172 protein-coding genes, 1 tRNA gene and 1 pseudogene (1 of these 174 cut by a window edge) are annotated in these 230,686 nt (G+C 43.3%); 110 read left to right on the top strand and 64 right to left on the bottom strand.

Translation table 11 applies throughout. From position 1 onward, the window contains the following. Window positions 1-383: the final stretch of an ACP S-malonyltransferase gene (gene fabD, locus MR764_RS02440; protein ID WP_247977799.1), read on the top strand. 505 nt of this gene lie to the left of the window's left edge; 383 of the gene's 888 nt are visible here — the last part of the coding sequence; the start codon falls outside the window, past its left edge; it ends in the stop codon at window positions 381-383. A gap of 76 nt (window positions 384-459) precedes the next feature. Here fabD and MR764_RS02435 read toward each other — a convergent pair whose 3' ends face one another. Together MR764_RS02435 and MR764_RS02430 are read right to left on the bottom strand one after the other, a co-directional pair. Then, window positions 460-1,818 carry a sigma-54 dependent transcriptional regulator gene (locus MR764_RS02435; RefSeq protein WP_247977798.1) on the bottom strand — a complete coding sequence of 453 codons (1,359 nt, stop codon included), beginning with the start codon at window positions 1,816-1,818 and terminating at the stop codon, window positions 460-462. 130 nt (window positions 1,819-1,948) lie between these two features. After that, entirely contained in the window at window positions 1,949-3,025 is a 1,077-nt protein-coding gene (locus tag MR764_RS02430) for a prolyl oligopeptidase family serine peptidase (protein WP_247977797.1), read from the bottom strand. 116 nt (window positions 3,026-3,141) lie between these two features. On the opposite strand from MR764_RS02430, the gene MR764_RS20345 reads away from it, so the two are divergent. Next, window positions 3,142-3,885, top strand: coding sequence for a flavin reductase (locus tag MR764_RS20345; RefSeq protein WP_247977796.1), 744 nt, complete (start codon window positions 3,142-3,144; stop codon window positions 3,883-3,885). An 18-nt stretch (window positions 3,886-3,903) separates the two neighbouring features. On the opposite strand, the gene MR764_RS02420 is transcribed toward MR764_RS20345, so the two are convergent. After that, the gene (locus MR764_RS02420; protein WP_247977795.1) at window positions 3,904-4,140 is read right to left on the bottom strand and encodes a CDGSH iron-sulfur domain-containing protein; all 237 of its coding nucleotides are present in this window, start codon (window positions 4,138-4,140) and stop codon (window positions 3,904-3,906) included. Window positions 4,141-4,188: 48 nt separating this feature from the next. Between MR764_RS02420 and MR764_RS02415 the strand changes: the two genes are divergently transcribed. Next, window positions 4,189-5,307 (top strand): lactonase family protein, encoded by a 1,119-nt coding sequence (locus tag MR764_RS02415; RefSeq protein ID WP_247977794.1) that lies wholly within the window; start codon window positions 4,189-4,191, stop codon window positions 5,305-5,307. On the opposite strand, the gene folE is transcribed toward MR764_RS02415, so the two are convergent. After that, on the bottom strand, window positions 5,304-5,879 hold the full coding sequence (gene folE, locus MR764_RS02410; protein WP_247977875.1) for a GTP cyclohydrolase I FolE: 576 nt from the start codon (window positions 5,877-5,879) through the stop codon (window positions 5,304-5,306). The genes MR764_RS02415 and folE overlap by 4 nt on opposite strands. Window positions 5,880-6,032: 153 nt before the next feature. Here folE and mqnB point away from each other — a divergent pair, with 153 nt between their 5' ends. The 3 genes from mqnB (at window position 6,033) to MR764_RS02395 (ending at window position 8,702) form a co-directional block, all read left to right on the top strand. Further along, the gene (gene mqnB / locus MR764_RS02405; RefSeq protein ID WP_247977793.1) at window positions 6,033-6,719 is read left to right on the top strand and encodes a futalosine hydrolase; all 687 of its coding nucleotides are present in this window, start codon (window positions 6,033-6,035) and stop codon (window positions 6,717-6,719) included. A gap of 254 nt (window positions 6,720-6,973) precedes the next feature. Continuing rightward, a complete protein-coding gene (gene rfaD, locus MR764_RS02400) occupies window positions 6,974-7,939 on the top strand; it encodes an ADP-glyceromanno-heptose 6-epimerase (protein ID WP_247977792.1) in 966 nt (321 codons plus the stop codon). 82 nt (window positions 7,940-8,021) lie between these two features. Further along, complete coding sequence (locus tag MR764_RS02395) at window positions 8,022-8,702, top strand: lysoplasmalogenase (protein WP_247977791.1); 681 nt, start codon at window positions 8,022-8,024, stop codon at window positions 8,700-8,702. A 46-nt stretch (window positions 8,703-8,748) separates the two neighbouring features. On the opposite strand, the gene MR764_RS02390 is transcribed toward MR764_RS02395, so the two are convergent. Together MR764_RS02390 and MR764_RS02385 are read right to left on the bottom strand one after the other, a co-directional pair. Then, window positions 8,749-9,147: a hypothetical protein gene (locus tag MR764_RS02390; protein WP_247977790.1), complete on the bottom strand. Its 399-nt coding sequence runs from the start codon at window positions 9,145-9,147 to the stop codon at window positions 8,749-8,751. Continuing rightward, the gene (locus MR764_RS02385; protein WP_247977789.1) at window positions 9,144-9,710 is read right to left on the bottom strand and encodes an RNA polymerase sigma factor; all 567 of its coding nucleotides are present in this window, start codon (window positions 9,708-9,710) and stop codon (window positions 9,144-9,146) included. Before MR764_RS02385 ends, MR764_RS02390 begins: the two co-directional genes overlap by 4 nt. 202 nt (window positions 9,711-9,912) lie before the next feature. Between MR764_RS02385 and MR764_RS02380 the strand changes: the two genes are divergently transcribed. Then, complete coding sequence (locus MR764_RS02380; protein ID WP_247977788.1) at window positions 9,913-10,242, top strand: DUF6249 domain-containing protein; 330 nt, start codon at window positions 9,913-9,915, stop codon at window positions 10,240-10,242. 77 nt (window positions 10,243-10,319) lie between these two features. Here the strand turns inward: MR764_RS02380 and MR764_RS02375 are convergent, their stop codons facing one another. Next, entirely contained in the window at window positions 10,320-11,594 is a 1,275-nt protein-coding gene (locus MR764_RS02375; RefSeq protein ID WP_247977787.1) for a M64 family metallopeptidase, read from the bottom strand. A 54-nt stretch (window positions 11,595-11,648) separates the two neighbouring features. Between MR764_RS02375 and MR764_RS02370 the strand changes: the two genes are divergently transcribed. Both MR764_RS02370 and MR764_RS02365 read left to right on the top strand, forming a co-directional pair. Continuing rightward, complete coding sequence (locus tag MR764_RS02370; protein WP_247977786.1) at window positions 11,649-12,977, top strand: mechanosensitive ion channel domain-containing protein; 1,329 nt, start codon at window positions 11,649-11,651, stop codon at window positions 12,975-12,977. Between the two features lie 140 nt (window positions 12,978-13,117). Then, on the top strand, window positions 13,118-13,603 hold the full coding sequence (locus tag MR764_RS02365; protein ID WP_247977785.1) for an Lrp/AsnC ligand binding domain-containing protein: 486 nt from the start codon (window positions 13,118-13,120) through the stop codon (window positions 13,601-13,603). Between the two features lie 34 nt (window positions 13,604-13,637). Here MR764_RS02365 and MR764_RS02360 read toward each other — a convergent pair whose 3' ends face one another. Then, window positions 13,638-14,972, bottom strand: a complete 1,335-nt coding sequence (locus MR764_RS02360; RefSeq protein ID WP_247977784.1) for an ammonium transporter — start codon at window positions 14,970-14,972, stop codon at window positions 13,638-13,640. A gap of 334 nt (window positions 14,973-15,306) precedes the next feature. On the opposite strand from MR764_RS02360, the gene MR764_RS02355 reads away from it, so the two are divergent. After that, window positions 15,307-15,774, top strand: coding sequence for an Lrp/AsnC ligand binding domain-containing protein (locus MR764_RS02355; RefSeq protein WP_247977783.1), 468 nt, complete (start codon window positions 15,307-15,309; stop codon window positions 15,772-15,774). Here MR764_RS02355 and rlmB read toward each other — a convergent pair. Next, the gene (gene rlmB / locus MR764_RS02350) at window positions 15,771-16,505 is read right to left on the bottom strand and encodes a 23S rRNA (guanosine(2251)-2'-O)-methyltransferase RlmB (protein ID WP_247977782.1); all 735 of its coding nucleotides are present in this window, start codon (window positions 16,503-16,505) and stop codon (window positions 15,771-15,773) included. The genes MR764_RS02355 and rlmB overlap by 4 nt on opposite strands. Before the next feature lie 44 nt (window positions 16,506-16,549). Beyond that, window positions 16,550-18,496 (bottom strand): ABC-F family ATP-binding cassette domain-containing protein, encoded by a 1,947-nt coding sequence (locus MR764_RS02345; RefSeq protein ID WP_247977781.1) that lies wholly within the window; start codon window positions 18,494-18,496, stop codon window positions 16,550-16,552. A gap of 414 nt (window positions 18,497-18,910) precedes the next feature. On the opposite strand from MR764_RS02345, the gene rlmD reads away from it, so the two are divergent. The 4 genes from rlmD to MR764_RS02325 all read left to right on the top strand — a co-directional run bounded on the left by rlmD (window position 18,911) and on the right by MR764_RS02325 (window position 24,791). Continuing rightward, window positions 18,911-20,320 (top strand): 23S rRNA (uracil(1939)-C(5))-methyltransferase RlmD, encoded by a 1,410-nt coding sequence (gene rlmD / locus MR764_RS02340; RefSeq protein ID WP_247977780.1) that lies wholly within the window; start codon window positions 18,911-18,913, stop codon window positions 20,318-20,320. A 150-nt stretch (window positions 20,321-20,470) separates the two neighbouring features. Continuing rightward, window positions 20,471-22,009 (top strand): OmpA family protein, encoded by a 1,539-nt coding sequence (locus MR764_RS02335; protein WP_247977779.1) that lies wholly within the window; start codon window positions 20,471-20,473, stop codon window positions 22,007-22,009. A 73-nt stretch (window positions 22,010-22,082) separates the two neighbouring features. Next, window positions 22,083-23,168, top strand: coding sequence for a DNA polymerase IV (gene dinB / locus MR764_RS02330; RefSeq protein ID WP_247977778.1), 1,086 nt, complete (start codon window positions 22,083-22,085; stop codon window positions 23,166-23,168). Between the two features lie 615 nt (window positions 23,169-23,783). Further along, complete coding sequence (locus MR764_RS02325; RefSeq protein ID WP_247977777.1) at window positions 23,784-24,791, top strand: alpha/beta fold hydrolase; 1,008 nt, start codon at window positions 23,784-23,786, stop codon at window positions 24,789-24,791. On the opposite strand, the gene pgl is transcribed toward MR764_RS02325, so the two are convergent. Genes pgl through mutY form a run of 7 tightly spaced genes read right to left on the bottom strand, consistent with a single transcriptional unit; the run spans window position 24,788 to window position 31,214 of the window. Continuing rightward, window positions 24,788-25,519 (bottom strand): 6-phosphogluconolactonase, encoded by a 732-nt coding sequence (gene pgl / locus MR764_RS02320; protein WP_247977776.1) that lies wholly within the window; start codon window positions 25,517-25,519, stop codon window positions 24,788-24,790. The genes MR764_RS02325 and pgl overlap by 4 nt on opposite strands. Window positions 25,520-25,555: 36 nt before the next feature. Beyond that, window positions 25,556-27,052 carry a glucose-6-phosphate dehydrogenase gene (gene zwf / locus MR764_RS02315; RefSeq protein WP_247977775.1) on the bottom strand — a complete coding sequence of 499 codons (1,497 nt, stop codon included), beginning with the start codon at window positions 27,050-27,052 and terminating at the stop codon, window positions 25,556-25,558. A gap of 5 nt (window positions 27,053-27,057) precedes the next feature. Further along, entirely contained in the window at window positions 27,058-27,696 is a 639-nt protein-coding gene (locus MR764_RS02310) for a 4'-phosphopantetheinyl transferase superfamily protein (protein ID WP_247977774.1), read from the bottom strand. Further along, entirely contained in the window at window positions 27,696-28,280 is a 585-nt protein-coding gene (gene gldD, locus MR764_RS02305; protein ID WP_247977773.1) for a gliding motility lipoprotein GldD, read from the bottom strand. Before gldD ends, MR764_RS02310 begins: the two co-directional genes overlap by 1 nt. Before the next feature lie 39 nt (window positions 28,281-28,319). Continuing rightward, window positions 28,320-29,639 carry a gliding motility-associated protein GldE gene (gene gldE, locus MR764_RS02300; protein WP_247977772.1) on the bottom strand — a complete coding sequence of 440 codons (1,320 nt, stop codon included), beginning with the start codon at window positions 29,637-29,639 and terminating at the stop codon, window positions 28,320-28,322. A gap of 15 nt (window positions 29,640-29,654) precedes the next feature. Then, on the bottom strand, window positions 29,655-30,104 hold the full coding sequence (locus tag MR764_RS02295; protein ID WP_247977771.1) for a single-stranded DNA-binding protein: 450 nt from the start codon (window positions 30,102-30,104) through the stop codon (window positions 29,655-29,657). A gap of 57 nt (window positions 30,105-30,161) precedes the next feature. After that, window positions 30,162-31,214 (bottom strand): A/G-specific adenine glycosylase, encoded by a 1,053-nt coding sequence (gene mutY / locus MR764_RS02290; RefSeq protein ID WP_247977770.1) that lies wholly within the window; start codon window positions 31,212-31,214, stop codon window positions 30,162-30,164. A 137-nt stretch (window positions 31,215-31,351) separates the two neighbouring features. On the opposite strand from mutY, the gene MR764_RS02285 reads away from it, so the two are divergent. The 5 genes from MR764_RS02285 to MR764_RS02265 all read left to right on the top strand — a co-directional run bounded on the left by MR764_RS02285 (window position 31,352) and on the right by MR764_RS02265 (window position 36,287). Further along, entirely contained in the window at window positions 31,352-31,639 is a 288-nt protein-coding gene (locus tag MR764_RS02285; RefSeq protein WP_167605575.1) for an HU family DNA-binding protein, read from the top strand. A gap of 4 nt (window positions 31,640-31,643) precedes the next feature. Beyond that, a complete protein-coding gene (locus MR764_RS20340; RefSeq protein WP_202914927.1) occupies window positions 31,644-31,736 on the top strand; it encodes an AURKAIP1/COX24 domain-containing protein in 93 nt (30 codons plus the stop codon). Between the two features lie 120 nt (window positions 31,737-31,856). After that, a complete protein-coding gene (locus MR764_RS02275; protein ID WP_247977769.1) occupies window positions 31,857-33,407 on the top strand; it encodes an Rne/Rng family ribonuclease in 1,551 nt (516 codons plus the stop codon). 198 nt (window positions 33,408-33,605) lie between these two features. After that, window positions 33,606-35,546 carry a cytochrome c biogenesis protein CcdA gene (locus tag MR764_RS02270; RefSeq protein WP_247977768.1) on the top strand — a complete coding sequence of 647 codons (1,941 nt, stop codon included), beginning with the start codon at window positions 33,606-33,608 and terminating at the stop codon, window positions 35,544-35,546. A 105-nt stretch (window positions 35,547-35,651) separates the two neighbouring features. Continuing rightward, complete coding sequence (locus tag MR764_RS02265; protein ID WP_247977767.1) at window positions 35,652-36,287, top strand: isochorismatase family protein; 636 nt, start codon at window positions 35,652-35,654, stop codon at window positions 36,285-36,287. Window positions 36,288-36,361: 74 nt separating this feature from the next. Here the strand turns inward: MR764_RS02265 and MR764_RS02260 are convergent, their stop codons facing one another. From MR764_RS02260 to dcp, 4 genes are all read right to left on the bottom strand, one after another. Next, window positions 36,362-37,654: an aminotransferase class I/II-fold pyridoxal phosphate-dependent enzyme gene (locus tag MR764_RS02260; RefSeq protein ID WP_247977766.1), complete on the bottom strand. Its 1,293-nt coding sequence runs from the start codon at window positions 37,652-37,654 to the stop codon at window positions 36,362-36,364. A 201-nt stretch (window positions 37,655-37,855) separates the two neighbouring features. Then, entirely contained in the window at window positions 37,856-39,196 is a 1,341-nt protein-coding gene (locus tag MR764_RS02255) for an ATP-binding protein (protein ID WP_247977765.1), read from the bottom strand. Between the two features lie 3 nt (window positions 39,197-39,199). After that, complete coding sequence (locus tag MR764_RS02250) at window positions 39,200-40,564, bottom strand: sigma-54 dependent transcriptional regulator (RefSeq protein ID WP_247977764.1); 1,365 nt, start codon at window positions 40,562-40,564, stop codon at window positions 39,200-39,202. A gap of 281 nt (window positions 40,565-40,845) precedes the next feature. Then, window positions 40,846-42,972, bottom strand: coding sequence for a peptidyl-dipeptidase Dcp (gene dcp / locus MR764_RS02245; RefSeq protein ID WP_247977763.1), 2,127 nt, complete (start codon window positions 42,970-42,972; stop codon window positions 40,846-40,848). Between the two features lie 356 nt (window positions 42,973-43,328). On the opposite strand from dcp, the gene MR764_RS02240 reads away from it, so the two are divergent. The 6 genes from MR764_RS02240 (at window position 43,329) to MR764_RS02215 (ending at window position 54,201) form a co-directional block, all read left to right on the top strand. Beyond that, window positions 43,329-44,669, top strand: a complete 1,341-nt coding sequence (locus tag MR764_RS02240; protein ID WP_247977762.1) for a TolC family protein — start codon at window positions 43,329-43,331, stop codon at window positions 44,667-44,669. A 40-nt stretch (window positions 44,670-44,709) separates the two neighbouring features. Next, window positions 44,710-45,966, top strand: a complete 1,257-nt coding sequence (locus tag MR764_RS02235) for an HlyD family efflux transporter periplasmic adaptor subunit (RefSeq protein ID WP_247977761.1) — start codon at window positions 44,710-44,712, stop codon at window positions 45,964-45,966. Window positions 45,967-45,989: 23 nt separating this feature from the next. After that, window positions 45,990-46,685, top strand: coding sequence for an ABC transporter ATP-binding protein (locus MR764_RS02230; RefSeq protein WP_247977760.1), 696 nt, complete (start codon window positions 45,990-45,992; stop codon window positions 46,683-46,685). A 162-nt stretch (window positions 46,686-46,847) separates the two neighbouring features. After that, window positions 46,848-49,247, top strand: coding sequence for an ABC transporter permease (locus MR764_RS02225; RefSeq protein ID WP_247977759.1), 2,400 nt, complete (start codon window positions 46,848-46,850; stop codon window positions 49,245-49,247). 94 nt (window positions 49,248-49,341) lie between these two features. Beyond that, a complete protein-coding gene (locus MR764_RS02220; protein WP_247977758.1) occupies window positions 49,342-51,675 on the top strand; it encodes an ABC transporter permease in 2,334 nt (777 codons plus the stop codon). Window positions 51,676-51,771: 96 nt separating this feature from the next. Continuing rightward, window positions 51,772-54,201: an ABC transporter permease gene (locus MR764_RS02215; protein WP_247977757.1), complete on the top strand. Its 2,430-nt coding sequence runs from the start codon at window positions 51,772-51,774 to the stop codon at window positions 54,199-54,201. Window positions 54,202-54,429: 228 nt separating this feature from the next. Here MR764_RS02215 and MR764_RS02210 read toward each other — a convergent pair whose 3' ends face one another. Then, the gene (locus tag MR764_RS02210; protein ID WP_247977756.1) at window positions 54,430-55,623 is read right to left on the bottom strand and encodes a Xaa-Pro peptidase family protein; all 1,194 of its coding nucleotides are present in this window, start codon (window positions 55,621-55,623) and stop codon (window positions 54,430-54,432) included. Between the two features lie 666 nt (window positions 55,624-56,289). Between MR764_RS02210 and MR764_RS02205 the strand changes: the two genes are divergently transcribed. Together MR764_RS02205 and MR764_RS02200 are read left to right on the top strand one after the other, a co-directional pair. Further along, a complete protein-coding gene (locus MR764_RS02205; protein ID WP_247977755.1) occupies window positions 56,290-58,680 on the top strand; it encodes an ABC transporter permease in 2,391 nt (796 codons plus the stop codon). Window positions 58,681-58,893: 213 nt separating this feature from the next. After that, window positions 58,894-59,580: an ABC transporter ATP-binding protein gene (locus MR764_RS02200; protein WP_247977754.1), complete on the top strand. Its 687-nt coding sequence runs from the start codon at window positions 58,894-58,896 to the stop codon at window positions 59,578-59,580. Between the two features lie 5 nt (window positions 59,581-59,585). Here MR764_RS02200 and MR764_RS02195 read toward each other — a convergent pair whose 3' ends face one another. Further along, complete coding sequence (locus tag MR764_RS02195; protein WP_247977753.1) at window positions 59,586-60,041, bottom strand: nuclear transport factor 2 family protein; 456 nt, start codon at window positions 60,039-60,041, stop codon at window positions 59,586-59,588. A 25-nt stretch (window positions 60,042-60,066) separates the two neighbouring features. Then, window positions 60,067-60,486, bottom strand: a complete 420-nt coding sequence (locus MR764_RS02190; protein WP_247977752.1) for a hypothetical protein — start codon at window positions 60,484-60,486, stop codon at window positions 60,067-60,069. A 107-nt stretch (window positions 60,487-60,593) separates the two neighbouring features. Here MR764_RS02190 and MR764_RS02185 point away from each other — a divergent pair, with 107 nt between their 5' ends. The 5 genes from MR764_RS02185 (at window position 60,594) to MR764_RS02165 (ending at window position 66,010) form a co-directional block, all read left to right on the top strand. Then, window positions 60,594-61,202, top strand: coding sequence for a beta-phosphoglucomutase family hydrolase (locus tag MR764_RS02185; protein ID WP_247977751.1), 609 nt, complete (start codon window positions 60,594-60,596; stop codon window positions 61,200-61,202). A gap of 281 nt (window positions 61,203-61,483) precedes the next feature. After that, the gene (gene uvrB, locus MR764_RS02180; RefSeq protein ID WP_247977750.1) at window positions 61,484-63,517 is read left to right on the top strand and encodes an excinuclease ABC subunit UvrB; all 2,034 of its coding nucleotides are present in this window, start codon (window positions 61,484-61,486) and stop codon (window positions 63,515-63,517) included. 155 nt (window positions 63,518-63,672) lie between these two features. Then, entirely contained in the window at window positions 63,673-64,242 is a 570-nt protein-coding gene (locus MR764_RS02175; protein WP_247977749.1) for a Yip1 family protein, read from the top strand. Window positions 64,243-64,255: 13 nt separating this feature from the next. Further along, window positions 64,256-64,717, top strand: coding sequence for an SsrA-binding protein SmpB (smpB, locus tag MR764_RS02170; RefSeq protein ID WP_247977748.1), 462 nt, complete (start codon window positions 64,256-64,258; stop codon window positions 64,715-64,717). Window positions 64,718-65,212: 495 nt separating this feature from the next. Next, the gene (locus tag MR764_RS02165; RefSeq protein ID WP_247977747.1) at window positions 65,213-66,010 is read left to right on the top strand and encodes a S1/P1 nuclease; all 798 of its coding nucleotides are present in this window, start codon (window positions 65,213-65,215) and stop codon (window positions 66,008-66,010) included. Here MR764_RS02165 and MR764_RS02160 read toward each other — a convergent pair. Then, entirely contained in the window at window positions 66,007-66,729 is a 723-nt protein-coding gene (locus tag MR764_RS02160; protein WP_247977746.1) for a ribonuclease H-like domain-containing protein, read from the bottom strand. The genes MR764_RS02165 and MR764_RS02160 overlap by 4 nt on opposite strands. After that, window positions 66,729-67,343, bottom strand: coding sequence for a uridine kinase (gene udk, locus MR764_RS02155; RefSeq protein WP_247977745.1), 615 nt, complete (start codon window positions 67,341-67,343; stop codon window positions 66,729-66,731). Before udk ends, MR764_RS02160 begins: the two co-directional genes overlap by 1 nt. A 114-nt stretch (window positions 67,344-67,457) precedes the next feature. Here udk and MR764_RS02150 point away from each other — a divergent pair, with 114 nt between their 5' ends. The 8 genes from MR764_RS02150 to MR764_RS02115 all read left to right on the top strand — a co-directional run bounded on the left by MR764_RS02150 (window position 67,458) and on the right by MR764_RS02115 (window position 72,956). After that, the gene (locus tag MR764_RS02150; RefSeq protein ID WP_247977744.1) at window positions 67,458-67,757 is read left to right on the top strand and encodes a Dabb family protein; all 300 of its coding nucleotides are present in this window, start codon (window positions 67,458-67,460) and stop codon (window positions 67,755-67,757) included. A gap of 59 nt (window positions 67,758-67,816) precedes the next feature. After that, complete coding sequence (locus tag MR764_RS02145; protein WP_247977743.1) at window positions 67,817-68,800, top strand: type I phosphomannose isomerase catalytic subunit; 984 nt, start codon at window positions 67,817-67,819, stop codon at window positions 68,798-68,800. A gap of 41 nt (window positions 68,801-68,841) precedes the next feature. Then, the gene (gene yihA, locus MR764_RS02140) at window positions 68,842-69,438 is read left to right on the top strand and encodes a ribosome biogenesis GTP-binding protein YihA/YsxC (RefSeq protein WP_247977742.1); all 597 of its coding nucleotides are present in this window, start codon (window positions 68,842-68,844) and stop codon (window positions 69,436-69,438) included. A 111-nt stretch (window positions 69,439-69,549) separates the two neighbouring features. Then, window positions 69,550-70,485, top strand: coding sequence for a ribose-phosphate pyrophosphokinase (locus MR764_RS02135; protein WP_247977741.1), 936 nt, complete (start codon window positions 69,550-69,552; stop codon window positions 70,483-70,485). A 114-nt stretch (window positions 70,486-70,599) separates the two neighbouring features. Next, complete coding sequence (locus MR764_RS02130) at window positions 70,600-71,235, top strand: 50S ribosomal protein L25/general stress protein Ctc (protein WP_247977740.1); 636 nt, start codon at window positions 70,600-70,602, stop codon at window positions 71,233-71,235. An 18-nt stretch (window positions 71,236-71,253) separates the two neighbouring features. Beyond that, window positions 71,254-71,817, top strand: a complete 564-nt coding sequence (pth, locus tag MR764_RS02125) for an aminoacyl-tRNA hydrolase (RefSeq protein ID WP_247977739.1) — start codon at window positions 71,254-71,256, stop codon at window positions 71,815-71,817. Window positions 71,818-71,822: 5 nt separating this feature from the next. Beyond that, complete coding sequence (locus MR764_RS02120; protein ID WP_247977738.1) at window positions 71,823-72,215, top strand: S4 domain-containing protein; 393 nt, start codon at window positions 71,823-71,825, stop codon at window positions 72,213-72,215. Between the two features lie 198 nt (window positions 72,216-72,413). Beyond that, the gene (locus tag MR764_RS02115; protein ID WP_247977737.1) at window positions 72,414-72,956 is read left to right on the top strand and encodes a DUF4924 family protein; all 543 of its coding nucleotides are present in this window, start codon (window positions 72,414-72,416) and stop codon (window positions 72,954-72,956) included. On the opposite strand, the gene MR764_RS02110 is transcribed toward MR764_RS02115, so the two are convergent. The 3 genes from MR764_RS02110 to MR764_RS02100 form a co-directional block, all read right to left on the bottom strand. Beyond that, window positions 72,943-73,320, bottom strand: coding sequence for a DCC1-like thiol-disulfide oxidoreductase family protein (locus MR764_RS02110; protein ID WP_247977736.1), 378 nt, complete (start codon window positions 73,318-73,320; stop codon window positions 72,943-72,945). The two genes, MR764_RS02115 and MR764_RS02110, sit on opposite strands and share 14 nt — an antisense overlap. A 45-nt stretch (window positions 73,321-73,365) precedes the next feature. After that, window positions 73,366-74,796 (bottom strand): sulfatase-like hydrolase/transferase, encoded by a 1,431-nt coding sequence (locus tag MR764_RS02105; protein ID WP_247977735.1) that lies wholly within the window; start codon window positions 74,794-74,796, stop codon window positions 73,366-73,368. A 97-nt stretch (window positions 74,797-74,893) separates the two neighbouring features. Further along, window positions 74,894-75,889, bottom strand: coding sequence for an N-acetylmuramoyl-L-alanine amidase (locus MR764_RS02100; protein ID WP_247977734.1), 996 nt, complete (start codon window positions 75,887-75,889; stop codon window positions 74,894-74,896). A 132-nt stretch (window positions 75,890-76,021) separates the two neighbouring features. Here MR764_RS02100 and MR764_RS02095 point away from each other — a divergent pair, with 132 nt between their 5' ends. The 6 genes from MR764_RS02095 (at window position 76,022) to MR764_RS02070 (ending at window position 84,052) form a co-directional block, all read left to right on the top strand. Then, window positions 76,022-76,786, top strand: coding sequence for a 5'-nucleotidase C-terminal domain-containing protein (locus MR764_RS02095; protein ID WP_247977733.1), 765 nt, complete (start codon window positions 76,022-76,024; stop codon window positions 76,784-76,786). Between the two features lie 10 nt (window positions 76,787-76,796). Further along, a complete protein-coding gene (locus MR764_RS02090) occupies window positions 76,797-77,693 on the top strand; it encodes a metallophosphoesterase (RefSeq protein ID WP_247977732.1) in 897 nt (298 codons plus the stop codon). A gap of 8 nt (window positions 77,694-77,701) precedes the next feature. Beyond that, the gene (lnt, locus tag MR764_RS02085; protein WP_247977731.1) at window positions 77,702-79,294 is read left to right on the top strand and encodes an apolipoprotein N-acyltransferase; all 1,593 of its coding nucleotides are present in this window, start codon (window positions 77,702-77,704) and stop codon (window positions 79,292-79,294) included. A 587-nt stretch (window positions 79,295-79,881) separates the two neighbouring features. After that, window positions 79,882-81,177 (top strand): class II aldolase/adducin family protein, encoded by a 1,296-nt coding sequence (locus MR764_RS02080; protein ID WP_247977730.1) that lies wholly within the window; start codon window positions 79,882-79,884, stop codon window positions 81,175-81,177. Between the two features lie 353 nt (window positions 81,178-81,530). Beyond that, window positions 81,531-82,880 (top strand): FAD-dependent oxidoreductase, encoded by a 1,350-nt coding sequence (locus tag MR764_RS02075; RefSeq protein WP_247977729.1) that lies wholly within the window; start codon window positions 81,531-81,533, stop codon window positions 82,878-82,880. Continuing rightward, the gene (locus MR764_RS02070; protein WP_247977728.1) at window positions 82,868-84,052 is read left to right on the top strand and encodes a 4Fe-4S binding protein; all 1,185 of its coding nucleotides are present in this window, start codon (window positions 82,868-82,870) and stop codon (window positions 84,050-84,052) included. The genes MR764_RS02075 and MR764_RS02070 overlap by 13 nt, the downstream gene beginning before the upstream one ends. 106 nt (window positions 84,053-84,158) lie before the next feature. Here MR764_RS02070 and MR764_RS02065 read toward each other — a convergent pair whose 3' ends face one another. Then, window positions 84,159-86,603: a hypothetical protein gene (locus MR764_RS02065; protein ID WP_247977727.1), complete on the bottom strand. Its 2,445-nt coding sequence runs from the start codon at window positions 86,601-86,603 to the stop codon at window positions 84,159-84,161. A gap of 422 nt (window positions 86,604-87,025) precedes the next feature. Here MR764_RS02065 and MR764_RS02060 point away from each other — a divergent pair, with 422 nt between their 5' ends. From MR764_RS02060 to MR764_RS01980, 17 genes are all read left to right on the top strand, one after another. Continuing rightward, window positions 87,026-88,858 (top strand): carboxypeptidase-like regulatory domain-containing protein, encoded by a 1,833-nt coding sequence (locus tag MR764_RS02060; protein WP_247977726.1) that lies wholly within the window; start codon window positions 87,026-87,028, stop codon window positions 88,856-88,858. 11 nt (window positions 88,859-88,869) lie between these two features. Beyond that, window positions 88,870-90,318, top strand: a complete 1,449-nt coding sequence (locus MR764_RS02055; RefSeq protein WP_247977725.1) for a glycoside hydrolase family 76 protein — start codon at window positions 88,870-88,872, stop codon at window positions 90,316-90,318. A 21-nt stretch (window positions 90,319-90,339) separates the two neighbouring features. Beyond that, window positions 90,340-93,510 (top strand): TonB-dependent receptor, encoded by a 3,171-nt coding sequence (locus tag MR764_RS02050; RefSeq protein ID WP_247977724.1) that lies wholly within the window; start codon window positions 90,340-90,342, stop codon window positions 93,508-93,510. A 109-nt stretch (window positions 93,511-93,619) separates the two neighbouring features. After that, on the top strand, window positions 93,620-95,677 hold the full coding sequence (locus MR764_RS02045) for a RagB/SusD family nutrient uptake outer membrane protein (RefSeq protein WP_247977723.1): 2,058 nt from the start codon (window positions 93,620-93,622) through the stop codon (window positions 95,675-95,677). 35 nt (window positions 95,678-95,712) lie between these two features. After that, on the top strand, window positions 95,713-96,528 hold the full coding sequence (locus MR764_RS02040; RefSeq protein ID WP_247977722.1) for a DUF3823 domain-containing protein: 816 nt from the start codon (window positions 95,713-95,715) through the stop codon (window positions 96,526-96,528). A gap of 214 nt (window positions 96,529-96,742) precedes the next feature. Next, window positions 96,743-98,944, top strand: coding sequence for a hypothetical protein (locus tag MR764_RS02035; RefSeq protein ID WP_247977721.1), 2,202 nt, complete (start codon window positions 96,743-96,745; stop codon window positions 98,942-98,944). Between the two features lie 67 nt (window positions 98,945-99,011). Then, window positions 99,012-101,294: a GH92 family glycosyl hydrolase gene (locus MR764_RS02030; protein ID WP_247977720.1), complete on the top strand. Its 2,283-nt coding sequence runs from the start codon at window positions 99,012-99,014 to the stop codon at window positions 101,292-101,294. 53 nt (window positions 101,295-101,347) lie between these two features. Beyond that, a complete protein-coding gene (locus tag MR764_RS02025) occupies window positions 101,348-102,268 on the top strand; it encodes an endonuclease/exonuclease/phosphatase family protein (RefSeq protein WP_247977719.1) in 921 nt (306 codons plus the stop codon). Window positions 102,269-102,712: 444 nt separating this feature from the next. Beyond that, window positions 102,713-105,217, top strand: a complete 2,505-nt coding sequence (locus MR764_RS02020; protein ID WP_247977718.1) for a DUF4965 domain-containing protein — start codon at window positions 102,713-102,715, stop codon at window positions 105,215-105,217. 40 nt (window positions 105,218-105,257) lie between these two features. Then, window positions 105,258-107,198, top strand: a complete 1,941-nt coding sequence (locus tag MR764_RS02015) for a family 43 glycosylhydrolase (protein ID WP_247977717.1) — start codon at window positions 105,258-105,260, stop codon at window positions 107,196-107,198. Beyond that, window positions 107,191-108,801 carry an arylsulfatase gene (locus MR764_RS02010; RefSeq protein WP_247977716.1) on the top strand — a complete coding sequence of 537 codons (1,611 nt, stop codon included), beginning with the start codon at window positions 107,191-107,193 and terminating at the stop codon, window positions 108,799-108,801. The genes MR764_RS02015 and MR764_RS02010 overlap by 8 nt, the downstream gene beginning before the upstream one ends. 37 nt (window positions 108,802-108,838) lie before the next feature. After that, a complete protein-coding gene (locus MR764_RS02005; RefSeq protein WP_247977715.1) occupies window positions 108,839-109,945 on the top strand; it encodes a glycoside hydrolase family 43 protein in 1,107 nt (368 codons plus the stop codon). A 59-nt stretch (window positions 109,946-110,004) separates the two neighbouring features. Beyond that, a complete protein-coding gene (locus tag MR764_RS02000) occupies window positions 110,005-111,867 on the top strand; it encodes a beta-L-arabinofuranosidase domain-containing protein (protein WP_247977714.1) in 1,863 nt (620 codons plus the stop codon). Window positions 111,868-112,008: 141 nt separating this feature from the next. Then, window positions 112,009-112,989 (top strand): glycoside hydrolase family 43 protein, encoded by a 981-nt coding sequence (locus tag MR764_RS01995; protein WP_247977713.1) that lies wholly within the window; start codon window positions 112,009-112,011, stop codon window positions 112,987-112,989. 26 nt (window positions 112,990-113,015) lie between these two features. Continuing rightward, window positions 113,016-115,022, top strand: coding sequence for a beta-L-arabinofuranosidase domain-containing protein (locus tag MR764_RS01990; protein ID WP_247977712.1), 2,007 nt, complete (start codon window positions 113,016-113,018; stop codon window positions 115,020-115,022). Between the two features lie 155 nt (window positions 115,023-115,177). Further along, the gene (locus MR764_RS01985; RefSeq protein ID WP_247977711.1) at window positions 115,178-116,353 is read left to right on the top strand and encodes a glycoside hydrolase family 76 protein; all 1,176 of its coding nucleotides are present in this window, start codon (window positions 115,178-115,180) and stop codon (window positions 116,351-116,353) included. A gap of 13 nt (window positions 116,354-116,366) precedes the next feature. Continuing rightward, window positions 116,367-117,806, top strand: a complete 1,440-nt coding sequence (locus MR764_RS01980; protein ID WP_247977710.1) for a glycoside hydrolase family 125 protein — start codon at window positions 116,367-116,369, stop codon at window positions 117,804-117,806. Between the two features lie 84 nt (window positions 117,807-117,890). Here MR764_RS01980 and MR764_RS01975 read toward each other — a convergent pair whose 3' ends face one another. The 6 genes from MR764_RS01975 to MR764_RS01950 all read right to left on the bottom strand — a co-directional run bounded on the left by MR764_RS01975 (window position 117,891) and on the right by MR764_RS01950 (window position 127,916). After that, the gene (locus MR764_RS01975; protein WP_247977709.1) at window positions 117,891-120,728 is read right to left on the bottom strand and encodes a TIM-barrel domain-containing protein; all 2,838 of its coding nucleotides are present in this window, start codon (window positions 120,726-120,728) and stop codon (window positions 117,891-117,893) included. 502 nt (window positions 120,729-121,230) lie between these two features. Then, entirely contained in the window at window positions 121,231-121,563 is a 333-nt protein-coding gene (locus MR764_RS01970) for a DUF6616 family protein (RefSeq protein ID WP_247977708.1), read from the bottom strand. A 198-nt stretch (window positions 121,564-121,761) separates the two neighbouring features. Beyond that, window positions 121,762-122,481 carry a hypothetical protein gene (locus MR764_RS01965; protein ID WP_247977707.1) on the bottom strand — a complete coding sequence of 240 codons (720 nt, stop codon included), beginning with the start codon at window positions 122,479-122,481 and terminating at the stop codon, window positions 121,762-121,764. Window positions 122,482-122,486: 5 nt separating this feature from the next. Next, entirely contained in the window at window positions 122,487-124,130 is a 1,644-nt protein-coding gene (locus MR764_RS01960; protein WP_247977706.1) for a hypothetical protein, read from the bottom strand. Then, entirely contained in the window at window positions 124,127-125,203 is a 1,077-nt protein-coding gene (locus MR764_RS01955) for a DUF4249 domain-containing protein (RefSeq protein WP_247977705.1), read from the bottom strand. The genes MR764_RS01960 and MR764_RS01955 overlap by 4 nt, the downstream gene beginning before the upstream one ends. A 1-nt stretch (window position 125,204) precedes the next feature. Further along, entirely contained in the window at window positions 125,205-127,916 is a 2,712-nt protein-coding gene (locus MR764_RS01950; protein ID WP_247977704.1) for a carboxypeptidase-like regulatory domain-containing protein, read from the bottom strand. A 380-nt stretch (window positions 127,917-128,296) separates the two neighbouring features. Between MR764_RS01950 and MR764_RS01945 the strand changes: the two genes are divergently transcribed. After that, the gene (locus MR764_RS01945) at window positions 128,297-131,551 is read left to right on the top strand and encodes a S41 family peptidase (protein WP_247977703.1); all 3,255 of its coding nucleotides are present in this window, start codon (window positions 128,297-128,299) and stop codon (window positions 131,549-131,551) included. A gap of 296 nt (window positions 131,552-131,847) precedes the next feature. Here MR764_RS01945 and MR764_RS01940 read toward each other — a convergent pair whose 3' ends face one another. From MR764_RS01940 to MR764_RS01895, 10 genes are all read right to left on the bottom strand, one after another. After that, on the bottom strand, window positions 131,848-132,945 hold the full coding sequence (locus MR764_RS01940) for a serine hydrolase domain-containing protein (RefSeq protein ID WP_247977702.1): 1,098 nt from the start codon (window positions 132,943-132,945) through the stop codon (window positions 131,848-131,850). A gap of 152 nt (window positions 132,946-133,097) precedes the next feature. Beyond that, the gene (locus MR764_RS01935) at window positions 133,098-133,979 is read right to left on the bottom strand and encodes a type II CAAX endopeptidase family protein (RefSeq protein ID WP_247977701.1); all 882 of its coding nucleotides are present in this window, start codon (window positions 133,977-133,979) and stop codon (window positions 133,098-133,100) included. A gap of 76 nt (window positions 133,980-134,055) precedes the next feature. Next, entirely contained in the window at window positions 134,056-134,475 is a 420-nt protein-coding gene (locus tag MR764_RS01930) for a hypothetical protein (RefSeq protein WP_247977700.1), read from the bottom strand. 67 nt (window positions 134,476-134,542) lie between these two features. Continuing rightward, the gene (locus tag MR764_RS01925; RefSeq protein ID WP_247977699.1) at window positions 134,543-134,887 is read right to left on the bottom strand and encodes a DUF6054 family protein; all 345 of its coding nucleotides are present in this window, start codon (window positions 134,885-134,887) and stop codon (window positions 134,543-134,545) included. 174 nt (window positions 134,888-135,061) lie between these two features. Further along, window positions 135,062-135,583, bottom strand: a complete 522-nt coding sequence (locus MR764_RS01920; protein WP_247977698.1) for a hypothetical protein — start codon at window positions 135,581-135,583, stop codon at window positions 135,062-135,064. Window positions 135,584-135,759: 176 nt separating this feature from the next. Then, window positions 135,760-136,452, bottom strand: a complete 693-nt coding sequence (locus MR764_RS01915) for a hypothetical protein (protein WP_247977697.1) — start codon at window positions 136,450-136,452, stop codon at window positions 135,760-135,762. 668 nt (window positions 136,453-137,120) lie between these two features. Then, complete coding sequence (locus tag MR764_RS01910; RefSeq protein WP_247977696.1) at window positions 137,121-138,521, bottom strand: DUF1566 domain-containing protein; 1,401 nt, start codon at window positions 138,519-138,521, stop codon at window positions 137,121-137,123. A gap of 12 nt (window positions 138,522-138,533) precedes the next feature. Further along, on the bottom strand, window positions 138,534-139,001 hold the full coding sequence (locus MR764_RS01905) for a T9SS type A sorting domain-containing protein (protein ID WP_247977695.1): 468 nt from the start codon (window positions 138,999-139,001) through the stop codon (window positions 138,534-138,536). A gap of 831 nt (window positions 139,002-139,832) precedes the next feature. Further along, window positions 139,833-140,738: a TIM barrel protein gene (locus MR764_RS01900; RefSeq protein WP_247977694.1), complete on the bottom strand. Its 906-nt coding sequence runs from the start codon at window positions 140,736-140,738 to the stop codon at window positions 139,833-139,835. 42 nt (window positions 140,739-140,780) lie between these two features. Continuing rightward, window positions 140,781-143,183 carry a GH92 family glycosyl hydrolase gene (locus tag MR764_RS01895; protein ID WP_247977693.1) on the bottom strand — a complete coding sequence of 801 codons (2,403 nt, stop codon included), beginning with the start codon at window positions 143,181-143,183 and terminating at the stop codon, window positions 140,781-140,783. Window positions 143,184-143,445: 262 nt separating this feature from the next. Here MR764_RS01895 and MR764_RS01890 point away from each other — a divergent pair, with 262 nt between their 5' ends. The 7 genes and pseudogenes from MR764_RS01890 (at window position 143,446) to MR764_RS01860 (ending at window position 154,089) form a co-directional block, all read left to right on the top strand. Beyond that, the gene (locus tag MR764_RS01890; protein ID WP_247977692.1) at window positions 143,446-146,145 is read left to right on the top strand and encodes a sugar-binding domain-containing protein; all 2,700 of its coding nucleotides are present in this window, start codon (window positions 143,446-143,448) and stop codon (window positions 146,143-146,145) included. Window positions 146,146-146,148: 3 nt separating this feature from the next. Beyond that, window positions 146,149-147,081 carry an ROK family protein gene (locus MR764_RS01885; protein ID WP_247977691.1) on the top strand — a complete coding sequence of 311 codons (933 nt, stop codon included), beginning with the start codon at window positions 146,149-146,151 and terminating at the stop codon, window positions 147,079-147,081. A 5-nt stretch (window positions 147,082-147,086) separates the two neighbouring features. Next, window positions 147,087-148,337 (top strand): MFS transporter, encoded by a 1,251-nt coding sequence (locus MR764_RS01880; RefSeq protein ID WP_247977690.1) that lies wholly within the window; start codon window positions 147,087-147,089, stop codon window positions 148,335-148,337. A gap of 78 nt (window positions 148,338-148,415) precedes the next feature. Beyond that, window positions 148,416-149,816: a hypothetical protein gene (locus MR764_RS01875; RefSeq protein ID WP_247977689.1), complete on the top strand. Its 1,401-nt coding sequence runs from the start codon at window positions 148,416-148,418 to the stop codon at window positions 149,814-149,816. A gap of 117 nt (window positions 149,817-149,933) precedes the next feature. Next, entirely contained in the window at window positions 149,934-151,481 is a 1,548-nt protein-coding gene (locus MR764_RS01870; RefSeq protein WP_247977688.1) for an arylsulfatase, read from the top strand. Window positions 151,482-151,537: 56 nt separating this feature from the next. After that, window positions 151,538-153,097, top strand: a complete 1,560-nt coding sequence (locus MR764_RS01865; protein ID WP_247977687.1) for a hypothetical protein — start codon at window positions 151,538-151,540, stop codon at window positions 153,095-153,097. A 29-nt stretch (window positions 153,098-153,126) separates the two neighbouring features. Next, window positions 153,127-154,089 (top strand): annotated as a pseudogene (locus tag MR764_RS01860) (alpha/beta hydrolase). 24 nt (window positions 154,090-154,113) lie between these two features. Here MR764_RS01860 and MR764_RS01850 read toward each other — a convergent pair. From MR764_RS01850 to MR764_RS01820, 7 genes are all read right to left on the bottom strand, one after another. Then, entirely contained in the window at window positions 154,114-154,962 is an 849-nt protein-coding gene (locus MR764_RS01850) for a glycerophosphodiester phosphodiesterase family protein (protein WP_247977684.1), read from the bottom strand. 127 nt (window positions 154,963-155,089) lie between these two features. Next, window positions 155,090-156,334, bottom strand: coding sequence for a hypothetical protein (locus tag MR764_RS01845; protein ID WP_247977683.1), 1,245 nt, complete (start codon window positions 156,332-156,334; stop codon window positions 155,090-155,092). Window positions 156,335-156,403: 69 nt separating this feature from the next. After that, window positions 156,404-157,681 carry a hypothetical protein gene (locus MR764_RS01840; protein WP_247977682.1) on the bottom strand — a complete coding sequence of 426 codons (1,278 nt, stop codon included), beginning with the start codon at window positions 157,679-157,681 and terminating at the stop codon, window positions 156,404-156,406. Window positions 157,682-157,694: 13 nt separating this feature from the next. Beyond that, window positions 157,695-159,059, bottom strand: a complete 1,365-nt coding sequence (locus tag MR764_RS01835; protein ID WP_247977681.1) for a PhoPQ-activated protein PqaA family protein — start codon at window positions 159,057-159,059, stop codon at window positions 157,695-157,697. Between the two features lie 197 nt (window positions 159,060-159,256). Continuing rightward, window positions 159,257-160,924, bottom strand: a complete 1,668-nt coding sequence (locus tag MR764_RS01830) for a SusD/RagB family nutrient-binding outer membrane lipoprotein (protein WP_247977680.1) — start codon at window positions 160,922-160,924, stop codon at window positions 159,257-159,259. A 40-nt stretch (window positions 160,925-160,964) separates the two neighbouring features. Further along, window positions 160,965-164,426 (bottom strand): SusC/RagA family TonB-linked outer membrane protein, encoded by a 3,462-nt coding sequence (locus MR764_RS01825; protein ID WP_247977679.1) that lies wholly within the window; start codon window positions 164,424-164,426, stop codon window positions 160,965-160,967. A gap of 15 nt (window positions 164,427-164,441) precedes the next feature. Continuing rightward, window positions 164,442-165,392 (bottom strand): PKD domain-containing protein, encoded by a 951-nt coding sequence (locus MR764_RS01820; protein WP_247977678.1) that lies wholly within the window; start codon window positions 165,390-165,392, stop codon window positions 164,442-164,444. A gap of 834 nt (window positions 165,393-166,226) precedes the next feature. Between MR764_RS01820 and MR764_RS01815 the strand changes: the two genes are divergently transcribed. The 12 genes from MR764_RS01815 (at window position 166,227) to MR764_RS01760 (ending at window position 185,725) form a co-directional block, all read left to right on the top strand. After that, on the top strand, window positions 166,227-167,564 hold the full coding sequence (locus MR764_RS01815; RefSeq protein WP_247977677.1) for a Gfo/Idh/MocA family oxidoreductase: 1,338 nt from the start codon (window positions 166,227-166,229) through the stop codon (window positions 167,562-167,564). Between the two features lie 40 nt (window positions 167,565-167,604). After that, the gene (locus MR764_RS01810) at window positions 167,605-168,654 is read left to right on the top strand and encodes a PmoA family protein (protein ID WP_247977676.1); all 1,050 of its coding nucleotides are present in this window, start codon (window positions 167,605-167,607) and stop codon (window positions 168,652-168,654) included. A 332-nt stretch (window positions 168,655-168,986) separates the two neighbouring features. Continuing rightward, a complete protein-coding gene (locus MR764_RS01805) occupies window positions 168,987-172,409 on the top strand; it encodes a SusC/RagA family TonB-linked outer membrane protein (protein ID WP_247977675.1) in 3,423 nt (1,140 codons plus the stop codon). Window positions 172,410-172,544: 135 nt separating this feature from the next. After that, entirely contained in the window at window positions 172,545-174,245 is a 1,701-nt protein-coding gene (locus MR764_RS01800; protein WP_247977674.1) for a SusD/RagB family nutrient-binding outer membrane lipoprotein, read from the top strand. A gap of 101 nt (window positions 174,246-174,346) precedes the next feature. Then, complete coding sequence (locus MR764_RS01795) at window positions 174,347-175,639, top strand: metallophosphoesterase family protein (protein ID WP_247977673.1); 1,293 nt, start codon at window positions 174,347-174,349, stop codon at window positions 175,637-175,639. 51 nt (window positions 175,640-175,690) lie between these two features. Next, window positions 175,691-177,226, top strand: a complete 1,536-nt coding sequence (locus MR764_RS01790) for a calcineurin-like phosphoesterase C-terminal domain-containing protein (RefSeq protein ID WP_247977672.1) — start codon at window positions 175,691-175,693, stop codon at window positions 177,224-177,226. 16 nt (window positions 177,227-177,242) lie between these two features. Next, window positions 177,243-178,646, top strand: coding sequence for a DUF3748 domain-containing protein (locus MR764_RS01785; RefSeq protein ID WP_247977671.1), 1,404 nt, complete (start codon window positions 177,243-177,245; stop codon window positions 178,644-178,646). 43 nt (window positions 178,647-178,689) lie between these two features. Then, window positions 178,690-180,909 carry a hypothetical protein gene (locus tag MR764_RS01780; RefSeq protein ID WP_247977670.1) on the top strand — a complete coding sequence of 740 codons (2,220 nt, stop codon included), beginning with the start codon at window positions 178,690-178,692 and terminating at the stop codon, window positions 180,907-180,909. Window positions 180,910-181,142: 233 nt separating this feature from the next. Beyond that, window positions 181,143-182,960 (top strand): metallophosphoesterase family protein, encoded by a 1,818-nt coding sequence (locus MR764_RS01775; RefSeq protein WP_247977669.1) that lies wholly within the window; start codon window positions 181,143-181,145, stop codon window positions 182,958-182,960. A 6-nt stretch (window positions 182,961-182,966) separates the two neighbouring features. Beyond that, window positions 182,967-183,959: a metallophosphoesterase family protein gene (locus MR764_RS01770; protein WP_247977668.1), complete on the top strand. Its 993-nt coding sequence runs from the start codon at window positions 182,967-182,969 to the stop codon at window positions 183,957-183,959. A gap of 3 nt (window positions 183,960-183,962) precedes the next feature. Continuing rightward, window positions 183,963-185,153 (top strand): sialidase family protein, encoded by a 1,191-nt coding sequence (locus MR764_RS01765; RefSeq protein ID WP_247977667.1) that lies wholly within the window; start codon window positions 183,963-183,965, stop codon window positions 185,151-185,153. A gap of 218 nt (window positions 185,154-185,371) precedes the next feature. Then, entirely contained in the window at window positions 185,372-185,725 is a 354-nt protein-coding gene (locus MR764_RS01760) for a DUF3088 family protein (protein WP_247977666.1), read from the top strand. A gap of 67 nt (window positions 185,726-185,792) precedes the next feature. On the opposite strand, the gene MR764_RS01755 is transcribed toward MR764_RS01760, so the two are convergent. From MR764_RS01755 to MR764_RS01730, 6 genes are all read right to left on the bottom strand, one after another. Next, the gene (locus MR764_RS01755) at window positions 185,793-186,656 is read right to left on the bottom strand and encodes a glycerophosphodiester phosphodiesterase family protein (RefSeq protein WP_247977665.1); all 864 of its coding nucleotides are present in this window, start codon (window positions 186,654-186,656) and stop codon (window positions 185,793-185,795) included. A 13-nt stretch (window positions 186,657-186,669) separates the two neighbouring features. Then, on the bottom strand, window positions 186,670-187,665 hold the full coding sequence (locus MR764_RS01750; protein WP_247977664.1) for a polysaccharide deacetylase family protein: 996 nt from the start codon (window positions 187,663-187,665) through the stop codon (window positions 186,670-186,672). Window positions 187,666-187,685: 20 nt separating this feature from the next. After that, window positions 187,686-189,644 (bottom strand): VCBS repeat-containing protein, encoded by a 1,959-nt coding sequence (locus tag MR764_RS01745; protein ID WP_247977663.1) that lies wholly within the window; start codon window positions 189,642-189,644, stop codon window positions 187,686-187,688. 181 nt (window positions 189,645-189,825) lie between these two features. Continuing rightward, window positions 189,826-190,911: a sialidase family protein gene (locus MR764_RS01740; protein WP_247977662.1), complete on the bottom strand. Its 1,086-nt coding sequence runs from the start codon at window positions 190,909-190,911 to the stop codon at window positions 189,826-189,828. An 18-nt stretch (window positions 190,912-190,929) separates the two neighbouring features. Then, entirely contained in the window at window positions 190,930-192,405 is a 1,476-nt protein-coding gene (locus MR764_RS01735) for a sodium:solute symporter (RefSeq protein WP_247977661.1), read from the bottom strand. A 75-nt stretch (window positions 192,406-192,480) separates the two neighbouring features. Further along, the gene (locus MR764_RS01730; RefSeq protein ID WP_247977660.1) at window positions 192,481-193,428 is read right to left on the bottom strand and encodes a dihydrodipicolinate synthase family protein; all 948 of its coding nucleotides are present in this window, start codon (window positions 193,426-193,428) and stop codon (window positions 192,481-192,483) included. A gap of 179 nt (window positions 193,429-193,607) precedes the next feature. Between MR764_RS01730 and MR764_RS20335 the strand changes: the two genes are divergently transcribed. From MR764_RS20335 to MR764_RS01705, 5 genes are all read left to right on the top strand, one after another. Further along, window positions 193,608-194,459, top strand: a complete 852-nt coding sequence (locus MR764_RS20335; RefSeq protein ID WP_247977659.1) for an AraC family transcriptional regulator — start codon at window positions 193,608-193,610, stop codon at window positions 194,457-194,459. A 234-nt stretch (window positions 194,460-194,693) separates the two neighbouring features. Next, window positions 194,694-195,374: an HAD family phosphatase gene (locus tag MR764_RS01720; RefSeq protein ID WP_247977658.1), complete on the top strand. Its 681-nt coding sequence runs from the start codon at window positions 194,694-194,696 to the stop codon at window positions 195,372-195,374. A gap of 24 nt (window positions 195,375-195,398) precedes the next feature. Then, window positions 195,399-196,208: an aldolase/citrate lyase family protein gene (locus MR764_RS01715; RefSeq protein WP_247977657.1), complete on the top strand. Its 810-nt coding sequence runs from the start codon at window positions 195,399-195,401 to the stop codon at window positions 196,206-196,208. Window positions 196,209-196,321: 113 nt separating this feature from the next. Then, on the top strand, window positions 196,322-196,915 hold the full coding sequence (locus MR764_RS01710) for a DUF1349 domain-containing protein (RefSeq protein WP_247977656.1): 594 nt from the start codon (window positions 196,322-196,324) through the stop codon (window positions 196,913-196,915). A gap of 116 nt (window positions 196,916-197,031) precedes the next feature. After that, complete coding sequence (locus tag MR764_RS01705) at window positions 197,032-198,207, top strand: CocE/NonD family hydrolase (protein ID WP_247977655.1); 1,176 nt, start codon at window positions 197,032-197,034, stop codon at window positions 198,205-198,207. A gap of 40 nt (window positions 198,208-198,247) precedes the next feature. Here MR764_RS01705 and MR764_RS01700 read toward each other — a convergent pair whose 3' ends face one another. Both MR764_RS01700 and MR764_RS01695 read right to left on the bottom strand, forming a co-directional pair. Beyond that, a complete protein-coding gene (locus MR764_RS01700) occupies window positions 198,248-199,636 on the bottom strand; it encodes a putative collagen-binding domain-containing protein (protein ID WP_247977654.1) in 1,389 nt (462 codons plus the stop codon). 358 nt (window positions 199,637-199,994) lie between these two features. Further along, window positions 199,995-200,267 carry a DUF493 family protein gene (locus tag MR764_RS01695; protein WP_247977653.1) on the bottom strand — a complete coding sequence of 91 codons (273 nt, stop codon included), beginning with the start codon at window positions 200,265-200,267 and terminating at the stop codon, window positions 199,995-199,997. Between the two features lie 371 nt (window positions 200,268-200,638). On the opposite strand from MR764_RS01695, the gene MR764_RS01690 reads away from it, so the two are divergent. The 8 genes from MR764_RS01690 to MR764_RS01655 all read left to right on the top strand — a co-directional run bounded on the left by MR764_RS01690 (window position 200,639) and on the right by MR764_RS01655 (window position 205,643). After that, window positions 200,639-201,880, top strand: coding sequence for a site-specific integrase (locus MR764_RS01690; RefSeq protein WP_247977652.1), 1,242 nt, complete (start codon window positions 200,639-200,641; stop codon window positions 201,878-201,880). Further along, window positions 201,864-202,598 (top strand): hypothetical protein, encoded by a 735-nt coding sequence (locus MR764_RS01685; protein ID WP_247977651.1) that lies wholly within the window; start codon window positions 201,864-201,866, stop codon window positions 202,596-202,598. Before MR764_RS01690 ends, MR764_RS01685 begins: the two co-directional genes overlap by 17 nt. A gap of 99 nt (window positions 202,599-202,697) precedes the next feature. Further along, the gene (locus tag MR764_RS01680) at window positions 202,698-203,045 is read left to right on the top strand and encodes a helix-turn-helix domain-containing protein (RefSeq protein WP_247977650.1); all 348 of its coding nucleotides are present in this window, start codon (window positions 202,698-202,700) and stop codon (window positions 203,043-203,045) included. Window positions 203,046-203,047: 2 nt separating this feature from the next. Further along, window positions 203,048-203,617, top strand: coding sequence for a hypothetical protein (locus MR764_RS01675; protein WP_247977649.1), 570 nt, complete (start codon window positions 203,048-203,050; stop codon window positions 203,615-203,617). Further along, a complete protein-coding gene (locus tag MR764_RS01670; protein ID WP_247977648.1) occupies window positions 203,592-204,344 on the top strand; it encodes a DUF6291 domain-containing protein in 753 nt (250 codons plus the stop codon). The genes MR764_RS01675 and MR764_RS01670 overlap by 26 nt, the downstream gene beginning before the upstream one ends. Then, window positions 204,322-204,753, top strand: a complete 432-nt coding sequence (locus tag MR764_RS01665) for a hypothetical protein (RefSeq protein WP_247977647.1) — start codon at window positions 204,322-204,324, stop codon at window positions 204,751-204,753. The genes MR764_RS01670 and MR764_RS01665 overlap by 23 nt, the downstream gene beginning before the upstream one ends. Window positions 204,754-204,874: 121 nt before the next feature. Continuing rightward, complete coding sequence (locus tag MR764_RS01660; RefSeq protein ID WP_247977646.1) at window positions 204,875-205,051, top strand: hypothetical protein; 177 nt, start codon at window positions 204,875-204,877, stop codon at window positions 205,049-205,051. Window position 205,052: 1 nt separating this feature from the next. Continuing rightward, a complete protein-coding gene (locus MR764_RS01655; RefSeq protein ID WP_247977645.1) occupies window positions 205,053-205,643 on the top strand; it encodes a hypothetical protein in 591 nt (196 codons plus the stop codon). Window positions 205,644-206,811: 1,168 nt separating this feature from the next. Here the strand turns inward: MR764_RS01655 and MR764_RS01650 are convergent. Further along, window positions 206,812-207,852 (bottom strand): hypothetical protein, encoded by a 1,041-nt coding sequence (locus MR764_RS01650; RefSeq protein WP_247977644.1) that lies wholly within the window; start codon window positions 207,850-207,852, stop codon window positions 206,812-206,814. 301 nt (window positions 207,853-208,153) lie between these two features. On the opposite strand from MR764_RS01650, the gene MR764_RS01645 reads away from it, so the two are divergent. From MR764_RS01645 to MR764_RS01620, 6 genes are all read left to right on the top strand, one after another. Beyond that, the gene (locus tag MR764_RS01645) at window positions 208,154-209,716 is read left to right on the top strand and encodes a type I restriction-modification system subunit M (protein WP_247977643.1); all 1,563 of its coding nucleotides are present in this window, start codon (window positions 208,154-208,156) and stop codon (window positions 209,714-209,716) included. Further along, window positions 209,713-210,942: a restriction endonuclease subunit S gene (locus MR764_RS20330; protein ID WP_247977642.1), complete on the top strand. Its 1,230-nt coding sequence runs from the start codon at window positions 209,713-209,715 to the stop codon at window positions 210,940-210,942. The genes MR764_RS01645 and MR764_RS20330 overlap by 4 nt, the downstream gene beginning before the upstream one ends. A gap of 136 nt (window positions 210,943-211,078) precedes the next feature. Continuing rightward, window positions 211,079-211,444 (top strand): four helix bundle protein, encoded by a 366-nt coding sequence (locus MR764_RS01635; RefSeq protein WP_247977641.1) that lies wholly within the window; start codon window positions 211,079-211,081, stop codon window positions 211,442-211,444. A 14-nt stretch (window positions 211,445-211,458) separates the two neighbouring features. Continuing rightward, window positions 211,459-212,478 (top strand): hypothetical protein, encoded by a 1,020-nt coding sequence (locus MR764_RS01630; protein WP_247977640.1) that lies wholly within the window; start codon window positions 211,459-211,461, stop codon window positions 212,476-212,478. A 1-nt stretch (window position 212,479) separates the two neighbouring features. After that, window positions 212,480-212,941, top strand: a complete 462-nt coding sequence (locus MR764_RS01625; protein WP_247977639.1) for a type II toxin-antitoxin system death-on-curing family toxin — start codon at window positions 212,480-212,482, stop codon at window positions 212,939-212,941. Between the two features lie 5 nt (window positions 212,942-212,946). After that, on the top strand, window positions 212,947-216,075 hold the full coding sequence (locus tag MR764_RS01620; RefSeq protein WP_247977638.1) for a type I restriction endonuclease subunit R: 3,129 nt from the start codon (window positions 212,947-212,949) through the stop codon (window positions 216,073-216,075). Window positions 216,076-216,158: 83 nt separating this feature from the next. Here the strand turns inward: MR764_RS01620 and MR764_RS01615 are convergent. Beyond that, window positions 216,159-216,232: transfer RNA gene (locus tag MR764_RS01615), tRNA-Met, on the bottom strand. Between the two features lie 193 nt (window positions 216,233-216,425). On the opposite strand from MR764_RS01615, the gene MR764_RS01610 reads away from it, so the two are divergent. The 4 genes from MR764_RS01610 to MR764_RS01595 all read left to right on the top strand — a co-directional run bounded on the left by MR764_RS01610 (window position 216,426) and on the right by MR764_RS01595 (window position 220,811). Beyond that, on the top strand, window positions 216,426-216,806 hold the full coding sequence (locus MR764_RS01610) for an START-like domain-containing protein (RefSeq protein ID WP_247977637.1): 381 nt from the start codon (window positions 216,426-216,428) through the stop codon (window positions 216,804-216,806). A 132-nt stretch (window positions 216,807-216,938) separates the two neighbouring features. Beyond that, entirely contained in the window at window positions 216,939-218,420 is a 1,482-nt protein-coding gene (locus MR764_RS01605; protein ID WP_247977636.1) for an LptF/LptG family permease, read from the top strand. Between the two features lie 4 nt (window positions 218,421-218,424). Continuing rightward, window positions 218,425-219,627: a glycosyltransferase family 4 protein gene (locus MR764_RS01600; RefSeq protein ID WP_247977635.1), complete on the top strand. Its 1,203-nt coding sequence runs from the start codon at window positions 218,425-218,427 to the stop codon at window positions 219,625-219,627. Then, the gene (locus tag MR764_RS01595; RefSeq protein ID WP_247977634.1) at window positions 219,624-220,811 is read left to right on the top strand and encodes a glycosyltransferase family 2 protein; all 1,188 of its coding nucleotides are present in this window, start codon (window positions 219,624-219,626) and stop codon (window positions 220,809-220,811) included. The genes MR764_RS01600 and MR764_RS01595 overlap by 4 nt, the downstream gene beginning before the upstream one ends. Window position 220,812: 1 nt before the next feature. Here the strand turns inward: MR764_RS01595 and MR764_RS01590 are convergent, their stop codons facing one another. Then, a complete protein-coding gene (locus MR764_RS01590) occupies window positions 220,813-221,490 on the bottom strand; it encodes an RNA methyltransferase (protein ID WP_247977633.1) in 678 nt (225 codons plus the stop codon). Between the two features lie 313 nt (window positions 221,491-221,803). Between MR764_RS01590 and MR764_RS01585 the strand changes: the two genes are divergently transcribed. The 4 genes from MR764_RS01585 to MR764_RS01570 all read left to right on the top strand — a co-directional run bounded on the left by MR764_RS01585 (window position 221,804) and on the right by MR764_RS01570 (window position 230,224). Further along, window positions 221,804-223,699 carry a sulfatase gene (locus tag MR764_RS01585; RefSeq protein WP_247977632.1) on the top strand — a complete coding sequence of 632 codons (1,896 nt, stop codon included), beginning with the start codon at window positions 221,804-221,806 and terminating at the stop codon, window positions 223,697-223,699. A 190-nt stretch (window positions 223,700-223,889) separates the two neighbouring features. Beyond that, window positions 223,890-225,452, top strand: a complete 1,563-nt coding sequence (locus MR764_RS01580) for an arylsulfatase (RefSeq protein WP_247977631.1) — start codon at window positions 223,890-223,892, stop codon at window positions 225,450-225,452. Between the two features lie 474 nt (window positions 225,453-225,926). Continuing rightward, window positions 225,927-227,147, top strand: coding sequence for an exonuclease subunit SbcD (gene sbcD / locus MR764_RS01575; protein WP_247977630.1), 1,221 nt, complete (start codon window positions 225,927-225,929; stop codon window positions 227,145-227,147). Next, on the top strand, window positions 227,147-230,224 hold the full coding sequence (locus MR764_RS01570; RefSeq protein WP_247977629.1) for an SMC family ATPase: 3,078 nt from the start codon (window positions 227,147-227,149) through the stop codon (window positions 230,222-230,224). Before sbcD ends, MR764_RS01570 begins: the two co-directional genes overlap by 1 nt. The last annotated feature ends 462 nt before the right edge of the window (window positions 230,225-230,686 follow it).

The following is a 230,686-nucleotide window of genomic DNA, read 5'->3' as shown; positions in this document are numbered from 1 at the left end:
TTGATAAAGCTTGTGCTTTATTGACCGATAAAGGAGCAAAACGTGCATTGAAACTTGTGGTTGGTGGCGCTTTTCACTCACCACTAATGGAGCCTGCCCGCGAAGAACTGGCGGCTGCCATTGAAGCTACCTCTTTTAGCGCACCTGTTTGTCCGGTTTACCAGAACGTAAATGCACAGCCGGTGTCTGATCCTGCAGTGATCAAGGAAAACCTGATCGCGCAGTTGACCGCACCGGTAAAATGGACTCAGATTGTTCAGAACATGATTGCCGACGGCGCTACTTCATTTACTGAAATCGGTCCGGGTAAAGTGCTTCAGGGCCTGGTGAAAAAAGTGGATCGTAACATGGAAACCATTGGAGTTAACGCTTTCGAAGCTTAAGATCTTAAGTCGATACATAAAAAATCCCGATCTGTCAACTGGCGGATCGGGATTTCTTTTTATCTCAATTTTCAGCTTAATTCATGTCTTTTTGGAGCATGCGGTAAATGGTTGATTTCCCGATGCCCAGCTTGTTGGCCACCAGGCGAACGTTTTGGTTGTATTTGTTCAGGAAATACTTCACAATATCGTTGTTGTATTCTTCCAGAGTTTTTTCGGCGGCCAGCAGGTTTTGTACATTTTCGTCCACATTCATATTTAAATGATTGGGTTTAATAACGTCGCGGCTGCACATTACACAGGCTAGTTCCATAATCGCCTTTAATTCCCTGATGTTTCCCGGGTAATGATAGGTAAGAAGCATTTGTTTGGCTTCGTCCGATATGGTTTTGGGCTCCAGCTCGTTTTCGCGGCAAAACTCATCTACAAAAAATTTCGCCAGAAGTATTTTATCGTTACCCCGTTGCCGTAGTGGTGGAATTTCAATCGGTAGCCCGAGCAAACGGTAGTAAAGGTCTTGTCTGAATCGATCTTCGGCTGCAAGCGCTGCGAGGTTTTTATGGGTTGCCGTAATAATGCGCACGTCGAGTGGAATGGTTTCATTCCCCCCCAAACGGACCAATTCCCGTTCCTGGAGCACACGTAACAGCTTTGCCTGCAGGTTCAGGTTTAGGTCGGCAATTTCATCGAGGAAAAGCGTACCGCCGTTGGCCAATTCAAATTTTCCTATTTTCCGGAAGTCAGCACCTGTAAAAGCACCCTTCTCATGTCCGAAAAGTTCACTCTCTATCAATCCGTCGGGAATGGCTGAAACGTTTACGGCAACAAACGGTTTGGCATTTCTTCTCGAATTAAAGTGAATGCCTTTGGCCACCAGTTCTTTACCTGTTCCGGTTTCACCCGAAATGGAAACAGAAATGTTGGTTTGAGTCGCTTTGTTCATCAATTCAAAAACATGATCGATCTCGCGGCTGTTTCCTTTGATCAGGCTTCTGAAATTGTATTTTTCTTTTACAGCGTCTTTCAGAATTTCGTTTTCACTTTTTAGCTGATCAGTTTTATAGATATTGTTGATAACATTACTCAGGCGTTCCCGGGTGTCGGGCGCTTTCATTATATAATCGTAGGCGCCCATTTTCATCATCTCAATGGCGGTGGCGATACTTTCCTGGGCAGAGATGACAATCACGTTGGCGCTGGGGAGTTCTTTTTGGATTTTCTCCAACACTTCCTTCCCGGTCATGTCGGGCAGCGTATAATCGAGGGTTACAACATCAGGGGCTTCCTGAAGTGCATTGATAAAGTCAGTGCCGTTGTGAAACACTTTAACTTTTAGGTTGTCGTCGGTTAATTGCTTTTTAAGAACCCGTGCATAGAGTTCGTTGTCTTCTACAATAAAAACCTTGTATTGGCTTTTTAATTTCTGGTTGGTCATTTAGTCGTATTTAGAGCAGAATAAAGGTATGTAAAAATTATGTTTACGCAAGCATTTTGTCCGATATTTGGAAAATATCACGGCATGATTCCCATATTAAAATTAAATTTCCGGACATTGGAGCGCTTTTCTAAAATCTGTATCCCGCTTTTTGAAGCTCGTTTACGTTTTTTATCGGTTTCTCAGGTTTTAATTGTTTGGCCAAATGGGCGTAAATTTTTAAGCGGATTTCTTTGGCGGTTTTGGTATCCATTCTGTCAAAAGAATGTCCTCCCGGAATGTTTTCAAATATCTCGTATTCAAATGGTCGGCCTTCTGCTTTCAGCGACTTGATCAAATGCTCCACTTCCAGCACATTCACATCTTCGTCGTTGGTATTGGTGTGAATCAGCAGGGGTGTTCCTTTAAATTTATGCGTATTCCACACGGGCGACCGGCGGCGGTATTCGGCAACATTATCGTTGGCGCTTTTCCCAATATGGTATTCAGCCTCATAAAGGTCCCGGTAACTTTGGTCGTGGTAACCCATTCTCGCAATGAGATCGCTTACCGGAACACCGGCAAAAGCCACCTGGTAATCATCGGGATGATCAAAAATGTTCATCAGGGTAATTAATCCTCCATGACTCCATCCAATTATTCCAACACGTTTTTCATCCACGAAACCGTAATTCTCGATCATGTAATTTCTGCTGTAGTAAACATCCTCAACTTCCAGCCCTCCGTAATCTATTTTTTCGTAATGGGCTTTCCCGTAACCGGTACTTCCCCTGTATTCGGGCGCTACAATAACATATCCCTGGCTAATAAGTTCACGAACAATATGGCTGTAGTAGGTGGTAAAGTCGCCGTGAACTCCTCCGTGAGGCAGCACAATGAGCGGATACTTTTTGTTCGGATCGATGTTTTTGGGAAAGAAAACGTAGGTCCAGAATTTCACGGGGTTGCCCGCACCTTTGGCTGTGGGATTTTCCTCTTTCCATTTGGGCGGCCCGTAAATGTACAGTTTGTCCACCACTGCAATGTCGCCCACACGGTTATACCAAAGCACATCGTCGATTTGTTTGGCTAGCTGCGAGAACGAGTGTGTGATGTTTTGCTGACTTTTGAGAAGCGATTGGATGTCGTTTTGTACCTCCTCCGACTGAGAATAGCCACTGACGGTAATTGTCAGGAATAGAGACAGGAAGCAAAGGAATCTGCTCATGGTTTGTTACGTTAGGTTTCTGAATAAAAAGGATATAAATGAATTGTTCTGTTAAAAGTACAAAATCAATTCTTATTTTTATTGACTATAAATTGAATTTTGAAAATCAGAAATAAATGAATTACAGAGCGTTTCATAAATTATCGTACGGGCTTTACATTATTGCAACCGAGCATGATGGCGAGAAGGCCGGGTATGTTGGAAATACTGCCTTTCAAATTACCTCCAATCCTTCTAAAATAGCCATCAGCAGCCACAAGAATAATTATTCAACTCAGAAAATACTGGACAGTAAACGATTTTCGCTTTCGGTGTTGAGAAAGGAAGTGGAAACTTCTCTGATCGGAAAATTTGGATTTATGTCGGGATCGGAAATTGATAAGTTTCAGGGCGTGGAGACGATTACCGCCAAAACCGGTGCTCCGATTGTGCTGGATTCGTCGGTGGCCTGGTTCGACTGCAAAGTGCTGGAAAGTGTGGATGTTGGAAGTCATATGCTGATTATTGCCGAGGTAGTTGATGGTGAACTTATTTCGAATGAAGAGCCTCTTACGTACGATTACTATCATAAGAAATACAAGATGCTGGCTCCGCAAAATGCGCCAACCTATATTGAGCGGGAAAAGCTGGGTGACGAGCCCGAGCCTGAACCCGTTGAGGAAAAAACGGAAGAAGCGCAAGGCGAATCAGGCGATAGCGACAGTATATTTACCTGTACCATTTGTGGATATCAGTACGATCCTGAACAAGGAGATCCTACTGTGGGTATACCTCCGGGAACGCCCTGGGAAGATGTTCCCGAAGAATATAAATGTCCGATTTGCAACGCAAGCAAAGACTATTTTAAGAAAACTTACTGATGGTTTGCTATTGCTGTGTTAAAGCGTTCTGTGGGTGCCGTCGCAATAGGGCTTGTTCGACGAATGTTTACACTGGCAAAGCCAAACATCTTTTTTCACATCGATAGTGAAGGCAAGTGGAGTAAATTCGGTTACCCGGTGAGATCCGTCGCAGAAGGGTTGATTTTGACTTCTTCCGCAAGCGCACCAGTAGTAAGTTCCGGGTTCGAGTGTTAGCATTTTGGGAGCTTTTTGAGCAATAACCGGTTTTTGCATGGTGTTTCGTTTTATATTAGTGGGTTCAATTTAGTTAATTAAAGAAAGATGTCAAAAATAATTTTAATGGTACTGAGCATGTTGATTCCGACCTTCATGTATAGTAAAGATAATAAACTGCAAAAGTTTTATGTAGGCACTTATACCCGTGAAGGAGGAGAGGGAATTTACCTGTGCAGCCTTGATACCCAAACCGGGGAAATCAGTTTGGAACGTACCTTTAAAGCCCTGGATAATCCTTCGTTTGTGGTGCTGTCGCCCGATAAAAAATATTTGTATTCGGTGGCCGAAATAACCACCATGCAGGGAGGAAAAGCAGGCGGAGTTTCGGCATTTCATGTCGATGAAAAAGGCGACCTTCATTTTCTGAACAAACAGTCTTCGCATGGAACGAATCCCTGTCACGTTGGAATATCGAAGGATGGTAAATACATTATTGTGTCAAATTATTCGAGTGGTTCGGTTGCGCTTTTCCCGGTTAAACAGGATGGTAGTCTGGGAGAGAGCAGCACTGTCATTCAAAACGAAGGCTCGGGGGCAGATAAAAGTAGGCAGGGAGAGTCGCACGCACATTCTTCGAAATTTTCACCTTTTACCGATGAGGTGTTTAATGCAGATCTTGGTACTGATCAACTCAATATTTTTCATTTGAAAGACGGGCAACTTAAGCAATCGGGGCAAAAGTTTGTTAAAATGACACCCGGAGCGGGCCCGCGTCATTTTGAGTTTCATCCCAATGGAGAAGTGATTTATGTAATCAGTGAATTGAATTCGACGGTTTCGGTGTTGCGGAAGAAAAACAATGAATGGAAAGTGGTGCAGGAAATTTCAACGCTTCCTGCCGGGTTTAAAGGCGAAAGCTATTGTGCCGACATTCATATTTCAAACGACGGAAAATACTTGTACGGTTCCAATCGTGGCGACAATTCGGTGGCTGTTTTCGAGGTAAATGAAAAGGACCAGTCGCTGAAAATGCTGGAAACGGTTTCGGTGGAAGGGAACTGGCCGCGGAATTTTGGAATTACTCCCGATGGCAACTGGTTACTGGTAGCGAATCAGCGCAGCGGAAACATCACGGTATTCAACGTAAATCAACAAGACGGGAGCATAAAATACTCCGGCAAGGAGATTCAATTGCCATCGCCTGTTTGTGTCGAATTCTATTAACTAAGCTTGGAGCTGATCAGCTTAATAAATTCTTCGCGGGTAGCAACTTTTTCAAAAGCCCCTGTAAAATCAGAAGTGGTGGTAATCGAATGTTGTTTTTGAATTCCGCGCATTTGCATACACAGGTGCTGGGCTTCAATAACAACGGCGACCCCGAGCGGGTTTAGCGTTTTCTGAATACATTCCTTGATCTGCAAGGTCAGTCGTTCCTGCACTTGCAGCCGGCGTGCAAAAACATCTACTACACGTGCTATTTTACTCAGTCCGGTGATGGTTCCGTTAGGAATATAGGCCACATGTGCTTTCCCGAAAAACGGGAGCAGGTGGTGTTCGCACATCGAATAAATTTCAATGTCTTTAACAATAACCATCTGCCGGTAGTCCTCCTTGAACATGGCCGATTGCAAGATTTCGACCGGATCTGTTTTGTAACCCTGTAGAAGAAACTGCATGGCTTTGGCCACTCGCTCGGGCGTTTTGTTCAGGCCTTCGCGGGTTGGATCTTCGCCAATTAGCTGAAGTATTTTTTCGTAATGACCGGAAAGCTGCTCGATACTTTCTTCGTTGTACATGTCAATTCTTTCGTATCCGTTTGAGCTGTCAGATTTCGGTGAACACATGATTTTTCCTGTTAAAGTTGCTACAAAGATTAACTTTTTTTCATAAAAACAGTATGAATGCATAAACGCTTTTCCTTTTAGATGAAAACTGATAACAGAGAAATTATGAAGATTTTACTGGTGGCAAGCGGCTGGATGGAAGTGAAACTCCTGGTTGACGAGCTTGAAAAAATGGACGAACAGAGCCATCTGTTTAAGCAATACAGATGGCACGATGTGGCAGTTGATATTCTGATAACAGGTATAGGAACTACTTTCACGACATTTCACTTAACCAATGTTCTCAAAGACAATCATTACGACAAAGTGATTAATATTGGCCTGGCCCGCAGTTTAACCCGCGAATTAAAAATCGGAGAAACCGTGAATGTGGTTTCTGATGAGTTTGCAGATTTGGGGATTGAAAAACAGTCGGAGTTCCTGACACTGTTTGAATCGGGATTTATTGACATCAATGAATTTCCGTTTGAAAACGGATTTTTAAAAACCAGTGATTCGGAGTGTTGTAGTAAATTTCCGAAAGTGCGCGGAATCACCTCCAATAAAAGCGTCGGAAGGGAAACTACCATTGCCGAGATTAAGTCAAAATTCTCGGCACATATCGAGACTGCGGAAGGCGCTGCGGTTTTTTATGTTTGCCGCTGGATGGGTGTCGATTGTTTTCAGATTCGGAGCATCTCGAACTATGTGGAACCCCGGGATTCCTCAAAATGGAATATCCCACTGGCACTCGAAAATTTGAAAAACTCGGTCATATCAGTTCTGCAGAAGATTTCGGTTCCTGTAAATTAACTAAAAGGAAAGTTGGTGCCAAATGAGCTTTGTTGCTCTTGTTCGACTCAAAATTTATTGCTCTTTGCCGGCAATATCAAGCAGCTTTTAAATATCCGTAATTTCGACAGATTCCTGAGATAATTATTGTGGAATAGAAAAAGTTGAATTTATTTTACCCGACGTACAATAAAAAGGACATGCAGAAGTTCTATGATTGAGCCAAATTTTCAGCGCATAGCGTTTTTGCTGTACAAACAAAACCTCGAAAATAAATGATAGTTGTTACAGGCGCAGCCGGATTTATAGGCAGTTATTTGGTCGGAAAATTAAATAAGGCCGGATACACAGATCTGATTCTTGTTGACAAGTTTGATGACCCCCTGAAAGACCTCAATTTACTTCAAAAGAAATACAGGAAATTTGTCGATCGCGACGACTTTTTTCAATGGTTGATCAAGCACGCTAAAGACGTCGATTTTATTTTTCATATGGGAGGCCGTACCGACACGGTTGGGCAGGAGCCCGAATTGTACCAGCAATTAAACCTCATTTATTCTCAACGCCTCTGGAATATTTGTTCCGAAATTCAGGTGCCACTGCTGTATGCTTCGTCGGCAGCCACTTATGGAAACGGCGAGGAGGGATTTTCGGATTCGCATTTGAAGATAAGGGATTTACGCCCGTTGAATTTGTACGGCTGGTCGAAGCACGATTTTGACGTTTGGGCGCTCAAACAGTTTCGTACACCACCTTTCTGGGCAGGCATGAAATTTTTTAATGTGTATGGCCCGAATGAGTACCATAAGGGCAGAATGGCCTCGGTGGTATTGCATGCCTTTAAAACCATACAGGAAACCGGGAAGATGCAACTTTTTCGTTCGCATCATAAAGCCTACAAAGATGGCGAACAAAGCCGCGATTTTGTTTATGTGGAAGACATTGCTGATGTGATGATGTTCTTTATGGAAAATCAGGACAATTCAGGAATATACAATGTGGGAACCGGTAAGGCGCGTTCGTTTTACGATCTTACCACATCGGTTTTCTCGAGCATGAAAATGTATCCGGTGATTTCGTTTGTTGATACCCCGGTTGATTTGCGTGGCCGGTATCAGTATTATACCGAAGCCGAAATCCAAAAGCTGCGTGATGTTGGCTACAACAAGCCTTTTATGGAACTGGAAGACGGTGTGGCCTGCTATGTGAAAGACTACCTGATGGAAGAGGCAGTTTATTAGCGCAGCCTTATCCAGTCAAAAATTCGCTTTTATTTTCTTTTTAAGCTGAAAACTTTAAATTTAGCATCGAATAAACACTTCGATGAAAAAGTTTCTGCTTCACTTTTTGTTTGCGGTTATCGTTGCCGGCGATCTTTTGGGTCACTTTATTTCGTTAAACAACAGTCAGTTAATTTTTAAACCGCTGATCATGATCTGGATCGCGGGGTATTTCTTTTTGCATGCAAAGGGAATGGACAAAACGGTTGTGAAATTGGCGGGATTAGCTTTCCTGGCTTCCTGGATCGGAGATGTTCTGCTGATGTTTTCGGCCAAAAGCGAAATGTTCTTTATTCTTGGAATTGCCGGTTTTCTGGCGGCACAGGTATTTTACGCCTTCCTGTTTCTCCGTACCATCGAAATTTCGGGTAAAAAATCGTTTCTGAAGAAAAAGCCGGCATGGATGATTCCTTACATTGCTTTTGGTTTGATCGTGTATATTATTTTGTTTCCGGAGCTTGATCCCGTTTTGAAAGTGGCGGTTTTGTTCTATTTGGCAGCCATTTTAATTATGGCATCTACTGCATTAAATCGTTATGGAAACGGTCATCCGATAAGCTTTACGCTGGTTTTTACCGGATCGCTTTTGTTTATTACATCCGATACACTAATAGCGGTTAATCGTTTTTTAGTTGAAATTCCTTTCGACGGTTTGCTGGTTATGTCAACCTATATTGCAGCGCAGTATTTGATTATGACCGGAATTCTAAAGCAATACGAATAAAAAATCCCGGCTGCACACCGGGATCTATCAGTATTCAGTTTAATTTTTATCGGGTAAATAATTTCGTGTTGGCGCTGATAACACGGTCGATGAACAGCAGTACGGACGAAGCGATAAGTATACCTGCCACACTAAGCGGGACAGTGCCCATACTGTTAATAAACGACTGAATTCCATTTTCCATTCCCGGCACCAGTTGTTCCAGTTTTCCATCGGTTTGTACCCCAGCATTGCTCATGGCATAAACCACGAGCGTCAATAATACAAACAGCATCAGAATAATCCAGAAACCTTTGCCCAGAATCCTTTGCGCCTTGATCTGTTCCAGTGCATTGCTTTCCTCGAAAATACTGTTCATGACCATTGCCGAAAAATTCGGACCTGGTTTTTCCAATTTCATTTGCTGAAGCAGTGCTTTTAATTTTATGTCTTCCAGTTCGCTCATAATATTGTATATAATTCGTCCTTCATCATTTCATTTAAAATCGTGTACAGCTTCTTTCTGGCTCTGAAAAGTTTCACTTTTGTATTGCTTTCAGAAAGTTGTGCCACTTTGCTTATTTCTTCAACCGACTGATCCTCGAAATAGTACAGGAGTATTAAAGTGTACTCGTCTTCCGGCAGGCGATCCATCGCATCTTTAATCACCCTGGCCCGGTTTTCCTCCGGAATGCCATCCAGATTGAGCTCTTCCGCTTCGTCTTTTATTTCAATATCATCGGTAGAAGCAAAATGTACTTTTCGTTTTCGCAGTTCCGAAATACAGTTGTTGTAAGTAATCCGGTAAAGCCATGTCGAAAATTTTGCCGACCCTTTGAATGAACTCAGCGACTTGTAAGCCTTAATAAAAGTTTCCTGCGCCATTTCCTGGGCATCTTCACGATTTCTAAGAACTTTTAACGCAATGGAGAAGACAACATCCTGGTATCTTTCAACAATGTATGAATAGTAGTTGGTTTGACCCGCCAACACTTTTTCAATGTAATAGATATCGTCTTTTTGCTCCATCTGTGGCTTTGACGTAATTCTTTAAGGCTGGTTACAATTTACGGAGAAAATTTTTTGTGTAGTTACTTTTTGCTATGCTGTATAATAATACTGTTGGCAATTTCAGGAATCTTCAATATTTTTTTGCTGAATGTGTAACCGATCAAAAAAGGCTGCGTCATAATGGCGAAAACGAAATAAAAACAATTTAAAAACAAATACCATGGAAGGAATTTTAGTACCAATCGGATTTTTTCTGGCAATCTTCGCTATTCTTTATGTATACTGGACAACACGGACAAAAGAACGTTTGGCTTTAGTGGAAAAAGGAATGGATGCCGGAATTTTCAAAGGAGAATGTTCACAGTATGCACTTGTAAAATGGGGGATTTTCCTCATTGCGTTAGGTCTTGGAGTAGTAGCAGGATCTCTGCTGGCGGGTGTTATTGAGGACGTGGTTGCTTACTTTACGGCGATCCTGGTTTGTGGTGGTGTAGGTTTGATTGTAGCTTACCTCGTTACCAACAAGCTAATGGAGAAGAAAAGAGTATAAGTGGGATGTAAAAGAAACAGAAAACAAAAGCGGCCGGATTTTCCGGCCGCTTTTGTTTTCTATGCGATGTGTTTCAATTATTCAACATGAGACCGAATCACTTTCCGGATGGCTTCCTGGCAAACCGGGCAAAAACCTTTGGCTTCGTTGCTTTTCATGCGGCAATCGATATACGGACTGTAGATGCCTTTATCCAGATACCCTCCGCCTTCGTAAACTCCAACGGTTTTGAAGTATTTTGCCTCTCTGGGTGTCGGAACCGGTGTTGATTTTTCCAGCATGGATTTCCATTTCTTGTCGAAATCCACCAGGGTGGTCAGGTTGGGTTCCCAGGGTTCGATTTTCAGATTGTAAAAATCTTCGTAGGCAACACTGGAGGTGTAGTATTCGTCTCCCAATCCTGCAAATCCGTGTCCAAATTCATGAATAAAAACCTCTTGGGTGAGTTCGTTGTCGGAAGTGCATACACTCAGGAAATTGTAAAAGCCTCCACCACCGTAACGCTCTGTATTAACCAGTGCATAAACATGGTCGTATGGAACTGCTGATGCGGCATCGTAAATCGATTTCATGTCGGTAGTTGTCAGGTAGCGGGGAACATCGAATGTATAGAAACTGGAATTAAAGGCTGTTTTGCGGTAAATCTTTTCGCCCGGCACATCGGTACCCGATTCCTGCGATGGTGTAAACACCGCATTGACATTGAAATTTTTTTGCTCCGAATGGAATGGTTCCGCTTCAAACAGCATATCGGTAACACGTTGTGCATCGTCAAGGAATTTTTGCTTTTCTTTTTGGGTATAGCCCTCAGCCAGGATTACCAGATCAACTTTTTTGTCGGGATCGCCATTTTGTAAGATCGCTTTAACTTCAAATTCTGCGGTATTTTCGTTTAAAATAAAATAGTCTTTTGGATCGATCTCTTCAGCGAACAGATTCTGAAAGCTGCCGTCCCATTGCCGGGCATCGATTTCGAGCCGTACTTTATTTTTCGGGAAAGGGAAGATGGCGGCCTGGTAAAAAGTCTTATTGTTTTGTTTGGCTTCGGCTGTGGTTTGCCACTCCTGAAACAGGGTGCTAAATCCTTTGGAAAAGATGAGTTGGTTGCTGGCTGCATCAAAAACCCGGTAACGATAGGTTCCGTAATTAAATTCATCAACCAGGTGGTTTTTATTCCCAGCCCAGAAGGGCTCCTGTTTCATCGCTTCGGGATAAATGGTTGCTGTTTTTGAATTGCCCCCTAAAAGAAAATCAAAACGAAGCGAATGATCTGTGAAATAGTTTTTGAATTCGATTTGTGCATTCAGGAAAATAGGAATTATCATAAAAAGCCACAGGATTAACCGTTTCATAATACAGCATTTTTTAATTTTGTGAGCTAAAGTATTAATTGTAATCCAAACGTCATGCAATATTTCTACCGATTTTTACTCGATGAATTCCGTTTGATCAACGGTATGGAGAGCTTTGCCAAGCCTTTGGCTGCGCTGGCTACTTTTCTTTTTATTTCGCTGATAGCATTTATTGCTTATTTTATTTCCCGGAAATTTATGGTTTATGTGATGCACCGGGTTGCCGAAAAAACAGAGACCACCTGGGATGATATTCTGGTAGAAAATAAAGTATTTAAGGCAGTTGCCAATTTGGTTCCGGCTTTAATCTTTTTTTATTCCGCCAATTTTGCCGGACCGGAGACAGCTATACAGCTAAATCCATCGTTGGCGTTAAATACGGAACTTATAGCAAAAGATTTCTATCCTTTTTTGGATGAGGTGTTGATCACGCTGTCGAAGTTGTACCTGATTGGTATCGGGGTGTATTTGATCAATGCGTTGCTGAATTCCATTCTTGGTATCTATAATACTACTCAATACGCAGCAACACGGCCGATAAAAGGCTACATTCAGCTGATTAAGATTTTTATATACGGAATGGCCGGAATTCTGATGATCGCTTATCTTTTCAAAAAAGATCCGTGGGATTTGGTGATCGGACTGGGAACCATGGCTGCGGTGCTGTTATTGATTTTTAAAGACACCATACTCGGATTTGTGGCATCCATTCAGTTGTCGGCCAATAATATGGTAAAGCTTGGCGACTGGGTTACGGTTCCGAAACATAATGCCGACGGAACGGTAATCGACATTACGCTCAATACGGTTAAGGTTCAGAATTGGGATAAAACCATTGCAACCATTCCTACTTATAGTTTGGTTTCAGAGTCGTTTAGTAACTGGAAAGGAATGGAAGAATCGGGAGGGAGACGAATAAAGCGATCGGTACTTATCGACGTAAATTCAATCAGGTTTTGTGATGAGGAGATGCTAAGCAGGTTTGAGAAATTTGACCTGATTCGGGGGTATGTGCTCGAAAAAGAGAAAGAACTACGTGAATATAATAAGCAAAAGAATTTAAAAGACGAAGACTATATTAGTGGTCGTCACCAGACCAATGTCGGGATTTTCAGAAAATACCTCGAAGTATATCTTCGCCAGCATCCGAGCGTGCATCAGGAGATGACATTTCTGGTGCGTCAACTTCAGCCTACCGAAAAAGGATTACCGATCGAAATTTATGTTTTTTCGAAAGAACAGGAATGGGCCAAATACGAGGCAATTCAGGCTGATATATTTGATCATGTATTTGCCGTTGTTCCGGAATTTGAATTGCGGATTTTTCAGGAGTTGTCTGGTGCCGATATATCAAAAATAGCAAACAAATATTCCCCGGCATAAAAGGACGGGGTTACTTATCTTTTGTTCAGTAACTTACGAACTGTCGTAGAATTGTATGTTTAATAGCAGTGTTACTTATTAATTGTAATAATTACGTACATTTGCGCAATAATTTATAACCTAATCTGATTTTTTAGGAAATGAAGTCGAACGATTATTTAGAAGAAAAGCCAGCTGATATTGATGAGTTGGATGAGAAGATACTAAAGCTCATTACAAAAAATGCCCGAATTCCCTTTCTTGAAGTTGCCCGTGAATGCGGCGTGTCAGGAGCAGCCATTCATCAACGCGTTCAGCGCTTATTGAACATAGGCGTGGTGCATGGTAGTGAATTTATTGTTAGCCCACAGAAACTTGGATACAATACTTGTGCTTATATGGGAATTTACCTGGACAAGGCCAGATTTCATACTCAGGTTGTACAGGCGCTCAGGGAGATTCCTGAAGTAGTTGAATGTCATTATACTACTGGAGCGTATGCTATTTTCATCAAAATTCAAACAAAAACCAACAAGCATTTGAAACGTCTGATTGATGATGATCTTCAGAACATTGAGGGGATTGCTCGAACCGAGACCTTTATATCGCTCGAGATGGATTTTAAACGACAAGTTCCGATAAAATAATAAAAAAGGCCGTTATTAACGGCCTTTTTTATTGTCAATGTTGTTCTTCTGCGTATACAAAGTTGTACGACTCTTCGTGTTGACTTAAATCGAGTCCGATTTTCTCTCCGTGCGGAGAAATGCGCATGGGCACGATGAGATCGGTTACTTTATATAAAAGTAACGAGCCTCCAAACGTAAACACTCCCACTATGACCAATGCAAGCAAATGATAGAGGAAAGTGGTTATTTCGCCGTGAATCAATCCGACTTCGTTGGCAAAAACTGCGGTCAATATCATACCGGTAATACCTCCCATTCCGTGTGCCGGGAAAACATCCAGTGTATCGTCGAGTTTTGATTTTGTTCGAAGGGTAATCGCGTAGTTACTGATCATTGCTGCGACAACCCCGATAAAAATACTGGCGCCGACGCTCACAAATCCTGCAGCCGGAGTAATGGCTACCAGTCCTACAACCAAGCCGATGGCTGCACCCACTGCCGATGGTTTTTTCCCTTGGGCAGCATCGTAAAAAATCCAGGTTAACATAGCAGCAGCCGAAGCTGTATTTGTGTTTACCAGCGCTGAAGCAGCCACTGAATTAGCTGCCAGTGCCGATCCCGCGTTAAAGCCAAACCATCCGAACCAAAGCATTCCGGCGCCCAGCAAAATATAAGGAATGTTGGCCGGTTTGAATTCTTTGTTGGCATCTTTTCTGCGGCCCAGGAAGATGGCTCCGGCAAGTGCTGCAAATCCGGCAGACATATGCACTACGGTTCCTCCGGCAAAGTCAAGTACACCCCAGTTACGCAGGAATCCGTTGGGATGCCAGGTCCAGTGGGCGAGCGGAGCATATACGAATATGATAAACAGGCACATAAACAACATGTAGGCCCTAAAGCGGACACGGCCTGCAAAAGATCCCGTAATCAGCGCCGGTGTGATGATCGCAAATTTCAACTGAAACATAGCAAAAACGGCAAACGGGAAAGTGGGGGCCAGGTCGGGATTGGTTCCGCCTCCAACGCCCCGAAACATAAAGTAGGTTATGGGATTTCCGAATAACCCAAAACCTTCGGGGCCAACACTGTCGCCAAATGCAATACTAAATCCAACGACTACCCAAAGCACACTCACAATGCCCATTGCAATATAACTCTGAAGCATCGTTGAAATAATATTCCGCGACTGAATCATACCTCCGTAAAAGAAGGCAAGCCCGGGAGTCATTAAAAGGACCAAGCCTGTTGCGGTGAGCATCCATGCGGTGTCGCCGGCGTTTAAGTTCGTGTAGTCTTGTTCTGCTAATCCTGTGGGAATGAATACACCAACGAGGGCTGTGACGATCAATAATCCAAGGATGAGCCACCAATTTGCTTTGTTTTTCATCGTGAAAAAATTTTAACAGTCACCATCCAGTCGTGCGAATTTTACATATTTCTGACGAACTGAATATTTGTGACTGACTTGTTCGTAATTAAGTTTAGAATATCTGCCTGTTTGATATAAAATCGATATAAATATATTTAAATGGTTTAAAATGTGAATAATAAGGTAGAAAAAAGAAAGAAATACCGGGTGTTTTTTAATAAATTGATAATATAATGTGTGTTTTCTCCGAATTGATTTAATTATTTTCATTTTGTTACTTTAGTGGTAAATAGGAGGAATGACTTTGAAATAATGTTATTTTTTTGATATTTTTGATGGAAAATTGTAAGATATGACTTTGCGGAATAATTTGGATGATTGGGATCTTAAGATTCTTGATATTATAACGAAAAATGCGAGGATCCCTTTCAAGGATGTTGCAAAAGAGGTAGGTATTTCAAGGGCCGCTGTTCACCAGCGGGTAAACCGGATGGTCGATTTAGGCGTAATTGTGGGGTCGGGCTATCATATTGATCCCAAGAAAGTGGATTTTAAAACCTGTACTTATATCGGGATTTTCCTGGAAAAAGGCGGATTGTTCACCGAAGTGGTAAAGGAGCTCGAGCAGATTTCAGAGATTACGGAATGCCACTACACCACAGGCGCTTATGCAATATTTATCAAAGTTTATGCAAAAGACAATGAGCACCTGAAATCAATCCTCAGTGGACAGATTCAGAAAATTCAGGGAGTTGCCAGCACCGAAACCTTTATTTCGCTCGAAGAATCCTTTAAACGTACCATTCCGGTAAATATTTAGTTTCGTTGTCTTACCGCCTCGTAAATCATTAATGCCGCTGAAACAGAGACATTCAATGATTCAATTTTACCAAGAATCGGAATTTTTAATTGTTCGTCGGTTAACTTCAAAATATTCGGAGAGATTCCCGTGTCTTCAGATCCCATAACGATTGCAAGCGGCCCGGTGAAATCTCCCGAAGTATAGTTTTTGTCGCCTTTTTCGGTGGCTGCAACAATGCGTATTCCTGAGTCTTTTAAAAACCGTACCGCTTTTTCAAGGTGAGGCACTTTGCAGATGGGCAGGTGGTGGATAGCTCCGGCTGAGGTTTTTACGGCATCGGCGCCAATGCGGGCCATTCCTTTTTCCGGTATAATGATGGTGTGCACTCCCGCACATTCGGCAGAACGGGCGATGGCTCCAAAATTTCTCACATCGGTAATTTGGTCGAGTACCAGGATCAGCGGCGTTTCTCCGGTGTCAAAAATGCCGGGAAGCACATAATCTAGGTTGTCGAATTCGATGGGAGAGAGCAATGCAATTACGCCCTGATGGTTTTTTCGGGTATAGCGGTTGATCTTCTCAATCGGAACGAATTGGGAAGCGATATTGTTTTCTTTAAGCAGTTGCATCAATTCTGAAAAGAGTTCGTTTTTCAGCCCTTTTTTGATCAAAACCTTATCGATGGTTTTACCGGTTTTTATCGCTTCAATTACTGCGCGTGTTCCAAATAGAAAGTCTTCGTTATTCATTTTTACCGTTTAATTTGAATTGTTACCAGAAACGTTTTTGAAAGTTACCAGGTTTTTTTGATTTTCCAGGCTTCCAGTTCTTCGTTTGTATTCTCCCATTCGTGCATCATTTCTTCTAGCTTCTTTTTTAAATCTTCGTATTTGTCAAAAAGGCTGTGGTCGTTGATTTGTGCCGAAGAGGATAGGACTTTGTCCATTTCTTCAATCTCTCCTTCCAGGTCCGAAATACGTTGTTCGGCATCCTGCACCTGTTTTTCGAACCGGGAAATGTTTCGGCTTATTTCTTTTTGTTCTTCAAAGCTGAGTTCGTTTTTCCCTTTTTCTTTTTGAATGGAATTATTGGTTTTGGAAGCATTACTTTTTGCTTCCAGTTCTCTCATCGATTCCATCTTTTTTCGGTACAGGAAATCAAAGATACCGCCCAGGTGTTGTTTGGCTTTTTTATTTCTGAATTCATAGATGCAGTTTACCAGGCCATCCAGGAAATCGCGGTCGTGCGAAACAACCAATACCGTTCCGGTAAAGTTGGCAAGTGCATTTTTTAGAATCTCTTTCGATCGGATGTCGAGGTGGTTGGTCGGCTCATCGAGTATCAGGAAGTTGACCGGTTCCAACATTAGACGAATCATCGCCAGTCGTGATTTTTCACCACCGCTCAACACTTTTACTTTCTTGTCGATGTCTTCTCCCTTAAATAAAAATGCAGCCAGTATGTCCCGGATCTTTGTCCGAATATCTCCCACTGCTATTTCGTCGATCGTTTCAAAAATGGTGAGTTCCTCGTTGAGTAATTGTGCCTGGTTTTGTGCAAAATACCCTATTTTAACATTGTGTCCGAGTTGCATGTGTCCCTGATGGTCCAGTTCATTCATGATGATCCGGGCCAATGTGGTTTTTCCTTCACCGTTCCGGCCAACAAACGCGACTTTCTCGCCCAGCTCGATGTTTAAGTCAATATCGTCAAGAACCAGATGCGATCCGTATGCTTTTGTAATATGTTTAGCCGAAACCACCACTTTCCCGGAACGCGGTGCCGGTGGAAAGTTTAGTTTTAATGCTGAATTATCTTCTTCTTCAATTTCAAGCCGGTCGATTTTATCCAGTTGTTTGATACGCGATTGTACTTGTACTGCTTTCGATGCTTTGTAGCGAAACCTTTCGATAAATTTTTCGGTGTCCTCAATCAATTTTTGCTGGTTCTGGTAGGCCGCAAGATTGATTTTCTTTTGTTCTTCCTTCCAGGTTAAAAAGGATGAGTAATTCATCTTTTGGTCCAGAATTTTGCCGAGCGATATCTCGATGGTCCTGTTACAAACCGCGTTCAGAAAGGTTTTGTCGTGCGATACCAGAACAACTGCTCCTTTGTAGTCTTTCAGAAAATCTTCGAGCCATTGAATCGATTCAATATCGAGGTGGTTGGTGGGCTCGTCGAGCAAAAATACATCCGGTTTCTGAAGCAGAAGTTTGGCTAGTTCAACACGCATTCTCCATCCTCCGCTAAATTCAGATGTCGAACGTCCAAAATCAGAACGTTCAAAACCCAATCCCAGCAAGGTACGTTCGAGTTCTGCTTCGTAGTTATCGCCTCCCAGAAGCTGAAAACGCTCGTGCAACTCGGTTACTTTATCGAGTTTGCTAAGGTATTCGCTTGAATGATAATCGGAGCTTTCGGCTATTTCGTTGTTGAGCTGAGCAATTTGCTTTTCCAGTTGAAGGATCTCTTTAAAAGCCTGCGTCGCTTCGTCTTTTAATGTGCGGGTATCCGAAACCTTCATTTGCTGTGGCAGATAGCCAATGGTAACATCCTTCGAAATGCCAACGCTGCCTGAAGTCGGAGAGTTTATTCCGCTAATAATCTTGAGTAAAGTAGTTTTTCCTGCTCCGTTCTTTCCGATCAACCCGATACGGTCTTTGGGATTAATCAAAAAACTAATCTCTTTGAAAAGTTCAAAACCACCAAAACTTAAATTTATTTTATCTAAAGAAATCATAATCGTAACTGAATCGCGCAAATATAATCAATCGTGTCAGAAATGAAGGAGTAGATTAAGGGCAAAAAAAATACCCTCTCGGGTAAAAAAAGGAAGGGGAAAGCACTATGGACGCTTTTTGAAGATGATTGATAATTTACAAACCCCTAAACACAAAACCAATCATAAATACAGAAGTCGCTTTCCCCTATTCAGTTTTACTTATTGAAAATAAAACCAACCATTAAATCAATAGCAAATATAATTAAATGATTGTTACGCGAAATATAAATGAAACATAAAAATGCTTTTACAGGCATTAATAAGGTCTGTTTTTTCATTTTGGGAATCCTAAAGTTTATTTGGGAATCATAACTTGCGGCAATCATAATGCTATGTGTAAGATTGAATTATATTTGCACAAAATTTATAGAGGTGGGAAGAAACAAGAAAAAGCCCTTTTACGAGAACGTTCGGATAGAGGACATAGGTGCAGAAGGTAAGGCATTGGCGCGGGTAGGTGAGATGGTGGTTTTTACATCGATGGCAATTCCCGGAGACGTAGTTGATTTGCAGGTTACAAAAAAAAGGAAACGATATTCGGAAGCTTTTATCAGAGAATATAAAGCCTATTCAGAAGATCGGATCGATGCTTTTTGTGAGCACTTTGGTGTTTGTGGCGGATGCAAATGGCAAATGCTGCCCTATGATAAACAGCTTTTTTACAAGCAAAAGCAGGTAAGCGATCAGTTAACTCGTATTGGGCGGTTGAAAATCCCCGAAGTAACTCCAATTTTAGGATCTGAGAAAAACCGGTTTTACCGGAATAAAATGGAATTTACGTTCTCCAATAAACGTTGGCTTACCTACGATGAGGTCGAAAATGGTCATGAAATTCAAAACTCAAATGCACTCGGTTTTCATGTGCCCGGATTGTATGATAAAGTAATCAAGATCGATAAATGCTGGCTGCAGCCTGATCCATCCAATAAGATTCGCAACTTTGTGTACGACTATGCGATTGAAAATAACCTGAGCTTTTTTGATATTAAAGAGCAGAAAGGCTTTTTACGCACCATGATCGTCCGTACTGCCTCAACGGGTGAACTGATGATCATCTTAACGTTTTATTTCGAAGATCGGGAAAAGAGGGAAAAGCTGTTAAATACATTAAGCGAAAAATTCCCTGAAATAACCTCTTTACTTTACGTGATCAATCCCAAGGGGAACGATACCATTACCGACCAGGAAATAGAGGTGTTTGCGGGTAGGGAATATATTTTGGAAGAAATGGAAGGCCTTCAGTTTAAAATCGGGGCTAAAAGTTTCTATCAAACCAATTCGGAACAAGCCTATAACCTATATAAAGTAACCCGCGATTTTGCTGGTTTAACCGGGGAAGAAACGGTTTATGATTTATATACCGGAACAGGAACAATTGCAAACTTTGTTGCCCGAAATGCACGAAAAGTAGTGGGAATTGAGTATGTTCCGGAGGCGATTGAGGACGCAAAGGTTAATGCATCTTTTAATAACATAAATAATACATCGTTTTATGCCGGTGATATGAAAGATGTGTTAAACGATGATTTTGTTAAAGAAAATGGCAAGCCCGAAGTGGTTATAACCGATCCTCCCCGCGCAGGTATGCATGCCGACGTTGTTTTGACCATACTCAGGATGGCGCCCGAACGAATTGTTTATGTTAGTTGCAACCCTGCAACGCAGGCAAGAGATATCGCAATTTTGGACGAATTTTACCAAATTGAGAAAATCCAACCTGTAGACATGTTTCCACACACTCATCACGTCGAAAATGTAGTATTGCTGAGGAAAAAGCCTTGATTAATTAAGTAAAATCCCCTAACTTGCTTCCACTAAATGCAATCATTTTCTTTGCAGATAGATAAATAAGGGTCGTATTAAGAAGCCATATAGGTATTCTTAATATTATTATGTTAGTATGATTTCATTAAATCCTAAATTCAATCGATCATGAAAAAATTACTACTTTTTTTAGTGGGGATTGCCCCGCTTATGTTAACCGCTCAGAATAAATGCATGTATTTTGAGAAAATGGTTGAGCTAAAAAGTGAAAAGACAAATTTAAACACCTCCCAAAGCGATTTTGGTCCGGCTTTCGTTCAAAATGAATTGTGGTACTCTGCTTATACCGCTGAAGAAATTGAAATGCTGAACAGTGGAACCAAGAAAAAGATTTACTACAATCTATATTCTTCCGCTACCGATGCGAAGGGAAATGTTATTGGAGACAAAAAAGTGGAAATGGCCGACATTAGCGAGGGCTATCATGCCGGGCCTGTTTCGTATTGTGCAGCCACCGGTGAGTTGTTTGTAACCTTAAGCAATTTTGAAAACCCGGAAGTTCGCAACAAGGTTTATCAAAAAGCGGACATTCGCCTGAAAGTAATTATTGCCAAAAATCAAGGCGGCGTATGGACGAAAGTAGGGGAATTGCCTTTTAATGATCCTACCTATTCCGTTGGACATCCTTCGGTAACATCAACCGGAGATACACTTTACTTTGCTTCCGATATTCCGGACAAAGGACTTGGAGGAACAGATATTTACATGGCTGTTCGTCAGAATGGTACTTGGGGCGAAATGATTAACCTGGGAGATAAAATCAACACTTCGGGCGACGATATGTTCCCCTTTATCTACAAGGATAAACTACTTATTTTTGCTTCGAACGGAAGAGGAAGTGGCGACGACCTTGATTTGTATGCTGCCGGTTTAATGGGCGATAAGATTATGGAACCCAATGCCATAAGTGAATTGAATTCAGATGGCGATGATTTCGCTTTTGTTATTCACCCAACAGAAGAGGTTGGATATTATACTTCGGATAAATCGGGTGGAGAAGGTAGCGACGACATTTATAAAGTGTTGATCACCAAACTGGGCAAATACGAACTTGAACTGGTTGTAAAAGATCGGAAAACAAATGAAATTGTTCCGGATGCTAAAGTTCAACTCGATAATAACTGGCTAACAGCTTCAGCAGGTGTATTTAAGACAGAGCTGGCAAAAGAAACTACATACACTGCAAAAACCGATATGGACGGGTATGTGAACGATTCCAAATCGCTTACAACTGTTGGGAAACCTTTTGGGGTAATCAAAGAAACTCTATGGGTTGAAAAAGTGAGAGAAAAAATTGTATTGGAGAATATCTATTACGACTTTGATAAATGGAATATTTTGCCGGAATCGGAAGTGGAACTCGATAAACTGGTGAAAATAATGAAAGACAATCCGGGATGGAAAGCTGAATTAGGCTCACATACCGACTGTCGTGGTAGCGATGCATACAACGAGATTTTGAGCCAGAAACGTTCTGATTCGGCAGTGGCTTACATCGTAAGTAAGGGAATTTCTGCCGACCGTATCATTGCCAAAGGTTATGGCGAAACTCAGTTGGTTAACAAATGCGACGATGGTGTACCTTGCTCAGCAGCAGAACACCGCAAAAACCGTCGTACCGAATTTATAATACTGGAAAAGAATTAGGATAAATTATACTGATCTTTCTTGGAGCTGTTCATGCGTGGACAGCTCTTTTTTTGTGCTATTTTTGACAAGAATGGAGCAGACCGGCAACATAAAAAAGATTATACACATCGATATGGATGCGTTTTATGCATCTGTGGAACAGCATGATCAGCCCGATTTAAAAGGGAAACCAGTAGTGGTAGGCGGAAAAGGCGACCGGGGAGTGATTGCTGCAGCCAGCTACGAGGCCCGGAAATATGGTGTTCGCTCGGCCATGTCGTCAAAAGTTGCGCTACGGAAGTGCCCAACTCTTATTTTTGTTCCCCCCCGCTTTGAACGCTATAAAGAAATATCGCATCAAATCAGGAATATTTTTTATGAATATACCGACCTGGTTGAACCGCTTTCGCTGGACGAAGCCTACCTCGATGTTACTTATGCAAAAAAAGGAAAGCCATCAGCCACATTAATTGCCCGACAAATCAAAAAGCAGATTTTTGAGGAAACCGGATTGACGGCTTCAGCCGGTGTGTCGTACAATAAGTTTCTGGCCAAAGTAGCCTCCGATGTCAATAAACCCAACGGTATTTTTGTGGTCACACCCGAGCAGGCTATGGATTTTATTGATAACCTGGAGGTAAAGAAATTTTACGGAATTGGAAAAGTTACGGCAGAAAAACTCAATAAACTCGGAATTTGGTTTGGACGCGATTTAAAAAAGATCGATCGGCTGGAGCTTGTGCGGATGTTTGGAAAAGCCGGGAATTACTATTACGAGATCTGCCGGGGAGAAGATCACCGGGAGGTGGAACCCTCACGCGAAAGAAAATCAGTTGGAGCCGAAGATACATTTTCAACCGACCTTTACCGCGAAGAAGAACTGGAGGCCGAGCTTTTAAAAATAGCGGACAAAGTTTGGGAAAGAGCCAGCCGGTCGCAGGTGAAAGCCAAAACCCTCACGCTTAAATTTAAATATGCCGATTTTGAACAACACACCCGTAGTAAAACGTTGGAGCCCTGCTATCATTCGAAAAGTGTTTTTATCGACGAAAGCAAAAAACTACTCCGCGTTGAAGGTGGTTTTACAAAAGGCATTCGCTTATTGGGACTTACTTTGTCGAACTTTATAACCGACGACATTACTCCCAAAGCTGTTCAGCTGGTGATTGAGTTTTAATCAAATAACTCCATACTGGTTGTCACCGGGCTTTTGTTATATCCTCCCCTGAAAAAGAGGTAAAATATTTATGAAATTGCCCCGCAACAATTTTACCGACCGGGAGCCATAAATTTTATTCCGCTGCCGCAGTTGTGCTGCACCGGGTTGAGAAAAATTGGACCCATGTTGCAGTTGTGCGAAGGGGGTGCAACAAAAATTTTTTGCCATTTACAGAACCCCGGGGAGCCAACCAGCACTATTATTCATACTTACACAGCTGCGCGAAGGCTTTCACAACATATTTTTGCACCTTGCAAGACTGCGGGAGGCAATCAATAGAATTTTTTGCCCTTTACAGGTTTGCGACAGGCCTCCGGGAAAGTTTTCAGGGCAATTGCAAAACTGTGGGAGGATTTAGAGACAGTAAGCCAGAGTGTTTGGGCAAAAACGGGGTGATAGTCAGGCCCGCTATTGGAAGACACTGACACTATTCGGCCTAATCAAATATTTTCTCGTGCTTTTCAAGGGGCTACTGCCTTTTCTTATCGTGACAGTTTTAATTCTTTTTCTGCTTTTTGCAAAAGATATATGAAGGAACTCTTGTATCTTTCATCAAATTTAGGATTCATAGTTATGAGACGCATCAAACGCATTGTCGGAATACTTATCGTTTTTTTAGTGGTTGTTTATTTTCTGGGCCCAAAACCTTCCAGGCCTGAATTGAAAAAAGATCTCCCATCCATATCTGCCAGTCTTTCAACGATGGAAGATTATATTCAGAAAAAGGAAGCTGCTTTCACGATTAAACCGGACAACGAATCCCGGATTATTTGGGCGAATGATTCGGTGAAGGAACGCACCGATTACTGTTTATTGTATCTGCATGGATTTTCCGCGTCGTGGTACGAAGGGTACCCGTCAAATGTGGAATTTGCCCGCAGGTTTGGATGTAATTTGTATGCGCCCCGTTTATACGATCATGGTTTGGAAACCGAAGATGCTTTACTAAATATGACGCCTGATCATTTATGGGAATCGGCAAAAGAAGCGTTGATGATTGCACGCAGCTTAGGGAAAAAGGTGATCATTATGAGCACATCAACCGGTGGAACCTTAGGATTGAAACTGGCTGCCGACTTTCCGGAATATGTGGATGGACTCATTCTGTATTCTCCGAATATCCGGATTAACGATAACACTGTTTGGATTCTGCCCAAACACTGGGGCCTGCAAATCGGGCGAAAAGTTACCGGAAGCAAATACCGGATTACCAGCGAAGATTTTAATTCGAAAGATTGTCAGTACTGGAATTGTAAATACCGGCTGGAGGCCGTGATGTATCTTGAGCAGCTGGTGAAGGCAACCATGAACAATGAAACGTATAAAAACGTAACAGCGCCGGTTTTTCTCGGATACTACTATAAAGATGAAGAGCATCAGGATCAAACGGTAAGGGTAGATGCCATGCTTACCATGTTTGATCAGCTGGGCACCCTTTCATCGGATAAGGTAAAAAGAGCTTTTCCTGAAGCCGGAGGTCATGTTATTGGATGCGAACTAACCTCGGGCTGCGTGGATGAAGTAATTGCCGAAACCATCAAATTTGGAGAAGATGTGCTGGGTATGGTTTCGGTAAACTAGGAAATCAGCGAAGCCGCTGCTTCATCCAGAAACCAAGTCAAATCTCCGTTAACGGGAGAGATGTAATACGCCGGAAGCAATTTGGCGGCCTCATTGTCGTTCATGATTTCCGAAACCCGCATGGCTTTATTTTCTCCGGTAACCAAAAAGTAAATCCGGTTTGCATTGTTCAGCACATGCCCGGTTAAGGTAATCCGCTTTTGGCCCGTGAGCGGATGCTCGGCTACGGCACAATTTTCAGGGTGATCAAATAATTCAAGCTGATCGGGAAATATCGATGCGGTATGTCCGTCGTCACCCAATCCGAGAATGATCAAATCAAAAACAGGTTCTTTTCCTCTTGAGTTTAGTGTGTCGTCAATCTCGTTGGAATAACGGAGAGCTTCCAGTTCGGGATCTTCCTCTCCGTGAATCCGGTGAATGTTTTTCTCCGGAATATCAATGTGCGAGATCAGGTAATCCAACGTCATTTTGTAGTTACTTTGTTCCGAAGTTGGAGGTACGCAACGTTCATCTCCCCACCACAAATGAATACGGTCCCACGGAATTTCGTCTTTGTATTTTTCACTGATCTTTTCAAACAAACCCTTTGGCGAGTTCCCGCCTGAAAGTGCGATATCGAAGTTTTTCTGAGTTGAATCAGAAGTAAGCTGGATGATACTTTTGGCAATGGCATTGTACACCTTCTTCGGATTCTTGAAGATTTTTACTTCCGTTTCTTTTGTCATGTCCGTTAAATATCTGTTGATGTTGAAAGATAAAAATTAAAGTTCACAATACAATCCGTCGTTGGTCAGATTTTTACAGGGATATCTCCACGATCCGTTGATTATCAGGTGCTCTGCTTCCTCTGGTCCCCATGTTCCGGCCGGATATCCGTAAATCGGAATTTCGGGATTTGTTTTCCAGGCGTTGATTATCGGCTGCACAAATTTCCATGCTTGTTCAACTGCATCGCCCCGGGCATAAAGCGTTGCATCTCCTGTCATGCAGTCGAGCAAAAGGCGTTCGTAGGCAGCCGGAACGGTGGTATTGGCCAAATCGGAATAATGAAAATCCATGTTTACGGTTTGAACATTGAAGCCTGCACCCGGTGTTTTCATTCCGAATTTCAGCAAAATTCCCTCGTCGGGTTGAATCCTTATGATCAATTGGTTATGGTTGTGCTGATCGGTGTTGTTGCCAAACAAATGATGCGGAACCTTCCGGAAGGTGATTACAATTTCGGTAACACGTGTGGGAAGTTTTTTCCCTGTTCTGATCAGGAACGGAACGCCGGCCCAACGCCAGTTATCGATAAAAAACTTCAGCGCCACAAATGTTTCTGTTCTCGAAAGCCGGTCAACTCCCTCTTCGTCGCGGTAAGCTGCAGCCGCTTCCCCTTTGATGGTGGAAGCAGTATACTGTCCGCGAATCACATATTTTGACACTTCGTTTTCGCGGATGGGGCGTATCGACTGAAATACTTTCAGAATTTCGTTACGAATCGCATCGGCTTCCACCACTACGGGTGGTTCCATGGCCACAAATCCGGCAACCTGCAATAAATGATTCTGAACCATGTCGCGCAAAGCCCCGGAATGATCGTAGTAACCGCCACGGCTTTCCACACCCAGACTCTCGGCCGAAGTAATTTCCACCCGCTCAATGTAGCGGCGGTTCCACAACGGTTCAAAAATTCCGTTCGAAAACCGAGTCACCAACATATTTTGTACGGTCTCTTTTCCCAGGTAATGATCGATTCGGTAAATCTGTTCTTCTGCAAAATAATTCAGCAGCTGAACATTTAATTCTTTTGCCGAGTCGAGGTCAGTACCAAATGGTTTTTCAACAATCAGGCGGCGAAAATGCTGGTCCGATTTTGAAAGCCCGTTTTTACAAAGAAACTTTGGAATGACCGAATACAGCGACGGAGGCGTGGAAAGATAAAAGACATAGTTTTTATCAATGCCATTGGTGTCGGCAATCTCATCCAGGCGGTTTTTTAGCGGAATAAAATCATCGGGCGTATTGTTTTGAACCGATTGGTAATAGAGCATCTTTTTGAAATCATCGATTGAATCATGGTTTTCCAGAAATTCATCGGCACGATCCCTGAATTCGTCATCGCTTAACTTCGAACGCGATGCTCCCAGTACTGCGAATTTTTCAGGCAATAATTTGCGTTTGTACAATTCGTAAAGAGCGGGGATTAGTTTGCGTTTGGTGAGGTCGCCCGAAGCGCCAAATATGATCAGGATTTGATTCTCTACTTGTTTCATGTCACTTAAATTTCTTGTTCAACACAATATACCAGTACATTGTTTTCGAGGGGAAAATAGTACAGAAGGTATTTGTAGTTTCTTTCGGTGAGTTGCAGTGTGGCCGTAAAACTGCCTTCGCGGCCCGGAACAAAAGTATCGATAAGAATTTGTTCCCTGAAATTGATGCCGTGTGCATCGGTGCATTTAAAAATGGCTTCCTTGGCAGCCCAGAAAAGTACTCGGGCAAATTGTGGATTGTCGAGTTTTTCAATCAGCGCTTTTTCCTTTTGGCTAAGAAACCGGTCAGCCACACGATTCATGTTTCTGTCGCATTGCTCAATATCAATTCCTATTTTTTTATCCGAAAGGAAAACAACGGCATAATTGGCCGAGTGTGAGATGCTGATGTTGGTTATTTCCTCCGGTAAATAAGGTTTTCCTAATGACGTATAGCAGATTTCCTGTTTGCCGTTTTTCAACGCGGATAATAAAATGCGCGTAGTAAGGAATTCCTTCTGGCGTTTTTCTGCTTTTAACTGACTGTATTGAGTGGTTTCATCCTCAGAAAGCGCCAGTCGTGACAGCAAAATCTCGGGTGTTTCGGCGAGCTGCCAAATCCCGATTTTCCCATCCTTGTTTTCAATGGTTCTGATAAAGGGCATTACTTCCAGCTTGTGGTTTCAATCAAACGAATAACATCGGGTTCCAGGAAATCGATAACCGGGCGAAGCGAATCGATGTCAGGTACCTCGCGAATATAGAATGCGCCACGCAAAAAATGTTGCGTGCTGTCGGTCAGAAAAAATTGCATCGGCGAAGCGGCATTGCCCCGAATCTGGTAAATGGTGCCATAAACATTTTCGGCGTTATTAATAAATATCCGCTCATCGATAGCGCTTGCCTTAATCGAGTGTTCGTAGGCGAGTCGCCGGGTTTCTTCCATTAACTCGATCAAAAATTCACGGTTGGTTTTACCGTTTTTTTTCAGATCGTAATAAGAAATATGAAACTCTGCTTTGTTTTCCGGTATTTCTACATTTATCCAATACGGTTGATCCGGATTTCTGGAATCGTGTTGAATGGAGGAGTAATCCGGAATATCAAACGAATACGGATAATTTCCGAGTATTTGGGAATAGCTTTTTTGCGGGAAATCGATGCGGAAAAATCCTCTTGGTTTTGGCGTATATGTTTCCCTGCATCCTGCAAATATCATTACGAGTAATAGAATCCTCCAAATCCTCATGCTGATTGATTTTGGTGTAAAACGTAGTAAAGACAAGGTTTATTTAATCGCAACCTTGATTTGTTTGATCCGGCGGTTGTCCACTTCTTTAATGGTGAACGTAAATTGTTTGCATTTGATTTCTTCGTTCACTTTCGGAATTTCGCCCCTTAATTCGAGTATCAGGCCCGCCAGCGTATCTGCATCTCCTTTTACTTCGTCAAACAAGGTATCGTCGGTTTCGGTGATCCGGTAAAAATCGCCGAGTAAAACCTTGGCATCAAAAACATAGGTTTTATCGTTGATTTGAGTGAAGAACTTTTCCTCTTCGTCAAATTCGTCGGTAATGTCGCCCACAATTTCTTCCAGAATATCTTCGAGGGTGACGATTCCTGAAGTTCCACCGTATTCATCCACTACTACAGCGAGGTGAACTTTTGTTTTCTGGAACTCTTCCAGCAGCGAACTGATTTTTTTGGTGTCAGGTACATAAAACGGCGGACGGATAAGCGTTTGCCACTTAAACACGTTTGTTTTATGACTGTGAGGTAAAATGTCTTTGATGTACAGAATTCCGCTGACATTATCAAAACTGTCGATGTACACCGGAATTCGCGAATAGCCCGATTCGATGATGATCCGGATCACTTCATCAAATTCTGTTTTGATGTCGATGGCCACCACGTCAACCCGAGGTTTCATGATTTCGCTAACATCCTTGTTCCCAAACTTTACGATTCCCTCCAGGATGTCTTTTTCTTCGGAGAGCTCGTGTTCTGAAGTCAGTTCCAGCGCCTGCGAAATATCGTCCATCGACAAATTTTTGTGGTGCTTTTGTAATCTGCGGTTCACAAAACCAGTCGAATAAATAAGCAAGGCGTTTAAGGGCCGGAACAATTTTGCTAATGTTTGCAAAGGCAGGGCCATTGTTTTGGCAAAGCGCAAGGCAAAATGTGTGGCGTAAACTTTTGGGAAAATTTCGCCAAAAAGTAAAAGAAAGAAAGTGATCAGAACCACCTGGAAAACAAATTCCAGCATCGGAGCTTTAACAAACGTAACCAGGTTGTTGGAGATGTATGCGGTTAAAATGATAATTCCAACATTTACAAAATTATTGGTTACCAATATGGTGGCCAGCAGACGTTCCGGGTTTGCGAGATTATCCAAAACGCGTTGATTGGTCTTGCTTTTCTTTTTTAGCTTCTCTTTTTCGGTAGCGCTTAGCGAAAAGTAAGCCACTTCCGATCCGCTGATCATTGCCGAGCTCAACAATAACAACAACACGATAATCAGTGCAACAAAAATTCCCGGAGTCAGAGGGTGAAATTCAACGTTCCAGCCTTCAAAAAGGGTGGAAGCAAGCGGCGGTTCTGTTTCCAAAATCAGTTAATTTAATTAAAACGGTAAATCCTCGTCTCCTTCGGGTTCTTCAATATCGGGCTGACTAACCTGTGGAGAATTGGATGGGGACTGAGATACATTTGAGTTGTTATCGGCACCCGCCTGTTGATTGCCGGAAGCTGAGCCAAGCATCTGCATAACATCACCGTAGATTTCGGTTGTGTAACGCTTGTTGCCGTCTTTGTCGTCGTACGAACGGGTTCTGATTCTCCCTTCAATATACAACTGGCGACCTTTGGTTACATATTTTTCTGCAACATCGGCCAGTCCTCTCCACAAAACAATATTGTGCCATTCGGTGGTGGTTACTTTTTCTCCGTTTTTGGCGGTATAAGTTTCCGAAGTTGCCAATGGAAAATTGGCCACTGCAACACCATTGTCTAAGTGTCTGACTTCCGGGTCTTTGCCCACGTTTCCAACAAGAATAACTTTGTTTACTGACATGATTTTAATTTTTAATGGTTAACATTATTGTACGGATGAATTTTTCATCTCCAATATTTATTCTCCTAATTTATAATCTTTTAAAAAGAGTTCCACTAACCGAGGTACAGCAAATTTAGAAATATCTTTTTTATTTACCCGTAAGAGGGCTTTGCTAATCACTGATTCTTCTGAAATTTCTGCGCGAATTGTCCGTGCCATTATAATACGGTGACTCAAAATATGTTTTCTGGTTTCCGAAACCGCAGTTATATTATACTTTCCTCGACTAAGAAAAGGGATCTCGCAGTTGAGTATTTCCTGATCACTTAACTCCCGATCGGATTCCAGCAGCGGCAGCTGGTAAAGGTTTTTCCAGATATCATTTTGGGTTCGTTTCTCCATTAATATAGTGCTCCCGCTTTCAAGGAGGTAATAATAAAAATAGCGCAACGACTGCCTGGTCTTTTTCTCTTTTACCGGAAGGTTGGAAACAAGGTCGTTGGCAAATGCATGACAAGAGGAATGCAAAGGACATTCAAAACATTTGGGTGATTTCGGAACGCATTGCAGGGCTCCGAATTCCATGAGCGCCTGGTTGTGTAATCCCGGAGCGTTTTTGTCGAGCACTTCGTTTGCAAGCAGGGTAAACTCCTTTTTGCCTTGTGTTGAATCGATAGGAGTTGCAATTCCAAAATAACGCGAAAGTACACGGTACACATTCCCGTCGATGGTGGCGAAGGGAAGGGAAAAGGCTATGGAAGCGATGGCTGCGGCGGTATACGGCCCAATGCCTTTAAGTTTTATGATGGTTTCATACTTGTTGGGGAAAATTCCCGAATAATTGTTCGCAATGGTTTTTGCCGCGGCATGCAGGTTTCTGGCCCGCGAATAATAGCCCAGTCCCTGCCATAATTTTAGTACCTCGTCTTCATGTGCAGAAGCCAGGTCGGTCACCGTTGGAAACCGCTCAATGAAACGGTGGTAGTAGTCGGTTCCCTGTGCTACCCGCGTTTGTTGAAGTATAATTTCGGAGATCCATATTTTATAGGCATCGTTGGTTTGACGCCAGGGCAAATACCGTTGGTATAAATGATACCATTTATATAGAGCTGTTTTGAATTCTTGCATTTTATCGCTAACCCACTTAAAATCTTGATTAAAACAAAAATAATTTAAATAAAAAGCTTTACTGTGTTTAAAATATTTTTATTTTTGCAGACTCTAATAAAAACGATTAATATATTGAAAATTAAATATTTTAAGAGATGACTAAGGCAGATATTGTAAATGAGATTTCAAAAGAAACTGGAATTGAAAAAGTAACTGTTCAGAAAACAGTGGAAGCTTTTATGGAGACGGTAAAAGATTCACTGGTGGATGGGAAAAATGTTTACCTGAGAGGGTTTGGTAGTTTTGTGGTCAAGAAAAGAGCAGAAAAAACTGCCAGAAATATCTCTAAGAACACTACTATTATTATTCCAGCTCACAATATTCCTTCGTTCAAACCAGCGAAAACATTTGTATCAGAAGTTAAAAACCAAGTAAAAAAATAGAGTTATGCCAAGCGGAAAGAAAAGAAAAAGACACAAGATGGCCACTCATAAGCGCAAAAAAAGATTGCGTAAAAACAGGCACAAAAAGAAAAAATAGAGTTTTAGTTTGTTAAAACTCTGTGAGATATGGTTAAACCTAAGGCATCTGGTGTCTTAGGTTTAATCTGTTATAAACATTAGTATTAATAAATAAAAATTACGTTCTAAAATTTAGGTTGTGAGTAGCGATTTAATAATTGATGTAACTCCTTCCGAAATTGTTATTGCTTTACAGGAAAATAAAAAGCTTGTAGAACTAAGTCGAGAAAGAAGCGGGGCAAAATTTGCTGTCGGGGATATTTATCTCGGGAAAGTAAAAAAAATTATGCCCAGTTTAAACGCAGCGTTCATTGATGTAGGTTACAGTAAGGATGCTTTTTTACATTACCTTGACCTGGGGCCGCAATTCGCCACTTTAAATAAGTTTTTACGAATTGCTTCGTCCCGAAAAAATAAAATTTCTTCCATCTCACGGATACAATCCGAACCCGATATTAACAAGGAAGGTAAGATAAATGAGCTTTTAAAGGTGGGTCAGAAAATTCTGGTACAGGTTGCAAAAGAACCTATTTCGACAAAAGGTCCCAGACTGACTTCCGAAATTTCGATAGCAGGCCGAAACCTGGTTTTGATGCCGTTTAGTGACAAGATTTCAGTGTCGCAGAAAATCAAAACCAACGAAGAAAAAAGCCGGTTGAAAAAACTGGTTCAAAGTATTAAGCCCCGGAAATACGGGGTGATTATCCGTACTGTAGCTGAAGGTAAAAAAGTTGCCGAACTCGATCAGGAACTCCGTCGCTTAGTCGATAAATGGGAAACAACATTTAACAAGCTGCACAAAGTCCAGGCTCCTTCACTTATTATTGGTGAGATTGACCGAACTACAGCTTTGCTGCGCGACATTTATCATCCTGACTTTAACAGTATTATTGTGAACGATCAGTCGGCTTTCGACGAAGTTGCCGATTACATAGGTAGCATTCAACCTGACAAACGTAAAATTGTCAAGTACTACAAGGGACGACAACCTGTTTTCGAACATTATGGAGTAGAAAAACAGATTAAAGCGTCCTTCGGGAAAACAGTTTCCTTTAAAGATGGTGCCTATTTAATTGTAGAACATACTGAAGCGTTTCATGTAATAGACGTTAACAGCGGAAACCGGGCAAGGGCCGGAAACGACCAGGAGTCGAATGCCCTTGAAGTGAACCTGGCCGCCTGTGACGAAATAGCACGACAATTACGGTTGAGGGACATGGGTGGAATCATCGTTATTGATTTCATCGACATGCACGTTGCTGTCAATCGCCAAAAAGTGAATGATCACATGCGCGAAGTGATGGCCAACGACCGGACTAAGCACAACATTTTGCCATTAAGTAAGTTCTGCCTGATGCAGATTACGCGACAACGAGTAAGACCGGAAGAAAAAGTAGAAACGGCTGAAGTTTGTCCAACTTGCAACGGAACCGGTAAAATTGTGCCCTCTGTTTTATTTGCCGACGAAATCGACGGCAAAGTACGATACGCTCTTAAAGAGCTGAATAAAAAGAAATTGCAAATCAAAGTTCATCCATATGTTGCGGCTTTCCTTACCAAAGGTTTTAAAAGCAGACGCAATCAATGGTTTTTTGAATACTTTCGGTGGGTGAACATAGAGAGTAACAGTGCCTATTCTTTTTTGGAATACCACTTTTACGACGAGAATCAGGAAGAAATTATTTTATAGAAGGAAGCCGTTCGTTTGAACGGCTTTTTTTATTTCATGGAAATTATTGCATTTTTACAACTTAAGATGCCTTTTTGACTCTAGCCCGAAAAAGCTGGATCAAAAATTGGCTCAAAAACCTATTGGAATATAAATTGTTTATCGAAGTATTTATATTATTGCATGTATTTTTGTGATTCATTTTAGAAAAAACATAGTATGAAGAAAATAGCTTTTGTACTCGCACTTTTTGTTACCACTTTAGTAGCTCAGGCCCAAATCGTAAATCCCACCAAATGGAGTTTTGATTCAAAGCAAAACGGGAATGAGGTTGATTTAATTTTTGAGGCAACCATTGATGCCGGCTGGCATTTGTACGATACCGATCTTCCGGAAGGTGGTCCCATTGCTACCACTTTCGTTTTTGAAGATTCTACTTTGTTTGATTTTGTTGGGAAAATTCAAAAAGTGCCCGAACCCGAGATTCATTTCGACGAAACTTTTCAACTAAATGTCGGATACTTTGGTGGAAAGGCTGTACTTACCCAGAAAATTAAACTGAAGTCGTCTGATCCGGTGGAGATAAAAGGGTATGTATTGTTTATGAGTTGTAACGATGAAACATGCACGCCGCCCGAAGAAAGTGAGTTTTCGTTTAAATTCAATCAGGATACAAAACCAGCAGTTCCGGCTGAAGGTAAAAATGCAGGTGCCGTTGCAAATGGCGTTGATTCAACCGGTGGACAATCACTGTGGCTTTTTATTTTGATTTCTGCCCTGGCAGGTTTTGCGGCTATTCTAACTCCTTGCGTATTTCCAATGATTCCGATGACGGTTTCGTTTTTTATGCGAGGTAGCGAAAATAGGGGGAAAGCCGTTAAAACCGGTGTGTTTTTCGGACTTTCTATTGTGGCGATTTTTACTTTACTCGGCGCGCTTTTTTCAATCGGAATTTTCGGACCCAATGTGGGAAGTATCTTGAGTACGCACTGGATTCCAAACCTGCTTTTCTTTACGCTATTTCTGGTTTTTGCCATTTCATTTTTTGGAGCATTCGAGATGGTATTACCAAACAGCCTGGTTAACAAAACCGATTCTCAAGCTGATAAGGGGGGACTTATCGGGGCTTTTTTTATGGCGCTTACCACGGTAATTGTATCGTTTTCGTGTACCGGGCCGTTTATTGGAGCCTTGATCATCGAAGCGGTACAACACGGAGGATTACGTCCGTTAATCGGGATGTTTTTCTTTGGACTGGCCTTTGGAACTCCGTTTGCCCTGTTGGCGATTTTCCCGTCAGCACTGAGCAAACTGCCAAAATCAGGTGGATGGCTTAATTCCATCAAAGTTGTTTTCGCTTTCATCTTGCTGGCTTTCGGTTTAAAGTTCCTGAGTAATATTGATCAGGTTTATGGCTTTGAGATTTTAAGCCGTGAGATTTACCTGTCAATCTGGATTGTTGTTTTCTTTCTGTTGGGCATGTATTTCATTGGTAAAATTAAATTCTCTCACGATAGTGATTTACCTTATGTTGGAGTAGGTCGCTTGTTTTTGTCGATCGTAACGTTTACGTTCGTTTTGTACCTGTTTACCGGACTATTCGGAGCGCCTCTGCGTACTATTTCTGCTTTAATTCCACCAGCAAGTACACAAAGTTTTATGGTGGGGAGCAGTACTTCTGCAGCTCATACTCGGGTGCAACAAGCGGAGTGCGGACCGGCTAAATATGCCGATAAACTTCATTTACCTAACGGACTGAGTGGGTATTTTGATTATGAACAAGGACTGGCTTGTGCAAAAGAACAGGGCAAACCGGCCTTGGTTGTGTTTAAAGGACACGCCTGTTCAAACTGCAAAAAGATGGAAAATTCAGTTTGGCTGAATCCTGATGTTATGAAGATGATGTCAGAAAAATATGTAGTGATTGGATTATATACCGACGATCGCACCAAACTAGACGAAAGTGATTGGGTGACTTCGGCCGACGGTAAAGAGTTAAAGACCCTGGGGAAGAAAAATCTCGATATTCAGATTTCAAAATATGGAACCAACAGTATACCTTACCATGTGATCGTAGAGCCCGACGGGACAGAGTATCAAATGGGAGTTACTTTTGAGGATGACGAATTCAAAAGTTTTCTTGAAAAAGGATTGGAATAAGGAAAAGAAAATAAGTAAGAAGCCCGGGTCTGTGATCCGGGTTTTCTTTTTTGGTCAGATTTGAATTTCGGCATAACTTTAGGAAGTATTTAAAACAGTATTGAAATGAGAACAGATGTACTTTTCTGGAACGTAGATACGCAGGTCGATTTTATGGAGCCCGACGGAAAATTGTATGCTCCGGGCGCAGAAACAATAAAGCCGGTATTGAAAAAGCTTACCGATTTTGCTGCCAGTCATAATATTCGGGTGGTTAATACTGCCGACTTTCATTACAAAGGATCAGCCGAACTTTCTGCAAATCCCGATTTTATCCATACTTTCCCGGAACACTGCATGGCTAATACCGCTGGAGCGGAATACGTTGCTGAAACGATCCCTCAAAATCCGTTGACCTTCGATTGGGAGAAAGAATATTCGTCGCTCGAAGGCGTTAAAACAGCCCGTGAAATTGTCATCCGTAAAGATGCTTTTGATGTATTCAAAGGAAATCCATACACCGACGAGATTGTCAGATTGCTTTCGCCCCAAACGGTGATGGTGTATGGCGTTACCACCAATGTTTGTGTTAACGATGCTGTTTTAGGATTGGTAAAAAGGGTGAAAAGGGTTTATGTGGTGGAGGATGCCATAAAAGAACTACCCAATATTCCGCTTCCGTTTGAAAACTGGAAAAAACTGGGGGTGCAAATGATCAGGTTTGAGCAGCTAAAAGAACTAATTGAAAAAGAACGCAGATGACGCTGATTTAACTGATCGTCACCAATATTGCTAATGATGATCTGAAGGATCTGCGTCATCTGCGTGCCAATATTTTATTTTTTACAATCTTTACATGCGTTGTAGATTCCTTCAAACATTTCTTTAACATCTGAAGCAGCAACTGCTGAGAAAGCTACCCGTAAAATGTTTCCAAGGCTGATTACACCAATGCTGTATTTCTGGATCAGCACCTGGCGAACTTCTTCGCCAACCAAACCTTCTGCCAGCTGCACACACATGAAATAGCCCGAGTTATAAGGAATCGCTTCGAAATACTCTATGTATTTTTCTTCTTTCAACGCTTCTTTAACGGCATCGTATCTGCGTTTCATAATCACATACTTCGCTTCTTTTTGTGCCGCATATTCTTCGCTTTCAAATGCAGCAATTAACAGCGACTGCGAAATATTGGCGGCATTCGAGATATTTCCACGGATAGCACCTGCCGTTTTGGACTCAAGAGCGCCGTACAGCGCAGCGTCGCCTCCTTTTATTCCGTAGGTCATAAATCCAACGCGGAAGCCCCAAACATAGTCTTCTTTGGTGGCGCCATCTATTTTTACTGCCAGTACATTTTCGTGTAACTGCGAAAGCGGAGCAAAAATACTTTCCTGTGCAATTCCTTCTTCGAAAACCAGTCCGAAATAAGCATCGTCGGTAATGGCTACAATTTTATTGCCTTTGTCAGCCGCTTCTTTTATAATTGCAACAATGGCATCCTGTTCTTCAACAGTAGGGGTATACCCCGATGGGTTGTTCGGGAAATTCAGAATTACCACTTTTTTCCCGATACCACCTTCATTCAACTTGGCTTCAAACGCTTCCAGGTCAAATCCGCCGTTTTTGAACAGGTTGAATTTAGTGATCGCGCAACCGTACATGTTGGTAAGAGTCAGGTTGTAATTTCCCCAGAAAAGATCGGGTACAATTACTTCGTCCTGCTGATCGCAAAACATATATCCGGCCATGCTGATACCATGTGTCAATGCATTGGTAACCACCGGCAAGCTGATTTCAACATCCTTTAACGAAGGATTCTTTTCATAAATCATGCTTTTCCACTTGGCACGAATGTCCGGGCGTCCAAAACTCGGGGCATACGGAAATACCAGTCCCGGGTCCATGTTGATCTTTGAGGCAATCGATTCCAAACGCATCGGTGTACCATCGTCTTCAACGGCAGCACCAATCGTTGCATTTATTTTTGTGCCTTTTGCTTCGGCTGTTTGTCCCAGAATTCCTTTCTTCGGGAAAAAAATACTTTTTCCTCTTTCGGAAAGCATTTCAAAAACAGTCGCGCTTTTTTCCTGGATAATGTTGTTAAGCTCAGCAGCTTGTGGATTCATAATTGCAAATCTTATTAAGTCTATTTGTACCTCTGTTATTTTTGTGCAAGATAGAAAAATGAGATTTAAGTTTTAATGAAGTGTCAGCAAGTTGGGTGTATTTTTGATAAAATGCTAACATTTTCCAAGTTGAGCTTGAAAAAAGTTGCCTGCCGAGGGGGAAAATTGGTTTCGGCTTGTATCTTGTTTCCTTTGTAAATGTCAGAATTCCAATATAAACTTGGTTTGGACTCCCGGCAGAGAAGTCGCTTTTAGCCTTCCTCCGTGTAGAAGCATTATTTGTCGCGAAAGACTTAACCCAATTCCGGAACCCGATTCTTTGGTTGTAAAGAACGGAACAAAAATCTTATCCATTATATCTTCCGGAATACCGGGCCCGTTATCGGTGACTGAGATTTGTGCCCGTCCGTTCTCATGGTATTCTCCTTTTATTTTAATGAGGCCTTCTTCGTTGTTTTTCAAGGCTTCCATCGAATTTTTGATCAGGTTGATCATCACCTGCGAAATCTGTTTTTTATCAACTGAAATTTCCAGGTCGGCAGGAAGTAACTCCCAGTCGATTTTTACTTTCTCACTGAGCGGTTCGTATTTGATCAGCGTGATGATACTTTCGATAAGTTGCCCCACTTTAACCGTTTTCTTTTCCGGCGGAGGAATGCGTGTCAGTTTTCGGTAAGTATCCACAAAACCGATCAACCCGGTTCCGCGTTCATTGATAACTTCCAGACCTTTTATCGAATTCGCGATTATCTTTTCGGAGGGCACATTATCTTCCAGGTTTTTAAAATAACCCAATATTGTTTGAGACAGCGAAGTGATTGGGGCTACCGTATTCATAATTTCGTGGGTGAGAACGCGAATCAGTTTAATCCAGCTTTCCAACTCTTTGGTGTCCATTTCATTTTTAATATCATGAAAAGTCACCAGTTGAAGATTGTCGGTGGCGGTTTTAAACCGTGTCGATCTGAGCGAAAGTTGTACAACCCCGGTTTTGTTGTTAAAAGTCACCAGTCGGTTGTCGCCGGGTTGGAGTTCTTTTAAGGTATTAAAAAGCTTTTTATCGATTCTTACGATCTGGTTGATGTGGGTCATATGCTCGTGCCCAAGCAGGTTTTTGGCCGCCGAGTTGGCCAGAAAAATAGTGCCTTTTTCGTTGTAGGTGATAATTCCGGTTGAGACATGTTCCAAAATGGTCTGGAAATAATGCTCTTGCTCGCGCAATTCAAACTTGATTTGTTTTATCAGTTCGTTTACTTTGTTAAGACTTGAATTGAGCTCATTCAATGATTTATTCCCGTTATGTTCCGGAAAATTTAGCGTGGAATCTTCGTTCCGGATGGCATCAAAAAAGTAAGCTATTTTTCGGTTGGTACGGTTGAGAAAGTTGATCAGCTCAATTACCTGGAAAACCAGCACCAAAAACAAAAATCCAACCAGCACATATACCGCAGCGCCCAAAAGTACCCAGCTTAAAAGCAATGCGTTTCCTGTCAGTAAAATAACCCTGGTAATAATTTGTCGGTTGATGTGCCTGCTGACCATGTTTTAAAGCTTGTATTTTTTCATTTTGTTGTAAAGTGTTTGGCGGGTTATTCCTAATTGTTCGGCTGTTGATGAGAGGTTCGATCCCGTTCTTTGCAGCATTTTCACAATCATTTTTTGCTCCATTTCTTCAATGGTTCCGTCAAAAATATCGCCTGCACCGGCCATCACCGGTTTAAAGAAAAAATCATCAGGAGTAAGTTCTTTTTTATCCGAAAGAATCACTGTTTTTTCGATGGTGTGCTGTAGTTCCCGCACATTTCCAGGCCATTGGTAGTTAGATAGTTTTCGAAGTCCTGCATCTGTAATACGCATTTCGGGTTTTCGGTATTTGGCGCAGTATTTTTTGAGGAAATAATTGGCAATAGCAATTACATCATCTTTTCGTTCGCGCAGTGGCGGAATTTCAATATGAATGGTATTGATGCGGTACAGCAAGTCTTCACGAAAAGTACCATCGGCTACCATCGCATTGAGGTTTTGATTGGTGGCACAAATAAGCCGGATATCCACCGGCACCGGTTTGTTGCTGCCAATGGGTGTAACCTCGCGGTTTTGCAAAGCAGCCAGTAATTTGGGTTGAAGGTGAACGGGCAGGTTTCCGATCTCATCCAGAAAAAGTGTTCCGCTGCTGGCATTCTCGATTTTTCCGGTCCGGTCTTCGCGGGCGTCGGTAAACGATCCTTTTTTATGCCCAAACAACTCGCTTTCGAAAAGCGTTTCGGTAATCGCACCCATATCAACATTCACCATAATTTCGCCGGCACGTTTCGAGTGCCGGTGCAGTTCGCGGGCAATCAGCTCTTTGCCGGTTCCATTGTCGCCGGTAATCAGCACGTTGGCATCGGTTTGGGCTACTTTCCGAACCAGGGCCAGCAGCTCTTTCATTTGGGGCGATTCTGCGATAATAAAATAGCGGTCGTTGTTGATCTCGCTTTTTAATGCACTTTCTTTTCGCTTGAGCTGTTTGATCTCTTTTTTCGATTGCTGAAGTTTATAAACATTCAACAAAGTGGTGCGAAGTTTTTCGTTGTCCCAGGGTTTCAGAATAAAATCGGACGCTCCTTTCTTTAGCGCTTTAACTGCCAGTTCCACATCGCCGTAAGCAGTAAACAATACCACTTCCATATCGGGGCGCAGTTCCTGGATGCGAGATAGCCAGTACAAACCTTCATTTCCGGTATTTACGCCCGCCGAAAAATTCATGTCAAGCAGAACCAGGTCGTATTGGCCATTTTCGATCAGCGAAGGCAATTGGTTGGGATTCGCGATGGTTTTTATTTCTTCAAAATCGTCCTGCAGCAGAATCTCAAGTGCGCTTAAAATGCTTTTGTTGTCGTCTACTACCAGTAATTTTCCTTTGGGCATGGTCTTCCGGTGTTTTTTTGAATCTGAATGTTTAACAGGCAGCTAAACTCAAAATTTATGCAAAATATACACAAAAATTTCGGAAGCGTTATAAGCGATTGTAGGTCATTTGATTAGGATTTTTAATGAGGTTTTGTATCGGTTTGAGTTTCAGTTGAGTGTCAAAATATTTTACACCTGAAGTTAATTTCTTTGACAGGTTTGAAATATGCCATAAATGAAAAAAATCCGGTTCAGAACGATGCTGAACCGGATTTTATATGTTTTCGAAATTGAAGTGATTAAATCAAACCTCGTTTTTTCAATAGTGGTTTAATATCGGCTTCTTTTCCACGGAAATCCTGATAAGCTTTTGCGAGGTCTTTTGTATTTCCAATCGACAGGATCATGTCGCGGAAACGTTGACCATTTTCAGGAGTCAGGCCACCGTTTTCCCGGAACCACTCGAAGGCATCGTTATCCAGAACTTCGGCCCAGCAGTAGGCATAATAACCAGCTGCGTAACCATGTCCCCAAATGTGCAGGAAGTACGACGAGCGATAACGCGGAGGTACTTCTTTCAGGTACATTCCGGTTTTTTTCAGCGCTTCCAGTTCAAAGGCATCCGCATCCTCAATTTTTTGACCTTCGGTAATGGTGTGCCATTGCATATCAAGTACAGCAGCTGCCAAAAATTCGGTAAATGCATACCCCTGGTTGAATGTGGCTGATTTTTTAATCTTTTCCACCAATTCCTGTGGCATCGGTTCACCTGTTTTATAATGTTTGGCGAAATTCGCAAACACGCTAGGGTAGAGCACCCAGTGTTCGTTAAACTGAGAGGGAAGTTCTACAAAGTCGCGGGAAACGTTCGTTCCCGAAAGGCTTGGGTACTGCTGGTTGGCAAACAAACCGTGCAGGGCGTGGCCAAATTCGTGGAACATGGTGGTTACATCGTCGAAACTGAGCAGAGCAGGTTCTCCGGCCGCCGGTTTCGAGTAATTACATACGTTGTAAATCACGGGTTTGTTGCCCAGTAATTTCGATTGTTCGGTGATGTTGCCCATCCAGGCACCGCCTGCTTTGTTGTCGCGTTTGTAATAATCGGTATAGAACAAGGCCATTGATGAGCCATCTTTGTCGAAGATTTCCCAAACGCGCACATCGTCCTGGTATACCGGAATGTCTTTTCTTTCCTTGAAAGTAATACCGTATAGTTGAGTGGCGGCGTAGAAAACACCGTTCTCCATTACATTATTCAGTTCGAAATACGGTTTGATCTGGCTCTCGTCCAGGTCGTATTTTTCTTTCCTTACTTTTTCTGCGTACAAATTCCAATCCCACGCTTCGAGTTCGAATCCACCGTTTTGGCTATCAATGAGTTTTTGGATATCTGCAGCTTCTTCTTTGGCTTTTGCTGTGGCAGCCGGAGTTAATTTTCCGAGTAATGCTTCTACTGCCTCAGGTGTTTTTGCCATCTGGTCCTGTAACTGCCATTCTGCAAAATTTTTGAAACCCATAATTTTGGCCTGCTCTGCCCTTATTTCAGCAATGCGGGTAATGATGCTTCGTGTATCGTTTTCGTCACCCTGTTCGGCGCGGTTCCACGAGTTGTCGAAAAGCTGACGACGTGTTTCGCGGTTGGTCAGCGATTGCAGATCCGGTTGCTGAGTGGTGTTCTGCAGCGTGATCATGTATTGTCCGCTCATGCCAGCATCTTCAGCCTGCTGGGCTGCCGCGCTGATTTCTCCTTCCGAAAGCCCGTCGAGGCGTTCTTTGCTGTCTACTACCAAGGCTCCTTTTTTAGCCGCAGCTATCAGCAGGTTCCCAAATTTGGTACTCAATGAAGCTTCTTCCTCGTTTAGCTTCTTCATTTTCTCCTTGTCTTCGGCTGATAAATTAGCCCCGGCAAGTTCAAATTTCTGATAATAGTATTCCACCAGTTTAAGCGATTCAGCATCGAGATTGAGGCTTTCCCGTTCGTTGTAAATGCTTTTTACCCGCTGGAATAAATTATCGTTCAAAAATATTGCGTCGCTATGCGCAGCAAGCTTTGGCGCCAGTTCTTCTTCGGTTTGCTGGATGTCGGGATTGGTGTTAGCGCCCGAAAGCAAGCCGAAAACACCATAGGCACGGCTTAAGGTTTGCCCGCTTTTTTCGAGGGCAACCAATGTATTTTCGAAAGTTGCCGGCTCAGCGTTGTTGGCAATGGCTTCAATTTCGGCCATTTGTTCTTTCATCCCCTGTTCAATGGCCGGCTTGAAATCTTCATTTTTCAGCTGAGTAAAATCAGGAGCGCCAAAGGGCAAACTGCTTTCACGTAATAATGGATTACTTTGCATGGAATCATTGTTTTTTTCCTGCTGATTCGGGCCGCATGCGGTCATCAAGGTCAGCAGCATAACTGGTAAATAAAAAATCTTTTTCATCTGCATAAATTCGTTTTGATGTCTTTAAAGTGTGACAACTGTTGATCAGATTAAATCGGTCAAAGATAACGAATCATCAGAATTGATGGTTTAAACCAGACTTAAGTTTTCTGAAGTTGAAACAATTATATCGGTCAGTAACTGAGGAGGCAAAGGTCAATTGGTTTCAATCGGATCGTTCCGGCACAATTGAAGTACAATGTTTTGTAAAAATATTTTACACCTTCTTGTCCATTAATTATACATTTTTTGAAGGTTGGTCGTATTTCGTTTTTTGTTATGTGCTGTTTTATAGTGTTTTATGTTTGGTGGCATTCTTTTTGGCATACAATCGGCCGATGAAACGATTTTTCAGCATGAAGATTATTCTATACATACTTATTGTACTTATTTTATTGTCAAGTCAAAGTGTTTTTTCTCAGAAAGAATGGACACTCGGGGAATGTATTCAATATGCGGTTTCCAACAATCTGGATGTCAAAAAAAGTGACATTCAAAATGAAATAAACAGGGAAAGCCTGAACCAGTCGAAACGTAACCTTTTACCTTATGTTTCCATTGGTATGAGCGGTTCCAATTATTTTGGGAAGTCGCTCGATTACGATACCTACGAATACATTAATACCAGCCAGGTATATAGCAATGTGGGTTTTTACAGCGGGATTGATATCTTCAGAGGATTTACCCGTCAGAATACCATTTCGTTCCGCAAAATGAATTATCTCGCCGGAATGGAAGATGAAAAAATGCAAAAGTATGATCTCGCATTTTCGGTGATGGAGGCCTATTACAACGCCGTCTATTACAATGGACTGATGGAAATTGTAAAGGAGCAAAAAGAGTTGTCGGAAATGAATCTCAGACAAACACAAAAGCAGGTCGATTTGGGATTAAAGGCAAAGTCTGACCTGCTGGAGATGGAATCGCGCCTGGCAAAAGAAGAACTGACACTGATTCAAACGCAGAATTTCTACAAAACAGCAGTGCTTAATCTGAAACAGGCGATGAACCTTAATCCGGAGGGCGATTTTAAGATTGATTTACTTTCTCCCGATATGATTCCGGCGAGTACCGAATCAAGGCCAGCTTCGGATATTTATTCCGGTGCTTTGGATTTTTATCCTACAATTAGAGCCGGAGAATTGCGCAAACAGGCCGCACAAAAAAATCTTTCGATTGCCAAAGGAGGCTTGTGGCCCAGTTTGACCATGTCGGGCAGTTATTCGTCGTATTATGCGAAACTGAAAGGCAAGGATAATACGGAATCGTTGCGCAATCAATTGGATAATAATGCCAGTCAGTCGGTGGGACTTTCGTTGAATATTCCCGTTTTTCAGCGCTTTGGATTGCGGTCGGATGTGAAGCAGGCCCGACTAAACTATTTGCGGGCGCAAACCGAACTGGTAAAGACTTCGCAGCAACTTTTAAACGAGATCACACAAAATGCTCAGGAGTTGGAATCTTTTTGGGCCGAATACAATCAACTGGTAAAACAGGTAGATTTTGCACAGGTTGCGTACGATGCGGCAGAAAAAAAACTGGCGCAGGGACTGATCAGTGTCATCGAACTGTACGATTCGAAAAACATTATGGCCCAGGCAAAAAGCGACTTGCTGAGAACAAAACTACAATACACGATAAAGCAAAAAACAATGGATGTTTACCTCGGAAAACCGGTATTTGGCTTTCTTCCGTAAACGATAAACTAAATGATTATTCTGAAAAAATAGTGCAGCTATGGCAATGGATCGAAAAATAGAGAAGAAGAAAGGCATCAGACCAAAACATATTGCTTATGCGGTTGGAACGCTTGTTTTTATCTTTCTGATCGTAAAATTAATAATGAGCTCCGGAGTTTCTTCGTTAAAAGTAGATCCCGGGAAGATTACAATTGAAGAAGTGGCGCAGGGGAATTTCGACGATTACGTCAGAACTAACGGCACCGTTCAGCCCATATCCACCATTTACCTCGATGCCGAGGAAGGCGGGCAGGTAAAAGAACGCCTGATTGAAGAAGGTGCCATGGTGAAAAAGGGAGACGTGATTCTGGTGCTGGAAAACCGAACCTTGTACGAGAACATCATGAACAGCGAATCGAACCTGGCGCAAAAACAAAACATGTTACGGCAAACGCGAATAAATTTTGAAACCCAGCGAATTGAGTCGAAACGTAATTTGTTAAATTCGGAGTACGAAATCATAAAAAAGAAACGGAATTTCGAACAGCAGAAAGCACTGTATGACGATGAGCTGGTTTCAAAGGAAAATTTTCTGCAGGCAAAAGAAGATTATGGATATGCCCTGCAGATGCAGGAGATTAACCGGCAAAAAGCCGACAACGATTCCATGATTCGTGCCAGCGAAATGATCCAGCTGGAGCAGGATCTGAGAAAGATGCAGCTTACGCTCGATCTGGTGTATGAACGACTCGATAACCTGAATGTAAAAGCCCCGGTTGACGGGCAGTTGGGAATGCTGGATGCCGAAATCGGGCAAAGCATCGGGAAAGGACAGCGAATTGGCCAAATAAACGTATTGACCGACTACAAAGTGGAAGCAATGATTGATGAACATTACATCGACCGGGTAAAACGAAACCTATCGGCAACCATCGAGCGTCAGGGAAAAATATTCAACATGGTGGTGAAAAAGGTGTATCCCGAGGTGCGGAATTCACAATTTAAAATTGACCTCGTCTTTTCAGGCGAACGGCCGGATAATATCCGCACCGGGCAGACCTACTACATCAATTTGCAGTTGGGACAGCCCGAGCAATCAACACTGGTAAGTTTGGGCGGATTCTTTAACAGTACCGGAGGCCAGTGGATTTATGTGGTTGATCCGTCGGGGAGTTTTGCCACCAAGCGCTCCATCCGTATCGGGCGTAAAAATCCGAAGTACTACGAGGTGCTGGAGGGCCTAGAGCCCGGCGAAAAAGTAATAACTTCAGGATACGATCTGTTTGGCGATAACGATAAGTTGATTTTAAAATAGAAAAACTTCACTAAAACAATAAGATGATTAAAACAGAAAAACTAACAAAAATCTTCCGAACCGAGGAAGTAGAAACATTCGCTTTAAACGAAGTTGACATCCAGGTTAAATCGGGCGAATTTGTAGCCATTATGGGACCGTCGGGTTGCGGGAAATCCACCCTGCTGAACATCATTGGCTTATTAGACAATCCGAGCGGTGGCAATTATTTTTTTGATGGCACCGAAGTAGGCGCGTACAAAGAGCGTCAGCGCACACAAATGCGCAAAGGAAACATTGGCTTTGTATTTCAGAGCTTTAACCTGATTGACGAACTAACTGTTTTCGAAAATGTAGAACTGCCCCTGATTTACCTGAAAAAGAAAGCCAGTGAGCGAAAGGATATGGTAAACGCGGTTTTGGAACGTATGAAAATCGGGCACCGGGCCAAACATTTTCCGCAGCAGCTTTCAGGCGGTCAGCAGCAACGTGTTGCCATTGGGCGTGCGGTAGTTGCCAATCCAAAGCTGATACTCGCCGATGAGCCAACCGGGAACCTCGATTCTAAAAACGGCCTCGAAGTCATGAACCTGTTAACAGAACTTAATCGCGAAGGAACCACCATAATTATGGTTACCCACTCGATGCACGATGCCGGTTTTGCTCATCGCGTAATTAACCTGTTTGATGGCGAAGTACTCACTGAAAATGTAAACGAAAGGATGGCTGAGATACTTTAGGAAGCCTGATATTGTGGATATTTTATTCCACTGCCTCAAAGCTGAAAACAAAACAATGAAGAGAATTCCCGGGCTAGTACATGTAGTAATAGCAGGCAGATATTAAATCGGGAATTTATAGGTACTGTCTATTCGCAGAAAAATTAATTGTAACCGCATAGAATGAACTTTTTTAAACTCGCAATTCGAAGGTTGTTTCGAAAAGGTGAACACACCACTACCCGTATCATTTCCTTAACTGCCGGCCTGGCGTTTGGTGTTTTGCTATTGTCAGAGGTGCTGTATTATTACAGCTTCGATAGTTTTTACCCCGATGCCAACCGTATTTACATCGTACACGAAAACTTTATAAGCGATAAATCTTCGGATAAAATGGAGAGTTACTTTCGGGTGAGCGGGGCAGTGGCTCCGGGAATGAAAGCCGAAGTTTCTGGCATTGAAGCGGCTACGCGCCTTAATAGCATTGGCTCATCCGTTTTTTATACCGAGGATAAAAAAAGCTATCAGGCAAGTTTCTCGCTGGCTGATGAGTTTTTGTTCGATGTTCTTCCCCGGCCGGTAATAAGCGGAAATCCGCAGGAGATACTTCAGCGTCCGATGACTTGCATGGTGTCGAACAAAATTGCCTCAGAAATGGGGGGAGAAGTAGTTGGGAAAATCATTGAACTAAAAGAATACCCGGGACGAAAACTTACCATTGCAGGCATTTTTGAAGAATTGCCGGAAAATACAAACTACCAATACGATGTGCTTATTTCAATGGTTTCCACCGGACGGTTTTTCTCGTGGGATGGTTCTACCAACTGGCTGGGAAACGACCGTTATTACGCTGCTGTAAAACTGGCTCCGGGAATAAAGCCGGAAAGTCTGGCCCCTGCGGTTCGTAAAATGCAGGTAAAGTACCAGAACATTGAAGAGTTGGAACAACAGCAGGGCGGAGTAGTATTGACGTATTCTTTCAAACCCATTAAAAAATTATATTCCGGTGGGATGCGCGATATGATTCTTATCCTCGCCACCATTGCTTTTGCGGTACTTTTTGTATCGCTGATGAACTACACCCTTTTAACACTGAGTGCGTTGATAAAACGTGCCAAAAGCTCGGCCATTCACAAAACCTGCGGGGCCGAATCCCGGAACCTGCAGCAACTTATTTTCTCCGAGACTTTTGTGCTGTTCCTGCTCTCGGCGCTGGGGGCGGTACTAATTATCCTGCTGATCAAACCTTTGGCCGAGGCGCAACTGGGGCATAAACTTGTTTCGGTTGTAAATCCCATTGTTATCTGGCCTTTGCTTTTACTGATTGTATTGCTGGTGGTTTTAACCAGCTATTTGCCGGGGCGCTTTTTCTCCCGCATCCCGGTGGCAACAGCTTTCCGCAACTATCAGCAAAAAAGAAACAAATGGAAGCTGGTATTGCTTTCGTTTCAGTTTATTGGCGCCTCTTTTATCCTGACCATGCTGATGATTGTGAGCATGCAATACAACAGTGTAATAACGGCCGATCATGGCTACAACACCCGCGGAGTTTATTATGCCTCAACCAGTGGTATGGATGCTGGCAAAATTTCAACTGTATTAAATGAATTGCGTTCAGTTCCCGGAATTGAAAAAGTGGGGCTCGGCTGCGGAGTGCCGATTGAAGGAGCAGCAGGGAATAATGTCAATTCGGCCGATGGCGAAAAAGAGCTTTTTAATGTGGCCGACTTCTATTTTGTGGATGAAAATTATCTTTCGATTTTAAATATTCCGGTAACGCACGGAGAAAACTTCTCGCCACAGAATGCAGTTGCCAACGACGTGCTTATCAGTGAAAAAGGGGCTGGGAAACTGAAAGCTTTTAACGGCTGGCAGAATGTGATAGGCGAACAGGTAAATATCAGTGAGCATGGCGAAACAACCATCCGTGGGGTGTTCCCCGATTTTATTGTTCAAACAATTACCGATCCTGATTCGCGACCTTCCGTATTCTTCTACTATCCAGAAGAGAAATTTAAACAAATAAGAGCCGAGCGTCCGTCGTTCTCCTTTTACATTCTGGTAAAAGCCAGCGAAACGGCGGAGGCAGGAATGCTGAAAAAAATTACCGGCATTTTTAACCGCTTTCTTCCGTATCAGGATGCCGTGGTAAAAAGCCTTGAACTGGAACAACGCCACAGCTACCAAGCCGAGCAAGGCTTTCGGAATGCGATGATGGCCGGAAATGCAATCATCCTGCTGATTACGGTTATTGGCTTGCTGGGCTATACTTCCAACGAAGCGGCACGCAGACGTAAGGAGCTTGCTATCAGAAGAATCGCAGGTGCAAATCTTGCCGATATTTTGCGGAGTTTTATTTCCGACCTGGAATTTATTGCATTTCCGGCAGTGCTTTTAGGCTTGGTGGGGGCCTGGTGGACATCGGACAAATGGATGCAGAACTTTGCTGCCAAAATCGATCTGCACTGGGGGATTTTTGTGCTGTGCAGTCTGTTTGTATTGCTGTTGGTAGCTTTAATTGCTGCGATTAATTATACACGCACAGCCAACCGGAATCCTATGGAAGCTTTGCGGTATGAATAGAGGAGAGCGAAGATCCCGACTGCTCGTGGAGGGAAGCATTGCGGTATGAATAATAAGCTTAAACATTAGCAGGTATCAAAACTAGTAGTGAATTATGATTCGATTTAAAATAAAACTGGCCATCAGGAACTTCTTAAAAAATACCTTGTACTCATCGTTGATTATTGGTGGATTTGCCATTGGGTTTACGGCCTGTATTCTTATCGGGCTGTTTTACAATGCCGAACACAATGTGAATACGCATTTTACCAATTACCAAAATGTATTCCGGGTGTTCGATGCAAAAGAAGGCCGTTCAGGGCTCGATTATAAACTAAATAAGGCACTTTCTGAAAACTACCCGGATATTGAAGCTACTTGCCCGATGGGACTTTCTTATTATCCTATTACCTTGAAAGATTCCGAAACAAAAAATTATAGCCGGATTGAATACGTGGTTTCCACAAACAACCGCTTTTTCGATGTCTTTTCGGTAGAAGTTTTGTCCAGCCTGGAAGAAGAACCTTTTTCGCAAATTAACTCGGCAGTAATAAGTGAATCGGTGGCAAAAAAGCTTTTTGGCGATAAGAATCCACTGGGACGAACCGTAAAAGAAGAATTTTTTACGGCCACTGTAACAGCTGTCATGAAAGATTTGCCCCGCAATTCAAGTTTCAGGGCCGAATTGCTTTTAAACAGCGATAACAAAGAATTTCAGATGGCCCAGGAATGCAACAACGGGGTGTGTATTTATCCTGCCGAGCATTTTGTTTTGCTAAAAAACGGAGTCAACTCCGATCTACTTGCTGAAAAACTAAACCAGACCATCCCGCAATTCAATGCATCAACCGACAGTTTGGCCCTGCAAAATCTGGCCGACATTTATCTTTCTGACTTGGAGCTTGGATGGACCGATGCGCACACGAAAGGCAACACAAAAATGCTAATCGTTTTTCTGTCGATCGCCATACTTATCATCCTGCTTTCCAGTATTAATTACCTCAATTACACAGTTTCCATGCAATATGCGAAGCTAAAGGAAATCGGAATCAACAAAACCAACGGGGCAGGTAAAATGCATCTTCTGGTGGATTCGCTGATCGAAGTTTCGTTCGGAATTTTTATTGCACTGGCAATCTCCGTGATGCTGGCTGCCGTTCTTTTACCTTTCTCTCCGCTGCTTTTTGGCCGGAATGTTTACCTGGCCGATGTTAACTTTCACCAGCTGTTGCCTGTATTTGCAGCCACAATCGCCGGGATTATTTTGCTCAACAGCCTGGCACCCCTCTATGTTTTGTCGCGGTTCAACATCACCGACTTTCTGTTGGGAGGCCGGAAACGCACCGGTAAACAACTGGCCAAGCAAGCCATGCTTACGTTTCAGCTTACCGTTTCCATTGCGCTGATTGCAGTTGTGATGCTTATTTTCAAACAACTGCAGTATGTAAAGCATTACGACCTGGGTTTTACGGACGAGCACCTTGTTAGGATCGAACTGCCTTTCCTGTTTGAGCGCCCCGAAGCATTGAAAAACGAAGTAACAAAGCTTCCGTTTGTTGCAGGTAGTACATTGAGCAATGGATATCCCGGGCATATTAACATGTCGATGGGAAGCGGTGTGGAAGGAGACGAGTTTATGGTGAACTGTGTGTATGTTTCGGATGATTTCCTTGAAACATTTGGCATTCAGCTGCTAAATGGACGGAATTTTTTGGAAGGTGATAAAAACCATGCCTGTATGATGAACGAGGCCGCGAGAAAACGATTTGGCTGGGAAACCATTCAGGATAAAAAATACAATAACGGCCGCGACGGGGGCTACAATGTGGTGGGAGAGGTAAATAACTTCCATGTTGAATCGCTGCATTCGGGGATGACGCCGGTAGCGCTTATTTATGAACCGGAGCGCGGGTTTAACACACTTTCGCTGCGTTTAACTCCCGGCAATGTTGGGAAGCAAATGGACGAAGTGCGGAATGTGTGGAAAAACATGCTGCCCGACGACCCCATGGAATTTACTTTTTACGACAGCCAGTTTCAGGCGATGTATGCCAAAGAAGACAAGCTGGCAAAGTCCATTACGTTTTTCTCGCTTATTGCCATTGTACTCACCTGTATGGGCATTCTCGGGCAGATTTTTCTGATTAGCCTGAACCGCACCAAAGAAATCGGCATCCGAAAAGTAAACGGCGCAAAAATCTCTGAAATTCTCGCCATGCTAAATAAAGACTTTGTGAAATGGGTGGCCATTGCTTTTGTTGTGGCCACACCCATTGCGTATTACGCCATGAACAAATGGCTCGAAAACTTTGCCTATAAAACCACGTTAAGCTGGTGGATATTTGCACTGGCCGGAGTGCTGGCATTGGGAATTGCTTTGTTAACCGTTAGCTGGCAAAGCTGGCGGGCGGCAACGCGGAATCCTGTTGAGGCACTCAGGTATGAGTGACGAAATCCCGATCGAAGCATCGGGGGCGAAGCTTTCTGCGCAGATAACTATACGACTAGAATTAAACAAAAAAGAACAACTAAAATCAAATCGAAAATGAGACAATTTTATCACCTGAAAATCGCGTTCCGGAACTTAAGTCGCGAGATAAAAAACTCGGCTTTTCTGTTGCTTTCTCTTTGTATCGGTTTGGTTACCTTTATTCTAGTATCGGGGTATGTTTTTTATGAAAGAGGATTTGATCGTGTATTTCCCGACAACCAACAAATTTACAGGGTCAGCACCGATATTTACAGCGGAAACGAATTGAGTATTTCAATTCCGCAATGCGAACGCGGTGTGGCGGCCACCTTAAAAGAGAAATACCCACAGGTTGTGGCAGCTGGTTATCTTACCAGAACAAACAACCCGCAATATAAAATTGGCGACGAGATCTTCACCAATACGCATGTTTATCATGCTTCTGCCGGTTTCCTCGATGTGTTTTCAATTGCATTAATACAAGGGAATAAATCAGAGGTTTTAACCCGGCCTTATACGGCAGTTATTTCTGAAAGTACTGCAAAAAAATATTTCGGTAATGCCAATCCTGTAGGGCAGATTTTATTTAAATATCCGGTTTTTGAATATACCATTGAAGGCGTTTTTAAAGATATCCCGGCACAGGCACATTTTAATGCAGAGGTTTTACTGTCGTTTCACGACGACATGCACCTGCCGCCGCCGGCAAAAGCCCAATGGGGCGAAACCGGATTTTATACCTACCTGAAGCTGGACAAAAATGCAGATGTAAGTCAGATTGAATCGGGAGTAAATGAGATTGTTGCAGAAAATAAAAAGTTGCAATTCGAAAAAAGCAATGTTAAGCATATTTATCATCTCCAGCCGCTGAATGAAATTCATCTGTATTCGGAAATGAAAAATGAATTGGAGACCAATTCGCGGGCGGAATACGTTACGCTCATTTTTGTAATTGGTTTGCTGATTCTTTGTGCTTCGGGATTCAATTACATTCAGTTTGCTTTTTCGCGATTGATTAACTCGGCCAAAAAAACGGGAATCAAAAAAATAAACGGGGCCACACGTGCCGAAATTCTGTGGGCTTCGCTTTCCGAATCGCTGATTATTCACTTTTTAGCCGTTTTTATTTCGATGTCCATCGGCTGGATGCTTGTTCCGGTAATGCAAAACCAGTTCGGAATAATGCTTCGGCCGGTGTTTGTAAGCCCGCTATTTCTGGCCACTTTATTTTCAATCATTGCAATCAGCCTGTTAATCGGCGGAATTGTTCCGGCGCTAATGATTAACCGTTTCAATGGTCTCGATTTGCTGAAGTTAAGATATAAACCGGTTTCCAGGGGGCTTTCTTTTCGGCAGGTAATTGTTGTGGCTCAGTTTGTTATTATTATTGCCATCATGGCCGGAGTTGCCGGCGTTAGTAAGCAGGTGAATTTTTTGATGGATAAAGACAAAGGTTTTGACGTGAAAAATACCCTGGTGATTAAGGTTCCTAAAAATCTACGAAAAACATCGCAGCGAATTAATAACCTGCAGGCTTTTGAAGAAGAACTATTAAGTAATAGTGCGATACTGGGATTTTCTAGTTCGAACGTAGTTCCGGGAGATCTGTCGGCCTACAATTTTAATTTTACCGAAAAGCTGACCGGAAAAGGAGGTAAGGCCGCGCTTATTGTTGCCGACGACAATTTTATACGCAACTACAATATTCCGCTTTTGGCCGGAACGAATTTCCTGGAAAAGGGCGCTTCTGCCTCAAACAATTCGTGTATTATCAATCGTGCCGGATTACAATATCTTGGCTTCCAAAATCCCGAAGAGGCCATCGGAAGAGCCATTAAAATGGAAGACGAAAGTGGCATGCAAAAGTTCGAGGTGACCGTAATTGGAGTTGCCGAGAATGTGGATTTTAGCAATGCAAAAGAGAGCCACAAACCCATGGTGCTGATCAACTGGACCGAAAATATGATTTGGGGAAATTACTCTGTAAAACTTGCCAGCGCCGATTTTGCTTCGGTTATTCCCTTTATAAAAGCCAAATTTAGCAACACCTTCCCCAATTATCCTTTCGAATATTTAATTATTGAGGATTATTATAACCGGCAGTTTGATAAGGAAATTCAACTGGTAAAAATATTCCGTTTGTTTATTGTGGTGGCCATTTTTATCAGTGTTATCAACCTGTTTTCCATTGCCTGGCTTATTTCGTTAGCCCGGGTAAAAGAAATCGGCATCCGCAAAGTAAACGGCGCCAGAATCACTGAAATACTTACCATGCTGAATAAAGACTTTGTTATGTGGGTAGCTATTGCCTTTGTAATTGCCACACCCATTGCCTGGTACGCCATGAGTAAATGGCTTGAAAATTTTGCCTGCAAAACCGAACTAAGCTGGTGGATATTTGCGCTGGCCGGGTTATTGGCTTTGGGAATTGCTTTGTTAACCGTTAGCTGGCAAAGCTGGCGGGCGGCTACGCGAAATCCTGTTGAGGCTTTAAGGTACGAGTAATTTGGTTTTGCCCCAAAGCCCTGAAGAGCCTTAAGGGAGAGCGCATTGATAAAGATTTATGAAGGAAATGAAAGTTCAATTACAAAAACAAAAGGCCAATCGAAGATGTGCCAAAGTCCCCTGCAGGGGATTTAGGGGCAAGAGCTCCGGCAAAACAATCCAAAGATCCATTCTTGCAATGCTGGAAAATAAATTACAGTATTGAAAACCTGTCCGTGTTTTTCAGGACTAATCCACCAAAATTAAGCCGGGGCTGGTGCCGGTTATACAACGACCTCCGTTGGGAGTAACCACAAAAGTATTTTCGATTCCGACCATTCCAACGCCTTCGATTCCTTTTTTGGGTTCAACTGCAAAAACCATATTTTCTTCGAGCGGAGCTTTAAAACCTGCAGCCAGTACCGGGTATTCATCGATAGTCAGGCCAATACCATGCCCCAAGAATTTTACCTGCCGGTTGCCATAACCCATAAAATTTTTCAGAAAATCGGGACTAAGCCCACTCATTATTGTTTCATAAATCGTTTCAGGAACATTGCCTGGCTGCAGCATTTCGGCCACCCGGTTTTGTATTTCAACACATTGTTTGTGGTAGGCCTGAACCTCCCGTGGCAGTGCCTCGCCAAACATATATGTCATGGTTTTATCCGAGTGATAACCGTTCACAGCCACAGCCACATCCACAAAAACAAGACTGCCTTTTGTCAACTCTCTGTTTCGGTTTCCAAAACTCGGAACCGCCGGATTCGCTCCCAGGTTTCCTCCGGGGCCATCAAAACTGGTGGGGTACAACGAACTGTCTCCAAATCCCAGTTGACCCAGGGCCATTTCCGTATCGTGCATACCAAAACGCACGCTTCCCTGGTGCCCTTCCTTTACCATAATCGGGTACATTTCAGCCGCCAGATCGGCCTCAGTCATGCCTTCGCGCAACAATTCCGGAACACGTTCTTCGAGTACAACCTGGTGAATTGCGGCAGCCTTTTCGATGCAGGCAATTTCCCAGTTACTTTTAACAGCACGGGTTTGCGCAATCTGAAAATCGAGCGATTTATACGAATTGAATGAGAAATATTTCTGAAACCGTTGAAACATAGCCAGCGGAACAAACTCAGTTTCAAGGTAGACTTCTGCAGGAAGTTTCGGGTAGTCTTCTGCGGCAACCCGGTAACTCGGCATCGGTTTTATAATTTGAAATTCCGATTCCACCAAACAACGTTCGTACCCGCGACGAGCCCACAGTATTGCATCTTTTTCACGCACAATCACCAGCATCCCTTCCGGCATGGAACCTGTAAAATACAACAGGTTTATTTTGCTGAAAACCACAGCCATTTGCCAGTCCGGATGTTGGGCATCCATTACTTCCCGGAACTTTTTCATGCGCATTTTCAACTCCGATGCAGGTACTTTTTCAATCATATCTTGTTGGTTTGAATCGTTAAAAATAGGAGATCGGACTCAAATTACGGGTTAATGATCGATAAAAGCGCCCAAGGTTAGCTGAGTGTGAACTGGAAACTGAAATTACGTAGTACCCTTGTTGACTATTATTATTCATAAAAAATCCTTAAAAAAGAGTTTCAAACGCAACCTTTTTCATTGTCATGCATCTGGGATTAAAGTGGGTCTCGAAGCCGGAGACTATTTTGACCGAGTTGTCATCAATCAGAAAACAGAGAATAATATTACTCCCACAACATTTGGAGTTTATTACTCAGAAATTCTTTAAAGGGCAGATCGTTGTGACCATGTTTTAAAGGAGGTTCAAACATTTCATAACGGATTTGCCCTTTTGTTTTTCAGGAGTAGCGCTTTGACAAATATTTATACACGGCATGTCAAAAAAATGGACACAACTGTTTGTCGGTTTTTGCGAAATGCGCTGATAGTCAGTTGCTCGTTAAAAGGGCATTGCTTTTGACCTAATCCGCGGAAAGAAAAAAACTGCGATGGCGTAACTCCAATCAGGGAAGGCTTGAAGTGCTTTTTTGATATCTTAGGGGTAAATGCTGTGGGTGGTGAATGGTACAGTTTACTGTCAGAAAACAGTAAATAGCACCGTTCCAAATACTAAAAACAAAATTTATGTTGCTCCGGTTTGTAATTCGAAATTTTAAAAAACGTCCGTTTCTGAATTTTATAAAGGTGCTGGGTTTGGCGCTTGGACTAAGTGGCATTTTGTTTATTGCCCTTTTTCTGAAAAACGAACTTACTTACGATGCTTTCCATTCCAAAGCCGACCGTATTCTCAGGTTTACCACTACAAATTCATCGATGTTTGGAAACAACCATTTTGCCCGAATTTACAACTCGGAACAAATTCCTGATCTGGCGGCTACTTTTCCCGAGATAGAAACTTATGTAAGGCTGGCTCCCATGAGAGGTGGTGTGGTAATGCACAACGAACAGTATTATTCGATTAACGAAGCTTTTGTTTGCGACAGCACTTTTTTCCGGGTTTTTGATGCCACGTTGCTGGTGGGCGACAAGAATTCTGTGTTGGAATCGCCGGGTTCGATGGTGATCACCAAATCGTTTGCGCAAAAAGTATTTGGAAATGCCGATCCGATCGGAAAAACAATCTCGTTACCTGCCGGGCAGTTTTATGGCGAACAAACTGACTTCACAGTAAAAGGAGTGATGAAGGATTTTCCGCAAAACAGTCATTTCCATCCCGAATTGCTTACAACGCCTGCCCGGGGAGAAATCAGCTGGTGGGCATTTACTTACCTGTTGTTAAAACCAAATGCCAATCCCAAAAACATTGAAGCCGGTTACGCCGAATTTTTAGCAAAAATAAGCGACAGGAAAGAGGACGAAATTGAAACAAAAGCCTACCTGCAGAAAATTACAGCCATTCATTTGCATTCGGATAAGCTTCGTGAAATTGAAGCCAATGGTAACATGACGAACATTTATGTGCTGTCGGTTGCTGCCTTGATTTTGCTGTTAATTTCAATGAGCAACTATGCCAGTCTGAACCTGGGAATGTCAGGTTTTAATACCAACTTTATTGCCATCAATCGCGTACTCGGCTCCACGCCTCACATTAACCTGAGATATTTTGCAGCTGAAAGTGTTTTTATCGTGCTGGCTTCCATAATAATCGCTTTTCTTATTTCCGTCCCTGTCAACGCTGTTATCGCGAAATACTTTGGCATGAACCTCTTCCACACGAATTCGGTACTTGTGATACTGGTGGTTATTGTATTTAGCTTTCTGGGAATCCTGGCCGGGCTTCAACCTGTTTTAAGACAAAGCATCGGGAAAATTTACCGTCCAAGCAGAAATCTTTTTCATCGCAATAAAATAACCATTAACCGTGGGATTATCATCAGTCAATATACTTTTGCGATTGTTCTTATTGCTGCCGTCATCGTAATTTCGCGGCAAACGCATTATGCACTTTCCAACTCCATGACACCTAAGGACGACAACCTGATTTGTTTTGAATCGGTGCATGCCAGTGTTCAGCAAAAATTTGAACTGTTCAAAGAAGAACTGCTAAAACATCCAACCATAGAATCGGTTTCGGCAATGATGGAACCTCCCGGCGGGGAAGCGAATGATCAGTTTGGCTATGAACTGGAAGGGCATGAGCCGCCTACTGAGGAGAGTCAGAACAGGATCGGCGTTTTTCCCTGTGATTATTCGTTTGCCAGTATTTTTAATCTCGAATTTCTGGCCGGAAAGAACTTCACGGAAAGCAATGCCGATGTTGAAGGATCGGGTGAGTACATCATCAATGAAACTGCGATGCACCTGCTAAACTATGATGATGCCAGCCAGATTATCGGGAAAAATTTCAAACTATTTTCTCCCGGTACGCCCATTCAGTTACCCGAAGGAAAAATTATCGGGGTGGTCAACGATTTTCATCTTTCGAGTATAAAAAAGCGGGTGGAGCCATTGGTAATGTTTAAACGCGACAAGTTGTGGCTACTTAATTTTGTGGTTTCGTATCAACCCGGAATGCGTGAGACAGCGCTTGCTGATATCCAATCGGTTTGGAAAGAACTGTTTCCGGCTTATCCGTTTTCGCACGAGCACGTTGGCGCCATGTACCGCAATGTTTACCGTACAGAGTTATTGCAGGCGCGACTGCTGACTATTTTTACTATCATTTCCATTTTTATCAGCTCGATGGGACTGCTGGGGATTTCGTTGCTGGTAGCGCAACAACGCGTTAAAGAGATTGGCATCCGCAAGGTGAATGGAGCTCAGGTAAGTGAGATTCTAGCGATGCTAAACCGAAGTTTTGTGAAGTGGGTGATTATTGCCTTTGTAATTGCGACTCCGCTGGCCTGGCTGGCGATGGACAAGTGGCTTGAAAACTTTGCCTACAAGACCGGATTAAGCTGGTGGATATTCGCGCTTGCCGGAGCGCTTGCTTTAGGGATTGCTTTGCTGACTGTATCGGTTCAGTCGTGGAAAGCGGCTACGCGAAATCCTGTGGAGGCACTGCGGTATGAGTAAAACCCCCTCTAACTTCCCCGGAGGGAGAGGGCTGTAAGGAGCAGAAAATGAATAAATTAAAAAGATAATAAATAGTACATCTCGGAAGTCGCCTTCAGGGGATTTAGGGGGGAATAACGGTTGGCAGCTTACCCGAATTCCGGCAAAGGTTCACGAGATGAATAAAAAATCAAAGTCAATCTAAAATCAAAAACATCAAAGTTCCGTACAATTATGATCCAACTAAAAAACATCGACAAATACTACGATTCGCGTTTCCAGCGGACATTTATTTTAAAAGGCGTTAACCTTGAAGTAAAACAAGGCGAATTTGTTTCGATAATGGGGCCCAGCGGAGCCGGCAAGTCTACTTTACTGAATATTATCGGGTTGCTGGATGAAGCAAGTGCGGGAGAGTATTATTTCTGGGACGAGCCTGCACACCGGATAAAGGAAAAACAAAAGGTGCAGTATCACCGCAGCCACATTGGTTTTATTTTTCAGGCTTTTCATCTGATTGATGAATTGAATGTTTATGAAAACATCGAAACACCACTGGTTTATCGCGGTGTAAAGGGGAAGGAGCGAAAAGCGCTGGTGGCCGATTTGCTCGACCGCTTCAATATTGTAGCGAAAAAGGATTTGTTCCCAAGCCAGCTTTCCGGCGGACAACAACAGTTGGTGGCCATTGCGCGCGCCATTATCGGAAATCCGAAGTTATTGCTTGCCGACGAGCCAACCGGCAATCTTCATTCAGAACAGGGCGAAATGATCATGAAACTGTTGAAGAAACTCAACGAAGAGGGAATGACGATTATCCAGGTAACACACTCCAAAGAAAATGCACAATACGGAACGCGCATTGTAAAATTAGTGGACGGACTGGTTCAGGAAGATTTTCCGGTGGAGAACCGGAAATAATTCAATTAATCCCAAACAAAGCGCCAGTTGCCGTCGGCCTGCCTTTTCCATACGGTGTGAAAAATACCCGTATCGTGTTGGGCAACACCCATCGAGTCGATAACGGTGTAAATGTATTTTCCATAGGTGTATCCTAAATCGCCGGAGTTGGATACATCCACAAAGTCAGGTGTCCAGGTTAGTGTTATGTTGGGTGATTTTGCGGGAGAATGGGCAAAGCTTTTTTGCAGCTCTTCCTTGCCTTTGATCAGTTGATTGTTTCGCATCAGTACTGCATCGTCAGCGGCATAAGTTGCAAAAGCGGCCGGAATTCCCTCTTGGGCAGCCAAAGCCGCAAAATCCTGTTCTGCCTTTAAAATCTCCTGCTTCCATTGTTCCGGATTTCCTTTGGGAGACGGAGTTTCACATCCGAAAAGACCGGCGAAAATGCCCAGCGAAAGTAGTTTTATGGTGAATTTCATAGCTGCTGTTTTTTTTTATGGCGATTTATACCGCGCGCAATGCTGCAACTACCACAAAGAAACCCAGCAGCGCCACCAGTCCGGTAACGACCATCATGGTACGGGCTAATTTTTTGTTGGTCCAGTCGAGTATCAGCGTCGGAACAGCCAGGAGTCCGGTAAATAAAAAGCTCCAGTAAGCGGGGAGTAAGCGGGCTTGAATCGGGATTTCGTTGGTGATGACTTCATCAAGCTCTTCCCGGGCTACTTCTTCGGGACTTAAATAGTGTGCGGCCGCCAGGTGATCGCCCAGCAACACGACGAGGGCAAAAATTCCCAGGAGAATGAAAATTCCGTCACCTGTGAGCCGGAAAACTTTTTTACCTTCCACCCATCCGTATATGATAACAAAAAGGGCTGCAAATACAATCCATTGCGGGAAAGTGTACAAAAATACTTCGTTCATTGAATGTTAAGTTAAGAGGAACAAAGTTTAAAATTTTTCTGAAATGTTAAAGCACTATCGCTCACCGTTTGCGAAAAGTTTATTTTCGTGTTTTCAAAAAATAAAACATGGATCGTAAACTGGACATTCATCCCAACGCAAAGGCGCTTATTTTTGACCTGGACGGAACATTGGCCGACAATATGCCGATTCACTACCTGGCGTTTCGAAGTGTATTGAAAGATTACAATGTCGATTTGAAACCCGACTTTTTTATGTCGTTGGCTGGCGTTCCTGCAGTTGAAACCATTGCCCGCTATAACGAAGTTTTTGGTGTTCAAATGGAGCCCGAAAAGGTGGGGCACCAAAAAGAGGCGGAATATGAGACACTGATGAGTAAGATGAAACCGGTTGAACCCGTAGTGGAATTGTTGAAAAAATACCACGGAAAATTACCCATTGCCATTGGCACCGGAGGTTATCGCCGGCTGGCCGAGAAAACACTTGAAATTATAGGAATTGAAAAGTACGTTGATGTTTTGGTATCGGCCGACGATGTTCAACATCCGAAACCACACCCCGAAACTTTTCTGAAATGTGCAGAGCAAATGGGCGTGGCTCCTGAATTTTGCCATGTGTTTGAAGACGGCAAACCCGGCATGCAGGCAGCACGAACTGCCGGTATGATGGTTACCGATGTAAATGAATATTACGAAATGGATTTCAGCATCGCTTAGTCTGCAAATCCATTAAATTCCAATTTTTTTAATAAAAGTTGTGAGGATTTTTTTCTTGCCTCTTTCTTCTCAGTTGTTTTAAAGGAAAACTAGTGTTGGTAGTTGCCGTTTAGGCCGGCTACTGCAATAAAAGTCGAACTTTCCCGGCATCATTCCGAAAGAGTCGAAATTCTTTTTAGCTTTTCACAAAAACGAACATTTGATGTTCACATCTATTGCTGATAAAATCATTCTAAAATAACGGTGAAGTGATTCTGCAAATCAATTTGTAATATTGCAGGATGGATTTTAAGATTGTATCAGATTATCAGCCAACTGGTGATCAGCCTGAAGCAATTGCTCAGTTAACAGAAGGAATTACCGGCGGAGAACGTTTTCAGACTTTACTCGGTGTTACCGGGTCGGGAAAAACGTTTACGGTTGCCAATGTGATTGAAAGAGTAAAGAAACCAACCCTTGTTCTGAGTCATAATAAAACGCTGGCGGCACAGTTGTACAGCGAAATGAAACAGTTTTTTCCGAAAAACGCGGTGGAATATTTTGTTTCGTATTACGATTATTATCAGCCCGAAGCTTATATTCCCACCACGGGGACTTACATCGAAAAAGACCTTTCCATCAACAAAGACATTGAGAAACTCAGGTTGAGTGCTACTTCTGCACTTCTTTCAGGGCGGCGCGATGTGATTGTGGTGTCGTCGGTGTCGTGTTTGTACGGTATTGGTAACCCGGAAGATTTTCATGGCAATATCACTGCTTTGGCAGTAGGCGAGAAAGTTTCGCGAAACGCAATGCTCAGGCAACTGGTAGATGCCTTGTACTCGCGCAGCGAAGCTGAATTTGAACGCGGTAACTTTCGGGTGCGTGGCGATAATGTGGATATCTATCCGGCTTATGCCGATGTGGCCTACCGCATTACGTTCTGGGGAGATGAAATTGAGGAGATCAGCAGTTTCGATCCCGCCGATGGTTTGACAATTGAGAGCCTGGATCAGGTAACGATTTACCCGGCCAATATTTTTGTGACCACCAAAGACCGCATGAAATCGGCTATTCATCAGATTCAGGATGATTTGGTGAAACAGGTGGAATTTTTCAAGGAAGTGGGTAAGCCGCTTGAAGCCAAACGGATACTGGAACGCACCGAATACGACATGGAAATGATGCGCGAACTGGGGTATTGTCCGGGCATCGAGAACTACTCGCGTTATTTCGATGGACGGGCAGCAGGTACGCGGCCTTTCTGTTTGCTGGATTATTTTCCCGATGATTTTCTTACCGTGATTGACGAGAGCCATGTTACCATTCCCCAGATTCGGGCGATGTACGGAGGTGATAATTCGCGCAAAGTAAACCTGGTGGAATTTGGCTTCCGGTTGCCGGCGGCAATCGATAACCGGCCCTTGCGTTTTGAAGAGTTTGAAAACCTCGTGAACCAGGTGATTTATGTGAGTGCGACCCCAGCCGATTACGAACTGGTAAAAAGTGAAGGTGTGGTGGTGGAACAGATCATTCGTCCCACCGGGTTGCTCGATCCGATTATCGATGTACGGCCCAGTGCCAACCAGATTGACGACCTGATGCACGAAATTAACCTCAGAATTGAAAGGGAAGAAAGGGTGTTGGTGACAACGCTGACCAAACGAATGGCCGAAGAACTTTCGAAATACCTCTTGAATATGGGCGTGAAAACCCGTTATATTCACTCGGACGTGGATACAATGGAGCGCATCGAAATTATGGAGCAACTGCGGAAAGGCCAGTTCGACGTTCTGGTGGGGATCAACCTTTTGAGAGAAGGACTTGACCTGCCCGAAGTTTCGCTGGTGGCTATTCTGGATGCTGACAAGGAAGGATTTCTTAGGTCGGAACGATCGCTTACGCAAACTGCGGGGCGTGCGGCGCGTAACCTTAACGGGATGGTGATTATGTATGCCGATAAGATCACCGATTCGATGAAACGAACCATTGATTCGACCAATTATCGACGCGAGAAACAGTTGAAATACAACGAAGAGAATAATATCACGCCCAAAGCGATCGTGAAACCCACCCGCGAAATTATTGGTTACGAATACCGCAGCGACAAACAGCCTCAGTACGACGGAGGTATGGGGCAACCCGATATTGCCGCCGATCCGGTTGTGCAGTACATGAGTATCGACGGATTGGAAAAAGCCATCGAAAAAACGCAAAAGCAAATGAAAGCGGCAGCCAAAGAACTCGATTTCATAGAGGCTGCTCGTTTACGCGACGAAATGTTTGCCCTGCAGAATATTTTGCAGGAACGGAGGCGGGAACTGAAAAAATCATGATCAGGCGGTTGGCAGTAAAAATTAACTGCCGATTTTATGCTTGGCAGGAGTTCTTTTATTTATTAGTATTACCAGTGTGTAAGACGCTTATTACTCGCGACTGAAAAATTTCCTAAATTTGATAGAAAGTGTAATTTTGCTGCAAATTTTCAGGGATGGAATTCTCATTATCAAACATAATTGCCGAGGTAAAAGAACTGCTGTTTACTCCAAAGGAATTCTGGCAGGCACAAAAGGACAACAAGGAGAGTGGCGCAAAATTATGGCTCACATATATGTTACCGATTTTGCTGGCGGTGGCGGTAGCTGTATTTATTGGTGAGTTTTTCAGGCGAGTCGATTTTTTTATTGAGTACCCCTTGTTAAAGGCCTTGCGCGAAATTGTTCTTTTTATTCTGATGTATTTCCTGGGGGTGTTTTTCACCACCGAGTTGATGAAAACCTTTGGCGGAGAAAAGAACGCGGCGGTTGCCCGGAAACTGGTTGTTTATTCCATAACGCCTATTCTGTTGGTATCAATGCTCACCGGAATGTTCCCGTTTTTGTATGTTCTGGATATATTGGGAGTGTACAGTTTTTACCTGTTTTGGGTGGGGGCACGCGAGTTGCTTACTTTTCCCGACAACAAGGAAAACAGTTATATATTAATAACCATAGTGGTTAACTTTTTTGTATTCAGTTTTTTAAGTGTTTTTTTGTCGAAATTGCTGAATGCATATTATTAAATCTGAATTGTAAATGGCGCACGCACCAAAGCAAAATATTAGTTTCAAAAACAAGAAAGCCACGTTCGAATACGAATTGGTGGAGCGCTTTGTCGCGGGTATGAAACTGGTGGGGACCGAGATAAAATCAATCCGGGGCGGGAAGGTGAATTTAACCGATTCGTACTGCCAGTTTGTGCGCAACGAGTTGTATGTGATCAACCTGCACATTGCCGAATACGAACTGGGAACCTGTAACAATCACATCGCCAAGCGCGACCGCAAGTTACTTCTTAGTCGGAAAGAGTTGGATAAGCTGGCCAAGAAGGTAAAAGAGTCGGGGTTTACCATTATTCCGGTAAAAATGTTTGTGAACGAACGCGGATTAGCCAAACTGGAAATAGCGCTGGCGCGCGGTAAGCGAATGTACGATAAACGCGAGACTTTGAAAGAAAAAGATGCCAAACGCGATATCGATCGCATGATGAAATTCTGATTTTTTCAGTTGTTATTCCGGTTTCCCTCAGGGCCTGCGTTTTGTATTTTATCATCCGAACCAAAATCCTTTGGTATGAATAAAAAATTGGATCTTGATCTTTTTTATAATTATGAGCTGGGTTTCCAGTTCAAAAGATGAAGACACTTCTTCTTAACAAGATTCAATCTATTTTCCACCCAAAACATCGGAGGAGTGGTTGACTGCGGATATCGATTTGCGGCTGCCGGAAAAAAAACGGTCAGTTTCTGGATGTGATTCAGGGCGAGAATCTGGTCGAGGTACGGATGGGAGAAGCTCCCGGCGATTCGATGGTACCGGTGCAGTTTCATAACGAGATGTGGAAAAATTACCCGATTGAGAACATTACGTTAAACTAAACGTTTTGTTTTCCCATTGAATGATAGTGTATTTTAATTGTCAGTAAGTTAGAAGGGCTGATTTGTAGGATAAAATGGATTATTTGACTAATAGATAAATATAAAGGAAGAAATCATGAAGGCACAAAAGATCGTGAATGCAAAATACCATATCATTGTCGTAGTTTTATTCGTATTGGGTTGGCAGCAGGCAGGCGCATGGGGAAGTACCGGTCATCGGGCAATTGCCGAAATTGCCTACCATCAACTGAATAAAAGCACGAAAAAGAAAATTGAAAAAATACTGGGCGACAGTTATCTGCCTTTGTATGCCACCTATGCGGATGATGTGCGTTCGGAGCGTGAAAACCCGCTTGCCCGATTGCCTCATTACGTAAACATGGGATTCGATGAAAAGTATTTGGAGGCGAAAGTAAACGAACGAGGCGATCTCGTTACGGTTTTTGATGAAATGGTGGCCCGGGTAAAAGATACCAACGCTTCGGTTGAGGAAAGAGCTGCTGCCCTGAAATTTATTATTCACCTGGTAGGAGATGCACATCAGCCCATGCATGTGGGACTGGCCGAAGATTTGGGCGGGAATAAAGTAGACGTGAAATGGTTTAAAAAAGACACCAACCTGCACTACCTGTGGGACGAAGACATGATCGACTACAGCCGTTTGAGTTATACCGAACTTTCTCGTTTTGCCGGACAACCAACAGCAACAGAGTTAACCACGCTTTGGGATGCTTCCGTTACCCAATGGATTGATGAAACCCATGCGTGTACCCAAATGATCTATGATAATCTGGGCGACAAAAATTACGGATACCCTTATTATTACCAGTTTAGCCCTGTTGTTTTTAAACAGATTCAAAAAGCCGGTTACCGGTTGGGAAATGTTCTGAATAAAATAATGAAAGATATTTAAACGCTTTCAAGGTTTTCGAACGGGATAATCGGATCGCCTTTGTATTTCAGTAAAAGATTGGCTACGGCTAAGGTATCTTTTTCGCAATACATGATAATACGGTCAAGGTCTTTGTCTTCCCAGTACACTTTAGCCACCTGACTTCCGTCAATATCGTCTTTGGGTGTTGGAATGTTAAAGAGTTCACAAAGTAATGACAATGAAGTATAATGCTTGTAATCGCCAAATTTCCACAACTGAAGCGTGTCGATCAAAATGTCTTTTACTTCCCAGGGTTTTGCTCCCGCAATATCGAGCACTTTTGGTAGATTGATGTTGTTAACCAGGGCCCGGCGTGCGATGTAAGGGAAATCAAATTCCTGTCCGTTGTGGGCGCAAAGCCTGCGTTTTCCTGCCTTGGAAAAACGATGCAGGGCATTGAAAAAATTCTGAATCAGCAGTTTTTCGTCTTCATCGTAAAACGATTTCACCCTAAAATGTGGTTCTCCTTTTTTCTGAACCACATAGCCCGTAGAAATACACACAATTCGTCCGAACTCGGCATAAATCCCCGCTCGTTCATACAAGGCATCGGCAGGTTCGCCGGCGCTGATCTGAAACTGCATTTTATGTTCCCATAATTCTTTCCAGCGTTCGGTAAGTTCAGTGTACTCGGGTGCAAGAGGCACCGTTTCGATATCGATGAATAGAATATCTTCGATGTTTATATTGTGTAACATCACTGATTATTTAGTGTTTGCAGAATATGATTTGTCAGGATTTGTATGGCGATCCTATTTTTCCCTCCCTGAGGAATAATAATATCGGCATACCTTTTAGAGGGTTCGATAAACTGTAAATGGCTCGGACGAACGGTGTGGTGATAGCGTGTAAGCACCTGTTCCACGTCACGGCCCCGTTCTTTAATATCGCGGTGAATTACCCGGGCGAGGCGAACGTCGGAATCGCAATCCACATACACCTTGATGTCCATTAAATTACGCAAGGCTTCATTGGTGAGGCACAATATTCCTTCGATAATCAGTACCTGTCTGGGATTTACTTTGTGGGTTTCCTCCTGCCGGGTGCAGGTAATAAACGAATATACCGGTTCTTCAATCGCTTGTCCGGCCTTCAGTTCTTTCACATGTTCAATCATCAGGTCGAATTCGATTGCGTCGGGATGGTCAAAATTCTTTTTGCGTCTTTCCTCAAGAGGTAAATGACTGTTGTCGAAATAATAAGAATCGTGCGAAAGCACCGCAACTTCGTCTTTTGAGAATTGTTCGCATATTTTTCGAACAACTGTTGTTTTTCCCGATCCGGTTCCTCCGGCGATACCAATGATCAGCATGGTCCTCTAATTAATTGTTATCTTTCCAAAACACTACGGAAAGATTAATTTTTTGTGCTAAGAAAACACTAATTTCGCAGCATTAAAAGCACAATTTACAAAAAATAGACAGCAATGATTAATCATGTCGTTCTTTTTAAACTGAAAGCCTGTCCTGCAAAAGAGAAGGTTCTGATCATCGAAAAGTTCAAGTCGATGTTATTGGGACTCAAAGGAAAGATTGATGTATTGAAACACATCGAGGTAGGCGAAAACTACGAACTGGAGGCAAAAAGCTTCGACCTGGCATTGATTACACATTTCGAAAGTATTGAAGATCTGAATAGTTATGCAGTACATCCCGAACATGTGAAAGTCACTGATTTTGCCCGTGAAGTTGTGGAAGCCCGGGCTGCTGTCGATTTCAATTTCTGATTTTTGCATTTTAATCCGGATTTGCCGAATTTGGTTAATCATCCAAAAAACGAGAATACATGAGCAGTTTATATCCCATAAAATTCAAACCGATATTTCACGAAAAGATTTGGGGCGGCGACCGTATGCGCACCATCCTGAACAAAGATTACGGCAATTTGCCCAATTGTGGCGAAAGCTGGGAAATTTCGGGTGTTGAAGGAAATATTTCGGTGGTAAGCAATGGTTTTCTGGAAGGAAACGACCTGAACGAGATTGTTGAAATATATATGGGCGACCTGGTGGGCGATAAAGTATATGAAAAATTCGGACAGGAATTTCCCCTGCTGATCAAATTCATCGATGCCCAGGACGATCTTTCCATCCAGGTTCATCCCAACGATAAACTATCGAAAGAAAGGCACAATGCCTACGGGAAAACCGAAATGTGGTACGTAGCCGGTGCCGCCGATGGCGCTTTGATCAACTCCGGTTTTAATCAGCCCGTGGATCGTGAAAAGTACCTTGAATACGTCAATTCGGGCAAGCTAACTGATATACTTCATTACGACAAAGCCGAGGTGGGCGATGTTTTTTTTGTTCCGGCTGGGCGTGTACACGCAATTGGTAAAGGATGCCTGGTGGCCGAAATTCAGCAAACATCGGATGTAACCTATCGGATTTTTGATTACAACCGAAAAGACGACAAAGGGAACGAACGCGAATTGCACACCGAACTGGCCCTCGATGCGATTGATTATTCTTATTCGAGCGAGTACAAAACAAAATACAATACCGAACTGAACCAGGCCGTAGAGTTGGTGAGTTGCCCGTATTTTACGACCAATATTGTTGAGTTTGACCGCGATCTGGATAAAGATTACAATTCCTTCGATTCGTTTGTAATTTACATGACCCTGGAAGGATGTTTTGAAATTGTAACAGAAGGCGGAAGCGAAAGTGTTGAAATGGGAGAGACCGTTTTAATTCCGGCCAGCCTCGAATCGATACAGTTAAAACCAAAATCAAAAAAAGTGAAACTGCTTGAAGTGTACATTAAGTAGCAGAAAAATTCATAACTTAAGTATTCATTCAATTATTTTCTATGGAGATCAAAGAAGCTCAGTTTATTGTAAGCAATACTGATGTCGAAAAATGTCCGGCAGCCGATCGGCCGGAGTATGCTTTTATTGGCCGTTCAAATGTGGGTAAGTCTTCTTTGATTAATATGCTGACCAACAAAAAAACACTGGCCAAAACCTCGGGCAAACCCGGGAAAACCCGGTTGATCAATCATTTTCTGATTGATAAGGAATGGTACCTGGTCGACCTGCCCGGATATGGATACGCACAGGTTCCAAAAGCCGAACGCCTGAAATGGGAAAAAATGCTCCGGAATTACATCCTGAAACGGGAAAACCTGTATTGCCTGTTTGTGCTGATTGATTCGCGTCATCCGGCACAAAAAGTCGACCTCGATTTTATGGAATGGCTCGGCGTTAGTCAGATTCCGTTCAGCATTGTATTTACAAAATCGGATAAGCTAAAACCCGTTGAGCTGGAGAATAATCTGAAAGCTTATGAAGAAAAAATGTTTGAGAGCTGGGAGGTGATGCCTCATTACATGGTGTCATCGTCGGAGACCGGACTCGGTAAGGAAGAGATACTAACTTATATTGATCATGTAAACAAGAATGCCTGAGATTTGTAATTTGTCAGCTTTCTAAATCTGTTTCTTTAGTCAACAGTTTGGAGTGAAAGTTATAAATTTGCGGCATATTCCTAATCGGATTCAAATAAAAAACTATAGGGAATGAAAAATCACCCACTAAAAATTTTCACAGGAAGAGCCACCCGATACTTAACTGAAAAAATTTGCGACAGTCTGGATGTTGATTTGGGACATTCGTCGTGCCCGGTATTTGCCGATGGCGAGTTTGAACCCTGTTACGAGGAAACCATTCGCGGTTCACATGTTTTTATCGTTCAGTCAACTCCGCCAACAGCCGATAATTTGTTGGAATTGTTGCTAATGGTTGATGCTGCCAAAAGGGCCAGCGCGTATAAAGTAATTGCAGTTGTTCCGTATTTCGGATATGCACGTCAGGACCGCAAAGATAAGCCCCGGGTTTCGATTGGCGCCAAATTAGTGGCCGACCTGCTTTCTACTGCAGGTGTCGATCGGTTGATAACCATGGATTTGCATGCTGACCAAATTCAGGGATTTTTTAATGTCCCGGTCGATCATTTATATGCATCCACTTTGTTTGTTCCTTTTATCGAAAAAATGGGACTGAAAGATGTAGTGATTGCTTCGCCCGATGTGGGTGGAACCAAACGTGCCAATACCTATGCAAAAATGCTGGAAACGGGTATCGTGATTTGTCATAAAACTCGTGCACGTCCGAATGAAGTGGGCAATATGACTTTGATCGGTGAAGTAAAAGGCAAGGATGTGATTATTGTGGACGATATCATTGATACTGCGGGAACCATCACCAAGGCTGCCAACCTGATGAAAAAGGAAGGTGCTCGTACAGTAAGGGCTTTTGCAGCTCACGGTGTGCTTTCAGGGCCTGCGGTTGAGCGCATTGAAAAATCGGAGCTGGAAGAAGTGTATTTTACCGATTCGATTAAGCCCAAAGCCGGAAGCAGTAAGATCAAATACATCTCAACTGCCGATGCCTTTGCCGAAGCTATTCGCAGGGTGTATAAAAATCAGTCAATAAGTTCGTTATATTATAAATAATTTTTATTTTTGCACCGCTTTTTCCGAAAGCAGAGGCATATAGTTATGCATGCTGTTTGTCCGTCAGCTGACGGAAGGACTGAGTACCATAATTATTAACGTAAATTATTAAAAATGAAATCAGTTGTTATTAAAGGGGATTTGCGTACTTCCCTGGGTAAAAAAGATGCTAAAAAACTTCGCGCAGAAGAGAAAGCTCCTGCTGTATTGTACGGTGGCGAGACTCCAATTCACTTCTCAGTTGATTTCGCAGAAATGCGTCAGTTGATTTATACGCCTAACGTATTTTTGATTGACCTTGAAATTGATGGCAAAAGCTACAAAGCAATCATGCAGGATATTCAATGGCATCCGGTAGAAGAAGTTATTCTACATGTCGATTTCCTTCAGATTGCAGAAGACAAGCCAATTAAAGTGGCTGTTCCTGTTAAAATCTCTGGTCACGCTAAAGGTATCAGAGTTGGGGGTAAACTGAACACCAACCTGCGTCGTTTGAAAGTAAAAGCGCTTTCTACTGACCTGCCTGATACGATCGATATCGACGTTACCAAATTAGGATTGGGACAAAGTATTAAAGTTGCCGACCTGAAATCGGATAAAGTTGAATTCCTTGATCCTAAGTCAAACGTTATTGTTAGCGTTGCAATGACAAGGGCTGCAAGATCAGCTGCCGGTGCTGCATTGGCGGTTGCAGATGATGATGATGAAGAAGAAGAAACTTCAGAAGAAGCTCCTGCAAGCGAAGAATAAACCTTTAAAGATTATTGTGTGAAGTACTTAATTGCCGGTCTCGGTAATATAGGACCAGAATACAAAAATACTCGCCATAATATTGGCTTTCAAATATTGGACGCACTCGCTGAGGCGTCCAATATTAGTTTTAACGATAGCCGTTACGGATTTGTAGCTGAATACAAGTTCAAGGGCCGGACTTTTGTATTACTGAAACCCACCACTTACATGAACCTGAGTGGACGGGCCGTAAATTACTGGATGCAAAAGGAAAACATCGATATTAAAAATCTGCTCGTTTTGGTCGACGATCTGGCCTTGCCTTTCGGAACCATTCGGGTACGCTCCAAAGGTGGTGCTGGCGGTCATAACGGGCTTGAAAATATCAACCAGGTGTTGGGACGCAACGATTATGCACGCCTGCGATTTGGAATCGGCGATGATTTTCCAAAAGGTTTCCAGGTAGATTACGTTTTAGGGGAGTGGGGCAAGGAGGAGCTAAAAGAACTTCCTTTTAAATTCAACGATTGTATTGAAATTATTCAGAGTTTTGGAACAATCGGGGTGGATCGTACTATGAATGTTTACAACAAAAAATAACAGGTGTGGCAGCAGGCGTGAGAATAGACAAATGGTTATGGGCTGTACGGATATTTAAAACCCGTAGTCAGGCTACCGAAGCATGCCGGAAAGGACAGGTTTCGGTGGGTGACCAGCACGTAAAACCTTCGCGCGAAATCCACAAAGGTGAAACCGTTAAGGTCCGCAAATCACCGATTACCCGGTCTTTTAAGGTGCTCGACCTGACGGAGAAACGCATGGGAGCCAAGCTTGTTTTCGATTTTGCTGAAGACATTACACCACAGGAAGAGCTCGACCTGATCGAAATGCAGAAACATATGCGCTGGAGCGTACGCGACAAGGGGACCGGCCGCCCTACAAAGAAAGACCGGCGCGATCTGGACGAATTCTTTGACTGGTGGGATGAGGAGGATTAAGAGCTGAAGGATTAAGAGCTGAAGGCTCGAGGGACTGAAGGATTGAGGGAGAGAGAATGCTTGAATGCATAAATGCCAGAATGCTAAAATTAGCTGCGAACCATGAGCTTTTCGGTAATACGGCATCACAGTAGTCTGAACTTTGAACACTGAAACGCTGAACTCTAAACTTTGAACACTGAACTTTAAACTTAAGTTATGCTGGTAGCCAAACAAAAAAGGAAAGAAAATATAGTAGAGTACATTTTGTACCTCTACCAGGTGGAAGATTTAATCAGAGCGTTCAAACTTGACATGAACCAGATAGAGCAGCGCCTGGTAAGCAGCTATAAAGCCGACGACAAAACAAAGGCTGCGATCACAGATTGGTATGCCAACCTGATTTTGATGATGGAGCGCGAGCAGATCAGGGAAAAAGGGCACCTGCAGTTTCTGAAAAACCTGATAAGCGATGTAAACGAGTTTCATCTGAAACTTATGGAAACGAAGAAGGAACCGGCATATGTGCAAACTTTCCAAACGGTTGCAGGCCTGATCCGGGAACTCAGTCAGAAAAACCCCACAGCTCAAAGCGACGTCGAGATTGGCATTACAGCGGTTTATGGATTCTTGTTGTTACGAATGCAAAAAAAGGAAATCTCGCTCGATACCACAGAAGCTATTCAACGAATCAGTAAGTGGATGGGTGAATTATCAAAACTTTACCGCGACTTTGAAAACGATGAATTCAGTTTTGGATAATCCTGCAGCTTGTACGTTTCCCAAACCACCGGTAACGGTTGCGCGAAATCCATTGGTAAACCCCGTCTCTGCAGGCTTGCGGTATAGCTTTTAAAACTACTGCTCCGTTCCACGGAAAAGGCAACATTCTTCCGATTTCAACGACGGCATTCGATTCCGTAAAAACTTTCCCGTTTTTGATCAGAATGACCGAATCTGTTTCTTTTGGTATTCTATACCGATCAATTAGTTTTTTGCCTTCATCCGACTGGAGGGAAACATAGTAAAACAGATTCTGCTTATCCCTTTTTAGCAAAAAGTCAATCGATCGGTTGCATAAATTACACACGCCATCAAAAAGAATTATGTTTTTTTCGTGTCTCATATTTGTTCATAGAAACAACCTGTGTCGATATGGGTTTACTTTGTTTCAGAACAAATCAGGAAAATAAGCGTGTAAATCCAGGGGATCTTCCATCCGTTTTTGCTGATCTTTTAGTTGGGAAATAAGTTGCATTTTTATTTCGCTGAATTCCGGTTGATCCGATAAATCAATGGTTTCGAGCGGATCGTTTTCAAGATCAAACAACAGGATTTTCGGAACGCGCGGGTACACGATCAGTTTGTACCGGTCGGTTCGAATCATTCGTTGTAAGTCGATATAAGCGCCGTAAACTTCGTTCCCTGCATCATTCTCAGCATTGATAAAGGGCATCAGACTATTAAAATCAATGTATTCCGGTTTTTCAATTCCGGCCAGATCCAGGGTGGTTGCCATGATATCCTGAAGATAAACCTGCATGTCGCGTTTCTCATTTCCCGGGATATCCGGACCAACCACGATCAACGGAACCCGCATGCTGGGATCGAACATGTTTTGTTTTCCAACCAGGCCATGATGCCCCACCGAAAGCCCGTGGTCGGCGCTAAAAAGAATATAGGTGTTTTTGTCCTGGCCGGTTTCTTTTAAATGAGCGATAATTCGCCCAACCTGTTCATCCATGTGCGAAATAATGGCATAGTATTCCTGCCGGTGTGTTTTTATCGAGTACTCGGTTCTTGGAAACGGCGCCAGTCTTTCATCGCGGAGGTCGGGGCCGCAGCCGATGCTGTCTTTGTAGGGATACAATTCCAGGTAATTTTCAGGAACTTTGATGTTCTCCAGCGGATACATGTCCACATACTTTTTGGGTGACTGGCGCGGATCGTGGGGTGCATTAAAGGCGAGGTACATAAAAAAGGGCTTTGTACTCACTTTGGCCATATTCAGGAAATCAATGGCATTATCGCCCACCACTTCGCTCCAGTGTTTTCCACCTTCCCAGTAGCCGCCGTATTGCGTGTACCATGGCAACCAGGTGGTATCCGACGGGGAAAGCGGACGGTTGTAGGCTTCCGGAACACTTTTGGGCATTCCCGGGCGAATGTCTCTTACGTGCATAATCAGGCTGTCGGCAGGTATGGCTACATGCCATTTCCCGGTCATGTAGGTTTCGTACCCCGCTTTTTCCAGAAGCAAACTCCAGAACTGCCCCTGATTTTTCATTTGCGGATAATTACTTTGCGCCGACTTTGCTCTCCAAAGGTATCGCCCGGTGTTCAGCATGGCCCGGCTGGCGATACAAACTGCGCCGTTCCAGCCTCCCATGTTGTACGAGTGGGTAAAGGTTACTCCCGTTTCGGTTAATTTATCGAGGTTGGGCGTAATTACTTCGTCGTTTCCAAGTCGATGGATGCCTTCATAAGTAAGATCATCCGCAAAAATAAAAAGGAAATTGGGCTGATTTTTCTCGGTGGAGGTTTGAGTGCATGCTGTCATCAGAACAAATCCAATAAGCAGGAGCAGATATGATTTAGCCATGGTGTTAATTTTCTACCTTAAAAGTAAGAAGAATAACTTTCGGTAATCATGATTAAATCGAATTTATTGCCTGAGAATATTTTCCAAAAGTGAAGTTCTACTTGTTGGTCTTAAAATCCTGAACAAGTCCTTCGTACAACCAGTTGGCCAGTGCCTGACGGTTAGCCGAAATAATCAGACGTTGAATATCGCGCTGATGGTTGACATTGCCCAACTCGATGTACACTGCCGGCGGGTAGGTATTTTTTACCACATACAGGTTTCTTTCCGATACGGTTCCTCCATATCCACGTCCGGGCTGGTGTTCCTGGTATTTCCGGGCAAAAGTTTGCTGCAATATTTTGGCGGCTTTTTCTCCGGTTTCGCTGCGTTTATCGTGGTAGAAAAACACATCGATATTTTCGGCCCTGCTGCGCGAATCGACATGAATGGCCACCATACGCTGAAAAGCTCCCTTGTTTTTCACATAAAGCTTATTTACCGCATCAGAACGTTGGTTAAGACGCTTGATTTGATTGAGCGGAATAGTAAGCCGGGGGTAGCAAACCTCGTCTTTGTCCACTTTCAGGTAGCTGTCGTCGCGGATACCGTCGTTGGGATCGATGGTGATCATGTAAACTGTTGCCCCTTCCGAAATCAGGTTTCGTGCCAGTCTGAGCGTAACATCGTAAGCATATTCGTCTTCGGCTACCAGGTGGTTGTTGTATTTGCCCAGCGCTCCCGGATCTGGCCCACCGTGACCCGACATCAGGTAGTAAACAGCTCCCTTTAACTGTTCGCTCTCGATGACCACATTTTCGTATTTCTTGCCAAATATTTCGTGCCGTTCGGTTCGTAAACCCGTTTTTGCTGCCACCGGTTGATCCGGAACATCGCTTACTGTGTTTGCTGTGTCCGGAAGCTTGTATTTTGCCCCGGCTATCAGCGTATTGTCTTTCCCCAGCGCGTCCTTGTTCAGTGTGATAAAATCCTGCATGTAATCAGCTGCCGGAAGCCCGTAACGTTTGAGCAAACGGAAAATACCGTCGCCTTTTTCTGCCACTACTTCCTTGGTCTGTGCAGAGGCTGGCTGGCCCCAAAAAACGGTAGCCAAAATTATTAAATAGATAACCTTTACAAGTGATTTTATATGTAAGTTTGCCTTAAACATATCAAGTTTATTTCTGTTTACAGTAAACGAGTTTCATGCTAAAATAAAGGTAACGCACATAAATTTCTTTTGTTTATGCGACATTCTATCAGCCACACTCTGTTAATAACTTTACTTGCTGTCATTATATCCTGTAGGGCTCCCCTGGTTCAAACCGGAACAGAGACAAGGAACATTCCGGTAGCGGAGGCCACAAATCCGCTGGACAGCAACATCATTCGTCTTTATCTTCCTTACAAAAATCTGCTCGATAAAGACATGAACCGCGTGATTTCTTATTCCGAATCGGAAATGGAGAAAGATAAACCCGAAAGTTTGCTGACGAATTTTCTGGGCGATCTTTTGCTCGAAGAAGCCGGCAAAACAGAGCTGGCCCAGACGGAAAACATAGTGCCGTCGGTATCGTTCTTCAATTACGGAGGAATCAGAACATCGTTGCCCAAAGGCGATATTACTGTAGGAAAAGTCTACGAGCTGATGCCGTTTGAAAACGAACTGGTGTATTTGAAACTCGACGGTAACACTATGAAGGAGTTTCTGGATTACATTGCCCGGAAGGGGGGCGACAGCGTGGGAGGCGTTCGCTTAAAAATTTCGGACGGAAAAGCGGTGGATATAAAAATCGGAGGGCAGGATTTTGATGCCGGGAAAGCCTACTGGCTGGTCACCAACGATTACGTGGCCGGTGGCGGCGATGGACTGGAAGTGCTGAAACAACGCCTCGATTATAAAACCACCGGTTTGTTGATTCGGGAACTGATTATTCAGAACCTGGAAGCCAAACAAAAGAACCACGAAACAATACATGTAACACTGGATGGGAGGATTAGTAATGAATAGACGACATTTTATGCGAAACATAGCTGCAGGATCGGTGGGGATTGGTTTTGGACTTACCCCCTTCGAATTGCTGGCCAGCGATGATTTTGTTACGATCTCGATTCTGCACACCAACGATATGCATTGCCACATCGAACCCTTTAGCGACAGCAACGAACGTTATGCCAACAAAGGCGGGCTGGCGCGTATTTCAGAATTGGTAAAGCGACAACGGGCCGAAAATCCCAATACGCTTTTGCTCGATGCCGGTGATATGTTTCAGGGAACGCCGTATTTCAACTATTATAAAGGTGAACTGATGCTGAAGGTGATGAGCGCTGTCGGCTACGATTTGGGAACAATTGGTAATCACGAGTTCGACAATGGTTTAAAAGGAATTTACGACCCACTACCCAATGCAAAGTTCCCGATTATTAATTCGAATTACGATTTTTCAGACACGCTTTTAAACGGCAAATTCGACCGCTATAAGATATTTACCCGCAAGGGAATTAAGATTGGCGTTTATGCCGTGGGAGTTGAACTCGACGGACTGGTGAGTAAAAGGAATTTCGGAAATACCGTTTATCACGATCCGCTTCAGGTGGCGCTTGAAATGGAGTCGTTTCTGAAACACGAAAAGAAATGCGACCTGGTGATTTGTTTGTCGCATATCGGGTTTCAATACAAAAACAATAAAGTGAGCGATATGGTGCTGGCTGCCGAAACGTCTATGACTGACCTGATTATTGGCGGCCATACACATACTTATCTCGAAGAACCATTGGTGGAGAAAAACAAAGCCGGAGAGCCGGTGATTGTAAACCAGGCCTGGTGGGGTGGATTAATGGTTGGGAAAATTGATTTTGTGTTCGACCGCAATAAAAAGCAAAAAAAGCAGATCATTTCTAAAAACCTTGAATCATAAATCAACCAATGAAACGCACTCAACGCTTATTGTTATCGCTTTTTTCCGGTGTTTTGTTAAGTCTTGCCTGGCTGGGATTTCCCGGTTGGATCCTCTTTATCGCATTCCTTCCGCTCTTTGCTGTCGATAAATATTTTGTTGACCGAAAAGAGGAGTATCGGAGTGTGTCGTTCTGGGGACATGCCTTTTTAACTGTTTTTACCTGGAATATTCTCACAACCTGGTGGATTTTACATGCGACTGCCGTTGGTGCGGCCATGGCCATTATCACCAATTCATTTCTGATGTCGTTGGTGCTTTGGCTGGCTCATGTTGCCCGCCGAAGATTTCGCTCGAACCTGGGGTATATTTGTCTGACAGTATTTTGGATTTCGTTTGAATATTTCCATTTTCACTGGGATATCGAATGGCCCTGGCTGCAGCTGGGCAATGGTTTTGCTAACGATGTTAAGATCATTCAGTGGTACGAATTTACCGGAACTTTTGGTGGTACGCTTTGGGTGCTGTTGTTGAATGTGCTGATCTTTAAATTGCTGGTTCAGTTGCAGGAAAGAAGTGCCAAACGCGAGAAAATTGTTTCGTTGGTGAGCATTGCAGTGGCGGTTGTGCTTCCTGTGTTGCTTTCGGTTATTATCTATTCAAACTACACCGAGCAAAATAACCCGAAACAGGTAACCATTGTGCAGCCCAATGTTGATCCCTATTCAGAAGAATACGATATGCGGGCAGAGATCCAAAAGAAGGAGAATTTCCTGAAACTGGCCGCCAGTGTTTCCGATAACAATACCGATTTTATTGTTGGCCCCGAAACCGTTTTTGAAAATCCCGGCTACTGGAATGAAGGAAATTTGCAGACAAACGGCTTTGTGCGCGATATGAAGAATTTTATGAATAATTATCCCCGGGCTGAGCTTTTATTTGGTGTTTCTTCGTTTAAAATATACAACAGCAAGGCAGAAGCAACGCTGACTGCACGAACATCGAGCGATGGTATGACTTACGATCGTTTTAATACGGCTATTTTTCTGGATCGGAACGGCAATGAGCAGGTGTACCACAAATCGAAGCTGGTAGTGGGAGTCGAAAAAATGCCGTTTATGAAATACCTGGGTTTTATCCGCGACATTGTGATCAATATTGGCGGAACCACCGGGAGTTTGGGGCGGCAAAAAGAGGCGAGTAATTTCGTTTCTGCCGACGGAACACGCGTGGCTCCTGTAATTTGCTACGAATCGGTGTTTGGCGAATACGTTTCTGACTATGTAAAGAAAGGCGCTGAGCTTATTTTTATTATCACGAACGACGGTTGGTGGAAGAATACACCGGGCTACAAGCAGCACATGTCGTTTGCACGCTTGCGGGCCGTCGAAACCCGCCGAAGTATTGCAAGGTCGGCGAATACAGGTATTTCGTGTTTTATCAATCAGCGCGGAGAGGTGAGTCAACCCACTCCGTGGTGGCAGGAAGCTGCCATTTCAGGAACAGTGAATACCAACAAAGAACTCACATTCTATGTCAAACACGGCGACTACATTGCGCGTGTGGCTTTATTTACAAGTGTATTGCTGGTGTTGCTTTTGGTGGTCAAACGGTTCCGCTAGGTACAAAAAAAATCCGCATCAATTCATTTTGCGTAAAACCCCTGTATAACAGGATTTGAGTGCCCGGTTGATCAAACTTCCATCGGTCAGAAGACTCATCCGTCAGCAGACGGACTACAAGGCCTGTTTTAGCAACCATAAAGAGCGTTCTCGGTTTAATTTTTTCTGTTGAGTTTACCAATCTTTGAATTAATGCGGACCGTATCTTAATCTATTTAAAGAACTCGTGTTGTATGACTCAAATGTAGCTGTAACCTTTGGTATATGCAAATTTTACACGTTAATTCTCTCGTGTTTCCATGTAATGTATTGTTGTCTAGTTTATTAAAAATGGCCTTTTTTTGATCCCCGGAAACGGCATTTTACAATAAGAAAAATTATAATGAAAATACAGAATAGGCTAAAAAAAGGGAAGGTAAGTGGTAAATCCGGAAGCGGTGTTAATCATAATAACCTGGCGCGTTGAAGATTCATTTAAAATGTAAGAGAAAGAGTGCCCCATATGAGAAACAGGTCATTACAGGATAATAATTCGCTTCGTACCCTATAAATTTGTACCATAACAGTCATTTAAAAATTACGACGAAATGAGGAAGCTTAATACGAAATGGATGCATCCGCGTGACCAGATCACGATGATCATCGACAAGATATACCGAAGTGGCTTAACCACTACTTCGGGCGGAAATATTTCGATTATTGATGAAAACGGGGATGTTTGGGTAACACCCTCTGCCATCGACAAAGGAACATTGCGGCCAACAGATATTGTTTGTGTAAAAAGCGATGGAACGATTGAAGGACGACACAAACCTTCTTCTGAATATCCGTTTCATATAGCGATATACAAAAGCCGTCCCGACATAAAAGCGGTTATCCATGCGCACCCGCCGGCGCTGGTATCGTTTAGCATTGTTCGCGAAATTCCGAATACGAATGTAATTCCACAGGCAAAACATGTTTGTGGCCCCATTGGCTATGCGCCTTACGAATTGCCGGGCAGTGAAGAACTGGGTGAAGTAATAGCCCGCGAATTTTACAAGGGATTTAACTCGGTGATCATGGAAAACCATGGAACCGTGGTTGGAGGAAGCGATTTGAGTGATGCCTACCAGCGTTTTGAAACGATGGAATTTTGTGCCCGAACCTTGATTAACGGAAGTACGATTGGGACACCCAATTACCTGACCGACGAACAAATCAATGAGTTTGAAAGCCAGATCCCTCGTCTGTTACCCGAGATGGAGGAGGTGGAATATCCATCAGACGAACGAGCCATTCGTGAGCAAATTCGGCGCATAGTGCTGCGTGCCTGCGATCAGGGATTGATGATTAGCTCCTACGGAACGGTGTCGGTTCGCTGGCGCGGAAACGATTTTCTGATTACACCGCCCAATGTTGCGCGTTGGGATATTCAGATGGAGGATATCGTTCAGATTAAAGACGGAAAACGGGAGCCCGGCAAAATTCCAAGCCGCTCTACCTGGCTGCACCAGGAAATCTACAAACGCAATCCTCATGTTAATTCCATCATTCTGACACAAAGCCCGTATTTGATGGCCTACAGTGTTACCGGCGAGAAAATGGATGTTCGTACCATTCCAGAAAGCTGGATCTTTTTGCAGGACATTCCCAATATGCCTTTTGGTTCGCATTTCGCAGGGCAGGAGGCCATTTTGAATACTTTGTCAGTAAATACGCCGGCAGTGATCATCAACAACGACTCGGTGTTGGTTACCGGTGATAAGTTACTCGGAACGTTTGACCGGCTGGAAGTGGCCGAGTTTAGTGCGAAGTCGCTTACCATGGGCGCATCGCTTGGAAAGCTTGTTCCCATTAACGACCGGCAGGTGGAAGCTCTTCGGAAGAAGTTTCTTTCGTAATTGATTTGACATCGGATAAAAGTTTTAAAGGCATTCGGTATAGTCCGAATTTGTAATAAATTCAGCATAAGGTTAGTTTGGTTTTTAGAAGATTTTCTTTTTAATCCGAACTAACCTTATCATTTAAATAGGAGTTTTGATTCCATATTGTTGCAGCATTAATCACCAAAAAAGCTTGGCAGGAAGGCCTTTCAAACATAAATAAATATAATTTTATAAACTGTTAGTTTTCACAGGATGAATTAGCAAGTAAACGACAGATGCTTTAGCGTTAATCGAATGAACCTGTTTTGCCGGAGAGTCATGATTTATCCGACTAGAAAAAAACGAACTTGACCTAAAAAACCAATTCAATGAAAAGACGTAGCTTTTTAACCCATGCACTGGTAGCAGGAAGCGCTTTAACTTTTGGCGCCGGATGTATCCGAAAAATTGAACCTGCACAAACCAACGAAAGACAAGCCGATAACCCCGGAAATTCACCCTTAAGTGGTGCATCCATTACAGAACCTGCCCGACAAATTCCGATACTTGCCGAAACAGATGTTTTGGTGGTTGGAGGCGGCCCTGCAGGGGTTGCAGCTGCTATTGCAGCCAGTCGTGCCGGAGCTGAAACGTACCTGGTGGAACGCTATAATCACCTGGGGGGATTATGGACAGGAGGTCTTGTTTTGCCGCTGTTGTCTACGCATGCAGTGGATAAAAACCAGCAAACGAAGCAGGTCATTCATGGACTTGGAGGCGAAATGGCCAAACGACTGGCAGATATGGGAATGGCCATCCATGAAATAAACCCGGTTGTTGATCCGGAAGCGGCTAAATATGTGCTGGATGAAATGATCAGGGATGCCGGTGTTAAAATGCTTTACCACACCTGGGGGGCAAATGTCATCATGGAAGGCAACGAGTTAAAAGGTGTTTTTATCGAAAGCAAGTCGGGAAGGATGGCTGTTTTGGCCAAAGTTGTTATCGACTGTACAGGCGACGGCGATATCTTTCATTGGGCAGGCGAACAGTATGATGAGATGAAATATCACATTGGGTTGGTTCACCGCCTCGGAAATGTGGACCGGATCGATAAGACAAAAAGCGGCTACGTAAAAATGGATATCGGAGGAGAAACGCCGATTCAGAGTGTGAACTGGGTAAATATGCACGGAGAAGACAACCAGGATGGTGTCGACATGTTGAACCTTTCACGCCTTCAAATGGATTATCGGCGCCAGGTATGGGAAAATGTACAGAAGATTCGTCAGACACCCGGTCACGAAGAAGTTTTCTTACTCGATACGGCTTCACAGCTTGGGGTAAGAATGTCGCGTATTGTTGATGCAGAATACAAACTGACGCTGGAAGACACCATGACCTTTAGGAATTTTGATGATGTTATTGGCATCAGCGGTGCCTGGACCACCATGCTTTACAAGGGCAAAAAGGTACGCAAACGGGAACGGCCTTACTGGCAGATTCCGCTTCGTTCTCTTATTCCCAAAAAGACGGAAAACCTGCTGGTTGCCGGTCGGTGTTTTAGTTTCGAAAGAGAACTGGTTGAAGACACCCGGATTATCGGAACCTGTCTGATAACCGGGCACGGGGCAGGAGCGGCAGCAGGTTTGGCCGTTAGAGAGCGGCAGGCGGTGAGAAACCTCGACATCTCTAAATTGAGAAAATTGTTGGTGGAACAGAATGTATGGTTAGGCTAGGGGAAATATTCAAACGGCTACGTTTCAGACAGGTGTCTGCCTTGCTGGCTTTGCTGTTGGCTTTGCCTCTGGGATGGAAAGAATTGACGGGATTTTATGCATGGTTGAGTCCTTTTATCCTGCTGAACTCGATATTCGGCTTGAAGTCCGTTGTTTTCCTTAATCTTGCCGGCCTTGTCGTTCTTGTTTTTGTGATCGTCAAAAAGCGTTGGTTTTGTCGGAAGCTTTGTCCGGTAGGATTGGCATGCGATTGGGCATCATCATTCAATAGCGGCAAAAAGAATAGAATAAAAAAGATTCCGTCAATAGGCAAGTGGTTGGCAATTTTTTCATTAGCTGGCGCAATTCTTGGCTTTCCTGTATTCGCTGTTCTTGATCCGACAGCTATTTTTAATGGTTTCTTCGGAGCCTTTTCCCACAGTTCGTCGCTTGTTGTTATCATCTCGCTGGCGGGATTTCCGGTATTGCTCCTAATCCACCTGTTTGTGCCCGGCATTTGGTGTACAAAACTTTGCCCGTTGGGCGGTCTTCAGGATGAAGTTTACCGGATCAAAGAATTCATGGTGACGCAAATGAAAGGAGATCGGAAAACGGCATCCGTTTCTTTTGGAGGTCGGCGACTATTTTTGGCTTCAGGGTTTGGGTTGGTTTCCGGGCTGTTTATTCCCAAACTACTCAAAGGGGAAACGAAACCTTATTTTCGTCCGCCCGGTTCTGTTCCGAAGAAGTATTTTGACTTTCTGTGTGTGCGTTGTGGAAGTTGTATCAAAACCTGTCCTTCAAGTATACTCATTCATCATAAAGATGCAGAGGATGCAGTAAGTTGGATGATTCCTGAAATTAGCTTTGAAAAGGGGTATTGCCTCGAAGACTGCAATTTGTGCAGCCAGGTTTGTCCGAGCGGAGCGATTACTTTATTTGATACAGAAGCCAAAGGTATGCTAAAAATAGGCCTTGCAGAGATTTTGCCGCAGAATTGTCTGCTCACGCAAAACAAAGAGTGTGACCGCTGCAAAGTTGCCTGTAAGTACAATGCGATCAAAATTGACATTCACGGGCCATACGATGCGCTGCCTGTGATCAATCACGATAAATGTAACGGCTGCGGAGCCTGCTTTGTAATTTGTCCTGCAGAGGCGGTAAGAATGAAGCATCTTTCAAGTGAGCTTTAAGAAATAGTGTTTCTGAAATTAGGAGACTGTAAATGAGAAAGACAGACTCGCTCTACAGACATTCGTTATTCAAAATTGGTTTCCGGAAAAACGACGTAAAGCCAGGTTAGCTTAGATTTTGGTACGAATGCGGGTATTTATTCCCCATTATTTTCTTGTATTCAATAACAAATGATTGATACCTGATTTGTGCTTCTTCATTCATTTTCATCCTTTGCATGGCCTTGATCAAATAAGCCAATGCAACATCATTCAATGGGTCGATACTAAATATTGCATCAGCAATGCTAACGGTTGTCTGGTAAAATTCTGCCTCGAAGCATTTACCCAACTCAATTAATAATACCGGTTCCAGCTTTTGTTCAACGGTCTCTTTAAAGGTATCGTAAAGCTGATGATCGGACGATTTCAAAAACTTTCCACGAACAACAATCGACACCAATTCATCTCTGTATTCTTCCACATTTTCAGCAGAAATTATCTCAATACACCGGGTGTAATCACAATACAGTGCTGGGTTAGCTACAATCTTAAAACAGCCTTTCTCGTAAATTAATTCAATTCCATCCAGCTCTTCCAGTACTTTTCGCAAATGATTGATGGTAACTCCCCGTGAGTTTTTAACCTTATCGGTGGGTCTGCCCGGCCATAAAACATCGCTTAGACGCTGAGAAGTGATTCCATCGCCTTCCGCACTATACTGCATGATCAGACAAAATGTTTGTTTGAGTTTTGCACTGAACATGTAAGTTATATCCTTGTTTCTTCGGTCGCGTACCTCAAAATCGCCAAACAGATAGATTGCATTCGCCTTCGATGTGGTTTTTATTTTAACTTCTTTTTCAGGCTCAGTTAATGTTGAAACATCTTCCTGGGTGACATTATGTTTTCGTTTTTTATACAAAAGATAGCCGGCTCCGGCAGCACATCCGGCAATTATTACCAGTAAAAAAGTGCTTGTATTGTTGTTCTTACCTTTTGAAAAGCTTTTTAATTCTTGTGCGGTAATGGGGGGAAACGCCAAAGAATAAACTTTTAGCGTAGATGAAATATCGTCATCAAACTCCTGAACAGTGGCGTATAAATTATTAAGGCCTGCATCGTAATAGATATTGGCATTGGTTGTAATCTTGTCAGAGCGGATTGGAATGGAGTCTCCCAAAATCTCATAACTGCCATCGGCCAGTGAAAAACGGTACAATTTCAGGAAAGAGGCAGAAAAATGTTCCGGGTAGCATAAGGTATAAAAACAGGAATCATCCAATATCACCATTCCTCTAACCGGAACCACGTTATCTTTATCCCACTGAATTTTCCAGCGTTTTGAAATGTTTCGTGTCGTTAAATCAACCTGGTAGAGATCGTAGTAATATTTTCGTCCAACAATTTGTTCGCCCGATTCGTTTCCCATACCTCCAAAAATGTAAATAGAGTTGGTCTTTTTGAGATACCCTACTGATGAAAAATAGCGGGGAGACAGAAAATCGCCGGAGAATTCGTCAAGTTTATTCCATGTTTTGTCGTTCAAATCATACGAGAAAAAACTCCTGCAGTAATGCATACTTCCAAAACCACCGAATATCGTGTACTTTCCGGTCGATGAATCAAAATAAGAGCCGTGATGATGCAGCTGAGTAGGTAATTGATCCTGACTTTCACCGGTCCACTTGTACGTATCCAGATTCAGGCTGGCGACAGTGGCACCTTTGTAAGCGGTGTCTTCAAAGAATACTTCGTAGGAGTACAATTTATTGTTGGTCGGTTCAAGGAAGTTGGTCCCTAAAATAAGCTCAACGGGGCATTTCTCTTCAAATGTTTGCGTTTGGGTGTTGTTCGATCTTACGTTATAAATAATTAGAGAGTCGCGGTTAAAATAGTAAATCTCCTTTTTGTCCGGGTTATAGTTCGCACCGGCTACGGATTTTGATTTAAAGGATGTTTGATATCTCCAATGATAAGCGTCGTTAATAAGCCATTCCGGGTTGGACACTATTCCCACATCTTTCCCTTTATCGTCGTGGACTACATTCCCTTCATTTTCGTTTAGCGGAAACATATATTTCTCTTTATTTCCTATCGAAAGATCTTTAATGGCAAAAGTTGGAACATCGATAATAAAGTCGCTTTTCCCAAAAAGTACAACAGGATAGTACGGATCGGGAAGATCGGCATGGCCTATGGAAAATGTTTTGTTATGAATGGTCAACTTAATGGAATCGTTTTTCAGATCGAACGAAAGTTTCATTTTGAACCAGTTCATATTCAAGAGTTCCTCCTTGTCCATGTTGGCGGTGATCAGGTTACTTTTCCCTTCCTCGTTAAACTTGAAGGAAAGGTTGCTGCCCTGCCCGTCGTAAAAGAGATTGTATATCCTGTTGTTTTCAGTGTTTTTGATTCGGATAATATATCCGATCGGGTTAGTGGGGTAAAGCGCTAAGCCAAATTCAATATTAAAGGAGTCAGAAAAAGCTACAGCATTGTTACCAAAGACATCGTAGGAGGTTCTCTTGTCAATGGGTTGTTCTCCTCCGCTAAACTTTAAGCCTCCCAAGAATGATTTTTGAACACTGAGAAGAGTAAACAATAAGAGTATGTACAGTTTAATTGATGTCAGCATAGCTTTTAAATTCCCCTAAAATCCCGAACATTTCCTCTGTTGAAATATTAAAATTTCGGTTTTGAAAATGTAATTGTGGGGTAAAGATATTAAAATTCTATCAGCGGCAACAAAATGCAATTCTGGTCAAAAATGTTACAGTTGTTCCATCCGGATAAATTGGAAATTACCGGAATGATTAATAATATTTTCTGAAAATTAACCCTGTTTTAACCCATATTTTAACCAGTCCTCTCCAACATTTGCGGCAATTCTAAAAAAAAGCATGTGCAGATTGTGAACTGCTATTCATAATGAAACAAATAGGTTCGAATGAACTGAACAGTGTTTTTAACTTATTAAATGTAATTCTTACAATGAAACTAATTAAAATCTTACGATCCTTTGTGTTCGTTGCTTTAATGGGGACAGTTCTGTTCTCTGTAAATTCCTGCCAGGACGATGACGAGTCTGGAAATATCGGCTTCGGTACAGTGGTCGGCACTGTGACCGATGCTGACGGAACTCCGGTTTCGGATGTTACCGTTACAATCTCGGGAGTTAATGAAGAAGATATTACGGTAACCAGCGGTACAGATGGAACATATACCGCTGACAATGTGTCGATGAAAACCCATGCGGTGAAATTCTCAAAAGAAGGTTGGTTAACAGTGAGCGTAACGGTTACCGCCGAAAAATTCGATGCCAATAAAGTGGTAGCCGCGAATGCGACCCTGGTAAACGCTTCTGCAAAAATTACCGGTACTATTATCGATGCCAAAAACGGCGGAACACCTCTTGCCGATGTAACTGTTAGCGTTGGTCCGGCTGGTTCTGCTACAAGTGGTTCTGACGGAAAATACGAAATCGGAAACATGGTTGCTGCTGATTATACCATCACATTTACAAAAGCAAATTATGTAACCATCACCAAAGCAATTGTAAAAGATGATTTTGTTGACGGTGTAGTTAGCCTGGATGTTCAGATGGGTGGACAGGAATTACTGCGTGGCCTGACTGCCGACGATCTTTCGGGTGCTGATAAATGGTACTACAACGAATACCGCGGAGGTGGTAATGCTGATGCATATCCTCACTGGGACTGGGCCTGCGACTATATGTGTTCACTTACTTTCTGGGGTAACTGGGAAGAACAGTGGGAAGGAACTACTTTGCGTATTCGCAATGATGAAGATCAACGCAGCAATCCTGCCGATCTTGATGTGTTCGATTCTTACACCTACGGAAGTAAATTGATCACGGAAGACAACAAGATCATGTCTCTCAGAATTCGTACGCACAATGCAGACGAAGCGAGTCCAGCTTATTTCGGTGTACAGGTTATTGACCTTTCTGCAGCACAGCCAACAGCCGTTAAAGTTGGAGATACAAAAACATGGGGCTCTGGCAACTATACCGATTTTGATTTCGATTTAAGTGATTACGTTGGAAAAGAAGTGATCATCGCAGTTGGTATTTACCGTCAGCAAACCGGCGATTACTGGAAACAACTTGTATTGCGTGCTATCCGTTTTGCTGATCGCAAAGTAGAAAACTGGGATTGGCTGCCGGGTACCGATGTTGTTGATGGTTGGAAACTGTCGATTGAAACGGCACGTTCTACTATGCCTCATATAAAATCTTCATTCACAGGCATTAGCCCTATCAGTGCCGGAAGAAATGTTAGCATGTCAGACGGATACCCGGTGGCTTATCATGCTTGGCGCGATGTTGCCCATGTTGGTGCTGAATGGTCGTTTGTTCCGCTCAGAAAAGACCCTGAAGTGTTCCCTTCTGAAGGTTACATTATCAAAACACGTAACACACCTGATGTGGATACAAAGGTGCCTGAATCATATCTATATGCGAAATTTTCGATTGCTTCGGGTCACAATCAGCTGACTTTCAGTACACGAAATTTCGGAAGCAACTATACTTTCTTCAAAATTACAGCCATTCAGGACAATGGTACGGTTACTCATCTTACCCCGCAGTCGAATACTGCACAGGAAGCAAGTGCCGCCAACGATGGTTGCTGGAAATTCAAACACGGAGACGGTGGAGCCGGTAATCCTGAAGGATATGCTTCGTTTGTATACGACTTGTCGCAGTTTAATGGCGAAAATGTAACCATCGTCCTCGGTGTATACAACGGTGCTGCCAATACCGGCGAAAACAAACTGGTTATCCACACTATTGACTTGAACTAAAAAATAATATAATGAGATTTTTTCGCACAATAATTGTTATTGCTTGCCTTATCCCTTTAATTACAATTGCCTGTAGCAAAACGGGATCTGACGACGATCCTGTCAACCCGCCGGTTGGCGAGCTTAGTCTTTCAGAACAGAATCTTGTTCGGGCTATGGAACTGACGGATGCTGCTGTGGCTTCCCATTTCACTGGAGATGGGATGGCTATGGCCCGTTATTACAATCCTTACACAGGCGTTCGTTCGGAGGAAAAGGGAAGTATTTGGATGTATACCAGTGCAATTGAAGCTGTAAATGCTATACTTCATGGACTTAAAGCTGAAAAAGCCAGTGGAGAATCCAAGCTTTATGACCAGAATTTCAATCGTTACACTGAGTTGCTTTACAAACTGTACGACAACGCAGCGTACTACCTCGGAACTTTCGAACTGGTTTCCTATACACAGACAAAAGAATGGTCGGTATACGGTGTAAATCGTGGATCTTCCAAAGGATCAGCTAAAGTGGAAGGAATTGAAAACGTTTATGACGATCAAATGTGGTTGGTTCGTGAACTTATCGAAGCTTATAAACTAACCGGCAACAACGAGTACTTGCAAACCGCAGAATACCTGACGGAGTATGTTCTTGACGGATGGGATTGCACCCGCGATGCCAACGGTGACGAGATCGGAGGTATAACCTGGGGCCCGGGTTACGTTACAAAACATTCGTGCAGTAACGGACCAATGGTAAGTCCGCTTGTATGGCTCTATGAATTGTACAAAGACAAAAGCGACGAATTGACCTATCGTTACATCGATGCTACGGATAAGCAAACACGCAAAACCGTACAGATGAAAAAAAGCGACTATTACCTGGATTTTGCCAAAAAAATTTATGACTGGCAAAAGAAATATTTGTTGCGTTCTGATGGTGTTTATGACGATATGATGGGTGGTTGTGCTCCCGGAAATCCTCAAACAGAAGTGATTGACGGAGTAACCTACCGAAAAGGAATTACTTGTCGTGATCGTGTTGGGCCGGCTATTACTTACAACACCGGGACAATGCTTTCAGGTGCTGCCGATTTGTTTCAGGTTACCGGAGACGATTTGTACCTGGACGATGCCACGAAATTGTCGAATGCAAGTTTCAGCTATTTCGCTGTGCTGGGCAGCACGAAGCCGGGATACTATTCTTATGATATCAGCGGTTTCAGAAACTGGTTCAACGGTGTAATGATGCGTGGTTACGTGGATGTTTATCCTGCTTACGAAAATGTAGGCGAGTACATTGAAAGCTTTCAGAAAAACCTTGATTACGGATACGACAACTTCGTTTACAACGGCTTCCTTCCAACAAACTTACTGGTTGGCTGGAGTTACGATAATTCGAAGAACAAAACCGAAGCGATGTTCAACTTCGCATTTGCAGCCGAGTATGCGGTTTTGGCACGATATGAACTGGAAAAATAAAACCAAATAACATTTATTCTTATGATACAAAGTCGATATACAAAAGTTACGCAGTTTTTGCGTCTGATTGTGTTCATCGTGATTTTTATGCCCTTTTCTTCATGGGCGCAAAATATCACGGTATCGGGTATTGTTACAGATAACAATAACGAACCGATTGTTGGAGCGACTGTGGCTGTTAAAAATACCACGGTAGGAACTATTACGAATATTAGCGGAGAATATTCCCTTGATGTACCGCAAAATGCTATGCTGGTATTTCAGTTTCTGGGGTATACAACAAAAGAAGAAGCCGTTAACTCTCGTTCAAAAATTAATATTGTACTTGAAGTTGATGCCCAAAGCCTTGATGAGGTAGTGATTGTGGGTTACGGTACACAGAAGAAAGTTACTTTAACCGGATCAGTGGCCGGGGTGAAAGGTGAGGAAATGCGCCAAACCAAAAACGAAAACCCGCAAAACATGTTGGCAGGTAGAATTGCCGGTGTGCGAGTGTGGCAGAAAAGTGCAGAACCAGGTGCGTTTAACAACAACTTCGACATCCGTGGTTTAGGTTCACCGCTCGTTGTAATTGATGGCGTACCACGTACAACAGCAGAGTTTCAGCGCCTTAATTCTAACGATATTGAAGATATATCGGTACTGAAAGATGCTTCTGCAGCTATTTACGGGGTGCGTGCTGCAAACGGTGTTGTTCTGGTTACTACCAAAAAAGGATCAACCGACGGGAAGACAACCGTTTCTTACAATGGTTCTTTCACTTTCCAGAAACCTTCAGGAATGCCTGTATTGGCTGATGCATTTGAAACCATGACCTTGTACAACGAAAGGGCCATGAATAACATCAATGGTGGAAACATCATTTATGATGAACAGGATTTTGAGGACTACCGCAACGGAACACGCAGAACTACCGATTGGACATCGCTGCTATTCTCTGATTACTCGCCGCAAACTCAGCATGATATCAGTATTACCGGTGGAACGAACAAAACACAGTATTACGTTGCAATGGGATATTTTTACCAGGAAGGTTTCTTCAAGTCAGGTGATTTGAATTACGATAAATACAACCTGCGTTCAAACATCAGCACTGAAATTGCAAAGGGATTGAAACTTGATCTGAACTTAAGCGGTATCAACGATCAACGTAATAATCCTTATTCAAGTCCAGTGGATATTATCCGTAACTACTGGCGTCAAGGGGTGTTGTACCCTGCTTATGCCGATCCGGATAACACCATGCTAAACTACGAAGGCCTTGATCTGGAAGAAAACACAGTGGCAAAAATGACTTCTGATATTTCCGGTTACCGTAAATACAACCAGAAATATTTTCAGTCTTCAGCTGCGTTGAATTTTGATTTTGGCACATTGTCGTCAGCCTTGAAAGGTTTATCGGCTAAAGCTTTGGTTAGTTACGACTACCGCAAAGACGACAACAACATTTACCGGAAAGAATACTATCAGTATGCTTACAATCCGCTGACAGATTCTTACGATTCCAAATTGTATAATTCAAGTTCGCCCAACCAGATTCGTCGCGAGATGTACAGCAAACAACAGGTTTTGGGACAATTCATTTTGAACTACAACAATACTTTCGATGATCTTCATAAAGTAAGCGGACTTTTGGGTTGGGAAACTCAGAAACGTACCGGTGATAACTTTTATGCACAACGTGACCTGGCTTTTGGTATGGAATATCTTTTTGCCGGTGTGGATGAAAACCAGCTTGGCGGAATGCAAAGTGGCTTGAATGACATCTACGAACTTGCCAACTCAGCATTGATCGGAAGAGCAAATTATGCCTTTGCTGATCGTTACATTGCCGAAGTGCAGTTCCGTTACGACGGTTCATCGAAGTTTGCAAAAGGTCACCAATGGGGATTTTTCCCATCTGCTTCGGTAGGTTGGCGTGTATCGGAAGAATCTTTCTTTCAGTCGGTTTCAGCTTTGTCGTTTGTTGATCAGTTGAAGCTTCGTGCCAGTTACGGTGTGCTGGGAGACGATGGTGAATTACAATACGATTGGGCAACAGGTTATACTTATCCGGCTGTGAGCGGTAACGCTGAAAAGGGATATTATAACCAATATGCACCGGGTTATATGTTTGGAAGTGAGTTTGTTTACGGTGTTTCAACATTGGCATTGCCCAACGAGTTGATTACATGGTTTACTGCTCATACGCTTGACCTCGGTGTTGATTTTGAAGGTTGGGATGGTTTGTTTGGCTTTTCTTTCGATTATTTCGATCGTCGCAGAAAAGGCCGTTTCGCCCGTCGTTCAGGCGATTTGCCTACAGTTGTTGGTGCTACTGCTCCCCGTGAAAACCTGGATAGCGACCGTCACTACGGTATGGATCTCGAACTTTCTCACCGAAATAAAATTGGCGATTTCCAATACAAAGTAAAAGCGATTGGAACCATCACCCGTCAGAAATATATGACTGCGTCAGAAAAAGGGCCCTACGGAAACTCTTACGACCAGTGGCGTAACGACAATCTTACCAACCGTTACCAGGGAGTTGTATTTGGTTATGAATCAGCCGGTCGCTTTGAAAACTGGGACGATATCTGGTCGTACTCATTATACAAAGAAAGAAACGTCCTTCCGGGCGATTACAAATATCTGGACTGGAACGGCGACGGTCAGATCGACGGTTTGGATGAACATCCGATTGCTTACGACCAGACTCCGTGGCTGAACTTCAGTTTGAACTACGAATGTTCGTACAAAAATTTTGACATGAACCTGCTTTTCCAGGGATCGGCACTGGGTTCAATGGAATACAAAGAACCGCTTTACTCGATCTGGGGTAGCAACGGTGGTGGTACACTGGTTCAATACCTCGATCGCTGGCACCCGGTTGATCCAACTGCTGATCCTTACGATCCGGAAACTGAATGGGTGAGTGGCTATTACGGTTACACCGGAAACTATCCGCGTAGTAATTCAGAATTCAACCGTGTAAGTACAGCTTACCTTCGTTTGAAAAGCGTTGAATTAGGTTACACGCTGCCAACGGTAAAAGCCTTACCATCAATGAATCTGCGTGTGTTTGCCAATGCTTATAACCTGTTTACCATTACCGGGGTGAAATTTGTAGATCCGGAACATCCGGATGATGATTTGGGACGAATGTATCCGCTTAGCAAAACTTTCACGTTAGGCGTTTCAGCAACGTTTTAAAAATTATTGTAAGAACTTATGAATCATAATTTGATTACAAAATGAAACGAGTCCCGAGTGCTCGGGACGAGTTACATGAGTTACCATAAAAATAAACAATTATAAACGAATGAAAAGAATATATATATTATCGCTGATCGGCTTATTGTTCTTCTCCGCATGTACGGACTTGGATATTCCGCCCAAAAACATCATTAGCGACGATGATTTGCTGACTACTGAATCGGGGATGGAAATTTACATGGCCCGGATGTACAGTAACATGCCTTTCGAAGATTTCAAATACATGGCTCAATGGGGAGTTGAATTTAACTCCTGGCTGGGTGCTCTGGGTATTGAAGGAACCGGAGAGGCGCTGAACCGCGACGGAATTTGTTCTGCTTTTACCAGCGAACGCACTCCTTACTGGGGAAAAGCATTCACTTTGTTACGTGATGCCAACTATCTGCTCGAAACATTGCCGGAGTATAAAAATTCATTTCCGGAAGTAACCTATAATCATTATTTGGGCGAAGCTTATTTTGTGCGTGCAACCGTATTTTACGCAATGGCCCGTCGTTTTGGCGGTGTGCCGCTGGTAACAAAAGTAATTCCTTATCCGGCAGATCAGGATGAACTGGAAGTGCCGCGTGCAACCGAAGAAGAAACCTGGGATCAGGTACTGGCCGATTTCGACATGGCTGCAGAATTATTGCAACCCACCAGCCCTAAAAGTGGATACTCGAACAAATACGTAGCATTGTCATTTAAATCGGAAGCAATGTTGTATGCCGGTAGCATTGCCAAATACAACGAAACTGTTACAGGTCGTTTGACCGGTTTTGGTGAGAAAACAGGTGTTCGCGTAATTGGTTTTGCTGATGACGCATGGGAGTCAGCTTCTAAAAAATACTTTAAAGAAGCGTACCTGGCTGCACAGGAAGTAATGAGAAGTGGTAATTATTCGCTTTACATGAAAAAATGGGCAGCAAACGATCCTGATGCTCAGGCTCAAAATATGGTAGATATGTTCAGCGATCTGACCAGCCCTGAAAATATTTACGTAAGAGAATATTCTTATCCTACTTTAGCACACGGATACGATGCCTACAGCGCTCCGTTTATTTTCAAAGCACCTCTGGCTTCCGGAACTTGTCCAACACTTGATTTCCTGGAGTTGTACGATGGTTTTGATCGCTACGAAGACGGCACACTAAGAGTAACTGACGGGTCGTCAAACACCAACGGAAATTACCTGATGTACGATAACCCAACAGATCTTTTCAAAGATGCTGAACCTCGTTTACGTGCCTATGTAATTTTTCCGGGTACTATGTTCAAAGGAAAAGAAATTGAGATCCGTGCGGGAGTTTATACCGGTGCAGGTCCGGTTCAGCCGCTGTTTAATGATTATTCATACCAAACTGCTGAAACCCGTTACCAAAACCTGGATGCTTACAAACAGGCTCCGAAATCGCTTTACTTAAGCCCGAGAGAAGGTAACAGCCAGGAAACTGTAGAATACAACGGTGCTCAAATGACAGCTGCCGGAGCTAACGGTCCTTTCTATGATAACGGAGAAGGTTGTTTAACCGGTTTGTATGGTCGTAAATATTTGAATCCCGATCCTTCGTTTGAAGCTGGTGAAGGTAAATCAGATCAACCGTTTGTTCTGATGCGCTATGCTGAAGTGTTGCTGAATGCCGCGGAAGCAGCTGTTGAATTGTCGTTGGCGGGTGAAGTATCGCCTGACGGATCGAACATGTTGCAGGTTGCTACCGACGCTGTTAACGACATTCGCGAGCGTGCCGGAGCAACATTACTGACCAGCAACATTACTTCAGATGTAGCCAGTCGTAACATCGTTCGCAAAGAGCGTCGTAAAGAGCTAGCACTGGAGCACAAAACAAAATGGGACCTGCGTCGCTGGAGAGTTCAGCACTACGAAGGACGTGACGGTTTCTGGGGAGAGCAAAGAGACAAAGATGCATTTAGTAACAATGCCCGTTACCGTTTCCGCGGTCTGTACCCGTTCTTCTCAACCGAAACCGGAAAATATTTCTTCGATGCCCGTTTCCAATGGGTAAGTCTGAAAACGTTCGAATACAATATTGTTGATTACTATTTTGCAATTCCGGGTGGTGAAGTAACGAAGAGTCCGGTAATTGATCAGCAACCGAACAGGTAATAAGTAATGTTTAATAACAATTAAGAACATCGAAAATGAAAAAAATAGGATTTTATATATTATCGGTTGTGTTGTTTGCTTTTAGCTCGTGCAGCATCTTTGAGATGGATAACTATGATGAACCCGCAGAAACTCTGCAAGGTGAAGTAGTGGATGCAGCAACCGGCGAACCCGTACTTACCGATCAGGGAAGTGAAGGTATCCGTGTACGTTTAACCGAACTCAGCTGGGGCGACAATGTAACGCACAATCCGGATTTCTACGCCATGGCTGATGGTACATTCCAGAACACAAAATTGTTTAAAGGTACCTACAACGTTCTCATCGACGGACCTTTTATTCCGCTGCTTCGTGAAGATGAACGCGGAGTTCCGCTCGCCGATGAAACTCAAACGCTGGATATTGAAGGTGTTACAAAAGTAAGATTCGAAGTGCAGCCTTTCCTGAAAATTGAATGGGTAGAAGAACCAACGGTAAGCAATGGGAAAATTACAGCCAAAGTGCGTGTTACCCGTGCGGTTTCAGAGGCAGATTTCCAGGCCAAAATTGAACCGATGGGCGGCTACAACAGTAGTTTCCTGAATGTTACCGACATTCAGCTTTTTGTGAGCTATTCTTCAAGTGTTGGTTACCGCGCCCGCGACGAGCGCTGGTCAAGCAAAATTGAATATTCAGGTTCGGCATTCAGTTCATTGTTAGGAGAAACCGTCACCATCGAATCAAACGGAACAATTCCGGAAGGAAGAATCGTATTTATCCGTGCAGCCGCTCGTATTAATTTCGATACTCCGAAAGGAAGCGGTACCAGAAGATGGAACTACAACGAAGCAAAAGAAGTGATGATTCCTTAGGGAAGAAAGTGGTTTAAGGTCACCGGTTTTGGGGGTGGCTTTAAAACCACAAATAAATTGGAACAGGAATCTGGTTTTTGAAAATCAGAGAACTCATTTTTAATTAAGCTGATCGGATAAACATCCGAAAGCGAATCATAGATTATTGTAATTGGTCATCCCTGCTTATCTTAGTAGGGATGATTTTATTCATTTGACAAAAATACCTATACCAATGCGAAAATCGATCTTATTTTTCCTTTTGCCGGCACTGATCTTTCAGGCTTGTTCTCAGCCTTCGGTAAAAGAAGAAAAGAAACCTGATCAACCCAAAGAGAAAACAGCTTTTCAAACTTCCAATCCGTGGAAACCCGTCATCGATGTGCGGGCAGACGTAGCAATTGTTTACAGCGTAAAAGACCACCACGAGAAAGGAAACATGACTTTCGAAGAACGCGTGCAGTCGTGGCGCGACCGTGGATACACCACGCATTTTATGACCGGGATTGCCTGGGGGGAATACCAGGATTATTTTACCGGCGAGTGGGACGGGAAATGGCATCTCGACGAAGGGCAGGTAACCCAACGTGGAGACACCATTTGGCATGGTCACATGGTTCCCTACATCATTCCTTCCATGAATTTCATAAAATACATGAAGGAGAAAGTGATTAAACGCGTGATTGATGCAGGTATTGATGCAATCTTTCTCGAAGAGCCCGAATTCTGGGCCCGTTCGGGGTACAGCGATGCCTTTAAACGGGAATGGAAAGAATATTACGGATTCGACTGGCGGCCTCAGCATGAGTCTCCCGAGAATACATATTTATCAAATAAACTTAAATATCATCTATACTACAGGGCTTTGAACGAATGTTTTACTTACGCCAAAGAATACGGGAAAAGTAAAGGCATGAATGTTCGTTGTTACGTTCCCACGCATTCGCTGGTAAATTATTCGCAGTGGCAAATCGTGAGCCCGGAAGCCAGCCTTGCTTCATTGCCTTGCGTGGATGGTTATATTGCCCAGGTTTGGACCGGCACTTCGCGCGAACCCAACTATTTTAACGGCAAAGCCAAAGAGCGTGTGTTTGAAACCGCCTTTCTGGAATACGGTTCCATGGAATCGATGACTGCGCCCACCGGAAGAAAAATGTTTTTCCTGACTGACCCGATTGAGGACTGGCCGCGCGACTGGACTGATTACAAAAAGAACTATCAGGCTACTTTTACAGCTCAGCTTTTGTATCCGATGATTGCAGATTACGAAGTTATGCCTTGGCCCAACCGTATTTACCAGGGTTATTACCGCACCAGCGCCAACAGCGAAGAGAAAGAACGTATTCCGCGTTTTTATTCCACACAAATGCAGGTAATGATCAACACCCTGAACAACATGCCTTTGTCGGAAAACAAAGTAAGCGGTTCACAGGGAATCGGAGTGTTGATGTCGAATTCGCTGATGTTCCAGCGTTTCCCAACGCACAACGGTTATGAAGATCCGCAGCTCTCTAATTTTTACGGGCAGGCACTTCCCCTTTTAAAGCGTGGCGTTCCGCTAAAAACCGTTCATATCGAAAACGTTTCGTTCGCAAAAACATGGAAAGATGTGAAAGTGCTGATCATGTCGTATTCCAATATGAAACCGATGGACCAGTCAGCACACGACCACATTGCCGAATGGGTGAAAAACGGCGGAGTGCTGGTGTACTGCGGCCGCGACGAGGATGCTTTTCAGAGTGTACAGGAGTGGTGGAATACCAATGGAAATAACTTTAAAGCGCCCTCCGAAGACCTGTTCTTGAAAATGGGTTTGGAAGCACCATTTAAGGCTGGTGAGTTTGAACACGGCAAAGGAAAAGTTTGCATTCTACGCAACGATCCAAAGGAATTTGTGCTGCAGGAAAACAACGACAGCGAATTTATAAGTACCGTAAATACTTTGTATAAAGAAGAAACCGACAGCGATCTTGAGTTTAAAAACTCTTTTGCACTCACACGAGGACCATATGAACTTATTTCAGTTGTCGATGAAAATGCGGATCAAACTCCGTATACGATCAAAGGAAAACTGATCGATCTGTTTGATCCTGAAATTCCTGTTTTGGATGAAAAACAGGTGAATTCCGGTGAGCAGGCGTTTCTGTTCAATATCGGAAGTGTAGAAGATTCGGAAACTCCGCAAGTGCTGGCCACTGCTGCCAGGGTGTACGACGAAAACAGAACATCAAATGACTATTCGTTTGTGGCCAAAAGTCCTTTGAATACGACCAACGTGATGCGCGTGTTGTTACCCGAAAAACCGGTTAAAATGGAGGTAAAGGATGCAAGCGGTAATCTTTTACAAGCAGATACTTCGTGGGATGAAGCCAGCAAAACCTGCTTCCTGAGTTTTGAAAACAATCCGGATGGAGTGCATGTAAAGTTGAGTTGGTAACTTTCTTAATAGGATTGAGAATCAGAAATAAATTGAAATTAAAAACGATATAAAGAGAAGACAGAAGATGGTTAAAAAAATTGGATTTTTAAGTGCGTTGCTTTTTTGCAGCTTTATCCTGAAGCTGAGCGCACAGACTTTTGATCCCGTTAGCTATGTAAGTACGCTGGTGGGGACGAATTCTAAGTATGAACTTTCAACCGGAAACACTTACCCGGCAACAGCTTTGCCCTGGGGAATGAACTTCTGGTCGCCACAAACCGGTAAAATGGGGGATGGTTGGATGTACAAATATACCGATGATAAAATCAGGGGATTCAAGCAAACGCATCAGCCCAGTCCATGGATGAACGATTACGGTCAGTTTTCGATTATGCCGCTAACCGGCGAACCTGTTTTTAACGAAGACGAGCGTGCCAGCTGGTTTTCGCACAAGGCGGAAGTGGCCAAACCGTATTACTACAGTGTTTACCTGGCCGATGTGGATGTAACAACAGAAATTGCACCGACAGAACGTGCAGCCATGTTTCGTTTTACTTTCCCCGACAGCAAAAACTCTTTTGTAGTAACCGATGCTTTCGACCGCGGTTCGTATGTGAAAATCATTCCCGAAGAAAACAAGATTGTAGGTTACACAACCCGAAACAGCGGCGGTGTGCCTGATAATTTTAGGAACTATTTTGTTATCGTTTTCGATAAGCCATTTACTTATTTTGCTGCTGTAAAAGACGGCAAAATTACGAAGGGTGAAAAGGAATTTGAAGGTAATCATGCCGGTGCCATTATTGGTTTTTCAACCACAAATAACGAGCAGGTGAATGCACGGGTGGCTTCCTCATTTATCAGTGAAGAACAGGCGATGCTAAACCTGAAAGAGCTGGGCAACGACGATTTGGATAAAATTGCTGCCAAAGGAAAAGCCCGCTGGAACGAAGTGCTGGGACGAATTAAAGTAGAAGATGACAACATCGACAACCTGCGTACCTTTTATTCCAATCTGTATCGCACTGTTTTGTTTCCGCGAAATCTTTCGGAGATCGATGCCAGCGGAAACGTAATTCATTATAGCCCTTACAATGGCAAAGTTTTACCTGGCTACATGTTTACCGACACCGGCTTTTGGGATACGTTCCGCAGTTTGTTCCCTTTCCTGAATTTTGTTTATCCTTCGGAGAACCAGAAAATGCAGGAAGGCCTCGTAAATGCGTACAAGGAAAGTGGTTTTCTTCCTGAATGGGCTAGTCCGGGGCACCGCAACATTATGGTGGGAAATAACTCTGCTTCTGTTGTTGCCGATGCTTACCTGAAAGGCTTGCGTGGTTACGATATTGAAACGCTTTGGGAGGCATTGAAACACGGAGCCAACAATGTGCATCCAACTGTAGCAGCTTCGGGCAGAACCGGTTACGAGCAATACAATCAATACGGCTATATTCCGAACGATATGGGAATCAGCCAAAACGTGGCCCGTACGTTGGAATATGCTTACGACGACTGGACCATTTACCGCCTTGGAAAAGCGCTGAACAAACCCGAAAGTGAGATCGGAATTTATGCGCAGCGTGCCATGAACTACAAAAATGTTTACAACGCAAAACGTAAATTGATGGCCGGACGCGCTGCCGATGGTTCTTTCTCCGATTCGTTTGCACCTACCGACTGGAGCCGCGATTTTACCGAAGGAAACAGCTGGCATTATTCGTGGTCGGTATTTCACGATCCAAAGGGATTGATCGATTTGATGGGTGGCGAAAAGGAATTTGTAAATATGCTCGATTCTGTTTTCATTATTCCCGGATCGGAGGGCATGAAAAGCCGTGGTATGATTCACGAAATGCGCGAAATGCAGGTGATGGACATGGGACAGTACGCGCACGGAAACCAACCTATTCAGCACATGGTTTACATGTACAATTATGCAGGAGAACCATGGAAAGCGCAGTACTGGGCACGCGAAATCATGGATAAACTCTATGCTGCTACTCCCGATGGCTACTGCGGCGACGAGGACAACGGTCAAACATCGGCTTGGTATGTTTTTTCGGCGCTTGGATTTTATTCGGTTTGCCCGGGAAGCAACGAGTACATCCTGGGATCACCTTTGTTTAAGTCGGTAAAAATCGAGCTTGAAAACGGAAAGGAAATTTCGATTGAAGCCGGGAATAATTCAAAAGGGAACCGATACATTTCGGAAATGAAGCTGAACGGGAAGAATTATACCAAAAACTACCTGACACACGAAGATTTGATGAAAGGAGCCGTGATCAATTTTAAAATGAGTTCAACACCGAATAAAAACAGGGGTGTGGAGAAAAAAGATTTTCCGTATTCTTTTTCAAATGAAAAGTGATCACAGAAAATTATTTCCACCTTTACAGGATATTAGCTCATAAAAATTAAAAAATGAAACGAATTATATTGGTGTTTTTGGTGTTTGTTTTTGCCGGAATCCAGGTTTTAAAAGCTGAAGAACTAACGGTAGCGTCGTTTAATATTCGTTACCATAATTCTTCCGATTCAGTAAATGGAAACGGCTGGAAACAGCGTTGCCCGGTGATCTGCGATTTGATTCGCTTTAACGATTTTCAGATTTTCGGGGCGCAGGAAGTTTTGCACGATCAGTTACTGGATATGCTGGCCGGACTTCCCGAATACAATTATGTTGGCGTTGGCCGCGACGATGGTAAAACAAAGGGCGAGTACGCACCCATCTTTTATCAGAAAGAAAAGTTTAAAGCTTTGGAATCTGGTCATTTCTGGTTGTCGGAAGTGACCGACCGGCCCAACAAAGGCTGGGATGCTGCTTTGCCGCGGATTTGTACCTGGGCAAAATTTAAGGATGTCAAATCCGGGTTTGAGTTTTACTTTTTCAACCTGCACATGGATCACATTGGGGTGGAGGCCCGAAAAAACAGTGCAAAACTGGTTCTGAAGAAAATCACCGAAATGTGTGACAACAAGCCGGTGATTCTGACCGGCGACTTCAATGTAGATCAGCACAGTCCGAATTATGCGGTTCTGGAAAGTTCTGATTTGCTGAAAGATTCATACCTGGCAGCCCAAGTGAAGTATGCTTTAAACGGCACCTTCAATAATTTTAAACCCGATATGTTTACTGACAGCCGGATCGATCACGTGTTTGTAAGCCCCGATTTTACAGTGGAACGCTACGGGGTTTTAACCGATACTTACCGGACCGAAATTGCCGAGAGTAAATCGGAAAAATCAGGAAATTTTCCGCAGGAAGTGTCGCTGCGAAAATATGTGGCCCGAACTCCGTCCGACCATTTCCCGGTAAAAGTGGTTTTGAGTTTTGATGAATAGAATTTAAGAACCGGAGCCGGGTTGTTTATCAGCAATCTTTGGTGAAAGCGAATCGGCTCTGGCATATACATAAAAAGTAGGTATCGCCCCTAACGGATTATGTGCTTAAATAGCAGCTTTTAAGAACATTATTGTATGTTTGGGGAACCTAAAAAAGCAAGAATAACGGAATCTGTATAATTCTGTTTTCCTGAAGAGAAAAGTTTATAACCTATACCAACAATCTTTCACGGTGGAAGCGGTATTTCAATATGCTGTCTGTCAGGTTGAAAGAGTGAGGTGCCGGAAGTCGGTAGTTGATAACTGATTAGCCGTTTTTAACCAGAAAATAACCAACAGAATCTAATAATTATGAAACAATCCAACATTTTGATTCCACGATCGAGTATTAATTCAACAGGGAAGTTAAAGCTGAGTTTTCTTCCTGTAAATCATTCAAAAAAAATGAACAAAATATTTTTCTATTGTTTTGCTTTGATACTGGCAGGTGTATTTTTTCAGAGCTGCCAGCCGGCCGCAACACCTGCTAAAATTGAGCAGGGAGTGAGCTTCAGAGCTCCCGCTTACCCTTTGATTACGGTCGATCCTTATACCAGTGCGTGGTCAACTTCTGACCAGTTGTTTGATACGCCGGTAAAACACTGGACAGGTAAAAATCATTCATTGATCGGCGCTGTTCGTGTTGATGGTCAGACCTATCGTTTCCTCGGGAAAGAAGAAATTCCGCTTCAGCCTGTTTTGCCAAGTGCCAAATACGAAGCCTGGGACGGAAAGTATGTGACCAAAGAGCCTGCCTCTGGCTGGGAAAAACCAGGTTTTAACGATGCGTCGTGGGAAAGCGGAAAGGCTGCTTTTGGTACACCTAACTCGGGCGAAACCAGTACCGCGTGGACAACACCTCATATTTGGGTGCGCCGTGAATTTACTTTGCCGGCTATAAACAGCGACAGCGAACTGTATCTGATCTATTCGCACGACGACGATTTTGAATTGTACCTGAACGGAAAAGAAATTATCAATACAGGAAATCGCGCCAAAAGTAATGTGGTGTTGAAACTTGACAAAAGCTTGTTAAACGCTGACGGTAAAAATACAATTGCTGCCCACTGTTGGGATCGTGGCGGTTTGGCTTATGTCGATTTTGGCATTTTCAAGGAAAGCGATGAAAAACCTGTTTTTGCGCAAACTGCCGTTCAAAACAGTGTGAAAATTACAGCTACGCAAACCAAATACGATTTTACCTGTGGTCCGGTGGATTTGCAGGTTGAGTTTGTTTCGCCTTTATTGATGGACGATCTGGATCTGCTTTCACGTCCGGTAAATTACATCAACTACGAAGTGGTTTCAACCGATGGACAATCTCATGATGTGGAAGTTTATTTTGAAACAACACCTGAGTGGGCGGTGAACGAACCAAACCAGGAAGTGGAAGTTACAACAGGCAAAACCGGAAATATCAGCTTTGCCAAAACAGGAACCACCGGGCAACCCATTTTGCAGAAGAAAGGCGATAATGTGCGTATCGACTGGGGATATTTTTACCTCGCCTCTCAGGAAGCGACTAATAAAACAATTGCAATCGGTGATTTTTCAGGCATGAAAAAAGCCTTTGCAGAAAATGGTAAAATTGCAAGTGCACAGAAAAAAATTACGGCTGTAATGTCGAATTCGATGCCGGTGCTGGCTTGTGCTGATGCCATCGGAAAAGTTTCAGCTAAACCTGCTTCTGGTTTTGTGATGCTGGCTTACGATGACATTGAATCGATTCAGTATTTCGAAACCAACCTGAAAGCCTGGTGGACAAAAGAAGGGCAGGTAAGCTTTGATCAGGCGCTGACTTCAGCTGCAAAAGATTACCAAAGCATCATGGATCGTTGCGATGCCGCCGATGCAAAAATTTACGAGGAAGCACTGGCTGCCGGTGGCGAAAATTATGCCCGTCTTTGTTTGCTCGCTTATCGTCAGTCGATTGCCGCACACAAACTGGTAAAAGATACCGAAGGCAACACGCTTTTCCTTTCAAAAGAGAACTTCAGCAATGGTTCAATCGGAACCGTTGATGTTACTTATCCATCGGCTCCTTTGTTCCTGAAATACAATCCGGAGCTGTTAAAAGGAATGCTCAATCCTATTTTCTATTATTCTGAAAGTGGAAAATGGGCGAAACCTTTTGCTGCGCACGATGTGGGTACATATCCGAAAGCTAACGGACAAACCTATGGTGGCGACATGCCAGTGGAAGAATCCGGGAACATGTTGATTCTGACAACTGCCATTGCAGCTGTAGAAGGAAATGCTGAGTACGCTGCAAAACACTGGGATGTACTGACAATATGGGCGAATTATCTGTTGGAGAATGGTCTGGATCCTGAAAACCAGCTTTGTACCGACGACTTTGCAGGCCACTTTGCACACAATGTAAATCTCTCGGTAAAAGCCATTATGGGAATTGCCGGTTACGGGAAACTGGCCGAAATGCTGGGGAAAACCGATATTGCTGAGAAATATACCACGCAAGCTAAACAGATGGCGCAGGAATGGGTAAAAATGGCGAACGATGGAGACCACTATCGTTTAACTTTCGATCAGCCCGGAACATGGAGCCAGAAGTACAACCTGGTTTGGGATAAATTGCTTGATCTGAATATTTTCCCGGAAGAAGTAGCACAAACAGAAATTGCCTATTACCTGACCAAACAAAACACATACGGTTTGCCACTAGATAACCGCAGAACTTATACAAAATCAGACTGGATTGTTTGGACAGCTACTTTGGCGGATGACACAGAGACTTTCCAAAAATTCATCGATCCTGTGTATTTGTATGTAAACGAAACACCCGACCGCGTTCCGATGTCTGACTGGTATGAAACACCAACTGCTACTCAGGTTGGTTTTCAAGCTCGCTCGGTAGTTGGCGGTTACTTTATTAAGATGCTGGAAAAATAAACTCAGCAGCTTGTTTTTCCAATCTCGAAATGTTTTCGAAATGAGAAAATTGATATTGATTTTTCTGATAGTGGTAACAGGCCACTTAACTGAATCGGCAAAGGGACAGTCACGCGTCCCTTTTGGCGATCCGTTTATCATGCTATATGACGGAAAATACTACGCTTACGGCACTCATGCCAAAGACGGTATTGCTGTTTTTGTTTCTGATGATCTGAAAACATGGAAAATTCCGGCTGAAGCTGCTGACGGACTTGCGCTTCACAAGGACGACGTTTGGTCTGACCATTGGTTCTGGGCGCCTGAAGTGTATCAGGTAAACGGGAAATTTTACATGTACTATTCGGCAGCGGAGCACATTTGCGTGGCTACTGCCGACAGTCCGCTGGGGCCGTTTAAGCAGGATGTCCGGAAACCGATGCTTGAAGATGAAAAGTGTATCGATAATTCACTTTTTATTGACGACGACGGAAAAGCTTATCTGTTTTTCGATCGCTTCGACGATGGACTGAACATCTGTGTGGCCGAACTTGAAGATGATCTGTTGAACATCAAACCGGAAAGCATCAGAAAATGCATCCATGTTTCGCAGCCCTGGGAAGAAGTATGGCCGCGTGTAAATGAGGGGGCTTTTGTTACGAAGCACAACGGGACCTATTACATGACGTATTCGGCCAACAGTTACGAGAGTCCGTTTTACGGTGTCGGTTTTGCTACTGCCGACAAGGTAACAGGGCCCTGGAAGAAATACGAAAACAACTCGATTCTCCAAAAGCCAGGGAATCTTGTCGGAGTGGGACACAGCGCCATGTTTAAGGATAAAGAGGGACAGCTTCGGATTGTTTTTCATGCGCACAACAGCGAAACCGAAATTCATCCGCGAACGATGCACATTGCGAAAGTTTTATTTGAGGAGAAAGACGGAAAAACCATCATGAAAATTGATGATGATATACTTACACCGACACTCGAAAATCAGCATGAAAAAGTGAAAAGTACATTTACCAACCCGGTTTGGAACGGTGCCGATCCGTGGATGGTAAAACAGGGCGACGATTACATTTATTGTTTTTCGGCCAACAACGGAATAAAAGTGTCGCGTTCGAAGCTGATGACCCAACGCGGTGAAACACGCGAAATATGGCGTGCTCCTGATACAGGCTGGAACAAATCCTGTATTTGGGCTCCCGAGATTCATTTTATCGACGGACACTGGTACGTTTATTATGCAGCCGGCGTTTCGGGACCACCCTTCGTTCATCAGCGAACAGGTGTTTTGCGCTCCAAAACAGCCGATGTTTTTAGTGAATATGAAGATATGGGGATGCTGAATACCGGTGATAATCCTGCCGATATTTCAAAAAATATCTGGGCCATCGACATGACTGTGTTTGAACACGTAGGAAAGATGTACGCGGTTTGGTCGGGTTGGCAAAAGCAAATGAATACCGATGCCACTCCGCAACATTTATTTATTCAGGAGATGGAGAATCCGTACACGTTGAAAGGTAAAAGAGTGTTGCTTTCGTCGCCGGAAGAAAGCTGGGAAACGGGTGGACCACTTAACCTGAATGAAGGTCCCGAAGTTTTAAAACACGACAATCAGGTATTTATCGTTTACTCGTGCCGCGAATCGTGGCTAAAAGAATACCGCCAGGGCATGTTGCAGTTGAAATCAACCGATGCCGATCCGCTCGATCCGAAAAGCTGGATAAAAAAAGGTCCCGTTTTCGTAGGAAACGATTCGGTTTATGGTGTGGGGCATGTTTCGTTTGTAAAATCGCCCGACGGAACCGAAGACTGGATCATTTACCATTCAAAAAAAGGAACAGAACCCGGCTGGAACCGAGACGTGCGCATGCAGCCTTTTACCTGGAACTCAGACGGCACTCCCAATTTCGGAGATGCGATAAAAGCCGGAATTCCTCTAAAACGTCCTTCGGGAGAAGTTGAAATCAAAAAAGCTTTGCAAAATGAATAGGCTACTTTGGATATTATTCTTGACAGGATTTGTTGTTGCTTGTTCAGTGCCGGCAAAGAAAGCAGATGAGCGCCCCAATATTCTGCTTATTATGGTCGACGACATGGGCTACTCGGATTTGGGATGTTATGGTGGAGAAATTCAAACTCCCAACATCGACCGGTTAGCGGCAGAAGGAGTTCGCTTTACACAAATGCATAACTGTGCAAGATGTTGCCCAACCAGGGCGTCGTTGCTTACCGGCCAATATCCGCAGGAGGCAGGAATAAATGGGATGGGAGTGAATCTGGCCATGAATACAGCTACCATTGCGGAAGTACTGAAAGAGAATGGCTACCACACCGGGATGACCGGGAAATGGCATCTTTCGCAAACAAAACCGGTGAACGATCCGGTGGAACAATTGCGCTGGATGGCACATCAGGTGGATTACGGTTCGTTTTCCCCGCTGGAAAATTACCCGTGCAACCGTGGTTTCGAAGAGCACTGGGGAGTTATCTGGGGCGTCGTAAATTATTTTGATCCCTTTAGCCTGGTACACAACGAGGAGCCGATAAAAGAAGTTCCTGACGATTTTTACATGACCGATTTTATCACCCAAAAATCAATTGATTTGATTGACGATTATAGCAAAGATGACAAACCTTTCTTTTTGTACGTAGCGCACACTGCACCTCACTGGCCTTTGCATGCACTTCCTGAAGATATTGCAAAATATAAGGATACTTACAGCGAAGGCTGGGAGGTTTTAAGGGAAAATCGCTATAACCGAATGGTGGAGATGGGGTTGATTGATGGCGATACTTATCCGCTTCCTGAAAATTCTTCGGGCAGAAAGTGGGAAGAATGCAAAAGAAAAGAATACGAAGCAGCTTGCATGTCGGTGCATGCGGCGATGGTCGATCGGGTTGATCAGGGAATAGGGCAGATCATTGAAAAGTTAAAAGCCACCGGGCAATACGACAATACCGTTATTTTTGTGCTGTCCGATAATGGTGCTTCTTATGAAAGAGGCTATCCTCCCGGTTTCGACCGCCCCGGATTTACAAGGGATTCTACCATTATCGAATACAATTCAGTGCATCCGGGAGCCGAAACTACGTGGAATTATATTGGAACAGCCTGGGCTAGCGCCTCCAACACTCCGTTTCGTTACTGGAAGAAGGAATCGTACGAAGGTGGCAGTGCCACGCCTTTCATCGTTCACTGGCCTGCTCAGCTTAAAAGTCAGGAAAATGAGATTAACCGCGGATTGGCGCATGTTATCGATATTTTGCCGACTTGTTTGGAGCTTTCCGGAAGTAGCTATCCTGAAACGATAAACGGACAGAAAGCTGTTCCTCCCGTGGGGAAAAACCTGTTGCCGCTGCTTTTTAATGAAACAGAATCAATACACGATACGCTGTATTGGGAACACGAAGGGGGACGTGCTGTTCGAATCGGTAACTGGAAGATGTCGGCATTGCCTAATCATAAATGGGAATTATTTAACCTGGCGGCTGATCATACCGAAACCACAGATCTTTCGGCTGAAAACCCGGAGAAAGTAGAGGAAATGAATCGGGCGTGGGTAGACTGGGCACATTCAATAGGAATTCGTTAATAGTAGCTTTTAAACGTCAACTAAAATTAATCTGACAATGAAACAAATCCGTTTAAATAAATTTACACTTGTCCTGCTTTTGGGACTGTTTACATTTTTTACAGCTTGTCGACCTGCCAAAGAGAAGTTGAACATCGATAATCCGCTGCCGGTGGAGTTTGGTGATCCCTATATTCTGAAAGCTTCCGATGGAATGTACTACATGATCGGAACCGGTGGCGTAAAAGACGGTTTTAAAATGTATTCGTCTTCAGATCTAAAAACATGGAAAGACGAAGGACGAATTTATCAGGGAAATACGGATGAATCGTGGAATATTGCCAATTTTTGGGCTCCTGAATTGTACGAAAAAGACGGTAAGTTTTATTTGCTGTTTAGTGCCGACTGGCGCGAGAATCCTACCAACGAACTCGAAAATTTTCGTATCGGAGTGGCTGTTTCCGACAATCCAACCGGACCTTACACCGATCTGATGGATCGCCCGATTTTTGATCCGGGGTACCCGGTTATCGACGGAAATCTTTGGTTTGAAAATGGAAAAACCTACCTGTATTATTCGCGTTGCTGCTACAAAAATCCGGTTGAAAGTGAAGTAGCCGACTGGGCACGCGAAAAAGGAATGTTCGACGCAATTGAAGAAAGCTGGGTGTACGGAGTGGAGCTTCAACCTGACTTTTCAGGAATTATCGGAGAACCAAAATTATTGCTTCGTCCCCCGGTGGAAATGGATGATCAGCAGGCAGAATGGGAAAGCCGTTCAGTAACTTCAGGTGAGGTAAACCGCCGCTGGACAGAAGGTTCGTACCTGTTTAAAAACAACAATACTTACTACATCATGTATTCAGCCAACTACTTTGGCGGGAAAAACTACGCCGTAGGTTATGCAACTTCTGATTCACCACTCGGGCCTTTCAAAAAAGCCGACAACAACCCGGTTTTGCAAAAGAATGTGGACCAGGGCGGTGTGGTAACCGGCACCGGGCATAATTCGGTAACTCTGGCGCCTGATGGTGAAACGATGCTTTGCGTTTATCACGGAAGAACTTCAAAAACAGGCGATGAACGTGTGGTCTTTATCGATCCGATGGAGATTGATGCCAATGGAAAATTGATCGTTCACGGACCATCAACCAAAGAGAATTAAGAAAGGAGTCAGTTGTAATTTGTAAATTCAACGGCCTAAACCAACAATAAAACTGAAAAATGAAACAAATAAAAGATTTAGCAAGCTTACTGATCTCATTCCTTTTGAGCGTGCCTGTTTTCGCACAGTCTTATTCCACGCAGCCCGTGCCTTTTATCCAGGTAAAGATTACCGATCAATTCTGGAGCACACGCTTAAAAGCACATGCAAACGCCACGTTGGAAACCTGTATCGCTCAAACACAGGATTCAACCGAGCGCATCAACAATTTTATAAAAGCTGCCGGTTTAATGGACGGTGGACACGAGGGAATTTATTTTGATGATTCCGACGTTTACAAGGCGATGGAAGGAATTGCCTATTCGCTGATCAATAATCCAAATCCGGAACATGAAGCGTTGCTTGATAGGTGGATCAGCTACATTGCCAAAGCCCAGCAACCGGATGGTTACCTGAATACCTTTTATACACTGAACCATCCCGAGGACAGATGGACCGACATGGAAAAACACGAGATGTACTGCGGTGGTCACATGATTGAAGCCGCCGTGGCTCATCATAAAGCTACAGGTAAAACCACTTTTTTAAATGTAGCCACCAAATTTGCAGATCATCTGATCAACACTTTTGGCCCCGGAAAAAAACACTGGGTTGCCGGGCACGAAGAAATTGAACTGGCGCTGGTAAAACTCTACCACGAAACTGGCGACAAGAAATACCTCAATCTTTCGTACTGGTTGCTCGAAGAACGTGGTCACGGTCACGGGAAAGGTGCCATCTGGGACAAAAGTCACTGGGGTGCTGCTTATTGCCAGGATGACGTTCCGGTTGCTGAAATCTCGGATATAAAAGGACATGCTGTGCGCGCGATGTACCTGTTTTCAGGAATGGCAGATGTAGCTGCAGAGAAGGATCTGCCCGAATATGTAGCCGCGCTCGAACGGGTATGGGAAGATGTGGTGGAACGCAACATGTACATTACCGGTGGTATCGGGAGTTCTGGTTCGAACGAAGGATTTTCAAACGATTACGACCTGCCAAATAAGGAAGCGTATTGCGAAACCTGTGCATCGATTGGAATGGTTTTGTGGAACAACCGGATGAACCTGTTTTCGCAGGATGCCAAATACATTGATGTGATGGAACGCTCGATGTACAACGGTGTTCTGTCCGGCGTTTCGCTCGAGGGCGACCTGTTTTTCTATGTCAATCCGCTCGAATCCGAAGGTCATCATCATCGTCAGGAATGGTTTGGCTGTGCCTGCTGTCCCAGTAATGTTTCGCGCTTTTTACCCTCGGTTGGCAGTTATATTTACGCCACTTCCGACGAAAAAGGAGTGTTTGTAAACCTGTACGTTGGAAGTACTGCAGAGATGAAAGTCGGTACTACAAAACTGGAGCTTGTTCAGCACACCAATTATCCCTGGGACGGAAATATAGAAATGGAAGTTCAGCCGGAAAAGGAAGCCTCTTTTTCCTTAAACTTGAGAATTCCGGGTTGGTGCAAAGTTTTTTCGCTTTCACTAAACGGGAAAAAACAGAAAGTAACTGTGCAAGACAACGGTTATGTTACTTTGGACAGAAGCTGGAAAAAAGGTGATAAACTATCGCTGATTTTCGATATGCCGGTGGAAGTGGTTGCTGCCGATCCGCGGGTTGAAGCAAACGTTGGCAAACGTGCCATCCAACGCGGGCCGCTTGTTTATTGTGTGGAAGAAAGCGATCAGGCAAACCTTAATTGGGATAAAATTGAATTATCGAAAACCAGTACTTTGAAAACCGCAAAAGCTTCCGGGAAACTGGCCGGAATGTTGGAGATCGAAGGAAAAACCGGTGACACGAATTTTACGCTGATCCCTTATTTTGCCTGGGATAACCGTGAAGAGGGAAGGATGAAAGTTTGGATTGATTATAAAGAATAACCATCTTGGAATCAGGCTTGACCCCTTTCTGTCCTGCGGACATCTTCTCCCAATTGGGGGAAGAAAGAGATGGGGGCATTAAAAGAAAGAATTATATCAAGGATTCTATTTAATCTACTTAAAGTATTTAAAAATAAGAATATGAAATATTTTGCATTATTGATTTTTTGTTTGAGTTTGTTGTCTGTCAAAACAGAAGCTCAGAAAAGGGTTGGCAACAACAATAATCCTGTTTTTGAGGGTTGGTATGCCGATCCCGAAGGAATTGTTTTTGGTGACAAATACTGGATTTATCCGACTTATTCAGCCCCGTACAATGACCAGATTTTTATGGATTGCTTTTCATCAACGGATCTGGTAACCTGGGAAAAACATGAACGGATCATCGATACAACTGCGGTGAAATGGGCCTGGCGTGCGATGTGGGCTCCGGCTATCGTTCAAAAAGATGGAAAATACTTCCTGTTTTTTGCTGCCAACGATATTCAAAACGATAACGAAGAAGGCGGAATCGGGATTGGTGTTGCCGATAAACCCGAAGGCCCGTACAAAGATTATCTCGGCAAACCCTTGCTCGATAAATTTCACAACGGCGCTCAACCTATTGATCAGTTTGTTTTTCACGATAAAGACGGCCAGTATTACATGATTTACGGCGGATGGCGGCATTGTAACATTGCAAGAATGAAGGATGATTTTACCGGCTTTGTTCCTTTTGAAGATGGTGTGACTTTTAAAGAGATCACTCCCGAAGGTTATGTGGAAGGCCCGTTTATGTTTATCCGAAACGGAAAGTATTATTTTATGTGGAGCGAAGGTGGCTGGACCGGCCCCGATTATTGTGTGGCTTATGCCATTGCCGATTCACCTTTTGGCCCGTTTAAACGAATCGGGAAAATACTGGAACAGGATGCGAATGTGGCGAGAGGCGCCGGGCATCATTCGGTGATTCAAATTCCAGGAACCGATGAATATTACATTGTCTACCATCGCAGACCTTTGAGCGAAACCGACGGAAACCACCGCGAAACCTGCATCGATCGCATGTACTTTGATGAAAACGGTTTGATAAAGCCGGTGAAAATTACTTTTGAAGGCGTTTCTCCACGACCGCTGAAGTAAAGGAACAAAACCAAATAATTAAACCTATGAAAAAATATGTATTAATCGCACTGGCTATCGCAAGTGTTTCCTATGTTTCTGTGGCAAAGGACAAACGAAACGCATTTTATATCACGAACCAGGCACCATTGGTGGCACAACCATATACTGCTTTGCCAATCGGAGCCATTCAAGCTGGCGGTTTTTTGCAGGAAATGCTGAAAATACAAGCCGATGGTTTAACCGGTCACCTCGACAGTATTTACGAAGTTGTGTGCGGCGATAATAACGGCTGGCTTGGTGGAACCGGAGATGGATGGGAGCGAGGCCCCTACTGGCTTGATGGTTTGGTCCCACTGGCATACTTACTCGATGACGACGAACTAAAAGCCAAAGCGCAAAAATGGATAGAATGGAGTATCAACAACCAGCAGGAAGACGGTTATTTCGGACCAAGGCCATTGCCTGAGAATTATGAACGGATTCCGGGGACGCAACAGGGAATGCGTAACGACTGGTGGCCCAAAATGGTGATGTTGAAAGTGCTGCAGCAGTATTATTCGGCAACCGGCGATGAGCGTGTGATCAAGCTCATGACTAACTACTTCCGTTACCAACTGAAAATGTTGCCCGAGAATGAGTTGGGATATGTAACATTCTGGGCCAACCGAAGGGGAGGAGATAACCTCGCTGTAGTTTATTGGCTCTATAATATTTCAGGCGATAAGTTTCTGCTGGAGCTGGCAGAAATTATTCATAAACAAACCGTTGACTGGACCGGAGTTTATGCCGGCGATATGATTCGCCGTTTAAATCCGCTACCCGATCTGCATTGTGTGAATGTTGCTCAGGGATTGAAGGAACCGATTATTTATTACCAGCAACATCCCGAAGAAAAATACCTGGAATCGGTTAAGAAAGGCCTGACGTCGATTAAAGAAGTGCATGGTTTTGTAAACGGAATGTACGGCGCCGATGAGCGCATGCATGGAAACGATCCGACACAGGGCTCAGAATTGTGTTCTGCCGTTGAAATGATGTACTGTTTTGAAAACATCCTCCCAATAACCGGTGATGTTTATTATGCCGATTACCTTGAAAAGATCGCGTATAACGTGCTGCCGACTCAAAGTACAGATGACTATATGCGGAAACAATATTTTCAGCAGGTGAACCAGATCAAGGTCTCCGACGACGAGCGGAATTTTTTTAACGACCGCGAAGGACGGAACGTTTTTGGAACCACTACCGGTTATCCCTGCTGCCTGACCAATATGCACCAGGGCTGGCCAAAGTTTGTTCAAAATACCTGGTATGCAACTGCCGACAATGGTTTGGCGGCCTTGGTTTACGGTCCGACTACGGTAACTGCAAAAGTTGCAAATGGTGAATTGGTTACAATCAAAGAAGAAACAGGCTATCCGTTTAAAGAGCAGATTCTGTTTACGGTTGAAAGTGAGAACGCAGTAAAATTCCCGTTTCATTTAAGAATTCCTGAATGGTGTAAGTCATTCAGACTAAATATAAATAATAACGTTCAGCAGGTTGAAGCAAAAAATGGAATTGTTATTCTTGATCGTGAATGGAAATCGGACGACAAGGTTGAACTTGATCTTGGAATGGATTTTCGCTTTAGTTACTGGCACGAAATGTCGCTGGGCATTGAGCGTGGACCGCTGGTTTATGCCCTCAAAATAAAAGAAGAATGGCGCGAAGTGACCAAGGAAGGATACGACGACACTTTCTGGGAAGTGCTTCCTAAATCGCCATGGAATTATGCGATTTGGGAAAAAACTGTAAAGGACAATGATTTTCAGATTGATTTTTCGGAAGACATTCAACCCAATCCATGGAATTTACAGAATGCTCCGATTACGGTAAAAACCAAAGGGAGAAGAATGCCCATCTGGACAGAAAACCGAAATATGGCAGGGAAAACGCCGTCTCCTGCCTGGCCTTACCGGATAGTTGAAGACAACGAGGAGGAAATTACACTTATTCCGTATGGTTGCACAACACTGCGAATTGCACAGTTTCCGGTGTATCGGAAGTAAATTTTAATCAAAACCATTGTTCCGCGGAACAATCAGAAAGTGAGTAAAGTATAAGAAAAATAATTCATGTAGTCGTCAGTCGTTAAGGTGAGGACTACAACAGCAGAACTTGATTTTTTATCCGGATTTGAGAAAATCCAGAAAAGCAAAATGAAATGGTAAAATTCTTCGCCGGCATATTATTGTGTATGAGCTTTTTTTCTCCAGTCAATGCTAAAGAAGGGGAAAACACAGCTCGGGCTAAACAAACGCTGGATTTGGTGCTGAAATATTATGATGCCGGTCACGATCACCTCTTTCTGGAGACCTGGCCCTACAAGGAAGACGGAAAAGTCACCTACCTTGCGGGAGAAGATACGGTGAAAGGAAAACGGGTGGCTTATCTTTGGCCAACTTCCGGCTTGTTCTCTGCGGTGAATGCTTTACTGAAAGCCACCGGTGACCGGGAATACAGTTCTTTGCTTGAAAGTACTGTTTTGCCCGGTCTCGAAAATTATTACGATGCAGACAGAAAACCGTCCTGTTACCAGTCATATATAAAGGAAGCAGGCATGAGCGATCGTTTTTACGATGATAATATATGGCTTGGAATTGATTTTTTGGAAGCTTATGAGCTTACTCACAATGCACAATTTCTTTCAAAATCAAAAGAAATTTGGGAGTTTGTAATCAGTGGCTGGGACGACAAGGCAGGAGGTGGGATTTATTGGTGCGAGCAAAAGAAAAAGTCAAAAAATACATGCTCTAATGCTCCTGCAGCGGTGTTGGCGCTAAAGCTTTTCCATGCCACCAATGAGAAGGATTACCTGCTTTGGGGAGAAAAAATTTACGATTGGACCAAGTCTACCTTACAAGATCCGAACGATCATTTGTATTTTGATAATATTAAGCTTAACGGAGAAATAGATCACCGGAAATACACTTACAACAGCGGACAAATGTTGCAGGCGGCCGTTTTGTTGTATAATGCAACCCAAAAAGAAGCTTTTCTTGCTGATGCACGTGCTGTTGCGCAATCGGCCATAAGGTATTTTACCGAAGATTTTGAAACGCCAAATGGTGAGGAAATCAAACTGTTTAAAAATACAGGCAACTGGTTTAATGCCATTCTAATGAGGGGGTACTGCGAATTGTACAAGGTAGATAAGAATCCGGAATACCTCAACGTTTTTCAGAATAACGTCGATCATTTATGGGCCTCGCTTCGAAGTAGTAACGGACTATTTAGCAAGGATTGGAAAGGAGAAAAGGAGGATCAGTACAAATGGTTGCTGGATCAGGTAAGTTTGGTGGAAATTTGGGCAAATTTAGAGGAACTAAAAAACGAATAAATATTTTGTACGAATGACGAATAGAAGAGATTTTTTAAAGAAAGGAACCATTGCGGTCGCAGGGGCATCCCTCGTCGGGACCAATCAATTGTGGGCAGCTTCGGTTCAGCAGAATTATGTAAGTAATCGACCGGTACCGGGGAAGAGGCATTTTACTTCGGAGGCCGTTGAAAAAGCAATCGCTTCGGTGAAAGCTAAATTGAAAGATCCGAAACTGGCCTGGATGTTCGAAAATTGTTTCCCGAACACGCTGGACACAACAGTTGAGCACGGAACGTTAAACGGCAAACCCGATACTTTTGTAATTACCGGCGATATTCACGCTATGTGGTTGCGCGATTCTACCGCACAGGTGTGGCCGTATATGTCGCTGGCAGGTGAAGACAAGGAGTTGAAAAAGTTGCTGGCCGGCGTGGTTCATCGTCAGACTCAGTGCGTTTTACTCGATCCGTATGCCAACGCTTTCAATAAAACCAAGGAAGAAGAAGTGCACTGGATGAGCGATCATACCGACATGAAACCGGGTTTGCACGAACGAAAATGGGAGATTGATTCGCTGGCTTACACGGTTCGTTTGGCTTATAACTACTGGAAGACTACAGGCGATACTTCTGTTTTTGATGCCGACTGGCAAAAAGCGGCCAAGCTGATTGTAAAAACCTTTAAGGAGCAACAGCGCAAAGAAGATCATGGCCCGTATGTTTTTATGCGTACCACCGATCGTCAGTTGGATACCGTTTCAAACGGAGGTTACGGTCGTCCGTTAAAACCTGTTGGGCTTATCAATTCAACATTCCGTCCTTCGGATGATGCCACTACTTATGGCTTTCTGATTCCTTCCAATTTGTTTGCAGTGGTTTCGCTGCGTCAGTTGGCAGAAATAAGTTCCGAAGTTACCGGCGACAAACCTTTTGCAAAAGAGTGTAAAGACCTTGCTGACGAGGTGGAAAAGGCAATTGAGAAATACGGAATTGTGGAACATCCCCGTCATGGGAAAGTGTATGCTTTTGAAGTGGATGGCTACGGAAATCATACTTTTATGGACGATGCCAATGTTCCTAGTCTGTTGGCTTTGCCTTACCTGGGATTGACCGATCGTAACGATCCGGTTTATCAAAACACCCGAAACCTGGTGTGGAGCGATGACAACCCGTATTTCTTTAAAGGAAAAGCTGCCGAAGGAATTGGCGGCCCTCACGTAGGTTACGACATGGTTTGGCCGATGAGTATCATCATGAAAGCGATGACCAGCACCGATGATAAGGAAATCGGGTGGTGTGTAAAAACACTTCGCAATACCGATGCCGACACTGGTTTTATGCACGAAACCTTCCACAAAGACGATCCAACAAACTTCACGCGTTCGTGGTTTGCCTGGGCAAATACGTTGTTTGGCGAACTAATCCTGAAACTGGTTAATGAAGGGAAAGCAGATTTGATCAACCGTTTGTAATAGACTATCAGGTTTAATAAAATAATGAACCCGGGTTTGCTTTCGCTTTCCCGGGTTTCTTTTTAATTCAACTAAACCTTAGGATTACAAAATTACTTCAGTTTCTTCTCCATTATATTTTACCGTTTGCACCAGTCCTTTTTCTGAAAGGAATGGTAAAGCTTCTTCTTTTGAAACTTTGTGGATGCGGAATTCACGATCTTTGATCATTCCTTCGAATTCGCCTTTACGAGCGAGTATTTTCAACGTTTTTCCGGCTTCTGAGTATTCAAACGCAATCACGCTGAATTTACCTTCTTCGTAATTGTAGTTGGTCGATTCGTCTTCGTAGAGTTTAAACGAACCATCTTTCCCGGTATAAACATAAATATCGATCGGCGCATCCGGCTTTTGGCTGGTGTATTCAATTTCAGGTCCGGCAGGAATAATAGAACCCTCGCAAACATACAACGGCATTCTTTCGTACGGTGCACTTACTACCATTTTCTGGCCACCGTCAAGGTATTCACCCGAATAAAGATCGTACCAGCCCGTATTTGCCGGAAAATACACCTCACGTTGTCGTGCCTTGTATTCAGTCACCGGGCAAACCATTAATGATGAACCAAACATAAACTGATCGCCAATATTCAGCACATTTTTATCGGCCGAGAAATCCATTGCCAAACCGCGCATGATGGTGTAGTCGTCGAAATAAACCGCGCCGGTTAGGCTGTAAATGTATGGCATCAGTCGGTAGCGAAGTTTGTTGTAGTATAACATCGACTGGTAAGCCGGGTGTTTCTCGGGGGCGATGTTGTAGATCTCACGGTAAGGGAATTGCCCGTGTACTCGGAAAAGCGGTGCAAAGGCTCCAAACTGGTACCAGCGGGTGTTTAGTTCACGCCATTCCTCCATGTCTTCGCTTCCTTCTTTCGCCCGTTCAAATTTCTTTTGTACACAGAAACCGCCAATGTCCATCGTCCAGTAGGGGAGGCCCGACATCGAGAAGTTGATTCCGGCGGTGATCTGTGCTTTCATATCGCCCCAGGTAGTGCCAATGTCGCCGCTCCAGGTGGTGGTTCCGTAATGCTGCATTCCCGAAAATCCAGAGCGGGTAAGGATGAACACACGATCCACCGGTTTTTTCCCTCGCTGACCTTCATAAATCCCTTTTGCATTCATTAAAGCAAAAGCATTGAAATATTTTGTTGATGGTCCCAGGGCTGTTGGATTCATCAGTTTTTTGCGGTATTCAATGCTGGCATTCGAAAGAATATCGGGCTCTGTTGCATCAAGCCACCAGGCATCGATTCCTTTTGAATACAGTTTTTCATCGATCTGTTTCCAGAATAATTTGCGGGCATCTTCGCTGTAAGCATCGTAAAACGAACCAATGTAACCGGGGTAAATCCAGTCGCGGATGCTGTCTTTAATTGCCTGTTGGTACATCCAGCCGTTTTCGTCAAATTCTTTGTAATGCCCGGTCCCGAGGTAGAATTTTGGCCAAACAGAAATCAAAATACGTGCGTGCTTATCATGCACCTGTTTGATCATTCCTTCAGCATCGGGGAAACGCAGGGTATCAAAATCATGGCTTCCCCATTGGGTAACCGGCCAGTACGACCAGTCCTGAACAATGTTGTCGATCGGGATATGACGTTTGCGGAATTCATCCAGTGTGCTTAACAGTTCATCCTGTGTTTTGTAACGCTCGCGGCTTTGCCAGAATCCCATCGCCCATTTCGGCATTACCTGTGCTTTTCCGGTGAGGGTTCGGTAGCGGCTGATCACGTCGTCCATCGAATTTCCTTTCATAAAATAATAGTCGATCTGGTCGCCCATTTCAGCGTAAAAGGAAATATCGTCCTGCTGATCGGCCGGTACCGGCGACAAGGCTTTTAACCCAATGTAGGAAACGCCGCCATCGGGGTACCACTCCAGTTTGATGTCGTAATCCTGACCTGCATTCATATCGATTTGGAACTTGGCCACGGAAGGGTTCCATGCGGTCCTCCATTTATCGGCAAGAAGTTGTCCGTCGATCCAGATTTTTGTGTAACCGGCATAATACAAAAGAAAATGAAACAGGCCGCTTTCCTTTGGCTGGAGTTTTCCTTCCCAGGTAATTTTGGCCCGGTCGAAACTAAAACCTTCCGGAAAATTCTCAATGGTTTCCAGGTTTTCGTAATCGATGGTGGCTTCTTTGCGTTCCAGAAAAACGTGGTCGGTTTCGGTATTATCAACATAAGTGGCGGTTAGGCCGCCTTCTTTCCCATCAGCATCGATTAATTTAAACTGGTCGATTTGCCCGTAAGGACGCGGATCGCCAAAACGCGAGAGCGAATAATTGTCCCAAAGTATTCCGTAGTTTTTGGTAGATACCACAAATGGAATGGAGACTTTTGTATTGTACTGGAAAAGTTCTTCGTTTTTGCCTTTGTAGTTCATTTCTCCCGCCTGGTGCTGCCCCAGCCCGTAAAGCGCCTCATCTTCTGATGATTCAAACACCTGTTGTAGCTCGTAGCCTTTCACTCCATCCACTTCCATGGCCTTAAAGTTTGTGCCTCCGTCTTCTTTTCCCTGGAGAATGAGCTTCCCTTCCGCATCGTAGAAATTAACCGCGCCAGTTTCAGCCGAAACTTCCACTTTGGTTTTGGCGGTAGCGACTATAATCTTCCCGTCTCTTTCTTCAACGGTATAATTTACAGGCGTTAATCCGGGTAAAACCGACAAACTTTGTGCATCGCTAAAAGTGGTAGTTGCACTGGCTGTGACACGAATTATTTCGTCGCCCAGTGGAAGAATCATCAGCGCTTTAGCCGATTGGCCTTTCGGATTCTTTGGATAAATTACCACTCCTTTAGTGCTTTTTTCCCACACCGGTTGTGTACACGAAAAAGCGAAAAGACAAATTAAGAGTATCGCAAATGGTCGTTTCATGTAGAGATGATTAAGGTTTCAGATTTTCGTTTTTTGTTGATTATTTGCTGGTTATGCCGAACTAAAATACAAAAAAGCGGCAGAGTTTCACGTTTTTCCCGTTTTTTTGTTAGTGACAATCAGCATTCTTTTTTTTAGGATTAACTACCGTTTTTCGGTATGGCTAAAAGTTCAGGAGCCCTGGAGTTTCTGTTTGTTGGCATTTTATTGGGACAAAAGAATTTTGATGATCGGTACCGGATTATTCAACCGGGCTGAAGTCCTTTGCCTTTCCGGTATTGTATTTTTTGGGGAGGACACAAATTTTAGGGAACGGGGAGCACGGTTATTTGGGCGCCTTCAGGAACAGTATGGAAAGAAACGATTTTGGTGAATTATAAAACGAAGTCCAACATTCTTTCAAAAAGATGTTTTAAGTTGAATGGATGTAAGAAAGCCGGAAAAGGTCGATCTCGAATCGTTAAGTTTAAATGCCAGTTTTATTTAGCTCATGGGATTCAATTTAGTAGATCATTTTGCGAATAACATCTTCCGGCGAAACCAATTCTCCCGAGGCGTTTACCTGGCTGAAATACGTGTACCAGCCTGCAGTTGCAATGGCTGTTTCAAATTCTTCCATCATTTCGCCATCCGGAAATTTCCACACCGCAAAAAAATCAAATTCTACGCGGTTTACGGTTGAGGGTTTGTTGGTGCCCCAGCCCACAATTTCAACACCTTTGCCCAGCAGTTCAGTCATGTGCGGACCAATCTGGTTCAGGTAATTTTCCTTTTCATTTTTGGGAAGATGTTTCCATGCATCCTTTTCTTTCCAAAGTTCGATGTAACATTCCATGATATTTTATTTTGAGAAATGAGTTGCAGAACGTCGAGTTACTGGATGAGTCGGATCATTTCCGACGTTAATATCTGGCAAACACAATCCTAACCGGGTACCTGAGACGCAGAAAGAAGTTACAAAATAATCTCTTGAAAATCTATGTTGAAGAAACGGTTGTGTGAGGGGTTGATATTTCTTGTGGTAAATTCAAGCCTAGTAAAATTCCCGATCAATCAGTTGAACGGCATTGATAAAGTCGCTTTCCTTCATTAACCGGTTTTTGTTCTTGCGCAGTAATTTTCTGACCTCTTTTTGCTTTTCTCCAAAAAGATAAAGAAAGGGCATGCGTTTAAGCCTGAACCGTTCAAAATCGTTGTCCGGAAAAATGAGAAAATAATTGCTTCTCATTTTGAAATTTGTATTTCGCATGTAGCCGTATTTGTCGGTATAGGCGGGCACTTCTTCTTCTGTTGTTTTAAACCAGATCACAAGTTTTAGTTTCCCGTTGTAAAGCATTCTGAAATAATGATCGCCTTTCGGGACGATGTTCATCTCCAGTTTTCGAAACATCATCGGAAGGCCTGTTTCTGAATAAAAACCAAATTCACGAATGGTTGACTTATCGAGTTCAACCAGCGACGAGGATCGACTGTGTAACCAGATCAATTCGTCTTTGTAGGTGTTTAACTTTAAATGTAAACTGTCGTAACGGTCCTGATTTTCGAGTATTACATATCCTTTTTGCCAATCGTCGTTCATAAACTCTGAGCCCATGGGAACGTATAGGGGATAAAACTGATTGCCGGAAAGTTTGTATTGGGTGGTATTCGCTTCAGTTGAAAGCGTGAACCCAATGTTTGTGAGTTGCGCCCGAAGATGAACTGCTGCAAAAATCAGCAAACACGTGATGATGGTTTTTAATCGTATTCGCATGGCTTTCAGTCTAGATGAATTACTTTCCGGTTTTGAACAATACGCTTGTCTTTACAAACGACAATTACTTCTATCAGCATGTCGCCTTTTATATCCGATAAATCAACGCTAAAGCTTTTACTATTGCTTGTTTCGGTCCATCGGTTTCGGTAAAAAACCGTTCTGAAATCAGGAGAATTCGGGCTTTTTTGAATGGATTTATTCGTTTCCTGGCTCAACGGTGGCTGAATAAACGTGTATTTAAATACGTTTAACCCGGGAACTGACTCAACCCATCCCAATGTTCTGTTTTTGGTATAAACTGACAGAACGCCATCAAAACTTATGTCTCCGAAATATCTCTTAAAATAAACCGCGTCTATCTTGTCGATGTCCTGTGTTTTCAGTTTTGACAATAATTTGGGATTAAAAATCGGTATCCCGTCCAACAGTTTCAGGGGCTCGTTTTTAAAAATAGATTTGTTCCCGTTATTAAACAGCCGGATAGTTACCTCGTCGTTTTTCTCGCGGTACTGAACGCCATGCAGTATCTCGCGGGAGATTTCGCTGAAATCGGGCAGGTCAATAAACAGTTCAGGATAAAAAGTAAAGGTTGGTGGGCCGTAAAACGGATGTGTAAATTCCCGTTTAATCGAAAATGAATCGGTTTCAAACGCCCGGAAGCCTTTAAAAATCCGGTTAAAATAGGCCGCTTTTACCAGGTCGGATGCAAAGGTATTTTGTTGGAGGGTTAATATCTGATGGGTCACCGGAGCTTTTTGTGTCTCGATATAGTTTTCCAGAAGCTCAATCCGGTTCTCGTTGGCATGTTCTGATACTTCCTGTAAAACAATGTTTCCTTTTCCTACTGCATTTCGGATGTAGAAATAGAATCTTCCCCCGGCATCCGAAACACAATAATCAAAATACGGAAAAGTATCGGCGATGCTTAGCAGTACCGGCGTGTTCTGAACCGGATGTTCCGTTTCTTTTTGCACTACACGGCCGGTAATCAGAATTCCGTTATTCTCGCGAACCGGCATAAACGGCTCCTGATTGGCGGTTTCAAAACCTGCTTCGATTTCCCCGCTGAAATGGTCGGCAAACGGATCGAGTAACCGGGCGGTGACGATCATTTCAAGTGCATCGGGGCATAAATTATTATCGGTGTCCACTTTTACATCCACTGTTCTGCTGTTGTTTGAAGGCTGATTTGCCGTGATGGAAATCCCTGGCTCAGACTTCGCTTCCTTGAATTCCGAAACGGGGATGTTGAATTCCGAAATATTGTTGTCGAAACGGTTGTAAACGACAAGATAACGCGGGTAGAAAATACTTGAAGTCTCTTTTTTCTGGATGTTGGCAAAAGCAGTCAAGGTATAAATGCCGGTCGAGAGCGAATCGGGCACAACCAGGTAACCCGAACTACAGTTGTTGTCGCTGGCAACCGACACTTTGGTGATGTGGTTTTGGGTCAGATCGTCGAGCTGAATATGAATAATATTGCCCGAATTCTCACTTCCATTATTGGAAACAACGGCATAAAACCAAACGGTGTCTCCCGAAACACAGGAACTCCGGTCAGGAAACAGATGAATTGTTTCCTGTGCTTCCGAACCCAACGGGAAGCCAACGATAAGAGCCGTTATGATCCAAATTAGCTGTTTCATTCGATATTCATATATATTGAATCCCAGAAGTCGGGCTTTTCATCCTTTATCTCTCCTCTTAAGGGAATGGTGAAATTTTTGGGAATATGTCGTAGTGTAAGTTTATCAAAATTGCGGTAGTACATCACATAGTATCTGTTTTCGGCATACGACGAAATCTCAAAATTGCCCAGCACAACATCGTCAGGAGTCGTCAGGTTTTTAATGTTTCCATTCACCTGGATATAAACCGGATCAAAGATTCTTCCCGCTGCATCCAACTGGCTGTTCAGATCTTTATAGTATTTGTAGGTGTCCTCATTCAGTCCGTATTGATCTACAATGTATATCCATCCGCTGAAAAGAACGGTGTCAGAAACAATTCCGTAGTAATTCATGGTGAAAAACTCGAGCGGATGCCCGGTGATGCTTTTGTTGGTGCTGTATTCCGGCGGGCCGGCTATATTGAAAATTCCGTTAGGGTACAACGATCTCCAGGAATAGATGGGCCTTGTTTCTTCCCTTCCGTCTACTACGGTATCGTAATGATTTACATAGAGGATTACTTTTCGTGCGTAAAAACGGTAATGGTTTAATTTTCCCTGATTCTGGATATCGCCGTATACGCGAACTCCATCATCTTCCTTAATATCTTCTTTGGAATTTGATGATCCCGAAACGGTGATATTGGTATCATAGTCAGCGTAAGCGGAGTCGATAGTCGGCGTTTCCGGAACTGCCTGGACTCCCGATTCGTAAACTTCTCCGTCGAGTTCAATATGAAGGTAATAAGTGCGGTCTTTATTTAGTTGAAAGTTCAACTGATAAACTCCTACTCCGCTTTCATAAAAAGCCTGGCTGTTGTTCTGATCGTCTATAAGACTGATTTCGGCGCCACTTACCGGGGGGTAGGTTTTATTTTCGGCGTTAAAATTATGTGACCGGTACAATTTGATTGTATTCAGACTCTGTTCGGCGTTGATGGCTGCTTCAACCACCAGCTTGTCGCCCACTTCTTCCAGGTCGGGATGGTAAATCTGTTCACACGCGACGATCGCGACCAGCATCAGTATTATGATAACGAATCTTCTCATGTCAGAACGTAAAATTATAGGTTAACGACGGTACCGGAACTCCGATGACCGATAACTTATACAACGAAGGCGAAGAGCCTGCTCCAATACTTTTCCGGAAATAAACCGAATACGGATTTTTTCTTCCGTAAAGATTGTACACCGAAAGCGTCCAGCTTCCTTTCCACATCCGTTTTTTTCTCAGGTTTTCGTCAAAAGTGATGGAAAGGTCAAAGCGGTGATACGGTGGCATCCTGTACTTATTCCGGTCAGAATAGTACACCAGTGTTTGACCTTCGTACTGATACGATATTTCGGGCAAAGTCACCGGTCTTCCCGAGATAAAGACAAAGTTTCCGGATAATCTCCATCTCCGGCTGATGTTGTAGGTTGCCACCGCCGACAGATCGTGGGGTTTATCGTAAATCGACGGGTAATATTTTCCTGCATTAATTTGTTCTTCGTCAAACTCTCCGGTTGTTTTTCGTTTGGTTCTGGAATAGGTATAATTCATCCATCCGGTAAGACGACCCTGCTTTTTGGTTAACGAAAGTTCCAACCCGTATGAAAATCCGTCAGAAGGAATCAAATCGGTTTCCAGGTGTTTGTTCATGATCACCTTTGCCCCGTTTTTATATTCGATCAGGTTTTGAAGTTGTTTGTAATACGCCTCGGCTGAAAACTGATATTCTTTCAAAAAATTGTTGTTTGAAAGACCAATCGTCAGCTGGTCGTTGATCAGAGGTTCCAGGTGATAATCGCTGGTTTTCCAGATTTCGGCAGGCGAAATTACAGCACTGTTACTGATTTGATTGATGTACTGGCGGGTACGCTGATAGCTCATTTTAAGCGAGTAGTTCGAAGGTGTTTCATAATTCAATGAAAACCGCGGATCGATGCCCCTGTAGGTTTTTACAACTTCGTTGTTTCCAAATTCGAGCGTTCCTGTTACGGTCTCCGGTGTTTTAGCCTGACTTTCGTCGTATAAAAAAACGGTGGTCGGTCCCAAATACGAAAATCTGCTGTAGCGAAGGCCGAGATTGATCGTCACCCCGGGAATAACAGTAAACTCGTCGCTGGCATAAAACGCCCCTTCAATGGCTTTTTCAGCATCTACTTTGTCGGGTATAATAATCGTTGTATCGGAATACGGCCTGACCTCTCCGGGATCATTTTTATAATGAATCAGGTTGATCCCCGAATGCACATTGTGGTTGGGTGTAGGGTGCCAGATAAGGTTGTATTTTAAGGAGTTGTAGCCAAATTTATTGTCGAGGTAATAGGCTTCAAAATTCTTGCCGTCAGTAAAATCGGTTAAGCGGAAATAATAATTGCTGTGTGAAAGATCGAGCTCGCCAAACAGATTTTCTCCAAGTTTATTTCTCACTTCTAGGTTGAATAAGGTATTCCCGTATTCATTGATCGATTCGCTGCTGGTGCTGAATTCATCGTTGCTGCTGTAGCCCATTAATTTGATCGAATTGTTGTGATCAAATTTGTAGGTAAGTTTTCCGCTGAAATCATAAAAGTTGGTGGTACTTCTTGAAATGTCTTTGTCGGGAATTTGTTTCAATACCCAGTCGGTATAGGATAAGCGACCACCGGCGAGAACCGTAAGTTTTTTGTTTTTGGTAAGCGGACCATCAATGGCGAGGCGTGAATTAATGATTCCCAGTCCTCCGTAAACCCGGAGTAATTCGTTGTTTCCGTCTTTAAAATCTACTTCCATCACCGAAGCAACCCGTTCGCCGTACCGTGCCGGAAGACCGCCTTTATAAACGCGCATGTCTTCTACCAGGTCGGGATTGATCATCGACAGAAACCCAAATAAATGGGTGGTGTTAAACACCGGCGAGCCATCGACCAGCACCAGGTTCTGATCTGAATTTCCGCCGCGGACATTAAAACCCGAAGAAAGCTCACCCACTGTCTGGATTCCCGGCATCATCGTGATACTTTTGATGATATCTCTTTCGCCCATGAGTAAAGGCAGGCTTTTGATTTCTTTCGACGACATTTGTACGAGGCTGGTTTGAGTACGGGAAGCGGTGTATTCATCGGCTACCACAAGCACTTCTTCGATGTTATGCGATTCCTCGAAAAGTTCAAATTGGGCTTCACCCGATTCGATCAGGTTGATTTTTTTGTCGTAGCCCTGAAAACCCATGTACGAAATTTGCAGCGTATGTTCTCCGGTAGGCAAATCAAGGGTAAAGTTGCCGTCTTTCCCTGAAGAGGCTCCCTTTTCAAGTTTACGATCAAAAATCACGGCGCCCATCAGAGGATCGCCGGTTTTCCCATCGAGCACCTTTCCCGATATTTTAGCGGTTTTGTAGCGCCCCAGGTTAATCGGATCGCCAATAACCATAATCTGACCGGCTTCGTCGAGGTTGTGCCGGGTATCCATACGGCGCGGAAATATCAGGATAAGGTTATCCTGAAAAATCTCATAGGTAAGGTCGTGCTCATTGAAGATACTGTTGAGCGCCCGAACCAGTGGGTTGTTGTCAAAAGTTGTGTTAACCGTATATTGATCAATCCAAACGTCTTTGTAATAGATTTTTAATCCGTAATTCTGCTGTAATGTTTCCAAAAAACGACTTAAGGGCACATTTCTGAAGCTTCCGGAAATGGTCATTTCGTCGGCCTTTTGGGCAGATACATGTCCGGCTGCGAAGAACAATAAGATCAGGAAGAAAAAGCCGGCTTTATGTTGGAAGCCTTTTGGTGACACGTTTAGTTTAGGATTTATTTTCCGTTAAATAAGGTTCAATTTGTCTCTTGTGCAAGATTGCTTTTGTTGCTCTCTGTTACCGCTCAGACCACAAATCCCCTACAGTAAATTCAAACAAAGAGGATTAAATGTACTTAAATAAGTGTTGCCTTTCACGGATTAATTACAGTCAGAATAAAAAAATCAACGCTTTATATAAAGCATTTTATTTCTTGATTATGCCGCTGTTAGGTTGATGAAGCCTGGCGAGACAGATGAGGTACGAGAGGAAATTAATAACTTATTGTTCCTTTTTGTAATGAAATAAGGGTTTGACGAACTTATCTAAACATATCTTGTTAACAGTGTTCAAAGAGATCTTAATCATCAAAACGAATTATATGAAGACAATTTTTCTGATGCTGGCCCTTGTTTTACTGGCCGGTTTATCTGTTAGTGCTCAGGTTGATGCCCGGCTGTTTCGTTATGCCGATGTATCAAAAACACACATTGCATTTGTATATGCAGGCGATATCTGGATTGTGCAGAAAGAAGGCGGACAGGCGACGCGGCTTAGTTCTCCGGGAGGGGAGGAGGTCCTTCCGAAGTTCTCTCCCGATGGAAAAACTCTGGCTTTTACGGCCAATTATGATGGATCGCGCGATATTTATACCATCCCGTTTAATGGCGGACAGCCACAGCGCATAACCTGGCGCGGTTGTGTCATCCAGGACTGGACTCCGGATGGAAACAAACTTATTTTCTCAACAGGGCAGGAGAGCGGAAGACAACGTTTCTCGCGACTGTTTTCCATCGATAAAAATGGTGGTCTTCCCGAGGTATTACCTCCGGCTTATGCCGAAATCGGTAGTATCTCACCGGATGGAAAACAGCTGGCGTTTACCGATAAAACAAGGATCAACCGCACCTGGAAAAGATACCGGGGAGGAATGGCTCCTGATATTTATGTGATGAACCTCAGCGATCATTCCACGATCAACATTACCAACAGCGACGGCAGCGACGAACTCCCGATGTGGAGCGGCAGCACCGTATACTATTTGTCAGACAACGGGAAGGAAAAGAGATACAACATCTGGGCCTATGACACACAGGCGAAGACCAACGTGCAAATTACCAATTTCACTGATTTGGATGTACGTTTCCCTTCGATCGGACCGGATGATTTGATCTTCCAGGCAGGTAGCGATATGTATTTGATGGACCTGTCCACAAAAAAATACAAGAAGGTGAAAATTGAAGTGGTGACCGACCAAATGGCAACAATGCCCAAAACGGTGAAAGCGGAGAGGTACCTTCAGAACTCGGCTGTTTCTCCCGATGGCAAGCGGGTACTGGCGGAAGCCAGGGGCGAAATTTTTTCGTTGCCTGCCGAAAAAGGATATGTACTGAATCTTACGCAAAGTTCAGGATCGGCGCAACGTTTCCCGGCATGGTCGCCCGACGGAAAAACACTGGCCTGGTGGAGCGACGAAAGCGGCGAGTACGAACTGGCGCTTTACGATGTTGAATCGGAATCGGTTAAAACCATCACCAAACTTGGCGAAGGATTCCGTTACAACCTTTACTGGTCGCCCGATTCGAAAAAACTGGTTTTTATTGACCAGACCATGAGCATCAAGATTTGTGATGCGGAGTCGGGGGCAGTAAAAGAAATCGATAAAGCGCTTTGGAAAATGGAAGGTGCCTTGCGGGGCTTTTCAGTGTCATGGTCGGCCGACAGCAAATATGTAACCTGGGCGCGGGGCGTCGAAAATAAACAATCGGTAGTGTTTGTTTACGATGTCGACAATGGCCAGAAACGTCAGATAACATCTGATTTTTACAGCAACTCAGATCCGGCCTTTGATCCGGAAGGAAAATACCTGTATGTATTGACCAATCGATCGATGAATGCGGATTACAGCGATTTTGACAATTCCTGGATTTATACCAAATCAACGTTGGTAGCTGCCATCACGCTGAAAAAAGATACGCCTTCGCCGCTGGAACCTGAAAACGATGCCGTAGAGGTGAAGGAAGAAAAGAAAGACAGCGACAAGGAGAAAGGCGAAGCCAAGGAAAAAGAAGAGAACGGTGACAAGAAAGATGAGAGAAAGGATGAAAAGAAAGTAACCATCGATTTCGACGGGCTGGAACAACGCCTGGTTCTGCTCCCGGTGAGTGCAGGTAGTTACCGGAATCTGACGGCTGCCAAAGGCAAAATCATTTACCAGAAAAGTGTACAATCCGAAGGAAAAACCAAAAACCCGATTGTTTTCTGGGATTTGAAAGACCGTGAAGAAAAAACGATCCTTGATGATGCGGGAGATTTTGATCTGTCGGCCAATGGCGAAAAATTACTGGTGTCGAACCGGGGCCGGTTAAGTGTGATCGATGTGGGTGAAAATAAAAAAGCCGATAAAAATGTTCCGCTGCAGGAGATGGAAATGACCGTGATTCCGAAAGAAGAATGGAGACAGGTATTTACCGATGCGTGGCGCATTGAACGTGACTTTTTCTACGACAAAGGCATGCACGGAGTGGATTGGAAAAAAATGAAAACGCAATACGGCGCTTTGATTGAGCAGGCATCAAGTCGCGAAGATGTGAACTTTATTATGGGGGAACTGATTGGTGAAATGAATGCATCGCATGCTTACAAAGGAGGTGGCGACGTTGAGCAAACACCGCAACAAAGCGTGGGCTACCTGGGTATCGACTGGGGCATCAGCAACGGCGCTTACCAAGTGAAAAAGATTCTTGCTGGCGCCGTTTGGGATGCGGAAGAACGTTCGCCGCTGGCCGAGCCCGGAGTGGATGTGGCTGTGGGCGATTACATTTTGGAAGTAAACGGAAAGCCGATTACCACCGACAAAGAACCGGCAGCTGCTTTCCAGGGACTGGGTGGAAAAACCGTGGAGCTGACCGTTGGTAAAACAACCGCGAAAGCCGATGCAAAAAAGATCATCGTTAAACTGATGAGCGACGAATCGCGTCTGCGCCATCTCGAATGGATTGAGGCGAAACGCAAACGCGTGGAGGAAGCCACCGATGGTAAAGTCGGTTACATTTATGTACGCAGCACCGGTATTGACGGGCAAAATGAGCTGGCCCGCCAGTTTTACGGACAGTGGGACAAAGAAGGCCTGATCATTGACGAACGCTTTAACAGCGGAGGTCAGATTCCGGATCGCTTTATCGAGCTGCTGAGCCGCAAGGCGCTGGCTTATTGGGCAGTGCGCGATGGGCACGACTGGCAATGGCCCCCGGTAGCACATTTTGGCGCCAAAGTGATGCTGATCAACGGTTGGAGCGGATCAGGCGGCGATGCCTTCCCCGATTTCTTCCGGAAATCAGAACTCGGCCCGCTGGTTGGTTCACGTACCTGGGGTGGTTTGATCGGTATCAGCGGAACGCCCTCGCTCATCGATGGTGGTTCGGTAACGGCACCTACGTTTAGAATGTATGATCCCGACGGAAAATGGTTCCGGGAAGGACACGGTGTGGATCCCGATGTTCCGGTGGCTGAAGATCATCAGGAACTGGCTAACGGCGTCGATAATCAGCTTGAAAAAGCCATCGAAGTGGTAAAAGAACAAATGAAAAAGAACCCAGCGAAATGGCCGCAACATGAGCCATACGAAAAAAGATAGTTGAAATAGCCTTTGTAAAAGGACTGGCCGTCCGTCGATTTTGACGGATGGCCTTTTTTATGCCATCGTAAATCCGCGCTGCAAGTGTAAAGTAAAAAGGACGGAGTGTCCATACAGCAAGGAGGCCGCTTTTTTCTGAAAATCAATTTTTAAGAATATCCAATTTTCAATGTAAAATATCCAACAAAATCCTGAAAATTGGATCTTGGGAGTTCTTCATTGGATATTGTTGCATCAGCAAATAAAAACAAGTCCCGGATAGGAGTAGCCATTTCCCCGTTTTTCAATCGTTCAATCTAGTTCATCTCCATTAAATTCACGAGCAGCGAAATACTGGATACGGCTGCATTGTTAATGCCAATAACACAGACATCATGCGTCCGGGGATTTATTGCTAAATACGATTGAAATCCAAAGGTTTGTCCGCCATGGCCAACCATTTCGCCAACCATCATGGTTCCCAGCGCATATTTTACGAGATTCGATTTTGGGCTCATGTTATGGACCCCTGTTGACAGCTGCTGCTGAAAAGTGTTCGGATTTTTATAAAACTTTCCTTCGCTCCAGAAGAGCAGAAATTTGTGAAGATCGTACAAATTGGAAATTATTTCACCGGCGCTTCCGGCCAAGGAATAGGGTATTTGCGTGATTTTATTTCCATAGTAGCCCGTCATCAGCCGCTGGTGGTTCTCCGGTGATATTTCCGATCCGAAGAATGTATTTTTAAGCCCGGCTTTCTCCAGAATGTTTCTTTGAATGTAAGTTTTCCAGTGCATTTCCGAGACTTTCGAAATAATATCGCCCAGAATTATATAGTTGGTGTTGGAGTATTTAAACCTGCTCCCGGGAACGAAGTTGGCATCGCCATGACTGGCCGATAAACAGATAAGTTCGTCGAAAGTGTACTCCTTTTCCCGGCTGAAAGCTTTGAGCGCTTCTTCATCAGAGCCGTAAGCATTCAGGTAGTCGATAAAACCCGAGGTATGATTTAACAACATTTCCACCGTAACCTGGTCCCAGTAGTTTTGCCCCTCGTAATTCGCAAGCGCTTTTATTTCACCGCCGGGATACAAGGTGTTGAGTGTGGTATGTAACGACAATTTGTTTTCTTCGATTAACTGGAAAATGGCGATGGCCGTGAATATTTTGCTGGCGCTCCCGATTTCAAAAAGATGATCGTTGGTAACCGGCGTTTTTTCCCCGGCATCGGCATAACCCACCGCATAGGTCGAAATGCTGTCGTTTTTCCCCGTCAGAACAAGAATGCCCGCATTGTTATTCGTGCTTGAGTAAGTAACAATTTTTTCCTTCAGTGGCTTCGCCAAAGTGGCTTCCTGCGCGAGTGTGGCAAGAGGAAGCAAACCAAGTGCCAGTAACAGCAGCTTTTTTATCATGTTTTCAATTGGCTTTATCGGTTTATAATGGTTTTACAGTCGATTACCGTAAAAGCCGGCCTAAACGGATCGCGATTTTTTTCTGGATTTTAGTTTATTTTCTCCCTGCTGACCGCTTGTCGTGCTTTTGCCTGTAAATATAATGCCAATTGTTATTTCCCCAATTTTTCCTTGCCGGCTGAAAGGAATGTGTCAGCAGAAGAAATGGGCTCACTTGGGTGAAGCCAGTCTTTCTTGGGCTGTTGTTTTTGAAATTCCCGGTGCAGGAAGTAGATACACATTCCCGCAATCAATACTGTTCCGCTGATGATCAGTACCGCCCTGGTGGTTCCGCCATAGGCTTCGGTTAGGGTTTCGTTTACCGAGGTATCCATGTCGATAAAATGGCGCGTGATATACCCGCTTAAATTAGCCGCTGCGTGAATAATAACCGAAAGTGACAGGCTTTGGGTTTGGCAATACACCCATCCCGAAAAAATGCCGATGATAAATCCGGTTACAAATTGCCACGGATTGAGATGAACCAATCCGAAAAGGAAGCTGGAAATAAGTATGGATTTGACGGGCGAATATTGTCTCAGCAGGCCATCCAGCATAATTCCCCTGAATATTATTTCCTCCAGTACCGGAGCCGCAATCACCATCAGGATAAAGGCAAAAATACCGGTTTGACTCCCAAAATCCAACAGCGCTTTTTTAATACTGTCGGGTACGGGAATAGTGCTGGCAATGGGTGAAATGACACCAAAAAGTAAAGCGATTGTTCCGACTACCACAAAAGGAATGGTTCGTTTATTTTCGATGTCGAGGTTGAACGAGCAGCGTTGGGTTTTACTTTTTCGGATGGAATACACTATCGCCAAAGGTAAACCTACTGCTAAAAGATAATAGACCAGCATGGAAGCTTCTTTCCCGATCAGCTTGTTTAATACCATGTTTACCGGGCTAAGCAACAGGGTGCCAAGTACTACTATTCCTGTAATGCCAAAACTCTGCGCAATGTTCGGATAATTTTTTGATGTTAATGCTATCATTTATATTCTGTTTTTGGTTCGCGTAATGATGCTCTGTGGAGCCTTAGCTGTGCGGATGGATTTGAATAGGGTATTTTTATTGCAACGTCCAGTCATCTTTGTCTTTTTGCAGAATCATCGAAACCGATTTGTGTTGATTCCCCAAATTCACATAGTAAATCAAATCGATTTTATCTTTTCTTTCGTTGATCAGGAATGACACACTGTCAATCTGAAAGTCGTCAACGGCATTAAAATCAATCTGTTTTTCAAAATCAGATTTGTAAATTGTTTTTTCAATCGCTTGTCCCATACCATAAAATGAAACTCTGTTTTTCAGTTGGAAATTTTTTACGAATAACACCTGTGTATTCCTGTATTCAGCGTAGTTGTTAAACCAGTACTCCACCCCGTCGATGGATTGGTTTTTTGTTCTGATTTCATTCTTTTTCGAAAATGAAAAACTGCAGGCAGAAAGAATAAAGGTCAGGATGCTTAGCGTTATTACTTTTTTCATGGATTTTGTTAAGCGGAGATGATTCATTTGATATTTTGGTTTTAACCGATTTTCACTAGCTGATTTCTTATTCGGTCGTTTCAAGCTCTTCCAGTGTCAAGCTGAATTCTTTTGCGTATTCGTCTAATACTCTCTTTACATTTTTTATGTAGCTTTTTTCAGAACCCCAGTCCCAGTTCTGGGGACCTCTACCACCGGCACTTCCCATCACATCAATAAGAAGATACGATGCTTCCCGTTTGGCGATGATCATATTTAACTGGGTGGAACCGTTTCTCATGTAATAGGCTTCTGATGCCAAAACCGACATGTTTAAACTGTGATTTTCATAATCAAAAGGCAGAAATTCGATTAAGTAATTTACTGTTTTATCCAGGTCGTCAGTCGATAGTTTGTATTGGGTTGTTTTCATTTATAGTTAGTTAAGTATTCATTTCGGGTTTGTTTATCAGTCTATCTTTAGTTCGTGGTGGGTTTCGGAGCTATTGCTGTCAAACGTGGAGTGTATTGACGCGAGCCAAATTCTTAATATTTATTATCACCCAGTCATTACTTACACATCGTGTTGCCGCTTTATAGTGTTTAATCATTTTATTTCAATCTCCAGAATATTGGAAGGTTTCGAATGTACAAATACCTGGACTTTGTATTTTCCTTTTTTAAATCCTTTTTTATAATCGCAGGAGCAATTAACGGTTATCTCGCTAATGTTCAATTCTCTTACGATCTTCTCCTTTGGTTTAAGGTTTATGTATTGTTTATCTTTGTCTGAAAATAACGTGGACCAGATATAATATTGAGTTTCGTATCTACATAAACTACTATCATTTAAATTATAAACAGTTGCAGTGATACAGGTGGCATAGGGCAATTTTTTATGATAGGGATGAAATTCAGTAAATTCCAGTCTTTGAGTAAAGTCAGTATTATTAACAATCTCACATTTAATCCTCACCGGCTCACCTTCATCCAAATCTTTAAAATTAGAAATCACCACTTCAATTTTAGGGGCAATTTCATCTATGTTAAACCTTGGTATTTGTGCTACACAATGTACCGACATCAGTAACAATCCAAGTATGATATTAATTTTATTCAGGGTGATCATTGTCAAGTTATATGTATTTTGAAATTGCTTTTAACAGTTGGTACATGTTGTCGGGGCGGATTTCGAAGAGCGTTCCTGTCCGAAGGACACGGAACTGCAATGTGAGAATCCGCAGTTGGCGTACCACCTAACCCCGCCCTGCAATATGTACTGTGTTAGGGGTAGTTTTTTCATTTTTAATTCTCAATGTCGCTAAAAGTAAATGTGATGTTTTTTTCATCTGCCGAATAATCAGTGAAAATTCTAAACTCTTGTTTCGTTACATATTCATTCATAAATATGTCTTTGTATTCAATTTCTAAAATACCGTCAACTCTCGAAATCTTTTTCTCAAAGTCTTTTTCAATGAAAGTAGGTATTCTATGAAGTTGTCCAGTTGAATCTTTAGCGATGTGACTTGGATATGTTGGGAGTTTATTTAAACCACGCTCATATTGTGGTTCTTTTAGTTTGTTTTGATTTAGTTCGAATTTCTCAGACCCTATCCAAACTTTTTGAGGATTAAATACAACCTCCACGCCAAGAGCAGGTCCATTCCCATGATTTCTCAGTGAACCATAATCGATGAGAATTGTTTTGTCATCTTTTTCATAATGTTTGACTCTAATTGATTCAATGTCATCTGGTAAATGAGCAAATGCCATTTGAACATATTTTGGATTAATTCCTGGAATTGCCTTGCCACATTTTACAAATTCAATAGGAATTTGTTCTGCTCCAAAGTCAAACAACAAAAATGGTTTATGATTTAATTTTCTGTCATGCTGAACTTCTCTTAAAGCCTTAATCGATAACCAAACTGAAGTAGCAACACCAATTAAGGTAATTATTGCAGTTGCAATTTGTGCTATGTTAACCCAGTCTTGCATTTGTTTATTTATTATAAGTTTTAAAAATCTATTCTCAGAAATTCTATAAATCTCATAAAATTAATACTAGCTATTGGCTTAATTTTTTTCTTTCAAAATTACCCCTAACGTATGTGGAACCCAACTTTTTCTTTTTATGTGAAATTGCGTATTCAAGGTTTTTGATTCAGAGTTTTGTTAACTACCGGAATAAAAGTAAACATAAATAGGATTAATGTTACCTCTGAAAATATGTTATGGAGTAGTTTTCAGGCTCGAAATCAAATGCAGGAAGTTTGAAGACGGGAGCTCAAAGCGATTGGCTCGTAGCTATATCCCAATGCATTTTAGATCCCTCTCCCCACGGGATAGGGATGACAAATTAGGATAATGTTCTCGCGGCGCAGTGATATTTTGGACTTAGAACTTTGTTTTTGCGCCATGGATGAAATGTATAATCCATGTCATTCCGGACCCGAGTCTGTGCACTGATAGAGGGGAAGGAATCTTACTTTGCTGTATGCTCGAGGCTCGTAGCTCAAAGCTTATTTTCAGTTTTGCCGAACTGCACACCAATTACACCTGTTTGTGGCAGGCAGGAATCGGTGCGAACGGGGATTAATGGATTAAGTAAATTCACCCCGTAAAGTAGGCTTTGCTTCTGCAAAGCTACTTTACAGGGCAAATGATTAAAAAGCCCGTATGGCACGCACGTAAGCCAATGCTCCCTTGTCGCCTGTAAGTTGTTCCCCAGTAAGGAGAAACTGAGCCCATGCATCGGTTTGATTACCCTCAGTTGAACTCCAATAGAAGTCATTTGCAATAGCTTTTCCACCATTTGCCAGGGCAGTAGCATTAATTTTTCCCCGATTAGTAAACATCATATTCAATTCACTTTTTGAAGGTAAATACCAGTCTCCGTAAGAGTGTCCGCCTACTACAACGTTTAGATAAACACAAGCAAGGGCTGCATAACCTAATCCGTCGTTTCCGATTGCATAATGTGCTGCAATTATCATTGTTGTGTTAGTTTTGCCTGAAAATGTACCTTCTGTATATGCCTGGGTGTTTCCATAAGTTCCTGCATACCATCTTATTCCGGTACTTTGATCATCTTTGGCACATACGAGCCCGTGTTGTCCTGTTTCATCAACATAAAAAACAATACCACCCTGTGCAAAGTCTCCAACAGAATATTTGGTTACTCCACCTGCATTAACCACATAAGGACTTGCAGTTGTTCCTGAGCCAGTTACGGTTACATTGGTTCCTGCTGTTAACTTGGTCTCCGAACCATCTGCCGTGTTGGGAATTTCACTGCGAACCTGCGCAATAGAATCAGCTAAAGCAGTTTTAGTTGCCAGAGGACTTAAATCCTGGTCTCCCGTGTTCGTGCCTGATTGATTACGCAGATTGGTAATATCGGCTGCAGTAATATTTGCCGCCTCGCTGTTTGTAAATTCAGGATCAGCTTCTGTTGAGATAAATCCGCTTACATCGGGAATTTCACTACGGACTTTTGCCGTTGAATCGGCTAAAGCGATTTTAGTCGCCAAAGGAGTTAAATCCTGATCTCCCGTGTTTGTGCCCGACAGATTGCTTAAATTGGTAATGTCGGTTGCGGTAATGTTTGCTGCCTGACTGTTTGTATAAACCGGGTCCGTTTCTGCTATTCCTCCCGTAACGGATTCTGCCGTCTTTGCATGTAGGGCATAAGGAACACTCAGCAACTGACTTGTTCCGGTAATGGTGTAATTTGTCCCACCAGTGGGGTCGGTTTCCGATTGAATGAAATAAGGGCCGTTTGCCCAGTCAATGGCTGTAAAGTTGCCGCTAACAACCGATCCGTTACCAATTTCAATGCTAACTAAACCGTTGGCGTTGGTGTTTGGTGTTTGTGTTTCCACATACACTGCTGTTCCGTTGGCCGAGCCTTGAAGTATGCTGATTTGCATTCCAACCTGTTGGGTGGTTACCAGTTGGTTACTGCTGTTACGGATGACTGCCTGATAGCTCATTTTTTCGGGTGCCTGAGCAAACACACTGGCAGCAATAAATACAGCTGCGAGAAGGGTATATAGTTTTTTCATTGTCTTTTTACTCTAATTTTTGATGATTTTAAATGTTTTAACATCCCTGGTGTCCTGAATCACTTTCACGAAATAAGTTGCAGGAACAAGTTGGCCCATGGAAATACTTGTTTGGCTCTCGGTAATTTTTTCGTTTTGCAAAAGCCTTCCGTTCATATCGTACAACTGAAAAGTTAAACCTGAAAGCTTGAAGTTTTTCACTTCCAATGTAAGGTGATCGGTAGCTGGATTTGGATAAGCCCTGACCAAAAGGTTAATGGTTTTGGCTTCCTCAATTGCTGTAACCACGGAAATTTCGAAAGCTTGTTGTACTCCTTCCGCTACCGAGCCGTTAGTTGCGCTGTAGGCATGGTAAACGGGCTGACCTACTGAATAGCTAACTGATCCTCCGCCTCCTGATGCATTTCCACCGGCAGTGTTGGTGCTTTCCTGTGCAGTTACAGTAGAAAAGGAAAATAGTAAGATCAGAAATGGTATCACTCTCAATTCTTTTGATTGGGACTTTTTACGTTTAATTCTTTGTCTGTTTCGCATGTGCATTCTTCTTTTATTGGTTATTTTTCATTCTGGTTTATTTTTTATTCATATGTTAAGGCAGGACTTAATAGGATGGAATTATCCGCTTAATGCAAGCGGTCGTTTTGCTACATAAGGAAATTTTGGAGTCCGTTACGTAAATTTTAAAGGATGGGGAGGCCTGAGAGATCTCACCCGAATTTATCGATACAGAGATATGATGAAACATAAAGAGAGCAGAAATGTGTACTTATGTTCATTTCTTTGCTGGTGGCATGATTTGTAAAACTCACTGAGAGTTGTAAACCATGTTTCTCGATCTTAAAGTGAAAAAGCGCATTCAAGATTTTTGATATTTGGTTAAGCTAAAAGTAGACATAAAAATTATTCCTGCTATCTGCGATGTATATTTTTTTGATTTATATAGGTTTATATACAAAACCACTCAGGCACATGGATAACTTGATTGATTCTCAGAAGCGGGTGACAAGTCGGAAAAGATGTTCTTTGTTGCTGTTCTCCGACTCGTCAGTTGCAGTTTCGTTTTGAAAGGAATCTCGTTCTTTTATTACAATTTCACAATTTGGAAGGGCATTAAACTCGCAGCTTATTTCGCATTTAAGCATTACGGCATTCATTCTTTCAATCCTTCAACTGATCGGTACTTTAGTAAATCAGTTCTTCGATCACAATTTAACCGTTTTACAATCTGGCAATAGCCCGAAGCTTATTTCTGCATTCAAGCATTTAAGCATTCACGCATTCAATCCCTCAGTCCCTCAGTCCTTCAACTGATCAATCCTTCAGCCCTTCTTGTGCCTTCGCAATCATATCGAGCCAAACCTGGCGTTGTTCCTTTAAGGCAGCTACTTTATCGGCTGGGTCGGTGCGGCATTCAAGCAGGATCCATCCCGGGTAATCCATTTTCACAAACAGGTTCATCAGTTCCTGGTAGGGATAATCACCTTCGTTCATTTCGCGCACATGGCAAATGTCGGAAAAGCGGTCTTTCACCAGGTTAAAGTTGTATTCCAGTCCCTGTCCTTCGAGGTCTTCGGGGTTACAGTTCCAGCAAACACCCGTGCCTTTGTTGCCGACGTAATCCATCATGGCTTTTATATTGGGCAAAAGCTGTGTTTCGCGGCCGTGCACTTCAAGCCGGATTACCTGTCCCATGTCGAGGGCATATTGCCCCAGCTCGTTGAGGGCCTTACCGATTTGTTCAATGGTTTTTTCGTGCGGCACACCTTCCGGGAAAGCGTTGGGTTTTACCTTTACTCCCGAGCCGCCAATGTCTTTGCTCAGCTGCAGCCACCGCTTGGTCGTTTCAATCGACTCCTTCAATCTGGCCGGATCGGGCGAATGGTATTCCTCGTTGGTACCCATTCCGATAATTTTCACCGGGCTGTCGGCAAACTGTTTTTTTACTTCGGCGCGTTGTGCCGGGCTAAGATCGAGCGTTACTCCGTGGGCATGTTCCACGCGCAATTCAACACCTCCGATCTGTGCTTCGGTACAATTCCGTATAATGGTCGGAATGTCCCAATCTTTGGCCCACAAATAAGTAACCAGGCCGAGCTTTATTTGCGATCCGGGTGCCGTTTTACAGGAAGCCAGCAAACCTCCCGGCAGCATACTGGCTCCGGCGATCATTGACAGGTTGCGGATAAAGATTCTTCGGTTTTGATTTGCTTGTTTCATTTCAGTATGGTTTAGTTGCGATTAAGATACATAATATTCTGATTAGTTGGATTTCGACATTGAAGGTGGTGCAGCATTGGCTCCGGTTCCCCATTTTTTATTGGGCGTTGGCCCCATCTGGAAAATCAGTTCACCACCGTTTCCGATTTCCTCGTGCGAAATCCAGGTGCGGTTAAAATCTTCGTCGTTTAAGGTCGCCGACTGAATGTATTTGTTTTCTTTCGATTGATTTTCAGCCTTGATCGTAAAGGTTTTGTTTTTTCCGGTTTGAAGGGTGGCTTCCCCAAATAACGGACTTCCGATGGCGTAAACGGGCAGACCGGGTGTAACGGCATAAAGTCCCATGGCGCTTAGTACGTACCACGACGACAGCGACCCCATATCTTCGTTGCCACACAAGCCACCGGGGCCGGGGCGGTAAAGTTCCTCGCACACCTGTCGCACGCGCTCCTGTGTTTTCCAGGGCTGGCCGGCGTAGTTGTACAAATACGCCACGTGGTGCGAGGGCTGGTTGCCATGCACATATTGCCCGATGGTGCCCACCACTCCCACGTATTTTGGGGGCGTAATCAGCGGACTCATACTAAAGAAAGTATCTAGTTTGGCGGTGAAAGCTTCCTGGCTCCCAAACAGGTTGATGAGGCCCTGCACATCGTGCTGAACCGACCAAATGTATTGCCAGGCATTGGATTCGGTGTAATGCCGGTTGGGGCGGCGGCCCACCAATAGCGGATCAAAATATTTGTAATACGAATGATCGCCTTCAGTTACTATTTTCTGCTCGTTTGTCCCCAGTGCTTCCAGCCACGTACCATCGACTTTTTTCGGGCGCATAAATCGGGTTTGGGCATCCCACAGTTTTGCATAATTTCCGGCACGTTGCATAAACAACTGGTAATTGTCATCTTTACCAAGTTCTTTGGCCAGCTGGGCAATGCACCAGTCGTCGTAGGCAAGTTCGAGGGTGTTCGGAACCGCTTCGGTAACGCGGTCAACCGGGGTGTAGCCGAGCTCCAGGTAGTATTCCAATCCGGCACGCCCCATCTTTTCATTCACCGGTGGTTTTGGCCTTTCGAGCGCTTTGGTGCGCATGGCCTTGTACAACAGTTCCACATCATAATCGCGGAAACCTTTCATATAAGCATCCACAATTACCGGAATAAGGTGATCGCCCACCATTCCTTCGCCAAAAACATTCAGAAAATGCTGTGCCGGCAGCCACTTAAAATTCTGTACTTTGGCTTCAATCGAACGGATAAAATCATTCACATGTTCGGGCGCAGTGAGGGTTAGCAGCGGATGTTGCGAGCGGTAAGTATCCCAGCACGAAAACGATCCGTAGAAATCAAAACCATCGGCAGTGTGAATTTGTCCGTCGGAACCCCGGTGTTTTCCGTCCACATCCTGCGAAATATACTGCGCCAGAAATGAATGATAAAGCGCTGAATAAAACGTTTCTTTTTGATCAGCAGTAGCTCCGTCGATCTTGATTTTTGACAATTCGTGGTTCCAGGTTGTCCGCGCCTCGTTTTTTACCTTTTCAAAATCCCAATCCGGAATTTCAGCTTCCAGGTTTTTGCGGGCTCCCTCCACGCTGGTGTACGAAATGCCCACTTTTACAAGGATCTGCTCACCGGCCTGTGTGTCGAAACTGGCAAAAGCGCCTACTTTTTGCCCGGCCTCGGCATTTTTATAGGGAAACAAACTTGCCCCCGATTCGGGCGTAACATACGAAGCATCAAAGGTGCCGTAGTACTTAAACGGTTTGCTGAATTCGGCAACAAAGTATACCTGACCAAGCCCGGCGGCTTTTTTGCCTTCGATACGATTATTATCAGTAATCTTTAATTCCGAGTTTTCTTCTGAATAGTTGGTGCCGATCTGGTGTCCGAGGTCAAGAATGATGTGTGCGTTTTTCGATGCCGGAAAAGTGTAACGGTGAAATCCTGCGCGACGAGTGGCCGTCAGTTCTGCCTTAATGTCGTAATCTTTCAGCATGACCGAATAATACCCCGGCGATGCACTTTCCTCTTCGTGACTGTATCTTGAGCGGTAGCCTGAGTCCGGATTTTCTTTTGTTCCGGGAAGTATTTGCAGTTCAGTATTCACAATGGGCATGAGCAACACCTCGCCACCGTTTACCATCCCAACTCCACTCCAGTGGGTGTGACTAAAACCAATGATCGAATTCGACTGGTAAATATAACCGGCGCAGTAGGTCCAGCCTTCGGTGCCCACATCCGGACTTACATGCACCATGGCATAGGGGAGGGAAGCTCCCGGAAAGGTATGCCCGAAAAAATCTGTTCCCAAAAACGGATTGACAAAGTCGGCAGGCTGCGGGTTGTTCGTTTGCGCCGGTGCCGCATAACAGGCGATCGCAAATATCGCTGAAGCCAGTAAACTTTTGATTGGCGAAGTAAAACGGGTAAGATAATTGTTCATAAGTAACTTTTAGAATATTGACCTTTTTGGCGAATTTACATTATAAAATATGATCGAAGGGTTAAGATATGTTGCAAGATGAGTAAAAAAGCATAAGTTTTTTAGTGGTTTTCCTGCTTACCTTTGTTTTTGTCAAAAAAAATAGGTTGCCGGTAAACGGTTTCCTGTTTTCCATAAAAAAATCAAGAATGAAACGCGCACGGATTGGTATACATACAAAGGACGCGTAGCTTCTTAAACCTAAATATAGCATTTAAACAGCATGAAACGACGAGATTATCTTCAAAAAACAATGTGGCTCTTCTGGGTGGGAATAGTTGCGATTTCAGCTTGCTCCCCGCAACAAAAAGATGAGATTTTCAGGGTGGAAAACCTGTCCTCGGAATGGAAAATGCAATCAAGTGAGCAGCTTTCCGGCGTGGATGAAAGCAGTATTTCGCAAAATGATTATTCGGCTGACTCGTGGCTGCAGGCTTCTGTTCCCGGCACTGTGTTGGGGAGCATGGCTACTTTCGGCGTGATTGAGGATCCGTATTTTGGGATCAATATGCAAAGTGTGGATGTGGAGCAGTTCAAAAAACCCTGGTGGTTTCGCACTACTTTTCAACTTTCGGCCAACTATTTAAGTAAAAAAATTTCCCTGCGTTTTAACGGGATCAACTACCGCGCCGATCTTTGGGTGAACGGGAAAAAGGTAGCGGGCAAAGATGAGTTTGCCGGCACTTACCGGATGTTCACTTTCAATATCAGCGAATACGCCAAAGAGGGCGGTAACACCGTAGCTTTGAAACTCTGGCAACATGCCGACGGTGAATATTCCATCGGTTTTGTGGATTGGAATCCGCTGCCACGCGACCGGAATATGGGGATTTTCAGAGAAGTTTTTCTGGAAGTGAACGACGGGGTGAAAATTCGCAGCCCGTTTGTGCAATCAAAAGTCAATAAGGAGAACCTGAAAGATGCCGACCTTTTTATTCAGGCTGAAATCGAAAATAAATCGGGCAAACCGGTGGATGGACTGGTGCGCGTTGATTTTGGTCTCGGTACCGTTGAAAAGAAAGTGCAGATTGCAGCCGGCGATACGCTTTCGTGCCGTTTTACTTCGGAAGATTTCCCGCAACTGGCGGTAAAAGATGTGAAATTCTGGTGGCCCAACGGAATGGGCGATCCCAACCTTTACGATATGTCGGTTGAATTTATTTCGGGGAACCAGGTGCTCGATAAAGTGGAAAGCCGCTACGGAATCCGCGAAATCGACAGTTACCTGAACGAAGATAAAAACCGGGTATTTACCATTAACGGCAAGTTTGTGTTGCTGAAAGGCGGCGGCTGGGTGGATGATCTGCTGTTGCAGGATACGCGCGAAAGTGTGGAGGCACAGATGAAATACATCCGCCACATGAACCTGAACAGCATCCGCTGCGAAGGATTTTGGGGCAAAACTCAAATGCTGTACGATCTGTGCGATGAATACGGAATTTTGGTGATGGTAGGTTTTAACTGCCACTGGGAATGGGAAGAATACCTGCTAAAACCAACGCACGAAAAATACGGAGGCGCTGTTACGCCCGAAGATATCAATTTGCTGGCGGCCTACTGGAAAGATCAGATGTTGTGGCTGCGCAATCATCCCTCCATTTATGTGTGGATGCTTGGGAGCGACAAACTTCCGACTCCGGAGCTGGAATACAAATACATCGATCTGTTTAAAAAGTACGATCAGTCGCGGCCTTACATCACCTCGGCAGGTGGAGCCGGAACCGAAGACAATAACATTGTGGCCGAAGTTCCTTTGATCAGCGAGATCAGCGGCCCCACCGGAATGAAAATGTTGGGCCCTTACGCCTACACTCCGCCGGTTTACTGGTTTACCGATACACAACTGGGCGGTGCTTACGGTTTTAACACCGAAACGTGTCCCGGCCCTAACGTTATGCCCTTGTCGTCGCTCAAAAAAATGCTGCCGGAAGAAAGTCTCTGGCCCATCGATAAAAAATACTGGGAATACCACACGGGGCGGAATGCGTTTACCACCCTCGACCGTTTTCGCAAAGCCATGGACGAGCGTTATGGACCGTCCGGCAGTGTGGAAGAATTTGCCTTTAAAAGCCAGGTTTCGAACTACGAACTGATGCGCCCGATGTTTGAGGCTTTTATCGCGCACAAACCCAAAAGCACCGGTTTGGTGCAGTGGATGCTGAACTCGGCATGGCCCGAATTATACTGGCAGTTGTACGATACCTATCTTCAGCCCAACGGTTCCTTTTACGGCGTTCGCAAGGCCTGTAACCCGATTCATGCCATTTACCGCTATGGTTTTGACGACATTTACCTGGCCAACGAAGATTTAAATGATGCCGGCAATCTGACGGTGAAAATTACAGCCTACGACATCAACTCCCAACAAATCTTTAGCGATGAATGGAAAGGAGACATTGCCACCAATAAGTCGAAGTTTATATACAAGCTTCCGGAAATCAAAGGACTGACTTCAGTTTGGTTCCTTCGTTTGAATGTATTCGATCAGAATAATAACGAAGTAGACCACAGCACCTATTGGTTGTCGCAGAAAAAGGATGAACTGGATTACGAAGCCGCCAAAAAATTGGAGTGGCCGTTTTATACGCCGCTAAAAGCCTATGCCGACTTTAAGGCGCTCGATAAATTGCCAAAGGTAAATCTTGATTACGATTACCAGTATCAGAAAGAAGGCGAAAAAGGGAATATCACTTTGACAGTGAGGAACCCGGGAGCAGCAATCGCTTTCTTTACCTATTTCGATTTGGTGAATACCGGAACCGATGATCCGATCCTGCCGGTGTACTGGAACGATAATTATGTTACCTTAATGCCCGGAGAAGAGCGTGTGTACACGGCGCAGATCGATCTGGTAAACCTCAAGGGGGAAAAACCGGAGTTAAAAGTAAAGGCCTGGAATGTAGAACCAATAAGAATAAAATAAACGATGGAAAAGTTAAGATATGCAACGGGAATTGATCTCGGAGGAACATTTGTAAAATATGCTTTAGTGGCCGAAACCGGTGAAATTGTGCTGGAAGGCAAATTACCGGTGGGCGGAAAAGCTAGCCGCGAAGATACGCTGGAGGCGATCAGAGCTTCTATCGAAAAAACAGTGGGAAAAGCGAACGAAGAGGGAGTTCAAATAGCAGGGATAGGAATCGGCTCCCCGGGAATTATTTGTGAAGGAGTAGTACAAGGGGGGGCCGATAATCTGGACCGTTGGTTCGATATCGACCTGGCCGGGATCTTTGGCAATGCGTTTCATCTGCCTGTTTTTGCCGATAACGACGCGAATGTGATGGGACTGGGCGAAGCGACTTACGGCGCTGCAAAAGATTGCTCGGATGTAATTTTTATAACTGTGGGAACCGGTATTGGCGGGGCCATTATTGCCAATGGCGAATTGTACGGTGGCTATAAAAACCGCGGAACGGAAATGGGGCACGTAACCATCCACCACAAGGGAATTCCCTGTAATTGTGGCGGGCGCGGTTGCCTGGAGGCCTATGCTTCCACCTCGGCGCTGGTGCAGCAATATGCTGAAGCAGCAGGCTTGAATGCAGAAGAAGTGAACGGCCATTTGATTGTTGAAAAATACAAAAACAACGAAGCTACAGCCGTAAAATGCATGCAGGAACACACCGATTATCTTGGACACGGTATCGCCGGGTTCATTAATACGTTTGCGCCGCAAAAAGTCGTTATTGGAGGAGGAATTTCTGAAGCCGGGCAGTTTTACATCGATATGATCAAAGAATCGGCTTTTAGTTATGCCATGGCCGATTGCGCCGTAAATACCGACGTGGTGGGGGCAACGCTGGGCAACAACGCCGGCTGCCTGGGCGCTGCATCGCTGGTTTTTAAGCACGTAAAATAATCTGTATGATGCGAAGAAATCAATTTATTGTCGTTCTTATCATGTTGGTGTTTTTTGTCATCTCGTTTCTTACCAACATTTTGGGAGCGCTCAATCAGAAAGTATCTGATAGTTTTACGCTTACTGAAACCATGGCGGGCCTGCTTCCTTTTGCTTTTTTTATTGCTTATGGAGTGATGTCGATTCCCTTTGGTTTCCTGGCGGAAAAGTATGGTGAAAAACGGATAATTATTGTTGCATTCCTGATGGCGTTTACTGCGTCGCTGGTGTTTGCCGTTTATCCGGTCTTTAATGTCTTTATCGTTTCTTTATTTACCATTGGCGCCGGAATGGCTGCTTTGCAGGTGGTTGTCAACCCGCTTTTACGCGTTTCGGGCGGCGAAGCCAATTATGCCTTTTATTCGGTAATGGGGCAACTGGGTTTTGGATTGGCATCGTTTATCAGTCCGCAAATGTATTCCTACTTTGTGGTGAACATCGATAACGGAAACCTGAGCAAACCATTGATTGGCCTGATGACGAAACTGGTTCCCGAAAACATGTCGTGGGTTTCGGTATATTGGGCGTTTACCGCCATTGCCATTTTGATGGCTGTTGTTATTTTCCTGGTGAAATTTCCAAAAGTGGAGTTGCAGGAAGATGAAAAAGTAGGATCGAAAGAAAGCTTTTTGGAACTGATCAAAAACAAATATGTCATCCTGTATTTCCTCGGCATTTTTATGTACGTGGGTTCCGAACAGGGAATCTCTTACTGGTTGTCAAAGTTTCTGAAAATATACCACGATATTGATCCCGATCTTGCCGGAGCCGATGCGGTTTCCTACTTCTGGGGTCTAATGACAATTGGCGGAATTCTTGGCCTGGTGCTGATGAAATTGTTCGACAGCAAACAAATCCTGCGGTGGTTTACCCTCTTAGCCATCATATGCGTGGCTGCAGGATTGTATGGCAGTGCAGGAGTCGCGCTTTGGGCTCTCCCCGTTTCAGGCTTTTTCCTGTCGGTAATGTACCCTACAATTGTTTCCCTGGGGCTGAATTCAGTGGCAAAACACCACGGTTCATTTGCCGGAATTTTGATGACCGGTATTGCCGGAGGCGCCATTGTTCAGGTATTGATCGGAGCGATCAGCGACTTTTCGTCCCTGAGGGTGGGAATGCTGATGATTTTTGTGACACTTGGTTATGTCTTGAGTATTTCATTCTGGGCCAAACCGCTGATCAACAACAAAACGATCTCGTTTAAGAGCGGGAAATAGCGGCAGAAAGAATTGTCGTACTGCATTTTGATAATCCTCAAATCATTTTTGTAAACAAACTGATAAATTTAAACGGATATGAACAGAACGAAATACTATCCCAAATGGATGTACATAGCCTTTCCTGCCATTGCGATGATGTTGGGTTGGGGATTGCGCGGACACATCGGCGGAGGCCCGTTTGGCGCCATGATCCCCGGGGCAATGGTAGCATTGTGTGTAGGCTTATTGTTGGAGATGCCGGCTACGGCTGCTTCTTTTTTGCTCGTTTTTGGCGTGATCGGCATTGGTCTTGGAGGCGAAATGACATACGGGCAAACACTGGGATTTTTGAAAGATCCCGCTACCGTTTGGTGGGGAACTGCGGGAACAACATTAAAAGGCGCGGTTTGGGGGTTGCTGGGCGGAGCCGTTTTTGCACTTGGTTTTTTCTTCCGTTCGGTTCCCCGAAAAATACTGATTCTGTCTTTTTTGCTGATGATACTGGGCATAATTGTAGGCTTTAAGCTGATTAACGACCCGATGTTGCTGTACTTTTCCGACCCGGTGAAACCGCGTCCCGAATCGTGGGCCGGCTTGCTGTTGGGCGCTTTGCTTTTTATGGGATACCTGAAGCTGAAAATTCCGGCAGAGAACTTTAAAATCATCCTTCGCTATGCCATCTGGGGGACAATCGGTGGAGCCCTGGGCTTTGGCCTGGGTGGTTTTTGGCTGGTATTGGGAAGTCATCTTCCGGAGGTCATTTTCGGAAGCTGGTGGAAAGCCATGGAGTTTACCTTTGGTTTATTGCTGGGGGCTTCGTTGGGATATGCCACCTGGTTAAGCCGCAACGATTTGGTTTTTGAACCGGATAGCAAGGAGGTAGGTGAAGGGAATATTTTATCAAGGTGGAAGGAGCTGCTCGTCGGACTGGGCACAGGCCTGCTGATTTTCTGGTTACTTCCTGCGTTAATTGAGGTGTTGGGAAAAGTTACGCTCGACAACAACATGCCTGGAGGATCGTTAAAAAATGAAGTGATTCGCTTTGTCGATAATTATTCGCTTACCGGGCTGATATTTGTACTTGTTTTACTTCGGTTTCCGAAAGCAGCCTGGCAAATTGGGATCACCTTAACGTTCTGCCACACGGCAATCGACCTTTTTCGCGATTTTTACCCCGATGCCAATCGCTTGTCGCCCTTTACGATGTACTTTTTCTGGGTACTTTTAACCACCGCGGTTGTGGCAATCCGGGCGGCTTATTCTGAAAATAAAAAAGGAGTGATTCGTTCCATGCTCTTGTTGGTGACCTGGTCGTGTGTGGCTGTTTCCTGTATTCGGATGTTTATTCATCCCGAACTGTTTGATGTAACGGGACTTTCTTTCTGCGAAGTAGTGTGCGGCCGCTTTTTTGTTGATTTGTTTTTTGTTGTTTCCGCTATCGTTACAAGCTGGATGACACGTTCCGGATTCAAAATACAGGCGGGAGCGATAAAGTAAAACCGTTAAAGCAAACGGCATTTGTTCCTCGGGTGAAAACTATTTCTCCTTTGCTTGTCTTGAGTCGGCCCGAAATAATGGCTAAATTGCACTGATTGAACCGACATATCAAGTTAAATGAAAACAATTTTTACATTCTTTTTGATCCTGTTAACCTCTTTGTTCGTAAGCGGACAAAAAGCGCCGAACATTATTTTTATCATGACTGACCAGCAACGAAGCGATGCTTTGGGCTGTGCCGGAAATGAAGCCGTTATTTCTCCTCATATCGATCAATTGGCAGAGGAAGGAGTGATGTTCACCAACGGCTATTCTTCGGTGCCCAGTTGTACTCCGGCACGATCGGGCTTACTGACCGGTTTGTCGCCCTGGCATCACGGGATGCTGGGATACGGCCGCGTGGCCCGAACGTACAAATACGAAATGCCCCGAATGTTGCGCGAAGCCGGTTATTACACCTTTGGAATTGGTAAGATGCACTGGTTTCCACAAAAGGCTTTGCACGGCTTTAACGGAACCCTGGTGGACGAAAGCGGCCGGGTGGAGCAGGATGGCTTTGTGAGCGATTACCGCGACTGGTTTAAGTTGCAGGCGCCGGGAGAAGACCCGGATCAAACTGGCATTGGCTGGAACGAGCACCGGTCGGGTGTTTACCAACTGGATGAAAAACTGCATCCCACTTACTGGACCGGAAAAACGGCTGTCGAATTCATCAAAAACTATAAGCAGAATAAACCGATGTTCCTGAAAGTTTCGTTTGCGCGTCCGCACAGTCCGTACGATCCGCCGCAACGTTTTCTGAATATGTACAACGACGCAAAAATACCAGCGCCTTTTATTGGCGACTGGTGCGCCGAATTTAACACGAACGGCGGAGGAAAAGATGCTGCCTTTGGAAATTTTGGGAACGAACATGCGCTGGAAAGTCGCCGGCTTTATTATGCCAACATCACTTTTATCGACGAAATGGTGGGGGAGATTATACAGGCGTTAAAAGAAAAAGGGATGTATGAGAATTCCATTATTTGCTTTACGTCCGATCATGGCGATATGATGGGGGATCATTATCACTGGCGAAAAACCTATGCTTACGAAGGTTCGGCACATATTCCTTTTATCGTGAAATGGCCGGAAGGCATGAACGCTGGTGTAAAACGTGGTTCGCACCTGGAGAATCCCACCGAACTCCGTGATTTTCTGCCTACTTTTCTGGATGCAGCCGGCGCTGCTGTTCCCGACGATATGGATGGAAGGTCGCTCTTACAACTGATTAAAGATCCGGGAGCCAGCTGGCGCCCCTATATCGATTTGGAACACACAACCACCTACAGCCAAGACAATTACTGGGCAGCGCTTACCGATGGAAACTGGAAGTATATCTGGTTTTTCAGAACCGGTGAGGAACAGTTGTTCCATTTGGAAAAAGACCGGGGAGAGATTCATGAACTTTCAAAAGATTCCAAATTCTCCAAGGAATTGGAGAAGTGGAGAGAACGTATGGTTCAGCATTTAAGTGAGCGGGGCGAGGATTTTGTGAAAGACGGTAAACTGGTGGTTTGCCAAAACGTAATGTTGTATAGCCCCAATTTTCCAAAAGATGAAAGAACAGATAATGAGCGATTGAAAGCATGGAATGAAGCTTACAAAGGGACGGATGATGAATAAATACCCATGTAAAACCTGGGTTTAATCCTTGTATATAGAAATGAATCAGAACACAAATGAAGAAAGTAGTTAAAAGAATCGGAGTTGTACTGGCTGTTTTATTTGTTGGATTGATGGTGTGGATGTTGACCAATATGAAAGACAGACATCCCGGTTATTCTGCCGACTTAAAAGTTACGGGAACGTCTCCCGCCGGATTAAAAGCCGGTTTTGCGGCAGTGCCGATCACTCCTGAAGTTCCGGATCGCTGGGTGGACAAAAACGACGACGCCAAATACAAACCGAAGGACGGAGATACTTTCATCGACGGAAACGGCAACGGTAAATTCGATCTGGTTTGGATAGCGGGTTTTAGCAACAGTAAACCCGCCAACGGAGTTCACGATGATACCTGGGCGCGCACCATGATTTTGGATGACGGCACCACCCGGCTGGCAATTGTCATTATCGATGCTATTGGTTTTATGCACGACGATATTGTGGATGTCCGAAAAATGATTCCCAAAGAAGCGGGAATCTCTTATGCAATTGTTGCATCCACACATACGCACGAATCGGCCGATTTGCTTGGCCTTTGGGGGAAAACGCCTTTCAAAAGCGGCATCAATCCCGATTATATGAAGTTTGTAAAAGGTCAGATTGTAAAATCGGTGGAGGAAGCATCAAAAAATTTGCGACCGGCCCGGCTGGAGATTTCGCAGGACCTGACAGGAGCGATTCCGCTGGTAAAAGATACGCGTAAACCTGAAGTTTTTGATTCAGGACTGCGAATGATAAAGGCTGTGGATAAGGAGAATGATCAGGTTTTGGGAACGGTTGTCGCCTGGGGAAATCACCCCGAAACACTTTGGAGTAAAAACCTGCTTATTTCTTCTGACTTTCCGCATTTTGTGCGCGAAGGAGTAGAGAAAGGTGTTTTTAACGGCGAAACTTTGATGAAAGCCGGAGTGGGCGGTGTTTGTATTTGCATGAACGGAGCGGTTGGCGGTTTAATGTGTACGCATCCTTCGCTGGCCGTAAAAGACCCGTTTACAGGAGAGGAGTTTAAAGAAGCTTCGTTTGAAAAGGCTGCTGCCGAAGGAAAAACGCTTTCGATGCTGGCGCTGAATGCAATGGAACAACCCGATGCCGTTATTGATTCGGCAAGTATTTCTTTGCTGGTTCGCACCCTTTCGCTGCCAATCGACAATAGCCTCTTCAAGCTGGCAACAGCGCTCGGAGTGATGGACAGAGGCACAAGCGGCTGGATGAAAATGCGTTCAGAGCTTTCAGCTTTTAATATTGGGCCGATGTCGTTTGTAACCATTCCCGGTGAGATTTATCCTGAAATTGTAAATGGGGGAGTGGATGCGCTGCCGGAAGGCGATCTGGGAGTTCAGCCAGTTGAAGTGCCACCGATTCGTGAAATGATGTCGGGCGATTTTAAATTTATTTTGGGACTGGCCAACGACGAAATCGGTTATATTATTCCCAAAAGTCAGTGGGATGTAAAAGCTCCTTTTGCATATGGACGCGAAAAAGCGCAGTATGGCGAAGAAAATTCACTGGGGAAGGAAACGGCTCCTTTGCTCCACAAAAATATTCAGGAAATGTTGTTTGAATTGAGCGGGAAATAAAACCTGACGGAAACACAAAAATAGAAAATATGGCAAAAAGCGCACTAAAACGAATCGGAAAAGGATTGCTGGTCATGCTGACGCTCTTTGTTGTTTTGATGTTGGTGCCGAGATGCATCGGATTTCTGTTTCCGGAGAAAGCTCCCATTGGTTATCATTTTGAAACGCTCGACTACCTGGCCATCGGAGTTGGCCTGGAAAGCTTGATTGACAGGGATCCCGAAGTACCAGCGACCATTGAATCGTTCAAGGATATTGAATACAAAAATGCAAGCGGGAAGTCACTTCAACTGGATATTTACAAACAGAAGGAATTAACAGAAAAAGCGCCTTTGCTGGTTTTTATTCACGGAGGCGGCTGGCGAAGTGGAAAGCGGCAGGATTACCTGGTGTACCTGCTGGACTATGCACAAAAAGAATACGTAACGGCTACTATTTCGTACCGGTTGAAAAAGGACAGTATTTATCCAGCAGCTGTTGAAGATGTGATGGATGCTGTGGACTTTCTTTTCAAAAACGGCGATACCTATGGCTACGACACAACCCGGGTAGCTTTGATTGGCGGCTCTGCTGGCGCGCATTTGGCAATGTTGGCGGGCTACGGATGGGAAAATCCTCAACGGCATAAAGTGAAGGCGGTGGTCGATATTTACGGCCCGGTGGACATGACCACTCCTTATGCGCAAACGCAGTATATGGTGACTGATTTCATCGGGCATCAGTATAGTGAAAAGCCCTAATTGTACCGGGAGGCTTCGCCTGCTCAATACTTGAACAAAGATCTGCCGCCAACATTGATTTTCCAGGGAACTTCCGATAATTTGCTTCCTCCTCCTCAGTCCGACACGCTGCACGTAAGGCTTAACCGGCTGGGTGTCCCGAATGTGTATTACCGTTTGCCTTTATGGCCACACGCCATGGACATCGCAGTTCGTCCCAACGAATACCTGCAAAAGAAAATGGATGCCTTTTTTGAGGAGTATCTCCGTTAGTCGTTTTGTGAAAGTACGCTTCAGTTAGAATTCAGGAACAACCGGCGTAATGCCATAATCTTTCCCCAGTTCGATGGTGTGAACAATGTCGTTGACCAGCGGGAATTCAACCTGGTATTGAAACAGAAGTTTTATTTTTTCAGGCGAATCGGTACCAAAATAGTTTACCCGAATATTCTTCTGTTTTAACCGCTGGATGTGTTGTTCAAAATCGGGCGTAATTTCACCGCTCAACTGAATAAAGTCGGCCTCCGAATTTATCGTGGTATTTACATAATCTTCTGTGGAGAATTGTTGGTCCATGTTGCAGATCAGTATCTCCGGGACTTTTTCTCTGGCCTTTTTAGCAGCTTCTACACTACACGCCAGAAATGCCTGGTGGAGCCGGTTTTCTTTTTTCAGTACTTCAGCGACAAGCGCCGGTGCTTCATTTTCTTCTTTCATGTGAATATTTAACCAGATATTCCGGGGCATCACTTTCAAGGCTTCTTCAAAAGTGGGAATCCTTACTCCTTCAAATTCCGGAGATTTCCAACTTCCGGCGTCCAGCTTCTTAATTTTTGCCAGCGTTAATTCTGATATTCTTCCCGAGCCATTGGTAGTGCGGTCAACCGTGTTGTCGTGAATAACAACCATTTCCCCGTCTTTTGTAAGCCACACATCCAGTTCAATCATGTGGGCGCCCGCGTTAATGGCTGCCTGATAGGCTGGAATTGTATTTTCAGGATGTGTTTTCATGGCGCCGCGGTGTGCACAGAAACCGCGTGATGGTAAGACAATTGCTGAATTCGCAGTTTGTCCGCTTACGTTTTGTCCGATACAGGAGAATACGGTCAAAAGTAAAAGAGCAAGGTCTAAAACGTTGTTTTTCATTTTTATTGGTTTAGTTGAAGATTTATTTTGTCGCCGGACTTTGGTTTATAAACTTCAAGGCTTCCCGATCAAAAGTTTCGGCAGTCGTTTTGCCCAACGAAGTTTTTGAAAAATATCCATAAAAAATTTATTTCTCCGGTTCTAAGCGAAAAGGATTTTCGTTTTTGTCAATACAAGCTTCAGCCTGAATTATTGCTGCAGGGTTTAAAACTGAAATAGGTTGTTCGGTATTGTAATCCCGCATCCGGCAACCAAACAGGCTGATCGTGCATTTTTCGTTTCCCCGGACGGTCATAAAATCCCACGACTGTCCAAAATTACTCAAGGCTGAATTTTCACCGGAGAAAGCTTCAACATTAGTGAGCGCTATATGCCCTTTGCCCTCAACAATAATCGGATGGACATCTTCCAATGCTGGCCCGGTATTGGCAATAATAGAGCCTTGTGCAATCATCCAGTTTCGGTTTTTGGAACTGTCGCCCTGTTTGTAAATTCCAACCGCCACACAATCGAGATTGAAGTTAGTAAGTTGCCCGTAAGTTGCGGGTCCAAGCCAGATTCCTCCATAATTTCCAAACGTGAAAACGTCCATCATCTGGGCATTATCGGTGTGATTGATCGCATAAGAATATTTTTGCTGTGCAACAACGGCATCAACCATCGCCCGCGGGTACTGACCACCCAACTGGCGCTGAACGGCCGGATTAACATGGCAATGTAAAATTCGCGGAATATCGTAGCAATAATCGATTCGGATGAATTCGCCGCCCTGGGGATAACCGTGGCAGTTTTCAAATTGAATTAATTCGCAGGGATGTTCGGGCGAAGCATTAAAATCCATCGCCATATATTCGCCGTAAAAAGTTAAGTTTTCAAGCAAAACACCTTCGGTATTTGAGGTTTGTGAAACCTGAATTGTTGGCGGGTAGGGAATTACCTTAGAAGGATCTTTTATACTTTGTTCGGGATACCAAAACTGAATTCCTTTGATTTGGGTACTGCTTTCAACCGTAATAAATGGTTGTTGGGTGTCACGAACAGCAAAAACACTCCCAACTGGCTGCTGTTTCTCCGGATGCCTTGTACTACGCGGAACAGGCCCATGAACTCCAATCAGCGATACATTCTTTTTCAGGACAAGACCACCGGAAACTTCGTAAGGCTTATCGCTAGGTTCAACAAAAAGTGCGGCACCATTTGTTGCAGCCCAATCGATGGCTTTTTGAAGATTGACTTTATTTATCTCAGCTGTATTTTCCGGAAGTACGCCAAACGAACGAATACTTTTTGAATGTTGTTGGACAATGTCCTGTCCCTTTGAGAAAAAGCCACAAAATGATAGAATTAACAGGAGAAATAGCTTTGATTTCATCAGACGGTTGTTGGTTTAGTGTTGCAAATATTTACGGAACAACTTTAAGTCGTTCCGTAAATATAAAGCTTATTTATCTGCCGCCGGACTTTCCTTAATAAATTTCAGCGCCGCCTGCTCATAAATTTCAGCAGTCATTTCGCCCAGTGAGGTTCGGGAAATGTAATTATATCTTTCAAAACTATTGAAATCTTCCTTGGTAAGCATGTAGCCAAAGGCATCGTTGGTTAAGCCAAACAGAAAAGGCTGCTCGGTTTTGAGGTGACGTTTCAGGAAGAACCCAATATTTGGAAGCGCTTCTCCCGGAATGGTAAGTGCCTGCGCTGTGCCAATGTTTAACAGGTTTACCTGCGTGGTAACTTTGCTATAATCATCGGTTTGCTTTTCTGCCAGTTTTGCCACCGGCGATTGTTTGAATACAAATTGCATGGTCTTGTTTTCCACCGGAAGTTCGATCGTCTCTGCCGCGCAGTACAATTGCGGATCTTGCTGAATGGGTGCCGGGGCGATAATCCGAAGAGCCTCGTCGGCCATTAAATTCCCGATGCGGATGCATTCGTTCCAGTCGTTGGCCTCTCCGCCATTTTCAAGTCGAGTATCGGCAGTTACCATTCCACCCTGTGCACTATTCATAAATAGGGCAATGCCTCCTGCTTTTGATTCAATTCTGTCGTAGAGTGGACCGCACAAATCCGGGCTCATCAGTTGTCTTTTTGTTCCCAGAATTTCGGGGTGAGTGGCATAATTTACCAAAGTGGCAATGGGTTTCCCCTTTTTTTCTCCGACTGTTGCAAGAGCCTGAATAACACCCATTCGTGGATCGTAAAGACGGGGTGCATAGTAGTTGTATGCTATTTTTCCTTTGGCTTCGGCAACTGCGGTTTTTAAGTCTGCCGGCTGAGTATTTTTTGCTGCCTCGTTAACCGCATCCGCAATTTGGGCGACGCACCAATTCAGATAATCCAGATCGGCCCCGGTATTTCCGTTTTCATCCGGAAAGCCGTAAGCATCGGGCGCGCTGTGGGTATGCGTAACGCCAATCAGCACATTTTCGGGTGCAATTTCCTTTATCAACGCTCGCGAACGATCACCCAGATATGCAGGCCAGCCAATATTGTCGATGCCAACGATGGCCACTTTGGTAGTGCCTTTTTCCAGCACCAGTGCACGAACGGTAAGTTTTCCCTGGTAAGCGGTTGGCATTACCGGCTCACCCATTCCACCCGAAATGGGGATCAGATGATCGGGGGTAATATCACGGATGGCGGCGCCGGCTTTAAAAGTTTGTGCAGATCCCTGCAAGGCAACACTCCATATTACAAAGAGAATAGTTATTAGCTTTAGCATGGTTTTATCCTTTTTATTCTCCGCGATCCAACAAGACTTTTTGGTCGTTCATCAAAAACATGCGGGTACTTTGTGTGTAGTCTCCTCCAAATGGAGCTTTGTATTTCAGATCGACGTAAAATGCTTTATAGCCTGATTCGGGTAGTTTAAGGGTGACCGTAAATTCATTCTTTCCTTTTTCTCCCAGGCTTTTTTCTGTCCACGTGTTGTCGCGAATGTCGCGGTCATCCGATTCTGCACTCCATAAAATGGCATCTTCGAGTAAATTGCCATCGGCTTTCATTTTGAGGGTAACAGTGCCATCGTTTACTGAAATGGAATAGTCACACACAGGATGTTTATTGCCGGTAATGGCTTCTCCAAAAAAGGCACTCAAGGTTGTTAAAGCCTTTGTTTTGTCGCCCAGTCCGTGGCCGGCATTCGGAATGTAGCAAAGATGATTGTCGCCCGGAATACTGTCGATGTAATTTTTCATGGCATCCACCGGCCAGTATTCATCGTTGGCACCGTTGAAGATCATCTTGGGCATGGTCAGCGCCTTTCGGTACGAATACGGATCCACCATTTGAACCAGTGCATTTCCTTCTTCAGAGCCTACTTGTTGTGCAACCCCCAGTTTTACGTAATCCTCAATTTGGATACTGTATTCGCCCCAGGCTGTTTTGTGGTAAGGGATATTTACCTGCATGTTTAGCATGTCGATCACCATTGGGCCGATCGCTTTTACCCGTTTATCGCTGGCACCTGTTAGCCAGGTTGTCCAGCCGCGTTTGGAAGCGCCTGACACCACAAACTCGTTTACTTTTGTTTTTAAATCTTTTTTGGCAAACTCCTGAATGGCATCCATGGCGCGGATGGCACTTTTGGTCATCGGAAATAAAAGCGGCCAGGTATAATCGTTGTCGCTCTGGAAATTATGAAAGGTGTAGGAAATAATTTCGTCTTCCTTTTTTCCGTCAAAAATGGGCTGGTTCGGAACCTGCCACACGATGGCAGTGATGGCTTTGTTGGTAATCGCCATTTGACTGAACATTTTTATTTCATCTTTATCCCATTGATGAATGTTGGGTTCGCCGTTTTTTACACTTCCTCCGGTAATAAAAAGCAAGGCATCGTGGTGTTTCAAGTCGTCGGGAACCATGATGGTGAGTTCGTGTTTCCAAACCAGATCGCGCCAGGTTTGCGAAGTGAAAATAACACGGTACAGCGTAACTCCATCGGCTGTTAGCTGATCCTGAACTTCCCATTTAAACGAATTATCGCCATTGTTTAAATAGGCTTTTAATGCTGTTTTCGGGGTGATTTCATTTTCCGTTTCGGCCACTACCAGCATTGCCGGAAGCAGGAGGACAATAATATTCAATAAAATCTTTCTCATGACTGTTTTCCTTTCAAAAGAAAGAGGGTGTCGCAAAGTTGGAAAAATCAGGTTCTCGCAAAGAGGCAAAAGAAGCGCAAAGCTCGCAGAGTGTACATTGTCAGTTTCTGTTTTTGCGCTCTCTGGGTAAAACTTGGCGGACTTTGCGTGAACTATACTTTTGGGACACCCTCCTTGTTGTTTTATTACGAATGTTTTTAATATGGTTTTGTAGTTCCCTGTAGCAACCAGAACTTTGACCAGGCGCTGTTGTTGGTCTGGTCGCTACCTTTGTATTGAGTCGGTTCCAGTTTCGCGACAGCTGCTTCAGCATTTGCCGTGTTGGTGGAAAGGTCTTCGTTAATGTTGTAATAGAAGCGAAGCGGTAATTTCTCCCTTCGTGCCGATGGTCCGGTTTGCAGATCGGGCAAGCCCGTTCTGCGGTAATCGAACCAGGCTTCGGCAGCGGCCGTCCAGCTGGCGATCCATTTTTGCTGAATGATACTTTCCAGTCCGTTGTAGCCGGCGTCTCCGATATAAGCATCAAACTGGTCAGCTACTCCCCATGCATTAAATGATTCTTCGATGCCATTGGCATAGTAAGTTTCCGGGCTTCCCGACGCCCAGTTGTAGAGGGCAGCTTCGGCCAAAATGAAATTTACTTCGGCAGCCGAAAGCAGTCGCATTTGCAACAGTGGGCCGCTGGTTTCCTTGTACATTTCGTTTAGTTGCGAAACATGCGGGTTGTAAGCAGCCTGTTGGGTATAGTTGGGCGTTAAATTATAAGCCTGTGCCGAAAAAGTTTGAACCGGGATTCCCACATATTCCTGATCGTAATCGACATAAAGATTATCTTCTCCTTCCCATTTGTCCAAAAAGGCTTGTTCCACATCTTTCGAGATTTCCCGTTTCCCATCCACTATTCGGTCTACTCCGGTACCGGTGACCAATACCAGTGGAATTTCTACCTTGTCGGCCCAGACTCCCAAGCGCGGATCGTCCAAAGCCTGGAGCGTTTCCACTAAAGTAGCGCAGGGTTTTCGACGCATGTATTCTCCCAGCGGATCGATGTTAAATACCATGTTGATGGGCCACGATGTCCCCGGAGATGATCCTGAATAGGCCACATTGGCTTCTTCGGAGGCAAGCGTGATAACTGGGTACTTGGCAGGATCACCAGTGATTTTACTGATTCCTTCCTGGGCAACAGATGGTTCTTTTGCCTGTAATCTCATGTAGTAACGTAGTGCCAGCGAGTTGGCAAATTTTCTCCATTTGGTCACATCGCCTTCATAAAGCACATCCTGAGACGAGTTAATGTTGGTGTACTCGTCGCTGTTTTTAGACAAGAGTGTGTTGGCTTCTTCGAGATAGGCAAGAATACCGTGGTAAATATCCTGCTGAGAATCAAAAACAGGTTTGTAAAAGTCGGGGCCCTGTTCTGCCTTTAAAGCTTCCGAAAAAGGTGCGTCTCCCCAGAGGTCGGCAATTAGTCCGAAAGTGTAGGCTTTCAAAATCAGACCAACTCCCTGGTGAAATTCCAGCTCTTCTTTTACTGCTTTGTTGTAGAATTCATCTGCATTTCGAAGAATGTCATAATAACCGCCCCACGACTGACCCGGATTATTCCAGTCGTAATCGTTGTGTCCACTCGACCAGCCTGTTTTTTGGGTGTGTTGCATAACGCCGGCAATATCTCCAATACCCAGGCCAACGATGTTTTGTCCTAAGTTGATGATGATGGTCGGCATAAGCAGGTTGAGATCCGTGACTTCAGGATCAGGATTGTTGGGATTTATATTCAGGTCGTCTAAATTATGGCAGGCGCCAAAAGCCAGCAACATAATCAGCGAAACTGTGATAAATTTTATATTGAACTTTTTCATATGCGTAAATTTTAATTCCGTTGATGGTAACGTGTTTCAGTTAAAGTGTAAAGCCGATTTTAAATCCGACAGGAATTACCCATGGATTTACATTGTAACGTTCAAGTCCTTGCAACAGCTTTCCGTTATCCGGCTGATAAGCTCTTTCCGGGTCAATCCCGAAACCGGAATCTTTTGTCCAGAAAATGATATTACGGCTGTAAACCGAAACATTAATTTCTCCCATGTTCAATTTCTGAACAATGCTGCGGGGAATGCTGTAACTCAACGAAATCTCCCTGAGTTTGATGTAATCGGCATCGAACACATTGGCTTCGCCGATATCCCATGGATAGCTTACCGAATAGGGAAGAAATGTTGTGCCCGGGTTTCCGAGATTTTCACGTTCCAGGATAAAGTTTCCGTTTTCATCGTAGGTCCCGATAACACCCGGAGCAAAAGTTCCATCATATACTTTTGTACCGCTCCATTGTTCGGGAAATCCACCATATTCAGGTGTTGGGCCACCCACCGGATATAAACGGTCGGCGTATATCAGTTTGTCGGCATTGGCTACTACCCAGTCGCGAAGCTCCTCGCTGGGGCCCGGATTATTTGGATCATACGCGCCAGGATAGACCAGGTTTTCAAGCCAGTGATTGGTAGCCATGTCTTCGGTTAAATAACGGTAGGTTTGCGAGACGTACTGTCCGCCATGTCGCCAGTCGAAAGTCATATTGAGCGAGAAGTTTTTCCAGCTTAACGTAGTTTGCAGTCCCATAATAAAATCCGGATTTACATTTCCGATTTTGGAGTAAGTGGAAGCAGCTTCCCATTCGGTGTCAGTGGCAGCATCGGGAAGCAAAGGATACATATAGTACGGCGAGTTTTTGTCGGTTACACGATTTACCTTGCGCGCATAAAGGTTGCCGACCACACCGTCGCTTATTTCCTGGTTTCCAAACTGGTCTGTAGCTACAACCTGGCCTTTGGCATAACCCACGCTGCGCACACGTGCCTGATCCCACAGGGTTACAAAGGGGATTCCATCTGCCAATTCAATGATCCTGGTTACGTTTTTGGTGAAGTTCAGGTTCAAATCCAGCGACCAGTCTCCTGATTTGACGGGGGTACCCCCCAGCATCAATTCAACGCCTTTGCTCTGTACCAGTCCCGCGTTAATGATGGTTCCGCTGAACCCTGTTGAAGTAGGAAGTGATACATTGAAGATCATGTCTTTGTTATCGAGTGTGTAATACGTTCCCTCAAACCTCAACCGGTTTTTCCAAAGTCTGGCTTCAAGTCCGTATTCCTGAGAAACCTGTATCTCCGGTTTCAGATTGGGATTGAGCAGCGAGCCGGGTTTATACAGACGAACGGCATCGTCCCATTGCTCGTAATTTCCGTAGGTTTGCAACAGTTGATAGGGCGAAGTATCGTTACCGGTTTGTGCCACGCCTCCACGAAGTTTGAGCAAATCCACGGCGTTGCCCAGGTTCACCATTTCGTTCAACAAAATACTAAGCGAAGCCGACGGGTAAAAGTAAGACCGGTTGGCTTTGGGCAAGGTGCTCGACCAATCGTTGCGCGCAGTTAAATCCAGGAAAATGGTTTCTTTCCAACCCAGGTTCGCCATACCGTAAAAACTGTTGACACCCAATTCGTATTTGGATGAACTGTAGTTTAGATTCGCTGTGGGAATATTGCTGAGTGTAAACAGATTCGGAATTGTTAATCCTGAGCTGTTCTTGGATGAGTTGCTCACGCTGGATCCTTTGGCATAACGCGTGTTGCCTCCCATTGAAAGGTTCCAGGAAAAATCCCCGGAGTGGTCTTTGTACGAGAAAAGTCCGTCGATATTGCGTTCAAGATTATTGTGTGTGGAAATACCATAAGCCCCGTTGTTGGGTTCATCAGAATAACCCAGTCCGATTTTAGTTTCACGTACCTCGTCCGATTTGTTCAGCGTCATCCGGCCCATAAGGCTGAATTTGGGCGATATCTCCCAGGTTGCCATTACGTTACCAAACAACTGGTAGCGGTTAAAACTATTGTTGATGTCGTAAGCCAGCATCCATGGGTTTTCACTGTCTTCAACTACTTTTTTGATCGTGTTTCCCTGGCCCAGGTTGTAATCCCGTAATTCCATAATGTCAATGTACGGAGGAGTAAAATAAGCCCATTGCAAGGGATTGGCTCCGCGGTTACTGGCAGGCCGGTTATCAGCAAAACTGTTTACAAAATTAATATCGGTGCTGACAGTAAGGTTTTCTTTGACTTTTGAGGATGCCGACAACGACAAATTATTGCGTTTAAGATCCGAATTCGGGATCAGGCCTGCGTGTGTCATATTGGTGTATCCGAGGCGGTAGTTTATCGCTTTCGATGTGCTGGAGATAGAAATTCCGTTGGTGGTTGTATAAGCATAGTCGTTCAGGAAGTTCTTAACGTTGTCTTTATACGAAACAAGTTCTGTCGGAACCTGTACACCGTTTGCATCGCGGGGCGAGTTCCATTGCACGGCCCAGTAACCCTTGTCTAATTCCGGTCCAATTCCGGTTTGATCAAGAACAGGAGGAAGGTAGCCTCCGCCAACATCCTCGGGACGGTATGAAAAGTAACCGGTGGCAAATTGTTTTTGCACATTCAGGAAACGGGAAGGGATATCAAAGTTGGTATTGGATGTAACCGATATTTTCATGCCCTCACCGCTTGCTTTTTTGGTGGTAACAATAATAACACCGTTACCGGCCCTCGAACCGTAAAGCGCTGTGGCGCTTGGGCCTTTCAAAACAGATACACTCTCAATGCTTTCGGGGTCAAGATCGGAGATGGAATTCCCGTAATCCACCGGGTTGCCCGAACCAAAGCCTCCCACATTGTTAAGGCCGCTCGACATAGGCACTCCGTCGACAACATACAACGGTTGGTTATCGTTACTCAGCGATTTCGCACCACGAATAATGATACTGGTGGTAGAACCGGGGCCTCCGGTTTGGTTGATGGTTACACCTGCAATCTTTCCCGACATGGAGTTCAGGAAGTTTTCCTGAGCAACGCGTGTAAATTCCGGACCTTGCACCCTGCTCACCGAATAACCCAGCGATTTTTCTTCGCGCTTGATTCCCAGGGCAGTGACCACCACTTCATCAATGGCTTCCACACTTTCTTCCATCACAATGTTGAGCGTGCTTTGGCCTGCCACTGCAACTTCCTGCACTTTGAATCCGATAAACGAAAAGACGAGTGTTGCGTTGTTTGCCACATCAATGGTATAGTTTCCTTCTGCATCGGTAACCGTTCCCAAAGCTGTTCCTTTTACAATGATACTAACACCTGGAAGTGCTGTTCCGTCGGATGCTGCTTTAACCGTACCACTTACTTTGATGGTTTGCTGGTCGAAGGAGGCAGCGCCTGGCTCATTTGCCGCGAACGATTTATGCTGAAAGCAAAATACCAGTGCAAGCATGAAAATTGCGGGAAACATTATTCCCGTAATGTATTTTATTTTAGCGTATTTCATGTGAATTGTGTTAGTTTATTCTACTACTTCGAAACTTAAAATGAGGGCATTTGTATTGGCCGGGAAATAGTCGGGTGAAGCTGCCATAAACATTGCAACCTGCAACGAGGAATCGGTAATTTTGGTAACAATCACTTTTCTTTGGTAGTCTCTGAATCCAATAAACTCATTTCCCGAAAAATCGAGTGTGCTTACATTGCTGTAGGTAATTGTGCCTGCTGCTCCGTATACCGATGGAATAGTAAGATTTTCATTCTCGGTGAATGTGAAGGTTGCTCCGTTTTGAGGAGTGTATTTTGCGATGCATAAACCGTAATCCTTTCCGTTGGCATTGATAATGTCGGCCCCGCCATTCATAACAAACTGGTAAACAATTCCGCCAAAGGTTGCCCCGTCAGCTTTAACATCGTGTTTGTAGGATCCGTCATAGTAAAAGGTGAATTCGTCTTTGTAGATATCTCCCATTCCAAATTCGGTGTTGAAAATTCCGTCGGGGAGTGGTTTTGGCGTTCCGCTTACTACCGACAGTGCTGCATCGGCAATCGCCAGATAATCGCCGGCTGCAACGTGGCTTGAAGTCAGTTTCCATGTTTTGCCATCGTAGCCGTCAGCAGTATGATCTCCGGTAAGCAAAGCGTAGGGTGTAAGCGATATGGCCAGTTTCACTTCATCGCTTGCCGTGTTACCGTCTTTGTCTTTAGCAGTTAAGGTAGCGATATAATAACCGCCTTCAGGATACACATAAACCGGATTTTGTTCGGTACTGGTTTCCCCGTTGCCAAAATCCCACTGCCAGCTTACAGCGTTGTGTGTTAATGCGGTGAAAGCGACCTGCTTTCCGTCAACACTTTGAAAAATGGACGCAGAAAGCGGAAAGACCGGTTTTTCGTCATCATCAGAGCAGGATGGTAGTAAGAGTACTCCAATTGTCCCGATTAAAAAATAAATTCGAAGTAAATTTTTCATATTGAACAAGTTAGGTTGAGTAATGAATTCAAATGAGTATAGATATATTGTGTTAAATTGTAGTTGCATGCAATAAAAACCTGCAAGTCATTTATTCAAGTTAAGAAATTGTACTGATAGTTCCCAAAGTAGCGTATCTGTCTCCCTTATTCCGTTAATTTTCGTCATTCTGAATCTGTTCTTCTCAAATTTAAGAAGGCGGAGAGTAAAAAACCAATGGAAATTTGGATGATTTACATGGAATATTGCGTCGATATATCAAAATAGTACCCGTAACAGGGTTGGTATGTGTTAAAATAATATCAACGTTGCAATATCAAAACAAAGGGCTTTCTATGAGGAATCGAACAAACGTTGTACAGAAAATACTGCTTCTGGCGATGTACATGGAAATTATGAGGCAGAAATTAGCGAAAAGGGAACAGATGAAATTCAATCTGGTCATGTCTCATATCTCCGGGGCGTTTATTCACAAAACGGTTCCCTCAGAGCTTTACTCTCAGAGTTAAGGTTCGCGGGGCACGAATATTTTTATTATGGAATTTTGCCTTAGGGTATGAAGTGTATCCTGATCTTGCAGCATCTGCTTTACAGCATTTGTTTTGGATTTTCTGGTTTTATAAGTAAATTACTTGCTTGTTGATAGGGGCTTATTGCAGGCGTGTGCTGTAAGTAAATTTTATCGGTTTTTGGGGCGTTTTTTCTTGGGTGCTAAAATTCCATAGGTAAAGTTCAATATTAACGAAGTAATTCCGTGCAAACGGTTTTATCTTGGTCAGTACAAAAAAACAAAGCAGACAAAATCAATAACTATAGCTAAACAATATTATTAATATGAAACCAACAAGAAGAGACTTTCTTAAGAAAAGTGCAGTTACGGGAGCAGGAGCGATTGTGGCTCCCACTGTATTGTCAGCAAATGTATTTGGGGCCAACGACCGCATAAATGCTGCGGTTTTGGGAGTTCACGGAAGAGGCGGAAGTCATATTTCGGCTTTTATGAACCAGCCGAATGTTCAGGTAACCACTTTGTGTGATCCCGATTTAAATGTTGCCGGAAAAAAGGCAAAAGACTTTAAAGAAAAATACGGGAAAGAGGTAAAAACCATCCAGGACCTTCGTCATGTGATGGATGACAAGGATATTGATGTGATCAGTATTGCAACTCCGAACCACTGGCATTCGCTGGCGGTGATTTGGGCCTGTCAGGCAGGGAAAGATGCATATGTTGAAAAGCCAGGATCACACAATGTTTGGGAAGGACGCAAAATGGTGGAAGCTGCCCGAAAATACAACCGCATTGTTCAGCACGGTGTGCAGTTAAGGAGTTCTCCTGCTATTCAGGAAGCAGTTCAGTTAATGAGAGACGGCTATATTGGCCGCGTGTACATGGCTCGCGGTCTGGTATTTCGCTGGCGTGGCGATATTGGCGATAAAGGCTTTTCTCCGGTTCCTGCAGGAGTGGATTATGATTTGTGGACAGGTCCGGCACCTATGCGGCCGTTCACCGAAAACCTTGTTCACTACAACTGGCACTGGCACTGGGATTACGGCAATGGCGACGTGGGCAACCAGGGAATCCACGAAACCGATATGTGCATGTGGGGACTCGATGTAGGTTTGCCAAGCAAAATTACTTCCATGGGCGGAAAATTTCTGTGGAACGACTGCAAAGAAACACCCGAAGTGTTGACCTCAGTTTATCACTACCCGGATGAGGACAAGATCATCCAGTTTGAAGTAAGACCATGGTGTACCAATACCGAGGATGGTGTTACGGTGGGAAATATTTTCTACGGCGACAAGGGTATTTTGGTGATCGATGGCTATAATGAATATAAGACCTATTTGGGGCAGAATAGAGAACCCGGAAAATCGGGAAGTGACGGACAAATGCAGGCATCGGGGATGGCAAGGGGAGACAGTGGTACCGACGGGCATTTTGCGAATTTTATCGACGCCGTTCGTAAACAGGATAGTTCTGTTTTGAACGGTCCGGTTGAGTCGGCGCACCTGTCGTCAGCGCTGGCGCACCTTGGAAATATTGCTTACCGCACCGGACGTGTGCTCACATTTAATCCGGAGGCCGAGCGTTTTGTTAACGATCCGGAAGCCGATTTAATGCTGAAACGAAATTACAGAGCACCTTATGTTGTGCCTGAAAACGTTTAGATGAAAGAAGGTGATTACTCAACCGTGTAAATTGTATATTATGAAGATTCGAAGCATAAGTCTACTTGCGATCCTGTTTTTAAACTTTTCTGTGATGTACGGATGCCAGGAAAAAAAGGAAAAGATCGATGTCAACCTTGATCAGGCGAACCAAAAAGTGGAAGTGACGATTGATGGTAAGTTATTTACTTCCTACATCTATCCGAACACCATAATGAAACCAACGCTTTGGCCGCTAATGTCACCTGCCGGAAATATGCTTACCCGCAGCTTTCCGCTGGCCGAAAAAGCCGGCGACCGGGCCGATCACCCGCATCATGTGGGGGTGTGGTTAAATTACGGCGATGTGAACGGGCTTGATTTCTGGAATAACTCGGACGCGATTCCGGAGGAAAAACGAAGTGGTTACGGAACCATTTATCATCAGTCGGTTGACAAAGCAGAAAGTGGAGACGGAAAAGCTGCGCTGGAAGTTTCTGCAAAATGGAAGTCTCCGGATAACGAGGTGCTGTTGGACGAATCCACCCGTTTTGATTTTTTAGCGCCTTCTCCTGATGTGCGGATTATTGACCGGACGACCACTTTAACTGCTGTTGCCGACGAAGTCCATTTTTATGATAATAAAGAAGGAATGTTTGCGATAAGAGTCGCACGCGAACTGGAACTGCCATCGGATGGCCCGACAGAACTGGTTGATTCGCATGGAGTGGTAACCCGGGTTGAAAACATGGATAACAGCAACATAACCGGTAATTATCACAGTTCCGACGGAGTGGAAGGTGAAGAAGTGTGGGGGACCCGAAGCCGCTGGATGAAACTTTCAGGAGCCATCAACGGGGAAAATGTTTCGCTGGTGATCGTCGATAATCCTGCTAATGTTGGCTATCCGACTTACTGGCATGCGAGGGGTTACGGTCTGTTTTCAGCAAATCCTCTGGGACAAAAAATATTCTCTGACGGTAAACAGGAATTGAACTATTCTCTGAAGAAAGGAGAATCAACCGTATTTAAGTATCGGTTGGTGGTGGCATCTGAAAATATGAGCGACGAAGAAATAAATCGTTTGGCAGATGAATTTGCCAAAGAATAATTGAATCGTTATTGAAATAAAACCGGGTGCTGGCGTTGCACCCGGTTTTCTCTGTGGATTTTTTGAAAATAGTTGTTACACCCCAGAAAAAAAGTTCCTTCCGTTATCTCCTCACTCACCCTTTACATATATTTTTTATTGAACTATTAATAATTGATTAATTGTATTTTAACAATTATGTATGGAATATTGGTATTTGAGCAAAAATACCTGTTAATATTTAATGCATAATGAATAAAATTCCGGAAGTTAATACGCCAGCATTTTCTGAAAATTGATACTTGAAATAAAGAGTTATTTATCTATCAAAAAATTAAACTAAAACCTTTGGTATGAAAAGAAAGTTTCAAAAGATGCTGTTTACTGCATTGTTTACTGTGATGTGTTTTACTGCATTTTCACAGGTCAATGTAAGTGGTACGGTGTCCAGTGAAGACGGAGAATTGCTTCCTGGAGTTTCTATTTTAGTGAAAGGTACCAGTCAGGGAGTAATTACCGATATTGACGGAAATTATTCGTTGAAGAGCGTACCTGCCGATGCCACCCTTGTGTTTTCGTTTGTGGGAATGAAAACACAGGAAGTGGCTGTTGACGGAAAAGCTGTAATAAATGTTGTTCTCCAGATGTCGGCAGTTGGTGTCGACGAGGTGGTGGTAACCGCGCTGGGTATTTCGCGTGAGAAAAAGTCGCTGGGGTATTCAGTAGCCGAAGTGGATGGTGAAAATCTTCAGAAAGTAGCACAGGAGAACGTGTTAAATGCGCTATCGGGCAAAGTGGCCGGTGTAACCATCAACTCAACCGGTGGCCCCGGATCTTCAGTAAGTATGGTTATTCGCGGCGCATCATCGTTAACCAGTGACAACCAGCCTTTGTTTGTTGTCGACGGAATTCCGATGAACAATACCCTGAATAACGTATCTTCTATCGGTCGTGATAATAAACCCGATTATGGTAACGCCATTTCGGATATTAATCCGGATGATATTGAAAGCATGTCGGTGTTAAAAGGTCCGAGTGCCGCGGCACTTTACGGATCACGGGCAGGTAACGGAGTGGTGTTAATCACTACCAAGTCAGGGAAGAAAGGTAAAGGACTGGGTGTAACGATTACGTCAAACACAGTTGTTGATAATCCTTATAAATACCTGGATAATCATACTTTGTTTGCCAACGGTCAACGGCCTTTTACTCAGGATAACCGTCCGAATAACGGGCTGGATTATTATTCCGTTCCTGTAGGCGATTCATATTGGGTCGGACCACAACTCGACAAGGGAATGATGGCCTACCAGTGGCCTTATTTTAACGAGAATGGTGTATTGACAGCCACGCCGTTGGTTTCTCATCCTGATAATTACAAAGATTTTTTTGAAACAGGTTTAACCACTACCAATACGGTGGCTATCAATAACTCAAACGAAAAAGTAGATTATCGCTTGTCGTACAGCAATATGCAAAACAAGGGAATTATTCCGAACAGTGATTTGCATAAAAATTCGTTTGGGGTGAATACCACTGTCAAGCTGTTGGATAACCTGTCGGTGAGTACCAGCGTGAATTTTGTTTCAAATGGCGCCGATAACCGTCCATCGACCGGAAACCGCGGTACCAACCCCTTGCAGGCCTTATACGATCTCAATTCGAGCATCGATATCAACGACCTGAAAAATTACTGGGAACCCGGCAAAGAAGGAATTCAGCAAAACGCTCCTTATAACCTCGAAGTGAACAACGATGGCACTTATGGAAAAGGAGATGCGATCAATAATCCTTATTTTATCGCGAACGAAGTAAACAACAGCTTTCAGCGCGACAGGGTTTTTGGAAACGCGCAGATTGATTATGAATTTAACAAAGAATGGTCGCTGATGCTTCGGTATACACACGACCAGTTTCACGAAAAACGCCAAACCAAGATTGCTCCCAGTTATACCGAAGATGCCAACGGTGTTTATGGTTTGGAAAACCTCTACCGAAGAGAACAAAATGCCGACTTCTTACTGGCCTATAAAAAAACAATCGAGAACTGGAGTTTCAGCGCTTCCGCCGGTGGAAACTATATGTATCAGTTTGCAGAGAATAATCTTGCTGCCACAAAAGACAGAGGTTCAGGTCTGATCGTTCCCGGTGTATACAACCTTGGAAATATTGCTCCTGATAATTTAAGATACTCATCAGGAATGAGTGAAAAAGCCATTTACAGTATCTACGGTTTGGCTTCGATTGGGTACAAAGACATGGTTTACCTCGACGTAACAGCCCGCAACGACTGGTCGAGTACATTACCCGAGGAAAATCGTTCCTATTTCTATCCCTCAGCATCGTTGAGTTTTTTGCTGAACAATGCTATGGACCTGGGCGACAATGTCTCGCTGGCGAAAATTCGCGGAGGCTGGGCACAGGTTGGTAACGACACCGATCCGTACAAATTGATGGCGACGATGCAAAATTCCGGTTTGTGGGGAAATCAGATCGAATTATCAACATCCGGAACGCTCTTACTGCCTGATTTAAAACCTGAAATTCAAACTTCATGGGAAATCGGTACTGAACTGGCTTTCTATGATAACCGCATTCACTTTGAAGGAACGTATTATAAATCGGAAAACGAAAACCAGATTCTGAACATTGGTCTTCCGCCTTCATCAGGATACACCGGAAAACAGATCAATGCCGGTTTGATCTCCAGCAAAGGAATTGAGTTGTCACTTGGAGGAACACCGATCCAAACCAAGGATCTGAATTGGGACGTAAACTTTGTGTTTTCAAAAAACCGTACCAAAGTAGAGGAATTGGCTGATGGTTTTGATTACATAAAACTATGGGAAGATGCAAAAGGAGGTGCAGTAACCCGTGTAGGTGATGAAATAGGTCAGATTGTTGACGATATTTTGGTGCGGGTGGAAGATCCGACTTCACCGTATTACGGTTGGCCGATTGTTGACGAAGAAGGATGGGATGACTCAGACAACTGGGAAAATCACATGGATAAGGGAGATAATTCTGCAGTAATCGGAAATTTCAATCCTGATTTCCTGCTCGGAATGCAAACTTCATTGCGCTATAAAAACTGGACATTGAGCGCCAGCTTTGACTGGAGAGTTGGCGGGCAGTTTATTTCACAAACTTTCCGTTACGGTGAATCAGACCTGCATAGCCAGCGTTGGATCGATCGCACCCTGAAGCTTAACGATATGACAGGTGCCGAGATGGCGCAATACCTGAAAGATAATGCCGACAAGTATTTATCGCCCAACGGAGAGTTTTTCGTGGTAGTTGGCGGACCAACTGCAGATTACGGAGGCTTGCAACATACCGAAGATGGTGTAACACTGAACGATGGAGTATTTATGCCGGGTGTTGAAGGTTATTACGATGATAACGGAAAATTTGTGATGGTTGCTGAACATCTGGGTGATGCCGGAACGCCTACCATTCGGTACCAGGATTTTTACGGATGGAGCTATTCGCGAAACGCCATGTTTGATGCCGACTTTATCAAATTGCGTGAGATCTCGGTATCGTACCAATTGCCACCGCTTTCAAAAATTGGTATCCGAAATGCATCGGTTTCACTTTACAGCCGGAACATTATGCTGTGGACCAAAGCAGGAATTGGAATTGATCCGGAAACTGCATTCCAGGCCGAATCAAGTGCGCAAGGAAGCGGAATTCAGTTCAAGCAGGGAATCGAACGATACAATGTAAGTCCCTGGACAATTCCAGTGGGTATTAAATTAAATGTAAGTTTCTAATACAGGATATTGTAAATCGAGAAATGAGCATGGGAATGGAATTCATACCAATGAGCATGATTATCCGTCAGCTGATTGAGATGTGAATTCTCCCGAGGACTCGGGATTCCCACAAAAAAATAAAAATTTAAACAGATGAAATTAATAAAAGCAACATACAAATTGGTTCTGGTTCTGGCAGTGGTGGCTCTTGCTTCGTGCGGTGATCATTTGACAGACCTGAATGTAAACCCCAATGGGGTGGATCCGGCGATTGTTAATCCGAACCTGATTGTGCCTACCGTTATTACCTCAACGGCTCAGTTTTATTTGAATGAAGGTTACAGAGGTGGCTCTGCAGGTGTAATGCAATACATTCAGCAAAGTGGCTGGAGTGGAGAAACCAATAAATTTGACTGGGATGGTGCGCGTGATTGGACAACTCAATACGATAACCTTAGAAATGCAAAGCATTTATATGCCCGTTCTGTTGAAGAAGATATGGAATTCCAGCAGGGAATAGCCATTGTAATGAGAGCGTTCAACTTTGGTTACATTACAGATTCGTGGGGAGCTGCTCCCTATACATTTGCATTAAATGCGGATAATGGAGAACAGGAAGATTTATTCCCTGCATTCGATTCGCAGGAAACCATTTACAAAGGAATTATTGAGGAACTGAAAGAAGCTAATACGTTGTTGTCGAAATCGTTGGGAGATTATAGCGGAATCAGTCCGGATGCAGATGTATTGTACGCTGGTAATCCGGCAAAATGGAGAAAATTCGCCAATTCGCTGGCACTTCGCTATTACATGAGAGTTTCGGCCAAACTTCCCGATTATGCAAAAGCCGGCATCGAAGAGATTGTTTCCAATCCAACTGAATATCCTGTTTTTACCTCTGTTGACGATGATGCAACCATGGGATTCATCGGATCGTCCAACGACGATTCATGGCCGGCAAACACGACTTACGATGCATCGGAAAGTGCGTTTGACAGAATTCAGCTTTGCGCGGGTTTCAGAGATGTTTTGGTTGATTTTGGTGATCCAAGGCTGGCTGTTTGGTTTAATCCTGTGGTCGTACCTATCAAGGTTTCTTCAGAAGTTGCCGAAGATGAGGTGATCGACGGAGTCCGGTACCTGAATCCTGCCTACATGGCGGCTAATAACTACGTTGTTTATAACAAATCGACCTGGGTGAGCGACGTGGAAGCAGGCAAAACACTGGTGGATACCATGGAGTTTGCCGGATTACCCATTGCCTCAACTACCGGCGACGGCTCGGGCTGGAACCTGAATCCCAATAAAATACAGGGAGGTCCGAACGTACATAACTCGGCATTGGCCGATATGTACAAAGCCGAAGAAGGCGATATGCTGAAAGCCCGGCTGATTTCGTATGCCGAAGTTTGTTTTATTCTTGCCGAAGCAGCACAAAAAGGCTGGTCGGTTGGTTCTCAACAGACTTGGTACGAAAAAGGAATTAAAGCTTCCTTTGATACTTGGGAAATCAGCGACGATTACACTGCATATGTAGCCGGTGCCGGTGTGGCCTACGATGGTTCGCTGGAGCAGATCATAACCCAAAAATGGATTGCCAACTGGACGGTGGCGCACGAATCGTGGTGCGACTGGAGAAGAACCGGATTCCCTGTGCTTACTTTCGGAGATAAAGGCTTAAGAGATGCGATGCCTATCCGTTTCCAATATGGAAGTGCCGAAATTGCCCGCAACAACGACAATTATGATACGGCAGTGAATGGCCTTGAAGAAACTTCATTTACCGCGACCGATGGTAAAGACAGTGCATGGTCAAAAATATGGTTGTTACAAGGTACCAATAAACCTTATTAAAAAAAGACTGTAGTGTTTTTCACGTAGATTTAGATTTGGTTAGGCTGAAGAAATAGGCAGATTTTTCTGCCTATTTCCTTACATTTTATTTTCTGAATGATATGAAGACATTTTTTTCAATAATTAATTGCTTGTTTTTTATCGGAATATGCGGAACCGGTTTTTCCCAGACTGTGGGTAACGGAAACGTGCCGGAACACATCATTTTAAACCTGACCGAAAATCCATCAGAAAGTGTGGCTGTTACCTGGAGAACAAAAGATGCCGTAGCCCAGAAGCTGCAATGGGCGGAGGTAACTGACTCCCCGGTGCTTGCAAACGACCGGCAGGTGATTGCAGCAAACAGCAGCACCATAACTTATATCGACGGAGATGTTCCGCCACTGATGCTTACCAATCATTCAGCGGTTATTCGTGATTTGGAACCCGGCAGCCGCTATTTGTACCGGGTTGGGGCCGAAACAACCTGGAGCGAATGGATTGAGTTTGAAACAGCAGGTTTAGCCTCCGATCCCATTACCTTTATTTATTTTGGCGATGTTCAGGCCAATATTAAATCGCAATGGTCGAGGGTGATACGAAAGGCTTTTAGCACAGCTCCCGATGTCGATTTTCTGTATTACGCAGGCGATCTGATCAACCACACCCACAGCGAGGAAGAATGGAAACAATGGTTTGAAGCCGGAAGCTTTATTCATGCATCTATTCCGAGTATGATGACTCCCGGAAATCACGAATACGACAGTACAGCACTGGATAACCATTGGAGAGCTCAATTTACCCTGCCTGAAAACGGGCCGGATATGGACTTGTTATCCGAAACGGTTTATTATGTCGATTACCAGGATTTGCGGATGATTTCGATTGATGCTGACATGATGGATGAATCGCCCGAAGCTGCTGTGGAAACAAGAAACTGGCTCGCCAAGGTGTTGGAGGAAACCAATAAAACCTGGACGATTCTTACCTTACATTATCCTTTTTATTCGACCAAGGCAAACCGCGATAATGTTGAACTTCGGGAGAACATTCAACCCTTGATCGAAAAATACGGAGTTGACATGGTTTTAACGGGACACGATCATGCTTACGGCCGGGGAAGAGAAAAAGTGGAGTCGATGACCAGGCCGGGCGAAATATCGGGGCCGGTTTATGTGGTGTCGGTAAGTGGACCTAAACTGTACGGTGTTTCCGATCAAAGCTGGATGAGCCGAAAAGGTGGAAATACGCAGTTTTTTCAGCTTATTTCAATAAATCAGAATAAATTGAACTACAAAGCGTATACGGCAAGCGGAGAGATTTACGACGAGTTTGACCTGGTAAAACGAAAAGGAAGAACTAATAAACTGATTGAAAAGATACCCGATACTCCGGAGCGTTTATATACGCGTTAAAAGGATGATTTTTAGGGAATCGACAGCGAAAAATTACTAAAAATGAAATGCATGAACATTCAACGATCAGGCTTCTTACTGTTTAGTTTGTTTTTCTTTTGCCTTGCACAGGCCAGCGGTCAGGATACTGTTGCGGGAAAGGTGTTTAACGACCTGAACCGAAACGGAAGGCTCGACAATAATGAAGTTGGGATTGAAGGAGTGTGTGTTTCCAATGGGAAAGATGTAGTTCGATCGGGCAAAAATGGCGATTGGAAGTTACCGGTGGATTCCGGGATGCGTGATTTGTTTGTCATCAAACCTTCCGGTTATCAGGTTCCCGTAGCTGACAACATGGTGCCACAGCATGCGTTTTCGTGGACAAACAAAAGCGATTTGGAGCAACAGGTTTTGTTTCCGCTTTTCGAAGTACCAGAAAGAGACTCCTTTTCTGTCGTTTTTTTCGGAGATCCGCAGGCGAGGGGAACAAAAGAGATGAACTATGTATTTCATGATGTGGTGGAGGAGCTGATCGGTACCGATGCATGGTTTGGCGTTTCGCTGGGAGACATGGTCGCCGACGATCCGGAAATGCTCGACGATATCAGCGAAGGGATTGCGCAAATTGGCATTCCGTGGTACAATATTTTTGGGAATCACGATAACGACCGGGATGCATTAAGTAACGATGACCGCGACAAGACCTTCCGGAAATTTTTTGGCCCCGGTACCTTTGCTTTTGAATACGGAAACGTGGCCTTTATCGGGCTTAACAATATTTTCTTTCAACCCGACGGAAAATACCGGCCGTCATTCACCCAAAAACAGCTGTCTTTTGTGGAGAATTATACAGCGCAATTGCCGGCTGATCAGTTGACTGTACTGATGATGCATGCACCCATTGTGGAATGCGATAACCGTGAGGCAATGTTCCGTATTCTTGAAACGCGAAAATACACCTTTTCAATTTCGGGGCATGTACACGAGCAGTTCAACTTACTGCTGGGCGAAAAAGAAGGATGGAAAGGAAAAGAAGCACATCATCATCTGGTAAACGCAACCGTGTGTGGAAGCTGGTGGTGTGGTTTGAATGACGAGCTGGGGATTCCGCATGCCACCATGAACGACGGCGCACCGAATGGTTATTCGATCATTTCATTTGACGGGAATCAGTATAAAGTCAGGTTTAAAGCCGCCCGCCGTCCGCCCGGCTACCAGATGAATATTTATTTTCCGGAGGAAATAAAAATAGCTGATATTGCAGACAGCACCGTGCTGGTGAATGTTTTTGCCGGTTCCGTACGTTCGGTGGTGGAAATGAAAGTCGGAAACGAAGGAAAATGGTTTCAGCTTCAGAAAAAGGACCAGATCGATCCGCAAAGTTTACGCGTGCATCAGTTAAACCGTTTTCTGGAGAAAGAGGTCGACGGAGTGCCCCTCGAAGATGTTTTGGGTTACGAGATGGATTATCCTAGCGTATCAACTCATATGTGGGAAGGTGCGCTACCGGGAGGTCTCGCGGCCGGGACATACACTTTGTGGGTAAGAACAACCGATATGTTTGGACAGAGCTGGTCTGCACATCGTATTTTTAGGGTAACAAACTAAGATTCATTTTAATTAAATGGGAAAATTACAGCCAACCGGCAGATTAAGCTTCGTGCGCATGCTACCTTTGTTGTTGACATTGGTAGTGACGGCCTGTAATAATCCGGGTTCTCAAAAACACAACAAACATATTTTTATGAAGGAAAAGCAAATCTCTTTCTCGGCTAAAAACCATGCCTTAGACAACAACGACAACTTTTCGCCCGACGACAGTTTTCTTTGTTACGATACTCGCGGAACGGTTTTGAATTTCGATCTGGCCAACTGTCAGTCCATCGAAAAAATCGGGATTTTTACCGGAGAAGAAACAGTGCTTTACGCTCCCGAGTCGGTAACCGGCGAACAGGGAGCGCCTGGTGTTGCAGCTGTTTCGTATCATCCTTGTGAGGAGAAAGTAATTTTTATTCACGGGCCGCTGCTCGTAGAAGTGGCTGAACGAGGATTTTACGGCATTCGAAACCGAAGTGGGGCGGAAGTAAGCGCCGATGGAAAAGGTGTGCTTACCAAGGTGGATATGCGCGATGTCGCTACCAATCGTCCCACCACTCCCGGAGCTCAGCGCGGCGGTACACACCGCCACGAATATACCCGCAACGGAAATTTCATTGGTTTTACCTACGACGATTTTTTGCAACAGGATTACGACCGTACCATCGGGTACATGATTCCTTCTCCGGAGGCGCCGCAGGGTTACACCCATTATTTTGCGGTGTTGGTAAAACCCGTAAAAAAAGGGACATCAAAACCCGGAGAAATTGAAAAAGCTTACGGCGATTCGTGGGTGGATGCTGACGGGAAAATGCGCGCTTTTGTCGGGCAGGTGCGCTCCGAAAACGGAGTCGATTATCAAAACGATCTTTTTGTGGCTGAAATCCCTGAATCAGTGAAGATAGGCTCTGCCTATTCTGGAGATGCCGACCACTATCCGGAGCCGCCCAAGGGAGTTACAGTTAGAAGATTGACACACAACGGCGGTGTTTCGGGAGTTGTGCGCGGTTCGTTCGACGGAAAGAAGATTGCCTTTTTGATGAACGATGAAGAAGGTGTCGCCCAGGTAAATATCATTGACGCAAGGGGAAGTGATCTTGAAAAAAATTCCCTGTTGCAACCCAAACAAGTTACCCGTTTTGAATCGGATGCTGCTTTTTTGCGCTGGCACCCGAATGATGAATGGATATTTTCCGTAGTAAACGGAAATATTGCGGCATCCTGTGTCCGTGAAGGTGAGGATTTTGGTAAAACAGTGATGCTGACCAACGACCAGCAGTTGCGTTCACAACTTGTGGTGTCGCGAAATGGAGAAATGCTGGCGTACAATATTGATGTGCCCGGTGCTACTGAAACCGGCGAAGAAAGAGCATTTATGCAGATTTTCGTGATGGAGCTCGATCAGGAAAGGCTAAATGCCGGAATCAACTAAAGAGAAAAAAGAGAGTGTATTTATAAACTTTAAAGCAACTAAAATGACTAAAATAAAGTGGAACTCAGGATTGTTTTTGATGTTCATCGCACTTTGCAGCGCGATGGCGGTAACGGGGCAGAAAAAAGGATATGCCCCGATTCAGGACAAGCCTTTTGTACAGGAATACAGTATAAAATTCAATTACGATAACGAAAGGAATGAATTAACACAGGTGGCATCCGACCGGAACGGATACATCCAGGTAATTTCGCTGCACGGACTGCTGCGTCCTAGGGCTGGAGAGATGCTTTTTCCCGGAACATTGGTGAAAGATGTTCACTTTAAAGCCACTTCCGACAAAGGAATCCGCGCGGTGGTGAATTACCGCGATCAGTTTGTTTATGTGGATGACAAAGCGATATTAAGCAACGCCTGGGCAGGAACGCTTTATACGCGTCACAACATTCCGGAAGCGCGTGTTCTTGCAGCCGGGAAAGATTTTGTTTTTCTCATTTCAGACGGGAAAAAGTTGCAGCTGCTCAACAAGGAAGGAAGTCTTTGGGAAGGTGAATCTGCCGATCCGGTAAAAGAAATAGCTTACGACACTGCCAACGATCAGTTTTGGATTCGGGGTGAAAATTCGATACAGGTATTTCAGCCGGTAAGTAAAAAACTCGAAACGGTTATTAAACAACCGTCTTTGACAGCCATCGATGTGTGGAAGAACCAATTGGTGGTGGGGACATCCGACGGTTATTTTACGGTTGATACCAAAAACCGTCAAGTTGGCGAGACGAAAAAAGACCTTCCCTGGACCGAGATCACCAGTGTGAAAAACATCGGTGGCGATCTTTGGTTCGGATCAACCTGGGGCGCTTTCAAATTGAATAGTCAGGAAAAATACGATTATTATGCTTCAAAACGCTGGCTACCTTCTGATAAGGTAATTGACATTGCAAAGGGACCGGAGAATTCGGTGTTAATTCTTACGGATAAAGGCCTTGGGCAAATTTGCCGGGAAGAAATGACGCTTTATGATAAAGCCATGTTCTACGAAAAACAGGTGCGTGCCCGTCATATTCGCTTTGGTTTTAACGCTACGATTTCAGGAATGACCGATGGCGATGTGACCACCGGAAGTATGGAAACATCTGATAACGACGGTTTGTGGACCACAATGTACCTGGCGGGCGAGGTGTTTCGTTATGCCGTAACTAAATCGGGTGAGGCGCTGCAAAATATTCGCGAATCGATGGATGCCATGGAGCGCTTGTATGCCATCAACCCGGTTCCCGGTTTTCCGTCGCGCTCTTTTGAACGCCGTGGCTACAAATACCACGACAAGCCCTGGCGACGGGCAGAAGATCCCGAATGGGACTGGAAATCGACCACCAGCAGCGATGAGGCGATCGGGCATATTTTTGCGTTTGGCGCCATCGCCGAGTTGGTGGATGTACCTAAATTAAAGGATCAGGCAATTATGCTGATCGATACCCTGATGTCGCATGCCTTAAAAAACGATCATTACCTGGTGGACTGGAACGGCGAGCCTACGCTTTGGGGGAAATGGAATCCGGAGTATGTAAATGCCCGTCCGAAAGGAGTGGGCGACCGCAAGATTAATTCTTCCAACTACATTGGAATGTTGCAGACGGCTTATCATTTTACCGGAAAAGAAAAATACAAAACGGCAGCTTACGAACTGATGGACAAGCACGGTTACCTCGAAAACCTGATGCGACCCATGAACCAAATCGGAAAGGCTCCCGAAGATGCTGACGACTGGAGCAAGATGCTTTCAGAGGCATGGAACCACTCCGACGATGAAATGTACTATTGTGGTTACTGGGGCTTGTACCGCTACGCTTTTACCAAAGAGTTGAAGGCCAAATACAAGGAAGCCATTGTGGATCACTGGGAAGCGGAGCGACCCGAAAAAGATGCTTTGTGGAACATTATGACTGCTTTGGTTGGCAAAGAGGATTACGATTTCGATAATGCAGCCTGGTATTTGCGCGAATATCCGCTCGATCTGATCAACTGGACCGTAAATAACAGCCATCGCAAGGATATTCAGCTCATTCCTGAAAATTTCAGGGAACAAACTATAGCGGAAGTGCTCCCTCCCGACGAATTAAGAATTTCGCGTCACAACGCGAACCGTTTTGATTTGGATGGCGGCAGCGACGGCAGATCGGAAAACAGTGCTGGCGACATCTGGTTATTGCCCTATTGGATCGGCCGCTATCTGGGTGTGATCAGTGAGCCTGCAGCAAAATAATTTGTTTATACTCAGTAAAATATAGTAAAAGGCGCATTGGAGGTGTAGAATCCAAGCGCCTTTTTTTATGGGGAGAAAAGTAACTTTTAATCGAAATCTATAAAGAATATTAACCGAAAACTGTCCGAATGTCAAGAAACAATAGATTTTGAGTAAAATATCAGAAGCCTTGTGTATTTCTACTTCTTTTCTTTGCAAGTATGACATTGCACACTGACGAAAACAATATGTCCATGATACAAAACAAGAAGCACAAGAAATCAGAAATGAGTCGATCATTAAATCAATCCACCAAACAGGTTCTGTCCGTCGTAATGATGGTTGTGGCCTTGTTGGGTTGTCAGCAAAAAATGGTTGACAGGCGAATGGTCAAAGACTTGATGGATGAAAAGATCACCCATCTTTATCAAACCAAAAGCCGGGAAGAGCTTGCAGCGATTACTTATGGCGAGGCTTTTAAATTATTTGCTGATGATGAACTGGTAGTGCTGGCAACCCGCCATTGGATGTTTGATGTGGATGTTCCGGTTGTGGTGTCGGTAATGAGAAGCACCAAACAGGAGATCGTCCCGTTTTGGCTGATAAGCGACGAATTTGTAAAAACGGACATGACGCTGAACAATGAAATGACGACTTACGAAGTGTGGCAAAAGTCGTTTGATGCCGGAACAGTAGGATTGGGAATAAACGGTTTTGAAAATTATTCGCTGCATTACTTTGTATCGGTGGCTCCTCAAAATAAGTCGGATAAGCTGGAACTTAGCCACTTTTTCCCAGCCAATCAATACGTTGGAGTTTTGGATAACGGCTCTTTTACGTATCACGATTGGGATGAACTGGTACTCGAAAACGTACCGGCGGCATTAAAAGGCCAAAAACTGCTGACGACCGTTCGTGGTCGCGGAACCGAATCGCACCTGGTAAATGCTTTTCGGACCACTAAATTTCCTTCTTCCGGAGAACCCGATCAGGTGATGCTAACCTGGAGCGATGATCCGGCAACGACCATCGATATTCAATGGCGCACCAACACCGGTGTCAAAAATGGCAGTGTTCAGTATCGCGAAAAAGGCACAGGCCAAATCCGCGAGGTGAATGCTGAAAAATATGTGATGGACGATCTTTTACTTATGAACGACCGTTTGATTCACCGTTTTACTGCGCATTTAACCGGGCTGAAACCGGGCACTGTTTACGAATACCGAATCGTTCCTCAGGAAGAATGGACCGATAAACAAACTTTTTCTACGGAGACAGCAAACGATGAATTCTCGTGGATTTGGTTTGGCGACATTCATTATTCACCCGAATGGGGAAAACTTGCCAATGTGGCTTTTCAGCAGCATCCCGAAGTTTCTTTTGTGTCGGTGGCCGGCGACCTTGTAAGCGACGGTTTGCACCGCGACCAGTGGGATGATGTGTTTCAGTACTCGTCGGATATGATCTCACAACGCCCGTTTATGAATGTTTTGGGAAATCACGATAACCGCGCCGGTTTGGGTGCATCGATGTTCGAGCAGATGTTCAGCTATCCCAAAAACGGTCCCGACGGAGTAATTCCCGAACATACTTACGCTTTCAATTATAAAAATGCCCTTTTTCTAATGATTGATGCCACCTCAAAAGACGAGTTGCAAACCGAATGGATAGAGCAACAGCTAAAGAATACAACCTCCACCTGGAAACTAGCCATGTTTCATTTTCCGCCTTACAATTGGGAAGAGCCCTATTTAAACATCCAGAAACTCTGGGTGCCGCTGTTTGATAAATACCATGTTGACATGGTTTTTGGCGGGCACATTCACTATTACATGCGTTCCAATCCCATGAACGGCGGACGGGTGGTTGATTCTTACAACAACGGAACGGCTTATGTTATTTCCATCGGAATTCCGTCGCGAACCCGCGAAATGACGGATGAACCTTATGCCGCCGTTCGGAAAGGTGAAGGACAGTACTACCAGTACCTGAAGTTCGGACCGCACGAACTCTCGTATTCGGCAGTGAATTCAGAAGGAAAAATAATAGATTCGCTAATCCTTAAAAAATAAACCATCATGACCCGTTTTTATAGTTTGTTGTTTCTTCTGCAGTTAACTATTGCAGGTATCGCTCAAACGAATCCAGACCTGAAATTTAATGCATCAGGCGAATTCAAGATCCTTCAGTTTACCGATACGCACATCAATCTCGAAAAGGAATTCAACCGCGATGTTTTTGACCGCGTAAAGAAGATTGTTGAAATTGAAAAGCCTGATCTGGTGGTTCTAACCGGTGATATTATTACCTCCAATGATCCCCGGGAAGGGTATCTGATTTTTGAAAAGATCTTTGTTGAAGCAGGCGTTTCCTGGACGGTTGTATTGGGTAATCACGATGCAGAGAACGGAATGAAACGGGATGACCTGGCAGCGTTTATTCAGCAGCGAAAGCTTTGTTTGAACAACGATAAAGGCGAGACCGACGGAAACTCCAACTTTGTACTGACCCTTGGAAACAATAAAACCGGGGCGCTGCTGTATTTTATGGATTCCAATGCCTACAGCACACTTCAACCGCTGGTTGGCGGCTGGGGGTGGTTTACTCACCGGCAAGTTGAATGGTATCGCGATAAAAGCAGGGAATTCACCCGTGAAAATGAAGGGAAGCCTTATCCTGCACTTGCATTTTTTCATATCCCTTTGCCTGAATACGTTGCTGCCTGGCAGAATAAAGAGAATCCGCCGGTAGGAGTTAAAAATGAAGACGAATGCAGTCCCGAAATCAACACCGGAATGTTTGCCGCCATGCTCGAAAGCGGCGATGTAATGGGAACTTTTGTCGGACACGACCATATTAACGACTACATTGGCGTACATTATGGAATTGCACTTGCTTACGGGCGTATTTCCAAGAAAATGAAAGGGGAGGAAGATCCTTTGGCAGGTGGCCGTGTAATTGTGATGAAAGACGGACAACGCAGTTTTGATACCTGGATAAGGGACATGAATGGTAAAAAAGAACTCGAATGTTCGTGGCCTTCATCTTTCAATAACGCTAAAAATCAATAAACCATGAAGATTAAACTTATTATTGCATTTCTACTGCTGGTTGGCGGAGTAGCGACGGCGCAACCGAAAAACAGTCATAAATCCATCGTAAAAGAAGAGTTGATATTTACTCCACAGCACGAACATACCCATGGAAGCAGCCTGGTGGCTTTGCCCAACGGCGATATACTGGCCTGCTGGTTTCATGGAAGTGGGGAACGTAAATCCGATGATGTTCGGATTATGGGAGCCCGGCTCGAAAAAGGGAAAAAACAATGGAGCGCTCCTTTCGTGATGGCGGATACTCCCGGTTTGCCCGACTGTAATCCCGTACTTTTTCTGAATAGCAAAAACAAACTTTTCCTGGTGTGGATCGCCGTGCAGGGAAACCAATGGGAAGGTTCGATTTTGCGCACCCGAACCACCACTGATTACAATCAACCGGGAGCGCCCCGGTGGCAGTGGCAGGACAATATTCTGCTTAAACCCGGTGAAGAATTTGTGGAGGAGGTCAATCAGAAATTTAAGGAAATGCCGCCGCTTCACAACGGCTGGGCGGGGTATGCACCAAAGTACGACAACCTGATCATGGAAGCGGCAAAAAATACAGTTAACCGCAGCATTGGCTGGATGACCCGCATCAAGCCACTTATTCTTGAAAACGGACGGATTGTTCTGCCTCTTTATTCGGATGGGTACAACCTTTCGCTTTGTGCGCTTTCTGATGACGACGGCGAAAGCTGGCGCCCTTCGAAACCCATTGTGGGGCGGGGTCCCATTCAACCGGCGCTGGCACAACGCAAAAACGGCGACATGGTGGCTTATATGCGCGACAGTGGCGATGCGCCTGCACGGGTGCACAAAAGCATTTCGCACGACAATGGCGAAAGCTGGGATTACACCATAAAAACCGATATTCCGAACGAAGCCAGTGTTGAACTGCTTTCCCTCGCTGACGGACGTTGGGCTTTTGTGGGGAACGATATCAACGACGGTCGCTACCGCTTGGTGTTAATGCTTTCTGACGATGAGGGCGAAACCTGGAAAACGAAAGAATACCTCGAAAGTGACACAAAGGAAAGCGGTGCAAGCTATTCTTATCCCTGCCTGATTCAAACGCCCGACGGTCTGTTGCACATCACCTATTCGTCGCGGACAGGTGAAAACGAAAAGTCGATTAAACACCTGGTGGTGGATGCCAATAAAATTAAGTGATGCCGATCTGCGATGATATGCCGTTAAGGCCATTAGATAAAAAATGAGGTTTTAATGATTTCACTCCAAGCACAAACGGTCTTCTGTTTCTACAGAAGGCTGTTTTTTATTTTAGTGAAGATCAAAATAAACGTGAATGATAGATTTTGTGGATTACTCCGAACGATTCCATTCGCTGGTTTGTTAAGGTAAATACTAACTGAAATAAAGAACTTACAATGGCAAAGTTATTTTTACTTAAACCCGATTTCACGGATAAAAAGCTTAGCGAAAATACCTTGTATTACTGTCCGCATTCGGCACAGATTCTGGGGGTGCTCAACTATTATCCGCAGCTTAAGGACAAATTGGAAGTGATTTTTATCGATTTTCAGCGGCCTCGAAAAGGACTGATTGAGTTGGTGGGTGAAGGAAATCAGGGATGCCCGAATCTGGTCATTTCAAAAGCAGACGTGGACCCCGGCGATGATCTTAGCTATTTTAGCTCATTCGGCGACCATTACTTTGTGAATTCAGACGAGTTGATTGCCCGCTACCTGACAGAGAAATATAAAATCGGGGTGCCGCATTAAAATGAAAGCCAACCGGGTATTTCCCCGATTGGCTTTAAAGAATTCAATATCAAGATTTCTGAAGCTTTTACTTTCTTCTTCCTTTTGATTCCAGCAGCGGAATCAGTTTCTCAGGTTCATCGGTTTGGATAATATTGGCGCCTTTATCCAACAGATTTGCAAGCGCCTGATCGCTTTCTCCTGCATTGATCAGACGGTCCTGATCGCCGAGTGCATTGATCCAGATTCGTGCATTTTTCCCTTTGATCAGCTGCGTTAATTCGCTGGTGTAGAACGAATCGTCGATATGAACCACCGGAGCATCAAAGATCATCAGTGCGGTGTCTGCAAGCCCGTACGAAAAGGCACGCGGCATAACATTCGCTTCCGGATAATAATGTTGCACTTCTTTCAGTATTTCAAAATCGCTGTCGAAAAAGATCACCTGGTTCAGCGTTTCGGTCTTTTTCAGCGCATCAAAAACAGGTTTCAGATTTGATGTTTTCAGGTCGATATCGATCATTACCTTTCCTTTGGCCAGATTTAAAGCCTCTTCAAACGTAGCCAGCTGAAGATCGGTTACCGTGCCATCGGGCGTTTTCAGCCTGAACTTTTGCAGTTCTTTCCACGAATAGCTTTCCGGGTCGCCTGTACCCGTGGTGGTACGATCGATGGTTCGGTCGTGGTTCAAAACAACCACACTGTCGGTGGTAACTTTTACATCCAGTTCAATAATGTCGACACCAACTTCAATGGCATGTTTGATGGCAGGAATAGAGTTTTCGACATGACCGTTGTGCCCGGCGCGGTGCGCAGCTACCATCACGTAATTGGAATGAGCATCGTGAAATTTCTCCAGAATCCGGTCGATGGCCTGCTCTTTCCCGCACGAAACCAGAAGAAGAAGGGCGAAGAGAATCGTAAAGGATTGAAAAAACTTATTTTTATTCATGTGTCTGTGTTACTTATTTTTTCTGCTTAAACCTTTTCATGATTTCCGTCCAGTTGGTGAGTTCGATGTTGTTATCGGCAAAAAATTGTTTCACCACCGGATCGGAGAACATTTCGGCTTCCCAACCCCGTTGTTCCCACGAATTGGTAATGGTTTTCATGTTTTCTGTTACGATCGAAGGATGGAAGATAATCTCGGTAAGTCCGGGTTTAAGCGATTGTGCCAGCTTGAAAAAATTGGCACGTTTCTCTTTGTACGTTTTTCCGTTGGGTACGCTCGAAAAATTGTCGAGTTTGGGCAAACTGTAGTCGTTGAGAATATCGATCACGTCTTCTGTAATGGGGTAGCCCACCTTTTTGTAATATTCCGCCACCTCCGGATTCGACAAATCTATCGCGTTGGCCGGGATGCCATATTCTTCGGCAACTTTCATAAAAACGCGTACATATTCGGCTGAACCATACAAGGTTCCCATGTGCGTGTCGATGTGCGACGGACGATGGCCCAGTTGAATCATTTTATCAATTTGCGAGCGGATTTCAGTTTCTACTTCTTTTGCTGAAGCATGCATCACTACATCCGGCACTTCGGGCCATAATTTCCCGTGCGGATCCACCAGTCCGGGAACTTTTGCCGGGTCGGTAAGCGGTCCCCACCGATAGGTTTTCCATTCCGACGTTAAAGTCAGGTGAACACCAATGTCGACCTTCGGGTGTTTGATTGCCCATTCCACCATTTCTTCGGCATTGGGGCAGGGCATCATTACTGCAGCTGAATTAATGTCGCCTTTCAGAACATACGATTGTACGGCAATATTTGCTTCTTCGCACATCCCTGCATCGTCGCAATGCAGCAACAATATTTTCTGTCCTTTCGGAAATCCCAGCTTTTCGGCATTGGTGGTTTCTTCCTGTGCGTTAACGTTGTCAAAACCCAAAAGGATAATGAACAGAAAACTGTAAATGAAAATCAGGTTTATACTTTTCTGAAAGGGAATTTTCAACTTCATGTTTAATTCGTTTTAGAACGTCAATTTGTGTTTTTCAAAAAATAGAAGTGTCCGTCTTCTGCTCCAATCAAGAGGTCGGGCACTCCGTTTTTATCCCAGTCAACAATAGTGGGCGACGTTGAATGACCAGCCAGCCGGGTTTTGCTGAGTGGCCCCATGTCTTCCAAAACGGTAAGCCCGTTTTTTTCTCCTTTGTTACGAAGGAAGTTGACATTCACGGTATTTACCAGGATGTCCGGTTTCCCGTCGCGGTCCCAGTCAGCAATACAAATTTTTCTGCGACCCGATCCTCCGGCAGTTTTTGTGTTCAGACGGAGAAAACCATCCGCATCATTTTCAAACTGATTGGAAAAGCCTGCTTGGCTTTCACCGGTAAAAATCCGTTTGCCGGGTTTAAGTTTTAACACACCATTTTCAGAGTATCGTTCCCAAAAAGCCAGGTAACCTTCGTGGTCGAGCATGATCAGATCCATCAATCCGTCGTTGTTCCAGTCGTAACCCAACGGAGTGGTCCTCCATTGTGTCACCAGGTTTTTTCCTTGCGGATTCCACCAGTTCCACGTCGGTTTTGGATTTTTCCCCTGCCATTCCACTTCAATAGGCTGCGATGCTGCCAGCTTTGGTTTGCCCTTTTTTCCAATATTTTTATACCATTCAATTTTACCCCAGATGGAATTGTAAACAATGTCCGGTAAACCATCGCCATCCCAATCCGCAACAGAGAGCGTAGTGTAGCCCCATTTGCGTTCGGCCGGTCCCTGAATCGATCCGTTTTCGCCTGCCTGGATCAGAATGGTTTCTCCATCGGCTTTCAGGTAAACCGGTTTCGCCCATTTTGGAGAATCTCCGTTTCCCAGGTTTTCAATAAAACCAATGTATCCGGCTGTGTTTCCGCAAATCAGGTCTTCGTCGCCATCGGCATCCCAGTCAACAGAGTAGGGCGTAACCAGCGCTCCAAATTTTAAATACTGAGCCTCCTGTTGCAGATATTCGGGCGCTTTAAAAACAATCCCGTCAGCATTTTTCTTCCCGGTGTTTTTCATGAAAACCACGCGACCGTCTTCAATCCCAACAATCAGATCGACCAGTCCGTCTCCGTCCCAGTCAGCTGCCGAGGGAACCACCATTTCGAGGTCGAGGTGAAGAATTTCTCTGTTTATTTTGATGTATTTTCCTTTGGCATATCCAGGCGCTTTTCGGGTTCCTGTGTTTTCAAACCAGGTCAGGCGGTCTACAAATTCGCTGATGATGATATCGAGATCGCCATCACCGTCAAAATCTTCAAAAACGGCTCCTGAAATTCCAAAATTGTCAATTTCCACGCCGCCGGCTTTTAAGACCACAGGATCAGCATAAAGGCCGGGAGTAGTTTGTTCCAGCAAGTATATTTTTGCATGAAGCGGACCGTTTGTCCATTCACCTTTTTCGTTAAAGGCATTGTCCCAGCCGTATTCGCTCCAGTCGTCAATGGTAATGGCGATGTCCAGATCTCCGTCGTCGTCATAATCCACTTGTCGCCATAAGTTGAAGCGGGCTTTTTTTAATAAGGGCTTATAAAAATCGGCAGTAAACAAGGTGTCGGGTTCAGCATAAAGCGTTTCTAAAAAGTTGGGATAGATAATTCCCGGTGTCATTACGCTGTACTGCCCGTTTACCTTTGTGATTTGTAAGTTTTTCTGACTTTCGGTCAGTTTTACCGGTGCTTTCAAAACCGGATTTTTCCCACCGGCAGTATTTTCAAAAAACCAAAGACCGTTAAACGGTTTGTCGGGGCAGTTGACCAGCAAATCAAGGTCTCCGTCATTATCGTAGTCAACCGGAAAAGGCCAGGCCCAAAGCCCCACGCCAAGATCGGAATGCATGCCGGGTTGGTTGTACAGAATCCGGACGAGGTCGCCGGAATTCGTATCCTGCGCCATGTTGGTATGGGAAAAGAGAATACTAAAAATCAGAACTAAATAACTACGTCGGGTTTGCATTTCTTTTGGTTTAAAATTTTGACTGCCGTCTGGCTTTTTCTGAAAGTCAGTTTTAATAAACATCCAATTCTCAATTTTGAATGTAAAATACCCAACAAAATCCGGAAAATTGAATATTGGGAATTTTACATTGGATATTCTGCATCAGAAAGTAAAAACTAATCCCCGAATCATGGTTCTTTTATTCCGCAGGCCAGTTGCCGTTTTTATACGGGAGTACTTTTATTTTTGCAGGATCAACAACTACGTGTTTCACCAGTTTTCGGTTCCAGGTGTAGGTAATGTGGATCATTCCGTCGCTGGTTTGAATTACTGCAGGGTAGGAGTATTCTCCTTCCTTATCCGGATCATTCTCCAAAAGAACACCCGCGTCCCAATGAATTCCGTCGTTTGAAACGGCCATGTTCAGGATATTACGGTCGCCCCACGATTCTCCGGGAGTAATGTGATTGTAAATCAGCACAAATCTTCCGTCTTTTAATGTCACTGCATCAATGCCAGAATTGGGGATCGGCATATCGATCGGTTCCAGTTCGGTCCATGTTCTGCCATTGTCTTCCGACCAGGTGGTGATGATTTTTTTATTGCCGCTTCTGCACAGCGCCTGTAGTTTCCCTCTGGGGTGAACAAGAATTGTAGGCTGAATTACCCTGTATTTTTCACCATCGTTTAAGGGTTGGGTGCGCTCCCAGGTTTTGCCACGATCGGGAGTGATTTCCATATGAATTTGCCAGCCGTTGTCTTCGGTACTCGACGGACAAAGCAGATCGCCGTTTGCCAGCAGAATCGGTTTATTTTTTATCGGCCCCGCAATTTGTTCGGGCAAACGAATGCTTTGTGACCAGGTCTTTCCTTCATCTTTTGATGTAACATATTCACCCCACCATTCACGGGGGCTGGGGCCATCTTTGTAAAAAAGAAGGATTTCGTCGCCGTAATTGAACAATACCGGGTTCCAGGTGGGATAACGCAGGGTTTTGTGTTGAACGCCGTTGGCAACTTCTACCGGGATTGTCCATTTCCCTTTTTGAAAACGGCTTACCCAAATACCCACATCGGGGTGTTTTTCGTGTGTGCCGCCAAACCAGGCTGCAATTAATCCGTTTTTGGTTTCAGCAATGGTTGATGCATGACAACTTGGGAACGGTACATCTTCTTTTGTATAAATGAATTCTGATTTTACAATGGCCTGGTCTCCTTTGTAAGGCTTTTGTGCCGTTAAAGAAGTCACCAAAAACAGGGCAGATATAAACGTGATCAGTTTCATAACTCTTGTATTTATTAGCTATTGATTTCTTTTTATGAGTTTTAAGGATAAAAATCCCACAAGGAAAATGGCCATGGTCCCAATTACAATGGTTAAGTTGCTGTGAAGCGGGCTCCTGAAGGCCAATAGATTTCCTTCGGTAAAATATAGCGGTGATAAGCTCATCCAAATAATAACAAGTACGCCAACAATCACACCGATGGCGGCATCCATGTTGCGCACTTTCCTGGAAAGAAACGCCAGCAGGAACAATCCCAGCATACCGCCGCTAAAGATCGATGCAAGTGACCACCACGCGTCAAGTACACTTTCTACACCTACCAGCGTAAGCGAAATAAGTACACCCAGAATCCCAAAAATGACAGAGGCGATGTACAACACTTTCATCGATGATTTGTCGTCGGCGTTTTTATTGAAATATTTTTGGTAGTAATCCGAAAGAATAATGGTGGCCGTACTGTTGATACTGGTCGAAACCGTGCTCATTCCGGCAGCAAATATCGAGGCGATTAGCAAACCGGTTAATCCGGTAGGCAGGCCGTTCACAATAAAGTGCGGGAATACTTTATCACCGGAAATTCCGGCAGGGAGCAAATCCGGCTGAGCCGTGTAATAAGAAAACAGAGCCGTTCCGATGTAGAAAAAAACAATGGAAACGGGAACATAAAGTAAGGCTCCAAACAAAGCCGACGATTTGGCTTTTTTCTCGGAGCTGGTCGTCATGTATCGCTGTACAAAGTTTTGATCGATACCGTAATTCTGCAAGTTGATAAACAGTCCGTAGATGAGGACCACCCAAAAAGTTGATTCTGAAAGACTGGCGCTAAAGCTACCGAGGCTGAATTTATGATTGGCCGCTGCAATTTCAAATACCTGTGTTGGTCCTTCGGGCATCGAAAAAGTTAGAACGGCTGCACAAATAAGGGCTCCCACAATCAAAATAATTCCCTGGATGGCATCCGTCCAAACCACGGCCTGTATTCCTCCCATCATCGAGTAAACGGTTACCGCCAAACCCGTTACAATAATGATGGTTTTGATGTTCCATCCGAAGAGCGCGTTGAGTGGCAGAGCCAGCAAAAGCAAAATAGCGCCGGTGCGCATTAGCTGGGTTAAAATGTAACACAACGAAGCGTAAATCCGAGCCCAGGCGCCAAAGCGTACTTCAAGGTAATTGTAGGCAGAAACGCTGCCCATACTGCGGTACAGCGGAACGAAAAATTTGGCCGCCAGAATGGCTGCTACCGGAATGGCGAAACTAAAAACCAACGCATTCCAGTCGCTCATATAAGCTTTCCCGGGTAGGGCCAGGAAACTGATGCTACTAACAAATGTGGCAAAAATCGACATGCCCACCACCCAGGCCGGCAATGTGCCTCCTCCGGTGGTAAACTGGCTCGAGGTTTTATTTTTTAGAAAAAAACTGGCGCCAAAAATAACATTTCCTAAAGTGATGAATAAAAAAACGACTAAGTCGGTTACAGGTAAGTTCATATGGTTTATTCTGTTGATTTAAGTCGGTTACAGGCCGGTTTTTCTTTGCCGTTCGGTTACCGTCGCATCCTGTTTTCAGGTGATACTGTTTAACATACTAATTTCTTCACTAAGTTCGGGATAAGCTTCGAGCAGCTCTTTTATGTTTTTTTTCATTTGTTGTTTTTGTGCCTCTTCAAAGCCACTGAAAGGTTGTGCCACATAGCCACTGCAAATGCCTAAAGTGGAGAGCGCACATTTAATACTTTCAATGTATCTCGAACTGTCCGTACTAATATTATATATTTTTTTCTCAATTTGAATGACAATGTCTCTTAATCTGGCTACTTTATTTTTATCACCATCGAGCGTTGCCTGGTATAACTCAACAAAAACTTTAGGAAAAACATTGGCACCGCCTGTAATGCCTCCGCTTCCTCCATAGGTAACCGACTCGGGCAGAAATAATTCGGTGCCGCAGATAACGGCAAAATCGGGCGAATCTTTGAATTCATCCAAAAGCGAATAGAAATATGCGAGATCGCCAGAGCTGTCTTTGATACCGATTGCGCCCAGTTCTTTTGCTTTGCGAACCGTTTCAAGCGACATGTGCATTTTGGTGCAGCTCGGCATGTTGTAGAGTAAGAACGGCAGCGGAAGTTTGGGGACCATATTCTTTAAAAAGTCGACAAACTCGTTTTGCGAAATTGGCAGGTAATAAGGCGACGAAATTACCAGAGCATCTGCGCCGGCATTTTTCGAAATGTTGGCCATTTCAACCAATCCGGAGCCGGAAGTATCCGTAACACCTACCATTACCGGTACTCTTTTATTGATGACAGCACAGGCTTTTTCTACAAATTTCTTTCGTAAAGGGTAGCTTAAACTGGTAGCTTCGCCTGTGGTTCCCAGCAAAAATATGCCATGTACACCTCTATTGATAAGGTACTCAATTAAACGGGCCAAACCGTTTTCGTCCAGCTCTTCGTCGTTGATCAACGGAGTAATGATCGGAGGTATTATTCCTCTTAATGATAGATTCATTTGAATTTATATTGAATTTTTAAAATCAGTTAAGTAGTTCAGCGTAAAAACTACATATACAAAGAAAATTGATTTTGAAGCCTTGCGCTTCTTGTATATTGTTTGTTTTGCATTGAATTTTGACCTTAATTTGAACTTATTAATTAATATTTGTATTTTACGGTTAAAAAATATTCACGGTGGAGTTTGTATACGAAAAAATATTTGTCCCCCATAAACACTCATTTATTACGCGTCGGTTGAAAATGGATCCCAACTCTGAGAAGATTCATTCCCACAATAATTTTGAGCTGAATCTGATCACTTCTGGATCGGGCAGGAGAATTGTCGGGAATAACATTTCGAGTTACACTCCGGGCGATCTGGTATTGCTGGGGCCAAATATTTCGCACTGCTGGGAAGTATTGGAGACCAGTAACGATGAAGAGCCGGAATGCGTGGTTACCCATTTTTACGAAAACCTGATCAGCTCCGACTTTTTGAATGTTCCGGAACTGGAGCACGTGGTTGAACTGCTGAAAGAAGCGCACAGCGGCATCCTTTTTAAAGGGCCCAAGATTGAGCGTGTAGCGCAAACACTCAGCCGAATGGTGGAGATGAAAGGGCTTGAACGTTACATTAATTTGTTAAAGGTATTTAGTCTTTTGCTGAAAATAGAAGAACGCGAATACCTGGCCTTGCCTTCCGAACTTCCGTTGAGCTATGACAAAGACCGCGATCAGATTGATAAAATCTACGAATACGTTTTTCAAAATGTACAGGAAGGCATCAATTTAACCGAAGCCGCTAAAGTGGTGTACATGGAACCCAGCTCATTTTGCAGGTATTTCAAGAAGAAGACCGGCCAGACATTTATGGAATATGTGAAAACCGTCAGGGTTGGGATTGCTGCAAAACTTCTGGCTGAAACTGATAAACGAATCACACAAATTTGTTACGAGTGCGGATACAATAACCTCGCAAATTTTAACCACTATTTTAAAGTGATCATGGGGAAAACTCCTTCGGAGTACCGAAAGGATTTTCTGTAGTAGGAATTGAACCTCAGTTTTTTTGCTTGTCTGTTTTTATTTTGACAGATGCGTGGAGATTAGAGTCAATATTGCATTTGTATTAGCCAACAAATGTGTGGTGTTGTTTGTCCATTGTTTGTTAATTTGGTATCATGTATCGGAATCTGGTTTCCGGAATTGTGATAAACTTTCATGACAGTTCGAATTATACGTTTGTTGACAATTTCGGAAATTGTAATAGTAAAAAATAGCATGCAAATACCACTTGAGAAAAGATTTCCCCGGGCCGTAATTTTCGACATGGACGGAGTACTGGTCGACAGTGAACCCTATCATATTGAAATAGAAAACCGAATGTTCAGCAAAATGAAACTGGACATTTCTGACGAAGAACATGCCACGTATATGGGAACTGCAACCGATGTAATGTGGCGCCAGATCATCGAAAAAAGAAACCTTTCGTTGGATGCAGAGGAAATGACTCGCCTGACGAACCGGGAGGGAGTTCCCTTTTTTTCCGGTCTCGACAAATTGGATCCAATGCCGGGTTTGATCCGGCTTCTCGATTTTCTAAAAAGCAAGAGCGTGCCAATGGCGGTGGCTTCGTCCTCTGATCCTGAAACGGTAAAAATAATCATCGAAAAATCGGGGTTAAGAAAATATTTCAAACACACCATTAGCAGCGGGACAGTTGGAAAAAGCAAACCTTCTCCCGATGTTTTTCTGCATGTCGCCAAATTATTGGATGTCGAACCCGAAGACTGCCTGGTGATTGAGGATTCGAAAAACGGAATAAGGGCAGCCAAATCGGCGGGAATGTATTGCGTGGCCTACAGTGGAGCCGCGACCAGAAGTCAGGATCAAAGTGAAGCTGATTTGGTGATCGATGATTTTGAAAAACTGAAAGCTATCCTGTTTGAGAGTATGACTTAACAATAAACAACTGAGCGATAATAAATGGGAAAGGTATTACTTGATAAAATAAAGCAGGGTAAACGGATTTACGGGACCTGTATTACTTCGATGGCTCCGCTGTGGGTAAAAGCTGTTCGAAGCGCTAGCCTCGATTTTGTATTTCTCGATACTGAGCATATACCGCTCGAAAGAGCGGAAGTGGCCGCACTTTGTCAGTTATACGGGGCTGCAGGGCTGGGACCCATTGTGAGAATCCCTTCTCCCGATCCCATTCGGGCCTGCCAGATGCTGGATGCCGGAGCGGAAGGTGTTTTAGCGCCCTACATCGAAAATGTTGAACAGGTAAAAGAACTGGTGGGAGCAGTAAAATACCGGCCTTTAAAAGGAGAGCGACTGAAAAGGGTATTAAACGATAATGAAATAGTGGAGCCTGAATTGAAAGAATATCTGGACGACTATAACCGTGGGAATATCTGCATTCTTAATATCGAGAGTGTTCCCGCATTCGGCAAACTCGATGATCTGCTCGATGTGGAGGGAGTGGATGCGGTTTTTATCGGTCCGCACGATTTGTCGCTAAGTCTTGGTATTCCGGAGCAATACGATCATCCCAGGTTTGAGGAAACGGTTAAAGTGATTGTCCAAAAATGCCGGGCGAAGAACAAAGCTGTTGGTATTCATTTTTCTGACGATCCGGGGCGGGAGGTAAAATGGATCGGGGAAGGGGTGAATATTATTATTTACAGCTCGGATATGACACTGTTTGCTCAGAAACTTAACACCGATTTTGATTTTATTCGTCAAAGTGCAGGTGAGAAATCAGACCGGGGCTCAGACGATTTTGTGGTATGAACAAGTAATTTAATAGGATGAAATGAGCATGAAAATGGAGTTTGTACCAAACGACATGATTATACCACATGCGAATTCCATCTGTTACCATAAAAAATTAAAAATATAAACAGATGAAAAAACTGTCGCTAGAAAGTTTTGTGTGGATAAATCAACCCCGGAAGTTTGTGATCGACCATGACCGTTTGCTCATCGAAACCGAACCCGAAACAGATTTGTGGCAGCGCACGTATTATGGCTTTCAAAACGATAATGCGCCGGCATTTCTGACTCAACTTACGGGTGATTTTACCTTTGAGGTAAAGACCGAATTTGAAGAGTCTGCTTTTCGTTACGATCAATGTGGGGTGTTACTGTACATCGACAGTGAAAACTGGGTGAAGGTGTCGGTAGAATACGAGAACGAAACTTTTGCACGATTGGGATCGGTGGTCACCAACCTGGGATTTTCCGACTGGGCAACAACCGATATTCCGGCAGGCATTTCCGAAATGTGGTACCGGATCAGTCGCCGCGGGCAGGACTTTTACATTGAGAATTCGGTGGATGGTACCGGCTTCCGCCAGATGAGAATGCTGCACCTGCACAAGGCATCGGCTGAGATAAAAGTGGGGGTTTACGCCTGTAGCCCGCTTAAATCAAGCTTTAATGCCGTTTTTTCTGAATTTAAAGCCGGTCCGTGTTTGTGGCCTGAACACAAAAAATAGTGAGTAGTCCTTCACTGAAATAAGATAAGACGAGAGACGACTTGGGAGTTTGGCCGTATTGGGATTCTCGCTATCTTAGGAACAGAATAATCTACATCAACTAAATAAACCTATCAATGAAAAGAAAAACCTACACCACTTTATTGTTGCTGGCGGGTATTTTGCTCGCTTTTGCATCGGGAATTCAAGCACAAAACAACATGCTTTGCCAGGGAGCATATTGGACTGAAGACGAAGCGAACCTGAAAATGAAAGAATTTGCCCAATCATGGAACGACCGCGAATCGTGGGAGAAGCGGGCAGCTGTTATCCGGGACGGAATCATTAAAGGGATGAAATTAGACCAAATGCCGGAACGTTCAACAAAATTGAACGTGAAGATTTCAAACCCGCGCCAAATGGATGGCTACGTGGTGGAGAATTTTGTAATGGAAAGCTTCCCGGGATTTTACATCACCGGAAATTTGTATCGTCCGCAGAAGCAAAAAAGTAAGAATCCTGCGGTTTTATGTCCGCACGGGCATATGACCGACAAGCGCTTGAAACCCGATGTTCAGATTCGGTCGGCAGCTTTTGCCCGCATGGGAGCCATCGTTGTGGCTTACGACATGGTTGGTTTTGCCGATTCGAAACAAGTAACCCACGATATTCCGATTGCGCTGGTATTGCAAACCTATAACAGTCAGCGGGTGGTGGATTACCTGCTTTCGAGAGGCGATGTGGATCCGGAGAAAATTGGAGTGACCGGCGGTTCAGGTGGCGGAACACAGACGTTTATGCTTGCTGCCATCGACAGCCGGATTACAGTGGCGGCGCCTGTGGTGCAGGTTTCTGCGCATTTCTTTGGCGGCTGTGTGTGCGAAAGCGGAATGCCGGTACATAAAAGCGATCATCATCAAACCAATAACGTGGAAATTGCCGCGCTTTGTGCGCCACGTCCGTTGTTGCTGGTTTCCGATGGGGGAGACTGGACCAGCAATACACCCCGGATCGAGTATCCTTACATCCAGAAAGTGTATGCTTTATACGATGCCGAACACAAAATGGAAAATGTGCATCTTGCGTTGGAAAAACACGATTATGGTCCTTCGAAACGATTTGCCGTGTACAACTTTTTTGCCCATCACCTGGGACTCGATAAAAATAAACTTCCTTACAATTATGGTTACGACGAGAGTTTTGTTACCGTACTGGAGCCGGATGAATTACGGGTTTTCAATGAAAAGAATCCACTCCCGGCAAATGCATTGCAAGGGAACAAAGCGGTAATGAAATACCTGAATTTGAAATAAAATATTGCAAGATACAGATCCCGTTTTAAACATCTCGAAATTAAAGTTTTTCAAGAAGAGCAATCCATTCCAGTTTCCCCGGAGCCTGTAAGTGAACAACTTTTCCTCCCTTTATCGTTTCGGTAGCGGTGCATTCTCCGTTTCGGATGTTCATCCATTTTAAACTGAATTCTCTGTCTGTATTACTTAAATCCAACCCGACTTCGCCACCATCGGTAAAGAAAACCACATAGGCTTCTCCCTTTTTGCAAGCCAGGTAGGCTTCATTTTCTTCCCTTTGCGAAAGCAGTTCATTTTCTGGCGTTAAGTTCCAGAATTTTACTGCCTTTTCTATTTCTCGGGCTGTTTTTACAGAATTCATTGAAAGTTTCGATAATCCAAGTCCTGATGTAGGGCGGTGAAAGCGTGCCGCAGCGGCTCCTCCCAATACGTGTCTCCACCAACGATCCAATGCTTCCCCGGAGCCTCCGAAACTTCCGCCATCGGCACCATAAGTTTTCACTGTATTTATGGGGCGAGGATTTTTCGAAATGTAATTTCGCACCCATTGAAAGTTATCCCAGTGAACCTGTCCTTTCATCTGGTTATTTTGAGAAACGTCGCAAAATGCATAACGTTCGGGATGATCAAAGGTACGTTTGTGGTGCTCTGACTTTAAGTCCCAGTTGTCCCACATTTCTGTAACACAAGTTTCTTTTCCTGCTTCTTTGGCTTTATTCAAAATATACTCTGACCAGAAAACAGCCCACTCTTCCTGTGCCGAAGTTTCGTTGTCGATACAATATAAAACGTGGTTGTAGTTTAATGAATAAGAAAGCATTTTATCCACAAACTGCTTCTGGTACTTCAGCAACACTTCATTATTTTGTTGATGCAGGGTGGTGAAAAAGAAGGGTTGTACATTCCTTCCCGGATGGTCGGGGTAATCGCCTTTCAGACCGGAGTCTTCAAAAGTATAGTTGATGTTGTTTTTCGGATTATAGGGATGAGGTGTCCAGTATTGTCTTGAATAATCAAAACGGTCCCACACTTCAATCTGAACGATGATATTTCGCTTGTGGGTTTCTTTCAAAAAATTCTCAAAACGCTGCCAGTATTCATCGTTCCATTTGTTCAGGTCATATTTCCCATTATCGAGGCGGGCATACGGATATAGTTCAAAACCTTTACCTTGCCGGTCACTCATGGTATTCCGAACGTAATTGGCACCTATTTCAGTCATCGAATCCAGATGTGGAATCAAAAAGTTTGCAGGCCACTGAAAAAGGTTGTCATCACTGCTGGCGCCGAGCAACATCACAGGCTTTTTATTAAACTGCCAGGACCAGTGGTTTTTTGTCCAGGGCTGAATACGTTTTGAATCTTTGTTTTTGGCCGTTACGAAAAATGCGTTCAACAAAATGAGAAGGAATATAATCTGAAGTTTCATTAGCTGGTTTCTTTAGTTCGAATCAACTTTTCTCCCGGAAGATCATGAGTATAACCGGAGTGAAAGACTTACGCAATTTATTGAATTCGAATTGAAATAAAAAGCTTGTAATCAGATTTATAAATTGAATGGGATTAGGGGAGAAGCGTATTGGCGACAGCGATTCTTTCGCAAATCGTCCACTTTTTGAACAGCATTTACCTGTGATGTGTGGTCGACGGATTATTCAGTTCATCCAGCGTACCCGATCAATACTTTGCTAAAACACAGGGCATTCCTTTCATATGTCTCGTAATGTTGAATGGATTTTTTTGACGTACAGAAAAGATTGAGCAGTGTGATTATTGAGAGAAAGTTTTTACAAAATAATCACACCTTCGATTTTGTCCACCTGTTCAACGATTTCGATGATCTGGTCGGCGCTTTGCATTTCAGCAACACAGGTAATGGATACGTGTTTGAGGTCGGAGGTGTGTTTAAACGAAAGTGTTCCGTGTACCGGTAGAAGGGCTTTGATCTGATCCACTTTCCCATTGGCGTTGGGAGTGATGAATTTAAACATGTATTTCAACGGCCACGTCTCCATTTCCATCAGTCGGTATCGCAGTGTTTTGAATTTATCCGTTTTCATAAAAAACTCTTTCTGCCAAAACTAACGGAAAAACGGTTCCAATTGTTTGCGATGAGCCAGGAACAGATCAATGTTAAGAATATCGTTGTTTTGAGAGATGTATTAAATCAGTAACGACAATTTTCAATAAAAAAAGCAGCTAGAAAATCTAACTGCTTTCAGTAGCGAGAGGCGGGCTTGAACCGCCGACCTCATGATTATGAATCGTAAGAGGCATGTTTGTAAACATTTTTAATTGTTTATAAATGTGTCAAATAAGTTGATAATCAGGTAATAGTGGCAAAGTGATTTTCAGTTTAATTGTGAATATTTCATTATATTTGTATTATTTGTTTGAACAATGTTTGAACAAGATGCATAAAATGATATTCATGTATTCGTATAAAAATCAAGGAGTAAGCATAAAAACGGTGTTGGATAAACGTCGCGAATATAAGGGATGTTTGTACAAAATCCGAATTCAGGTGATTTATGATCGGAAAGTATGGCTTTACACACCGGGCAAAATGATTAGTGAATCGAATTGGGAAATCTTACCAACCAGTAAAAGTCCGGTTATCCGTGAAGTTCGAGAAGATTTACAGGCATCGTTTGAGCTTATTAAAAAGCATGTTCGGGAGCTGTCAAATGACGGAAAGTTTTCTTTCGAGGAGATGAATATTCGTTTAAAATCAGTATCTGCTGACACAATCAACGCATTGTTGCAGTACAAAATTGACCAACTGAATAATGAGGGAAGGATCAACTCTGCAACGTATTATTCGACAATATTAAAGAACATTGAAGATTATAAGGGTAACTCTGTTCAATGTAAAAACATAACCGTTTCTTGGTTGAAAAAATTCGAAAATCATCTGCGGTCGGTCGGAAGAAGTGAAACAACAATTGCGATGTATCAAAGAGGGCTTCGAACGATTGTAAATATGGCTCGAAAACGTGGTTATATTAAAGAAAAGGAATATCCTTACGGACAAGATAAATACCAAATTGTTGAAAATGAAGGGCGAAAACTGGCATTGAATATACAACAAATAGGACAGGTTGTAAATTATTCTGACGGGTTAGAAGCGACTGAAAAGTATCGTGACATTTGGCTGTTCTTGTATTTATGTAACGGGATCAATGTTGTAGATATGCTTAAATTAAAGTTCTCTAACATCAGTAACGGAGAAATTCATTTCTATCGTACGAAAACCTATAGAACTGCCAAGCGACGAAAAGAAATCGCTGCAACCTACACTTCTGAAATGAAATCGATTGTCGAAAAGTGGGGAAATCCATTTCAGAATGACGGTTATTTATTCCCGTTTTTGAAAGGCGGTGAGACTCCTGAAGATATTGTTTTAATAGCAAATGATATAACGAGGCGGATAAATAGGCGGATGAACAAGATCGGAAAATCTTTAGGAATAGGAAGCATTTCCACGTATACGGCAAGGCATTCATTTGCTACCGTTTTAAAACGATCAGGTGCCAATGTGGCTTATATTTCAGAAAGTCTTGGACATCAAGATATCCACACGACAAATAATTATTTGGCAAGTTTCGAACAAGAGGAACGTAAAAAGAACGCGGCATTATTAACACAATTCAAAGATGAAGAAAAAGTGTAAATCCCAGAATCTGTTGATTTCAGATCAAGAATGGAAAGAAATAGAAGCGTTAGAAAGTAGATCGCCCGAGAAAGATGCACTCGAATTGCAGCGCCTACGTGATAAAGCTGCTAAAGAAGCCGATTTTTTGAAATGGATTAAAAGTTTCACCAAAGAGTTAGATAATAAAGGACGGGAAGCAAAATCAGTAGAAGAAATCAATTTGGTAGGTGCAGATTTGGGGCGTTTTATAAGTTTTGTAACAGACTATTTTGTTACACTTAAAAATGAAGGAGGATTCATGGGCTCAATTCCAAAAGATCAAGTTTTAGAGAAGGTAGAATCTGCTATAATGCGCCTACGTGGAATCAAAGAAATGATTGATGGTAGGCGTGAATATTTGAATTCTAATAAATCAATAGATAAGCCACAAAAAGAGTTTTGGGAATATCTTAGTGGTGCTAAACGAAAAAAGCATGCAAGGTGGTTAAAAAAAGAATTTCTCGGCGAAAAAGGGAAGGGCATAGCTATCATGATACTTGGTCTTGAAAATAAAGGTAAAATTCGCTATGATTCGCGTAAAGATCTCTATACATCTATCGGAAAATATTTTGGATACACACTAAATAAATCTTCAATTGATAAATATTTATCAAAAACCTCCACCGATCATGAATTATTGGTTCAAAGTGGTAAAATTGAAACATTTGTAGCTAAACTATCACAAAAGAAGTGGTAAAAGTGGCTAAAAGTGGCGGACACTTTTAGCCACCTCAAATGTTTGATATTAAATCATTTTAACTATATTATTGTAGCTGTAATTTAAAAATATTGAATTATGGCTTTAGAAAATCCTTTTGAATTAATCTTGTCGGAACTTGAAGAAATCAAAACCGAAATCCGACATTCTAAACAGCCTGCACTGGTTGTTGAACCGCCTGATCGGATGACGGTAGATCAGGCTATCAAATTCCTTACAGAAAATGGTGTTCCTCTTGGCAAGGGGATGTTGTACAATTTAACCGCAGGAGGAAAAATTCCATGTAGTCGTTTAGGTAAACGCTTGGTGTTTTCTCGGAAGAATTTAATGTCGTGGATTGAATCTCAGATAATTGAGAAAAGATCGAAAAGTCAAATTGCTGCTGAACGTTTGGCAAACTCTGCAAAAAGACGTGAAAGGAGTTAGCGATGGGAGCAAAGCAACAAACCGCCCCCGAGAGGACGGCAGGTACTACCAATAAAAGTACCCAAAAAACTCGATACGTCAAATCACAAGCTGTGAAGGAACTGGAACGTATTGCCGACGAAGAAGCCCGCAAGAAATTCCCAGTAATTCCTTTTGAATGGCTCGCGCCGCGAAGGTATCGCGATGACACTGCAAACGGACTCACAAAATGTATTATTGATTTTCTTCGATTTCATGGACATCAAGCTGAACGAATCGCGAACATGGGACGCCGGATAGATACCCGGGAAAATTTTGTTGATGTTATTGGACGTGCAAGAACCAGTGGAGAATCGAAATGGATACCCGGGAATGGTACAAAAGGAACTGCTGATATATCTGCCACCATTAAAGGTATATCGGTTAAAATAGAGGTTAAAATTGGCTCTGACCGGCAAAGTGTTTCCCAAAAAAGATATCAAAAATCGATCGAATCTGCTGGGGGTATCTATTTTGTAGCTAATTCATTCGATAGTTTTTATAAATGGCATCATTTAAACTTTGGAAATGAAAAGGGACAGCTTTGTTTTTAGACGTGAATTTTACAATCCAACGAAAGATTTATCCAATGATGATAAGGCTAAACTTTTTGATGCAATTTGTAACTACGGGTTTGATGGAAAATTGCCGATCCACCTGCCGCCCATGATAGAAATGGCTTTTAAATTTATCGAACCAGTTATTAAGAGGGATGCAGAAAAATATGAACGTCGTGTTCGAGCAAATCGACAAAACATCAATAAGCGTTGGGGTAATGATACCAAAAATACCAGTGGTACAAATGGTATTGATTCGTATAGTGATAGTGATAATGATAGTGATAATGATAGTGATAATGATAGTGATAATGACGGTGATAATGAAAATGAATTGCCTTTACTGAAAAAGTCGAATGATTTGAAGTATTTGGGTTTCAATATTTCCCAAGCCGGAACTCAATTCTTCCCATCTGTTAAAAAGTGGCTTAGTTATAAAAAATCAATTAAGGATCCCTACAGAGTTCAAGAGTCTGTTAACGTGATGATTGGTGAGTTGAAATCACTCGGAAACTACGATCCTGAACTTTGTATGAAAGTTGTCAACCAGTCCATTGGTAAAAACTGGAAAGGTTTATATGCACTAAAAAAATCAAATCATGGAACAATTCAAAAATATTCGACAAAGGCAGAACAATCCAAATTTGCTGCAATCAACACAATCGCCAACATTGAAGAAAGAGTCAAAGCAGATCAGCAAAATGGCGGAGAATTTACTGGTTGAAATTCCGCACCAGATCGAATTCTTGAAGAAATATAATCATGCTTATTGTGTGAGATTATTCATGGGTAACAATGACTATTGGAAGGCATATAACGCTTCAACGATCACTTTAAATGATCTGTGTGGAATGTATACACCCAATGCCCCAATTCGGCTTATTGAAACTTGGTTATGCCAATATTCCTTTTTCATGCGCCTTCCTCTCGAAGATGATCAAGTAAATGAAACGGCTCTCTATCTGTATGACTTTTTCAAACCGCTAAATATGGCAGAACTTACCTTGTTTTTTAAAAAGGCAAAGATGGGATCGTTTGGAAAAATGTACGGTGACATAGATCCGTCAGAATTATTGAGATGGGCTAAACAATTCAAACTTGAAAGAGGGAAAACAATTGCAACGCACTTATAATGTGGAAGGGAATAAAGCCTGCGTTAGTTAGATCTTCACCGAAATTTAGCGATCGGGTTTTCTGGGTTTTTCGGCCTGTTTTTACTAAAAAAGAAAATTTAATAATCTAAAATTTATGATCATGGAAGAGTTTATTGAGAAGTTGACTCCGGAAAATCGCCGGGGGTTTATTTTAAAAACTTTGCGGAACGAAATTCAAGCGGATCCAGATTTCGGCGTCGAAATCAAGAAATTGTACGAAGAAGCAATTCTGCAGGGTGAAATTATTAACGACATTAATCGATTGGGGGGATTTTAAAATGAAAAAGAACAATTTTTATTTTGACGAAAACGGTTTCAAAGCAGCCGAGAGAGACGTCGCTAACTTTTGCTTGATAGCGAACGAAGTGCTTGACGAACTTAAAAAGCTTGGACTGCAGCCGAACAACGCGGTGCAGGCGAGAGAAATATTGTATTGCAGTAATGAACGGATAAAAGAAATGTTTATAGAAGATCAAAGGGCTAAGCTCCAAATGATACCTTCTCTTATTGTTCAAAAGATGATTATTGCCCCAGATCTTACTTTTCTTGATTCCAAGCGTCGGCTAATACAAAATCACCGTGGGTTGTCAAATATTTACTGTTTGCCATTCACGACTTACGAAAATGGAAGGTTCGCGGCAGATGATGACAAGTTGCGTGCAAAATTTACAATACGTCGAAATTCTGTTATCAATGAGGCCGAGAAACAAGTTAAAGTTTTTTTGAAAGCTTGGGAGAGCCTGCAGAGCTTTTGTAAAGACAACACTTATCCGGGTGCTGTTATTGATTACGATGGTCTGTTGCATTTCAACCGGGGCCAGCAGGCGTTTTTCCTTAATGAGAAAGGATTTCGCTATTTTAAGCAATGAATAATGGTGCGGTAGAGACGAGACACAGCCAGCACCTGATTATTTATAATCCCAGTTCAGATGAAAAAATCAAATGGACTGGGAAATTTGTTTTTGGATTAATTGTAGATATTTGAAAATAAGATAGTTATGTTGTAATTTTGTGTTTTGATAATATTTTTGATGTTTTGCTGCTATGTTGCCTATTAAAGGATGTTATACCGCTATTATGCTGTTAATTAATTAGACGTCGATTAGGCGATTTAGAGTCATTTCTATTTAAATGGACGTATACGGTAAGCAGGTTGTTAAAAGTGCGTTGTAGGGCTTTAAAAATACGTTTTGAATGAAAATATATAATAAATGCAGGTACTATCGAGGAGAAGAGAAGTATCCTAATCCAAAGGTGGACGTAGCTAAAATTGTTTCTGGTGAAATTCCGTACGTCCGGCATATTAAAAATATGCTTTTCTGTCAGTTGATGTGGGAGTATGAAAAAAGGTTCGACGAAGGCATGCTTGTGTATCAAAGAACTGACCGAGGGTATTCTGAGTTCCTATATTATCTATTTTCTGAACGATTCCCTGAACGTTGGAGTATTTCGAAAGAGGAATGTGAAGAGTTTTATTTTGATACAAATTGAGTTACGGGAAATAGATCACTTGATGAATGACCACGATTTGGTTGCTTGTTTGCACCCAGTTTGAATTAAACAGCTACTTGTTCTTTTTTTTGTGGTGTATTATATTGAGTGATAGTGGATTATGATGGTAGTATTTAAGGTGTTCTTATGATTACGTGTCATAAGGTGTAATAGGCAGAACTTCATCATCAAATCAATAGTAGTTCGATTGCCTAATAATATTAGGAAACTCACGTGCTGAAATATTTGTTAAAGGGGCATCGAATAAAAGAACGGCATGAACCACCACCAGTTTTTGTTTGTTTGTTTGTTACCAAGAGATATTTAACACTTTCGATTTTTATTTGAATATTAGTTTTAATAATTTTGAAGCAACGAAACTGTCCCATGAGCCTTGTAACCGTTATATTTTGTTTGGCAATATTCTTAGTGGAATTGAGTATATTTTACACACCGCTGTACTTTATATCTTACAAGATTTTTCATGTTGATCAGCTAATCGCTGACCGGAAATTAGTTTGGATTCTTCTCGGACTTTCTGCTTTATTATCTATTTTCTCCTTCCCTCTCTTCCTGGGCATCGTCCAAAAGTTCATCATCTAAGTCATTATGCGTAGCTGCTTTTATTGAGTCCATGGATGCTTGGAATTCAATCATTTTTTGCTGCCTCTCTTGTTTCGCATTGAGGAAATTTGTCCATGATTGTAAAAGCCCATCACCTTCTGCTTCCAATGTTCCGTATCTTCCTAAGTCTAATTTTATTCTTGGATCGTCAGATAACGCAAAGATTGTTGATATTCCTAATAATCCTAACAACGCTACTGCTGCCAAGGCAACTTTACCCTTAGATTGAACTTTAATTTTTATATAAAGTTCTTCATTGTACTCAATACCATGTTCTTCACAAATTTCGGTGTAGAAGTAGGTAAGAGAATCCAAAAATTTGCTAAAGGCAAATGCGTTTATATTTTCATCTTGCCTGATTTGAATAACCATATAGCTCGTGTCTCCTATCATGAACAGAGGAGAGATGTATCCTTCTATTGTTTGGGCGAGTCTGTCAATATTGTATATCGCTTGTCGACTATGAAATATGTTATCCAAGTCTCCACGGAAATCCTCTTTCTTTTTAAGTAATATCCAGTTTACACGTCTTCTTTTCTCTGGATAAGGTTCATAGTTGTCATTGAATTCGAATCTTCTTGTGTCGTCTGTAATATAGACTTCGCTTTCAATTTCTCCTATCGCTAAGAAATCGGAATTTTTACTTGGAATTATTACGCAGTCACCAATTTGCATATCATGTTGGAAGGCAACTAATTGATTTGCCCATTTAGTGACTTCTCCTTTTTCGTAGTCTGAGTTATTGGCGATAAAAGTTTTTAATGTGTCGTACGGAATGCTAAGATTATCTCCTTGGACATTCTGAATCAAATTCTGCGGCACGAAGTTTAGGCCAATTCCGATGTAATTATTTTCCTGAAAATCATCGAAAGTTGCTCCTGAATAAGTTCTTACAAACCAATACTTCTTCCTTTCGGAAATTTTTCGAATGCTTCCTTCTGAGGTGTTAAATTGAATAGTCATTTTATGGATTATGTAAGTTGTGATCCTTAATTGTACATAATAATAGTGTGCCAATGTAATGATTTTACGTGACTTGATAATTAAATATCATGAGTCATTTCTTTATTTAATCGGAGAAAAACAAAACCTAATGATTATTTATGCAAACTGAAGATTTGATTACGAAATATACTCAATATTTTGTCATTTTTGCCTTAAAATGAAACAGGGCCTGTAGCCATATTTATTTATCTTTGGTTCTTTTCATAAAAGACGGCAACAAATTTAAAAGCACACATCCTAATAAAAGAAATAATTTATAATGGCAAAAGAGCAAGAACGCGACGAACTACACCGCGCAATATGGCAGATAGCAAACGACCTCCGCGGAAGTGTAGATGGTTGGGACTTTAAATCGTATGTACTGGGTTTGTTATTTTACAGGTTCATTTCCGAGAACCTGACTTCATTTATCAATAAGGAAGAACAACGTACCGGAAATACAAATTTTGATTACGCCAAAATTTCAGATAAAGATGCCGAATTTGGTCGGGCTGACACAGTAAAAGAAAAAGGCTTTTTTATACTGCCCTCCGAGTTATTTATAAATGTTCAGAAGAAAGCGAAGAACGATGAAAACCTGAACGAAACATTAAGCAAGGTTTTTAAAAATATCGAAAACTCAGCTAAAGGAACTGACAGCGAAGATGACTTAAAAGGTTTGTTCGATGACATTGATGTGAACAGCAACAAACTGGGAGGAACAGTTCAGAAAAGAAATGAGAAACTGGTTAAAATCCTCGAAGCCATTGGAGGTTTAAATTTAGGAGATTACCAGGACAACACCATCGATACCTTTGGCGATGCCTACGAGTTTTTAATGACCATGTACGCCAGCAATGCCGGAAAATCTGGAGGTGAATTTTTTACACCACAGGAAGTCTCTGAATTGCTTGCCGAAATGACTGTTGTTGGCAAAAAGCAGGTAAATAAGGTTTATGACCCGGCTTGTGGTTCTGGTTCTCTGTTATTAAAATTTGCCAAAGTATTGGGCAAAGAAAACGTAAGGCAGGGATTTTATGGTCAGGAAGTAAATATTACTACCTACAACCTTTGCCGTATCAACATGTTTTTGCACGATATTAATTACGAGAAATTCGATATTGCTCACGGTGATACCCTTACCGAACCCAAACATTGGGACGATGAGCCTTTCGATTGTATTGTTTCAAATCCACCCTATTCCATTAAATGGGATGGCGATGCCAACCCGCTTTTAATAAACGACCCCCGTTTTTCACCTGCCGGAGTGCTGGCTCCAAAAAGCAAAGCCGATTTAGCGTTTACCATGCACATGCTTTCGTGGCTATCCACTTCGGGTACGGCTGCCATTGTTGAGTTTCCGGGCGTACTATATCGTGGAGGTGCCGAACAGAAAATCAGGAAATACTTGGTGGATAACAACTACATTGATACCGTTATTCAGCTTCCTCCCGATTTGTTTTTTGGTACAACCATAGCCACCTGTATTATTGTTATTAAAAAGAGTAAAAAAGACAATGCTACACTATTTATCGATGCTTCGGCAGAATTTGAGCGTGGTGGCAATAAAAACAAATTATCCGATGTTAACCGCAAACGGATATTAAAGGCATTTATCGACCGGAAAAATGAAGACCATTTTTGCCAATTGGTAAAAAACGAAGACATTGCCGAAAACGATTATAATATTTCAGTAAGCAGCTATGTTGAGCAAGAAAACACCACTGAAGAAGTAGATATTGAAAAACTCAATGCTCATATTGCCGAAATTGTAATCCGCCAAAACAAGCTTCGCACAGCCATTGACGAAATAGTCGCTGATTTGGAAGGAGGTAGCTTGTGAGTAAAATAGAGGAACTTATTCAACAATACTGTCCTGATGGTGCTGAGTTTATAGAGTTACAGGAAGTATTCGAAATAAAGAATGGATACACTCCTTCAAAAGCAAATTCTGAATTTTGGACTAATGGTACTATTCCTTGGTTCAGAATGGAGGATATAAGACAAAATGGTCATATTCTTTCTGATTCAATTCAACATATTACACCAGAGGCTGTTAAAGGAAGCGGGTTATTTCCAGCCAACTCAATAATAGTTGCTACAACAGCAACCATTGGAGAACATGCATTAATAATTGTTGATTCGCTTGCGAATCAACGATTTACGTTTTTGTCAAAACGTAAATCGTTTGATGACAAACTTGATATGAAATTTTTTCATTATTACATGTTCATTATTGATGAGTGGTGTAAAAATAATACTAACACGGCCAGTTTCCCGTCTGTAGATATGGGTAGATTTAAAAAGTATAAATTTCCAATTCCCCCACTTCCTATTCAACAAGAAATAGTCGCGATTCTCGACAAATTCACCACGCTGGAGGCGGAGCTGGAGGCGGAGCTGGAGGCGCGTCGCGCCCAATACATATACTACCGCGACCAACTATTGTGTTTTGATGGTAAAGATGTGGAATGGAAAATGCTTGGAGAAGTTGGTGAGTTTATCAGGGGTAAACGATTTGTAAAGAACGATATTGTCTCAGAGGGTGTTCCATGTATTCACTACGGTGAATTGTACACCCATTACAAAATATGGGCAAAAGAGGCAAAGTCTTATTTAAACCCTAATTTAGCTGCAAAACTTCGTGTTGCGCACCCTGGTGATGTGGTTATTGTTTCAGCAGGCGAAACTATTGAAGATATTGGTAATGGTGTTGCTTGGTTAGGTGATTCTGATGTGGTTATTCATGATGCATGTTTTGCATATTCTCATAAAATGAATCCAAAGTATGTGTCCTATTACTTGCAAACAAATCTTTTCCGTTCGCAAATTAAAAGTTCTATATCATCCGGTAAAATTTCATCTATTAATGCGCCTGGTTTAAGCAAAGCCAAAATTCCCATTCCTCCAATGGAAGAACAGGTACGTATTGTAGGTATATTAGATAAATTCGACGCTTTAGTGAATGATATATCGGTGGGTTTACCTGCCGAGATTGAGGCAAGGAGAAAGCAGTATGAATATTACCGTTCAAAGCTTTTAAGCTTTGAACCAGTGGTTAGTGAATAGTGGTAAGTGGATAGTTATGAATGGTTAGTGATTAATTTTAAAGTATTTAAATATGAGCAATATTAGATTCCAATCCAAAAGATATTATTCTGTTACAGTTAAACGTATTTTAATTAACCACTAACAGTTTACCACTATGAAAGAAAGCGTATTAAAAGATAAGAGTTTCAAATTTGCTGTAAGGATTGTAAATCTATACAAATACTTGTGCGATGAGAAAAAGGAATTTGTCTTATCGAAACAAATTTTACGCAGTGGTACCTCCGTTGGTGCAATGGTTCGTGAAGCAGAACATTCCGAAAGTAAAGCCGATTTTGTCCACAAAATGGCCATTGCCCAAAAAGAAATCAACGAAACACTTTACTGGCTCGAACTTCTCAATGCTACTGAATACTTATCTGTGGATATGTTCAATAGTCTGAATAATGATGCCATTGAAATCATTAAAATGCTAACCAGCAGTATCAAAACTGCAAAGCAATCACTAACCTCTAACCATTAATCATTAATAAGAGTATGGCCAACGATTTAACAAATTCGGGCATTACCCGGCAAAATATTCTCAACAACAAATACGCTGTTCAGGAAATTCAGAAAGCAGTGGGTATTACCGGCGTATTGTACGAACAGGAATTTCGCTTTACCAAAAAGCAGGTGGCCGATTTTTTTGAAGTAACCGAACGAACCATCGATAACTATTTGGAGAAAAATCAAAAAGAAATCGAAAAAAACGGTTACGTTGTCTTACGTGGTAAATCACTGATTGACTTTAAATTAGTCTATTCGGATGTATTTGGTAACGAAACCGATTTCGTGACCAAATCAACCGTATTAGGAGTTTTTAATTTCAGGGCGTTTCTTAACATTGCAATGTTACTGACAACCAGCGAAAAAGCAAAAGAATTACGCAGCGTTATTCTCGACATTGTAATCGACACCATTAATAAGCGAACCGGGGGCAGTACCAAATACATCAATCAACGCGATGAGGAGTTTGTGGTAAACCTGCTCAAAGGTGAAGATTACCGTCGTGAATTTACCGATGCATTACGCGACTATGTAGATATGGGGCCATTTAAATACATGGTGTACACCGATAAAATTTACAGCAGCATTTTTAAAGAGAACTCAAAAGAGTATCGTAAAATATTAAAGCTGGAAGCTAAAGAAAATGTTCGTCACACCATGTACAGCGAGGTGCTCGATATTATTTCGAGTTACGAAATAGGCTTTGCCGACATTTTGAAAAACAAGTCGCTGGAGCTTGGCCGGAAACTCAATGCATTCGAAACAGACTTACTATTCTCGAAATTTGAACAGCTAAAATTATGGGAACCTCTTCGTGAAAAAGCTCGTGTAAAAATGGCAAGCCGCGACATGCTTTTTCGTGATGCGTTGCACCAGAATTTACAGGAATACATTGGCGCAGTGAGTACCGAGGATTTTGAAAAATTCCTTGGAGATAAAAGTATGGAACTCGACAAACGCCTGGAAGAATATAAGGAAGCATTGAAACGATTAAAAGAGCGCGACTGATATGATTTTTTATATTACACCGGAGCAGGCAGAACATACGCATCGCAAAACAATAGAATATAGCGGTGGTGGCAATTATGATGTCATTAATATCGGTTATTTATTGAGTGCTTTGGAATTGATACAGATTGACGATTATTACCCCACTTTTGAGGATAAACTGGTACATCTGATTTGGTCAATTAATCGTAATCATGCTTATTCCGATGGTAATAAACGCTTATCAATTACGTTAGGTGTTCAATTTTTATCCTTCAATGGGTATTTGTTTTGCATAGAACGATTCCTGCACGAAATGGAAAATATTAGTTACCATTTGGCTGCCGGTCGCATTGAAAAAGAGTTGTTGGCTGAGTTAGTACATTCTTTTCTTATGAATGAGGAAGATTTTTGTGAGGAACTCAAATTTAAATTATTGTTAGCAATCGATAATCAAGGAATTGGTTTCGACGAAAATATTTAACTATTATGACCTATTCTTTAGTAGCCGAAAATCCCGAAAGTACAGTTGTAGCCGAATATCAACCGCTATATCGTAAAGATACTTCATACCAAAGCGAGGCAGACCTCGAAAATGCTTTTATCGAACAGCTTAAAACACAGGCATACGATTATTTACCTATAACCACCGAAGATGAACTGATTGTTAACTTACGCAAGCAATTGGAGCTGTTAAACAATTATGAGTTTTCAAATTCGGAATGGGAGCAATTTTTCAAAAGCAAAATTGCCAATCAAAACAGCGGCATCGAGGAAAAAACAACCACCATTCAGGAAGACCATATACAACTACTTACAAAAGATGATGGCACAACAAAGAATATTTATCTGATTGATAAAGCAAATATTCACAACAACAAACTACAGGTTATTAACCAATATGTAGTTGACGATGGTAAACACCCTAATCGCTATGATGTTACTATTCTGGTGAATGGCTTGCCATTGGTACACATCGAACTTAAAAAGCGGGGTATTGATATTAAAGAAGCTTTCAATCAGATAAATCGCTACAATAGAGATTCATTTTGGGCTGGCAGTGGTTTATTTGAATATGTGCAGCTTTTCGTTATATCGAATGGTACATACACTAAGTATTACAGCAATACAACCCGTTTTTCACATATTAAAGAACAAAGCAGCACCAAAGTCACTAAAGGGAAACGTACCAGCAATAGCTATGAATTTACTTCGTGGTGGGCTGATGCCAACAATCGCCCAATTACCGATTTAATGGACTTTTGCCGAACCTTCTTTGCAAAACATACTTTGCTAAATCTGCTTACAAAATATTGTGTTTTTACTTCCGATAAGCTGTTGTTGGCAATGCGGCCATACCAAATTGTGGCTACCGAACGAATCCTAAACCGGATTACAGTTTCAAACAATTACAAAACCTATGGTTCGGTTGAGGGTGGTGGATATATTTGGCACACAACCGGAAGCGGCAAAACACTTACCTCTTTTAAAACGGCTCAATTAGCAAGCAAATTGCCATTTGTCGATAAAGTATTATTTGTTGTTGATAGAAAAGACCTCGACTATCAAACCATGAAAGAATACGACAAGTTTGAGAAAGGCGCAGCCAATAGCAATACAAATACGGCAATTCTTAAAAAGCAATTGGGCAACACCAATGCACGGATAATAATTACAACCATTCAAAAACTGTCAGTGCTGATTAAGAAAAATAAGAGCCATTCCGATTTTAGTCAGCATACGGTTATTATTTTCGATGAATGCCACCGCTCGCAGTTTGGCGATATGCACGTAGCCATTACAAAAGCATTCAAAAAATATCACTTGTTTGGTTTTACCGGCACACCAATATTTGCAGTTAATTCAAGCAGCAGCAGTAAACCCAATTTACGAACTACCGAACAGGCTTTTGGCGATAAACTACATACCTATACAATTGTTGATGCCATTACTGATAAAAACGTTCTCCCTTTCCGTATTGATTACATCAGTACAATGAAAGAAGAGGAAAACATTAAAGATGCCAAAGTATGGGATATTGACAGGGAAAAGGCTTTAGCAGCCCCTAAGCGTATAAGTAATGTTGTAACATATATTCGCGAACACTTCGACCAAAAAACAAAACGAAATAGCAAGCCCTATTTATTCGGCACATTGCAAAATGTTTCCGAAGTAGCTTCTGCCCGTAATAGAGCAAAGGTTGAAGAGGTAAAACAGAAAATTCGTTTATCGGGTTTTAATGCAATTTTTGCTGTTGCCTCAATCGATGTTGCCAAAGCCTACTATTTAGAATTTAAAAAACAGCAAGCCGAAATACCGGAACTTTCAAAATTAAAAATCGCAACAATCTTTAGCTATGGTGCAAACGACCCTGACGATGAAGTAGATGGTTTGGATGAAGAAAACTCTGAAAATACAGATGGCTTAACTGAAAGTCACCGCGATTTTCTGGAACTGGCTATTTCTGATTACAACCAGGTATTCAAAACAAATTATGATACGTCAACCGATAAGTTTCAGAACTATTATAAGGATGTTTCTTTACGCATGAAACAGCGTGAAATAGACTTGCTAATTGTAGTAAATATGTTCCTTACCGGTTTCGATGCCACAACATTAAACACCCTATGGGTTGATAAAAACCTTCGCTTGCATGGGCTTTTACAAGCCTATTCGCGCACAAATCGTATTCTTAACTCAATTAAAACTTTTGGTAATATTATTTGCTTCCGTAACCTCGAAAAAGCTACAAACGAAAGTATTGCCCTGTTTGGTGATAAAGAAGCCGGAGGTATTGTTCTACTAAAAACATACAACGAATACTACAACGGTTATAAAGATGGCAAAAAGGATATTCCGGGATATATTGATTTAGTTAGCGATTTACAGGACAAATTTCCTGTTGGTGAACAAATTATTGGCGAGCAAAACCAAAAGGATTTCATAAAGCTTTACAGTGCCATTCTAAAGGTTAAAAATATACTTACCACTTTCGATGAGTTTGCTGGTAACGAAATATTGTCCGAACGTGATGTGCAGGATTACCATAGCATGTATATAAACCTGTACAACGAATTTCGAGGTAAAAACAAAGGTGATAGCGAAAATGTGAATGATGATATTGTTTTTGAAATGGAGTTGATAAAGCAGGTTGAAATCAATATCGATTACATTTTAGCACTTATTAAAAAGTACCACGAAGGTCATTTAAAAGACAAAGAAATTGTAATTAGCATCCGTAAAGCAATCGATTCAAGCGTTGAACTCCGGAACAAGAAAGAGCTTATCGAACGCTTTATTGATTCCTTGAATCCTGCCTCAAATATCGATGATGATTGGCAATCATTTGTTGATGCTAAAAGACTTGAAGAACTGAATATAATTATTGAAGAGGAAAACTTAAATAAAGAGGAAACATATCATTTTATAAACAATGCTTTCCGTGATGGTTACGTGCAAACAACAGGTACGGCAATTACAAAAGTTTTGCCTCCTGTATCAAGGTTTACACCAACTGGCGACCGAACCAAAAAACGTGAGTCAGTGATTGAAAAATTCACCTCGTTTTTCAATAAGTTCTGGGATATTTCGGGAGGCAGATATCTGAAAACTAAATAAATACTATTTAGAGGGTTGTTTGAACGCAGTTTGAACAAAAAATAAAAGGGATCACATTGTTGTTGTAATCCCTTGATATTCAGTAGCGAGAGGCGGGCTTGAACCGCCGACCTCATGATTATGAATCATGCGCTCTAACCAGCTGAGCTACCTCGCCATTATGTGGGCTAAAAACCCTGTCGTTTGTGACTCCCGATTCGTATATCGGTTTTGATTTTCGCGGTGCAAATATAGTATTTATTTTTATTTCCATTCAGAAAATCTATTTTTTTTGAAAAGATCTTTTGGCGCACCGAAAAGGATGTTTGTTAGTTCCGTTCATAATATATATATTGCCGAAAATCAAACTTATGCCGGACAAAATTAGATTTCAGATCGAGTTTCTTATTAATTGCTCTCCCAAAGTTCTGTACAACAGGCTGAGTACAGCTTCCGGGCTTACAGAGTGGTTTGCCGACGATGTGCGTGTAAAAGGCAGAAAATATACTTTTGTTTGGGATGAAACAGAACAAACGGCCGAAATGACGATGCAGAAAGAAAATCGGCTGGTACGCTTTAACTGGCTTGATGAGGACGACGATACCTATTTTGAATTCCGCATAACACAAGATGAACTAACCGGAGATGTTTCCCTGTTGATCACTGATTTTTCAGAAGAAGGAGAAGAACAGGAAACCAAAGATTTGTGGGAAACCCAGGTAGCCGACCTTAAACATGTATTGGGATCTTAAAGTATAATCGAACTAACACTTTGGTTCCGATTCTCATTTTTTATGAAATCATAAGTAATCTTAACTCTTTTTCCTTTCCCAGAAGCTAAAATAGCTTAGTTTTGTACACGTTTCTTCAATAGAACCGAATTAATGAAACGCTTATATTTATACATAATAAAGTCGTTCGTTGGTCCTTTTATTATGACCTTTTTCATCGTGCTGTTTGTATTACTCATGCAGTTTCTGTGGAAATATGTAGACGACTTGGTAGGGAAAGGACTTGAATTCGGGGTTTTAGCCGAAATGATGTTTTATGCCGGATTTGCTTTGTTGCCACTGGCTTTCCCGCTGGCCATGTTGCTGGCATCGATTATGACCTTTGGCGCACTGGGCGAAAATTACGAGTTGGTAGCCATGAAATCGGCAGGTATTTCCCTGTTTCGCATCATGAAACCTTTGATTGTAATTGCGGTGTTGGTAACACTCATTGCTTTTTATTTCTCGAACAATGTGTTGCCTAAAACAAACCTTCGTTTTCAAACACTGATGTTTAGTGTAAAACAACAGCGTCCTGAACTGGTGCTGCAATCGGGAGTTTTTACCAACGAAATGGATGGCTACAGTATTAAAGTCGGGAGGAAAGATAGTAAAAGCAAAATGCTCTACGACTTGCTGATATACGATCATACAGGAGGTAAGGCAAACGAAAGTGTTACGGTAGCCGATTCCGGAATGTTGCGGATAACTGAAGACAAGCGGTATATGGTGTTGAACCTGTTTAACGGTGTGAATTATGCCGACGACAAATCACAGGCGAACAAAGGAAAAGATAATAACGGCTTCAGACGTGATTCGTTTGATGAACAAACCATTCGGGTGAAGGTTCGTGGTTTTGACTTTAACCGTAAAGACGAAGATATTTTTAAAAATCAATACCGCATGCTTACCATTAAGCAACTTTATGCGATGGAAGATACTTTGTCAGACGATTATTACATCCAGTTGAGCAAGTACATGGAGCAGATTAACCTGAATGCTACGCTATCTCAAAAAATGACCAACCTGGTTCAACGGCACGATTCATTGAAAGTTAACCTGCAGGTTCCGGTAGCCGATTCAATCTTCGATTTTGATGCCTTTTTTACCGGCAGAGATAAATGGGTTCAGGCTGAAATTGCCGGAAGTGCCTTGCAAAGTGCCCGAGGGGTAACTCAAAATGTAAATATGTATGAAAGTCAGCTGTATAACAAAAAGAAATGGCTGAACAAATATAAAATGGAACGGCACCGTAAATTTTCTTTGTCGGTTGCTGTTTTGATCTTTTTCTTTATCGGTGCCCCGTTGGGAGCCATTATTCGGAAAGGAGGACTGGGAATGCCGGTGATCGTGTCCATACTCATGTTTATTTTGTACTATATTATTTCGATGACGGGAGAGAAATCGGCCCGCGAAGATGTATGGTCGATGTTCGGGGGAATGTGGTTTTCCTCGTTTATCTTTCTTCCTATGGGAATTTGGCTTACTTACAAAGCTGCAACCGATTCTGCCATTATGTCGACAGAAACCTATACCAAGTTTTTTAGTAAGTTGGGCTTGTCGAAATTGATTTCCAAAAAAGAGAAGGAAAAATAAAACCATGAGAATACTGCAGGTTACCAATAAAGTGCCTTATCCTACCAAAGACGGTGGGGCCATCGCCTGTATGAATTTAACCAAAGGTTTCGCCCTGCTGGGGCACGATGTTACCGTTTTATCCATGAATACGGTGAAACATCATATTACCATCGACGAAATTCCGGAACGAATCAAAAACATGGCCGAGTTCAGATTGGTCGATGTACCGGCAAGAATTAGCGCCATTAAGTTGGTAGTCAATCTGTTGTTTTCTCAGCAACCATACAATGCCAGTCGTTTTATCGCCGATAATTTTTCAACCGAATTAATCAAACTGCTTACCGAAAAAGAATTCGATATCATCCAATTGGAAGGCCTGTATGTTTGTCCGTATATTTCGTTGATTCGTGAGTTCTCTAAAGCACTGATCGTTTACCGGGCACACAATATCGAACACGAGATTTGGGGAAGGTCGGCCGAAATCAATAAAGGACTCAAGAAGTTTTATATGAGGAATTTATCCCTCCGAATTCGGAAGTTTGAAACACGGCTGCTAAATAATTACGATGTGCTGGTTCCGATAACTCAGCGCGACGATTCTATCTTGTATGGCATGGGGAACCGCAAACCATCGATGGTTTCTCAAACGGGAATCGACAGTTCCATATTATTTCCCAGTTCGCGGAACCTGGAATACCCTTCGCTTTTTCACATCGGTTCGATGGAGTGGGGACCCAACCAGGAAGGATTGCTTTGGTTTATACAGAATTGCTGGCCGGTCCTTCATAAAAAATATCCTGAACTCAAGTTTTATGTGGCCGGAAGGAATGCTCCGGCGTGGTTCGAAAAGAAATTGGACCAGCCGAATGTGCAGTTTCTGGGCGAAGTGGCCGATGCTTATGAGTTTATGAATTCAAAAGCAATCATGATTGTTCCGCTTTTTTCGGGGTCGGGTATGCGTATTAAAATTATTGAGGGAATGGCGCTCGGAAAAAGCATCGTATCAACACCCATTGGAGCCGAGGGGATTGAAGTGGAGAAAGACAAACACATTTTGATTGCAGAAAATACAGACGAGTTTGTCGAAGCCGTTTCAAAACTGGTTGAAGATAAGGAACTGTATGATAGCCTTGGCAGAAACGCCATCGGGTTTATTCACGAAAAATTTGATAACGTAACTACTGCCAGTAAACTCATTGATTTTTACAAACAATACATCAAATGATGCTAACCATCATATTCTGGGTTTTGTTATTCATCCTGTTTTACACTTACCTGGGTTATGGTTTGATTTTGTGGCTTCTGGTAAAATTAAAGCAGGCAGTTGCTCCGGCGAAAGAAAACCTGTATTCTGCATCTTCTGAACCCGAAGTTTGCCTATTTGTACCAGCCTATAACGAGAAAGATTATATTGAGCAAAAGGTAGCAAACTCCTTCGCACTTAATTATCCAAAGGGAAAAATTCAGTATTTATGGGTTTCAGACGGCTCGGATGATGGCACAAACGAGAAGTTGAAAAAGTACTCTGGAATTGATGTCGAATATTTGCCGGAAAGAAAAGGGAAAGTTAATGCCATAAACCATGGAATGAGGCTCGCTAAGGGGGATATCATTATTTTTTCTGATTGCAATACCATTCTGGGCCCGGATACTGTAAAAGAAATCGTTCAGAAATTTCATTCACCTAAAGTAGGATGTGTTGCCGGAGAGAAAAGGATTGTGCAGGAAGCAGATAATACTGCTGCGTCCTCCGGAGAAGGATTATACTGGCATATTGAATCCTGGATGAAAAAAATGGATTCAGATTTTAACTCAGTAATAGGTGCCGACGGAGGCGTATTTGCCATTAGAAAAGAACTTTTTCAGGAGCTGGAACCCGATATTGTACTTGATGATTTTATTATTTCGCTGCGTATTGCCATGCAGGGATATACAATTGCATACGCTCCGGGGGCCTACGCCGAAGAGACTGCTTCGCTAAATGTACGCGAAGAGTTAAAGCGAAAAATCAGGATCGCAGCAGGTGGCGTTCAAACCATTTTCCGTTTAAGAGGCCTGATGAATCCTTTTCGTTACGGAATTCTTTCGTGGCAATACTTTTCACACAAGGTGCTGCGCTGGACCCTCACTCCAATTGCGCTGTTTTTGCTTCCGTTCGTGAATTTACTGTTGGTGATGCAACATAATACCTGGTGCCCTTCTAACTTTTATGCACTGGTATTCTGGCTTCAGTTAGTGTGTTATGGAATTGCGGTATTCGGTTGGTATTTTGAGCAAAAGCGAATTCGGCTGAAAATGTTATTCGCACCGTATTATTTTGTGATGATTAATTATGCCGGAATTCGCGGGATGTTGCGTTACCTCAAAGGCCGGCAACCGGTGAACTGGGAAAAATCAAAACGAGCCTGAGTTACGGTAGATTCCCTTTGTAAAATCTTTTTTCGATCAGTTCGTGTCGTTTTATACTTTTTCTGATCCAATCCAGCTTAAGTTCATCTTTTTCGTCGTCACTTAAATGCCAGTCAATCGTGTCGTTCTCCCTAAGTTTTTGGGTGAGATGATGAAGAATAACCGCAGCAGAAACCGAGATATTGAAACTTTCGGTAAAACCATACATTGGAATTTTCAAAAACTCATCCGCTTCGTTAATCAGTGTATCTGTAAGCCCGGGACGTTCGGAGCCGAATACCAAAGCAGTTTTTCCTTTCGAAAGGTCAAAATCAGGCAATTCCTGATCATTCAAATGTGGGGTGGTGGCTACAATACGGTAATTTTGGGCTTTTAATTTTCTGATCATTTCCACGTTTCCGTTATCTGCGCCTTTGTACTTGTTTACCGTCAGCCATTTCGATGAACCCATGGCAATCTCGCCGTTTACTTTAAACTCGTTGCGGCCCTCAATAACGTGGATGTCTTGGATGCCAAAACAATCGCAGGTGCGCAGAACAGCGCTGGCATTTTGAGGTTGAAATATATCTTCGAGCACAACGGTAAGATACCGGGTGCGCATATTCAGTATTTTATTGAAAAGTTCGAGGCGTTGAGAGGTGAGGTATCCCGATAAGTATTCCAGTAGTTTTTTGTCCATCTTTTGGTTTTATTCTTCCACAAAAATAGAATAATCTCACGTTCTCAAAATTTTTGGTTCCTTGAGATCCTTGTTAGGAGATAAAGCAGGTATTCGAAAGAGAAGAAATTAGCTCGATAATCCGGTTTTGCGATAAGCTTGTAGTTGGTCTACAGGCTTTTGATACTGAGTGTGCTGCCGTAAATTGATGAGACTGTTCGGATCAGTGCAGAATAGAATTTACCCCCTAAATGGATTAAAAATTGTCCTTGCAGATGAGTGTTATCTGTATCTTTAGCGTATTATTTTCAGATTAAACCAATAAGCTAAACGGATGAAAAAAATATTACTGGCATTTTCATTTTTGCTGGCAGTTCTTTACAGTTCTGCACAAGGCAAACCCAATATTTTATGGATTACTATTGAAGATTCCTCTCCCCAGTTTTTTGGTTGTTACGGTAATCCAAATGCCAAAACTCCGGTGATTGATAAACTGGCAGAAGGAGGAGTTCGTTTTACCAATGCATTTTCTACAGGTACGGTTTGTTCTCCGAGCAGGAGTACCATTATCACCGGCGTTCGGACGTTTAAAATGGGAACCGGCAATCACCGGAGTGAATATCCCATTCCTGACTATATAAAGGGCTTTCCTTATTATTTGCAGCAGCAGGGATATTATGTTACCAATAATTCAAAAACCGACTACAACGTTGCAAAGCCAAAAGCTTTTATACAGGAGGCGTGGAACGAAAGCTCAGGTAAAGCAGGTTGGTGGAACAGAAAACCGGGACAGCCATTCTTTTCTGTTTTTAATTTTAACGAATCGCATCAGTCAAGAACAATGACAATGCCCTACGAATGGTATACTGAGAACGTATGGAATCAGTTGGATACTGATGAACGCATTGCTGAAGATGCTTTTGAAATGCCGCCCATTTACCGCGAAAGCACTGAAATGCGGAAACATTTTGCCCGTGTTTACAATTCCATTTCGCTAACGGATAAACGGATAGGGGAATTGCTCGAAAAACTTGATGCTGATAATCTTCGCGACAGTACCATTATCTTTTTTTATGCCGACCATGGAGAAGGTGAGCCCCGCGGGAAAACCAATGGTATAGATTACGGTTATCGGGTGCCTTTTGTGGTTTGGTTTCCGGAAATGTACAAACAGCTTTCGCCATGGGGGACTGCAGGTGCGGTTACCGATGAACTGATCGATTTTGAAGACCTTGCGCCCACTCTGATCAGTTTGGCAGGAAGCGAAATTCCTGATTATTTGAAAGGTAGGATTTTGATGGGAGAGAAGCGTTCGCAGCCAGTTGATCATTTAATTTTGTCGGCCGACCGCTCGGATAATGGAATGGATATGGTACGAAGCGTTACCGACGGAAAGTACATGTATTCGCGCAATTATCTGCCTTTTATTCCGCAGGGAAGATATATCCGCTACATGTATGTTGCTGAAATAGTACAGCAAATGCGAAGCGATTACCTTGCTGATCTGCTGGATTCTTTACAAAGAAGTTATTTTGAAGAAAGGCCGGCCGAATATTTATTTGATATTGAAAACGATCAATGGGAAACCAAGAATCTGGCAAATGATCCTGAATACAAATCAGTGCTCAAAAAAATGAGAACCCAACTGGATGAAGAAGTTTTAAAAGCCAGGGATGTAATGTTTTTGCCCGAGTATGAAATCGGCTTGCTTTCAGAAAGGGAAACGGCGTACGAATATCGTTTGGACAAACAAAAGTATCCGCTTGCCGAAATCTACAAAGCCGCTTCACTTTCAGGAAAAAGAGGGCAGGAGATTGCTGTAACGCAAACCGAACTTCTTCAGGATAAGAATAACATTGTCAGGTATTGGGGAATAATGGGATTGCGGAGTCAGACACCCGAGGTTTTAAAGGAATTTCAGCCGCAGATCGTGAAAAGTATGGACGATACTTATCCATTGGTTTCACTTGGAGCTGCCGCTATTTCTTATCAATTATGGCAGAATAAGAAAGCACAGCAGATTATTATTGAAAGTTGCCAGTCGGAGAACATGGATATTGCGCTGCTGGCGTTAAACTTTTTGATGTACACCGACGACAAGGAACCGTTTATTGATGTCATAAAAAAAGTACATGAAATGGCGGGGCGAAATTACAATGTTAAAGCGGCTTGCATGGATTTTCTGGGCAGTTTAAACCTTGTTCCCAACAATTACGATTACAGAGAGTAACCATAATGTCGGTATTTGATCCAGGAATTGCTGACTAATGTTTTGATGTGGGATGAAAACCGCACTGCTGTGGACCGGTAAACTTGACGGAAATTGCTAAAAAATGACTGGAGTCAATGCTGTTTTACGACTAAAACAGTAGTTTCGTGGGATACAAATGACGATTAAAAATCAATAAAACTATATTGAAATGAATACGTTCAAATCAGCTATTTATTCCTTCTTGATTCTTTCGGTTATTCTTGCCGGTTGTGCAGGAAATCCGAGAAATGCTGTTTCCGAAACGGCAGCAAACGATAAACCCAATATTGTTGTTATTTACCTTGATGATCTTGGTTACGGAGATGTTAGCGCTTATGGTGCCAGGGAAATTCATACACCAAATATAGATCGTTTGGCAACAGAAGGGGTGATGTTTACCGACGGGCATGCATCATCGTCCACATGTACCCCAAGTCGTTACGCATTGCTTACAGGCGTTTATCCGTGGCGAAATAAAGACGCGAAAATCCTACCCGGTACAGCGCCTCTGATCATCGATACGGCACAAATCACCCTTCCGAAAATGCTAAAACAGCAAGGGTATTACACCGGTGCTGTTGGAAAATGGCATCTGGGTTTGGGAACAGGTAATGTAAACTGGAACGAACATGTAAGTCCGGGGCCCAACGAAGTAGGTTTTGACTATGCCTACATTATGGCAGCCACGCAAGACAGGGTTCCAACGGTTTACCTGGAAAACGGCCTGGTGCAGGGATTGGATCCAAATGATCCGATAGAGGTGAGTTACAGCAAAAATTTCGAAGGAGAACCCACTGGTCTGAAAAATCCGGAGCTAACAACAATGAAATGGGAGCACGGACATAATAATTCGATTGTTAACGGGATTCCGAGAATCGGATTTATGAAAGGCGGAGAAAAAGCCAGATGGAGTGATGTGGATATGGCTGATCATTTTCTGGCAAAAGCAAAAGACTACGTAAAGCAGCACAAAAACGAACCTTTCTTTTTGTACTATGCTATGCAGCAACCTCATGTCCCACGAACTCCAAATCCACGATTTGTGGGAAGTACTAATCTTGGTCCGCGTGGCGATGTAATTGTGGAAGCCGACTGGTGTGTGGGCGAGTTTATCAAAACGCTCGAAGAAGAAGGCATTCTTGAAAATACACTGATAATCTTTTCGAGCGACAACGGCCCGGTATTAAACGACGGTTATTACGATGAGGCTGTTGAACGTATCGGAAATCACGATCAAAATGGCGGACTTCGCGGTGGGAAATACAGTTTATTTGAAGCAGGAACCCGCGTTCCGTTCATAACTTACTGGAAAGGGAAAATTGAAGCTCAAAAATCGGATGCGCTGATTTGTCAGATGGACCTTCTGGCTTCGTTGGCGAAATTAGCCGGAACAGAAGTCAAAACTACCGACAGTCAAGAGCTTTTGGATGTACTGATGGGCAAAAGCAAACAGGGGCGCAAATCTTTGGTATTGGAAGCTTCAACCCGCACCGCACTTCGTGAGGGCAACTGGCTGATGATTCCTCCTTACAAGGGACCGGCAGTAGCTGCGCATGTGAATATTGAGCTGGGAAATAGTCCTGAATTTCAACTGTATAATCTTATGGATGACTTAGGACAGCAGGAAAATGTTGCCGGTGCCAATCCCGAACAGTTGGAGTTGATGATAGAACATTACAAGGAAGCGATAGGTTCTCTAAATTCGGAAGTTGAACAGCTGGAATTAAAATAGGCGTTTACAAGCTGAAGCTGGGAACGAATTGGGAAAGAAGTTATACCCAAAGTTCTTTTGTGTTAGATTGATCTTACAAGTTGTAAGTAACTTGTGGCATTTTTTTTTGGGATTTTGGTTCTGTTTGGCGTTGATCTGGACATAAATGCGACGTTCACAAAACTGTTAATGGAAAAGTGCAACCTGCAACTAACTGAAGCTGGATTGGGGAACAGTGTTTACTTTTTTGCTCATACTTTAGGAGCCCTGACAGGAGGTATCTTTTCTTATTGAAATATTCCGAATCAGGTTTTTTAAATATAGCGTTTTCCTGGCTCTGCAGCCTTCCCTGAATTTGACGCTTTAAGAATGCTTAATTCCAATTTGAATCACATTGAGATTGTCTCATTTGATTATTTATTAAGTTGTGGCAGAAAATTGGTATCATACTTCGAATAATTTTGTTGAAAGTAAATTAGTTTAAAAATTAATACAATGAAACTCCTCCATACCTCCGACTGGCACCTCGGTAAGCGGCTCGATGATTTTTCCAGATTAGAAGAGCAGCAAGCAGTTCTGCAGGAAATTTGTGAAATTGCAGACCATGAACAAGCAGATGCAGTGCTGGTGGCCGGCGATTTGTTTGATACGTTTAATCCTCCCACCGAAGCAGTCGATTTACTATACAAAACGTTGAAGCGGCTAACTAACAATGGTCGTCGGCCTGTAATCGCCATTGCTGGTAACCACGACTCGCCCGACCGCATTGAGGCACCCGATCCGCTGGCTCGCGAGTGCGGGATAATTTTTGCCGGTTATCCAAATTCCAAGGTTGCGCCCTTTAAACTGGAATCAGGACTGAAAGTGCTGAATAGTGAAGAGGGTTTTCTGGAATTGCAACTCCCTGGGAAAACTGTTCAGCTACGAATATTGCTTACGCCTTATGCTAACGAGTACCGCCTGAAAACCTGCCTGGGTGTGGAAAACAGCGAAGAAGAATTAAGAGCAGTACTTCAGGGAAAATGGGAAACCCTGGCAGAACAGTATTGTGATGAAACGGGTGTAAATATCCTGGTTTCACATCTTTTTATGGTCAGAAAAGGAGATGAGTTACCTGAAGAACCCGAAGATGAAAAACCTATATTGCATGTAGGAGGAGCGCAGGCAGTGTATACCGAGAATATCCCTTCGAAAATACAGTATACTGCTTTGGGGCATCTTCACCGGATGCATCGTGTTGTTAATGATTCCGATCCGGTTTATTACTGTGGCAGTCCGCTGTCATACAGTTTTGCTGAAGCCAATCAGAAAAAGTACGTTTTGTTGGTTGATATCGAACCCGGACAAACTGCAGAAGTAAGAGAAATAGAATTAAGTAACGGAAAGCGATTGTTGCGAAAACGTGCAGAAGGTGTGGAAGAAGCTTTGGATTGGTTGTCCGAAAATCAGGATGCTTTAGTGGAATTAACACTGGTAACAGAAACTTATCTAACAGCCATTGATCGCAAGCAACTGAATAAAGCACATGCCGGAATTGTTTCGATCATTCCCGAAGTAACAAATCCTGATAATTTGGTTGGAAACCAGCAAAAACAGATTGATTTGAGTCGCAGCATGGAAGAACTTTTTCGCGATTATTTTAAGCACGAAAAGGGACAGGAACCCAACGATGACCTGATGAATCTATTTACTGAAATTTTAGCTGAAGAGGAATAATGATACCCGTACAACTTACCATACAAGGTTTGTATTCCTACCAGGAAAAACAAACCATCGATTTCACAAAACTAACAGCTGCGAATCTGTTTGGGATATTCGGAACAGTAGGAAGTGGAAAGTCTTCGATTTTGGAAGCCATCACATTTGCCATTTACGGCCGAACCGATCGGCTAAATCTTTCAGGAGACAATCGTTACTACAACATGATGAACCTGAAATCGAATGAACTACTCATCGATTTTGTATTTGAAACCGGCAAGGAACAAACTGCCTATCGGGCAACGGTTAAAGGCAAGCGCAACGGAAAGAATTTTGAAGATGTAAAAGCGCTCGACCGATCGGCTTACCAAAAAAAAGGGAACGAGTGGATACCCATCGGTACGGCTGAGTTGGAACAGGCGATCGGTTTAAGTTACGACAATTTTAAACGAACAATCATCATTCCGCAGGGACAGTTCCAGGAGTTTTTACAATTAGGAAATAAGGACCGCACTCAAATGATGAAGGAACTTTTCAACCTCGGGAAGTTCGAATTTTATTATAAAGTAACATCGCTCGAAAGCAAAAATAATGCAGAAAAGCAGAACATCGAAGGTCAGTTACAGCAATTGGGAGCTGTTGATCCGGAACAATTGAAAGTATTTAAATCTCAACTGGAGCAGCTCGAAAATGAACTTAAAGAGCAGAATTTAAAACTTACTGCAGATCAGAAGTCCGAAGAAGATTTTCGGAAACTTCAAGACTTATCAAAACGAAAATCAGAAGCTGAAAAAGCACTCAAATCGTTGCTGGAACAGGAACCGGTAGTTAAGCAGTTGGAACAAAAAGTTTCGCGTTACGAACAATGTGTGGTTCAGTTTAAGCATTTGGTAGATGGATTAAAATCGATCAATGAAAAAGTGCAGGTTCGCGAAAAACAGATTAAGCAGGATGACATAAAACTGAAGCAACAGGAAGACGAAATCGGCGCGTTGAGCAAGAAACTTGATGCATTGCGGCCAGCTTATGAAAAAAGAGAAGAATTGAAGCAAAAGGCAGACGAACTTGGCCGATTGGTTCAGATAAAAACCCTGGAACAAACTATTTTAAAGGAAAGTAAACGGCTAGAGAAAGGAACTCAGGTTTGTAACGAAACGGAAAGAAAACTGGAAGAATTAAAGACCCAGAAACAAGAGCTGGAAGGACTGATAAAAGTTTCGAAAGGGAAGATGCCCGATCTGGAATTATTATCCGCTGTGAAAGCCTGGTACACCGAGAAACATTTTCTCGAAAAAGAACTTCCGGCAATTCAAAAGGAGTTGGAAGAAAATCAAAACGCAACTTCAAAACTGCAAAATTCAGTGGTAAAATTGCTGGCAGAAGCCGGGCTTGGGCAACAAGTTGAAATTGAATTCCCCGGTATACTTCAGAGCTTAAAGGATAAAGCTGAGAAAGTAAAGGAAAAGCGGAAAGCACTGGATGAACAGGAAAGTCATATCCGGGTAAAGGCACAGTTAAAAGCCTATTCCGAAAATCTGGCAGATGGCGCGCCATGTCCGCTTTGCGGTTCGTTGCATCACCCGGATGTATTAAAAACCGAAGACCTGAACGATACGCTATCGAAACTTGAAGCAGAAAAACGGGCAAATGAAAAAGAGCAGGAACAGGTTTCAGATTGGATAAGCCGCATAAATCTGTTCAGCAAACAGCAAGAGATGTTTCAGCAGCAAAAAGCCTCTTTGTTGCAAAAACAAAAGGCTCAGCGGGCTAGAATCGATGCTCATGTAAAGAAGTTTATTTGGGAGAAGTATCGTGTGGAAACCGAACTGGAAAAGGCGTTTCAGGAAGCAAGGCGTATTCAGGAAGAATTGAAAAAGCAGGAAGATTTGCTTGAGAAGTTAGGGAAAGATATTGATAAGAAGGAGAATGATTACAAAAAATATCAGACAGAAGTTGAAAAAATCAGAACCGCTATAACCATACAGCAGACTGAACTTAAAACGATTGAAAAGCAACTTCAATTGATAAAATCTGAAACTTATCAGGAAGTTAAAATTGAACAGATAGAAGCAGAAAAAGGTAATCTTCAGAAGGAACACAACCAGTTAGAAAAATCTTTTTCCGAAATAACACAGCAAATAACGGAGAAAAGCAAACTGCGCGACACCCTGTTTGGTGCGGTACAGGCCGGCAAAAAGGAACTTGAGCAGGATAAACAAAGCCTGGAGAAGCTGAAACAGCAAACAACGGAACAGCTGGAGAAATCGACGTATAATTCCATCGATGAGGTTACAGCGATCTTGTCGGAATCGTTTAATCCGGAAAGGGAAAAACAACGAATAGATCATTTTAATGATCAGTTTTTGCGTGCTAATTCGTTATTGGAACAATTGCAGAAAGACATCGGCGAACGAATCTATGACCAGGAAACACATCAGAAATTAAATGCAGACATTGCTTTGTTAAAAGATCAGGTTGTTCGCAAGAACCAGGAGTTAGGGAAAATCTCGGAACAACTAAAGAAACTACAAAAAGATTTGGAAAGCCAGGCTGCACTTCGGAAAGAACTGCAAAAGCTGGAGTTTCGTGCAGAGAACCTAAAAACGATGAAATCGTTGTTTAAAGCCAGTGGTTTTGTTAATTATATATCTTCTGTTTACCTGCAAAATTTATGCAATGCCGCCAACGATCGTTTCTTTCAGCTCACCCGGCAAAAGCTGAGTTTAGAAATCACGCCCGACAATAATTTCCAGGTGCGCGATTTTATGAATGGCGGAAAGATCAGAAGTGTAAAAACGCTTTCCGGCGGCCAGACTTTTCAGGCAGCATTATCTCTGGCTTTAGCGTTGGCCGACAACATTCAGAAAATTACCGAATCGAATCAAAACTTTTTCTTCCTCGACGAAGGATTTGGTTCTTTGGACAAAGAATCGCTGGGAGTTGTTTTCGATACGCTAAAATCGCTGCGAAAAGAAAATCGTATTGTTGGCGTGATTTCGCATGTTGAAGAAATGCAACAGGAAATTGATGTTCACCTTCGTATTGATAATAATGAAGAGAAGGGAAGTATAATTCATTCGAGTTGGAAAAATTAAACATAGATGAAGATCAGCTTTTTATCATTAATACAATTAAGCCGATCGTAGCAGAAGACAATGCAAGTTAGCACAAGTATCAGCGTTAAACCAGACACAGTAATATTATAAATCAATGAAGCGTCATATATTATACATTCAGGGTGATCTTAAAAAACAGCAAATTGAAATATTTCTTTTGTCCAAATCAAAATGCAGAAAAAGTCATAATAAATGATAGGATCTAGGGCAATATTGCCTAATAATAGGTTTAAAAATTTATATTATATTTATATTAAAAAGGGAAATAAAAAAGCAACAATCTGAATATGAGATTGTTGCTTTTTTATTTTGTGTGTCTCGTCCTGAAATAGCGTTACACAAAAAGTAGCGTTATGAAAGAAATCAATCATTCACAGTACGTTAAGCGTACACAGAAGGACTATTCGATGTCCTTTAAATTGCAAGTTGTCACTGAGATAG

Source organism: Maribellus sp. YY47 (assembly GCF_023111095.1).
In the GTDB taxonomy this organism is placed as follows: domain Bacteria; phylum Bacteroidota; class Bacteroidia; order Bacteroidales; family Prolixibacteraceae; genus Draconibacterium.
Note: the sequence above shows the minus strand (reverse complement) of the source record. Positions and strands in the feature narration are given on the sequence as shown.

What these genes read in the sequence shown, in the direction of transcription:
- mqnB (WP_247977793.1), top strand. Translation starts at nt 6,033, where the DNA reads ATGAAGATTTTACTGGTGGCAAGCGGCTGGATGGAAGTGAAACTCCTG.
- MR764_RS01970 (WP_247977708.1), bottom strand. Translation starts at nt 121,563, where the DNA reads ATGGAATGTTACATCGAACTTTGGAAAGAAAAGGATGCATGGAAACAT.
- MR764_RS02225 (WP_247977759.1), top strand. Translation starts at nt 46,848, where the DNA reads ATGAACTTTTTTAAACTCGCAATTCGAAGGTTGTTTCGAAAAGGTGAA.
- MR764_RS02105 (WP_247977735.1), bottom strand. Translation starts at nt 74,796, where the DNA reads ATGGCTAAATCATATCTGCTCCTGCTTATTGGATTTGTTCTGATGACA.
- MR764_RS02215 (WP_247977757.1), top strand. Translation starts at nt 51,772, where the DNA reads ATGAGACAATTTTATCACCTGAAAATCGCGTTCCGGAACTTAAGTCGC.
- MR764_RS02205 (WP_247977755.1), top strand. Translation starts at nt 56,290, where the DNA reads ATGTTGCTCCGGTTTGTAATTCGAAATTTTAAAAAACGTCCGTTTCTG.
- MR764_RS01940 (WP_247977702.1), bottom strand. Translation starts at nt 132,945, where the DNA reads ATGATAAAAAAGCTGCTGTTACTGGCACTTGGTTTGCTTCCTCTTGCC.
- MR764_RS01980 (WP_247977710.1), top strand. Translation starts at nt 116,367, where the DNA reads ATGACGAATAGAAGAGATTTTTTAAAGAAAGGAACCATTGCGGTCGCA.
- sbcD (WP_247977630.1), top strand. Translation starts at nt 225,927, where the DNA reads ATGAAACTCCTCCATACCTCCGACTGGCACCTCGGTAAGCGGCTCGAT.
- gldD (WP_247977773.1), bottom strand. Translation starts at nt 28,280, where the DNA reads ATGAGGATTTGGAGGATTCTATTACTCGTAATGATATTTGCAGGATGC.
- MR764_RS01645 (WP_247977643.1), top strand. Translation starts at nt 208,154, where the DNA reads ATGGCAAAAGAGCAAGAACGCGACGAACTACACCGCGCAATATGGCAG.
- MR764_RS01625 (WP_247977639.1), top strand. Translation starts at nt 212,480, where the DNA reads ATGATTTTTTATATTACACCGGAGCAGGCAGAACATACGCATCGCAAA.
- MR764_RS02430 (WP_247977797.1), bottom strand. Translation starts at nt 3,025, where the DNA reads ATGAGCAGATTCCTTTGCTTCCTGTCTCTATTCCTGACAATTACCGTC.
- MR764_RS01750 (WP_247977664.1), bottom strand. Translation starts at nt 187,665, where the DNA reads ATGAAGTTGAAAATTCCCTTTCAGAAAAGTATAAACCTGATTTTCATT.
- MR764_RS02010 (WP_247977716.1), top strand. Translation starts at nt 107,191, where the DNA reads ATGAATAGGCTACTTTGGATATTATTCTTGACAGGATTTGTTGTTGCT.
- MR764_RS02360 (WP_247977784.1), bottom strand. Translation starts at nt 14,972, where the DNA reads ATGAAAAACAAAGCAAATTGGTGGCTCATCCTTGGATTATTGATCGTC.
- MR764_RS02220 (WP_247977758.1), top strand. Translation starts at nt 49,342, where the DNA reads ATGATTCGATTTAAAATAAAACTGGCCATCAGGAACTTCTTAAAAAAT.
- MR764_RS02165 (WP_247977747.1), top strand. Translation starts at nt 65,213, where the DNA reads ATGAAGGCACAAAAGATCGTGAATGCAAAATACCATATCATTGTCGTA.
- MR764_RS02075 (WP_247977729.1), top strand. Translation starts at nt 81,531, where the DNA reads ATGAAAAGACGTAGCTTTTTAACCCATGCACTGGTAGCAGGAAGCGCT.
- rfaD (WP_247977792.1), top strand. Translation starts at nt 6,974, where the DNA reads ATGATAGTTGTTACAGGCGCAGCCGGATTTATAGGCAGTTATTTGGTC.
- MR764_RS01930 (WP_247977700.1), bottom strand. Translation starts at nt 134,475, where the DNA reads ATGAAAAAAGTAATAACGCTAAGCATCCTGACCTTTATTCTTTCTGCC.
- MR764_RS02185 (WP_247977751.1), top strand. Translation starts at nt 60,594, where the DNA reads ATGGATCGTAAACTGGACATTCATCCCAACGCAAAGGCGCTTATTTTT.
- MR764_RS02060 (WP_247977726.1), top strand. Translation starts at nt 87,026, where the DNA reads ATGAAACTAATTAAAATCTTACGATCCTTTGTGTTCGTTGCTTTAATG.
- MR764_RS01685 (WP_247977651.1), top strand. Translation starts at nt 201,864, where the DNA reads ATGAAGAAAAAGTGTAAATCCCAGAATCTGTTGATTTCAGATCAAGAA.
- MR764_RS01630 (WP_247977640.1), top strand. Translation starts at nt 211,459, where the DNA reads ATGGCCAACGATTTAACAAATTCGGGCATTACCCGGCAAAATATTCTC.
- MR764_RS01780 (WP_247977670.1), top strand. Translation starts at nt 178,690, where the DNA reads ATGACTAAAATAAAGTGGAACTCAGGATTGTTTTTGATGTTCATCGCA.
- MR764_RS01770 (WP_247977668.1), top strand. Translation starts at nt 182,967, where the DNA reads ATGACCCGTTTTTATAGTTTGTTGTTTCTTCTGCAGTTAACTATTGCA.
- MR764_RS02175 (WP_247977749.1), top strand. Translation starts at nt 63,673, where the DNA reads ATGGAATTCTCATTATCAAACATAATTGCCGAGGTAAAAGAACTGCTG.
- MR764_RS01650 (WP_247977644.1), bottom strand. Translation starts at nt 207,852, where the DNA reads ATGACTATTCAATTTAACACCTCAGAAGGAAGCATTCGAAAAATTTCC.
- MR764_RS01945 (WP_247977703.1), top strand. Translation starts at nt 128,297, where the DNA reads ATGAAGACAATTTTTCTGATGCTGGCCCTTGTTTTACTGGCCGGTTTA.
- MR764_RS02025 (WP_247977719.1), top strand. Translation starts at nt 101,348, where the DNA reads ATGAAACGAATTATATTGGTGTTTTTGGTGTTTGTTTTTGCCGGAATC.
- MR764_RS01865 (WP_247977687.1), top strand. Translation starts at nt 151,538, where the DNA reads ATGAAGAAAGTAGTTAAAAGAATCGGAGTTGTACTGGCTGTTTTATTT.
- MR764_RS01735 (WP_247977661.1), bottom strand. Translation starts at nt 192,405, where the DNA reads ATGAACTTACCTGTAACCGACTTAGTCGTTTTTTTATTCATCACTTTA.
- MR764_RS01680 (WP_247977650.1), top strand. Translation starts at nt 202,698, where the DNA reads ATGGCTTTAGAAAATCCTTTTGAATTAATCTTGTCGGAACTTGAAGAA.
- MR764_RS02130 (WP_247977740.1), top strand. Translation starts at nt 70,600, where the DNA reads ATGAAATCAGTTGTTATTAAAGGGGATTTGCGTACTTCCCTGGGTAAA.
- MR764_RS01910 (WP_247977696.1), bottom strand. Translation starts at nt 138,521, where the DNA reads ATGAAAAAACTATATACCCTTCTCGCAGCTGTATTTATTGCTGCCAGT.
- MR764_RS01590 (WP_247977633.1), bottom strand. Translation starts at nt 221,490, where the DNA reads ATGGACAAAAAACTACTGGAATACTTATCGGGATACCTCACCTCTCAA.
- MR764_RS01795 (WP_247977673.1), top strand. Translation starts at nt 174,347, where the DNA reads ATGAAGACATTTTTTTCAATAATTAATTGCTTGTTTTTTATCGGAATA.
- MR764_RS01990 (WP_247977712.1), top strand. Translation starts at nt 113,016, where the DNA reads ATGAAAAAATATGTATTAATCGCACTGGCTATCGCAAGTGTTTCCTAT.
- MR764_RS01675 (WP_247977649.1), top strand. Translation starts at nt 203,048, where the DNA reads ATGGGAGCAAAGCAACAAACCGCCCCCGAGAGGACGGCAGGTACTACC.
- MR764_RS02235 (WP_247977761.1), top strand. Translation starts at nt 44,710, where the DNA reads ATGGCAATGGATCGAAAAATAGAGAAGAAGAAAGGCATCAGACCAAAA.
- MR764_RS02420 (WP_247977795.1), bottom strand. Translation starts at nt 4,140, where the DNA reads ATGCAAAAACCGGTTATTGCTCAAAAAGCTCCCAAAATGCTAACACTC.
- MR764_RS02200 (WP_247977754.1), top strand. Translation starts at nt 58,894, where the DNA reads ATGATCCAACTAAAAAACATCGACAAATACTACGATTCGCGTTTCCAG.
- MR764_RS01925 (WP_247977699.1), bottom strand. Translation starts at nt 134,887, where the DNA reads ATGAAAACAACCCAATACAAACTATCGACTGACGACCTGGATAAAACA.
- MR764_RS01745 (WP_247977663.1), bottom strand. Translation starts at nt 189,644, where the DNA reads ATGCAAACCCGACGTAGTTATTTAGTTCTGATTTTTAGTATTCTCTTT.
- MR764_RS02310 (WP_247977774.1), bottom strand. Translation starts at nt 27,696, where the DNA reads ATGCCCTTTATCAGAACCATTGAAAACAAGGATGGGAAAATCGGGATT.
- uvrB (WP_247977750.1), top strand. Translation starts at nt 61,484, where the DNA reads ATGGATTTTAAGATTGTATCAGATTATCAGCCAACTGGTGATCAGCCT.
- MR764_RS02370 (WP_247977786.1), top strand. Translation starts at nt 11,649, where the DNA reads ATGCAATATTTCTACCGATTTTTACTCGATGAATTCCGTTTGATCAAC.
- MR764_RS01705 (WP_247977655.1), top strand. Translation starts at nt 197,032, where the DNA reads ATGAAAAGAAAAACCTACACCACTTTATTGTTGCTGGCGGGTATTTTG.
- MR764_RS01620 (WP_247977638.1), top strand. Translation starts at nt 212,947, where the DNA reads ATGACCTATTCTTTAGTAGCCGAAAATCCCGAAAGTACAGTTGTAGCC.
- rlmB (WP_247977782.1), bottom strand. Translation starts at nt 16,505, where the DNA reads ATGAATAACGAAGACTTTCTATTTGGAACACGCGCAGTAATTGAAGCG.
- MR764_RS01585 (WP_247977632.1), top strand. Translation starts at nt 221,804, where the DNA reads ATGAAAAAAATATTACTGGCATTTTCATTTTTGCTGGCAGTTCTTTAC.
- MR764_RS02355 (WP_247977783.1), top strand. Translation starts at nt 15,307, where the DNA reads ATGACTTTGCGGAATAATTTGGATGATTGGGATCTTAAGATTCTTGAT.
- MR764_RS01840 (WP_247977682.1), bottom strand. Translation starts at nt 157,681, where the DNA reads ATGCTAAAGCTAATAACTATTCTCTTTGTAATATGGAGTGTTGCCTTG.
- MR764_RS02000 (WP_247977714.1), top strand. Translation starts at nt 110,005, where the DNA reads ATGAAACAAATAAAAGATTTAGCAAGCTTACTGATCTCATTCCTTTTG.
- MR764_RS02030 (WP_247977720.1), top strand. Translation starts at nt 99,012, where the DNA reads ATGGTTAAAAAAATTGGATTTTTAAGTGCGTTGCTTTTTTGCAGCTTT.
- MR764_RS01935 (WP_247977701.1), bottom strand. Translation starts at nt 133,979, where the DNA reads ATGATAGCATTAACATCAAAAAATTATCCGAACATTGCGCAGAGTTTT.
- MR764_RS02395 (WP_247977791.1), top strand. Translation starts at nt 8,022, where the DNA reads ATGAAAAAGTTTCTGCTTCACTTTTTGTTTGCGGTTATCGTTGCCGGC.
- MR764_RS01755 (WP_247977665.1), bottom strand. Translation starts at nt 186,656, where the DNA reads ATGAATAAAAATAAGTTTTTTCAATCCTTTACGATTCTCTTCGCCCTT.
- MR764_RS01635 (WP_247977641.1), top strand. Translation starts at nt 211,079, where the DNA reads ATGAAAGAAAGCGTATTAAAAGATAAGAGTTTCAAATTTGCTGTAAGG.
- MR764_RS02040 (WP_247977722.1), top strand. Translation starts at nt 95,713, where the DNA reads ATGAAAAAAATAGGATTTTATATATTATCGGTTGTGTTGTTTGCTTTT.
- MR764_RS02015 (WP_247977717.1), top strand. Translation starts at nt 105,258, where the DNA reads ATGAGAAAATTGATATTGATTTTTCTGATAGTGGTAACAGGCCACTTA.
- MR764_RS01965 (WP_247977707.1), bottom strand. Translation starts at nt 122,481, where the DNA reads ATGCGAATACGATTAAAAACCATCATCACGTGTTTGCTGATTTTTGCA.
- udk (WP_247977745.1), bottom strand. Translation starts at nt 67,343, where the DNA reads ATGCTGATCATTGGTATCGCCGGAGGAACCGGATCGGGAAAAACAACA.
- MR764_RS01995 (WP_247977713.1), top strand. Translation starts at nt 112,009, where the DNA reads ATGAAATATTTTGCATTATTGATTTTTTGTTTGAGTTTGTTGTCTGTC.
- MR764_RS02295 (WP_247977771.1), bottom strand. Translation starts at nt 30,104, where the DNA reads ATGTCAGTAAACAAAGTTATTCTTGTTGGAAACGTGGGCAAAGACCCG.
- MR764_RS01700 (WP_247977654.1), bottom strand. Translation starts at nt 199,636, where the DNA reads ATGAAACTTCAGATTATATTCCTTCTCATTTTGTTGAACGCATTTTTC.
- MR764_RS01595 (WP_247977634.1), top strand. Translation starts at nt 219,624, where the DNA reads ATGATGCTAACCATCATATTCTGGGTTTTGTTATTCATCCTGTTTTAC.
- MR764_RS02020 (WP_247977718.1), top strand. Translation starts at nt 102,713, where the DNA reads ATGAACAAAATATTTTTCTATTGTTTTGCTTTGATACTGGCAGGTGTA.
- MR764_RS01800 (WP_247977674.1), top strand. Translation starts at nt 172,545, where the DNA reads ATGAAATTAATAAAAGCAACATACAAATTGGTTCTGGTTCTGGCAGTG.
- MR764_RS01900 (WP_247977694.1), bottom strand. Translation starts at nt 140,738, where the DNA reads ATGAAACAAGCAAATCAAAACCGAAGAATCTTTATCCGCAACCTGTCA.
- MR764_RS01850 (WP_247977684.1), bottom strand. Translation starts at nt 154,962, where the DNA reads ATGAAAAACAACGTTTTAGACCTTGCTCTTTTACTTTTGACCGTATTC.
- MR764_RS02145 (WP_247977743.1), top strand. Translation starts at nt 67,817, where the DNA reads ATGAGCAGTTTATATCCCATAAAATTCAAACCGATATTTCACGAAAAG.
- lnt (WP_247977731.1), top strand. Translation starts at nt 77,702, where the DNA reads ATGAAACGCACTCAACGCTTATTGTTATCGCTTTTTTCCGGTGTTTTG.
- mutY (WP_247977770.1), bottom strand. Translation starts at nt 31,214, where the DNA reads ATGCAAGAATTCAAAACAGCTCTATATAAATGGTATCATTTATACCAA.
- MR764_RS01785 (WP_247977671.1), top strand. Translation starts at nt 177,243, where the DNA reads ATGGGAAAATTACAGCCAACCGGCAGATTAAGCTTCGTGCGCATGCTA.
- smpB (WP_247977748.1), top strand. Translation starts at nt 64,256, where the DNA reads ATGGCGCACGCACCAAAGCAAAATATTAGTTTCAAAAACAAGAAAGCC.
- MR764_RS20345 (WP_247977796.1), top strand. Translation starts at nt 3,142, where the DNA reads ATGAATTACAGAGCGTTTCATAAATTATCGTACGGGCTTTACATTATT.
- MR764_RS01835 (WP_247977681.1), bottom strand. Translation starts at nt 159,059, where the DNA reads ATGAGAAAGATTTTATTGAATATTATTGTCCTCCTGCTTCCGGCAATG.
- MR764_RS02335 (WP_247977779.1), top strand. Translation starts at nt 20,471, where the DNA reads ATGAAAAAATTACTACTTTTTTTAGTGGGGATTGCCCCGCTTATGTTA.
- MR764_RS01760 (WP_247977666.1), top strand. Translation starts at nt 185,372, where the DNA reads ATGGCAAAGTTATTTTTACTTAAACCCGATTTCACGGATAAAAAGCTT.
- MR764_RS01765 (WP_247977667.1), top strand. Translation starts at nt 183,963, where the DNA reads ATGAAGATTAAACTTATTATTGCATTTCTACTGCTGGTTGGCGGAGTA.
- MR764_RS02090 (WP_247977732.1), top strand. Translation starts at nt 76,797, where the DNA reads ATGCGAAACATAGCTGCAGGATCGGTGGGGATTGGTTTTGGACTTACC.
- MR764_RS01885 (WP_247977691.1), top strand. Translation starts at nt 146,149, where the DNA reads ATGGAAAAGTTAAGATATGCAACGGGAATTGATCTCGGAGGAACATTT.
- MR764_RS01665 (WP_247977647.1), top strand. Translation starts at nt 204,322, where the DNA reads ATGGCGGAGAATTTACTGGTTGAAATTCCGCACCAGATCGAATTCTTG.
- MR764_RS01890 (WP_247977692.1), top strand. Translation starts at nt 143,446, where the DNA reads ATGAAACGACGAGATTATCTTCAAAAAACAATGTGGCTCTTCTGGGTG.
- MR764_RS01570 (WP_247977629.1), top strand. Translation starts at nt 227,147, where the DNA reads ATGATACCCGTACAACTTACCATACAAGGTTTGTATTCCTACCAGGAA.
- MR764_RS02080 (WP_247977730.1), top strand. Translation starts at nt 79,882, where the DNA reads ATGAGGAAGCTTAATACGAAATGGATGCATCCGCGTGACCAGATCACG.
- MR764_RS01975 (WP_247977709.1), bottom strand. Translation starts at nt 120,728, where the DNA reads ATGAAACGACCATTTGCGATACTCTTAATTTGTCTTTTCGCTTTTTCG.
- MR764_RS02190 (WP_247977752.1), bottom strand. Translation starts at nt 60,486, where the DNA reads ATGAACGAAGTATTTTTGTACACTTTCCCGCAATGGATTGTATTTGCA.
- MR764_RS02270 (WP_247977768.1), top strand. Translation starts at nt 33,606, where the DNA reads ATGAAGAAAATAGCTTTTGTACTCGCACTTTTTGTTACCACTTTAGTA.
- dinB (WP_247977778.1), top strand. Translation starts at nt 22,083, where the DNA reads ATGGAGCAGACCGGCAACATAAAAAAGATTATACACATCGATATGGAT.
- MR764_RS01880 (WP_247977690.1), top strand. Translation starts at nt 147,087, where the DNA reads ATGATGCGAAGAAATCAATTTATTGTCGTTCTTATCATGTTGGTGTTT.
- MR764_RS01845 (WP_247977683.1), bottom strand. Translation starts at nt 156,334, where the DNA reads ATGAAATCAAAGCTATTTCTCCTGTTAATTCTATCATTTTGTGGCTTT.
- MR764_RS02110 (WP_247977736.1), bottom strand. Translation starts at nt 73,320, where the DNA reads ATGAGACACGAAAAAAACATAATTCTTTTTGATGGCGTGTGTAATTTA.
- MR764_RS02135 (WP_247977741.1), top strand. Translation starts at nt 69,550, where the DNA reads ATGAAAAATCACCCACTAAAAATTTTCACAGGAAGAGCCACCCGATAC.
- MR764_RS02255 (WP_247977765.1), bottom strand. Translation starts at nt 39,196, where the DNA reads ATGGTCAGCAGGCACATCAACCGACAAATTATTACCAGGGTTATTTTA.
- MR764_RS02390 (WP_247977790.1), bottom strand. Translation starts at nt 9,147, where the DNA reads ATGAGCGAACTGGAAGACATAAAATTAAAAGCACTGCTTCAGCAAATG.
- MR764_RS01915 (WP_247977697.1), bottom strand. Translation starts at nt 136,452, where the DNA reads ATGCAAGACTGGGTTAACATAGCACAAATTGCAACTGCAATAATTACC.
- MR764_RS01815 (WP_247977677.1), top strand. Translation starts at nt 166,227, where the DNA reads ATGAAACCAACAAGAAGAGACTTTCTTAAGAAAAGTGCAGTTACGGGA.
- MR764_RS01955 (WP_247977705.1), bottom strand. Translation starts at nt 125,203, where the DNA reads ATGAGAAGATTCGTTATCATAATACTGATGCTGGTCGCGATCGTCGCG.
- MR764_RS01715 (WP_247977657.1), top strand. Translation starts at nt 195,399, where the DNA reads ATGGGAAAGGTATTACTTGATAAAATAAAGCAGGGTAAACGGATTTAC.
- MR764_RS01790 (WP_247977672.1), top strand. Translation starts at nt 175,691, where the DNA reads ATGAACATTCAACGATCAGGCTTCTTACTGTTTAGTTTGTTTTTCTTT.
- MR764_RS01695 (WP_247977653.1), bottom strand. Translation starts at nt 200,267, where the DNA reads ATGAAAACGGATAAATTCAAAACACTGCGATACCGACTGATGGAAATG.
- MR764_RS01805 (WP_247977675.1), top strand. Translation starts at nt 168,987, where the DNA reads ATGAAAAGAAAGTTTCAAAAGATGCTGTTTACTGCATTGTTTACTGTG.
- folE (WP_247977875.1), bottom strand. Translation starts at nt 5,879, where the DNA reads ATGTACAACGAAGAAAGTATCGAGCAGCTTTCCGGTCATTACGAAAAA.
- MR764_RS02240 (WP_247977762.1), top strand. Translation starts at nt 43,329, where the DNA reads ATGAAGATTATTCTATACATACTTATTGTACTTATTTTATTGTCAAGT.
- MR764_RS02070 (WP_247977728.1), top strand. Translation starts at nt 82,868, where the DNA reads ATGGTTAGGCTAGGGGAAATATTCAAACGGCTACGTTTCAGACAGGTG.
- MR764_RS01810 (WP_247977676.1), top strand. Translation starts at nt 167,605, where the DNA reads ATGAAGATTCGAAGCATAAGTCTACTTGCGATCCTGTTTTTAAACTTT.
- MR764_RS01870 (WP_247977688.1), top strand. Translation starts at nt 149,934, where the DNA reads ATGAAAACAATTTTTACATTCTTTTTGATCCTGTTAACCTCTTTGTTC.
- MR764_RS02325 (WP_247977777.1), top strand. Translation starts at nt 23,784, where the DNA reads ATGAGACGCATCAAACGCATTGTCGGAATACTTATCGTTTTTTTAGTG.
- MR764_RS01690 (WP_247977652.1), top strand. Translation starts at nt 200,639, where the DNA reads ATGTATTCGTATAAAAATCAAGGAGTAAGCATAAAAACGGTGTTGGAT.
- MR764_RS02115 (WP_247977737.1), top strand. Translation starts at nt 72,414, where the DNA reads ATGCTGGTAGCCAAACAAAAAAGGAAAGAAAATATAGTAGAGTACATT.
- pgl (WP_247977776.1), bottom strand. Translation starts at nt 25,519, where the DNA reads ATGACAAAAGAAACGGAAGTAAAAATCTTCAAGAATCCGAAGAAGGTG.
- MR764_RS02150 (WP_247977744.1), top strand. Translation starts at nt 67,458, where the DNA reads ATGATTAATCATGTCGTTCTTTTTAAACTGAAAGCCTGTCCTGCAAAA.
- MR764_RS01820 (WP_247977678.1), bottom strand. Translation starts at nt 165,392, where the DNA reads ATGAAAAATTTACTTCGAATTTATTTTTTAATCGGGACAATTGGAGTA.
- MR764_RS02050 (WP_247977724.1), top strand. Translation starts at nt 90,340, where the DNA reads ATGATACAAAGTCGATATACAAAAGTTACGCAGTTTTTGCGTCTGATT.
- MR764_RS02260 (WP_247977766.1), bottom strand. Translation starts at nt 37,654, where the DNA reads ATGAATCCACAAGCTGCTGAGCTTAACAACATTATCCAGGAAAAAAGC.
- MR764_RS01660 (WP_247977646.1), top strand. Translation starts at nt 204,875, where the DNA reads ATGGAAGAGTTTATTGAGAAGTTGACTCCGGAAAATCGCCGGGGGTTT.
- dcp (WP_247977763.1), bottom strand. Translation starts at nt 42,972, where the DNA reads ATGAAAAAGATTTTTTATTTACCAGTTATGCTGCTGACCTTGATGACC.
- MR764_RS02375 (WP_247977787.1), bottom strand. Translation starts at nt 11,594, where the DNA reads ATGAAACGGTTAATCCTGTGGCTTTTTATGATAATTCCTATTTTCCTG.
- MR764_RS01875 (WP_247977689.1), top strand. Translation starts at nt 148,416, where the DNA reads ATGAACAGAACGAAATACTATCCCAAATGGATGTACATAGCCTTTCCT.
- MR764_RS01775 (WP_247977669.1), top strand. Translation starts at nt 181,143, where the DNA reads ATGATACAAAACAAGAAGCACAAGAAATCAGAAATGAGTCGATCATTA.
- MR764_RS02005 (WP_247977715.1), top strand. Translation starts at nt 108,839, where the DNA reads ATGAAACAAATCCGTTTAAATAAATTTACACTTGTCCTGCTTTTGGGA.
- MR764_RS02045 (WP_247977723.1), top strand. Translation starts at nt 93,620, where the DNA reads ATGAAAAGAATATATATATTATCGCTGATCGGCTTATTGTTCTTCTCC.
- MR764_RS01825 (WP_247977679.1), bottom strand. Translation starts at nt 164,426, where the DNA reads ATGAAATACGCTAAAATAAAATACATTACGGGAATAATGTTTCCCGCA.
- MR764_RS02285 (WP_167605575.1), top strand. Translation starts at nt 31,352, where the DNA reads ATGACTAAGGCAGATATTGTAAATGAGATTTCAAAAGAAACTGGAATT.
- MR764_RS01600 (WP_247977635.1), top strand. Translation starts at nt 218,425, where the DNA reads ATGAGAATACTGCAGGTTACCAATAAAGTGCCTTATCCTACCAAAGAC.
- MR764_RS01655 (WP_247977645.1), top strand. Translation starts at nt 205,053, where the DNA reads ATGAAAAAGAACAATTTTTATTTTGACGAAAACGGTTTCAAAGCAGCC.
- MR764_RS02210 (WP_247977756.1), bottom strand. Translation starts at nt 55,623, where the DNA reads ATGATTGAAAAAGTACCTGCATCGGAGTTGAAAATGCGCATGAAAAAG.
- MR764_RS02055 (WP_247977725.1), top strand. Translation starts at nt 88,870, where the DNA reads ATGAGATTTTTTCGCACAATAATTGTTATTGCTTGCCTTATCCCTTTA.
- MR764_RS02160 (WP_247977746.1), bottom strand. Translation starts at nt 66,729, where the DNA reads ATGTTACACAATATAAACATCGAAGATATTCTATTCATCGATATCGAA.
- MR764_RS01605 (WP_247977636.1), top strand. Translation starts at nt 216,939, where the DNA reads ATGAAACGCTTATATTTATACATAATAAAGTCGTTCGTTGGTCCTTTT.
- MR764_RS01610 (WP_247977637.1), top strand. Translation starts at nt 216,426, where the DNA reads ATGCCGGACAAAATTAGATTTCAGATCGAGTTTCTTATTAATTGCTCT.
- MR764_RS02365 (WP_247977785.1), top strand. Translation starts at nt 13,118, where the DNA reads ATGAAGTCGAACGATTATTTAGAAGAAAAGCCAGCTGATATTGATGAG.
- MR764_RS02380 (WP_247977788.1), top strand. Translation starts at nt 9,913, where the DNA reads ATGGAAGGAATTTTAGTACCAATCGGATTTTTTCTGGCAATCTTCGCT.
- MR764_RS01580 (WP_247977631.1), top strand. Translation starts at nt 223,890, where the DNA reads ATGAATACGTTCAAATCAGCTATTTATTCCTTCTTGATTCTTTCGGTT.
- MR764_RS02415 (WP_247977794.1), top strand. Translation starts at nt 4,189, where the DNA reads ATGTCAAAAATAATTTTAATGGTACTGAGCATGTTGATTCCGACCTTC.
- MR764_RS02265 (WP_247977767.1), top strand. Translation starts at nt 35,652, where the DNA reads ATGAGAACAGATGTACTTTTCTGGAACGTAGATACGCAGGTCGATTTT.
- MR764_RS02435 (WP_247977798.1), bottom strand. Translation starts at nt 1,818, where the DNA reads ATGACCAACCAGAAATTAAAAAGCCAATACAAGGTTTTTATTGTAGAA.
- MR764_RS01920 (WP_247977698.1), bottom strand. Translation starts at nt 135,583, where the DNA reads ATGATCACCCTGAATAAAATTAATATCATACTTGGATTGTTACTGATG.
- MR764_RS01895 (WP_247977693.1), bottom strand. Translation starts at nt 143,183, where the DNA reads ATGAACAATTATCTTACCCGTTTTACTTCGCCAATCAAAAGTTTACTG.
- MR764_RS02385 (WP_247977789.1), bottom strand. Translation starts at nt 9,710, where the DNA reads ATGGAGCAAAAAGACGATATCTATTACATTGAAAAAGTGTTGGCGGGT.
- MR764_RS01960 (WP_247977706.1), bottom strand. Translation starts at nt 124,130, where the DNA reads ATGAAACAGCTAATTTGGATCATAACGGCTCTTATCGTTGGCTTCCCG.
- zwf (WP_247977775.1), bottom strand. Translation starts at nt 27,052, where the DNA reads ATGAAACAAGTAGAGAATCAAATCCTGATCATATTTGGCGCTTCGGGC.
- MR764_RS02195 (WP_247977753.1), bottom strand. Translation starts at nt 60,041, where the DNA reads ATGAAATTCACCATAAAACTACTTTCGCTGGGCATTTTCGCCGGTCTT.
- MR764_RS01670 (WP_247977648.1), top strand. Translation starts at nt 203,592, where the DNA reads ATGAAAAGGGACAGCTTTGTTTTTAGACGTGAATTTTACAATCCAACG.
- MR764_RS01740 (WP_247977662.1), bottom strand. Translation starts at nt 190,911, where the DNA reads ATGAAACTGATCACGTTTATATCTGCCCTGTTTTTGGTGACTTCTTTA.
- MR764_RS02250 (WP_247977764.1), bottom strand. Translation starts at nt 40,564, where the DNA reads ATGCCCAAAGGAAAATTACTGGTAGTAGACGACAACAAAAGCATTTTA.
- MR764_RS20340 (WP_202914927.1), top strand. Translation starts at nt 31,644, where the DNA reads ATGCCAAGCGGAAAGAAAAGAAAAAGACACAAGATGGCCACTCATAAG.
- MR764_RS01985 (WP_247977711.1), top strand. Translation starts at nt 115,178, where the DNA reads ATGGTAAAATTCTTCGCCGGCATATTATTGTGTATGAGCTTTTTTTCT.
- MR764_RS02345 (WP_247977781.1), bottom strand. Translation starts at nt 18,496, where the DNA reads ATGATTTCTTTAGATAAAATAAATTTAAGTTTTGGTGGTTTTGAACTT.
- yihA (WP_247977742.1), top strand. Translation starts at nt 68,842, where the DNA reads ATGGAGATCAAAGAAGCTCAGTTTATTGTAAGCAATACTGATGTCGAA.
- MR764_RS02230 (WP_247977760.1), top strand. Translation starts at nt 45,990, where the DNA reads ATGATTAAAACAGAAAAACTAACAAAAATCTTCCGAACCGAGGAAGTA.
- MR764_RS02095 (WP_247977733.1), top strand. Translation starts at nt 76,022, where the DNA reads ATGCGACATTCTATCAGCCACACTCTGTTAATAACTTTACTTGCTGTC.
- MR764_RS01710 (WP_247977656.1), top strand. Translation starts at nt 196,322, where the DNA reads ATGAAAAAACTGTCGCTAGAAAGTTTTGTGTGGATAAATCAACCCCGG.
- MR764_RS01830 (WP_247977680.1), bottom strand. Translation starts at nt 160,924, where the DNA reads ATGAAAAAGTTCAATATAAAATTTATCACAGTTTCGCTGATTATGTTG.
- MR764_RS01730 (WP_247977660.1), bottom strand. Translation starts at nt 193,428, where the DNA reads ATGAATCTATCATTAAGAGGAATAATACCTCCGATCATTACTCCGTTG.
- MR764_RS02035 (WP_247977721.1), top strand. Translation starts at nt 96,743, where the DNA reads ATGCGAAAATCGATCTTATTTTTCCTTTTGCCGGCACTGATCTTTCAG.
- MR764_RS01720 (WP_247977658.1), top strand. Translation starts at nt 194,694, where the DNA reads ATGCAAATACCACTTGAGAAAAGATTTCCCCGGGCCGTAATTTTCGAC.